This is a genomic window from Actinomadura sp. NEAU-AAG7, from assembly GCF_018603865.1.
Taxonomy (GTDB): Bacteria; Actinomycetota; Actinomycetes; order Streptosporangiales; family Streptosporangiaceae; genus Spirillospora; species Spirillospora litoris.
Genome location: NZ_JAHFZY010000001.1, coordinates 565406 through 790572, shown reverse-complemented (window position 1 = coordinate 790572; position 225167 = coordinate 565406). Strand labels below are relative to the sequence as shown.

Sequence of the window (225167 nt, the reverse complement as noted above, 5' to 3'; positions counted from 1 at the left end):
AGCCGCGCGCCGACGCCGGTCAGGTAGTAGAACCGCGCGCCCGACACCTTCGCGCCGCGTTCCATGTCGATGGCGCCGAGCGCCTCGCCCAGCTCCAGGTGGTCCTTCGGCTCGAAGTCGAACGCGGGCGGCTCGCCGACGGTGTCGAGCACGACGAAGTCCTGCTCGCCGCCGGGAGGGGCGCCCTCCTCGATGAGGTTGGGGACGCCGCGCAGCAGCTCGTCGAGCTCCGCGCCGAGCCGGTCGGCCTCCGCCTCGGCCTCCTTCACCTGCTGCGCCAGCTCCTTGGCGCGGACGAGCAGCGCCTGCCGCTCGTCGCCCTGCGCCTTGGACACCGACTTGCCGAAACTCTTCTGCTCGGAACGCATCCGCTCGAACGAGGACAGCGCCGAGCGGCGCCTCCCGTCCAGGTCGAGCAGCCGGTCGACGACGCCGTCATCCTCACCGCGGGCGCGCTGCGAGGCGCGCAGCACCGCGGGATCCTCTCGAAGAGCTCGCAGGTCAATCACAGACCCGAGGCTACCGGCCCGGGCCCCCCGTGCGCGCGCCGGTTGCCGCGCTCCGCGGCGGGCTTGACGCGCTCCGCGCGGGATGCGGAGGTCAGCGGGTGGCCGCGGCCAGCAGGGCGTGCGCGGGCAGGGCGACCTTCCCGTCCGGCGTCGCGTAGCCGGCGATGATCCGGTCGTACTCGGCCTTGATACGGCGGACGGTCGCGGCGTCCTGGCGTCCGACGATGAAGCCGGTCGTGCCGACCCGCGCCAGCGCGCCGGTCTCCCACCACTCCTCCGGGTCGGTGACGTGCTCCCAGGTGACCTCCTCGACGGCCACGTCGGCGAAACCGGCCTCCACCATCAGGCGGCGGAACGCGACGGGCTCGCCGTGGTCGAGGAACGGCGAGCGCGGAACGTCGTCGGGCCACGGCACCCCGGCGGCCTCGGTCGCCTCCGCGACGACCGCGAGTCCGCCGCTCACGGGCATCATCCAGCAGCTCAGCGCGATCCGTCCGGCGGGGCGCAGCGCCGCGCGCAGCGCCGCCAGCACCGCCCCGGGCCGGCCGACATTGTTGATCACGAAGTTGCCCGCGACGGCGTCGAACGTGCCGTCCTCGAACGGCAGGTCGGGCAGGACGGCCAGCCGCGCGTCCAGGCCGGGAACGTTCCCCTGGGCGGTCGAGATCATGTCGGGGTCGGCGTCGATCGCCGAGACCTTCGCGCCGCGCGCGAGAGCGGCCGCGGACACGAGACCGGGACCGGTGCCGACGTCCAGCAGCCGCGTCCCGTCGGCGACGCCCGCCGCGTCCAGCAGCGGGCCGACCAGGTAACGGGTCACCTGGGCGAAGCCCCGCTCGTACGCGGACGCCCGTCCGGCCCACAGTTCCCGCTCGAAAAGATCGAAGTCCTTGGCCACCCTGGCAGGGTAGCCGCCGGGTCAACCGCGGATGGACGCCAGCCAGGCGGCCGCCTCGGTGAAGTCGTCGTCGTGGGTGCCGCGGCGGATCTCGGGACGGACCTCGTCGGCGCGCGGGTAGGAGCCGACGTACCGGACGTCCGCGCAGACGCGCCGCAGGCCCATCAGCGCCTCGCCGACGCGGGCGTCGGTGACATGGCCCTCGAAGTCCATCCAGAAGAGGTAGGAGCCGAGGCCCGCGCCGGTCGGGCGGGACTGGATCAGCGTCAGGTTGATGCCCCGGACGGAGAACTCGGTGAGGATCTCCAGCAGGGCGCCGACGTGGTCCTCGCCGAGGAAGGCGACGACGGTCGTGCGGTCCATGCCGGTCGCGGGCGGCGGGGCGCAGGGGCGGCGCAGCGCGACGAAGCGGGTGACGGCGTCGGCGACGTCGTGGATGTCCTCCGCGAGGACGGACAGGCCGTAGCGGGCGGCGGCGAACGACCCGGCGAGCGCCGCGTCGTAATGGCCGTCGGCGACGTGCTGGGCGGCCTCGGCGTTGGAGGTGGCGGCGTGCCACTCCGCGTCCGGGACGTTCGTGGCGAGCCAGCGGCGGCACTGCGGCTGCGCGATCGGATGCGAGGCGACGGACTTGATGTCGCGCAGGTCCGTGCCCGGCCGCACGAGCAGCGCGAACGCGACCGGCAGGTGCACCTCGCCGACGATCTGGAGGGGCTCGCCGGTGGCCAGCTCGTCCAGCGTGGTGGGGACCGAGCCCTCGACGGAGTTCTCCAGCGCGACGACGGCGGAGTCGACGTCGCCGCGGCGGAGCGCGTCCAGGACGGCGGGCACGGTCGCGTAGGGGATGTGCTCGGCTCCGGCGGCGTCCGGGATCGACAGGAGCGCCGCCTCGGTGAACGTGCCGTGCGGGCCGAGATAGGCGAAGCGTTCGGGCCTGCTGGCGTCGGTCACGAGGTCCCCCGGGCGGTGGAAGCCGGTGTGCGGCGGAGAAGGTACTGGGACTGCCGAGTTTACTGCGCCGCCGCACCCAGGGAGGTGGCTCAGACGCTCCGGGAGGGGGTGCGGTCGCCGTTGCCGTAGTCGGCGAGCGGGTCGTCCATCGAGACGACGGGGCCCTTGCCGAGCCGGGCCGCGCGCAGTGCCTGGTTCTCCTCGGGGGAGAGCATCTCGACGGGGTAGCCCTCCTGGACGACCTTGGCGTAGGTCCGCGTCTCGGTCCGCCCGTTGATCGAGCTGAGGACCACGCCGTCCCCGACGGCGTTGAGCAGGGCCAGCGAGAACGACCGGTGCCCGGACATCTCCTTGAGCGCGTCGTAGTGCACGATCGCGAGGTCGCGCATGGCGCGCTCGTCGACCGAGCCGTCGGCCACCTGGAGCTGGCGCCTCAGCATTTCCCCGCACTCGGCGACGACCTGGTTCACCCGGTTGTGGGCCACGACCGCGATCGTCAGTCCGGCCACCCCGGCGACCAGGCCGGCGACGGCCACCGCGACAAGCATCACGGGGCGAGCGTACCCACCTCGACCTCCGGTTGCGAAGGATCCTCGCGCACCGATGCGTGGAGCAGGCGATTCACGAGCCAGATCCCGAGCAGGAGGACCATCGCGATCGCGGCGGCGCCGAACGCGTCCTGGACGACGCGGCCCCAGAAGACCGAGAAAAGCGAGTGGTCCGGGCCGATGAGCTTCGTCCCCCACCAGGGCAGCGGGAAGAGGAAGTAGGTCCAGGCGGCGGCCGCGAATAGACATCTTCGCGTGTCTCGCCCATCACCCACCAAAGCACCCACAACCGCAATCATCCAGACGAGATGGTGGATCCACCCCACAGGAGACAGCAGTACCGACAGCAGCCCGGTGATCGCGACGCCCGCCAGCAGCAGGCTGTAGGCGTCCGCCCCGGCCAGCGGGTCGGCGGCGGCGAGGTGGTCGGTGCCGGAAACGCGCCCGGTCCCGGGGATGGAGCCGACCTTGGCGTCCGCGCCGTAGGTCGCGCGCCGGGCCAGCTTGAACCCGTAGTAGGCCATCGCGAGGACGAGGACGAGCCACACCAGCGACCGTGCCGGGCCCTCGGGCAGGATCCGCGCGACGATCCCGTTGATCGCCTGGTTGGTGGTGCCGTCGACGGCGCCGGTGCGGTCCCCGCCCTGGAGCAGGGCCCCGAACCAGTAGTCGGCCGAGTCGGAGGGCAGCAGCGCGAACGTGCCGAGCGTGGCCGCCGCCGCCGTGAACAGCGCGTTGGCCGCCGCGTCCCGGCGTCCGGTGATCAGGAAGTAGATCAGGAAGACGCCCGGCACCAGCTTGATCGCGACCGCGATGCCGACCAGCATGCCGCGCGGCCAGCGGGTCGAGCGGGTGCAGCAGTCGGCCAGGCACAGCGCCAGCAGGAACAGCCCGACCTGCCCGAACCGGATCTGGTCGCGGACGGGGTCGAGCCAGGCCATCGCGGCGACCAGGACGCCGAGGGTGAGCGGCGCCCAGCGTCCGGTCCGGCGGATCAGGTCGCGGAAGGCGTAGTGGACGGAGACCGCCAGCGCCACGTAGAGCAGGATCGTCCACGTCCACTGCGCCGCGCGCCAGGGCATCAGCGTGAACGGGACCGCCAGCACGGCCGCGAACGGCGGATAGGTGAACGGCAGGAACTGCGGCGGCTGCGTCAGCACGTCGTACAGCGGCGCGCCGCGCAGCAGCGCGCGCCCGCCGTCCCGGTAGACCTCCAGGTCGACGAGCCGCTGGTCGGGCTGGTTGCCGAGCCAGTGCGAGACGACCGGGGTCACCGCCACCGCGACGACGGCGATCCCGGCCAGCAGGATCAGCAGATCCGCCGGCGTGCCCCACCGTCTCCCGGACCGCGAAGCGTCCGTTCCGCGTCCCCCACTGACTTCACGCATGCCCTCATCCTGGACTAAGCGGGACATCGAACCTCCGCCGGAGGCCCGCGCGAGGGCTCCCCCGCCGGGTGGGCCGACCCGTCCCGAGCCTGAAGGATATGCATCCGCGAACCCTTGCGGAGCCGCGCCTCCCGAACGTCGCCGCGGGCGCCGCGGCCGCCTCGGGGCCGCCCGGCCCGCGGCCTCGCGGAGGCCCGGCGCCGTCAGGTGACCCTCTTGTAGCCTGAGGGCCATGATTGCGCGGGGGACGACGATCGGGGTGTTCCTCGCTGCGGTCTCGGTGCTCGTCTGCGGGCTCATCAGCGGGCTTACCGCTCCGGCGCTGGCCTCAGGCACCCCCACGGGTCGCGCGACGCCGCCGACGATCAACGGGCGCGTCGTGGTCATCGGGGTCCCCGGACTGCTGTGGAAGGACGTGCGCCCGACGCGGACGCCGGTGCTGTGGGGCCTCACCGCGCAGGGGGCGGGCGGGAGCCTCAGCGTCCGCACCACCAAGGTCAACACGTGCCCCACCGACGGCTGGCTGACGCTGTCGGCCGGCCAGCGCGCGCGGTTGCAGCACGGCGACTGCGCGCTGCCCTCGGCGCCGGTCGTGTCGGGCGAGCCGTCGCCGACCGGTCCGCCGCCCTCGGGCGGCGCGGTGGCGCCCGGCTGGCCCGCGATCAAGAGCGACAACGCCGGGACGTCCTACCACGCGCAGGTCGGGCTGCTCGGCGACGCCGTCCACTCGGCGGGCGGCTGCACGACGGCGATAGGGCCCGGCGCGGTGTTCGGGCTGGGGGACGGCTCGGGCCGCGTCGACCGGTACGTCCCGTCCCCGGACAAGGCCGCCCCCGCCGACTGGTCGCGCTGCGCGATCACCGCCGTCGACGTGGACGAGATGTTCCGCGCCTACCTCGACGCCGGGGTCGACCCGCACGGCGACCAGGTGCCGGTCGGCCGCGGCGAGCGCGCGGCGGCCGCGGCCGCCGTCGACCGCCGCGTCGGGCAGGTGCTGTCGAGCGTCCCGGCCGGGACGGCGGTGCTGGTCGCGGGGCTGTCCGACACCGGCGTCCGGCCCCACCTACGGGTCGCCGTCGCCCGGGGCGGCGGCTTCGCGCCGGGGTTCCTCACCTCGGGCGCCACCCGCCAGCAGGGGCTGGTCACGCTGACCGACCTCACCGCGACGACGCTGGACCTGCTCGGGCTGCCGCGGCCCAAGGAGGCCGTCGGGTCCAGGTGGACGGACGACCGGTCCGGCGCGTCCACCGCCGACCGGGTCGCCGCGCTCGCGGACGACGACCTCGCGGCGCAGGCGATCCGGAACGTCCAGACGTCGTTCTACTGGGTGCTGTTCGCGACGCAGCTCGCGCTCTACGGGATCGCCGCGATCGCCCTGCGGCGCCTCGGCCGCGACCCCCGCGCGCGGGCCCGGATCCTCGGCGGGACGCGGGTGACCGCGCTGCTGGCGGCGGCCGCGCCCGGCGCGTCCTTCCTGGCCGGGCTGCTGCCGTGGTGGCGGGCGCCGCACCCGACGCCGGTGCTGGTCTGCACGGTCCTGGGCTTCGCCGCGCTGATGGCGGGCCTGTCGCTGGCCGGGCCGTGGCGGCGGTCGTCGGTGGCCCCCGGGCTGGTCGTCGCCGGGCTGACCGCGCTCATCCTCGCGCTGGACGTGATGACGGGCTCGGCGCTCCAGCTCAACACGCTGATGGGCTACACCGCGCTCGTCGCGGGCCGCTTCTACGGCTTCGGCAACCAGGCGTTCTCCCTGTTCGCGGCGGCCGCGGTGGTGACCGCCGCGTGGCTGGCCGAGTACCCGCTCCGCGCGGCCGGACGGACATCGCCGGAGCCCGAGGCGGCGGACCCCTCCGAACAGGGTGACGCGGAGACGGCGGACCAGCCTCGGCCCGACCGGGGCGCGACGCGGTGGAGCGCGCGCCGGCGGGACGGGAAGGCCGCGGCGGCGGGCGTCGTCGCGCTGGTCGGCGTGGTCGCGGTCGCGGTGGACGGGCTGCCGTCCTGGGGCAGCGACTTCGGCGGCGTCCTGGCGATCGTCCCGGCGTTCGCGATGCTCGGCATGATGGTCACCGGGCGGCGCGTGTCGCCGCCGAGGCTCGCCCTGTTCGGCCTGGCCGGGGCCGCGCTCGTGCTGCTCATCTCCTATGTGAACTCGCGCAGCTCCAACCCGACGCACCTCGGCCGCTTCTGGCAGGACCTCATGGACGGCGACGCGTGGGACGTCGTGTCCCGCAAGTTCGACGCGATGGTCGGCAGCGTCGGCTACTGGCCGTTCACGCTGCCGCTCGCCGCCGCGCTCGGCTGCCTGTTCTTCGTACTGGCGCGGCCGAACCGGTGGCGGGTCTCGCTGCTGCACCGCGCCTACGAGCACAGCCTCACGATGCGCCCGGCGCTGATCTGCGCGCTGACGGTCGGCGTCGTCGGGACGCTGGTGAACGACTCCGGCGTGGTGATCCTGTCGGTCACGTTCAGCCTGCTGATGCCCCTGATGCTCGCGGCGGGGATCCGCTCGCTGGAGCTCGACCTGAACGCAGGCACAGGACGGCCAAGGCCGCGAGAACCGCGAGCAGCGTCCACGGGACCACCCCCGGCCGGACGACCGTGACCAGCCAGGACAGGCCGTCCGGCAGCCTGATCACCTCGGGTGCGCGGGCGGGCAGGTAGGCGAGGCTGAGCGCGCCGGTGTGGGCGAGCAGCACCCAGTCGAAACGCGTCCAGGGCAGCAGCGCGAGCAGCGCCCAGCCGAACCCGTCGTACCAGGGCAGCTCGTAGGGGGCGGCGAGCAGCCATGCCAGGACGAGCGCCGCCGCGATGCGCCGGTCGTCCTGCTCGCCCTGCTCACCCGATTCGCCCCGCTCGCCCGGTTCGCCCCGGGGCAGCGCCCGCAGCAGGAGAACGAACAGGAGCACGCCGAGCACCACCGACCCGGCCTTGATGGCGCCCCGGCCGAACGCGACGTCCACGAGGTGCCAGGGGGTGGCGAGCGAGACCCGGTCGCTCGCCTTGCCGACCTGGTCGAACGCGTGTGGCCCGGCGAGCGCGTAGGCGACCGCCGCGACGGCCGCCGCGCCGCCGAGCAGGACGGCGAGGCTCGCGGCCGCCCGGCGGCTCCGCGTCGTCCAGGCGTCGCGGAGCAGCGTCCAGACCGGGCCGCCGCCGACCAGCGCGGCCGGCAGCTTGATCGCCGCACCGGCGCCGACCAGCGCGCCCGCCGCGAGCGCCCGGCCGAGCCCCGGCCTCCGGCCGGTGCACACGGCGAGCGCCGCGACCATCGGCGCGATCGCGAGGACGTCGTTGTGCGCGCCCGCCACCAGGTGGAACAGCAGGAGCGGGTTGCACGTCCACAGCAGCGCCGTGCGCAGCCGCCGCTCCTCCCCGCGCGATGTCCGGTAGAGGATCAGGGCGGTCAACGCGAAAGCGAGCGTGTTGATGACCGACAGCACGAACACCGTCAGCCGCACCGACCCGCCGCCGACCCACGACGCGAACGCCTGGGATCCCGTGGTGATCGGCCCGTACACCGACGGCGTGGACCGCCACTCCTCGGGCGCGCCCGCCACCGGGTCGCGGGGCAGGTCGACGGCGCTGGTGGTGTAGGGGTCGTGGCCGGTGGCCGCCATCCGTCCGTAGGAGGCGTAGTTCAGGTGGTCGGCGGACCCGGTGGGCGGCAGCATCGTGACCGCGACCGCCGCCAGCAACCCGGCGACCACCAGCGGAAACGCCCTGATCCGCCAGCCGCGCCGCACCGCGGCGAAACAGGCCGCGAGCCCCGCCGTGCCGACGGCGAGGCCGGCCGCGACGAGCCCGACGACGAGGTAGGGCGACGGATGAACGCTCAGAGAATAGGGAGGCTCCCCGCCCGCCCCGGCCAGCCTCGGCTCGAACGCGGACGGCCCCAACAGGCCCACGACGAAGAAGCAGACCAGCGCCACGCCGATGCCGCAGAGCCCCACCCGGCCCAACCGCGAACCCCGCCCACCACCCGCACGCTGACCGGTGACACCCTCGACGACCCTCTCAACCACCCGCACGCGCCGCCCCGCCTCCCCCGCTGCGCTCGCGGAGCCCCGGCCCACGTCCCTCGCCTGGCGGCTCGGGACGTGAGCGCGCCTTCGGCGGGCGCGGAATCGCTTCGCGATCTTCCCGGCGAGGCCCGCCCCCGGCGTCGACCCACCACTCGGTCGCGCCCCACCGCTCAGCCACGCGGCCGCGCGCGTGCCGGGGCCTACGGGCGGCGTCCATCCCACGACGGGCACCTGCCGCCTGGGGGGCGAGCGGCTTGGAGGCGGCGGTCGCCGTGTCAGGGCCTCGGGGGGCGGGGTGGGTCATCGGCGGTGATTTCGGAGGCGGGCCAACTGGGTCGCTATGGCGGGCTCGCGGACGGTGAGGGCGCGGGCCACGTCGCGGAACTGGCGGGCGCGGTGCACCTGGGCGCGCCAGTCGGTGCCGGTGGCGCGGTGCGCGAGCGGCACCTCCACCTCGGTCACCCGGAAGCCCTTGCGGAGCAGGTCGATGGTGAGGGCGGTCTCCACGCCGAAGCCGGGGGCGAGCGGCAGCGCGGCGTCGAAGGCGGCGCGGGTCAGGCAGCGCTGGCCGTTGAGGGGCTGGGTGGCCTCCCAGCCGGTCGCGCGCCTGATGCCCTCGCGGGACAGCCGGACGACGAACCCGTGCCCGCCGAGCTTCACCGTCGAGGAGAACGCGGCGATCGTCATGTCGGCGTCGCCGGAGCGCACCGGCTCGACCAGCGGGGCCGCCTCGGCCGCGGTGTCGGCGAGGTCGGCGTCCAGGAACAGCAGGTGGCGGGGCAGGTCGCGGCCCTCGTCCAGCAGCCGGACGGCCTCGGCGCCGCTCTCCATCGCCGCGCCCTTGCCGCGGTTGCGGCCGTGCCGGACCACCCGCGCGCCGGCCTGCCGCGCCGCGCCCGCGGTGCCGTCGGAGGAGCCGTCGTCGACCACCACGACCAGGTCGGCGCCCGGCAGTTCCCGCGCGGCCCTGACGGTGGCCGCCACGCGGTCGGCTTCGTCCTTGGCCGGGATGATCACCGCTACGTCCTGCATGCCGTGATCGTAGTGCGCCCGGACGTCCACCGCCCTACGGACGGCGACCTGTGGATAACTTTGCCGCCGCGGCGGTGGCGCACGAAGCGCGACGGCCCGCGGGGACACCCCGCGGGCCGCCGGTCGGTTGTCGGCGGGTCAGCCGGCGTCCAGCGCCGGCGCGGCGTCGACCACGGTGAAGACGGTGTCGAGCCCGGTGACCTGGAGGATCCGCTTGACGGCCGGACGCGGCGCCGCGAGTTCGAGCGAGCCGCTCTGCTCCTTGAGGCGCTTCATGGCCGCAAGCAGCACGTTCATGCCGGTCGAGTCACAGAACTCGACACCGCTCAGGTCGACCACGATGCGGTTGACCTGGTCGCGCAGCAGGCCCGCGAGGGCCGCCTGCAACCTGGGCGCGGTGTACAGGTCGAGCTCGCCCGTCGCCGTGACGACGGCGTGACCACCCTGAGACACGGTCGAGACGTTCAACTCCACGTTCGGCACACTATCTCGCCGAAGCCGCGCGGGCCAGACAGTTCACCAACTCCCGTGTGGCGCGGGCGTGTCCGGGGCGTGCCGCCCCAGGACGGCGCCGTACGCTTTGTGTATTACGTTCGGTGATGTCGCGGTTGCGGCCGCGCGAGACGTCCCGTCCGGCGTTCCTCGGGCGCCCGTCGGGGCGCCTCCGGCTCGCGGTCGGCCATGCCTCGTTCACGACCTGCCCTCCGATCTGCGTGGTTCCCCCTCGCGGAACGCTCCGGTAGGGAAGGCTGGGCGCGTGCGACAGCGGCATTGAGGGGGTGCGCCGCACATGAAGGCCGACCGGACGACCGACCCCAGACAGGCCCGCCTCCGCGAGCGCCTGGAGGCGATCCGCGCGCGCTCGGAGAAGTCCACCTCCTGGCGGGCCTCCACGCGCTACCTGACCCGGCTGGTGAACCGGGACGGGTTCGTCCCCGTCCGGGCGCGGCTCGCCCGCGAGGACCTCGCGTTCCTCGCCGGTGCGCGGGACGAGCTCATCGCGTTCGCCGATCTGGGCGTCCGCCTCCTCGAACTCCACCGCCCCCAGGAGTCGGGCGGCATCACCAGCGACCCCGACAACCCCATCCAGCGGTGCCGCGCATGCATGTGGCGCTGGCCCTGCCCCACGTTCCGCGCGATAGACAACGCGCTCGACACCTAGCCCACCCGGCACCCGGCACCCGGCACCCGGCACCCGGCACCACGGTCATACGTGCAGGGGCAGGCGCACCTCGAACCGGCATCCCGGCCCCACGTTCGCCACGCCGATCCTGCCCGCGTGGGCCTCGACGATGCCCCGGGCGATGGCGAGGCCGAGCCCGGCGCCGCCGCCGGGCGTGCGGGCCGCCTCGCCCCGGAACGCGACGTCGAACACGCGCGGGAGGTCGGCCTCGGGGATGCCGCCGCAGGCGTCGGCGACCGTGAGCCGCGCCTCGCCGTCCTGGACGTCCCCGACGATCTCGACGGCGCCGTCGCTCGGGGTGTGCCTGATCGCGTTCACGACGAGGTTGCGCAGCGCGCGGCCGAGCTCGCCCGTGTCCACCTGGACGGGCAGCCCCTCGCGAACGTCCCCCCGCACCCGGACGCCCTTGGCCCGCGCCAGCGGCTCAGCCCCCGCGACCGCCTCCGCGACGAGGTCGCCGAGGCCCACCCGCCGCCGCGACAACCGCAGCGCGCCCGCGTGGATGCGGGACAGCTCGAACAGGTCGTCCACCATCTCGGTGAGGCGCTCGACCTCCACGCGGATCCGCTCGTGGTAGCGCTGGACGGTGCCCTGGTCGGCGACCACGCCGTCCTCCAGCGCCTCGGCCATCGCGCGCAGCCCGGCCAGCGGGGTGCGCAGGTCGTGGCTCACCCAGGCGACCAGCTCGCGGCGGCTCGCCTCCAGGGCCTGCTCGCGCTCGTGCGCGGCGGCCAGGCGGTCGTAGGCGGCGCCGAGTTCGCGGGAGAGTTCGGCCAGCTCGGCGGGCAGGTGCGCGTCCGGCGGCGGGGTGAACCGGTCTGCGCGGACGGCCTCCACCAGCACCCGGTTCGCGGCCACCAGCCGCCGTCCGAGCAGCACCGACACCGCCATCGCGACCAGCCCCGCCGACGTCACCACCGCGAGGACGACCGACCGGTCGTGCTCGTTGAGCAGCATCATGAACGAGATCACGAGGATCCCCGAGATCGTCGCGAGCACGGTCGCCGCGCCCACGACGACGAGCTGGGTGGCCACCGAGCGGCCGCGCAGCCCGTACAGCAGCCCGAGCGCGACGGCCGCGACGACGAGCGCGGCCAGCGCCGCGTAGAAGACGACCCACAGCAGGTCCTCGAACGGGATCATGTGGGCTCGTAGCGGTAGCCGACGCCCCAGACCGTGACGATCCGGTGCGGCGCGGTCGGGTCGTCCTCGATCTTCTCGCGCAGCCGCCGGACGTGGACGGTGACCGTGGAGGAGTCGCCGAACGTCCAGTCCCAGACGCGTTCGAGCAGCTCCTCGCGGGTGAACGCCTGGCGCGGGTTGCGCAGCAGGAACGCCAGTAGATCGAACTCGCGGGCGGTGAGCGCGAGCCGCTCGCCGCGCAGCATCGCCTCGTGCGCGGCCACGTCGACGACCAGGTCGCCGTCCCGCAGCGGCCCGCCGGACCCGGTCGCGGTGACCGCCCCCCGCGCCCGCCGCAGCACCGACCGGACGCGCAGCGCCAGCTCGCGCGGGCTGAACGGCTTGGTCACATAGTCGTCCGCGCCGGTCTCCAGCCCGACGAGGCGGTCGGTCTCGGTGCCGAGCGCGGTGAGCATCACGATCGGGACGGCCGAGGTCTCGCGCAGCCTCCGGCACACCTCCAGGCCGTCCATGCCGGGGAGCATGAGGTCGAGGACGACGAGGTCGGGCGGGCGGTCGCGGGCCGTGCGCAGCGCCGTGTTCCCGTCCGCGACGCACTCGACGTCGTGGCCGTCGCGGGCCAGGTAGCGCGCGACGACCTCGGCGACCGTCGGGTCGTCGTCGACCACGAGGACACGCCCGGCGTGGGTCATCGGGCCCACCACGGCAGAGAGATCACCCTTTCACGCTACGGCGCCGCCCACCGTTTCCACCGATCGCGTCACCACTCCGTAAGGAAATCGGTGGCGGGACCCTGCCATCCCGTCGCCACCGCCGACGTTCGTCGCTTTAATGAGCGAATGCCGCCATCTCGCAAAGCGACCCCCATAGTCGGAGCAGTCGCCCTCGTCCTGGTCGGCGGAGCGGTCGCCACCGGGATCGCCCTCGTCATGACCTACGTCCGCCTCTACGAGTCGCCGACGCTGCGGGACGTGCGGATCTCGACCGGCTACTACGCGTTCGAGTGCCTGCTCGTGGGCGTCCTCACGGCGCTCGGGACGCTGCTCGCCCGCCCCCGCGACCCGGTCACCCCGGTCGCCGCGGCGGTCTCCGGCTACGTCGCCCTGTACGTGGGGCAGCGGATCGGCGTGATCGTCTACTCGGTCACCCAGGGCTACGGGATGCCGAGCGGGCATGAGCTGAACTTCATCCTCAGGCCGCACTTCGAGGGCTGGGACCTGCTGGCCGTGCTCGCGGCCGGGGCGATCGCCGGGCTGCGCGTCGTGATGGTCGCGGGCGGCACGGCGCCGCGCGGGCCCGCGCCCGCGTTCGGCGCCCAGCCCGGATACCCGCACCCGCAGTTCCAGCCGCCCCCGCCGGGCCGGCCTCCCGTGCCAGGCCACCCTCCGGCCTACGGACCGCCTGGACAGCCCTACCAGCCGCCCATGGGACAGTTCCCGCCTCAGGGTGGCGCCCCCGGGACGCCTCAGGGTGGTGGTCCGCCGTACGGCGGGGTCTAGTACCTTTCGGCTGGTCCCATGGTGTGATGCCGATTCACGTTCGAACGAATAGCGTGTGACCCATGGGTAAGACAATCCTGACGATCATCGGCGTCGTACTCGCGATCTGGGTCGCGATGAGCGTGGTCGGCGCCATCATCTCCATGCTGAAGCTGTTCTTCTTCATCGGCTTCGTGGCCGTGCTCGTCGTCCTCGCGGTGACGCTCATCTCCAAGTCGAAGAGCCGGTTGTAGAGCGGCCCGCCCCCTTGTCGGGGCCCGCCGTTGCCCTCATGATGCCGGGACAAGCAGGCGGTCATCGGCGAAGGGACCAGCGTGGCGGGCCTGACCGACGTGCTCCGCGAGCGGGCGGAGCTGCACCCCGATCGCATCGCGTACATCGCGGGCGACCTACAGAGCACCTACGGTGACTTCGACCGGCGGGCCGACCGGGCCGCGGCGGCGCTGGCCGCGTCCGGTGTCGGCCACGGCGACCGTGTCGCGATCCTCGACAAGAACTCCCTGGAGTACGCCGAGCAGTGTTTCGGCGCGGCGCGGATCGGGGCCGTCCAGGTACCGGTGAACTACCGGCTGGAGCCGGACGAGGTCGCCTACATCGTCAACAACGCGCGGGCGAAGGTGTTCATCGTCGGCCCCGAGTTCGTCCCCGTCCTGGACGCGGTGGCGAGCCGGCTTGAGCACACGACCCACCTCATCGTCATCGGCGGCCCGCCCGGCGCCTACCGCGACTACTCCACCTGGCTGGACGAGGCGCCCGCGGCGGTCTTACCCGAGACCGCCACCTCGGACGTGTTCGTCCAGCTCTACTCCTCCGGCACCACGGGCCTGCCCAAGGGCGTGATGCTGACCCACGACAACTTCCTCTCCGTGCTCCCGCTGACCCACGGCGCGTGGGACATCGACGACGCGTCGGTGATGGCGATCGCGATGCCGATGTACCACGTCGCCGGCCACGCCCTCAGCATCTGCGTGATCTACGAGGGCATCACCGGGGTCCTCAACCGCGACCCCGACCCGACCGCCATCGCCCGGGCGGTCGAGCGCCACCGCGTGACGCACCTCTTCCTCGTCCCGGCCCTGCTCCAGTTCATGCCGATGATCCCGGCGGTCGCGGAGGCGGACATGTCCAGCCTGCGGATCATGCTGTACGGGGCGTCGCCGATCAGCGAGGACGTCCTGCGCGGCGCCATGGCGATGCTGCCCCACACCGGGTTCATCCAGGTCTACGGGCTGACCGAGACCACCGGCGCGATCACGATGCTGCCCGCCGCCGACCACGACCTGAGCGGTCCCGGGCTGCGCCGGCTGCGCAGCGCCGGGCTGCCCAACCAGGGCTGCGACCTGCGGATCGTCGATCCCTCGACGCTGGCCGACCTGCCCGCGGGCGCGGTCGGCGAGATCCTGTGCCGGACGCCGCAGAACATGAAGGGCTACTGGCGGCTGCCCGAGGCGACCGCGGCCACGCTGCTGCCCGGCGGCTGGCTCCGCACGGGCGACGCCGGATACCTCGACGAGGACGGCTACCTCTACATCCACGACCGCGTCAAGGACATGATCATCTCGGGCGGCGAGAACGTCTACCCCGCCCAGATCGAGAACGTGCTGATGGACCATCCGGCGGTCGGCGACTGCGCGGTGATCGGCGTCCCGGACGAGCGCTGGGGCGAGACCCCGAAGGCGGTCGTCGTGCTGGCGGCGGACGCCACCGACGAGGAGCTCATCGAGCACTGCCGCGCGCGCCTGGCCCACTTCAAGTGCCCGACGTCGGTCGAGCGCCGCGACTCGATCCCCCGCAACCCCACCGGCAAGATCCTCAAGCGCGAGCTGCGCGACCCCTACTGGCGGGACGAGGACCGGCCCGTCCGCTAGGGCGCGACGCCCGGCTCGGGAGCCGCGTCCAGGTCGGCCAGGACGTGCGCCACCTGCCGGCGCATCTGGCGCGCCTGCCGTTCGGGCGGCCAGCGGCGGGGATCGAACACGGCCTGGATGCCGATGCCGTCCACCGCCGTCATCAGGGTCTCGGCGGCCTCCTCCAGCGGCGGCCCGGACGGACGGCCGGGCGCCGCCAGGACGAGTTGGAGCGCCTCCCGCCACGTCCGGTAGCGGTCCCGCTGTTCCCGCGCCAGCGCCGGATCGTGCGCGGCGGACCCCCAGAACGCGATCGACACCCGCCATTCGAGGCGGCGGCGGTCGTCCATGGGCAGGCACTCGCACAGCAGCGTCTCGATACCGGTCGACGGGTCGGCGGCCAGCGCGGCGACGCGGTCGGCCACGGCCCGGCTCACCGAGTTCAGGGCCGCCAGCAGCACCTCGTCCTTGCCCCGGAAGTAGTGCGTGACCATGCCGGTGGTGCACCCGGCGGCGGCCGCGATGTCGCGCATCGTGGCCCCGGCCGGTCCGGACGCGGCGATGACCTGGCAGGCCGCGGCGGTGATGGCGCGGCGGCGCCCCTCGTGATCGACGACCTTCGGCATTGACACCGGAGGTTACATCATGCAGGTTACGTAACCATGGTTATGGGAAAACCGGCCGCCCCGAAGAGCCCGGCGGCGGGCCGGACGCGGGTCCAGGCCGCCACGGGGCCCGGACGCGTCCTGAAGACGCTGATGCTCGGCACGGACGTCGGCTTCGTCCTCTACTGGGTGATCACGGCCCTGCACGTACTCCCGGCGGAGTCGCTGTTCAAGGACTACGAGAACGACCTCGTCGTGGCCTGGAACTGGTCGTTCCTGCCCCTCGACCTCCTGGTGAGCGCCACCGGCCTGACCGCGCTGGCGCTGGCCCGCCGGGGCGTCCCGGCCTGGCGCCCGCTGACGGTCGTCTCGCTCACGCTGACGTCGGTGTCGGGCCTCCAGGCGATCTCCTACTGGACGATCCGCGCCGACGTCAGCCTCTCCTGGTGGCTGCCCAACCTGTTCCTGCTGCTCTACCCACTGGCGCCGATCGCCGCCCTGCTGTGCGGCGGGACCCCTAGGGCTGCCGGAAGCGGATCACCGCGGACAGCGGGCGGTGGTCCGAGGAGGTGACGGCCGCGTCGGGCACGCTGGAGGAGGTGCCCGTGTCCTTGGTGATGAACAGGTAGTCGGCCTTGCGCAGGGCCTGCCCCCGCCAGTCCTGGACGGTCTTCGCCCCGGTACGGGCCGCCGCGCTCTGGTCGCACTCGGCGTAGGCGCGGTACAGCGGGTCGAGCACCGGATCCTCGGGGCCGTCGGTGAGGTCGCCCCCGACGACGACACGGGCACCCGAACCGGCGACCGACACCAGCGCGTGCGCCTGCTTCCGCCGCCACGCGCCGTCCGGGTCCTCTGCCTTCGTGCTGAACTGCGTGCCGCAGACCCGGGTGTTCCAGGACGGGACGTCGCCGCAGACCGCCGACCGTCCGGCATAGGAGGGCGAGGGCAGCCGGGACGTGCGGACGCCGCCCATCTGCGCCTCGACACCCACCGCGACGCCGGGCCGCCCCTGGCCGCCCGCGCAGGCGGGCCCCCCGGCGAACGGCGCGAACGCCCAGGTCCACTTGGCGAACCGCCCGGTCCGCTTGAGGGTCTTGACCTGCCCGGAGCAGACGTCCTGGAGGAACACGGCGTTCGTCTTGACCGTCCGGCCGCCGACCTCGGTGGCGTTCATCCGGGTGGTGATCCGCCGCGTCAGCTCCTCCGGCCGCCCGCCGAGCGGGCAGCCGGGACGCGGCACCCCGCACACGTTCCAGGTCATCGCGCTGATCGTCACCGCGGGGGTCTCGCGCGCCCCGTCGGCGTGCGCGGGCCCGCCGCCCGGCAGGCCGTCGATGGCGGCGCCGGCGCCCGCGGCGGCGACCACGGCGGCGGCTCCGCAGACCGAGAGGAGGGGAATCAGGGCGCGGGGGGATCGCACACGTTCTCCAGAAATGGGGGTTTCATCGGGGATGATGTCGAAATCCCACCACATCAAGATCGCATCCGCCAGCGATTCGCCGCCCCCGGAGCGTGAGATTTCCCGGTCCGAGCCGCGCGCCCGGAGGCGCGCGTCCCGGACCGGGAGAACCGGCCCCTAATCCAGGAGGGCGGTGACCGTCCCGGCGCCGACCGTGCGCCCGCCCTCACGGACGGCGAAGCCGAGGCCCTCGGTCATCGCGACCGGCTTGCCCAGCTCCACGTCCATCTCGACCGAGTCGCCGGGCATCGCCATGCCGCCCTCGCCGCCGAGGTCCACGCCGCCGACGACGTCGGTCGTGCGGAAGTGGAACTGCGGGCGGTAGCCGTGGAAGAACGGCCTGCTCCGCCCGCCCTCCGCCGCCGTCAGCACCCGGACCCGCGCGCGGAACCGGGTGTGCGGGCTGATCGCGCCCGGCACGCTGACGACCTGGCCCCGCCGGACCTGGTCGCGCCGGACGCCGCGCAGCAGCATCGCGGTGTTGTCGCCCGCCTCCGCGTGGTCCATCGACCGGCCGAACGTCTCCAGACCCGTCGCCACCGACGTGAAGGAGTCGCCGAGGCCGACGACCTCGACGGCGTCGCCGAGCCGGACCGCGCCCCGCGCGACGACGCCGGTGACGACCGTCCCGCGCCCGGTGATCGTGAGCACGTTCTCCACCGGCATGAGGAACGGCAGGTCCAGCACCCGCTCGGGCACCGGCACGTAGGCGTCGACCGCGTCGAGCAGGTCGATGATCCGGGACGTCCAGTACGGGTCGCCCTCCAGCGCCCGCAGCCCCGACACCCGCACGACCGGTACCTCCTCACCCGGGAAGCCGTACTCCGACAGCAGCTCGCGCACCTCCAGCTCGACGAGGTCGAGCAGCTCGGCGTCCTCGACCATGTCGGACTTGTTCAGCGCCACGACCACGTGCCGGACACCGACCTGCTGCGCGAGCACGACGTGCTCCCGCGTCTGCGGCATGGCCCCGTCCTGCGCGGACACGACCAGGATCGCCCCGTCCACCTGGGCCGCCCCGGTGATCATGTTCTTCACGAAGTCGGCGTGCCCGGGCATGTCGATGTGGGCGTAGTGCCTGGTCGCGGTCGCGTACTCGACGTGCGCGACGTTGATCGTGATGCCGCGGTCGCGCTCCTCCGGCGCCCGGTCGATGCCCTCGAACGGGACGGCGGCGGCGAGCCCGCGCCCGGCGAGCACCTTCGTGATCGCCGCGGTCAGCGTGGTCTTGCCGTGGTCGACGTGCCCCATCGTGCCGATGTTCAGATGCGGCTTGGCGCGCTCGTAAGCCTGCTTGGCCATGATCCTCGTCCTCACCCTGTGTTGCGTGGAAGTGAGAACCGCGCGGGCCCCTGAAGGGCTCGCACATGTCCAGGCCACCCCCCTCCGCTGGTTCTCCGGAGGTGGGACGGAGAGGGGTCAGCTTCGCGCGCCGCCTGCGACGGCCGCGTTCGCCGCGGCTGCCGGGAAGGCAGCCGGCACCGCGCTCAGCGGGCAGAGGCCCGCGAGCGTCAGGGTGCCGGCCGCGAAGTACATGCCGCGCACATTACGAGCCGCCCGTTCGGCTGTCGACAGGTTTTCCGGGCGGCGATCCCCGAGGTCGCCGCCGGGCGGCCCTGATCGCCATCACCTTCGAAGTGACTGAAGTGGGACCTGGGAGGCCAGGAGGGACAGGCTCATCCGGGCGACTACTTACTGTTAGATTGAAGACACGTTACGCAACGAACCGGAGGGTCAATGTCCGCGTGGAACGCCGTCGCAAAGCTCGACCCGTTCAAGACCCGGATCGACGAGGAGGTGTCGTCCCCGCCGCCGCCGGACCAGGAATGGCGGTTCGCGGACGAGGGCGGAACGGCCTGGGTCTTCCACGCCGAGGGCAGGCAGCACCTGGCCAGGCCCGTCATCCTGTCGGACGGCTTCCACGGCGGCCCGACCGTTCTGAACGACGCGATCCACAATCTGGAGTTCGCAGGTTATCCGTTCCTCTCCGAACTGCGGCGGGAGGGCTATGACCTGATCATCCTCGGTTACCAGGACTGCACCGCGTCGATTCTCGACAACGCCAGGGCGGCCACGGCCTGCGTCAAGAAGGCGATCGCCGAGCGGCGAGGAGAGGCGAAACTCGCCGTCGGCGGATTCAGCATGGGCGGGATCATCACCCGGTACGCGCTCGCCGCGATGGAGCACGCCGAGGACGACCACCAGACCGGCACCTACGTCAGCTACGACAGCCCGCACCACGGCGCGTGGCTCCCGGTCGCGGTGCAGGCGTTCGCGCACTGGGTGGCCGAGAAGTTCGAGGGCGCCGACGGCTTCTCCAAGCTGGTCGACAGCCCGGCCGCACGGCAGTTGCTGGAGTACCACATCGCCGCGTTCGGCGAGGTCCCGCGCGTCGATCCGCTGCGCCGGGAGTTCCTCGCCAAGCTCACCGAGGTCGGCTCGTGGCCCAAGGGCCCGCGGAAGATCGGCGTGGCGAACGGGACCGGCGACGGCATGCCCAACGGCGTGCCGCCGGGCGAGAAGGCGCTGATCACCTCCCCGCCGGACCTCATCACGCTCTACACGCAGGAATCCGGCGCGGGAAGGCTCGTCGCCAACGTGTTCGGCGAGGAGCAGAGGACCGACGACCTGCCGATGGCCGACGGCGCGCCCGGCGGCCTCCTGGACTTCTTCCGGCAGCTCGCCCAGGCCGTCAATGACATCAACCTGGGCATCTCGGCGGAGGCCGTTTATCCGTGGACCTCCTTCGTCCCCTCCATCAGCGCGATGGCGGCGAAGACCGACAAGCCATGGGACAACGAGAACCTCTACGGCGAACTCGCCAACCTCGCCAGCGAGTTCGACGACTTCAAGTTCGCCGATATCGACGAGCGCCACACCGATGTGACCGAGGACCTCTGCACCTGGATCATCAAGGAACTCGGCGAGGCATGACGACCGGCGGGGCGGCCGCCGGGGGCCGATCCCCCCGGCGGCCGCGCCCCCCACAAAACCGGCCCGGTCATATTCGGCGGTGCGCCGTGATCTCTTTCGCGTTGGCGCGGATCCATCGCAGCAGCGGGTCCAGCGCCGCCGCCGCGCCGCGGCCGAGCGGGGTCACCGAGTACGTCACCGGTGGCGGCTGCCCCGCGCCGACCTCGCGGTGCACCAGGCCGTCCTGCTGGAGTGCGCGCAGGGTGGCCGCGAGGCTCTTGTCGCTGATGCCCTCGACCACCGCGCGCAGCTCGTGGTAGCGACGCGGTTGGGCGAGCAGCGCCGTGAGGACCAGGATCGTCCAGCGGCCGGCGAGGTGGCCCAGCACCTCGCGCGCCGGGCAGTCCTTGTGGAACTCGTCACCCATCGCACCTCTCCCGGGCCTCCGGTCTGCGCGCTCACCCCCGGGTGAGGACCACACCGCGTGGTGAGCGCCTTCTCCCGCTTCTGCGCTCTCCTTAGGTTAGTGACCTGCTCACGACCGAGGAGGAAGCGTGCCATCGACCACACTCGTCACCGGTGCCGCCCGCGGCCTGGGCGCGTCCATCGCACGGCGGCTCGGGACGCGCGGGCACCACGTGATCGTCAACTACCGCTCCAGCGCCGCCGACGCGGCCGAGGTCGTGCGCGGCATCGAGGCCGCCGGCGGCAGCGCGTCGAGCGCCGGGGCCGACGTCACCGACCCGTCCGCCGTCGACGGGCTGGTGACCGGGATCCTCGCCGCGCGCGGGCGGATCGACACGGTCGTCGTCAACGCCAACACCGCTCCGCCCCCGTTCGCCGCCCTGGCCGACCTGTCGTGGACGGCGTTCGCGGCCAAGGTCACCGGCGAGCTGGCCGGCGCCTTCCACATCACCAAGCGCGTCCTCGCGCCGATGCGGGCGCAGGGCGCGGGCCGGATCGTCTACATCGGCAGCACCGCCGCCGACTACGTCGGCGGGGGACGGCTCGCGCACGGCACGGCGAAGTCCGCGCTGGCCACCTTCGCCCGCCACGTCGCCGCCGAGACCGCGCGCGACGGCGTCAGCGTGCTCGTCGTGGCCCCCGGCGCGGTCCGCACACCGGCGACGGCCGAGATCCTGGACGGCGAGCGCGGCGCCGTCCTCGCCCGGGAGTCCGTGCTCGGCCGGGTGCTCGAACCCGAGGACGTCGCCGAGGCGGTGGCGATGGCCGCCGACCCGGCCCTGCACGCGGCCACCGGCACGACCCTGCGGGTGGACGGCGGCTGGTCGGTCCTCGTCGGCGGCCCGTCCAGCTGAGCGCCCCCGCCGGAACGCCCCCGCTCCCCTCACGCCTTCCATGTCATCTCCGGCGGGGGCGCGTAGGTGGTGCGGCTGGGCCGCACGCCCAGCCGCACGCAGTTCTCCAGCCACAGCAGCGCCGCGCCGGTCGGGTCGATCACCGGCAGGTAGGCGCCGCGTGCCGCGAGCCGGTCCTGGAGCATGCGCGCGATCCGGATGAACCCCACGCAGCCGAGGACGATCACGTCGGCCTCGTCGCCGCCGGCCATCGCGCGGGCCTGCTCGTCCAGCAGATCGACCATGGCGGTCTGGTCGTCGGGGTGCAGCACCGCCGCGTCGATGACGCGGATCGAGGTGCAGCGGTCCTGGAGGCCGTGGCCGCGCACCAGCTCCCGGAAGATGGGGATCACGCCGGGCAGCACGCTCAGCACGCCGACCCGCTGCCCCAGCGACAGCGCCGTGAGCAGCGCCGGCTCGAACCCGCCGGCCACCGGAACGTCGACGACCTCGCGCGCGGCCTCGACGGCCGGGTCGCCGGCGCAGGCGATGAAGACGGCGTCGGTGCCGCGCTCGCCGGCGGCCTCGACCTGGTCCAGCAGCGCGGGCGCCGCCCGCGCCATCTCGGCCCGGGACGCCACCGACTCGGGGCCGCCGCTGACGACGACCTCCAGTTCGGTGTCGGGCCGGGTCCAGCGGGCGCACTCCGCGTGGACCATGCCCTGGAACGGCGCGGCGTTGCCGGGCAGCACCACGGTCAGGCGCATCAGAACTCCCCGCTCCGCTCGCTCGCCTTCCGGGGGCGCGCGGGCGCCCCCGGTTCCGGCGCGCGGACGGGCGGCGGCGCCGGGTGGAGCAGCCGGGTCGCCCGCCCCCGGACCCCCGCCGCCTTCAGGACCACGGCGGCGTGGAACGCGGCGGCGGCGCGGCGGTGCCGGGAGGGGCGCAGGACGTCGTAGCCGTCGCGGACGATCTGCTCGGTCGACGCGCGCGCCAGCGCCACGTACTGCCGGGGCAGCTCGCGCATCGAGGGGTGCACCAGGCGCCACCAGCCGGCGGCCCTGTCCAGGTACTCGCGCGCGCGCCGCACCTGGAACTCGACCAGGTCCCGCAGCGCCGGGGTCGTCCGGCCCGTCCGCACCGTCCGCTCCAGCCCTTCGCGGGTCAGCCCGAACCGGTCCAGGTCCTCCACCGGGATGTAGAGGCGGCCGTCGTGCAGGTCCTCGCGCAGATCACGCAGGTAGTCGGTCAGTTGCAGGCCGAAGCTCATCGCCTCCGCCGCCGCCGCGGCGGCCTCCTCGTCGCGCGGGTGGAACAGCAGACCGCCCCACTGCGACCCCTGCGCGCACACCCCGTGGACGTAGCCGGCCAGCTCGGCGAACGTCTCGTACTGGGTGACGTGCAGATCCGTGCTGATGGTGTCCAGGAACAGCCGCACGCTGTCGTCCGGGATCCGCCAGGCCGCGCTGAAGTGCGCGAACGCACGGGCCAGGTGGGCGGGCCGCCCGTCCTCGCCCGGCCAGGGGTCCTCGCCCGTGCGCAGCAGGTGGAACTGGGCGACGTAGCGCTCGTACCGGACGGTGCGCTCCGCGACCGCGACGTCGGGGTCGTCGAGCACGTCGTCGACGTAGGTGGTGAAGGCCAGGATGGCGTCCCAGTAGGGGCGGTGGCCGGGCGGCAGCAGCGCCCGCGCCGCCGGATAGGCCGCCGAGTTGCGGCTCCGCAGGAACCGCGCGCAGCCCGCGTAGGCCGCCCGGAGCCGGGGGTCGTGCAGGCCGGCGGCGTCCAGCTCGCTCTTCATCGCGCTTCTCCGTTCGTGATCGCGGCCCTGCCGGAACCGGCGGCGCCCGGTGGCGAGGTGGGGTAGATCAGCGCGTAGCCCTGCCGGGGGCTGGGGCGCAGCGGCGTGCGACCGGAGAAGATCAGATCCGCCAGCAGCACCGGACGGTGGTAGAAGCACAGCGAGGACGGCACGTCGAAGATCGCCGCCGCGTCCAGGAAGAACGGCAGTTCGGCCGCCAGGTAGTCGGTCGCCAGCTCCTGCTGCTCGGGGGTCGGTTCGGCGTGCCCGAGCCTGCCGGCCAGCACCTGGCGGCTCATCTTCAGGCACGCCGTGTGCAGCCGGTCGTCAGTGGCGAGGACCCGCCGCACCCGCTCCAGTAACCGCTGGTAGACGGGGCTCGCGGCCAGCGTCGACATCAGGTGCACCGCGTGGCCCGGCCCCGGGCCGCCGGCCGCCTTCCACGCGCGCAGCACCCGGTTGCGCAGCACGGCCGTCTCCCCGCGCGCCTTCTTGGCCGCGCGCTCGGGCACGTACCCGAGCGCCAGGTGCGTGTGCACCAGCGCACTGTCGGGCACCACCACGTCCACGCGGGCGAAGGTGGCGCTCAGCCAGCCCAGCAGCCCGGTCAGCCGCGCCACGTTGAAGTAGCTGTTGTTCGGGCTGACGCCCATGACGACATGCGCCCTGCTCTCGTAGACCGCACCGCAGTTCGGGGTGAAGGGCTCGATGACGAACCCTGGTCCGGCTCCGGCGTCCGACTCGCGTGCCACAGTTTCGTCTTTGATGGCCATGGCCTCTCGTGTGGTCCCCGGCGCGCCCGTCATGGTCCCCCGACGTCGCACCCCGATTCCGTACCAATAATCACTACATGTAGCAATATGATCACTTCCAGCGACATAAGCAGATGCTGGCCACGCAGGCATCCCTGTATCCCGGCGGAGCCGGGGAAGGAAAACCAGCGCCGACCGCTACAACCACCAGGTCAAACCCCAGCCCCCTGCACGGGGGCTGGGGGGCGGGGTTCAGGAGAAGTCGGGCGCGTGGTCGAGGGTCCACTGCCGGTAGGTGCGGCCCGGGTGCCCGGCGATGCGCCGCACGACGTCGTTGACCTCCGCGGGCCGGTCGACGGCCTTGGCCATCATGGCGAAGAGGGCGTCGAGGAACGCGCCGTCCATGAACCGGGCCATCTGCTTCCTGGTCGCCTCGGGGTCGAGGTCCTCCACGACGAGCGGGCGCCCGAGCGTCTCGGCGAGGATCGCGACCTGGTCGGCCTGCGTGAGCGCCTCGGGCCCGGTCAGGTCGTAGACCTCCCCCGCGTGGCCCTCGTCGACCAGGGCGCGGACGGCGACGTCCGCGACGTCGCGCTCGTGGATCGCGCTGAAGGAGGCCCGGGTGTAGGGGGCCCGGACGACGTCGCCGCCCTGCAACTGCATGCCGAAGGTGAGCGAGTTGATGGCGGGGAACAGCAGCCGCAGGAACGTGTGCTCCATGCCGGACTCGGCGATGAGCCGCTCGACGCCCGCGTGGTAGGCGGCGATGACGTCGGGCTGCTCGTCCGCGCCGTCGACGACGGCGCCCGAGGACAGGAACACGATCCGCCGCACACCGGCCTTGGCGGCCGCCTCGATCAGGGCGGTCGCGTCCATGCCGTATTGCAGGACGAGGAAGGCGGCCGTCACGCCGTCGAGCGCGGCGGGGAGCGTCCGGGGGACGGTCAGGTCGGCCTGGACGACCTCGACACCCTCGGGCAGCGCGGCCTTCTCGGGGGTGCGGGTGAGCGCTCGGACCCCGTGGCCCTCCGCGTGCAGGGCCTCGACGGTCTGGCGGCCGAAGTGGGCGGTGGCGCCGATGACGAGATACATGGGGTGGCTCCTTCGGTAACCGCTGGTGAGAACGCGTTCAAACTATCAGAACGGAACACTTCGTTCCAAATCGACGTGAGCGGTGTCACAGGCTCCGGGGCGGCCGGGACGAAATATTTGCCTGCGCAGACAGTTTTACTCATCGCCGGCTTCGGCCGGCACGGGGTCGGATCCGCCCGCACCCGTCAGTTCCGACGTCAGAAGAGGTAAGGCAATGACTCGCACACCGCTCTCCCCGGACAACAGCGCGATCGTCCTCGTCGACCACGCGATCGGGTTCTCCAACCTGATCGGGTCCCACACGGTCGAGGAGGTCGTCAGCGGCACGGTCGCGCTGGCGAAGATCGCCAAGGTCTTCGACATGCCGCTGGTCGTCACCAACGGCCTCGACGAGGCGCCGTCCGGCCCGCTGTTCCCGGAGCTCGCCGAGGTCCTGGGCGACCACCCGGTCGTCCGCCGCCGCGAGGGGTTCGACGCGTTCCTGGACGAGGACTTCGCCGCCGCGATCGAGGCGACCGGGCGCAGGCGGCTGATCATGGCGGGCGTCCAGACCGACGTCTGCCTGGCCCTGACCGCCCTGACCGCGCTCGACCGCGGCCACGAGGTGTACGCGGTGGTGGACGCCTCGGCCGCCACCACCAGGGAGACCCACGACACCGCCGTGCTGCGGCTGGTCCAGGCCGGGGTGGTCCCGGTGAACTGGCTGGCCGTCGGATCCGAACTCCAGCGCACCTGGACGGACGAGAGGACCGCGTCCGGCTTCGCCCAGGTGATCTTCGAGCACCTCGGATCGTGGCGGCACCACCACGCGCTCACGGCGAACGCCCACGAGCCCGCGGCCGGGTAGCACGACGCGCGGCGGCCGGCGGTCACCTCGCCGGCCGCCACCGCCCGTTCAGCCGTCCGCGGGTCTTCTGGGGAAGCGCAGGAGGAGCAGGCCGAGACCGGCGCCCACGAACTGGAAGGACGCGATGGCCAGGACGAGGCCGACCGCGCCCACCGCGTCCGCCGAGACGGCGGTCAGGCCCGCGCCCACCGCCGATGCGGCGATCTTGAGGCTGCCCGCGGTGGTGTTGACCTGGCCGAGGCTGTCCGGGGGCGACTCGCGCTGGCGCAGCATCAGCGTCGCCGCGAACACCGGGCCCTCGACCATCCCCGCCACCGCGAACGCCGCCATCGCCCACGGGACGGACGGCACCACGGCCAGCGACGCCAGCGCCGTCCCGAACGCGACCAGCCCGGCCAGCATGACGGGCACGGCGTGCCGGGGCCGCAGCCACCGGCTGGAGGCCAGCGACCCCGCGAGCGACCCGACCGCCATCGCCACCAGCAGCCGTCCGCCCGCGCTGGGCTCCGCGCCGAGGTGCTCGGCGAGCAGCACCGCCGTCACCGCGACCCCGCCGAACCCGAGCCAGGCCAGCGTGGTCGCGGTCGTCAGCGCCCGCAGCACCCGTCCCTCGGCCAGGACGGTGAACCCGCCCATCACGACCCCGGACACCTTCTGCGCGCCCCCCGACGCCCCGGGGAAGGGCAGCAGCGGCAGGGCCAGCACGCCGAGGATCCCGCTCGCCACGATCGCGAGCCCGGCGTACTGGCCCCCCATCGCCCCGGCGAGCGCCGCCGCGAGCCCGGGGCCCGCGATCGCGGCGAGGTTGAAACTGGACGCCTCCAGCCCGTACGCGCGGGAGAGCCGCTCGGCGGGCACGAAACGCGGCAGCAGGCTGGTCAGCGCCACCACCACCGGCTCGGTGCAGCCGATCACCGCCGCGACGCACAACGCCAGCACCAGCGGCGAGCGTCCCGCCAGGAGCAGCAGCAACGCCGTCGCGGCCGCGTATCCCACCGCCATCGCGACCGCGACACGCCGGGGACGCGCCACCCGGTCGACCACGTTTCCGATCACCGGGCCGCTCAGCACGTACGGCAGCGTCATCGCCGCCTGGAGGTAACCGGCGGTCGCGGCGTCCCCCGTACGGGCCTGGACGGTGAGCACCAGCGCCGTCGCCACACCCTCCGCGGAAACACGCAGCAACGTCGCGGCCGTCAGGTGCAGAGGGAGCCCGGCGGGCTTGCCGATCACCCCGAGATCGTGCCACAGGACCGGCGACCTAGACTTTCACATGTGACGGAGACGACTGCGCACGAACACAGGGTCACCAGCGAGGTCGGGCGGCTGCGGACCGTCATCCTCCATCGCCCGGGTGCGGAGCTGAAACGGCTCACGCCCCGCAACAGCGACAAGCTGCTGTTCGACGCCATCCCCTGGGTCGGCCGCGCCCAGGAGGAGCACGACGCGTTCGCCGAGGCCCTCCGGAGCCGCGACGTCGAGGTCCTCTACATCACCGAGCTCCTCCAGGACGCCCTCGAATACGAGGGCGCCCGCGAACAGGCCATCACCGACGTCACCGCCGACCCGCGCCTCGGCGACCAGCTCCGCCGCGTCCTGGACGGCTACCTGCGCGACCAGGACCCCGAGCGCCTCGCCCACACCCTGATCGCCGGGCTCGCCCACGAGGAGCTGAAGTCGGGCCACGGCCTGGCCTACCGCCTCATGGACCGCCTGGACTTCATCGTCGACCCCCTCCCCGGCCTGCTGTTCACCCGCGACAACAGCACCTGGATCGGCGACCGCGTCGCCGTGACCAGCCTCGCCATGGAGGCCCGCCGCCGCGAGTCCGCCCTGACCGGCCTGATCTACGCCCACCACCCCCGCTTCGCGGGCGTCGACCCCGTCTACACCGCCGACCTCGAACACCTCGAAGGCGGCGACGTCCTGCTCCTGTGCCCCGGCGTGATCGCCGTCGGCACCGGCGAGCGCACCACCCCGGCGGGCGTCGAGCGGCTCGCCCGCCAGGTGATCGGCGCGGGCCTCGCCCACACCGTCCTGGCCGTCCCCATCGCGCAGGAACGTGCCACGATGCATCTCGACACCGTCTGCACGATGGTGGACGTCGATACCGTCGTCATGTACCCGCCGCTCGCCCACTCCCTGACCGCCTACAAGGTCACCCTGGAGGGCGGCGACCTCCGCGTCTCCGGCCCCCACCCCTTCCTGGAGGCCGCCGCCGAAGCGATGTCGCTGGACCGCCTCAAGGTCATCGACACCGGCCTCGACCCCGTCACCGCCGAACGCGAGCAGTGGGACGATGGCAACAACACCCTCGCCGTCGCCCCCCGCCTCTGCGTCGCCTACGAACGCAACATCGAGACCAACGCCCAACTCGAAGCGTCCGGCATCGAGGTCATCCGCATCAGCGGCAGCGAACTGGGCACGGGCCGCGGCGGCCCCCGCTGCATGTCATGTCCGGTTCATCGGGCGTAGCCCCCGACGCCGGCCGCCGGCGCCCCCTCCTTCAACGGGCCACGCGTGCGACCGCTGCATCGCTCCGAACCCGCCTGGCGACTCGCTTCGCTCGAATCCGCCTTCGGACGCGATCGCGGCGCCCGAGACCGTCGCCCGTCGCCGACCTTCCGGCCGGGCAGGCCCTGGCCCGGAGGCGTTGTGACGTGTAGCGGGCTACGGCTTCCCGGCGTCGCCGCCGTCCTCCGGGCGGAGGACGATCGTCCGGAGGGCGTCCCGTAGCAGCCCGGCGGCCCGCGGGGTGAGCGGCGCGAGGAGTTCGTCCTCGGCGGCCCGGCTGGCCTCGACGGCCAGCCGCAGGGTCTCCCGCCCGGCCTCGGTCAGCTCGACCACGTTGCGCCGCCGGTCCTCGGCGTGCGGACGGCGCGCCACGAGCCCCTTGCGCTCCAGCGCGTCCAGCATCGCGACCATCGTCGTCCGGTCGATCCCGAGCCGCTTCGCCGCCTGCTGCTGGGACCCCGGCTCGTGCCCGGCGAGCGTGAGCAGGATTCCGAGATCCCGCCCGTCGATGCCGTAGGGCGCCAGCGCGCCCGTGTTCAGCTCGACCATCCGGTGCTGCGCGTGCTTGAGCAGATACCCGAGGGTCATGCTCACCTCGGGCACCGAACCCTCACCGCTGGACACCCGTCGACTCTATCGCTAGCCTGATCGTCAGTAGTACTGATAATCAGCAGAACGACAGAAGATGGAGACGCAATGATCCTCGTCACCGGAGGCATGGGATTCATCGGTTCGCACACCGTGCAAGCGCTGCTCGACCTGGGTGAGAGCTGTGTGCTGCTCCAGCGCCGTCCGGCGGAGCACGCCGACGAGCGGGTGACCGTCGAGCAGGGCGACATCACCGATCTGGACGCGTTGCTCGGCATCGGCGCCCGCCACAAGATCACCGGCATCGTGCACCTCGCGCACTCCGGCCCCTGGCCGCCGGACCCCGACCGCCCCGTCGAGCAGGCGCGCGGCGCCCTGAACGGCCTGCTCAACGTCATGCGGGCCGCCCAGGACCGGGGCGTCCGCCGGGTCGGCGTCGCGAGCACGATCGGCGTCTACTCCGGCATCACCGCCCGGGGCGCGCTCAGGGAGGACATGCCGCTCCCGATGTCCGCCCCCCACTCGATCCCGACCTTCAAGAAGATCGGCGAACTGCTCAACGGGCACCTGGCGGACGCCACCGGCATCGAGATCGTCAACTACCGCATCTCCGGCACCTGGGGCCCGCGCGACCCCCACGGCGCCCTGTTCTTCGCGGCGCCCGAGCTGGTGCACGCGGCCGTCCAGGGAAGGGAACCGGACCTCTCCACCCTGCTCGCGCCCGCTCACGCGGAGGACGCCCTCGACCTCTGCTACGTGAAGGACACGGGCCGCGCCATCGCCCTCCTCCAACTGGCCGACCACCTGAACCACCGCACCTACAACGTGGCCTCCGGCCGCGCGACGGCCAACGCCGAGATCATCGCGTCCATCGAGCAGGTGATCCCAGGCGCCCGGGTCGGCCTCCCCACCGGAGGTCCCGCCGGCCGGAGCCACCTGGACATCGGCCGGCTCCACGAGGACACCGGCTTCAAGCCCGAATACGACACCGCCCGCGCCGTCACCGACTACATCGCCTGGCTCCGAGCAGGGAACGAGCATTGAGCGCTACCGGCAGAGCGCCGTCCGCACGGCGGCCGTCATGTCGTCGCCCTGCGCGCGCGTGGCGCCCGGGTCGAGGTTCACCATGACGGTCGCCTGGCCGCCGCCGACCGTGGCGCCGCCCGCGGTCTTGAATCCGAGGACGTCACCGCTGTGCCCCCAGTACAGGCCGCCGCAGGGCAGCGTCTTGCTCTCCAGGCCGAGGCCGTAGGCCCGGTGGTGGGGGTCGACGGGGTCGCCTGGGTTGCGGGTCGAGCGGGTCCTCATCATCTCCCGTAGCTGGGCCGGGCGGAGCAGCCTGCCGCCGACGAGGGCGCCGAGGAACCGGTTGAGATCGGCTCCGGAAGAGATCATCGAGCCCGAGGCGCCCGCCAGCGAGGGGTTGAACGCGGTGATGTCCAGGAGCGGCGCGTCGGGGCCCGGTCGCGCGTATCCGCGCGGGTGCGGTCCGGGGATCGCCGTGCTGTCACCGGGCACGGAGGTGTGGCGCAGCCCGAGCGGTCCGATGACGCGGCGGCGGATCTCCCGGCCGTAGGTGTGGCCGGTGACCCTTTGGATGATCATGCCGGCCAGCAGGTAGTTGGTGTTGGAGTAGCCCCAGCGTTCGCCGGGCTCGAACGTGCGCGGATGGGTGAGCGCGAAGTCGACCAGGCCGCGGGTGTCGTGGTGGACCAGCGGATTCCTCAGGATCTCCTGCCGGTCGAGGTGGGCGAGGTAGTCGGGGATGCCGCTGGTGTGCTGGAGCAGTTGGCGGACGGTGACGGCGCGCCCGTCGTTGCCGTTTCCGCGTACGACGCCGGGCAGGTAGCGCTCGACCGGCGCGTCCAGGACGACGCGGCGCTCTCCCACCAGTTGGAGCAGGACCGTGGCCACGAACGGCTTGGTCATGCTGCCGATCCGGTACTCGCTGCCGGCGCGCATCGGCGCGCGGCTCGTGACGTCCGCGACGCCGCTGGTCAGCACGGTGCCGCCGCGCCGGTCCCGGACGTGCAGGACCGCTCCGGGCCCGCCGTCGACCGTGGTCAGCCGGTGCATGAGTTCCCGCAACGGAGCCCGGTCGGCGGCGGCGGTGCCGGTCAGCCCGCCCGCCGCGACACCGGCCACGAGGGCCAGGGCGAGCGCACGCCTCTGCTTGATCATGAGTGTCTCCCGTGGGATTCGAAGGTTCGCGGCTAGACCGCGGCGTGGGCCCCGGCAGGCACGGGGGCGGACGAGCTCCGGTCGCGGGTGCAGATCGCGAGGGCGATCCAGATCAGCGCCGCGCCCGCCGGGAGCAGGTCCAGGTCGAGCGTGATGGTGACGAAGCTGAGAACGACCAGGACGGGGCTCAGGGCGGTCACCGCCCTGCCGCCCGGGGCGCGGACCGCGTACTGGACGAGCAGCGCCACCAGCCCGAGCATGAAGAGCACCGGGCCGATCTCGTAGACCGCCTGGGGGAGCACGGCGGGGACGTCGGCGTACCGGTCGGCGAGCGCGCTCTTCTCGGCGGCGTCCGCGGCCCGGACGCCGACGACGAGGTCGACGATCGTGACGCGGACGAACGTCACCAGCCCGAAGCCGGCGACCGCGGTCATGACGCCCGTCGCGACCCGGCGCGCGGTACCGCCGCCGGTGGCCCTGATGCGGCCGTACAGGCCCGCGATCACCCCGCCGTACAGCACGAGGGAACCGAAGAAGAGCAGATGACCCACCGTCCATGCGGGTCCTGGGCCGTGCTGCCCGTCACGGCCGTCGATCAGCCGGACGACGCCGTAGGCGAGCATGAGAGCGGGGGCGAGGTGAAAGGCGATCCTGGACATGAGCGGTTCTCCCGAGGTTCGAGCCGTGCGTTCCTGCGTCTCGATCCTCGGGCGAACCGGTGTGCGGGCGGATCGCCGCCGCGGCGGGTCTTGGGGCATCGGTGGCGCGGGGGAGGACGGGGGCGAGGCTCCCCCGCGCGACGGAGGTCAGGAGGGTTCGATCAGGCGCGTCTCGTACGCGGCGATCACGGCCTGGACGCGGTCGCGGATGCCGAGCTTGGCGAGGACGTTGCTCACGTGGGTCTTCACGGTGTGCTCACTGACGACCATGGCCGCGGCGATCTCCGCGTTCGACAGCCCGCGGCCGAGCAGGGACAGGGTCTCGCGCTCGCGTTCGGTGAGGACCGCCAGGCGGTCGGAGGCGGTCGCGCCGGAGCGCGGCCGGTTGCGGGTGATGTCGGAGATCAGGCGGCGGGTGACGGCGGGAGCCAGCAGCGACTCCCCCGCCGCGACCACGCGGACCGCGTGCACGAGGTCGTCGCGGCGCACGTCCTTGAGCAGGAAGCCGCTGGCCCCCGCGTAGAGCGCGTCGTAGACGTAGTCGTCCTGGTCGAACGTGGTCAGCATGATCACGCGGGTCGGGGTCTGCGCGCACACGACCTTCGCGGCCTCGATGCCGTCCAGCCTCGGCATGCGGATGTCGAGCAGCGCGACGTCGGGGGCGTGTTCGCGGACCGCGGCGATCGCGGCGGCGCCGTCGCCCGCCTCGCCCGCCACCTCGATGTCGGGCTGCGCGTCCAGGATCATGGCGAAGCCGCTGCGGACCAGCTCCTGGTCGTCGGCGAGCACGACCCTGATCACGCGGTCACCGCCGCGGCGTGGGGAAGCCGCGCCGAGACGCGGAACCCGCCGCCCGGCAGGGGACCGGCCTCGACGGTGCCGCCGCAGGCGGCGACGCGCTCACGGATGCCGATGAGACCGCTGCCCCCGCGCCGCCATCCCGGGTCGGCCCCCGCGTCGCCCTGCCCGTCGTCGGTCACCGTGATCTCCAGTTCGTGCTCGGTCCAGCGGAGCCGGACCTCGGCCTCCCGCGCGTCGGCGTGCTTCACCGTATTGGTGAGCGCCTCCTGCACGATGCGGTAGGCCGCCAGGTCGACCTCGGCGGGGACCGCCCGGCTCCCGCCCTCGACCGCGAGCCGCACGTGGACCTGGGTGCGGTCGACATGCTCGACCAGGCCGGGAAGCTCGCCGATCGTGGGCTGGGGCGCGCGGACGCCGTGGTCCTGCTCCTCCTTGAGGACGCCCAGCATCCGGCGCAGTTGGGCCATCGCGTCCCGGCCCGCGTCGGCGATGGCGTCGAAGACCCGTTCGGCCTGGTCGGGATCGGAGCGGACCACCACCGGACCGGCCTCGGCCTGCACCACCATGATGCTGACGGCGTGCGCGAGCACGTCGTGCATGTCGCGGGCGATGCGCGAGCGCTCCTCCGCCGCCGCCCGCGCCGCCTCGGCCTCCCGCTCGCGTTCGAGCTGCGCGGACCGCTCCACCAGCGCGTCCGACCGTTCCCGTGCGGTCCGTGCGAGCGTCCCCAGCAGGAACGCCGTCACGGGCAGGAGCAGCGTGAACATGAACTCGGCCGCGTCGTTGTCCTTGACCAGCAGCGCGCCGGGCGGGATCGTCGCCACGAGCGCGCCGATGAAGCCCCAGCGCTGCCAGCGGTGCCGCCCCAGGTCGGCGAGCGTGTAGATGGCCACCAGCCCGCCGTATTGCAGGTTCTGGCCCGGTTGGGCGTGCAGCGAGACCCCCATGGCGAAGCAGGCCACGACCACCGCGACCGCGAAGGGAGCCCGCCGCCGCCACACCAGGGGCACGACCGTCCCGAGGTTGAACACCACCCCGAGCGGCGTCACCTCCGGCGCCGAGGCGAACGGCACGAACACCGGCACCGCGACCGCCGCGGCGATCAGCACATCCACCCGCCCAGCGCCCGCACCGGAACGCAGCGGAAGACCAAAACCACGGAACCGACCCGTCATCCACCCAGTATCGCCACCCCAGACGGCATGCCCGCCTCGCCCGCACGAGGGATTTCACGCCACTGACCACCTGAAACCGCCGGTTCCAGCGCGACAACGTGCGAAGGCGGGGGGTTGAAGTAGTAAGCCCAGCCCGCAGCGACCGGGACGTTGCGATCGCGTCCGAAGGCAGGTTCGAGCTTGCGAGAACCTGATCGCGAAGCGAGCCGCCAGGCGAGTTCGGAGCGATGCCAGCGATCGCCGTGTTGCCCGCCGAAGGAGGGAGCGCCAGCGACCGACGCCAAGGGCAACACAATAAAAACAGCTCGGGCGGTGTCGACGGGGGCACGACAGCGCCCGAGCTTGAAGAGGACCATACAAGGTGAGGCGTTGGTCTCTCTAGCCGGGGTATGCCCTACTTGAGGCCGCTCCATACCTGGTTCGGGTGAAAAGGTGGCTGTCCGGTTCCTCGCCGGTGTCCGGGAGGTCGGTCTGGTCGGGCACGCCGGCGTGCGCGCCCCTCGGAGCGGTGGAGCCGTTGCCGCCGGTGGTGCGGGGGGCGCGCAGGACGGCCCAGACGGTGGTCGCGCCCTCTTCGTGGCGGACGCCCCAGCCTTCGGAGAGCGCCTCGACGATGCCGAGGCCACGGCCTCCGAGTGAGGAGAGCGTGCCGGGGCCGCGGCGCGGTTCGGTCATGGCGCCGCCGTCGCTCACCTCAAGTTCGAGCAGGTCACCGCGGCGTAGCCAGCAGACCTTGACCTGCCCGGACGGGAGCGGACGCGCGTGCCGCAGTGCGTTGCTGATGAGCTCGCTCACGATCACACTGGCGTCGTCCACGATGGACTCGTAGACCCCCGAGGCGACCAGCTCCGAGCTGAGGCGCTTGCGCGCGACCGCGACGCTGGACGGTGCGTGTGGTAGCAGTACGACGCTCGACGCCCTCACCTCCCCGTGGATTCGCTTGCTCGGACGAGACCCGCCGCCGCCTGTTTGGTATGACCGAAATGCCCTGATGTTCCGGACCGGAAACCCGGGCGAGAGACTTCACCACCTGCACAACGAGTCACCGGTCGTCCGGTCACGGTGATCACCCCCGTCTGCGGCGTCGGAACGGAATCTCGTCACCAACGGCGACCAACAATGGATCTATCCAGCCAACGGCGGATTACTCCTCACGCGCGCGTTTCGTCCATCACACCCTGTCGTCACCGAACTTTCCCGCAAGAGGCCAGCCTGCCACCTGTCAGGAACGCGGAATGCGCCGGTCACAGCGTTCTCACCGACTCGCACCGGACCTCCTGTCGTCACGGTAAGTAACCATCATCCCGCCCTCCGCAGGACGAGACGCATGCATGTCCCCTTGGTCCCGGATGCCGGATCAGAGGTGGTCACGGCACCCGGTCGGACCTCTGGTTCACCCCTGGTTGAGATGGTCGTCACACTTGTGCCCACTTTGCGGGACATCGTGTGAAATGCATCACGGTTTGCGTGGGCGGAGATCGTTCCGCCCTGCGCCTCGGTCAGCCGTTTCACGATGTAGAGGCCGAGCCCGATGCCGCCGAACCGGCGCCGGTCCCCCGCCTCCCCCTGGACGAAGCGCTCGAAGATCCGCTCGTGGTCGCCCGGCGCGATGCCGACGCCCTCGTCCACCACGGTGACCACCAGGTCGGAGCCCTCGGGGCGCGCCCGCACGCGGACCGTTCCGCCATCGGGGGAGTATTTGAAGGCGTTCTCCAGCAGTTGCCCGAGGACGATGTCGGTCGCCATCGCGTCGCCCCGCGCGAACGGCAGGTCCGCCGCGATCTCCAGCTCGACCTGGTGCAGCGGCGACAGCGACCGGAAGCCCGCCACCACCCCTTCCAGGACGCGGCGCAGGTCGAACGTCTCGATCGTCACGGGCAGCTCGTCCGCGCCGGCGCGGGAGCCGAGCAGCAGGTGCTCGACGAGCCGGCCGAGCGACTGGGCGCGCTCGGCGATCGTGGCGACGGCGGCGCGGCGGTCGGCGTCGGTGAGCTTGTCCCACCGGTTGACCAGCGTGGACGCGAAGCCCTGCACGACCGTGATCGGGGTGCGCAGCTCGTGGCTGGTCGTGGCGAGGAACAGGTCCTTGGCCTCTTCGAGCGCCTTGGCCTCCGAGACGTCCCGGAAGTCCAGGACCAGCTCGCCGGTCTCCTCGATCTCGGCGGCCAGGACGTTCAGCCAGATGCCCGACTCCAGCCGGAACGTCAGCATCTCGCCCAGCGCGGGCATGTCGAACGGCAGCGGGCGGCCGAGCGCGTCCTCCGGCGGGATGCCCGTCAGCGTGTGCGCGGCGGGGTTCCACTGCCGGACGACGAGGTCGTGGTCGAGTACGGCGATGCCGTCCGCGCTGGAGTCGATGACGGCGCGCTCGTGCGCGCGCTGCCGCACCACTTCCGCATACGCGACGGCGTTGCCGACCGCCACGCCGGCATGCCCTGCGAGCAGTTCCAGCAGTTCGAGCTCCATATGGCCGACCTTGCGGCCGGAGAACAGCGCGTACAGCGCTCCATACGGCTTGTTCTGGAGGTAGGACAGGCCGAGCGCGATCGTGTGCAGACCGGGCAGCTCGGACCAGATCAGGTCGCCGAGCCGCCGCTCGCCGGTCGCGAGCTTCACCGTCTTGCCCGAGCGCAGCAGCTCGCCGACCAGGCTGGAGCGCAGGTCGGCGGTCGTTCCGCGCATGTGCTCGGGCAGCCCGGTCATGCTGACCAGCCGCAGCCGGTCGCCCTCGATGCGCACGAAGCCGCCCGCGTCGGCGCCGGTCAGCTCGATGAGCGCGGTGGTGATCCGGTCGAGCACGACCGCGAGGTCGAGTTCGGCGTTGAGGTCGGCGACGATGTCGTTCAGCCGCCGGACGAGCCGCGCCCGCTCCGCCATGTGGTGCTGGACGATCTCGTCGTCCTCGACGGGGTGGTACACCCCCACCCAGCCGAGCGGCGCGCCGGTGGGGTCCTTCAGCAGGCTCGTGTCGATGCGGACGTCGATGAGCCGCCCGTCCTGGTGGAAGCGCCGGGTCGCGATCGAGATCTGCCCGTTCTCGCCCTCCCCCGGCCGCCGCGTGAGCAGCCGCTCCTGGACGGCGTTGTGCTCGGCCTTCAACTCGTCCGGGACGATCGGCGGGACCCGTCCGACCATCTCCTTCGCGCTCCAGCCGAACATCCGCTCCGCCGCCGGATTCCACACCGTGACGCGGTGCCGCTGGTCGACGGCCACGATCGCGTCGGCGGCGCTCTCGATGACGGCTCGCGCGATCGGATCGTGGACCTGGTGATGCACGCCTGTCATCGTGCCACCGGACCCGGGTCCCGCGCCTGTCAACCAGTGCCGAAAAGTTCCCACAGCCAGCCAGGATCGGACGGAAGAACGCCACTTCAGGGGGCTACCTGCATCGAAATCCGCCGACGGTGGACCTGGCGTGGCGTGCCCGTCAACGTCCGGTCCGCGCCACCTTACCGACCAGTAGTGCGGCGGCCGCGGCGACCAGGAACGACAGCAGGGAGGCGCTCATCCACGTCTGCGGCGTGAAGTTCAGGGCGTCGCGGACGTCCGTCCAGAACCCGGCCCAGTGACGCACGGTGCCCGGGTTGACCAACTGGTAGGCGACGACCCCGGCGACCCAGGCCGCGATCATGCCCCAGCGCGACGGCGCGGTCCGCGAGAGGTCCCAGGACCTGCCACGGCCGAGGAAGAAGTCGGCGGCGAGCACGCCGAGCAGCGGGACGAACACCGAGCCGATCAGCGAGAGGAAGCTCGAATAGTCCCCGATGTCCAGCACCAGCGCGAGCACGGTGATCCCGGCGCCGAGCGCGACCGACAGCACCCGCCGGTCGGCGCGCGGCACGAGGTTCTGGATCGACACGGCCGTCGAGTACACGTTCGCGAACGACTGGTCGGCCTCGCGCAGCACGAACACCGCGAAGAACAGCACGCCGAGCGACACGTTCAGGAACGGGTCGAAGACCTTGGTCGAATCGCCCGCGACCAGCGCCAACGCCAGCAGTCCGAGGACGTAGGCGATGATCTGCGTGACCGAGTAGCCCACGGACGCGGCGCCGAACGCCCCGCGCGCGCTCCGGGCGTGCCGCGTGTAGTCGGCCGCGACCGGCACCCAGGAGATGGACACGGCCAGCGCCGCGTCCGCGCCGATCCAGAACCCGCCCCAGGAGCCTTCCGTGAGGTCGGGCAGCGGCTCGCGGACGAGCTGGATGTAGAAGTAGACGAGGGCGATCATCACGGCCGCGGTCACATACCGGCGCAGCATCCGCACCGACCCGAGCGGCCAGATGGTCAGGACGGTGGTGATGGCTCCTGCGGCGATGACGTAGGACCAGCGCGGGACGCCGTCCCAGAGCGCGCGCGCCGCGTCCGCGATGACGATCAGCTCGAACGTCCCCCAGCCGACGAGCTGGGCGATGTTGAGGACGGTCGGAACGTAGGAGAGCCGCGCGCCGAAAAGCCCGCGCAGCAGCACCATCGCCGGTTGGCCGGTCCGCGCGCCCGGCGCGGCGGCGAGGCCGAGCATCAGCCCGCCGAGGACCGTGCCGACCGCCATCGCGACGATGCCCGCGACGATCGACAGCGTCGGCCTCCCGTCCGCGTCCGGCGCGAGCACGGTGTAGGCGCCGGAGAACGCGAAGAGGCTGACCCCGAGGTTGGCCCAGAAGGCGCTCTGGTCCCAGAAGCCGAGGACCTTCGGCGCGGGTTCGTCGAGCGTGTAGGGGACCTCGTCGCGAGGGGCCGCGCCGCGGGGACGGTCGTCCCCGGAACGCGCGTCAAGGGCGGACGTCATGGGGGCACGCTCCCTACGCCGGCATTACCCGGACAGGTTCATGCGGTCGGCGACACCTCGTCGTCGCCCTCTCAGCCCGGCCTGGCCCGAGCTCCCGCGGATATTCGGTCAAACCGATCGTACAGCGCCCAAAGTCATCCTTCGAGGGCGGACAGCGGTCAGGCGCGGTCAGGCCACGTAGGGCGGCCCGTCGCCGCCGTTCTCCATCGGACGCCCCGCCTCGGCCCAGCGCTTCATGCCGCCGTCCACGTTCCTCGCCAGCCACCCCGCCTGGTTGAGCGCGACCGTGACCTGCGCCGACCGCCCCCCGGACCGGCACACCACGAAGACCTCCTGGTCGCGGGGGATCTCCGCGGCCCGATCGCTGAGCTGGCCCATGGGGATGTGGACGGCGGCGGGCGCGTGGCCCGCGTCCCACTCGTCCTGTTCCCGCACGTCCAGCAGGTAGCCGTCCTGCGGAACGTCAGCGGCGTCGACCGCCGGCACGTCGTCCCCGAAAATCATCACACCCCCATGGAACCGCGCGAGGCCCCGTCGCGTCGAATCACCTATGCGGTATCGGACGCTCCTAGTGACGACGCCCGGCCTCGCCATGATCCTCTCACTGGCGGCCTGCGGCGACGAACAGTCCTCCGGCAAACCCGCCGACCGGCCCTCGGGCGCGACCTCCGTCCAGCCCTCGACCGCTCCGGCGGACCACCTCACGATCCAGGTCAGGGCCTCGGCCGAGGCCCCCGCCAAGACCTGGACCCTCAACTGCGCGCCGCCCGGCGGCGACCACCCGAAGGCCGGCGCCGCGTGCGCCGAGCTCGCCAAGGCGAAACAGCCGTTCAAGCCCGTGCCCAAGGACCAGATGTGCACCCAGATCTACGGCGGTCCGGAGATCGCCACGGTCAAGGGCACCTGGCGGGGCCAGAAGATCGACACCAGGTTCACCCGCAAGGACGGCTGCCAGCTCCACCGCTGGACGAGCGTCGGCGCCCTGTTCGGCGACGTCCCGAAGGTGCGCTGACCCCGGCCGGCCAGGCCCGGCGGGTCACTTGAGCAGGCGAGACATCCTCCTGTCCGCCAGGGGCTTGCCGCCGGTCTGGCAGGTCGGGCAGTACTGGAGCGAGGAGTCGGCGAACGAGACCTCGCGGATCGTGTCGCCGCACACCGGGCATTTCTGACCGGTGCGGCCGTGGACGCGCAGCCCGGTCTTCTTCTCGCCCTTGAGGTCCTGGGCTTCGAGGCCGCGCGAGCGCTCGACGGCGTCCCGCAGGGTCGTGACGATCGCCTCGTGCAGGGTCGCGACGTCGTCCTCGGTCAGCGAGGACGCCATCTTGAACGGCGACATCCGCGCGACGTGCAGGACCTCGTCGGAGTAGGCGTTGCCGATCCCGGCGATCACCTTCTGGTCGCGCAGCAGGCCCTTGATCTGGGTGCGCTTGCCCGCGAGGATCGCGGCCAGCGCCTCGGCGGTGAACGCGCCGTCCAGCGGGTCGGGCCCGAGCGAGGCGACCCCCGGCACGTCGGACGGGTCGCGCACGGCGTACACGGCGAGGCCCTTCTTGGTGCCCGCCTCGGTGAGGTCGAAGCCGGAGCCGTCGTCGAGGTGCACGCGCAGGGCCAGCGGGTTCTTCCCGCCCGGCCGGACGGGACGCGCCGGGATCTCGTCCCGCCAGCGCAGCCAGCCCGCGCGGGCCAGGTGGATCACCAGGTGCACGCCGTCCACGTCGAGGTCGAGGAACTTACCGTGCCGGGAGACTCCCGTTATGGTCAGGCCGCCCAGCGCGGTCACCGGCGGGTCGTAGGTCTTCAGCGCGGAGATGGCGAGAACATCGACACGGGCGACGGCGTGTCCGACCGCCCGCTCCCGGAGGAAGCCGGCCAGCGCCTCCACCTCAGGCAACTCAGGCATGACCCCAGTATCGGCGAAGAATTCGTCCACAGGGCTGTGGAAGCCTGTGGAAAACCCTGTGCACAACTCCGGATCGCCCCGCGCGTGGGGCGATTCCGGGCGTCATACCTCTACGAATATCGACAAACCGGCTCAGGGGGCGGTGGCAGATCCGGCAGACAGGGTGTGGATAACTTCCGGGTCACGACCCGCCGGAGGGGCTCGCGGAGGGTGTGACCCGGATCTCGAAATAACCCCTAGGGGGTACGGGTTGTGCCGGGTGTCCGGTTATGGCAGCATGAGGCCCACGAGATACCCCCCAGGGGTAAAAGAGAGGACGCGAGATGAGCACCGCCACCTACACCGTCGCCGGAATGACCTGCGGCCACTGCGTCAGCTCGGTCACCGAGGAGGTCGAGCGGCTCACCGGCGTCACCGGCGTCGACGTGGACCTGAAGACCGGCAAGGTGACCGTCACCAGCGAAGGCCCCCTGGACGACGCCCTGATCGAGGGCGCCGTCGAGGAGGCCGGTTACGAACTCAGGCGCTGAGCGCGGGCAACGGGGACAACGGAGCGAAACGATGAACACAGCGACCAAGCTGGGCGTGTACGCACTGGGCCTGGCGGTCGTCTTCGGCGGCACCACCGGGATCGGCAAGATCGCCGGCCCGGTGGGAGCCACCGCGGACACGGGGCAGGGCGGGCACGGCGGCCACGGCGGCGATACCGGTACCCCGGTACCGGGCGGCCTCCAGATCTCACAGGGCGGCTACACGCTCGTCCCGAGGCGGACGACGTTCAACCCGGGGGAGCTGACCGACTTCCGATTCACGATCAACGGGCCCGACGGCAGGCCGGTCACCGGGTTCAAGCCGCTGCACGGCAAGCGGCTGCACCTGATCATCGCGCGCCGCGACCTGTCGGGCTTCCAGCACCTGCACCCGACCGAGGTCGGCGGCGGGGTCTGGGCGATCGCCATCGTGCTGCCGAAGGCGGGGACGTACCGGTTCTTCACCGACGTCCAGCCGGAGGGCGCGAAGGAGCAGCTCACGCTCGGCACCGACATCTTCGCCGACGGCCGGTCCGAGTACACGCCGCTGCCGAAGCAGGAGCCGGTCTCCCAGGTCGTGGACGGTTACGAGGTCACGCTCGCCGGGCAACTGGTCCCGGGCAAGAGCAGCAAGCTGACGCTCTCCGTCCGCAGGAACGGTGAACCCGTCACGAACCTGGAGGAGTACCTGGAGGCGTACGGGCACCTGGTCGCGCTGCGCCAGGGCGACCTCGCCTACCTCCACGTCCACCCGGACGGGGACCCGGGTGACGGCAAGACCAAGCCGGGCCCCGACATCACGTTCTACGCCGAGGCGCCGAGCGCGGGGGCCTACCGCCTCTACCTGGACTTCCAGCATGAGGGCAAGGTCCGCACGGCGGAGTTCACCGTGCAGGCCGCCACGTCCGGGGGGCCTGTGCAGCAGGCGCCCGAAGAGGGCCACAGCCACTCGCACTGACGTCCGACGGGGAAGGAGAAGGAGGAGCGATGACGACCGACGCGGAGTCCGGGCGGATCGAGCTGGCGATCGGCGGCATGACGTGCGCGTCGTGCGCCGCCCGCATCGAGAAGCGCCTCAACAGGATCGAGGGCGTGACCGCCTCGGTCAACTACGCCACCGAGAAGGCCCGGGTGGAGTTCCCCGAGGGGGTGTCTCCGCAGGAGCTGATCGCCTCGGTCGAGAAGGCCGGCTACACCGCCGAGCTGCCCCCGCCGCCGAAGCCCGCCGAGGGCCCCGGCGAGGAGGAGCCGCGCGACGACGGGCTGCGCGTGCTCCGGGAGCGGCTGCTCACGGCGATCGCGCTGTCGGTGCCGGTCATCGCGATGGCGATGGTCCCGGCGCTCCAGTTCGACAACTGGCAGTGGCTCTCGCTGACGCTGGCCTCGCCCGTCGTCGCCTACGCCGGCTGGCCGTTCCACAAGGCGGCGTTCACCAACCTGCGGCACGGCGCCGCGACCATGGACACGCTCGTGTCCGTCGGCACGCTCGCCGCGTATGGCTGGTCGGTGTGGGCGCTGTTCTTCGGGATGGCGGGCGAGCCCGGCATGCGGCACGGCTTCGAGTTCTCCATGACCCGGTCGGACGGGTCGATGAACATCTACCTAGAGGCCGCGTCCGGCGTCATCGCGTTCATCCTGGCCGGCCGCTACTTCGAGGCCCGCTCCAAGCGCCGCGCGGGCGCCGCGCTGAGGGCGCTGCTGGAACTCGGCGCCAAGGAGGTGTCGGTCGTCCGCGACGGTTCGCGGGAGGAGCGGATCCCGGTCGAGCAGCTCGCGGTGGGCGATGTGTTCGTCGTCCGTCCCGGCGAGAAGATCGCCACCGACGGGACGGTCGAGGAGGGCTCGTCCGCGGTGGACGCCTCGCTGCTGACCGGCGAGTCCGTCCCGGTGGAGGTCGGGCCGGGCGACACGGTCGCGGGCGCGACCGTGAACGCCGGCGGGCGCCTGCTGGTGCGGGCGACCCGCGTCGGATCCGACACCCAGCTCGCCCAGATGGCGCGGCTGGTGGAGGACGCGCAGACCGGGAAGGCGCAGGTCCAGCGGCTCGCCGACCGGATCTCGGGGATCTTCGTCCCGGTCGTCATCGCGCTCGCCATCGCCACCCTCGGCTTCTGGCTCGGTACCGGCAACGGCCTCGCCGGCGCCTTCACCGCCGCCGTCGCCGTGCTGATCATCGCGTGCCCGTGCGCGCTCGGCCTCGCCACCCCGACCGCCCTCATGGTCGGGACCGGACGCGGCGCGCAGCTCGGCATCCTGATCAAGGGGCCCGAGGTGCTGGAGTCGACCCGCGCGATCGACACGGTCGTGCTCGACAAGACCGGAACCGTCACCACCGGCAAGATGGCGCTGGTCGAGGTCGTCACCGCCGACGGCGTGGAGGAGACCGACGTCCTGCGGCTGGCGGGCGCGCTGGAGGAGGCGTCCGAGCACCCGATCGCGCAGGCCATCGCGAAGGGCGCCCGGGACCGCGCCGGCACGCTCGGCACCGTCGAGGACTTCGCGAACGTCGAGGGGCTCGGCGTCCAGGGGATCGTGGACGGGCACGGCGTGCTCGTCGGCCGCCCGCAATTGCTCGCCGAGTGGTCGCAGGAGCTGCCGCCGTCCCTGGTGGCGGCGATGGAGTCGGCGCAGGCCCTCGGCCACACCGCCGTGGCGGTCGGCTGGGACGGCGAGGCCCGCGCGGTCGTCACGGTCGCCGACCAGGTCAAGCCGACCTCGGCCGAGGCGATCGAGCGACTGCGCTCGCTCGGGCTGCGTCCCGTCCTGCTGACCGGCGACAACGCCACCGTCGCCCGGACGGTCGCGGACACCGTCGGCATCGAGGAGGTCATCGCCGACGTCCTCCCGCAGGACAAGGTCGACGTCGTCAAGCGCCTCCAGTCCGAAGGGCGGACGGTTGCGATGGTCGGCGACGGCGTCAACGACGCCGCCGCGCTCGCCCAGGCCGACCTCGGCCTCGCGATGGGCACCGGCACGGACGTCGCGATCGAGGCGTCCGACCTGACCCTCGTCCGCGGCGACCTGCGCGCCGCCGCCGACGCGATCCGGCTGTCCCGCCGCACGCTCCGCACGATCAAGGGGAACCTGTTCTGGGCCTTCGCCTACAACGTGGCGGCCCTGCCGCTGGCGGCGTCCGGGCTGCTCAACCCCATGATCGCGGGCGGCGCGATGGCGTTCTCCTCGGTGTTCGTGGTCAGCAACAGCCTCCGCCTCCGCGGCTTCAAGGCCCTGGCGGACACGACCCCCGACACGGCGGCGACGTCCCTCACCACGCCTCGCAAGGAAGTCCCGGCGACCCACTGATCCCGGAGGGCGGCGAGCCGCACCACCCGCGCCCCGCCGCCCTCCCCCGGCGCCCCGAACCCCACCCGGGTATCGGGGCGCCCCTGTGTTCGGACCCCTCCGCCGCCCTCGGTGTGTCTTGCCTCGTGGGCCGCGGGCCGGTCGCGGCCGCGGTGCGGGGCCGGTCGAGTGTCAGTTCCGGGGGCCAGGCAGTGCGTGCCTGATCGGGCTGGCGTTGCGTGCCCGGCGGGTGTTTGACCTCGGACGGTGAAACTTGGGGGGCGAACCTCGCAAAGCGCGCGGTCGCTGGTGGGGGCCCCGCGCTAACGTTTTCCGGGTGTTCCTGGCAACCTGGTAGGGACTCGCGCCGTCTCATAACGGGTGAGGCCGAAGGGAGCAAGCGCACGATGAGGATCGCCGACGAGCTTCTCCTGCTGGCCATTCATCCGGCCGGCGGACGGCCCGTCATCGGCGCCGCGAAGCTCGACCTCGCGTTGTCCGGCGCGATCCTCGCCGAACTCGTCCTCTCCGGGCGCGCCTACCTGGAGGGCGGACACGTCCGGCCGCGCCCCCCGGGCGCCGCGGACGTCACGCCCGGCGCCGTCACCGGCAGGTCGCTCGCGCGGGACCCCGAGCTGGACGAGGCGCTCGCGCGCATCGCCCGGTCGCCCGGTGTCGCGACCGACCGGTGGGTGGCCGTGCTGAGCGGCGCGGCGCTGCTGCTCAGGCTGCGCAACGGCCTGATCGGACAGGGCATCCTCGCCGAGGAGGAGCAGTGGATCCTCGGCGTCCTGCGCTCCAGCAGCCACCCCGAGCTGAACCCCCTGCCCCGGCGGGAGATCGTCGCGCGTCTGGACGCGGCCCTCGCGAGCGCGCCGCTGGACGGCATCGCCCCCGACCCCCGGACGGCGATGCTGCTGGAGATCGCGCACGCGTGCGACCTCGCCCGCATCCTGTTCTCCGCCGTCCCCGACCTGGACGGACGCGTCGCCGCCGTCACGGCGGGGGGCTGGGCGGGCCCCGCCGTCGCCAGGGCGATCGCCCGCAAGCAGGCGGCCGTGTCCGTCCCGATCCCGGCGCAGGACGGTTCGTCCGGCGGCTCGCCCACCTGAGCGCGGCCTCCCTTCGCGGTCAGCCCCGGTGTGCGGGTCGCTCCAGTTCGTATTCGACCTCACCCTGCTCGGTGCCGGGAAGGGGGTCGTCGAACTGTGGATAGAACGTCCGGACGTACCGGAGGCCCGCCTTCTCCATCACGCGGCGGGACGCGAGGTTGACCGCCATCGTCTGGGCCCACACCCGGCGCACGCCGAGGTCGGCGAACCCCTTGCCGATCAGCGCCCGCGCCCCCTCGGTGGCGTATCCCCGTCCCCAGACCGAGGACTTGAGCCGGTAGCCGAGCTCAACGTCGGCGGCGTCGCCGCCGTCCGGAGGCTGGAGGGCGAGCCAGCCCACGAACTCGCCCGTCGATCGCTCGTGCGCGGCCCAGCGTCCGGTCGGTCCCCGGGCGTAGTCGCGCAGGATCCCGGGCAGGACGTCGTTCTCGATCTCCTCGCGCGGGGTCGGCCCGCCGGTGAGGAAGCGCATCACCTCGGGATCGCCGTCCAGCCGGACCAGGTGGTCCGCGTCCGCCTCGGTGAACCGCCGCAGCAGCAGGCGGTTCGTCTCCAGGAACACCTCCACCGGCAAGCCTTCCGACGAGGAACGTCATCCGCCGTCATTGTGCGCGCGGCCTCCACGACCGGCCAAAAGGATTTGGCGTCATCACGCCTTGAACGAGATCCATACGTCGGGCGGCAGGTCGGGACGGGACGGCACCGCCCTGCGCTCCTCCGTCCAGGCGCCGGGGGCGATCGCGGCCGCGACGCGGCGCCAGAACCGGACGGCGGTCAGGTTGTCGTCCTGGAAGGCGATCTCCCAAGGGCCCGGATGCCGGGCCACCACCTCCTGGACCCCGCGCAGCCCGAACCCGCTCCGGCGCGCTCCCCGCACCACGAAGAACGAGTTCAGCACCCGCCCCTGGCCGGTGAGCCCCCGGACGAGGGCGAACCCGACCGGCCGATCTCCGCTCGCCAGCAGGTAGGCGGCCCGGTCGGCGTCGTCCAGCGCGGACTGGAGCCGCTCGCTCCGGAACGTCCCGTCCGGGAAGGGCAGCACCTCGCGGAACTGCGACATGTCGTGCTGGAACATCAGCCACAGGCGCTCCAGGACGGGACGGTCGTCGGCCCCGGCCGGCCGAACAGACAGATCGGACATGAGAATCCTTCGCATGGAGGGCACCGCGAACCCGCTCGGAGCGACGCGTACGAGGGGGCCCGGAACGCCCCGGAACGCGAAAAAGCCTCCCCGCCGGCTACGGCTAGGAGGCTCGCTGAACGACAAGATCATAACATCCGGCGGCATCGGCGGGGCCTGTGCTCGCGGGTGGTCGAGGTCGCCGCGCCGCACGGACCCGCGCCTCGTCGTCGCGGCAGCCGTCGGCAAGGCGCACACGACGTATGAGGGACGCCGTCGTGCCTGGTCACCGACGAGGCGCCGCGCATCACACGCGGACGGTCGTCGCAGGCCCTCGCCGGCGCGCTCGGCATCGCAACGGCCTTCGGCGCGCCGCCGGGGGACTACGGCCCGAGGTCGGCGTGGGCTCGCGCGCACGCCGCCTCACCCAGGTTCGCGCGGACCTAGTGGACGGCGAACATCCCGCGCAGGCCCGTGACCAGCGACCCCAGACAGGGGTCGGCCGCGGCGTCGTCAAGGGCGTCCGCCAACTCCTGGCGGTAGGTCGGGGCGGCCCGCTCCTGGAGGGCGCGGCCCTCCTCGGTGATGATGGTGTAGACGCCGCGCCGGTCCTTCGGACACATGTCGCGCCTGGTCAGACCGGCCGACTCCAGCCGGGCGACGAGGCGGCTGACCGAGCTCTGGTTGAGGCCGATCAGGTCGGCGAGCTCCTGCATCCGCAGTTCGCCCTCGCCCGAGTGCGCCAGCCGGCACAGCGCGCGGAACTCCGACAGTCCGATGCCGTGCCCGCGTTGCAGCGCCTTGGCCAGCCGGTGCTCGACCCTGCCGAACAGGGTGACCACCTCGTTCCAGACCCGGTCCTCTATCTCGACATCCGCTGCGCTCATCACGCCACCTCGGCTTTCCGTTGACAGCACTGTACATGCGGTGCGAATATCTGCATGCACATACATTACATGTAGGCACATGCAAACGGAGGCGCACGATGACCAGTCCGCTGTTGCTCCCCTACGAAGGCCCGCACCTGACGCTCCGCAACCGCATCGCGATGGCGCCGATGACCCGAGGACGGGCGGACGACGTCACCGGCGTACCGAATCCGCTGACCACCCGGTACTACGTGCAGCGCGCGGGCGCCGGGCTGATCGTCAGCGAGGGGATCTGGGCGGACCCGCTCGGCAAGTCCGGCCCCGGCGTCCCGGGCCTGGTCACGGACGCGCAGGTCGCGGGCTGGCGGGAGGTCACCGACGCGGTGCACGCGGCAGGCGGGACGATCTTCGCTCAGCTCTGGCACGTCGGACGGCTGACGCATCCGATCACGCTCCGGGACGGCGCCGCGCCGGTCGCCCCGTCCGCCGTGCGGATCGAGTCGCAGCAGGTCTTCACCGCCCGGGGCGACGTCGACCATGTCACGCCGCGCGCGCTGACGACGGCGGAGGCCGAGGGGGTGATCGCCGCGTTCGCCGCCGAGGCGCGCAACGCGATCAGGGCCGGGTTCGACGGGGTGGAGATCCACGGCGCGAACGGCTACCTCATCCAGCAGTTCCTCGCGGAGAACACCAACCTGCGCACCGACCGGTTCGGCGGCTCGCGCGAGGGCCGGATCCGCTTCGCGCTGGACGTGGTGGAGGCCGTCGCCGCCGAGGTCGGGCCGGAACGGGTCGGGCTGCGGATCTCGCCCGACAACCCGGAGAACGAGATCGCCGAGCGGGACCCGCGCGGCACCTACCGGGCGCTCGTCGACGCGCTCGACCCGCTCGGCCTCGCCTACCTGCACGTCATCGAGCGCGGCGCCTACCAGGCGCTCGCCGATCTGCGTCCGCGCTGGTCGGGCACGCTGATCGGCAACTACAACGGCCCGGAGCCGACCGGGCAGGGCGCGGGCGAGGAGGCGCTCGCGGCGGGCCTCGCGGACGTCTTCTCGTTCGGACGGCTGTTCCTGTCCAACCCCGACCTGCCGTCCCGGTTCGCGACCGGCGCGCCGCTGGCCCCCTTCGACCCGGCGACCGTCTACGGCGGGGGCGCCGAGGGGTACGTCGACTACCCCGAGGCGCCCGTGCCCGCCATCAGATAGGGACGTCCCAGAAGGCGATCTCGTGGCGCATGCCCTCCAGGAACAGGGACTCGGCGCGGGCGGGGTCGGCGCCGGACTCGTCGATCATCTGCGCGACGCGCCGGGTCAGCTCGGCGAAGCCGGGGTCGGCGTAGGTGTCGACCCAGCGCCGGTAGCGCGGCTCGGCCGGCGGATCCTCGGCGAGCCGCGCCCCGAGCGTCGAGTAGCCCCACATGCAGGGGTAGAGCGCGGCGAGGCCCTCGGCGTAGGAGGCGGCGCCGTCCAGGAGGAACGCGGTGTAGGCGGCGCACGCGGGGCCCTTCTTCGCGCCGTCCAGGTCGGCGCCGAACCCGGCGGAAAGCGAGCGGTGCAGGTCCAGTTCGTCATGGAATGTCGCGTGCGCGAGATCGACGAGGTCGCCGAGGTGCTCGTCGGGCGCCTGCCAGGCGAGCCGGGAGAACACCCGGACATAGTCGTGCAGGAAGAGGTAGTCCTGTTCCAGCCACGACCGGAACACCGCCTCGGGGAGATCCCCCCGGGCGATCCCGGCGACGGTCGGGTGCCCGAGTTGCTCCTCGACCAGCGGACGGCCGAGTTCTTCCAGGTGGGACGCGAGACTCATGCCGAAAAGTCTGGCAGACGACGTGAGCCCCGCCAGGGTGACCCGGCGGGGCTCCGTCGTACGTAGGCCGGTGTGTGGGTCGCCTCTCGGCGAAAGGCACAACACGGCTCCAGCCGAACGGTATTCCGTGAAGGCGATAGGTGAGGCCCGGGGACACCAGGCACACCGGCTTGTTCTGTGTAACCGACGGCTCACCGGGATTGTTCCCCGGGCCTCAGCGCGCCGCCGGGACGTCCGGAACGTCGGCGAACGTGCCCGTGCGCCGGATGGTGTGCCAGCGGAGCCCCGCCCCCAGCACGGCGGTCACCACCGACTGCACGACGACGAGGTACATGAGCTGCCGGTAGACGACCTGCTGGAGCGGCAGGACCCACAGCGGGCGCAGCCGCTCGCCGTCCAGCCAGAGCGCGTAGGCGCCGGCGGCGGTCTGGGCGGCGGCGAAGGCCGTCCACATCAGCAGGGGCGCGGACGGGTCGAGGAAGGCCAGCCCGTACAGCACGAACAGGTCGACGGCGGGCGCGAACAGCGGTGTGAGCACCTGGAACACGAGCAGGTAGGGGAGGCAGCGGCGGCCGAACCGTCCCGATCCGCCGCGTTCGACGACCGAGCGGCGGTGCTTCCACATCGCCTGCATGGTGCCGTAGCACCACCGGTAGCGCTGCCGCCAGAGCTGCCGCAGCGAGGACGGCGCCTCCGTCCAGGCGAGCGCCTTCTCCTCGTAGACGACGCGGAGGCCGGTGCGGCAGATGGCCATGGTGAGGTCGGTGTCCTCGGCGAGCGTGTCGCCCGGGACGCCGCCCACCCGCGCGAGCACCGACGCGCGGAACGCGCCGATCGCGCCCGGCACGGTCGGCATGCAGCGCAGGATGTCGAACATCCGGCGGTCGAGGTTGAAGCCGATCACGTACTCGATGTGCTGCCAGCGGCCGATGATCCCGCCCCGGTTGGCGACCTTGGTGTTGCCGCTGACCGCGCCGACGCCCGGGTCGGCCAGCGGCGCGACGAGGTGCCGGAGGGTGTCGCGCTGGAACACCGTGTCGCCGTCCACCAGGACGAGCGTCTGCGTCGCCGCCGCCGCGACGCCCGCGTTGAGCGCGCTCGGCTTGCCGCCGTTGGCCTTCCGGATCAGCCTGACCTGCGGCAGCGCCAGGGACTTGACGATCTCGGACGTGCGGTCGGACGACCCGTCGTCCACCACGATCACCTCGACCGTCCCGGGGTAGTCGGTGTCGACCAGCGACCTGACCGTCGCCGCGATCCCGGCCTCCTCGTTGTACGCGGGGACGATCACTGAAACAGGCGGAAACGGATCGGGCGGCAGGCCGGCCGGAGCGGGCGCGCCGGAGGACCGCGGACGGCGGCGCGACCGGCCGCGCGTCCGGCGGGTGTGGACGTGCGCGAAGAGCAGCAGCATCGCGAGCCGCGCCGCGTACAGGACGCCGGTCGCCCCGAACAGCAGGGCCAGCGTCCCCGTCAGGTTGGACGCGGCGCGCTGCGCGGTGACGAGCGTCCAGCCGACGGCCTTCTCCCGAGCGGGCACCGGGACCTCGGCGGACGGCATCGCCAGCGCGCCGGTCAGCGTCGTGAACCGGTAGCCGCGGGGGGCGAGCCGGTCGATGATCTGTTCCAGCGCCGCGACCGTCTCGGTCCGGTCGCCGCCCGAGTCGTGCAGCATCACGACCGCGCCCTCGCCGCGCCGCTCCGCCGCCAGCGCCGACTCGACGATCTTCGCGGTGCCGGGACGCGCCCAGTCCTCGGTGTCGCGGTCGGTCAGCACGACGACGTACCCGTCCTCGCCCGCCCGCCGCGCCGCGCGCCATTCGGCGTCGCTCAGCCCGTCCGGGACGGACGAGTACGGCATGCGCATCAGTCTCGTGTGGACGCCCGCCGCGCCCGCCAGTGCCCGCTGGGTGAGGTCCAGTTCCAGCCTGTTCCGCCAGGCGGGCGCGGAAGCCATGTCCAGGTGCGTGTAGGTGTGCGAGCCGATCTCGTGGCCCTCGCGCAGGATGCGGCGGGTCAGCCCGGGGTGCTCCGCGACGTGGGCGCCGATGGTGAAGAACGTGGCCCGCGCGCCGCGCCGCCGCAGCACCTCCAGGACGCGGGGCGTCCAGCGGGGGTCGGGGCCGTCGTCGAAGGTCAGCGCGATCGTCTTGGACGGCATGCGGAGGCTGCGCGGCGTTCCGTCCGCGAGGCTGAGCACCGGGCCGCCGCCGGTGACCGCGGCGGGGGCCCGGCCCGGCCGCTCCTCGTGCGGCGCCTCGCCGACCGCGCCGTGCGCGAACCCGTCCAGCAGCAGGAGGACGGTCAGCGCCAGCCCGCCGAGCAGGAGCAGCACCCAGTGTCCCCGCGGCTCCCTCGGCGGCCACGGGCGCCCGGCCCTCAGCGCGGCTTCCTCGTGTGGCCCCGACCGGGCGGGAGCGTGGGCGTGGGCGTGCTTCCGGGGTGGTCCACGGTCGCGGTCACGGACGGGACCGGCGCCGGGGTCGAGGCCGCCGGTTTCGGCCGTGTCGGGACGGGCGTGGACGGCGCCGGACCCGCGACGCGGGGAGGCACGGCCACGGGCACGCGGCCCGGCTTCCGCGCCCGGTCCCCGGTCCTGTGCCGCGCTTTGGCGGGTCGTTTCGGTGCCGTGTTCGCATCCGCCGAGGGGCGGTGGGACGGGGCGTCCCACCTGGTCAGCGGCACGTCAGCGCCCGTCGCGACACCGGCCCCGAGCGCGCCGAGGAACAGCACGAGCAGCGCCCCGGTCACCATCCCGGCCCGTCGGGCGAGGCGCCGCCGCCGTCCGCTCGGATCCGCGAACACCGGGGCGACGAGCGCGGCGCCGGTTTCCGGACGGCCGTCACCGGAGGATGGTTCGTCCAATACGGGACGTCGCGTCGAGGCGTCGCTGATCATTTTGTTCCATTACTTCGCGGGGCGAGGGGAACGTCCCTTGCGCTCCGCGCCGGCACGTTCACAACTTCAGCGCCACACGCGCCTTTTGTGTCACACCGCCCTGGAAATCCCTGCACAATGACCTGGGTGACGAAGGCGGAGGTACGGGCGGAACATGCGGTGAAGGAGGACGAACTCGGGCGTGCGCTGCGGGCCGCGCAGAAGGGCGACGAAGCGTCCTTCCGCCTCCTCTATCGCGACGTCCAACCCCGGCTGCTGCGCTTCGCGGGCGCGCTGGTCGGCGGCGACGCCGAGGACGTGACGTCCGAGGCGTGGCTCCAGATCTCCCGCGACCTGCCGAGCTTCCGCGGCGACCTCGACGGCTTCCGCGGCTGGACCGCGACGATCACCCGGCACCGCGCCCTGGACCATCTGCGCCGCCGGTCCCGCCGTCCGGCGACCGAGCTGCCCGTCGAGGAGCTGGTCGCGCTCGCGGCGGAGGGCGACACCGAGTCGATCGCCCTGGACGGCATCGCGACCGGCGACGCACTGCGCCTCATCACCGAGCTGCCCCGCGACCAGGCCGAGGCGGTGCTGCTGCGCGTGGTGATGGGCCTGGACGCCAAGTCCGCGGGCCGGGTCCTCGGCAAACGGGCCGGCGCGGTCCGCACCGCCTCGTATCGTGGGTTGCGACGGCTCGCCGAGCGGCTGGCCTCCGCGGCACCCGATGTCTCCCCGGCCGACAGCTCCCCGCCGGAAACAGGACCGCCTGAGACGGCCCCACAGGAAACAGCCCCACCGGAGTCCGCCGACCCGACGACGGCGCGGCAGGAGGCAGCGGAACCGCCGCAGGACGCCCTCCCCGCACACCGTGGTGACATAACCGGCGGTCCCGGCGCTGAAGGGGTGAGATGAACGACCACCACAGGTCCGGTGGGCTCGATCCGAGCACCGCCGAGCACCTGCTCGACACCGCCGCGCGCACCGCCGCCGGTCGCCCGCCCGCCGCCGAGTCCCCGCCGAAGGACGACGTCGCCCGCCTGCGGGAGGTCCTGGCCGCCGCGGGGGCCCCCGCGCGTCCGGACGAACTCGCGGGCGAGGACGCGGCCGTCGCGGCGTTCGCCGCGGCCTGCGCGCCCAACCCGTCCTGGTGGGCCAAGACGGTGCGCGTCGCCGGCGCCCACCTGCGCCGGCTGGCCATGCTGCCCCGGATCGTACTGCTCAAGATCTTCGTGGGCGCCGCGATCCTGGTCGCGACCGGCGGAGTCGCCGTCGCCGCCGGGACCGGGCACCTCCCCGGGCAGGACCCGACCCCCGCCCCCACGCACCGCTCCCCGAAGGTGCCCATCGAGGAGACGGACCGCCCGGCGACGCCGAGCGGGTCCCTCGGGCCGAAGGCCCCGGCGCCCACGCCGTCCAAGAAGGCCGAGCAGAACAACGGCAAGGCCAAGGGCAGGTCCGAGCAGGACGGCAAGGGCCATCCCCAGAAGCAGGGCGGGCCCGAGAAGACGACACAGGAGAACCCGGGCGGGGGCCACGGCCAAGGGCCGGAGAACAACACCGACAAAGGGGCCGGCAACGGCGAAGGCCACGGGAACGGAAACGGGAACGGCACCGGAAACGGGAACGGGAACGGAAACGGGAAGGGCAAGGGGCACGGTCACGGCCGGGGGAACGGCGGTGGGAACAACGGCGGGAACGGGGGCGGCCAGGAGTACGGCGGCCCCGGCTCCGGTTCCGGTTCCGCCCCGAACCCCGGTTCCGCCCCGAACCCCGGTTCCGCCCCGAACCCCGGTTCCGCCCCGAACTCCGGTTCCGGGCACCCCGGGGGACACAAGCCCGCGCTAGCCGGTTAGACCGCGACCTCGTCGGCGTGCCGGACGACGTGGTCCACGAAGCCGTACTCGCGCGCCTCCTCGGCCGTGAACCAGCGGTCGCGGTCGGAGTCGGCCGCGATGCGCTCGACCGGCTGCCCGGTGTGGAAGGCGACCCGCTTCTGGAACACGTTCTTCGTGAACAGCATGTTCTCGGCCTGGATCTTGATGTCGGACGCGGTGCCGCCGATCCCGCCGGACGGCTGGTGCATCAGGATCCGCGCGTGCGGCAGCGCGTACCGCTTGCCCGGCGCGCCCGCGCACAGCAGGAACTGACCCATCGACGCGGTGAACCCCAGCGACAGCGTCGCCACGTCGTTCGGAACGAACTGCATCACGTCGTAGATCGCCATTCCGGCGGTCACGGAACCGCCGGGCGAGTTGATGTAGAGGTGGATGTCGCGCGCGCGGTCCTCGGCGGCCAGCAGCAGCATCTCGCCGCAGATCCGGTTCGCGATCGCGTCGTCCACCTCCTGGCCGAGGACGATGATGCGCTGCCGCAGCAGCCGCTGGAAGACGTGCTCGCCGCCGAGCGCGGACATCTCGTCGGCCTTGGCGGTCGGGCCGAGGGCGCTCCGGTCGAAGGCGGTGGGGAGGAGATCGGTCGGAACGAAATCGGTCGTGTGAACGGACATGCCCCCAGGGAATCCGCATGTCAGGAGGTATGTCCAACAACACTTTCCGGCGCTTCCACAACCCCGGGTTGTTAATCTGGGAGGTGTGGAGGCCGACCTGCCGGGCATGCGCGCGTTCGTGGCCGCCGCCGAGGAACTGCACTTCGGACGGGCGGCCGCGCGGCTCTTCCTGACCCAGCAGGCGCTCTCCAAGCGCGTCCGCCGCCTTGAGGCCGCGCTCGGCGCGCCGCTGTTCGACCGCACGACCCGCTCCGTCGAGCTGACCTCCGCCGGATACCGGCTGCTGCCCCTGGCCCGTGAGACGCTGGCCTCCTTCGACGCGGCGGTGGATTCCGTCCGGGGCGTTTCCGTCCCCTTGCGCATCGACGTCTATCACGAGCGTTTCACGCCGATGGAGGTCATTCGCGAGGCCATCGCGCCCTTTCCGGACCTCACCGTGGAGCCGAGCATGCGGCAGGGTCTGGCCGCCGCCGTCCCCGCCCTTCTCCGCCGCGAGATCGACGCCGCCTTCGGCTACGCGAACGACCTCGGCCGCCCCTGGCCGGACGAGTTGAACCGCCGCCTGTTCTCACTCGTCCCGCTCCACGCGTTCGTCTCCGAGGACCACCCGCTGGCCTCCCGGCGCACGCTCGCGATGGCCGAACTCGCGTCCGCCGGACTGGTGATGCCCGACCCGGCGGGCGCGACCGAATGGCGGGCGTATCTGACGCGCTTCACGTCCGAGTTCGGCATCCCGCTCCGCTTCTCCGAGCCCGCGATCGGCATTCTCAGCTACCGGCAGCTGATGGACCGCGAACGGCGGGCCGTCACCGTGGGCGAAGAGGGGATGACGCTGCCGTCGGAGGACGGGGTCCGGCGGCTCCCCATCGTCGACCCGGTCCCGCTGTTCCCCTGGTCGGTCGTCTGGCACCGCCGGAACCACGACCCGAAACTCCGCCGGCTTCTCGCCCTGCTCCAGCCGCCGCCCCCTCCGGACGACCCGCACCGCTGGCTGCCCGAATAGCGCGGTGTTCAGCCGGGCCGCGTGTCCATCATCTCCCGGGTGATCGCCCACCGCTCGTGGTCCATCCATTTACCCCGGATGCAGATGAAAGCCGGAGAATACCCTTCCTTCCGGAACCGCAATCTCCTGACCAGTTTCAGTGACGGGATGTTCCCGGGTTGGATGTCGGCCTCCAGGCGGTGCAGGCCGAGATCGGTGAAGGCGTAGTCGAGCAGCAGGTCGACGCCCTCGGTCATGTACCCCGAACCGGCGCTCGGGGCGAAGGCGCCGTACCCGATCAGGCCGCGCTGGTAGGCGCCCCTGACGATCTCGTTGAGGTTGGCGAACCCGACCATGCTGCGGCGTTTCGCGAGGCAGATGACGAATCCGTCGGCCGAGTGCCGGTCGAAACGTGAGACGTAGTCGTCGAACTCGTCCGGCGTGGTGGGCAGGACGATCCAGCGGCGGTGCAGGGCACGGCTCGACTCGACCAGCCCGAGGAACTCCTCCCGGTCGTGCTTCGTGATACGGCGAAGCGCGACCCTGCGCCCCTGGCGCAGGAACTCGGCATTCGTCTCCACCCGCACACCACGAACATACACCTGCGACCGTTTCCGCCCGGCGCGGTAATGCGCCCGATAACGGCCATCCTGGCGTTTTGTCCAATGCCTCCGGTGCAGCGCGCAACGGATGATGCCGGAGGGTCGCGACCGCCCAGGGGCCGAACTCCCGCGCCCGCCCCCGCCCCGAGGCCCGCGGCCGGCGCTTGACCTCAAGCATTGATGAGGTTTCAGAGTGGGGCCGGTAGGGCGGCCCAGTCGGATGACGGATTCCGGCAGCGGTCGATCTTCGTAGCTTCGATCCCGTTGGCCCCGTTTCGAGGAGTGGGAACATGACCGAGAATCCGCTGCGAGTCGCGATCATCATCGCCAGCACCCGGGAGGGGCGTTTCGCGCCGACGGTCGGCACCTGGTTCGCCGGGGTGGCCGCCGAGCGCGACGACATGACCCTTGAGGTGCTGGACGTGGCGGACACGCCACCCCCCTCGGCGTTCGGCGCCGCCGCGCCCGGGAGGTTCGGCGAGGTGTCGGCGAAGCTGGCCGAGGCCGACGCCTACGTGGTCGTGACCTGCGAGTACAACCACAGTTTCCCCGGCACGCTGAAGAACCTGATCGACACGCACTTCTACGAGTGGCGCGCCAAGCCGGTCGCGTTCGTCTCCTACGGCGGCCTCGCGGGCGGCCTGCGCTCGGTCGAGCACCTGCGCGGGGTCTTCGCGGAACTGCACGCGGTCACGATCCGCGACACCGTGAGCTTCCACCACCCGTGGAACTGGTTCGGCGACGACGGCCGTCCGAGCGACGCCGAGGGCGCCGCCCACGCCGCGAAGGGCCTGCTGGACCAGCTCGACTGGTGGGGGCAGGCGCTGCGCGCGGCCAGGTCGGTCCGCCCGTACGAGTCATGATCACCCAGCCGAGGCCCCGGACGCGGCCGGAGTCCGGGGCCATGGCGATCGTGCTCGTGCTGGTGCTCGGCGCGGTCATGATCACGCTGGACACCACCGTGGTCAACGTCGCGATCAACCGGCTGTCGCAGGACTTCGACGCGCCGCTGGCGACCGTCCAGTGGGTCGCGACCGCGTACTCGCTCGCGCTCGGCGCGGTCATCCCCGGTACGGCCTGGGCGGTCGGGCGGTTCGGCGCGCGCCGCCTCTACCTCGGCGCGATCGCGGCGTTCGCGGCCGGGTCGGTGCTCGCCGGGCTCGCGTGGAACATCGAGTCGCTGATCGCGTTCCGGATCGTGCAGGGCGTCAGCGGCGGCATGGTGATGCCGGTCGGCATGACGATCCTGCTGCGCGCGGCGGGCCCCGACCGGCTCGGGAAGCTGATGGGCACGCTCGGCCTGGCGATCCTCGTCGGCCCGCTGGCCGGCCCGGTGATCGGCGGATGGCTGATCGACGAGGTCTCGTGGCGGTGGATGTTCTTCGTCAACCTGCCGGTCGCGGTGGCGGTCGTGCTGCTCGGCCTGCGGACGTTCCCCCGCGACGTCCCGGAGACGCCGCGTCCGCTGGACGTGCCCGGCATGCTGATGCTCTCGCCAGGCCTCGCGGCACTGCTGTACGGGGTGACGGCGGGCGGCGACCGCGGCGAGTTCGGATCGCCCGGAATCCTGCTGCCGCTCCTCGCGGGGGTGGCGCTGACCTGCATGTTCGTGGTGCGGGCCCGCACGGCGCGGCACCCGCTGATCGACCTCGCCCCGTTCCGCGACCGCACCTACGCGGCGGCCGCCGGCACGCTGGCGCTGTTCGCGTCCGGCTACTTCGGGACGATGCTGCTCCTCCCGCTCTACCTCCAGGTCGTGCGGGGTGAGAGCACGACGGTCGCGGGCCTGCTCGGCATCCCGTTCGCGCTCGGCTCGGGCGTCGCGGTGCAGGTCGCGGGACGGCTCGTCGACCGGATCCCGGCGGGACGGCTCGTCCCGGTGGCGATCGCGACGGCGGTCACCGGTTTCGCGCTGTTCACCGTCCAACTCGACGCGGACGCCCCGTACTGGGGGCTGTGCGCGGCGATGGCGCTGATGGGCGCGGGCGGCGGCGCGACGATGATGCCGACGATGACGACGGCGACGCGGGGCATGTCGCACGAGCGGGCCCCGGCGGCGAGCACGACGGTCAACCTGGTCAACACGACGTCGGCGGCGGTCGGCATGGCGATCGCGTCCGTCATCCTGTCGGCGTTCATGAGCGGCCTGGTCCCGGACGACGGCGATGGCACGCTCCAGGCCCTGCACCGCCTGACCCCGGAGGCCCACGCCGCCGTCGCGGGCCCGCTCGCGGGCGCGTTCCGCGACACGTACTGGTTCGCCGTGGCGATCATGCTCCTGGCGCTCGTCCCGGCCTCGTTCCTCCCGAGACACGAACAGGGAGCCTGACCGCGAGACCCCGGTTCCGGACGTCCGGCCCGTCCGAACCGGGGCCCTGACCACGCGACGCGCTCAGGGCGCGGAAGGTCGCGGAAGCCGGGCGGAACATCGGCCCGCCTGATGAGGTTGAAGCGACACGGTTCCTTCGCTGAACCACGCACGATATTCCGCCCGCATCCTTGGAGTGAACGCGATGCCTCTTGAAGGCGAGTACGAGCCGAGCCCGACGCAGTGGGTGCGCGAACAGGTCGAACTCTACGAGCGCTCGGGCGGTACGGAGGGGACCACGCTCGCCGACACGGGCCTCCCCGTCATCATCCTCACGACCCGCGGCGCCAAGAGCGGCAAGCTCCGCAAGACCCCCCTGATGCGCGTGGAGCACGAGGGCCGGTACGCGGCCGTGGCCTCGCAGGGCGGCTCCCCGACCCATCCGCTCTGGTACCACAACATCACATCCGACCCGCATGTGGAACTCCAGGACGGGTCGGAGCGCCAGGACATGACGGCCCGCGAGATCACCGGGGACGAGAAGGCCGAGTGGTGGAAGCGCGCGGTCGCCGCGTACCCGCCCTACGCCGAGTACCAGGACAAGACCGACCGCGAGATCCCCGTCTTCCTCCTGGAGCCCTGACGCCCCGAGCCCGCCGCGACCGGCCAGGGTGTGGAACCCTGGCCGGACGGCGGTCGAACAGAGGCTTGCGGGGACTGCCAACCGGGCGTCCGGCCGCATACGCTCACGAGTGTGGACAGGCGCATCTTCGGGCTTGAGAACGAGTACGGCGTCACCTGCACCTTCCGTGGCCAGCGGCGGTTGTCACCCGACGAGGTGGCCCGCTACCTGTTCCGGCGGGTGGTGTCGTGGGGCCGCAGCAGCAACGTGTTCATGCGCAACGGCGCGCGGCTCTATCTGGACGTGGGCAGCCACCCCGAGTACTCCACGCCCGAGTGCGACAGCGTCGTCGACCTGGTGACGCACGACAAGGCGGGCGAGCGGATCCTGGAGGAACTACAGGTCGACGCCGAGCGGCGGCTCCGCGAGGAGGGCATCGTCGGCGACATCTACCTGTTCAAGAACAACACCGACTCGGCCGGCAACTCCTACGGCTGCCACGAGAACTACTGCGTCGGCCGGCAGGGCGAGTTCGGCCGGCTCGCGGACGCCCTGATCCCCTATCTGGTCACGCGGCAGATCATCTGCGGCGCCGGCAAGGTGCTCCAGACCCCGCGCGGGGCGGTGTACTGCGTGTCGCAGCGGGCCGAGCACATCTGGGAGGGCGTGTCGTCGGCGACGACCCGGTCGCGTCCGATCATCAACACCCGCGACGAGCCGCACGGCGACGCCGAGCGGTTCCGTCGGCTGCACGTGATCGTCGGCGACTCGAACATGAGCGAGACGACGATGCTGCTCAAGGTCGGGGCGACCGACCTGGTGCTGCGGATGATCGAGGCGGGCGTGGTGCTGCGCGACCTGACGCTGGAGAACCCGATCCGGGCGATCCGCGAGGTCAGCCACGACACGACCGGGCGCCGCAAGGTCCGGTTGGCCAACGGCCGCGAGGCGAGTTCGCTGGAGATCCAGAAGGAGTACTTCGGCAAGGCCAAGGACTTCATCGACCGGCGCGGCGGCGACGCCGTGGCGCTGCGCGTCCTGGAGCTGTGGGAGCGGACCCTGCGCGCGGTGGAGACCGGCGATCTCGACCTGGTCGCCCGGGAGATCGACTGGGTGACCAAGTACCAGCTCATCGAGCGGTACCGCAGCAAGTACGACCTGCCGATGTCCTCGCCGCGCGTGGCGCAGCTCGACCTGACCTACCACGACGTGCGCCGCGACCGGGGCCTGTACTACCTGCTGGAGAAGCGGGGCTCGGTCGAGCGCGTGACGCGGGACCTGGACATCTTCGAGGCCAAGTCGGTGCCGCCGCAGACCACCCGGGCGCGGCTGCGCGGCGAGTTCATCCGCAGGGCGCAGGAGAAGCGGCGCGACTTCACCGTCGACTGGGTCCACCTGAAGCTGAACGACCAGACCCAGCGCACCGTGCTGTGCAAGGACCCGTTCCGCTCCGTGGACGAACGCGTCGACAAGCTCATCGCCGACATGTGACATCCGGAGACGGGACGCGGGGCACGGGACACAAAGCACGGGGCGCCGGGCCGGCGCGCGGTCAGCTCGCGGGCGGGATGTTGTGGTTCAGGCGGAACAGGTTGGACGGGTCGTAGGCGGCCTTCAGCTCGCGCAGCCGCCGGTAGGCGGACGGGTCGAACGCCTCCCGCACCCGTTCGGGGGTGGCGGCGGCGCCGAAGAGGAAGTTGAGCAGGCGCCCGGACGACGCCCTGCCCAGCTCCTTCTCCGCTCTCTCGTGGAGCGGGTCGCCGTCGAGCTTGGTCAGCACGCCGATCAGGTAGGCGGCGTCGCGGTTGCCCACGGCGGTCGGGTGGGGCGGGGCGGCCGCCAGGGCTCCGCCGAGCTGCCGGACCTCCACGATGGCGCGGTCACCGGCCAGGTCGAGCAGGGTGCGGGTGGTGTCGGCGCCGATCTCGTCCACCGTGAGGTTCGTCGCCCGGTACGCCATCGGGATCGGCGGCTCGTTGTGGATGGTCCCTGATTCGGTGTAGGGCATGTCCGCGACGGCGTCGATGAGCCGGGGGCCGACGGCGCGCAGCGGGGCGATGAGGCGTTCGCCCTCGGCGGCGTCGCCCACGTAGGCGATCCGCACGTGCGCGACGCGCCGTCCGCGCAGCGGCTCGGGGAACACCGGGGCGTCGGGGACGGGCATCAGCGCGATCGACGAGGTCATCGCGTCGGGGACGGCGGTCGTCCACGTCCGCCACGTTTCCAGGACGGCCGGGATCAGTTCGGTGTCGAAATAGAGCCCGCCTCCATACAGCCGCTCCACCGGCACCAGTCCGATCTCCAGGCTCGTCACGACGCCGAAGTTCGCGCGGCCGCCGAGCAGCGCCCAGAACAGGTCGGGGTCGCCGTCCGGGGTCACATGCCTGAGTCGCGCGTCGGCCGTGACGACCTCCAGCGAACGGACGTGGTCGGCGGCGTTGCCGAACGCGCGCGACATCAGCCCGATCCCGCCGCCGAGCACGTAGGAGACCGCGCCGACCCCCGGCGCGGATCCGCTCAGCGGTGCCAGCCCGTGGGCCGCCGCTTCGGGGACGACGTCGCTCCACCGCACACCCGCCTCGATCCGCGCCGTGCGGGCCTCCGGGTCGACGCGGAGGCCGGTCATCCGGCGGGTGCTGACGAGCAGCCCGCCGTCCATGCCCCGGGGCAGGCCGTGCCCGGTGTTCTGCACGGCGACCGGCAGCCCCTGGCCTGCCGCGTACTCGACGGCGGCGCGCACGTCCGCCGCGTCCAGGGCGCCGACCACCACGTCCGGACGGTGCGGGCCCGCGAGCTGGAAACCGGTCCGCTCGTCGTCGTATCCCTCGTCGCCGGGTTCGAGGACCGGTCCCCGGATCTTGGCGGCGAGCGTGTCGTGCGTGGTCATGGGGTCCCCCCGGACGGTTCGCTTTCCCTGACACCTCCATCCTCGTGACAAGCGGGGCCAGAAGTCCAAGAGATAGATCTGATGAAGTGCAGAAGTACTGCTTATAGCGATGCCCGTGCCGGGAGGTCACCGGCACGGGCATGCGGGGGGTGTTACAGCTCCTTGAGGAACCCGGAGTCGACCGCGAAGTCGGCACCGGTCGTGCTCGCCGAGCGTGGGGAGGCCAGCAGCGCGACCACGTCCGCGACCTCCTGCGGGAGCGCGAGGCGGCCCGTGCTCAGACTCATCATCTCGGGCGCGACGCTGTCCATCACCGCGTCGCGGTCGGCGCCGGTGGCGCCCGCGAGGACGTCGGCGGCGCCGCCCTCCTCCGTCCACCACGCCGTCCGCACCGGACCGGGCGACACCGTGTTCACCCGGACGCCCTGCGGGGCGAACTCCTCCGACAGCCCCTTGGCCAGGTTGTTCAGCGCGGCCTTGGCGGAGTTGTAGTCGAAGTTCATCGGCGCCGGATGGCGCGCGTTGCCCGACGAGACGTTCACGATCGACGCCGCGTCGCTCTTCAGCAGGTGCGGCAGCGCGGCGCGCACCGTCCGGACGACGGCGAAGAGGTTGAACTCATACATCGCGCGCCAGTCGTCGTCGGTCAGCGGGAGGAAGCCGAACCGCGGCAGCACGGCCCCGGGCGGCGGTCCTCCCGCGTTGTTGACCAGCACGTCCAGCCCGCCGAACACCTCGACGGCCCGCTCCACGACCGCCGCGGGCGCGGCCGGGTCCATGAGGTCGGCGGGCACGTGCAGCAGGTTCGGCCCGGCGAGCGCGTCCAGGTCGGCACCCGACTTGCGGGATACGGCGACGACGCGCGCGCCCTCGTCCAGCAACGTCCGGACGACGGCGAGGCCGATCCCCTTCGAGGCGCCGGTGACGATCGCCACACGGCCGTTGAGTCGCAGATCCACAGGAGGTTCCTCTCATCGGTGCGCGCCCTGACCGGCGCGACGCCCCATGAACCCCGCCCGCCGCGTTCGCGTTGCGCCCCGGCGGCGCCGAAGATGTCCGGAAGAAGTCGGGCCGAGGTGTCGATCGGCGACGTTCCCCGTTCGACCTAGGGGGGACAGGGTCCGCAGGGGCCCGACGACCTGGGAGACGGAACCATGAAGTACATGCTGATCATGCGCGCCACCGACGACGCCTACGCCGCCTACGCCGACGTCGACATCGAGCAGATGATCGAGACCGTCGGCAGGTTCAACCAGGAGATGATCCGCGCGGGCGTGCTGGTCGCGGCGGAGGGGCTGGGCGACGCGTCCGAGGGCGTCGTGGTGGACTACTCCTCCGAGCCGCCCGTGGTCACCGACGGCCCGTACGGCGAGACGAAGGAGCTGTTCGGCGGGTTCTACATCCTCAACGTGGCGTCCAAGGAGGAGGCCGTCGAGTGGGCCAGGCGCTCGCCGCTCACCGGCGCCGGGCTCAAGACCGAGATCCGCCGGGTCACCACGATCGACGAGTTCCCGCAGGACAACGAGTGGATCAAGAAGGAGCGGGCGTGGCGCGAGTCCACCGGCCAGCTGTGAGCGAGGGGCCTGTGAGCGGCGGGTCTGTGAGCGGCGATGGCCGATCCGACCGGGCGTGAGGCCGTCGCCGCCGTCTGGCGGATCGAGTCGGCCCGCATCGTCGGGGCGCTCGCGCGCTACACCGGCGACTTCGGGCTGGCCGAGGACCTGGCCCAGGAGGCGCTGGCCGAGGCGCTGGTGACCTGGCCGCGCGACGGCGTCCCCCGCAACCGCGCGGGATGGCTGCTCACGGTCGGCCGCCGCCGCGCGATCGACCTGTACCGGCGGCGCTCCGCCCTGGACGACCGGTACGCCGCCCTCGCCCATGACCTGGACGAGGGCGGCGACGCCCCGGACGGCGACATCCTCTGGGATCCGGACCGGATCGACGACGACGTGCTCGCGCTGATGTTCACCTCCTGCCATCCCGTCCTGTCGCGGGAGGCGCGGGTGGCGCTCACGCTGCGCGTCGTCGGCGGGCTGACCAGCGACGAGATCGCGCAGGCGTTCCTCGTCCCGACCGCGACCGTGCAGGCCAGGATCACCCGGGCGAAGAAGACGCTCGGCGCGGCGCGCGTCCCGTTCGAGGTGCCGCCCGCCGCCGAACGCGCCGAACGGCTGGGCTCCGTCCTCAGCGTGATCTACCTGATCTTCACCGAGGGCTCCTCGGCCAGCTCGGGCGGGGCGCTGATCCGGCTCGACCTCGCGAGCGAGGCGCAGCGCCTCGCCCGCGTGCTGGCCCGGCTGGTGCCGGACGAACCCGAGGTCAACGGCCTGCTGGCGCTGCTGGAACTGACCGCCGCGCGCTTCCCCGCACGCATCGGCCCGGGCGGCGAGCCGGTGCTGCTGGAGCACCAGGACCGGCGCCGCTGGGACCGCCCCGCGATCGTCCGGGGACGGGCCGCCCTCGACCGCGCGCGGCGGGCCGGACGCGGCCTCGGCGCCTTCGGCCTCCAGGCGGCCATCGCCGAATGCCACGCCCTCGCCCCCTCGGTCGGCGCGACGGACTGGGAGCGCATCGTCCTGATCTACGAGGCGCTCGGCCGCCTCGCGCCGTCCCCGGTGGTCGAGCTCAACCGCGCGGTGGCGGTGTCGATGGCGCGGGGCCCGGCGGAGGCGCTCCCGATCGTGGACGGCCTGTCCGCCGCGCTCCCGTCCTCGCACCTGCTGCCGAGCGTCCGCGGTGAGCTGCTCACCCGGCTCGGACGCACCGGAGAGGCGCGCGCCGAACTGGTACGGGCCGTCGGGCTCTGCGGCAACGACCGCGAGCGGACGCTCCTGGAGAAGAAGATCGCCGCCCTCGATCAGGACGTCCGCGCGACCGCCCCGTAGCCGTGGACATGCTCGGGCCCCTCGCCCTGGTCCGGATCGGGCCGCCACCGCGTGATGGAGACGAGCCCCGGCTCGACCTTCTCCAGGTCCCCGAAGAAGGCGCCGATCTGCTCGACGCTGCGCAGAATGTAGGGCAGCGCTCCGGATTTCGCGTAGTTCTCGGTGCTGCGCACGGCGTCCTCGGAGGTGTCGGTGCAGTCCCACAACACCAGGAAGCTGCCCGGCGGAACACCCTCCACGGTTTCGGCGACGATCCGCTTGGCGGTCTCGTAGTCCTGGCAGAATCCGAGCACCCCCATGAACATCACCGCGACCGGCTGCGTGAAGTTCAGGACGTTGGCCGCCTCTTCGAGGATCTGCCGGGGCTCGTGGTAATCGGCGTCGAGGTAGTCGGTGACACCCTCGGGCGTCGTCCCCCGCATGAGCGCACGCGCATGCGAAAGCACCATCGGGTCGTTGTCGACGTATACGACGCGCGACTCGGGAGCCGTCCTCTGGGCGATCTGGTGGGTGTTGGACTCGGTGGGCAGCCCGGCGCCGATGTCCAGGAAGTTGCGCACGCCCTCCTGCGCCGCGAGGTACCGCACCACCCGGATCAGGAACTTCCGCGACTCCCGCGCCAGCGTGGTGAGCTCGGGGTTCACCTTGGCCGTGGAGTCGCCGACGACCCGGTCGACCTCGTAGTTGTCCTTGCCTCCGAGCCAGTAGTTCCACGTCCGCGCCGGCGAGGGGATGTCGATCCGGAACCGCGCCTGCGCGCTCTCCGGAAGGCGGGGCGGCTGGTTCGCACCTGGGCTGCCAGAAGAGGGCATCATCGACTCCTCGAAGAGGTCTGGACCAGTCGCGAATTATCCTACGTATTTCCCGTCCATCGCGTTAGCGACCTGCCTGAATCGGCGGTTAGCACCGGTACCGAAAAGTCCCGTTCCTGCTCCGGACAGGCGTTTGTGAAGCCGAATGCCCGCCGGAAATGCACGTAATCGCATGAACGCCGGGCATGGTCCCCCAAGGAGCACCTGTATCCATCCGGTCAGCAGGACCAGCCCTCCGTCACAGGGTGCAATGGAACGACTAGGCTGTATGCCGGAATGACCAGACGGGGTGATCACGTGACCGAGCCGACCGCGGCCCTGCGGACCGTCGCGGCCAACGTCCGGGCGGCCCGGCGGCGCGCGGGCCTGTCCCTGGAGGAGCTCGGACGGCGCGCCCAGGTCAGCAAGGGCGCCCTCGTCGCCCTGGAGAGGGCCCAGGGCAACCCCAACCTCGCGACCCTCGTCCGGCTCGCCGACACCCTCGGCGTCTCGGTGTCCGACCTCATGCAGGGGCCGCCCGAGGGCCGCGTCCGCATCGCCGCCTCCGACACCATCGCCCCCCTGTGGACGGGCGCGAAGGGCGGCGAGGCGCGCCTGATGCTGACGACGTCCACCGCGAGCCCCGTCGAGATCTGGCGCTGGCGCCTGGCCCCCGGCGAGGACTACCCCAGCCACCCTCACCGCCCCGGAGTCGTCGAGACCATCAGCGTCACCTCCGGCAGCATGACCCTCGTCCTGGACGGCACCGAGTACCCCGTCAACACGGGTGAGACGGCCACCTTCAACGGCGACGCCCCCCACGCCTACCGGGGCACCGGCACGGCCCCCTGCCACCTGATCATGACCGTCCACCTCCTCCCCGGCCCACCCCGCCCGTCCTGATCGGGTATCAGGTGGTGGCCGGGACGTGGTCTTCGGTCTTTCGCGTTGTCGCGGGGGTGTGGGGGAGAACGAGGTAGGTCAGGGCCAGGCCCGCCAGGCTCAGCAGGGCGCCGGCCAGGCCCGTCCAGCGCAGCGCGCCCGCCGCGACGATGACGCCGCCGATCGCCGAGCCCGCCGCCGCGCCGAGGTTGAAGGCGCCGACGTTGGCGGCGGCGGCCAGCGTCGGGGCATCGCCCGCGTGGCGCAGGATCAGTGCCTGGAGCGGGGCGATGGTGGCGGTGCCGAGCAGGCCGAGCACCAGGACCGCCGCCACCGCGGAGGGACGCCAGAGGGCGGCGAACGGGATGAGGACGAGCACCCCGGCCAGCCCGCCGAACACCCCTCGCAGGGTCGCGCTCACGGACCTGTCGGCGAAGCGGCCGGCGAGGATGTTGCCCAGGAAACTGCCCGCCCCGTAGGCGAGCAGCAGCCCGGACACCGCCGCCGAGGAGAAGCCCGACACGCGCGTCAGCAGCGGGGCGATGTAGGTGAACACCGTGGCGACACCGGAGAAGCCGACCGCCGTGGTGGCGATGGCCAGCAGCACCGGGAGGCGGGTCACCACCCGGACCTCGTCCCGCAGCCGCGCGGTCGGCGCCGGTCGCCGGGGCAGGACGGCCGCCAGCAGCACGACGGCGACCAGCGACAACGCGGTCAGGACCGCGAACGGGGCGCGCCATCCGGCGCCCTCCCCCAGCAGCGCGCCGAGCGGCACGCCGAGCAGGGTCGCCACGGTGAAGCCGGAGGCGACCGTGGAGATCGCCCTCCCGGTCTTCTCCGGCGGGACCACGCTGGTGGCCGTCACCACGGCCAGCGCCAGGAAGGCGGCGTGGCTGAGCGAGGAGACCAGGCGTCCGACCAGCAGCAGTTCGAAGGACGGGGCGACGGCGCTGATCGCGCTGCCCGCCGCGAACAGCAGCATCAGACCGAGCGCGAGCCCCTTGCGGGGCGTCCTGGCGGTCAGCGCGGCCACGAGGGGCCCGCCGAACACGACGCCGAGGGCGTAGACGGTGACGGCCTGACCGGCCGTGCCCACCGACACGTCCAGGTCCGCTCCGACCTGGGGGAGGAGGCCGGAGATCAGGTACTCCGACGTTCCGACCACGAACACGCTCGCGCAGAGGGCGGCGGGGATGGTGACACTTTCTCTCATGGCGGGGAACGCTAGACTCTCACATGGATGTGAGAGTCAAACCGTATCCGGGGAGAGGCCATGCGCATCGGCGAACTGTCGCGGCGGACCGGCGTTCACGAGCGCCTGCTGCGCTACTACGAGGAGCAGGACCTGCTCCATCCTCAGCGGCGTCCCAGCGGTTACCGCGAGTACCGCGACTCCGACGTCGACACCGTCCGCCGTATCCGCAGCCTGCTGGCCGCCGGCCTGAACACCGCCACGATCGGCACGATCCTCCCCTGCCTGCGCGAGGACGACGCCCGGTTGGTCCCCACCTGCCCGGACCTGCTCGCCGACCTCCGTCGGGAGCACGACAGGATCACGCGGTCGATCACGGACCTGGAGACGTCCCTCGGCGCCCTTGAGGAGGTCATCGCGGCGGCACCGCCCGAGGTCGCGCGGCGCGCGCTGGACGGCTGAAGCCGCGCGGAATCACAGGTCCATCGCGAAAAGCTGCACGATGTCGTCGAGGGCCACCAAGATGACGGCGATCGTTATGCCCATGACCGTGGAGACGATCCAGCCCGCGAGCGCGATGTCGCCGCCGGGGCTTCCCGCCGCGAGCGAGCCGCTCGCCGCGATGACCGTCAACGTGGTGTTCCTGGCGACATGGGGCCAGCCGATGCGCTTCTCGGACGCGCCGAAGCAGCGGCAGGTCGCCTTCGTCCCCGTCAGCACGACCCTGGTCACGAAGGCGGTGAACAGCAGCATCAGCGCGGTCGCCAGCAGCAGCCCCGCCAGGGCGGTCACCGGGATGACGGTCAGCACCGCCGCCAGGGCTTCCGAGACGGCGACGCACACCGCCGCCGCCATGCGAGTGCGCGACGAGGCGGTTCCCAGATGCGGACGCAGCGAATCGGAGAAGGCGGCGATCTCCTTTCCACCGCGCAGCTTCGACCACGCCGAGAATGCGAAGACGACGGCTATGACCGCCTGGCAGAAGATCTGGATGTAGTCCATGCCTCTCACTTCCGTCGTCCCATGGGTACCCCCAGGACCTTCTCCAGCGAGACGAAGCCGAGGTGCCGCGAGTCGAAGCTCTCCTCCCTGTTGTCGCCGAGGACGACGAGCATGCCTTCGGGCACGCGGTCGCCAGGGAGCGCCTCCAGTTCCGGGATCTCTGCGCGCGGTATCCGTTCGCCCGGAACGGCGACCGCCCGTTTGATCATCCAGCCGTGGCCGTTCTTCCATTCGGGGACGTGGTCCCCCGGCCCTTTCCGGCTCACCTCGAACCTCGGCTGGTCGATCACCACGACATCGCCGGACCTGACGGCGTGCGTCCGCCTCACCAGCAGCCGGTCGCCGTCCTCGTAGGTCGGCAGCATGCTCGGGCCCCGCACCGTCACCTGCACGAACCGCCGCGCCAGGAGCGCGGAGGCCGCCGCGGCGCCGCCGCAGGCGACCGCGAAGACCCCGAGGGCCGTGATCGGGTCCGCCCCGGCGAGCAGGGCTCCGATTCCGAGCACCAGCCCCGGCGCCGTTCCCACGGAGACGCGTGCCGCACGGGTTCTCCGGCGCTTGATCACGCGCGGTTCCGTCATGCGTCGCCCCGGTAGGAGGTGGCTTGCAGGTTGAACAGCCGCGCGTATGCGCCGTCGGCCGCGATCAGTTCCTCGTGCGAGCCCTCTTCGATGGCCCTGCCTCCGGCCAGGACGACGATCGTGTCCGCGTCCCGGACGGCACCGAGCCGGTGGGAGATCAGCAGGCTGGTCCGGCCCCGGCGGTACCGGCGCAGGGAACGGTGGATCTCGTGCTCCGCCTCGGCGTCCAGCCCCGATGAGGGTTCGTCGAGGATCACCAGGTCGGGGCCGTCCCGAAAGACGGCGCGGGCCAGGGCCAACCGCTGCCACTGCCCGCCCGACAGGATCACGCCGTGCTCCGCGCTCTCCTTCTCGGACTCCATGAAGAAGAGGCGGGAGAGCAGGGTCTCGTAACCGTGCGGCAGCTCCTCGACCGCCCGGTCGACGCCCGCCCGTTCCGCCGCCTTCCGCACGCGCCGCGGGTCGTCCATGGCGCTGATGTCGCCGAGGCCGATGTTCTCGGCGACGGTCATGTCGTACTGCATGTAATCCTGGAAGACGGTGCTGATCCTCTTCCGCAGGCTTTCCAGGTCGATGTCTCTGATGTCCACGCCGTCCCAGAGGATCCGGCCCTTTCCGGGATCGTAGAAGCGGCACAGCAGCTTCACGAGCGTCGACTTCCCGGCGCCGTTGAGACCCACCAGCGCCATCGAGCTTCCGGCCGGGATGCGGAGGTCCACGCCCTTCAGGACCCAGGGGTGGTCGTCGGAGTAGCGGAACCACACGTCCTGGAACTCGATGCCACCGGAAAGGCCGGCGGCGGGCCTCGGGTCGTCGGCGACCGGGAGATCGGAGCCGGTCGCGGTGATCGTCCGGTAGTGCTCGAAGAGGAGCACGGCCTCCTGGGAATGCGCCACCTGCTCGGCGAGGCTTCCCAGCGTCGACTGGGTGTTGCCGATCGCCGTGACGAAGACGACGACCCCGCCGACGGTCATGAGGCCCTCGTGCACCTGGTAGGCGGCCCAGAGGGTCCCGGCGGCCGCCAGCGCCGCCGCGACCAGCCCCAGGGCGCCGTGCCCGGTCAGCTCCCGGAGGTCCACCGCCCGTCTGGCGGAATTGGCATGCCGGCGCTCGCGCAGCATCCGCTCCCTCAGGAGCCCCCCGATGTTGAAGAGCCTGATCTCCTTCGCCGCCTCCACCGTCGAGAGCAGGTCGCTGTAGAAGATCTCCCGGCGTTCCATGGGCCCGATGCGCAGCATCATCGCCGTCCGCCTGCGTGCGAGCGACAGCTCCATGACGAGGGTCAGGATCCCGCTGAGCAGCAGCAGCGGCGCGAGCAGCGGGGTGAGGGACACGAGCGCGCCCGCGAACCCGACGACGGTGACCAGGCTCCGCATGCCGCCGAGCAGGCCGTTCAACACCTGTCCCGGGCCGGTTCCGCAGGCGTTCTGCGCCAGCCGGAGCCTGTCGAGGAAGTCGGGGTCCTCGAACCTGCTGAGGCCCGGCAGGTCGCCGACCGCCGTGTAGAGGCGCTCCCGGGCCAGCAGGCCGGCCTCGCGCTCCACCTCGGCGGTGAGGAACCGGATGAGCCGGGGCAGCACCAGGGTCGCGGCCCCGACGGCGCCGAGCGACGCCGCCAGGGCCACGATCGACGACATCGGCGCGTGCCCGACCAGGCGATCGAGCAGGAGCTTGGTCAGCCAGGCCGTCGCGACCGGGATGATCCCGCTCACCAGCGACGCGAGGACGCAACCGGCCGTCTGCCAGGGCGCGGCCCGTGCCGCCAGGGCGATGACGGCACGGACCGCGGTAAGGGACGTGGCGAGCGTCCGGCCTGGCCGCCTACCCCGCTCCAAGGCGTTCTTCTCCCCGTCCGTGCCCGGCAAGGTCGTTCACCTTGGGCTGGAGATGCGCTCGCGGGCCCCGCTGAGCTCGCGGATCTCGGTGAGGTCGATTCCGCTCGCCCGCACCTGGAGCGCGCCTTCCGCGTCGCGGTCGACCATCAGGAACGTCGGGAAGGCTTTCACCTGGCACGCGTTCGTGAAGGGGCCGCCGCCTTCTTCGAGGACGACCGTGCTGCCATCGCCGATGGTGGAGAGGAGGTCGGCGGCCTCGTCCTCGGCCCCGACGACCACGGCGATGCTGTGCTGCTGCACGCCTCTCATCTCATGCGAGAACTCCAGGAAGTCCGGCAGCCTCTCCTTGCAGGGCCCGCAGCCCGGCGAGAAGAACCCGATGACGGACTCCGACTTGATCATCTCGTCGGAGATGACATCGCCCCTGGTCGAGACGGTCTCGAACGGGCCGATCGACTGGCCTGGGCGGAGGGTCGGCGACTCGCCCCGGAGATGGGCGAGGAGCTCGGTGTGAACTCGGAGGCGCTGGATGACACCTACGCTGATCACCAGATTGAGTATCACGAGGGTGCCCAGCACGAGGGTCGTCCCCATCAGCACGGACGTCATGGCTACCGTCCTCCTATCTCAATGGGCTGTGCGAAACCGCCGGCCGACCTTCCGCGCCGGCCGGGGAATGCCCGATCGACGCGGAAGGCCCGGAGCTTCGTCATCCAGCCGCGGCCCTGGGGCCGCGGTGGCGAGTCAGCAATTAGCAGGTTTTGTTGCAGAACGCGCTACAGCCGTTGCTGTTGCAGACGTAGGCGCACGGCTTGTGACCGCACTGCCAGCAGTCCGAGTACCAGACGCAGCTCCGCCTGGCACTGGCGTTCGCGTTGATCTGGGGCACCAATAGGCCGACCAGCGCATTGCCTGCCCCTTGAAGAATCTTCATCCCGACCACCCTCCTTTCAAGAAGTCCTCGTGGCTGACGAGGCCAAATCCTGACGACCGTTTCCCTGGCTGGCAAGTCGCGAAAAGTGACGGGTCGGGCACCCGGCGCAGTAGCCGCTCGAAACCGTGCGTCTTAACCGGTTCATCTCCGCAGATCAAATGGACGCTTCGGCTCAGCCCTGACACTGACATCGAGGGCCGGGAACTTTTCCGCCCACCGGTCGAAAGCCCCACGTTTCGCTTCTCACCGTTATGTCGCGGTGAAGCGGGGCCGGTTCCCGAGGTTCTCCGCGGACGGCGCGGACGTCGCCCGTTCGGCCGCGTATGGGCGGCATGGCGGGGGGGAATAGCAACGCATTCGCATCGGGCCGCTCACCCGGAGCGGCACAGGGCCCATCGGCCCTGACCAGCGCCGGAAGCGAGCCGGTCAGGCGGATATACGGCCCAACCGAAACCAGGTGAGTACTGGGGTTGGATCGCACCCGATCCACTTATCGCCGCCGGAGAGGGCGACCCGCATAGCCGGGATGCGGATCACGACAAAACTCCGCCTTCCCAGCTCAGGGGCCCTGTCCACCCCTATTTCCGGTCTTACCGGGCGAGCCGGGATCTAACAGGTGGCAAACTGTTCGTCGATGAATACCGACCGAGTCACCACTCCCCGGAAACGGCGAGGTGCGCTCAGGCCAGCTCCCGGTTCCGGGGAATCAATGGCTCGCCCGTTACGAGGGAGCCGGCGGATCGGTGCACTCGGCCCCCGGGGCCGCATGGTCTTGATGCTCGTTCTCGGCTGGTCGGCGCAGGCCGGTCTGCGGCTCTGGCTCGCGGCCGAGCAGACATCTCCGACCGCCAATCCCGACGAGACCGGCTATCTGATCGCCGCGCGGATACTCTCGGGCGGCCCGAACGCCGATCTGTCATACAGCACGGTATATCACGGCGGTTACCCGCTGCTGCTGGCTCCGGCGTACTGGCTCAGCCACGATCCGGAGACGGTCTACCGGCTCTGCATGGTCGTCAACGCGCTGGTCGGTGCGGCCCTCCTGCCGCTCGCCTTTCGCGCCGCGCTGGACCTGCGACTGACAAAACGCTGGTCATACGCGGCCGCGCACGTAACCGCCCTGCTCCCCGGCGCCTCGTTCTACGGCCTCTATGTACTGACGGATGCCGTTCTACCGGTCGTCTTTCTCGGCTGGATCCTGCTGCTTTACCGCTGGATACGCGACGAGAGAATGGTGTACGCGGCGGGAGCGAGCCTGGTCGCCGCCTATGCCTGCGCGGTTCACTCGCGCGGCACCGTGCTCCTGGTGGTGCAGGCGTGCACGGTCCTGGTCATGCTGTTCCGCGGGCGAGCGGGCCGGCGGTCGTCCGCCGCTGCCGCCGCCGTCCTGGCGGCGGGTGTCTACGGGGCCGCCCGCCTCAACGACTGGCTCATGCCGCAGATGTATCCGCTCGGGGACAACAACCTCGAAGACAACCTGGTCTGGCGGCTCACCCACGCCGAGGGGCACCGCTGGACGCTCGCCCTCACCGCCGGGCAGCTCTGGTACCAGATCGTCGCGACGGCCGGGATCGCCGGTCTCGGCCTCACGGCTCTGATCGCGGTCGCCGTACGGCGCGGCACGCCGTTTCCCCTGCGGTGGTCCGCGCTGGCTGTTCTGGCGGCGGTCGCCGGCGTCGCCGTCGCCACCTCGGCGGCCCTCCCCGATGAGCAGCGGGCGGGCAACTTCGTCACCGGCCGCTACCTGGCCTGCCTGCTCCCCGTTCTCTTCCTCGCCGGACTAGCGGCTCTGGTACGGGCACGTCGCAGGGAACTCGTCCAGGGGGCGGTCATCGCTCTCGGGCTCGCCCTCGCCCTGGGCTGGACGGTCCTGGACTATGCGGGCGACCGGTTGCACACCGGCAAGTACATCGCCTTCGACTTCCTGGAGATGAACCTGCTGACCGGTGACTGGGAACGGTTCCATCTGTGGCGCGCCACCGTGGTCGCGCTCGGACTGTTCGGTGCCGTGCTCTTCCTCGTCCGAGGAGCGGGGATGCTCTCGCGGAAGTGGCTGGGCCGATCGCAGGGCTGGTCGAGCCGCGTCCATCGAGCCGGTGCTCCGCTGGCGGTCGTGCTGCTCGCCGCGCTGAACCTGGCCGTCCTGACCACGTCCAGCTACAGGATCGCCCGGCCGCCCGCCCGGGACGCCGCGGACGTCGCCGGCATCGGGCGGCTCGGCGACGCGGGGACGTACCGCGCCGTGGCCATCGACCAGGGCGTGACCTGGGGGCTGCGCGTGCCGCTCCTCTACCAGGTGTGGTGGACGAAGGTGATCGACTTCAACGCGGCCTCCACACCTCCGCCCGGCCAGGCCGACCTCGTGGTCCTCCGCTGGCGCGCGTCGACCGCCCCCGCCGCCACCTGGCCCGATGCCCCGCCGGGCTTCCGGATCGTGGACACGAGGTCGTCCTACGCGGACGGGGTCGCCCAGGGCTGGGTCGCCTGGGCCCGTTCATGACACCGGTGGCGCCGGGCGGAGTACCGCCGTTCGTCCCGCCGGCGAGACACGACGGTGAAGGACGGCCTCCGGGCGGCCACCCGATCGGGCTTTTCGGACAACGCTTTTCGGGGGCGGTCCGGTTAAAACAACGATCCGCCCTATCGTTGCCGCACCACTAAAGATCACGAAGTGCCGGGCGAAAGTCGATTGCGATCCACGAGCAGCGATGCCGAGAATCCCCTGCGAGCCCTTGACAATGCTGATCATGGTGGGTTATCCCTATACACAGGCCCGCCATGGAATCACTTATGGCGACCGGAACGGGGAGTGTGCGACGAAAAGGCATTTCGCTTTGCATGTATTGCACGTCGAGGCGGTCACCACGCCTTCTTGAACCGCATGCGGCGTCACTGGTGAACGCTTGGATTCAGATCGCCTGCCACATCACGGGGGACGGAGGGCCGAGGTGACGGTATCGGAACCGGCGAACGGTGTGATGCGGAAGGCCGCGCCCGCGGCGGCGCGAGCCCAGGCGGCGCGAGCCCAGGCGGCGCGGGCCAAGGCGCCGCGTCCCCACGCCGGCATGACGCCCGCCAACGGCGCTCTGATGCTCGACCGGGCGGCCAAACCGCGGCGCACCGGCCTTGAGCTGCCACCGGAACTCCCCTTCGAGACCTGGCAGCGCATCGGCGGCCAGATCGCCCTCATCTCCGATTCCTCGAACTGGTGGCTCGGAGACTGGCTCGCCTACGGAACGTCCTACTACGCCGACCGGTACCGGCGGGCCGTCGAGGAGACCCGGCTCGATTACCAGACGCTGCGGAACTGCGCCTGGATAGCGCGGCGATTCCCGATGGCGCGGCGCCGGGACAAGCTCAGCATGCAGCACCATGCCGAGGTGGCCCGGCTGCCCGTCGAGCAGCAGGAGCTCTGGCTCGACCGTGCCGAACGGCACCGCTGGTCGCGCAACCGCCTGCGGGCCGAACTGCGCAGGCTCGGGGAACTCGGCCGCGTGAACGCGGACCAGTCGTCCGTCAGGGTGGACATCGACATCCCGCCGGACAAAGAAGCGGCATGGTCGCGCGCGGCGGGCCGGGCGAATTCCTCCCTGGCGGAGTGGATAATCCTCGTGCTCGATGACGCGGCGGCCTCCGCGCTCGACATCGCGGGATCGGCGCACGGCGGGGACGCGAGCCGGCAAGAGGCCGCGCATCCCGCCTGAATCCGCCGGCGAGAAGAGATTATTCTTCGCCGTCCGGCGAACTCTCCGCCCGCTCTATCATGATCGGATGTCAATTGCGGGTTTTGTCTCCCAGGCCAGCGACCTGCGGGAGTGCCGGGCCGGGACGGAGCTGTTCGCCCGTCCGGAGATCCAGGAGTTCTTCCAGCGGGTGACCGGCCCCGATGCCGCGATCGCGGACCTCGCGGGGCCGGCGGAGAGCGGGGACGTCTTCCGCGCCGGGATGGCCGCCTTCCTGTGCGGGGTGATGGTCGAGCGCGGCGGTTCGGCGCCCGTGGCGGCCGAGGTCGTCCTCCCCGTCATGAGGCGCGAACTGCTGCGGGCCCGCGAGCTCACGGCGGAGAAGGCGGCCGAGGACGAGGTCTTCGAGCGTTCGCCCGACCTCGTCCGGGCCCACCACACGCTGCCGTTCGTCCTGCTCGCGGCGATGACGACGCTCAGCCGCGACGAAGAGGCCAGAAAGCGCCTGCGCGCCGATTCCGATGTCGTCGCCCTGGTGGCCGAATTGGAGGGGCGGTACGAGACGCTCTACTACGTCCGGGAGGTGCTCGCCCTTCTGGACGGCCAGGAGATCCTGCTGGCCGACCCGCGCAACCGCCGTGCGTTCCTCCTCGGCCTGACCGGCGTGCGGAACGTGATGTACCACTTCTTCGCGCTGGCGCAGGACGCCCTGCTCAGGCACGCCGGTCCCGGCTATCTCGCGGCGGAACCCACCGATCCCGCCGCCGTGCGCTACGCCGCGAACGACGGCCTGACCGAGGACGAGCGCCGGGCCGCCCAGAACCTGGTCGACCACCAGCGCTTCGGCTTCCAGTATCCGGGGGCGAAGGACGGCGTCCCGGTCCCGGCGATGTTCTTCCCCGGTTCGGCCGCGTTCTCCGACGTCCCGGTCATCAACGGCGTCCCGACCCTTTTCCTGGAAGAACGCTCCGTCAACGCCCAGTGGTCGCCCACCAATATGTACCCGGTCCTGCACGAGGCCCTGAAGGCACAGGTCACGCTGCGGGAGCTACCGTCCGCGGAAGCGGAGGCCCGGTTCGCCGTCCTCGGCTGACCGGCTCCACGCGCGGCGGCCGCCGCCCTCGCCGGGCGCGGGTGATCGTCAGGACGAGGTCCGGCGCGCGGCGAGCAGCGGGCCGATCACCTGGGTGCCGGGGCCGATGCGCCCGCCGGGGCCCGGCAGCTGGGTGGTGTTGTCGACGGTGAGTTCGCTGCCGCAGTGGGCGCAGGCGGTGATGGCCTGGGTGTCGTGTCCGCATTCCAGATGGTGGACGCGCACGGGCGGCCCCGACTCCCCGTACCAGCGGTCGCCCCAGCGCATCAGCGCGAGCAGGACGGGATACAGCTCCTCGCCCTTCTCGGTCGCCAGGTAGTGCTCGCGCGGCGGATGGTCCTGGTAGCGCTCGCGGACCAGCACGCCCTCCTCCACCAGGCGGGACAGCCGGGCGGCCAGGATCTTGCGCGAGATGCCGAGGTCGCGGGCGAGGTCGTCGAAGCGGGTCACGCCGAGCACGACGTCCCGCATGATGAGCGCCGTCCACGCGTCCGCGAACAGGTCGGTGGCGCGCGCGATCGAGCAGGCGACGTCGGCGAGCGGGGTCCTTGTCACCCCCCCAGCCTACGTCGGGTTCCCTGGGGAGACTAAGATGAGTGTCCTAAGGAAACTGACTCGGAGGAGTGTCCATGGGACCCGCCATCGAACTCGACTCGCGCGCGGCCGGAGCCATCGACGGCCGCCACATCCGGGCCCTCACCTTCCAGGACGTGCGGATGGAGTACGTGACCTCCGTCCTGAACCGCCTCGACATCCCCTGCTCCGGACGCACGGCGCTGGTCATCGGCAGCGGACGCGGTCTCCTCGCCCAGGGGCTCGCCCGCCTCGGCCTGGGCGTCGTCGCGCTGGACCCGTCCCGTGAGGCGACCGCGATGGCCCAGGAGGCCGACACCGAGTCCGTGCAATACATGACCGCCCGCGCCGAGGATCCGGGGCTGGCCGACGCGTCCTTCGACGTCCTCTTCTACGCCGACACCTTCGAGATCACCGACGACCTCGACCGGGTCGTCGCGCACGCGGCCAGGCTGCTGCGGCCGGGCGGCGTGCTGTTCTACGACACCGTCAACCGGACGCCGCTCTCCCGGCTGATCTACCTCGGGGCCTTCCAGGCGCTGCCGCAGACCCGGATCATGCCGCGCGGCCGCTACACCGCCGCGCGCCTGCGCACCCCCGCCGAGGTCGCCTCCGCGCTGGCCGCCCATGGGCTGAAGAACGAGGACGTCTGCTCCTTCAAGCCCACGAACGTCCTCGACCTGGTCAAAGCCACCGTCGCGCGCCGCAGCGGAAAGATCGACGACCGGGCGGTGAAGGAAATGACGAGCTTCATCCTCGAACCCGAGGGCAAGCCTCTGGTCACCTATCTCGGGCATGCCCGTACAAAACACTAGAAGAAGGGCGAACCGATCCTCCTGCGGGAGGACAATGGCCGGATGAGGCAACTCAATGGGCTGGGCGCGTCGCGAACCACACAATTACGATGTGGTGCTCACATACGCCGAATAGGACGGATGGAACGCGCGCCGCCATGCTGGGTTATCCCTCCGACTGGGCCTTGGTCGACGTGGAGACCTCCGGGTTCCGGCCCGCCGAGCACCGCGTGCTGGCCGTCGCCCTGCTGACGGTCGGCTCCGACGGGGAGGTGACCGGGGAGTTCTCGTCCCTGCTGAATCCCGGCTGCGATCCCGGGCCGGTCCACATCCACGGGCTGACCCCGGAGCGGCTGGCGGGCTCGCCCCGCTTCGAGCAGATCGCGGCCCGGATCGCCGCCCTTCTCTCGGGCCGCGTGATGGTCGCCCACAACGCGCGCTTCGACTACGACTTCCTGGCGCAGGAGTTCGTCCGCGCCGGGCTGCGGCTGCCGGTCGAGAAACGATTGTGCACGCTTGCCCTGAACCGCCGGCTGTCCCCTCCCACGCCGAATATGCGACTGGGGACACTGGCCGCTCACTACGGCATCGTCCAGCGCAGAGCGCACGACGCGGCCGACGACACCCGCGTGCTCGCCGGGGTGCTGCGCGGCTCGCTGACCGCCGCCGCCCGGCTCGGGCTCAGCCTGCCGCTGGTGTCCTGCCCGCCGCGCCGGGGCCTGTCCGGCGGCGGGTATCCGGCCCGGCTGCCCAAGGTCCCCTGTGACTACCGCAACCCCGGGCGCCTCACCGCCGGCGGGCCGCTCGTCCAGGGCATGAAGGTGGCGATCACCGGCGACACCCGGACGCCCCGCGCCGAGTTGGCGGCCAAGGCCGCGGCGGCGGGGCTGAACATGATGTCGATGGTCAGCCGCCATACGAGCGCGCTGGTCACCAATGACCCGAGGACCTCCAGCGCCAAAGGTCGGCGCGCCGCCGCCGAGGGCGTCCCGGTCATCGACGAGTCCACGTTCATGCGGCTGCTGCGGGACGTCCGGCCCGGCGTCCCGCACGAACTCGGGTCACCGCCTCCAGCCGCCGCCCCGAAACGAGCCGCGCCTTCCGCACGTCCCGCCAAGGCCCTGACCGGGCGGCGCGTCCTGGTCCTGGGCGGCTCGCATCCGCGGGCCGCGTCGATACGGAACCGGGTCACCGAACTCGGAGGCTCGGCCGCCGTCAACCTCTCCAGCAGCGTCACCGACGTCGTCATGCTCCCGGGCGCGGACCGCGACCGGCGCACGCCCCGGATCCACGACCTCGGGCTGCCCGTCCATGACGAAGGCTGGCTGCGGGACCCTGAGACGACGGCGGCGACACCCGAGGAGGCCGCGATCCTCGTCCTGCCGCGCGGCGGCGCCACCGACCTGCCGGCCACCGCGCGGACCTGGACCGTCGGCGCGGCGTGGGCGCACCAGGTGACCTGCGACATCGACCTCGTCGCCTTCGCCCTGGACGGCGACGGGCAGGTCGCCCGGGACGAGGACCTCGTCTTCTACGGCGCGCCCGAGGCCCCCGGCGGGACCATCACGCTCTCCGCGGACGGCCCCGCCGAGCAGTCGATCACCATCGACACCGCGCACCTCCCCCCGGCCGTCCAGCGGGTCGTCATCGCGGCCGCCATCGACGGCACCGCGACGTTCGGCACGGTCGGCGCCGTGGAGATCACGGTCGCGCCCGGCAGCAGCGAGGCCCCGCTGGCACGCGCCACCCTCGACGCCGGAACCACCGAGCGCACGATGCTGCTGGCCGAGGTCTACCGGCGCGGCCCGTCCTGGCGCCTGCGCGCGATGGGCCAGGGCTACGACCACGGCCTGGACGAGTTGGCGCGCGGCTACGGCGTCGACATCGACGACTGAGGCCGCACCCGGCTCAGCAGCCGGATCAGGATGGCCGCGACCAGGGTCACCGCCGCGTTCACGGCGATGGCCGGGTGGACGCCCTCCGGTGTGGTGGCGATGCTGCTGAGCAGCGGAATGCCGATCGTCATGCCGACCTGCTGCGCCATCGCGCTCAACCCGGTGGCCAGTCCTTGCTCGTGGTCGGGTAGGCCGGATGTGACGGTGACGACATACGCCACGACGGCCACCATGTTGCCGAAGTAGCAGGCCGCCAGCGCCGCCACGACCCACCAGGCGTTTCCGGCGGCGAGCAGCCCGGCGGCGGACACCCCCTGGAGGGCCAGCCCCAGCGCCAGGACGCCGGAGGCGTCCATCGGGCCGATGAGGCGGGGCGCGACCGCGCCTCCGGCCAGCGCGAGGAGCCCGGCGGCGCCGAAGGCGAGGCCGGTGGACGCGGCGTCCAGGCCGAGCGTGTCCTGGAGGTGGACGGTCATCAGGAAGGTCGCGCCGGTGGCCATGCTGACCGTGGTCAGGCCGCCGAGGACGCCCAGGCCGACCGTCCGCCGCCGCAGGATGTGCACGGGCGCGAGCGGATCGGGGCTGCGCAGTTCCACGATCCAGAACGCGGCCAGCAGGACGGCGGCGGGTACCAGCGCCCAGCGCGCGAGGCCCCCGGTCGTGACGCCCCACACCAGCGCCAGCAGCCCGAGCGTGACGGTGATCGCGCCGGGCAGGTCGAGCCGTGACGTGCGGCCGCGTCCCTCCGGCACCAGCCGGAGGACCGCGACGAGGATGACCAGCGCCACCGGGACGTTGACCAGGAACGCCCAGCGCCAGCTCCAGAACCCGGTCAGCAGCCCGCCGAGCAGGGCGCCGCAGGTGAACCCGGCCGCCGTGACCGCGCCGTTGAGCCCGAGCGCCCGCGCACGCAGCGGCCCCTCGGGGAACGCGGTCGTGATCAGCGACAGCGCGGCGGGCGCGGCGATCGCGGTGGACAGCCCCTGGACGGCGCGGGCCGACAGCAGCGCGGCGGGCGTGTGGGCCGTCCCGCCGAAGACGGAGGCGGCGGTCAGCAGGCCGAGCCCGATCACCAGCATCCGGCGGCGGCCCGCGAGGTCGGCGACCCGTCCGAACAGCAGCGTGAACCCGGCGGCGGGCAGGGCGTAGGCGGTGGCCACCCACTGCAACGTGTCGAGGCCGAGGCCCACGCCCCGGCCCACGGCGGGCAGGGCGACGTTGAAGATCGAGAAGTCGGCGGCCAGCATGAACTGGGTGCCGAGCAGGAGCGCCAGCACCGCCTTCTGGCGCGGGCCCATGCGGGCGGCCGGGGCGTCGATGCGCGTGGTCATGGCTTCCGAGCGTGCCGGCGGGCCCGGCGCTTACCCAGTCACCCCGTTTTCCTACGCCTGGCAGGGTCAGGCTCGCCGCGCACGCGACGGGCATGATGCCTGTATGGCTGCGAGTACGGAATTGGGGCGGTTCCTTCGCGTGCGCCGCGACCGGCTCACCCCCGAGGACGTCGGCCTGGACCCCTACGGGTCGCGGCGCCGCGTCCCGGGGCTGCGGCGGGAGGAGCTCGCCCAGCTCGCCGGGGTGAGCGTCGCCTACTACACCCGGCTGGAGCAGGGGCAGAGCGCCAACGCCTCGGACGAGGTGCTCGACGCGATCGGGCGCGCCCTCCGGCTGGACGAGGAGGAGCGGGCCCACCTGCGCGGCCTGGCCAGGCCGCCGCGCAAGGGCGCGCGGCGCTCGCGGCCCGAGCGCGTGCGCCCCGCCACGCTCGCCGTGCTGCGCTCGATGGACCTCAACCCCGCGCTCATCCTGGGCAGGGCCGCCGACATCCTGGCCTGGAACCGTCCCGCCCACGCGTTGCTGGCCCCCCACCTCCCCCTGGACGCTCCGGACCGCCCCTCCGACCGCCCCAACATGGCGCGGCTGGTGTTCCTGGAACCGCACACACGCGACCTGTACGCCGACTGGCCGGCCAAGGCCCGCGACACCGTGGCCTACCTGCGCAAGGCCGCCGGGCAGTGGCCCGACGACCCGGCGCTGACGGAGCTGGTCGGCGAACTGGCCGTGAAGAACGAGGAGTTCGCCGCCCTGTGGGCGCGCCATCCGGTCCGCGACTGCCACTCGGTCACGGTGACGTTCTGGCATCCGCTGGTGGGTGAGATGAAACTCGCGGAAGAGGTGTTCCGCCTCCAGGAACAGCCCGACCAGCGCCTGGCCGTCTTCGCCGCCGAGCCCGACTCGGCATCCGAGTCGGCCCTCCGCCTGCTCTGCGCCCTGTGAGAGCAGCGGCACCGCCGCCGCGCCGCTTCCGTCGGGCACCGCGCCCGACCCGCCTTGAGGTCGAGCGCGGACGGGAAAGCGTTTGGCCTGGTCCGAGTTGCGGATCTAGATTTGGTCCACGTGCGGATCATCTCCCTCAACGCCTGGGGCGGCGCGATGTTCGACGCGCTCGCGCCCTGGCTCGACACGTGCGGCGCCGACGTCCTGTGCCTCCAGGAGGTCACCCGCACACCCGCGCTGGGCGGGTGGACGCGTTTCGACGACGCCGACCGGTCGCTGCCCCAGCGGGCGGACCTCCTGGCCGATGTCCGCGCCCGGCTGCCGCGCCACCAGGGGCTGTTCGCGGTGAGCGACGCGGGGCCGGTTCAGGATCACGAGGGGCGGCGGCACCGGCAGGACTTCGGGGTGGCCACCTTCGTCGGCGCGTCCCTGCCGGTGGTCGGCATGCGGTCGGCGTTCGTGCACGGCGACTACACCGAGCACCGCGACGAGTGGCCGAACGACGGGCGGCCGCGCGCCGCGCTGGCCGTGCGCGTGCACGACCGGCGGGCCGAGCGGTTCGTCACCGTCGTCAACCTCCACGGGCTGCGCGACCCGCGCGGCAAGGCCGACACCCCGGCCCGGCGCGCGCAGGCCGAACGGCTCGCGGACCTCGTCAGGGGAGCGCGCGGGGACGGTGACATGACCGTCGTGTGCGGCGACTTCAACCTGCTCCCGGACAGCGAGACCTTCCAGATCCTCGCCGACCTCGGGTTGACGGACCTCGTCGGCGACGCCGACACCAGGACCTCGCGCTACCCCAAGCCGCTCCGGCACGCCGGTTACGTGCTGGTCTCCGACCCCGCCGGGGTGGAGCGGTTCGAGATCGCGGCCGCGCCGGAGGTGTCCGACCACCGCGCCCTGCTGCTCGACCTCTAGGTCAGGTGGCGGCCTCGTCGGTGCGGGCACCGGCGAGGATGGCGTCCAGCAGTCCCGGGTAGCGGGCGTCCAGGTCGTCGCGGCGCAGCGTCAGCAGGTTCTCCCGGCCGGACGGCTCCTGGATGATCACCCCGCTGTCGCGGAGCACGCGCCAGTGGTGGGTCATGGTGGATTTGGCCGCGATGCCGAGCTCGGTGAGCACGCTGCCGCAGTTGCGCTCGTCGCCGCCGTCCAGCAGGCGGACGGCGGCCAGCCGCACCGGATGGCCGAGCGCGGTCAGCACCCCGTCGATGCGGATCTGGTCACGGTCCGGGTGGCGGTACCTCATGGTCCCACCGTAGCGCGACAGTCGAACAATTGCCCCTTGCACCTCCGTACGATTGTACGTAAGTATTCGTACGATCGTTTTATCGTCGATGACCTCGAAGGATGTCCCTGGCATGTCCGCTGCAACGAGACGGCCGAGGCTGGGCTGGACCCTGGCACTGCTGGCGCTCGCCCAACTGATCTACGCGCTCGACCTCAACATCGTGTTCGTCGCCCTCCCCGAGATCGGCGCCGACCTCGGCTTCCCCGGCCAGACCCAGCAGCTGGTGGTGAGCGCCTACGTCGTGTTCGCCGGCGGGTTCCTGCTGCTCGGCGGCCGCGCCGCCGACCTGCTCGGCCGCCGCCGCATGTTCGTGCTCGCCCTGGCCCTGTACGCCGTCTCCTCGCTGGCCGGCGGCCTGGCGCCGTCCCCCGCCACGATCATCGCGGCACGCGCGGTGCAGGGGATCGGCGGCGCGCTGCTGCTGCCCTCCACGCTGTCGCTGATCAACACGTTGTTCGAGGAGGGGCCGCAGCGCAACCGGGCCCTCGCGGTCTGGGGCGGCGCGGGCGCCAGCGGCCTGACCATCGGGGCGCTGCTCGGCGGCGTGCTCACCGAGAACTTCGGCTGGCCCGCCGTCTTCTACGTCAACGTGCCGCTGGCCGTCCTCGTGGCGCTGGCCGCGCTGGCGGTGATCCCGCGCGACCCGTCGGGCGGACCGCGGCGGCGCTTCGACCTGCCCGGCTCGCTGACCGCCACCACGGGCGCGACGCTGCTGGTGTTCGCACTGGTGGAGGGGCCGGAGGAGGGCTGGGCGAACCCGCTGGTGGTCGGCGCGTTCGTGCTGGCCGCCGCGCTGCTGGCGGCGTTCGCGGCCATCGAGCGGCGCAGCGCCGATCCGCTCATGCCGTTCCGGCTGTTCCGCAACCGGAACCTGACCATCGGCCTGAGCGTCACGTTCATCTACATGGCGACCTTCGGTGTGCTGCCCTACTTCCTGACCGTGCTCATGCAGAGCGTGCACGGCTACAGCGCCCTGGAGACCGGGCTCGCCTTCCTGGTCCCCTCGCTGGCGATCGCGACCGGCACGCAGCTCGGCGAGCGGCTGACCACCCGGATCGGCCTGCGCGCGACCCTGCTGACCGGCTTCACGGTCGGGGCCGCCGGGACGGCGGGCATGGCGGCCGGCTTCGGCGCGGACGCCGGATACGGCCTGCTGGTGCCCGGCCTCATCGTCTCCGGCGTCGGCCAGGGCGTCGTCTGGACGGCGATGTGGATCGCCGCCGCCACCGGCACCGCCGCCCACGAGCAGGGCGTCGCCAACGGCGTCAACTCCACCGCCCTGAACATCGGCAACGCCATCGGCCTGGCCGTGTTCACCGCGCTCGCCGACATCGGGACCGGGGGCAGGACCGGCGAGGCCCTGCGCACGGCCACCGCCCACGGCGAACTCATCGTGGTGCTGCTGACGGCGGCGGGGATGGTCGTCGGGCTGCTGGTCAGCCTCGTCCTGCCGCGCTCGGCCGCGTCCGCCCCGCCCGCGGCCGAGAGCACCGACTCCGGCCGGTTGCTCACGGGCTGATCCCGGTCCGGGGTGGGAGCCCGTGCCGTCGGACTACAGGTTCGCGAGTTCGCGCAGGGCCTTCTCGGACGGCGAGCCCGGCTCGGCGGCGAACAGGTCCAGGCCGACGGCCGTGCGGGGTGAGGCGGCCCACGACCGGGTGGTGCAGCCGGTACGAGCGGGACCGGACCTGGGCCACCGGGTGCTCCGCCCAGAGCCGGGCGAAGCCGGGGCTCAGCTCGCGCATGTCGTCGACGTGCGCGGTGAGGGCGGGGTCTCCGCGGAACCGTCCGAGCAGGACGCGCAGGTGCGCCGCGTGCTCGCGCGCCGTCCGCTCCCAGCCGTCGCGGTGCGGTTCGCGCTGATGGGGCTCGGCGAACAGGAGGTGCGTGAGCGTGCGGCGGCCCTCCGGCAGCGCGGCGAAGCCGCCGGACACCGCCGCGGCGAGCCGGTTCCAGCCGACGATCCGGGTGTGCCGCCCGATCGCCAGTTCGGGCGCCGTCTCGAACGACCGCGGCAGGTAGCGCAGGCCCCGGGGGGAGTTCCGGACCGTCCTCGGCCACGGCGCAGGGCCGGGGGCGGCGCGCGATCCCGCGCACGCCACGGACCTGGTTGGACGGCCGCCACTGCCCCACGCTGGCGGACAAGCGATCCACGATGAACAGGGACGGACCATGCCTCAGACACTCGGACTCATCGGCGGCGGGATGACCGGTTCCGCCGTGGGCCGCCTGGCCCTCGCGGCCGGGCTGGAGGTCGTCCCTCAGCGACCCGCGCGGCCCCGAGACCCTCGCCGGCCTCGTCGCCGACCTGGGCGCGGGCGCCCGCGCCGCCACCCCGGCGGAGGCGGCGCGGGCCGCCGACCTGGTCGTGGCCGCCGTCCCCCTCCTGGCCTTCGACCGGCTCCCCGCCGAGGCCCTGGCGGGCAGGACGGTGCTGGACACCGCGAACGACCACCCCGAGCGGGACGGCCGCCCGCCCGAGCTGGACGGGGGCGGGCTGACCGGGGGGCGCGGCCCGGCTCCCCAGCGACGGCCTCGCGGACTAAGGCGCCCTTCACCAGGCGGTCCCCGTTCAGGACGAGGCGCGCACGAAGTCGGCCACCGACACGGGCGTGATCTGCGGGTACCTGGCGTTGTCGAGGGTGTCGAACTTGCCCTTCCCGCTCACCATGCACCACTGGTACTGGAGCGCCACATAGTCGAACGGGTTCTCGGTGAGCCCGGCCCGGCGCTCGATCTCGGCGCGCAGCTCGTCGGCGGTGCCCAGGTTGCGCAGCTCCAGCCGCCGGCCGGAACCGCACTGGACCGCCTCGTGGAACCGCCGGAACGAGACGACCTCACCGGCGAACCGGAGCGTGCCGGTGGCGCCCGGGTCGAGCGCGACGGCGGCGGTGTAGGCGGCCGTGTCGGAGACCGAGGTCAGGTCGAGCGGCTGGTCGGGGTCGCCCCAGTGCGACAGGGTGCCCCCCTCCCAGTCCACGATCCCCATGAAACCGACCATGACCTCGTAGAACGCTCCATTCAGCACCGACACCACGTCCAGGTCGGCCCCGCGGAAACGGGCGGCGGCCGCGCGGCGCCAGTCGATCATGAAGTTGTCGCCGTCCTCCAGCTTGGTCACATCGACGGCGAAGTCGGACGGGATGAAGCGGGCGGCACCGGCCTTCTCGGCGGCATGCACGAGGTTGGCCTGCCCGTCCACGATCACGTCGGGGCCGCCCTGGACGGCCGAGATCACCGTCGCGGCGTCGCCGACCGCCTCGGCGAGCCGCGCCGGCGGATCGGTGATGTCGCCCGCGACCACCTCAAGCCCGCGGGCCTGGAGCGCCTCGATCGCCGCCTTCTTCGCGGCGTCCTCGCCCGGCCGCACCAGGGCCCTGACGGACGCGCCCCGGTCGAGGAGGGCGTCGACGATCCGTCCGCCGAGCAACCCGGTCGCTCCGGCCACAAAGACCTTCGATGACATGTTGTTCTCCTTAGCGATGTCGCCTGGAACCCGTGTCCAGGCGTTCAGGGGATGAGGGGCGCCCAGCCGTCCGGCCCGAATTCGGGCAGCACGAACAGAACGCACGTGACCTCTTCGGAAGGGGCGCGCTCGGACGGCCCGTCGGAGGCAGGGCACCGCGCGGGGACGCGGATCGTGGCGACGGCGGTCAGCGCACGATCAGCGCACGATCAGGGATCCGCTAGGAGTTCTTCTTGATGGCCTCGGCGAAGGCGCCGAGGCCCTCCGCCAGGTGCTCGACGTCGGAGGACTCCCAGCCGGACAGCAGCGCGGCGACCGCGTCCGCGCGCGCCTTCCAGAGTTCGCGGATGGCGAGCCTGCCCTCCCGCGTGACGCTCACCAGCTGCGCCCTGGCGTCCGCCGGGTCGGGGTGCCGCTCGATGAACCCGCGCGACTCCAGCCGCTTGGCCGGGGGAGAGAGCGTGGACTTGTCCACCTCCATCAGCCCGGCCAGCACCGACAGCCGCACCGGCCCGTGCAGGGAGACCTGGGCGAGCAGGGTGTAGTCCCCCAGCGACATCTCCAGCCCGAAGGACGCCATGATCCGCCGCCGGGTGGCCGGGGCGAACATCCAGTTGCCGACCGTGGCCAGCGCCGCCGCCACACGGTCGGCGGCCTCCCGCTGACCCGGCCGGTCCTCCCGGCCGGGGGCATCGTCCATCTCGCGTCCCGCCCCTCATTAGTTGGTTTGACTCAACCAACTATATGCCGCGGCCCCGTCCCCGGCAAGCGCGCCGCGCATCGTTCAGCTCGGGTGGCAGCCGCGCCACCGCTCGGTGGCGACGCCGGAGAGGATCACGCCCACGACGTCCCCGGCGAGTTCGGGCGTGACCGGCAGGTGCCCGAAGAGCACCCGGTAGTAGGTCGTCGAGGCGAGCATGTCCAGGAGGAGGTCGACATCGATGTCGGGCCGCAGGTCGCCCCGGTCGACGCCGCGGCGGAGCGCGGCGGCGGTGGTCGCCCGGCGCGGATGGAAGAACAGCTCGAAGAAGTGCCGTTCGAGCGCGGGGTCGCCCGCGAGGTCGGCGACGAGCGCGGGGAGCGCGCGGCGGCCGAGGGTGGTGGTGAAGGCCGCGCTGAGCGTGCCGATCCCCGCGATGAGGTCGCAGTGGGTGCAGCCGGTGTCGGGCGTGGGCGCGGTGCCGATGGTGGTGGCCAGGGCGTCGATCACGAGGTGCTGCCGGGACCGCCAGCGGCGGCGGATGGCGGGCTTCGTGGTTCCGGCGCGCGCCGCCGCCCCCTCCATCGTCAGGCCGCTGTAGCCGACCTCGTTGAGGATCTCGACGACCGCCTCCCGGACCGCGTCGTCGATGCGGGTGTCGCGGGGCCGCCCGCCGGCCGGAGAGGCGGACGGCCCGGAGGAGCGGCTTGTCGGCTTGCCCATGTGGGCATTGTATATGTTACGTTCCGATCCGGAACGAAATATAACTGGAGGCCGCCATGAAGCACGGTGCCGACGAGACCGGAACCCCCGATCGCGACGTCCGCGAGGGCGCGCCCGCCCCACCACCCGAGGCCGACCGCGCCGCGGGCGGCGTGTTCGGCGGGCCCTACCGGGCGCTGACGGCGGGGGTGCTGCTGTCGGTCGGACTCGTGGCCCTGGAGTCGCTCGGCGTGGCGACCGTGCTGCCCGGCATCGCCGCGGACCTCGGCGGCCTGGGCGCCTACGGGTGGGGTCTGTCGGCCCTCATGCTGGCCAACGTCATCGGCACCGTCGTCGCCGGACGGGCCGCCGACCGGCGCGGCCCGGCGGGTCCGATGGCCTGGGGCATGCTGCTCCTGGCGGCCGGCTGCGCGGTGGCGGGAGCCGCGCCCACCTGGCTGTTGTTCCTGGCCAGCCGGTTCCTCCAGGGGCTCGGCGTGGGCGCGGTGATGGCCATGGCCTACACCGTGATCGGGCTGGCCTACCCCGAGCGCCTGCGCGCCCGGATGTACGCGCTGCTGTCCTCGGCCTGGACCATCCCGTCGCTGGTGGGTCCGGCCACCACCGGCGCCCTCGCCGAACGGACCACGTGGCGGTGGGTGTTCCTGCTCATCCTGCCGATCATCGCCGTCGCCGCCGCCCTCGGCCTTCCCCCGCTGCGCGGGCTGCGCCGGTCCGGCGGCACCGGGGCTCCCCCCGCCGCGCTGCCGTGGTGGAGGCGTCCGCTGGGCGGCGCCGTGCTGCTCACCGTCGGAACCGGCGTCCTGCTCCAGGCGCTGCTGCTGACCGACACGGTCGCCCTGATCGTTCTGGCCGCCGTCGGCGTCCTCGTCACGGTCCCCTCGTTGCGGTGGGTGGCGCCGCCGGGGACGCTGGGCGCCCGGCGCGGCCTCGGCGCCGGGGTCGCCGTCCGCGCCCTGCTGTGCGGGGCCTACTTCGGCACCGAGGCGTTCCTGCCGCTCGGCCTCCAGGAGTCGCGCGGGATGACCGCGACCGCGTCCGGCCTCGGGCTGTCGGCCGGGGCGATCACCTGGGTCGCCGGTTCGGCGTTGCAGGCCAGGAGGGACGCCCGGGGCGCCGGACGCACCGCCGCCACCGTGACCGGCTTCGCCGTCCTCGCCGTCGGGGTCGCGCTGATCGCGGTGACGGTCATGTCCGGCGCGGTCCCGGTGTGGACGGCCCTGCTGGGATGGGCGGTCGGCGGGCTCGGGATGGGCATCGGCTTCAACGCCTCCACCACCGAGACGCTGCGCCAGGTCCCGGCGGAGCGGCAGGGCGAGGCGAGCGGCGCGCTACAGCTCGCCCAGACCTTCGCCACGGCCCTGATCGCCGGGTTGGGCGGAGCGGCCATCGCCTTCGGGGACGACCGCGACTCCTCGATGCTGGGCGTCTTCGTCCTGACCGGGCTGCTCGCCGTGGGCGGCATGCTGCTGGCACACCGCCTCCGTGCCGAACCGGCGTGACCTCCGCCTCAGAACCGCTTGCCCTCATCACGGGCCTGGGAGTGGGCCTCACGGCGCGCGGTATCGGCGTCGGCGGTGGCGAGGTTCGGAGCGAAGCGCACGGTGGTGATGTCCGTGATCCCGGCCCAGCGCAGCCAGTCCTCGAAGAACCCGCGCTGGTGGTCGGCGCCGAAGGCCGGTCCGCGAGCGTCGCCGTAGACGGCGCTCGTGTACAGGACGGCCGCCTTCTTGCCGCGCAGGAGGCCGGTGTAGCCGTCCTGGGCGTCGAAGCCGAACACCCAGCCGGGCTGGGAGACCACGTCGATGTACTGCTTGAGGATGTACGGCACTCCCGAGTTCCACATGGGGACGCTGAACAGGTAGCGGTCGTAGGAGTCGAAGCGCTCGAAGACGGCGCGGGCGGCGGCCCACGCGCGTTCCTGCGCGCCGGAGGGGTCGGCGCCGCCGAAGACCGCCATCTTGGCTCCGGCTCCGGCGGGGCCGAACTCGGGGAGCGTGCCGTCCCAGAGGTCGTGGTGGTCGACGGTGTCGCCGGGGTGGGTCTCCCGGTAGGCGTCCAGGAACGCGGCGGCGAGCGCCAACGACTCCGAGGACGCCCCGCGCGGCGAGGCGGAGATGTGCAGCAACCGGCTCATGAGCTGATCCCTTCCATAAACGGACTATGGTCCATATGCTCTGGAAGATTAACGGACCGCGGTCCGTATAGCAAGCGGTCGGCGCCGGGCTAGGGTGAGGCTGGTGAGCGGGGTCGACCCTGACGTCGTGAGGCGTGCGCAGCGCGGCGACCTGATGGCATTGCACGAGGTCCTCGACGTTCTCACGCCCTATGTGCGGCGGCTCTGCGGGCCGATCGCGCTGCAGGACGCCCCCGACGCCGCCCAGGAGGCGCTGATCGTGGTCATGCGCAACCTGAAGGACCTGCGCGAACCCGCCGCGCTGTTCGGCTGGGTGCGGGTCGTCGCGGTGCGCGAGGCGGTGCGGGTGGCCAAGCAGTCGGCGCGCGCCGTCCCCGCGCCACTGGCCGAGGTGCCCGCGCCCGGCGACCCGGCGCTCGCGGCGGACGTCCGCGACGTCCTGGACCGGCTGTCACCCGAGCACCGCGCCGTCCTCGTGCTGCGCGACCTGGAGGGGCTGGACGAGGAGACGGCGGCGCGGATGCTGCGGGTCCCGGCCGGGACCGTCCGGTCGCGGCTGTTCCGGGCCCGCGCGAGCTTCCGGCGGAACTGGCGGGACGAGGGGGCGGCGCGATGACCTGGCCGGTCGGCGAGCTGGACGAGGTGCGACGGCTCCGCGCCCTGGCGGCGTCGTTCCCGGGCGTCCTGCTGGAGGAGGCCGTACTGCCCTCCACTTTCGAGGACGTGTGGGCGGTGCTCGGCGACCCGGAGCGCGGCTTTCCCGGGCTGGTGCCGGACGTCCGTACACTGCGCGTCACCGAGCGCCATGGCGAACGGATGCGCGCGGCCGTGCGCGGCCGTTCGGGCCTGCGGGGACGGTTCGACATGGTCCTCCGTCCCGGCTGGTGCCTGATGCAGAGCCGCTTCCTGGTGTTCGGCATGGGCGCCGTCGCTGAGGGCGACGGCACCCGCTTCGCGTATATGGCGGCACTCCGTGTGCCAGGGGCGCGCGTCCTGGGGCCGCCGGTTCGGCGCCTGCTGGGGCCGCTGATCCTGCGCCGCTTCGTCCGGCGCTTCACCCCGGAAGCGTGACGCGGATCACGGGAGTGGTTCGGGCCCCCGGCGTCCTCTCCCTAGCATGCGAACCTACGAAATCGCGGCCCTCGTGGTGGCCACCGTCCTGTTCCTCGACGCGCTCCTGCACGTCTACTGGATGACCGGACGCACCTGGCCCGCCCACGACGTGTCCACCCTGTCCCAGGGGCTGCTGAACGCGGACGTCCCCTTCACGCCGCGCGTCCTGGCCCCGCTCGTCCTCGCCCTGTCGGGTGCCGGGGCCACCGTCCTGGCCCAGGCCGACGTGATCCTCGCCGGCCTTCCGGGATGGCTGCCCCTGGCCGGAACGCTCGCCGTCGCCGCCGGAGCCGGAGTGCGCGCCCTGGCCGGTGTCGCCTGGGCCTTCGGAATCGGCGCCGAGAGGGACTCGGCCTTCTACAGGCTCAACCTCGTCCTCTACACGCCGCTCTGCCTGCTGCTGGTCGCGGCGACGGCGCTCGTGGCCGCGCACTGAGACTCCGGACGTCCTTCGCGGTTCGGACGGGTTGCCGCACTTTCGGGAGCAGGAGACCGAATAGCCGGCGCGAAGCGGCCGCCGCCGGAGGCCCGCATAGCGCGTGTTGCATCGACGGCACGAGATCATCGCCACACCGAATCCCGCCAGATGATGACATCGGCCTCATGTCCGTCACAGCCGATGTTTCGGAAGCCGACCGCACGTTCGACGTCCACTTTTTAAGCACCCGGCCTATTTTTACAAAAATGGCCAATCACGGCCGTTCACAACCCGGAAAATTTCATTGACAGCAATACCCGCGTAACACAAGATCGCAATACCCCGTTGCGAAACTCCGTTCGACCAATGCATGAGGAGGCAGCACATGGGACAGCAGAGCTGGAGCGCCGCGAAGCGGACGCTGGCCGTGGTGGGGGCCGCGGCCGTCGTGGGGGTCGCCGGCGGCGCGGCGACGGCGGAGGCGGAGGCGGCGGCACCGCCCCCCGCCCCCGCGGCCCCGGCCAAGTATCAGGTCGACTTCTCGTCCAACTCCAAGACGCTCGGCGCCAGGGTCATCCACTGCGAGATCCGCTTCATCGGCGCCCACGGCGGCATCCCGCACAAGTCCGGCCACGTGCACGGCACCATCAACGTCCGCACGGGCGTGACCTGCAGCCAGCCGCTCCGGATGATCCGCGGGAAGGTCGGCCTGTTCAGCAACCGCGGATCCAAGATCAAGGCGTTCGGCAGCACCGGGAAGCGCACGGCCAAGGGCAACGCCGCGCTCGTCTGCAGGACCGGCAGGTACCACGGCGAGGCCGTCGCCACCCTCTACGCGCCCCCCGGGTACACCCCGCGGGTCGCCACCGTCGGGAAGCGGACCCCGACGGTCTCCATCCACTGCTGACCCGGGTCAGCGGTTGATCTCGTCGCTGTCCGCCCACACGGGGTCGGTCACCTCGACCGGAACGGCCTCCAGCCGCTCGTCCGCCACGATCTCGGCGACGAGGGCGGCGGTCCCTCCGAGGTAGGTGGAGTCCAGGTCCGTCTCGGTCGTGACGCACCACGCCCGGTCATCGGGCCAGAAGAGGTTGGGCGACTGCGAGAACAGCGGCACCGCGAGTTCCGCGGCGGCGTCAAGGGGGCCCTTGAGCAGGAGGTATGTCCGTTCGGGCAACTCCACTCGGGGGCCCTCGCCGATCTCCGGCGGGAGCACCTCGGGCTCCCGGTCAGCACCCGCACCGGCGGTGAACGTGGCGGTCGCGCCCTCCGGAGCCGGTTCATAGCCGTCTGAGACGCAGAACCAGCAGCGATCGGCCGACCCCGTGTGCCCGGCCAGGACGTCGCACAAGGCCGCCAAGAGCTCCGGGGTGAGGGTCCCCGGGTCGGGCTCCTCCACCCAGGGCCGCGCGACGTCCACCCGGGGCACCGGCCCGGCCAGCGCCTGGAACTGCACCCGCGGATGCACCGCCCCGCCCGACCACGCGGCCACCCGCGCCCAGGTCACCGGGCTCCCGTCCGCCGCGTAGGCCGGATGCAGGATCCGCGCGTACGCCTCGAAGCCGTGCGGCACCAGACCGCCCACGCCCGATCCGAACGGCCCGACGCCCGCGACCACCCAGTCGGCCGGCCCGACATCGCCGCAGGCGGAAAGCCGTGAACGCCGAGTCATCACCCGAACCTCCGATCGAGGGATCCCCCGCCTCGCACAGTACGCCCACCACCACGACCGAAGCCCCCGTAATACCGCCGCCCCACAGCGGCGTAGAGCGAGACCCCCGACGCGGTCACCGCCGAGGCCCCGGAACCCTCCGCCTCAGCGGCGGGCCGCTCCGCGCCGCGGGTCGATGCCCAGGACCGCGCAGGCGCCGTCGACGGCCACCCGGCGCAGCTCGTCCTCCGGCACGTCGGCGAACTGGATCGTGCAGTCCTGGATGCCGCCGAAGGCGATCACGCCCCGGGCGGCCTGCTCCAGCGTGGGTTCGGGGCCCTGCACCAGCCTGACCAGCCGCTCGCGCCAGCTCAGCGCGAGGTCGATCACTCCGAGGTCGGCGAGCGTGGTCAGCTCGCCGAGCATGAGCACGATCCCCTCGCGGTTGCGGTAGTGGAAGTCGAAGTAGCCCTCCAGCAGGGCGACGGGATCGACCTCGTCCAGCGCCTCCTGGCTCGCCAGGAACGCCTCCTCCTCGTCGATGATCGGCTGCACGATGCTGCGGACCAGCTCCTCCCGCGAGGCGAAGTGGTAGTACAGCGCCGGCTTGGTGATGCCCAGCCGGTCGGCGATCTCCTGCAGGCTGGTCCGCTGCACGCCCTGCCGGCCGAAGAGCTCGCGGGCCGCCTCCTGGATCCGCTGCTTGGTGTCGGAGGGGCGAGGCATGCCGCCAGCCTATCTGACTTAACGGTCGGTAAGTGGCGCTGCTATGCTTACTTATCGTTAAGTAAGTAGAGAGGGTGCTCCATGCGGATTCTCATCTCCGGCGCCAGCGTCGCCGGTCCGGTGCTGGCGTACTGGCTCGCCAGGCACGGCTTCTCCGTCACCGTCGTCGAGCGCGCGCCGACCCTGCGCAAGACCGGTGGGCACGCCGTCGACCTGTTCCGCCCCGCGGTCGACATCTCGGAGAAGATGGGCGTGCTCCGGCGCCTGGAGGAGCGCGCCACCGGCACCAGCAGGCTGACCGTCCACCAGGAGGGCACCCGGCGGCCGATCCGGGCGGACCTCTCCAAGATCTTCGGCGCCGCCTCCGACCGGCACCTGGAGGTCATGCGGGACGAACTGAGCGAGATCTACCACGACGCCGCGCGCGACGACGTCGAGTACGTCTTCGGCGACTCGGTCACCGCGATCTCACCCGACGGCGAGGTGCGCTTCGAAAGAGCCGCGCCGCGCCGGTTCGACCTGGTCGTCGGGGCGGACGGGCTGCGCTCCAACGTGCGCCGCCTCGTCTTCGGCGACGACGCGGGCCTCAGCACCTTCGTCGGGGCCCATTTCGGGGTGCTGGCCCTGCCCAACACCCCGCGCCTCGACGGCGAACTCCTCATGCACGTCGGCGTCGGCCGCACCGCGGGCATGTACGGGGCGCGGCACCTCGACGGCGCGCGGGCCCTGTTCATGTTCCGCGGCGACCGCGAGCTCGACCACCACCGCGACGTGCCCCGGCAGAAGGAGCTGCTGCGCGGCGCCTTCGGCGGCATGCACCCCGACGTGGACGGCTGGCTGGACGAGCTCGACCGCACCTCCGCGTTCTACTTCGACTCGATCACCCAGCTCCGCATGGAGAGCTGGTCGCGGGGGAGGGTGACCCTCGTCGGCGACGCGGGCTGCTCCCCCGGCCCGGTCGTGGGCGGCGGCACCACCCTGGCCGTCGTGGGCGCGTACGTCCTGGCCGGCGAGCTCGCCCGAGCAGGCGGCGACCACGATCGCGCCTTCCCCGCCTACGAACGCGCGATGATCGACCACGTGCGCGACAGCCGGGCGGTCGCGCTGAGCACGGCGAAGACCCTGATCCCCACCTCCCGACTCGGCGTGCGGGCGCTGGCCCACGGCTCCCGCCTGACCTCCGCCCTGCCCGCGGCGCCCGCCCGCGCCCTCATCCGCCTCACCACCAAGAGCGCGCGCCTCTACGACGCCATGACCGTCGAGGACTACACCCCGTCGCCCGCCGCGCTGGGCCTGGGCTGACCCGCGCCCGACCACGTCGCTCCCGGCGGCGGTCCGGTCGCTAGGTCGCGAGGGCCTGCCGGCGGACGCGCAGGCCCACGACCCCGGTCACGGCCAGACCGGCCACGCCCAGCCCAGCGCCCGCCCAGGCGGGCGCTGCGTACCCGAGCCCCGCGTCGACGGTGAGGCCCGCGATCACGGAGCCGAGGGCGTTGGCCAGGTTGAAGGCGCCGATGTTGGCCGCCGAGGCCAGGGCGGGGGCCTGCGACGCGCTGTCCAGCACCCAGGTCTGCAACGGCGGGATCGTCGCGAAGGCGGCGATCCCGAACAGCACGATCGCGGCGACGAACGCCGCCTGGTCGCCCGCGGTGGCGGCGACCAGGGCCGACAGCACGGCGAGCGCGCCGATGGAGGCGTAGAGCGCGGGCAGCACGGCCCGGTCGGCCAGCCGGCCGCCGAGGAGGTTCCCCACGACCAGGCCGATCCCGAGCAGGCCCATGACCACGGGCACCGCGCCCGGGGAGAAGCCGCCCACGTCGGTCATCATCGGCGCGATGAAGGTGATCACGGTGAACACCGGCGCGAACCCGAACACGGTCATGGCCAGCGCCAGCCATACGCCGCCCTGCCGGAAGACGCCCAACTCCCGCCCGAGGTTGTGCCCCTGAGGGCGCGGGCCGGAGGGGACGAGCGCGGCGATCCCCGCCAGGGCGACGACGCCGACCGCGACGACGGCCCAGAAGGTGGCGCGCCAGCCGAACGCCTGCCCGATCGCGGTACCGGCGGGCACACCGAGGACGTTCGACAGGCTCAGCCCGGAGAACATCAGGGACAGCGCTCGGGCGCGCCTGTCCGGTTCCACCAGGTCGGCCGCGACGACGGCGCCGACGCCGAAGAAGGCGCCGTGGGCGAAGGCCGCGATGATCCGCCCGGCCATCAGCACGCCGTAGGCCGGGGCCAGCGCCGACAGCAGGTTGCCCGCCAGGAAGAGGACCATCAGGGCGAGCAGCATGGTCTTGCGGGGCAGGCGCGCCCCCGCCATCGTGAGCAGGGGCGCGCCGATGACCACGCCGACCGCGTATCCGGAGACCAGCAGCCCGGCGGCCGGGACGCTGACGTCGAAGTCGGCGGCCAACTCGGGGAGCAGGCCGTTGATGATGAACTCGGTGGTTCCGATGCCGAAGGCACTGACCGCGAGCGCGAGCAGGGCGAGAGGCATGGCTCGCTCCTTCGAAGGGGAGGACGGGTCGGCGTGGGTGACCGCCGTGGAGGCGGAGCGGGGTCCGCTCGAACGGGCCGACGGCCGCCGAGCGGAACCCGCCGCCCTCACGCCCGCGCCAGCGTGAAGCCGATGTCGCCGCCCAGCCCGACGCCGTAGGCGAGCTGGATCAGCACCTCCACGGCCGGCTCCAGGTAGCGGGCGTTCGCCAGCGGACCGGCGTCCACGGCGTCGAAACCGAGCTGCGCGCCGAGGTCCAGCACGGTCTTCTTGGCGGCCTCGTCGTCCGCGGCGACCGGCAGGAAGAGCGTGCCGCCGCCGAGTTCGGGGGTCTCCAGCGTGCCGGCGAACACGGTGTTGAACGCCTTGACCACCCGGGCGCCGGGCAGCGCGGCGGCGACCTGCTCCCCCGCGGAGGTGGTGTGCCCGACGGTCAGCGACATGAAGTCGGCCGCCAGCGGGTTGGTGGCGTCGATCACGATCTTGCCGTCCAGGGCCGCCTTCACCTTGCCGTCGAGCCGGGCGACCGCGGGGAAGGGCACCGCCAGGACGGCGACCTCCGCCTCGGCGACCTGCGCCGCGACCTGACCCGTGTCGGTGGACGAGCCGGCCGTGGTGACCGTGTGCCCCACCGCGGTCAGGCGGCGGGCCAGCGCGGAACCGACGTTGCCCTTGCCGATGATGCTGATCTTCATGAGCGGAACCTTCCGGTCGACTTGCGTCGAATTCGACGCACCTGACCGATCGTACGGATGCATCGAATTCGACGCAACCTCGGTAGACTCGACCCATGAGCGAACCGCGCTGGCTGAACGAGCGGGAGATGCGCGCCTGGAGCGGCTTCCTGGAGACCTCCGCCCTGGTCCACCGCCTGGTCGAACGGCAGGTCAGGGAGGACGGCGGGCTCACCCTGGTCCAGTACGAGATCCTGCACTGGACCAACGAGAGCGCCCCCGAGCAGCGGTGCATCACCGAGCTCGCCGAACTGATGATCACCTCGCGGAGCGGCCTGAGCTACCAGGTCGCCCAGCTGGAGAAGGCCGGCCTGCTCCGCCGCGAGACCAGCGCCGACGACGAGCGCAGGGCCATGGTCGTCATCACCGAGGAGGGCCGGCGGCTCCTGGAGCGCACCGCACCCGGGCATCTGGAGATGGTCCGCGGCGGCCTGATCGACCTGCTGACCGACGAGCAGATCACCCAGCTCGCCGACATGATGGACACCGCCCGCACCCATCTGCGCGCGGTGGTCCCGCTTCAGCCTCCGCGCAGGCGCGGCTCGTCGGCCCGGTGACCCTGGTGACCGCCGTCCACCGCCCGGCTCAGCCGGTGCCGTCCGCCCGCAGCCTGGCGCGGTAGGCCCGCTTCTTCGCGAGCGCCCCGCAGGTCTTCATCGAGCACCAGCGACGGGCACCCGCACGGGAGGTGTCGACGAACGGCACACCGCAATCCGGATTCCCGCATATCCGGACACGTGTGCGGTACTCCGAATCGCACAGCGCGATCAGATCCCGCGCCACGGTCGAGAGCACCGCTCCCACCCCGTCGCCGCTCCAGCGGACCGAGGCCGCGTCGGCTGAGAGCTCCGGCACCGACGACGGCTCGGCGGCCGCGCGGTTGATGGCGGCGACGTCCCCGGAACCGGGCGCGACCCCGGCCGCCATGGCCTCGCCCACCCGCTGGATCGCCTCCCGCAGTTCCTTCGCCCGGACCAGGTCGGCCTCGGTACAGGCGGGCGGCGCGCCGGTGCAGCCGCTCTCCACGCACCACCGGCTCAGATCGTCCGGCCGCGCCAACCGCTCGAAAGGCGCCGCCTTGCCGCGATCGGCGAGGGTGCCCGCGAAGCCGAAGCACAACCGCGCGTCGTCGAACCGGAAGTCGGCCTTGGTCCGCCGCCGCCCGCCTTCATCGCCCATGTCCACCACCTTATGCGGTTGACATCGCCGAAACGAGGGACATAGCGTCCGGTCCACCGCTCCAACAGGTGGACACTATCGGCAGGAGGTCGCGTTCATGCGCGCCGCAGTCATCGAAGAGCTCAACAAGCCGCTCGTCGTCCGCGAGGTACCGGATCCCGACTGCCCCCCGGACGGCGCGATCGTGCGCGTCGCCGCGAACGGGATCTGCCGGACTGACTGGGCCCTGTGGGCTGGCGACTTCTGGACGGGAGGACCGCAGGTCCAAGCCCCGTTCGTCCTCGGCCACGAGTTCGCGGGCACGATCGAGGAGGTCGGGAGCGAGGTGAGGGGCTGGACGAGCGGCGACCGCGTCCTCTTCCCGATGAACCCGGGCGAGGGCTCGTGCGAGATGTGCCGGAGCGGCAACCAGCACGTGTGCGACCACGTCGCGTCGCTCGTGCCCGGGGTGTCCTACTGGGGCGCCTTCGCGGAACTGGTCATGGTGCGCTTCGCCGACGTCAACCTCGTCGCGGTGCCGGAGTCCGTCGGCTTCGTCGATGTCGCCAGCCTGGCCTGCCGCTACATGACCGCCTTCCACGGCATCGTCGACCAGGCGCGGGTCCGCGGCGGCGAGTGGGTCGCGGTGTACGGCGCCGGAGGCGGCATGGGGCTGTCGGCGGTGGAGATCGCCGCCGCGACGGGCGCCAACGTGATCGCGGTGGACATCTCGGACGAGAAGCTGGACGCGGCGCGCGCCCTGGGCGCGACGCACACCGTCAACGCGGCGCACGACGAGCCCGCCGACGCGGTGAGGACGCTGACCGGCGGCGGCGCGCACGTGTCGATCGACGCCGTCGGCATCGCCGCCGCCTGCCGCAACTCCGTCATGTCCCTGCGCACGCGCGGCCGCCATCTCCAGCTCGGGCACACCACGCGCGCGGAGAAGGGCGAGGTCGCGCTGCCGATCGACATCATGATGGTCAAGGAGCTGGAGGTGCTGGGCGCCTTCGGCATGCAGGGCCAGCGCTTCGGCACGATGCTGAACATGATCGAGGCCGGTCGCCTGAACCCCGGGCGGATCGTGTCCCGCACGGTGGGCCTCGATCAGGTGAGCGAGGTGCTGGAGTCCATGGAGTCCTACGGCCCGACCGGGGTCGTCGTCATCGACCGGTTCTGACGCGGGAGCATTTCAGCAACCGTCGACGGGTGAACCGTGACGGCCCAGGCGGGCGTCCGTGAAGTCGGCCGGGCCGTGGAACGTCGCGCGGCCGTCGGCCGAGCCGGGCAGGCAGAAGTCGGCGCGCTCGAAGACGGCATCCGAGAAGTCGGTCCTGCCGTGGAACTGGGCGCCGCAGAAGTCGCCGTAGGCGACCGACACACCGCTGAGGTCCAGGTCGACGAGCGTCGCGCCGGACAGGTGCAGGGACAGGTCCGGCCAGCCGCCGGGGCGGGCGCGGGCGGCGAGCGCCTCCTGCGCGGCCCGGCGCGCCCGCAACTCGGCGGCCCGCGGCGGCGTCAGGGGCCCGGTGACGGCGAAGGGCAGCGGAACGCGCAGGTACTCGCACAGCGCGCGGGCCACCGCCGCACGGGCCCCGGGCTCGGCATCGCCGAGCGAGGCGAGCCGTTCGACACCCGCCAGGCGCGCGGCGGGGTCGGCCAGGTCGCGCCGGCCGGCGGCCAACCCGCCGTCATGGAGGCGCCAACCGAAGGGCCACTCGTGCTCGGCGGCCTCGTCGGCGCGGGCACCGGTCAGGTCAACGGTGGGGGCCGGCAGGTGGACGGGACCGCCGAAGACCGCGCCGGTGAAGTCCGCGGAGTCGCCGAAGCGGGCCTTGCCGAACCAGGCGTCCGCGCCGAACCCGGCGCCCCGGAAGGTGACCGGACCGGCGAAGCGGGCGCCGTCGCCGCCCTCGATCCACTCCTGGTAGTCGAAATCCAGCACGGCCAGCGGCCAGTGCGGATCGTCCTCGTTGGGCTCCTGCCAGGCGGGCGTGGCCGCGTCCTCGATCTCGTCCCAGGCGGGATCCTCCTCCGACAGCCCGTCCTCGCCGCGCCCGAACCACGCCAGATCACCGAACCGCGCTCCCGCGAACCCGGCCGCGCCCCGGAACCGGGCCCGCCCGAACACCGCCGCCTCCGCGAAGGCGGCGCCGCCGAACTCCGCGTCGCCCTCGCACAGGACGCGCTGGAACACCGCCTGCCCGCCGAACCGCGCCGCCGCGAAGTCCACATCCCCCACGAACCGCACGTCGGAGAAGTCCACCGCACCGAACGCGCAGCCCGCGAACCGCCCGTCCACCACGACCGCACCGCGCAGAACGACGTCCAGGCCGTCCCCCGCACGCAGCATCGCCGCCAGCACCCGCCCGCACGAGCGCAGCACACCGGGGTCCTCGCCCCCGGCCCGCCGCCACCACCCGCACAGGGAGTCGACCGCGTCCTGCCCGCCGCCCAGCGTCTCCGGCGGGACGTCCCAACCGTCGCGCGCCGCCCAGCCGTCCCAGTCGAACCCGTTCATCCCGCCCGCACAGTCCGTAACGACAATGACCCCGAAGCTTGCCAGCCCCGGAGGTCACCGACCAGCCGCATCAAGCTTCACGCGACCGCGTCGGGCGCGCAGGAGCCTTTCGGCGACGAGGAAACCCGAGCCGCCGCCGAGACCGGGGCCGGGGTGCGTGGAGGCGCCGATGTGCCACAGGCCCGGTACGCCGGTCGCGTGGCCGGTGCCCGACGACAGGGGCCGCCAGAGGACGTACTGGTCGATCCGGCAATCGCCGCCGTAGGGGTCGCCGCCGACCAGGTTGACGTTCATCTCCTCCAGTTCGGCGGGCCCCAGCACCAGACGGTCGGCGAGGGCGGAGTCCAGGTTGGTGATGTGGGGACGCAGGAGGCCGAGAATCCTGTCGGCGTAGGCGTCGCGGAGCCGCGGGGTCCAGGTGCCGTCGCCGGGGTCGATGACGCCGGCCGCGTCACCGCGGACCTGCCGGGGCAGTTCCTGAAGTTGGAGCCACAGCAGGCCCTTGCCCTCGGGGACGCGTCCGGGGTCGACGGTGGCGGGCTGGCCGACGGCGATCGTCGGCCGTTCGGGCAGCAGGCCGCGCCAGGCGGCGTTCACCGATGCCGACAGCGAGTCCAGGTCGTCCAGGACGTGCACGAGGGCGACGTCCTCCAGAGCCGGGTCCTTCCATCGGGGCGGCTCGTCGAGGGCCAGATGGATCTGCATGGCGGCACGGCCGTGCCGGAAGGCCCGGGCCGCCTGGAGGCGATCCGCAGGAGCGCGACCATCCAGGAGGTCTTCGTAGAGGGCGCGCGGGGTGACGGAGGCGAGGACGGCGCGGCGGGCGCGCAGTGCGCGTCCGTCCGCGAGCCGCACACCGGCGGCGCGGCCTTGCTCCACGAGAATCCGGGTGACATCGGCACCGGTGAGGAGCTCACCGCCGGCGTCGGTGACGATTCCGGCCAGCGCCTCGACGAGGCGGACGCCGCCGCCCTCGGGGACGGGCATGCCGCCGGTGGTGACGGCCGCGGCGATGACCTTGATGATGAAGGCCGAGGCGGCGTCGTCGGGGCCGAGGCCGCCGTGCAGGGCCCAGGGGGCCAGCATCGCGCGGGTGACGGGCGAGGAGAACGTCCGCTCCAGCCACGGCCGCGCCGGTTCCAGGACCTCCGCGCCGGACGCGACCAGGCCCCGGCGGCCCAGCCGCCGCAGCGCCCGCCAGCCGAGCCGGAGCGCCCCCGGACGCCAGAAATCGGTGCCGAGCAGGCCGAACGCCAGGTCGATCTTGCCGCCGAACTCGGTCATCATCGCCGACCAGTTCTCCGCGTCACCGACGGAGGCCAGGGCGGCGGCGAGCGCGTCGGGGTCGGTCGCGAGGACGGCCGCCCCATCGCGGCATGCGACGCCGGTGGGCCGGGAGGTGTTGCGGTAGACGACGCCCCGGCGGGCCAGTTCGCCGGCGAGGGCGGCGTAGGCGGGACCCCCGACGAACAGGGGATGCCAGCTGGACAGCAGTTCCACGGTGTAGCCCGGGAAGACCTCCCGGCTGGTGTGGACGGCGCCGCCGGGCCGGTCCTCGCGCTCGCACACCGCGACCCGCCACCCGCCGCGCGCGAGCCGCGCGGCGGCGACGAGGGCGTTGATACCGCTACCGATGACGACGGCGTCGAAGACTTCCGCGGACGGGACGCCGCCGCTCGGCGCCATGGGTGTCTCTTCCATAGACGACAGGTACCCAGAACACCGAGCGCCCCCACGGCCCCCCGGCGACGCCCGGGGCGGGAGGGCGCCGAGCCGCCCTCCCACCCAGGACTCGACCTGCGGCACGGAGGCTCGCTCTGCACGCCGGTGGCCTGGACGGCGAAGCCCGCGAGATCCGCGCGTCAGCCGGCCCGATCCGCCCCGACTTCTTCTTCACCACGCTGCGCGCGATGGCGAGCATCGCCTTGGTCGACCGCGATGCCGCCAAGGAGATCTACGCGACACTGCTTCCGCATCGCGACGGCCCCCGGCCGGCGCCGCGAGCCTGGCGTTGGCACTGCGCCCGGTCGCCCACACCCTCGGTGAACTGGCCGTCTTCCTCGGCCGCGCCGACGAGGCCGCCGCCCACCTCACCCAAGCCGCCACCATCGCCGACCGCTGGAACGCACCCCACTGGGCCGCCGAGGCACGGTCCCGAGCGACCACCTGAACCGTGGATGGGGGTTCGGCGAACCGGACCACCGCAGCCGCCGACCGCTCTGGGCGGCAAGGAATGCCAACCCTGTTAACGGTGAGGCAACGAGGCCGCGGCTGGAATGGGGCCGCCCCAGGCGCTGCGAGCTTTGAGGAGCCTGCCATGTCCCTGCCCCACACGCCGTCCCACGACCTTGACCGCCGCGCGGTCCTGCGCCGCGCCGGTCTCACCGCGGCCGCCGCGTTTGTTCCCTTCCTGGACATTCCGTCGACCCGAGCGGCGGCGACCTCCGCCAAGGACCCGGACCGGCTCTTCAAGCACGGCCGGTTCGCCGAGGCCGAGCGCGCCTACCGGCTGCTGCTGCGCGGCGATCCGCGCAACGCCCACGCGAACGCGCAGCTCGGCTACATCGCGCTGCTGTCCAACCGCTTCCGGATGGCCGAACGCCACCTGTCCAGCGCCATCGACCTGAACCCGGGCGACACCGGCTCCCTGCGCAGGCTCGCCGACTGCTTCGTCCGCCAGGACCGGCATGCCCGTGCGGTCCCGCTGCTCAACGAGATCGGCACGCCGTCGACCAAGGCGTCCGCGACGCAGTACGGCCACCTCGGCGCCTCGCCCTACCGGATCTCCGGACCGGCCGGCACGCGCGTGCCGTTCCGGTTCCTCGACCCCGTGCCCGTGGTGGAGGCGTCGGTGAACGGTTCCCGGCCCCTGACGTTCATGGTCGACACCTACGCGACGCTCGACCTCGCACCGGAGACCGCGAAGGACCTGGGGCTGCGGGCGGTGGCCACCACCTCAGGCGTGGCGGGTAACAAGCCGGTGACCATCTACCTCGGCGTGCTGGACTCCTTCCGGATCGGCGACATCGAGGTCCGGAACCTGCCGGTCCAGTGGTCGCAGGGCGGCCAGAGGCCGACGCTGCCGGACGGTTCCACCGCGGCCGGCGCATTCGGCACGACCGTCCTCTACCACTTCCTGGCCACGATGGATTACGCGCGCCGTGCCCTCGTCCTGCGACGGCCCCGCCCCGCCCGCAGGTCGGACGGCCTGCCGCTGTGGCTCGCCGGGGACCACTTTCCCTGCTCGCTGGGCAGCCTGCGCGACGACGGCCCCCGGGTGGTGACCGTGGACACCGGCGGCATCGGCCACGGCCTGGACACGACGGTGGAGATCGCCGAATCCCTCGGCATCCCCGTCGACCGCGCGCACCCGGTCGGGTCGGTCAACGGGATCGACATCTACCCGATCCGGCCTGACCGCATCAGCCTCGGCCGCGCGGTCGGGCGCGACATCCTCGGCTTCGCCGCCGAGAAGGTGTTCCCCGGCCTGCCCGGCCCCGGCCTTTCCGCCGCGTTCGGCTTCGACGCGATCGCCAATTTCACGCACGACTTCTACAAGCCGTACGCGGTCACCTTCGACTACACGGCCATGCGCCTACGCATAGCTTCCCACCGCAGACGCGCCTAGGCCGAAAGGGCGTTGCCAGATGTTCCGGGGCGTGGCGGCGTCCGCTTCAGTGCTCATCCGCTCCTGGAGGACGAGGAGGACAGCGCGGTCTAGGTGAGTCGGTCCGTACCTCGCCCCCGCCGGACCTGGGGCCCGTGCCACGTCCACGGAGCTTTGTGCTCGTGAGCCCGGTGGTCATCCGGTCCAAGGAAACGGTCGTCAAGTGGTCTACTTCGCCGCGTCGCCGGGACCCTAGTTTCGGCGTCATGTCCAAACTCACGACTTTGATGTGCGAGCTTCCGCCCTTCATCCCGGCGGGCGCCGAGGCGATGACCGTGACGATCGAACTGCCGCCGGGCGATTCGGGGACGCCGCCGCACCGGCACTCGGGGCCGGTCTTCGGGTACATGCTCGAAGGGGAGATGGTCTTCGAGTTGGAGGGCGAACCCGAGCGCGTGATCCGCGCCGGTGAGGCGTTCTGGGAGCCGGGCGGCGACGTCATCCACTACCAGGCGGCCAACAATCTCAACGACGCGTGGACGCGTTTCGTCGTCGTCATGCTCGGCGTTCCCGGCGAGCCGATGCTCACCATCGTCGACCAGGACGAACTCGAAGCGCGCCGCGACCGCCGTGCGCCGCGTCCCGCCGCCGACCCGAGGGCCTGAGGACCGTGCACATCTTCCTGGCCGGCGCCACCGGGGTCCTCGGACGGCACATCCTCCCGCTCCTTCTCGACCAAGGCCATCAGGTCACCGCCCTGACCCGCGGCGACGACGGCGCGGCGGCGATTAGGTCCAGGGGCGCCTCCGCCGTGATCGGAGACGTCCATGACCGCCGGGAACTCGCCCGCATCGTCGGCGCGGCCGCACCCGACGTCGTGATGCACCAGCTCACCGACCTGAGCGGCGGCAGCAGCGACGCCAACGCCCGGATACGGACGATCGGCACCCGCAACCTGGTCGACGCGGCCCGCGCCGCGAAGGTCCGGCGGATCGTCGCGCAGAGCATCGCGTGGGCGTACGAGGGCGGCCCGGATCCTGCCGGTGAGGACGCCCCGCTCGACCTGACCGCGCCGGTTCCACGCAGGACGACCATCGAGGGCGTCGCGGCACTGGAGAGGGCGGTGAGCGAGCTGCCCGAGTGGGTGGTGCTGCGATACGGGCTCCTCTACGGGCCCGGCACCTGGTACACGCCGGGCGGGCTCATCGCCGACAAGGCGCATGCGGGCACGCTCGCGACTTCGGACGATGTCAGTAGTTTCGTCCACATCGGGGACGCCGCCACCGCCGCCGTCCAGGCGCTCGCCTGGCCGTCCGGCGCGACGGTCAACGTCGTCGACGACGAGCCCGCCGCCGCCCGGGACTGGGTGCCGGTCTTCTGCGAGGCCGTCGCGGCACCGCCGCCGCCGGACGGACCGTCGGCGCCCCGGGCCCCCTGGGCGCGCGGAGCCGACAACCATTACGCGCGCAAGCACCTCGGCTGGGTTCCGGCGCACCCGTCGTGGCGCACCGGGTTCTTCGCCGAGTAATCCAGCAGCATCTCGTGGTGTACGCCCGACTGGAGGTGGCCGATGGACATCACCCCGCTCTTCCTCGCCGGCGCCGGGATGGGGCTGACGGCCGGGGGCACCACCTGCGCCGCCGTGCAGTTCGGCCTGCTCACCGGCGCCATCCGGGACGGCGGCGGGCCGCGGCCGGTCGCGTCGTTCCTGACGGCCAAGCTGGCCTCGCACACGGTGCTCGGGGCGCTGCTCGGGCTGGCCGGCGGCGCGGTGCAGCCGGGGCCGCGGGTGCGGGGCGCGCTGCTGACGGCGGCGGCGCTGGTCCTCGCCCTGTTCGCGCTCGACCTGCTGGGCTTCGGCCCGGCCCGGCGCCTACCGCGCCGCCGGAGCGCCGCGGAGCCCGTCCCCGCGGAAGGTCGCGCGGGGCTCCCGGGCCACTGCGCGCCGTCCATGCGGCCGCAGACGAGGCGTCGGCGGCCCTGGGCGCTGGGGGCGGCGACCGTGCTGGTGCCGTGCGGGCTGACCCTGTCGGCGGAGCTGCTCGCGGTCACGTCGCGCTCCGCGCTCGGCGGCGCGGTGGTGATGGGCGCCTTCGTGCTCGGCACTGCGCCGCTGTTCGGCCTCGCCGGCCTGGCCGCCGGGCGCGTCCTCGCGGTGCTGCGCGGGCGGCTCGCGGCGCTGCCCGCACTCGTGCTCGTCGTGGCCGCCGGATGGACGCTGCTGTCGGGGCTGCGGCTCGGCGGCCGGCTCCCCTCCGGCGGCGGGACGGCCTCGGCGGCCGACTCGGCGCGGTTCGTGCGGACCGACGCGTCCGGCACGCAGGTCGTCACCGTCTGGGCTCTCGACCAGGGCTACCGGCCCGCGCTCGCCACGGCGCGCGCGGGCGTCCCGACCGTCCTGGTGCTGCGCACGCACGGTACGCGGGGGCACACACGGGCGTTCACCATCCCCGGACGCGGGAAGGACGTGATCCTCCCGGAGAACGGAGACACCCGGATCGACCTCGGCACCCCGGGGCCAGGCCGGATGCGGTTCGTGTGCGCGTCCGGCCACTTCCCCGGGGCGATCACCTTCCGGTAGCCGGCCGGGGATGCGGCGAGGGTCATGAGGGCTCCGTGGATGTCGTCGCGGATCCCCAGCGGATGCGCAGCCGGTCGAACCGGTGCGGCAGGGCGATCGCCGCTCGACGACGTAGCGCTGCGCGGCCGGATGCCCTCGGCGCGGACGAGGCGGCGGTGTTCGCCGTGGTCCTAGCCGCGTTCGTCCGGCAGGCAGCCCGGTCTCCGGCAGAGCCGTCCGCCCCGGCCAGCCGCGGTCGACCGGGCTCGGCCCGGTTCCGGGCCGCCCTTGAGCGCCCGGACGTGCGAGCTGTCGATCATCGCCTGGTCCAGGCCGGCCCCTCGGCGGCGTGCAATTCCTCCAGCAGCAGCCGGTGCAAGGCGTCCCACGTCCCAGCCTGGTGCCACTCGGCCTGCACATCGTTCCCGCCCGCGAACCCCGGTCCCTGCGGCAGGAACTCCCAGCGGCTCCCGGTGTGCGGCACGAACAAGATCCCGCAGAGCACCTGGCGGTCGTCCAGCCGCTTGCGCTACGGCGCTCCTCCTCGGCAGCAACGGCTCGACCCGTTCCCACGGGCTGTCGGCCCTCACCATAAATCGCGTCGTATGCGCATTCTGATATGGCCTTTTTAGCCCGTCACAGCGTCGACCAGCTCGGCCAGCGCCTCCAGAGCACGCTTCCAGGTGTGCGGAGGAGGCGTGGCGAAGCCGAGGATGAGCCCGGCCGGCCGTTCGCCGGCCGGCTTATGCCAGTAGCCCTCGGTGTGCAAGCCGTGCAGGTGGAGTCCGGCATAGCGGCCGGTGTCCACCAGCCGTCCCTCCTCTTCGGCCGACCCGACCGGCATGAGGGCGTGCAGGCCCGCGGCCACTCCGTCCAGCGGTGCCGCGAGCCGCTCCGCCAGTTCGGTGCGCCGCCGCCGGTAGACCAGCCGGGCCCGCCGTATGTGCCGGTCGTAGTCGCCGCGTTCCACCAGGTCGGCGAACGCGAGCTGGTGGAACGCGGGCACCGCGGTACCGGTCTCCGCCACGGCCGCCAGCACGGCCTCGCGCAGCGTCGGCGGCACGACCAGCCAGCCGAGGCGCATCCCCGGGGACAGCGACTTGCTGGCGCTTCCCGCGTAGACGACCCGGTCGGGGGCCAGCGCCTGCACCGCCCCGACCGGCTGCCGGTCGTAGCGGAACTCACCGTCGTAGTCGTCCTCGACCAGGAAGCCGTCCCGCCGCCGCGCCCACGCGACGAACCCCGCCCGGACGACCGGCGCCAGCACCACCCCGCGGGGGTACTGGTGCGCGGGCGTGAGCAGCGCCGCCCCCACATGCTCCGTCAACCCGGCGGGGTCCGCACCGTCCGCGCCGACGCTCAGCGGCACGACGTCCATCCCGGCCGCGCGCAGCAGCCACCGATGCTGCGGAAGCCCGGGATCCTCCGTGGCCACGCAGCGTACGCCCAGGCTCCGCAGCGCCCGCCCCACCAGCGCCAGCCCGTTCGCGAACCCCGCCGTCACCACCACTGATTCGGCGTCGGCCGCCACGCCACGGGTGCGTGCGACGTAGCGGGCGATCGTCGATCTCAGCACCGGCAGCCCGGCAGGCTCCCCGTAGTCCCATGCCGCCGGCTCGGCCGACGCCGCCGCCCGCCGCACCGCCGAGGCCCACATCGCCCGCGGGAACGAACTGAGATCCGGTCGTCCCGGCTGGAGGTCGAACTCGGGATCCGGCCGCGACACCCGCGGCTCGGTTCGCGGTCCGGCGTCCGCCACCTGGATATCGGCCACCCACGTGCCCGAGCCCGGCTCCCCCGTCAGCCATCCTTCCGCGATCAGCTGGCCGTAGACCTGGACGACCGTCCCCCGGGACACGCCGAGATCGACCGCCAGGCTCCGGCTCCCCGGCAGCCGGGCACCGGCCGGAAGCCTCCCGGAGCGGACCGCCTCGCGCAGCGCGATCTCGATGGCCCGTCCCGCCCCGGCGCCGCGCGGCACGTCAAGGTGCAGATCAAGCCCGACCCCACGCTCGTCCATCACACCCTGTGATACCTGTCCGGCGCCGGGAGCGCTACGACCGGTCTGCAAGTTGCCGGTACCAGCGGGTCGCGGGTGCCCGCAGAGCCGAGAGGGTCTCCAGGAAGCACTGGTGGGTGTGTTGGGCGGGCCGATCGGCCGGGAGCAGGTCGGGGTCGCGGAGGACGAACTTGCGGTAGTCGTCGGCGATCTCGTCGAGCTTCCAGCACCGCGCCGCCCGTTCGGCGCCCGCTGCGCGGAACAGGTCGTATCGTGCGCTCGGCTCGGACGCCAGGACCCGTTCCGCCTCGGGCTCCCGCGCGTAGTCGCCGAAGACGTCGAGCACGACCGACTTCGCTTGCACCGCCGCCCTTCCCCCTCCCTGCCCTGTGCCACTCAGCGCCGGAGCGCCACCGTGCCCATCTTGGTCAGCGGTAGGTTATCGACCACGAGAAACACCTCCGGCAGCGTGAAACGCCGATCAGTGCGGAGCGGATCTTCGATCGTCGTCGCCCCGGATCCCTCTCCACTACCCAAGAAGAAGCGCCTGACCGTCGAGCAGGCCAAGGCGGTGCGCATGCGCCCTCAAATCCACGAGCCTCGGCGCCGACCCCCATCTGCCCCTGGTCGACCCCATCCCAACCCCGTGGGGTCTGCCAGCAGACCAGCACCAGGGTCGCCATCGAGGACGGCGCCAAGCACTGGCAACCGCGGGCCTACGGCAGCCCGGAATGGCAAAAGATCTACGGACGTCTCCGCAACACCGTCGAAGGCATGAACGGCTACGCCAAGGCCGACGCCCACGAAGGCATCGAACACGGCCTCGCCGCGCAGAGCCTCCTACCGGCCTTCCAACCGGCCCACGCCAACGAGCGCAAGATCAACGCCTGGCTCGCCACGCTCCCCGGCCCTGACGACGGCCCCACCGCCGGGCACATCACCCCGCCCGCAGCCTGAAGACTCAAGGACTGGGGCGCCCTCGTACCTGGCTGACCCATCGGTCCCCGCGATCGCAGGGGACCGGCCTCCGTAACGACAAAGACCCCGAGGCTTGCCAGCTTCGGGGTCGTTTCGTCACTGTGGGGCTACGACTTTCGTCTGTGCCCCCGAGTGGGCGAGGAGGGATTTGAACCCTCACATCCTTTCGGACACACGGACCTGAACCGTGCGCGTCTGCCGTTCCGCCACCCGCCCGTGGGTGTCGGCCCGTCTCCGGGCGCTCGAAAAGGCTAGCACGCGCTGAGCAGTGGTTAGGTATCCAGATACGTCGAGCGAACCTTCGCACCGATACGATCGTCTACCAGTGGGGAAGGGAGGTGCCCGTGGGCGTCATTCAGCGCTTCGAGCGACGGCTTGAGGGCATGGTCGAAGGGGCCTTCGCCCGTGCCTTCAAGTCGGAGCTCCAGCCGGTCGAGGTGGCCAGCGCTGTGCAGCGCGAGATGGACGATCGGGCGGCGATCGTGGCGCAGGGCCGCACGCTGGTTCCGAACGACTTCGTCGTCGAGATCTCTCAGCAGGACGGGCAGCGGCTGCAGGTGTACGCCGACAGCCTGAGCCAGGAGCTGGCCAACCTCGCGCGCGAGTACGCGAAGGAGCAGGGGTACTCCTTCGTGGGCCCGGTGCGGGTGCGGTTCGAGAACGCCGGCGACCTCGCCACGGGCATGTTCCGCATCAGGTCCGGTGTCATCAGGGGCTCGACCGTCGAGGGCGGGGAGATCCGCCAGCCGGTGAGCGACGTGCCTCAGGGGGGCAGGGGGGGTGCCTTCGGGGGGCATCCGCGGCTGCTGGTGACGACGGCGGTGGAGGGCTCCGACACCACTCAGCGCACTTATGAGATCAACACTCCGGTCACCCTGCTGGGCCGCGGCACCGACTGCGACCTGCGCCTCGTTGATCCCGGCGTGTCCCGGCACCATGCCGAGATCCGCGTAGAAGGTCCCGAAATCGTGCTCGTGGATCTAGGGTCGACCAACGGCTCGTTCGTGAACGGGCAGCCGATCCGGCGGGTGACGCTGGTCGACGGCTCCCGCGTCACGATGGGTCGCACCACGCTTGTTTTCCGCCGCGACAGGGAGTAACCCCGACTCCGATGACCCCATTCACCCTCACGCTGATCAAGCTGGCGTTCCTCGCGGTGCTCTGGCTCTTCGTCATCGCGGCCGTCGGCGTGATCAGGGCCGACCTGTTCGGTTCGAAGGCGGCCGCGAAGGCGGCCTCGCGGGCGGCGCAGCCGCCCCGTCCGGCCAAGGCCGCGGCCAAACAGTCCAAGGCGCAGCGCGCGCCGCAGCGCAGTGGCGCCCAGCAGGGCTCCCCGACGAAACTGGTGGTCGTCCAGGGCGAGCGGGCGGGCACCGTCATCGATCTCACGGGAGTGCCCATCACCATCGGTCGGGCGAATGACGCCACGCTCGTTGTGACCGACGACTACGCTTCGAGCCGGCATGCCCGACTTTATGCGCAGGACGGTCAGTGGATCGTGGAAGATCTCGGCTCGACCAATGGCACATATCTCGGACGCACGAAGGTGAGCCGGCCGATGCCGGTGCCGCCCGGCGTCCCGGTCCGGATCGGCAAGACCGTGATCGAGCTGCGCAAATGACCCTGGGAATCCGCTACGCCGCGCGCTCTGACGTCGGCATGCTGCGCGAGGGCAACGAGGACTCCGCGTACGCGGGCGCCCATCTGCTCGCGGTGGCCGACGGCATGGGCGGGCACGTCGGCGGCGAGATCGCGAGCGCGGCGGCGATCGAGGCGCTGCGCGGGCTGGACAAGGACCTTCCCGCGACCGAGCTGCTGGCCGCGCTGGAGCACACGGTCAAGACGGCCAACGACAACCTGCACCGCATCGTCGAGTCCGACCCCGCGCTCCAGGGCATGGGGACGACGCTGACCGCGATGCTGTGGGCGGGCAACCAGGTCGCGCTGGTGCACATCGGGGACTCCCGCGCGTACCTGCTGCGGGACGGCAGCCTGTTCCAGATCACGCACGACCACACGCTGGTGCAGTCCCTGGTGGACGAGGGACGCATCAGCCCCGACGAGGCGGCCTCGCACCCCCAGCGCTCCCTGCTCCTGCGGGCGCTGGACGGGCGCGGCGAGGTCGATCCCGACCTGTCGCTGCGCGAGGCGAAGGTCGGCGACCGGTACCTGCTGTGCTCGGACGGCCTGTCGGGCGTCGTCACGGCGGAGACGATCTTCCAGGTGCTGACCGACGTCGCGGACCCGGAGCAGGCCGTCCGGCAGCTCATCGACCTGGCGAACCGGGGCGGCGGCCCCGACAACATCACCTGCGTGGTCGCGGACGTCGTCGACCTCGGCCGGCAGCCGCCGACGGGCGGCCCCGGGCACGCCGTGGGGGCGGCGGCGAACGCGGGGCCACCGCCCGGCGGCGGTCCCGGCGCGGGCCCGGCCGACACCCCCGCCGGACGCGCGGCGCAGCTGCGCGACACGATGCCGCAGCCGCCCGTGGCCGTGGACGAGATGCCCCCGCCCGCGCCGATGCCGATGGGCGAGCCGATGGCGGGCCCCCCGCAGCAGCCGGCGACGCAGCACGCGCCGGGGCGTGCCAGGCGCGGCGGCGCGCGCAAGTGGACGTGGCTGGTGGTCGTCGCGGGCGTGGTGGTCGTGGCGGTGGCGGCGGGCGGCGTCTATCTGGTGCAGACCGTCCGGAACGGCTACTACATAGGGGAAGAGGGCGGCAAGGTCGTCCTGTTCCGGGGGTCGACGGACGAGTTCCCGCTGATCGACCTGTCCCGCAAGGCCGCCGCCAAGGACCAGCCGAACCCGCCGATCCCCGTCGCCGACCTGCCGCAGAACCTCCAGCAGCAGGTGAAGGGCACCTACTCGGTGAAAGGGCCGGCGGCTCTGAACGAGTTGAAGAACAGCGTGTGCAAGTACGTTCTCACCGCGGACGGCGGCAAGGTCGCCGTCGCGAAGGGCAAGGGGCAGCGCGACTGCCCGCAGGACAAGCCGAAGGCCACCGACATCGCGATCGACGACCTGCCGGACCCGGACCGCGACGCCGTCAACAAGGGCACCCTCGCCTTCGTCGGCCAGGCGGCCGCCGACGCGAAGGTGAACGAGCTGCGCTCCCACGTGGACGAGTGCAAGGCGCCCAGCCCGCGAGTGCAGGGCTGTCCGAGCGGCAAGGGCCCTAGATGAGTTCGATCGGGGCGCAGATCCGCGCGCATCTGCCGTACCAGCGACGCAACGCGGCCTCGTTCGCGCTGCTGATCTTCGCGATGGTGCTGACGCTGTCGGCGTTCGCGGAGGTCGGGCTCGCCCGGGACGGCTACATCCCGAAGGGCCTGTTCCTCTACGGCGGCGGCCTGGTGGTGCTGGCGTTCGGCGCCTACTTCGTCCAGGCCAAGTTCGCGCCGTACGCCGACCCGCTGCTGCTGCCGCTGTCGGTCGCGCTGAACGGCATCGGGCTGGCGATGATCTACCGTCTCGACCTCGACACCAGCGAGGACCACAGGGTCGCGGCCGCCGCGGGCAAGAAGCTGCTCAAGGACGCGGCCGACGCGCCCGGCCAGCTCATGTGGACCTTCGTCGGGATCGGGCTGTTCGTCACCGCCATCGTGATCATGCGCGACACCGACAAGCCCGACGCGCCGCTGTCGTTCACGCCGAAGACCGCGCAGCGCTACACCTACCTGATCGGCCTCGGCGCGATCATCCTGCTGCTGCTGCCGATCGTCCCCGGCATCGGCGCGGAGATCAACGGCGCGCGGGTGTGGATCGCCCTCGGCCCGTTCTCGGTGCAGCCGGGCGAGTTCGCCAAGCTGCTGCTGGTCGTGTTCTTCGCGGGCTACCTGGTCAACAAGCGGCAGGCGATGTCGCTGATCGGGAAGAAGATCGGCCCGTTCAGCCTGCCGCGCGCCCGCGACCTGGGCCCGATCCTGGTGATCTGGTTCTTCTGCCTGGGCGTGCTGTTCATGCAGAAGGACCTCGGCACCGCGCTGCTGTTCTTCGGCCTGTTCGTGTCGATGCTCTACATCGCCACGCAGCGGCTGTCGTGGGTCATGATCGGCATGGGCCTGCTGGCGGTGGGCGTGTTCGTCGCGACGCTGCTGCCGTTCATGGGCCACGTCAACCAGCGCATCGACATCTGGCAGAACCCGAAGCCCTACTTCGACGGCGGCTGCCTGCTGGAGAGCGGCAAGGTCGTCCCGGTCAACCCCGACACCGACATCTTCAAGAAGTACAAGGCCAAGGGCAGCGTGTCGCCGGGCTTCAGCGCGTGCGCGGAGCTCGGCGGCGAGTACTCCGACAGCGCGCAGCTCATGAAGGGCCTGTTCGCGCTCGGCCAGGGCGGGGTGCTCGGCACCGGCCTCGGCCAGGGCGAGCCGTGGCGGACGCCGCTGTCCTTCAGCGACTTCATCTTCGACTCGCTGGGCGAGGAGCTCGGCCTGACGGGGTTGATGGTGCTGCTGCTGGTGTACGCGCTGATCGTGCAGAGAGGGATGAAGACCGCCGTCGCCGCGCGAGATCCGTTCCTGAAACTGTTCGCCGGGGGCGTCTCGTTCGTCCTCGGCCTCCAGGTGTTCGTGATCGTCGGCGGTGTCACCCGGCTGATCCCGCTCACGGGTCTGACGACGCCGTTCCTGTCCCAGGGCGGTTCGTCGCTGATGGCCAACTGGATCCTGATCGCGATCCTGGTCCGGATGAGCCACGACGCGCGCAAGCCCGCCCCCCAGGCGATCCAGGACGAGGGCATGACCCAGATCGTGAGCACGAGGTGATCTCGCCCAGATGAACATGGACAAGCCGATCCGGCGGGTGGCGATCTTCGGGTTGCTGCTGTTCTTCGGGTTGATGGCGCAGGTGAACTACGTCCAGGGGAGTCAGGCGGACAACCTGCGCACCGACGCGCGCAACAGCCGCCAGTACTCCGACCTGTTCAACTCGCCGCGCGGAACGATCTCGGCGGGCGGCGAGGTGCTGGTGTCCTCGACGGAGACGCACAAGGACAACCCGAAGTACGGGCGGAGCTACAAGGACGGCCCGGTCTTCGCGCCGGTCACGGGGTACTTCAACGGCAACGCCACGCAGGTGGAGCGGGCCTACAACTCGCTGCTCGGCGGCAAGGACAAGCGGATCACGCAGCAGCGCTGGTTCGACACCTTCATCGGGAAGAAGGCCGAGGGCGCGAACCTCGAACTGACGATCAACCCGCGGGCGCAGCGGGTGGCCTACGAGAAGCTCAAGGGGCAGACGCAGGAGGGCCGCCGGGGCGGCGCCGTGGTGATCGACGTCAGGACGGGCGCGGTGCAGGTCGCGGCGTCGTGGCCGTCGTTCGACCCGAACGAGATCGCGCCCCAGACGGGCGACAAGGGCGTCAAGCGGCTGAACGAGCTCGACGGCGCGACCGGGGTCATCAAGCCGCTGGTCGACAACGCCCTCAGCCAGACGTTCCCGCCGGGCTCCTCGTTCAAGGCCGTGACGTCTGCGGTCGGCATGCAGGACCTGAACGTCAACAGCTCGACGACGGTGAACACCGGGCAGCTCATCCTGCCGGAGTCGGGCCGTCCGCTGCCGAACTCCCACGACAGCGGGAGCTGCGCGGGGTCGGCGCCGCTGAAGGGCGCGTTCGCCGAGTCGTGCAACACCTCGTTCGCGAAGATGGCGCTCGACCTCGGCATCCAGCAGCTGCACGACGGGGCCGAGAAGTTCGGCTTCGGGAAGCGCGTGAACCTGGAGCCCGACTTCCCCGCCGCCAAGAGCGAGGTGCCGGTGTCGGTGCAGGACGCGAGCGGCAAGACGATCCCGACCGGCAAGGACGGGACGGCGCGCTCGGGCATCGGCCAGGAGAACGTGCGCGCGACGCCGCTGCAGATGGCGATGGTCGCGGCGGCGATCGCGAACAAGGGCAAGATCATGAACCCGTACGTGGTGCAGAAGGCGCGGGCGAAGGACCAGAGCGAGCTGTACAACGCCTCCCCGAAGCTCTTCGGGCAGGCCATGACCGGCGACCAGGCCTCCCAGCTTGAGGACATGATGCGCGCGGTGGTCTCCGAGGGCACCGCGAAGAACCTGCAGAGCGCCAACATCGCCGGTAAGACCGGTACCGCCGAGCAGGGCCAGGGGATCCCGAACTCGCGGTGGTTCGTCGGGTTCGGCCCGTTCGACAACCCGCGCTACGCCTTCGCGGTGATCACCGAGGGCCCCGGCGACGGCGCCACCAACGCCGGGCCGGTCGCCGCGGCGATCATGGCCCAGGTGCTGAAGAAGTGAGCGCGGACCTCGTCCTGAACCACCGGTACCGGCTGCTGGAGCGGCTGGCCGTCGGCGGGATGGGCGAGGTCTGGCGGGCCTCGGACGCCTCGCTCGGGCGGCAGGTGGCGGTGAAGCTGCTGCGGCTGGAGCTGGTGTCGGACGCGACGGCGCTGCGCCGGTTCGAGTCGGAGGCGGAGTTCGCCGCCGGGCTGCGGCATCGCGGCATCGCACGGGTGTTCGACTTCGGCGAGCAGGACGGCCGGATGTACCTGGTGATGGAGCTGGTGCCGGGCGAGCCGCTGGACGAGATCCTCGTGCGCGACGGCGGGCTCCCGCTGGAGGCCGTCCTCGACCTGCTGGTGCAGGCGGGACGGGCGCTGACGGTGGCGCACGAGGCGGGCATCGTGCACCGCGACGTCAAGCCGGCGAACCTGATGATCTCGCCGGACGGCACCCTGAAGATCACCGACTTCGGGATCGCGCGGCGGCTTGAGGCGGCGTCGCAGACGGCGACCGGCATGGTGATGGGGACGGCGCACTACATCTCGCCGGAGCAGGCGTCGGGGCAGCCGATCAGCCCGGCCGCCGACCTGTACTCGCTGGGCGTGGTGGCCTACGAGTGCCTGACCGGCATGCCGCCCTTCGACGGCCGGACGCCGGTCGAGATCGCGCTGAAACACGTCAAGGACGAGCCGCCCGAGCTGCCCGCGCACGTCCCGGCGAAGGCGCGGGCGCTGGTCGCGGCGCTGCTGGCGAAGGCGCCGCGGGACCGTCCGGCGGACGCGAACGCCGTGGCCGACTGGGCCCTGGAGGTCCGGGCGTCGCTCAGCACCGGGCGGTCGGCGCGTCCAGGGGAGAAGCCCGGGGTCACCTCGGTGGCGCCGACGGTGGGGGTGACCACCGCGGCACGACCGGACGACACCGGCCAGACGTCCGTTTTGTCGGGATTTGACGCAGGGGCAGGGGCGGATAACCTCACCAAGGGGATAGATAACCCAGGCCAGAAGGCAAGGGCCGCGGGCGGGCGACGGCGCCTGACCTACGCCTCGGTCGCGGCCGGGCTGCTGCTCGTCGGCTGCCTGGTCATCGGCTCGCTCTGGAAGGGTCTCGCCTTCGCCGGGTCGGGCGAGGAGCGGGACGCGCCCCAGAACCCGGCCACGGGCCCGGCGGGCGGAGAGGCCCAGGAGGACCCGGTCGCGACACCCAGCACACCGTCCGCGCATCAGGATGGTGGCCCGGCACCGACTGTCACGAGGCGGCACGGTACGCGTAGGATCCGTCCGTCAACGCCGGGGGCGGGCAGTGCGTCCCCCGAACACAAGCGAACGAGGAAACCGCCCCGGGCGACTCCCAGCGCCCCAGACCCGACACCGACACCGACGGGCAGCACCACGACTCCGTCAACTCCGAGCCCGGATCCCTCGCCCACGCCGGGCGGGGAGCTAGGTTCGGAGGACAAGGTGTAGACGTACGAGGGAAAGTGCACATATGAGTCAACCTCGGCTGCTCGGCGGCCGCTACGAGCTCGACACGGTGATCGGGCGTGGCGGCATGGCCGAGGTCTACCGTGCCCGAGATCTGCGTCTCGATCGCGTGGTCGCGGTCAAGACCCTGCGCTCAGACCTGGCCCGTGACCCCACGTTCCAGGCCCGGTTCCGCCGCGAGGCCCAGTCGGCCGCGTCGCTGAACCACCCCTCGGTCATCGCCGTGTACGACACCGGCGAGGACATGATCGGCGACACCTCCATCCCCTACATCGTCATGGAGTACGTGGACGGCAGCACGCTGCGCGACCTGCTGCGGGAGAACCGCGCGCTGCTGCCCGACAAGGCTCTGGAGATCACCGACGGGATCCTGCGGGCGCTGGACTACAGCCACCGCGGCGGGATCGTGCACCGCGACATCAAGCCGGCCAACGTGATGATGACCCGGGCCCACGAGGTCAAGGTCATGGACTTCGGCATCGCGCGCGCGATGGCCGACTCGGCGGCGACGATGACGCAGACCGCCCAGGTGATCGGCACCGCGCAGTACCTGTCGCCCGAGCAGGCGCGCGGCGAGCGGGTCGACGCCCGCAGCGACATCTACTCCACCGGCTGCGTCCTGTACGAACTGCTCACCGGCAAGCCCCCGTTCACCGGCGACTCCCCGGTCGCGATCGCCTACCAGCACGTCCGGGAGGAGCCGGTTCCGCCGTCCCAGGTGGACCCGGAGATCCCGCAGTGGGCCGACGCGATCGTGCTGAAGGCGATGGCGAAGGACGCGGCGCACCGCTACCAGAACGCGACGGAGTTCCGGCAGGAGATCCAGCGCGTGCTCCAGGGGCAGCCGGTGTCCTCGACCGCCGCGTCCACGATGCTGATGGGCGCGCAGCCGGGCGGCACGCAGGTGATGGGCGGCTACCACGGCGGCCCGCCGCAGCACACGCAGGTGCAGCGGCCGGTCGGCGACGGCTACGACCTGCCGCCCGTCCGCTACGACGAGAACGGCCCCGAGCGGGGCGGCGGCGGGAAGAAGGCCGCGATCTGGATCGCGCTCGCCGTGGTGTTCATCGGCGGCGCCGCCGCGATCGGGTTCCTGATGTCGGGCGGCAAGGGCGACGACGAGAAGAAGGTCGCGGTGCCGCAGAGCATCGTGGACGTCCCGCGCAAGCAGGCGGAGGCGGAGCTGACCAAGCTCGGCCTGAAGCTGGGCGATCCGACGACCGACTACAACAACGACATCCGCAGGGGCAACGTCGTCACCGCCGACCCCAAGCCCGGCAGCAACGTGGCCGAGGGCTCGACGGTGACGCTGACGATCTCCAAGGGCAAGCGCCCGCCCGCCGAGGTCGACGTGCCCGACGTGACCGGCAAGCCGTACTCGGTGGCGAAGAACATGCTGGAGGAGCGCGGCTTCGACGTCGAGAAGCGGGTGGAGAACAGCGACACGGTCCCGCGGCTCAGCGTGATCCGCACCGACCCGTCCGGCGGCGGCAAGGCGCCGAAGAACTCGACCGTCCGGGTGTTCGTGTCGAACGGGCCGAACAACCTGAAGGTGCCGACGCTGACCAACAGCAGCCAGCGGGCGGCCTGCGCCAAGCTGGAGAGCCTCGGCCTCCAGTGCAAGGTGGAGAAGGGCTTCGCGCCGCCCGACAAGCCGGTGGCGCCGGGCTTCGTCTACGACCAGTCGCCGGGGCCGGACGCGACGGTCGCGCCGGGCGACACCGTCACGATCTACGTGGCGCAGAAGCCGTCGCCGACGCCGACGATCGGGCCGTCCGGGCCGACCTTCCCCACCTTCCCTGACGGCGACGGAGGCTGACCCGGGAACGACGAAAGGGCCCCGACCCCCTGGCAGGGGGTCGGGGCCCTTGTCGTGGACGTCCCGTCGTCGGCGCCACGCCGACGCGGTAGCCGCTAAGCGGCCGGGGCCGGGCATGAGAGAGGGCTTCCGCCACTCGGGGGCAATGGCGGAAGCCCTCAATATGGTCTTCGGACGTACTTGCCTGGACGTTACGACTTTTAACGGAAATTTTCCGCGCGCGGCGGCGCAGCGCCGGGCAGAATCGCCCCGGTACGGCGAACACGCAGGTCACACGGGGGACGCGCACATGCCGAGCCAGTTGGCCAGCAGATGGTGCCCGTGCTCCGACAGCACCGACTCGGGATGGAACTGGACGCCCTCGACCGGCAGGTCGCGGTGCCGCAGGCCCATGACGACGCCGTCCGGGGTGGCGGCGGTGACCTCCAGGACGTCGCGGGGCACCGTCCCGGGCTCGACGGCGAGCGAGTGGTAGCGGGTCGCGGGGAAGGGGACCGGCAGGTCGCGGAACACCCCGGCGCCGTCGTGCTCGATCGGGCTCGTGTACCCGTGGACGACCTGCGGCGCCCGCGCCACGGTGGCGCCGTGCACGTGGGCGATCACCTGGTGGCCGAGGCAGACGCCGAGCAGCGGCACCGCGCGGCGCTCGGCGTCGGCGACGAGGTCGAGGCACACCTCCGCGTCGGCCGGATGCCCGGGGCCGGGGCTCAGCAGCACGCCGCCGGCGGACGCGGCGTCCCGCACGGTGACGTCCGCGCGGTCCTTGACGACGCAGTCGGCGCCGAGTTCCCGCAGGTACTGGACGATGTTGTAGACGAAGCTGTCGTGGTTGTCGACGACGAGGACCCGCACGGCGTCACCCCCCTGGCACCGCCGGGCCGGACGACCCGGTCGGCTCACCGTGCACGACGCCGTGGTCGAAGTGGACCTTCGGCTCCATCCACGGGAACACGACGTACCAGAGCACGAGGGCGACAACGATCGCGACCGCGGCCGCGATTCCGCTCTTGGCCTGCCAGGTCCCCGGCAGGTGGCGCCAGATCCAGGCGTACATGACACCCTCTACTTTCCGGTCGAGGCGGCGCGGGGCAGCTCGGAGACCATCGTGCCGAAGATGATCATCCGCTCGGCGGCGGAGTACTTCGGGTGGCAGGTGGTCAGCGTGATCCGCTTTTCGGTCGGCCGCTTCTTCGGGTGGCCCGGGACGGGCGCGGTCACCTCGACGGCCGACGGCTTGACGATCTCGCGGCCGGTGACCCGGTAGGTGAACTGCCGGTCGCGGGTGTCGATGAGGATCTTGTCGCCGGCGCGGAGTTCGCCGAGCCGGTTGAAGGGGGCGGAGTAGGTCGTCCGGTGGCCGGAGACGACGAAGTTGCCGATCTCGCCCGGCATCGCGCTGCCGGGGTAGTGGCCGGGACCCTTGCGCAGGTCGGCGGGGTCGACGCCCTCGATGATCACGTAGTGGTAGCCGTCGCCGAACCGCGGGATGCGGATCATGGCGAGGCCCCTGCCGAGCCGCACCTTCTCGGTGGTGACCTTCGGCGCCTTCCAGGTGTCCAGCAGCTCGCGGCCGAGGCGGTCCTGCTGGGCCCGGGTGTACTGGCCCGTCCCCCACAGCTCGTAGGTCACGAACAGCATCAGGATCAGCCCGGCGGTGATGCACAGCTCGCCCAGGCCGCGGATGACCATCCGCACCGCGCGTCCCCCCTCCGTCGACGATTCCGCCCGCTCCCCCGCGCTAGGGACCGCCGTCGTCCTCGGGCACCGCGGCGTGGTTCATGGTGACGTTCGCGGTGTAGGCGGGCAGGGCGGCGCGGTCCAGGGTGTGGACCGCGTACCCGAGCCCGTACGCCTGGACGTACTTGCGGTACGTCCCGATCACGGGGGAGGCGTCGAGCGCGGCCCGCAGCCGGTCCGGGTCCCCGACGGCGGTGATCCGGAACGGCGGCGAGTACACGACTCCCTGGAGGATCAGCGTATTGCCCACGCACCGCACCGCGCTCGTCGAGATCACCCGCTGGTCCATGATCTGCATCGCCCGCGCCCCGCCCGCCCAGAGCGCGTTCACGACGGCCTGGACGTCGCTCTGGTGGACGACGAGGTCGTCGGGACGGGCACCATGGGGCAGATCACCCGATCTGGGCAGCGGGGCGTCGTCCAGCGACACGCGGACGGCGGGCCCGGTGACCGCCGTGAACCCCGAGCGGGCGGCGAGCCGGTCGGCCTCGCCCTGCGCCTGCTTCACGCGCGCGTCGTGCCGGCCGGCCTCGCGGGAGATCGCGTCCACCTCGCGGCGCAGCCGGCGGTACTCCTCGCGCTCCCGGCGGGCACGGCGCTGATCTGCGGAGATGAGGTCGGTGATGCGGGTGCGGCCCTCGTCGCGCAGGCTCGTGCCGCGGGCCGTGCTCGCGCTCGCCGCGAACAGGGTTCCCGCGACAAGCGTGATAGCTGGGATGATGCTTCCCCAAGCCGAACGCCGTACGCTGCTCACCAGCGACTACGCTAACCGACAAAACACCCATGCGCGGTCCGGCGCTCCGGCCGCCGGACGCCCGAGGAGATCGATCCCACCGTGGCCAAGTCCAAAGTGCGCAAGAAGGCTGTTTACACGCCCCCGCAGAAGTCCAAGGCGCCCGAGGTCAGCCCCCGCTGGCTGGTCCCCACGATGGTCGGCCTCTGGCTGGTCGGCCTCGCCTGGATCGCGGTCTTCTACGTGACGGCGAGCACAAACACCGACGTCCCGTTCATGACCGATCTGCACAACTGGAACCTGGGGATCGGCTTCACCGCCATCATCCTCGGCGTGGTGCTCTCGACCCGCTGGCGCTGACCGCCCGCGCCGTCCCGCCAGGGTGACCGCGCCGGTGCCGCCCCGCTCCCATGGCCGCCGGTCCGCGTTACCCACATTGACGTCGAGCGAATCCACGAGAGTTATCCACAGACTGGGGATCTCCCACCCCGGCTATCCCCAGGTTTTCCACAGGCGCGGAGCCGAGCTCGGCCCGAAAGGCCCGGTATCGACCGCCACGGCCGGAAACGGCCGGGGCGGCGATCCCCGGAAGGCTACAGGGCCGAGCTCAGTTCCGCGGTCTTGACCAGCACGAGCGCCGTGAGCAGCGCCAGCACGACCAGCGGCGCCCCGATGTGCACCAGGCTCCGCCGCGCGGCGGGCGCGTAGGCCATCGCCGCGGCCAGCGCGCCGCCGGTGACCAGGCCGCCGATGTGCCCCTCCCAGGAGATGTCGGGCACCGAGAACGTGATCACCAGGTTGATGACCAGCAGGAACACGATGGGCCCGACCTGCCCGCCGAGCCGGCGGCCGATCACGAAGTAGGCCCCGAACAGGCCGAAGATCGCGCCGGACGCGCCGACCGCCGAGTTCCCCGGGTCGACCAGGTACAGCAGCACCGACCCGCCGAGCCCCGACAGCATGTACAGGGCCAGGTAGCGCCAGCGTCCGAGCACCTGCTCCAGCGCCGGGCCGATCGCCCACAGCGCCCACATGTTGAACACGATGTGGGCGATGCCGAACGACCCGCCGCGCTGGTGCAGGAACATCGAGGTGACCAGCCGGTACCACTCGCCCTCGGACACCCCGATGGTGTCGCCGTTGATCAGCGTCGCCTGGCCGATCATCATGTAGTCGGCGATGAACCGCCAGGACGACAGCTCGACCAGGTAGGCGAGCACGCACAGGCCGATCAGCGAGTACGTGACCACCGGCACCGCCGACGCCGCCCCCGGGACGCCCAGCGGCGTCACCGGCCGGGCTCGCCGCACCCCGCGGTTCCCGTCCGCCACGCACTCCACGCACTGGTGCCCGACCGCCGCGTCCCGCATGCACTCGGGGCAGATGTAGCGGTCGCACCGCGTGCAGCGGACGTAGGTCTCCCGCCCCGGATGCCGGTAGCAGGTCGGCACCGAGGTCTCGGGTTTGGGTTCTGTGCTCATGTGGGGGCTCCGTGGGGCCGGGACAGGGTCCTACCCTGTAGGACGATTAACGCCGCTCGATCGTCACCGTCTTGATGGCGACGTCGTCCTTCGGGCGGTTGCCGCCGCCGGTCGGGACCTGCCCGATGCGGTCGACGACGTCGGTGCCCTCGATCACCTTGCCGAAGATCGTGTGCCGTCCGGTGAGGTGCTGGGTCGCGGCGACGTTGGTGGTGATGAAGAACTGCGAGCCGTTGGTGCCAGGCCCGGCGTTCGCCATCGCCAGCAGGTAGGGCTTGTTGAACTTCAGGTCGGGGTGGAACTCGTCCTTGAACTCGTAGCCGGGGCCGCCGGTCCCGGTGCCGAGCGGGTCCCCGCCCTGGATCATGAACCCGTCGATGACCCGGTGGAAGATCGTCCCGTTGTAGAGCGGGTCCTCGGTCTTGCGACCCGTGCGCGGGTCGGTCCAGACGCGGGTGCCCTCCGCCAGTTCGGTGAAGTTCGCCACGGTCTCGGGCGCCTGCTCCGGGTAGAGCTGGATCACGATCTTGCCGAGCGTCGTGTCGAGCGTCGCGAAGATCTCGTTGGCCACGCTGGCCGCCTCCTCGTGAGAGTTGGATGGTCTGTCGATCCCGGACACGCATGAATTACTCACGCGAGGTAATCAATCAATCACTCTCGCGTGGTTTACCTTCCCGACGATGGGAAGGGTGCTGAACAGGACCTCGCAGAAAGGGAGGTTAGCGTGTCCCTAATGATCAGTACCCGCCGGAAGCCGCGGGAGCAAGTCCGCACGCGGCTGGGCCGGACGCAGGAGGCGGCCCGGCACGGCGCGGAGATCGCCCTGCGGCGGGCCTCCGTGACGGCCGACCGGATCAGACCGGTCGCCGCCGAACGCGTCCTCGTCGCCCGCGGCTGGGGCGCGCCCCGGATCAGGCGTGCGGCCCAGTACGTGGAGACGGGCCTCGCCCCGCGGGTGAGCTCGTTCCTGAGCGGCCTGGCCCACCGTGTCGAGCCGCCGGGCCGTGACCGGCCCCGGCGCGGCGCCGTCGTGGCGCTGGTGGGAGCCGTCGCCGCCGTCGGCGTGGCGGGCGCGGTGGTGACCCGCCGCAGCGTCACCGGCGGATCGGACGACGCGTCGGAGGAGGCCACCTCGGCCGACTCCATGACCGTCTCCGGCGCGGACGTCGACGAGCGCGCGTCCTCGCGGCGCTGACGCGACCCGTGGAGGGCCCGGCCGACCCGGCCGGGCCCTCCGCTGCGTCACGACAGGCCGGACTCCACCAGCCGGGCGATCACGTAGCCGATCGCCTGCTGGACGAACTGCTCGGCCAGCCACACCAGCGCGCGCCTCCACTCGCCGTCCTCGACCTCGCGCACGAGGATCTCCCCTTGGCCGTCGGCCATGACCGTGCCCCCTTCTCGTGGTCGTGGGAGCACCGTCGGCCGCCCGCCGTCCCGGGCACATGGGCCGGACGCCTCGTCCGGCCGCGTGGCCCACCGGGGCGTCAGCCCTGGGTCGGCTGCCCCACACGGTCCTCAAGGGGCAGGACGACGCGCAGGCGCGACCCGGTGGCGGGGTGGGTGACGATGTCGAGGGTCCCGCCGAGTTCCCGGGCGCGCTCCCGCATCGACCCCAGGCCGACGCCGCCGGACCCGGTGAAGTCGGGGATCCCGACGCCGTCGTCGGTGATCGTGAGGACGAGCGCGCGGTCGGTGGCGCTGAGCCTGACGGCCGCGTGGACGGCGCGGGCGTGCCGGGCGATGTTGGCCAGGGCCTCGGCGGCGATGCGGTAGACGGCGCTCTCGACCCCCGGCGGCTGCGGCGGCAGCGGATCGGGGACGCGCTCGAACTCGATGCGCAGGCCCGGCGCCGACAGCCGGTCCACGAGTTGGGCGAGCGCCTCGGTCAGCCCGTGCTCGGCCAGCACGATCGGGCTCAACCCGCGCGCGACCCGCCGGACCTCCTCGACGGCCTGGCTGATGATGGCCGCCGCCTCCTCGATCTCCTCGGCGAGCGTCGCGGACGGGGCGGCGCCCGCGTTGTCCAGCCGGAGGCAGGCGGCGGCCAGCAGCGGTCCGAGGCCGTCGTGCAGGTCCCGCCGCAGCCGGTCGCGCTCCTCCGCCTGGGCCCGCACCAGGCGCTGCCGGGCGGCCTCCAGGTCCTCCTGGAGGCCGAGCCCGGCGACGGCCGGGGCGCCCTGGTCGGCGAGCAGCCGCAGCAGGGTCGCGTCCCGCTCGTCCAGGCCCCGGTCGCCGGCGCGCGGGGCGACGGTGAGGTGGCCGACGATCTCGCCCTGGTGGCGCATGCCGAAGGAGTGCGCGGCGATCCCGGGCTCGCCGACCCGGGCGAGCTCGCGCGGACCCGAGCCGGTGACGACGGTGAGCGCGGCGGCCGGCAGACCGAGGTCCTCGACGGCGCTGCGGCACAGGTGCCAGGGCACCCGCTGCGGATCGGGCGCCTGGCTCAGCCTGGCGGCCAGCGCCTGGACCGCCTCGTGGGGCAGCGCCCGGGGGCCGTAGAAGAAGCGGTCGACGCCGCGCGCCATCCGCCGGATCGCCAGGGGCAGCACCACCCCGGCCAGCAGCGCGAGCACGGCGATGGCCACCGCGCCGGGGCGGTCGGCGCGCGGGACCGTCCGCGCGAGCGCGGCGACGCCGGCGGCCGCCGCCAGCACCAGGCCCGCCGACAGCACGAACATGACGGCGATGTGCCGGGCGGTGCGGTCGATGTGCCACATGCGGTCGCGGATGACCGTGCCCCCCAGCGCGACCAGCCAGATCATGCCGGAGACGGCCGACAGCCCGGCGGTGTAGGGCAGCAGCGTGAGATCGACGGCGAAGCTCAGCTCGCGCAGGAGCTCCGCCGAGATCATCGTCACCGCCGTCGGCGGGTAGATCGCCGCGAGGATCGCCATGCGGCGGCGTGCGGGCTCGGGCGCCGCGCGGGCGCGGGCGGACAGCACCGCGACGCACGCCGCCACCGTGGGCACTTCGAGGCACCAGGTGGCGGGCAGCAGGACCGAGACCCCGGGCGGCCACCACGCGAGCGCGATCGCGCAGGCCCGCGCGAGCAGGTTGGCCGCGAACAGCGTCCGCCACCGCCAGGAGCCGATCCGTCCGAGCGGCAACCACAGCGGCACCATGATCAGCACGATCTGGTAGGTCGCCGACAGCCCGCTGAACACCAGGACGACGGCCCCGGCGCCCACGCCGTCGATGCCGTCCCTGACGCTCACGAACCCGTCGTCCAGCAGGGCCAGGACCGGCGCCGAGCCCCCGCCGAGCAGCAGCGCCCAGCCGAGGCTCCCGGCGACGCGGCGGGCGAGGATCAGGAACCCGCAGAGCGCGGCGAGCAGGCCCACCATGACCTGGGCGATCGAGTCGACGAGCGCCGCCGCGGGATGGCCGTCCGGGCCGACCGAGGCGAGCCGCCCCCGGAGCATGCACCCGTCGATCCAGGTCGTCTCGACCACCCACGCGCACAGGAGCAGGAAGCACAGGGTGAGGACGCCCGCCGCCCAGGCGATCTCGGTCCTCTCCCGCCGGATCCCGAACATTCCCCTCCCCGATCACTACACACGGTGATTAGATAGGCACGATACGCATGACGAGCGGGGTGTGAGCCGATGGACGGACGATCCGGTCGGGTCAGGGTGCTGGTGGTCGACGACCACCCGCTGTTCCGCGAGGGGTTGACCGCCGCCGTGACCCTGGCACCGGAGTTCGCGCTGGTCGGCCAGGCGTCCACGGGCGAGGAGGCGATCACGGCGGTGGCCGCGCTCGCGCCCGACCTGGTGCTGATGGACCTCGGCCTGCCCGGCACGTCGGGGATCGAGGCGACCCGGCGCATCACCGCCGACCACCCCGGGACGCACGTGCTGGTGATCACGATGTCGGAGGACGACGACAGCCTGCTGGCCGCGATCCGCGCCGGCGCCCTCGGCTACGTCCTCAAGGGCGCGCGCCGCGACGAGGTGCTGCACGCGCTGCGCGTCGCGGCGCGCGGCGGCGCGGTGTTCAGCCCGGGTATGGCCGCGCGGCTCGCCGCCCTGGTCCAGGGGCCGGCGACCGCGCCGGCCCGGCGGGCGTTCCCGTCGCTGACGCCCCGCGAACTGGAGGTGCTCGACCTGCTGGCGCGCGGGGCGACCTACCGGCAGATCGCCGCGCGGCTGGTGGTGTCGGACAAGACCGTCCGCAACCATGTCGGAGCGATCTTCACCAAGCTCCAGGTGAACGATCGCGCGGGCGCGATCGTCCGGGCCCGGGACGCGGGTCTCGGCGCGTCCCGGTGCTGATCCGGTGCGGTTCCCGGCGACTCGGTTTCTACTAACCGGTACGGTGAGCGCCATGGCACCGAATCCCCGCGCGCCGCGGCGGACGCTGGCGGACCGCGTGCGGCGGCGGGCGCGCCAGGGCGTGCACACGGCCGTCCACAACGCGTGGGGGTGGGTGCAGCGGCACGGCGAGATCACGCCGCAGACGCCGGGGCGCCGCAGGTTCGCCTACCTGGGCGAGGGCGCGTGCATCGGCTTCCCGGTCGGGGCGGTCTACGGCGAGCCGTGGATCTCGATCGGCGACCACACGCTGGTCGGGACGCATGTGACGATCTCCGCCGGGTTCGTCCCCGGCCTCGACCTCGGCCCCGACGTGATCGTGCGGATCGGCGGGAGCTGCTCGATCGGACGCGGCACCCACATCGTCGGGCACCAGTCGATCGAGATCGGGGACGACGTCTTCACCGGCCCCAACGTGTACATCACCGACCAGAACCACACCTACGGGGACCTGGACACCCCGATCGGACGGCAGTGGCCCGAGAACAACCCGGTCGTGATCGGGGACGGCTGCTGGATCGGCACCGGCGCGATCATCCTGCCCGGCACCCGGCTCGGCCGGAACGTCGCGGTCGCGGGCGGCGCCGTCGTCCGGGGCGAGTTCCCCGACCACGCGGTCATCGGCGGGGTGCCCGCGAAGATCCTGCGCAGCCACGGGGAGGGCGGCTGGCAGCCGCCGCTGCGCACCGCCGGCCCCGTCATGTCGCTGGACGAGCTCGCCGCGCTGTCGGTGGACGGGATCGGCGGCCTCCAGATCCTCCAGGACAGGCTCCGCGAGGAGGCCGGCTAGCCCACCGCGTCACGGGGTGACGATCGGGAAGTCGGGTTCGGCGCCGTCCAGGACGGCGAGCAGCCGCCGCAGCGCCCCCGCGTCCCCGGTGCTGGTGATGCCCTCGGCGCTCCTCCCCGTGATCAGCCCGAACAGCTGCGGGCGGGTGAGCCCGAGCGTCAGGTCGGCGGCGCCGGCCCCGCCGGTCGTGCGCCGGTGGATGAGGACGCCGTTCTCCAGCGTCATCCGGTGGCGCTCGCGGGTGTCGGTGAAGTCCCAGTCGATGGTCAGGCGCTCGTCCCATGCCTTGGGCCCGTTCACCCTGATCGCCATCGAGTCGAAGACCTGCTCGACGCTCAGCCCGGCGGCCATGCCCGCCGCGATGCCGAACGGAACCGATCGCACCCCCTCGCGCAGCTCCAGCGCGCCGGTCAGGAAGAAGTTGCGCCAGGTGCCGCACTCGGCGCCCTCGCCGAGCCGCCGGTAGACCTCCGCGAGACCGGTCCTGGCGTCGGTGTTGCCGGGATCGGCGAAGACCACGTGGTCGAACAGCGTCGCGGCGAACCGCAGATCGCCCTGGCCCGCGTACTCCCGGGCCATCGCCATCACCTTGGACGCGCCGCCCATGCACTCCACGTACCGCTTGGAGTTCTCGACCGGCGGATGCTCCCAGAGGTGCGCGGGGTTGCCGTCGAACCACCCCATGTACCGCTGGTAGATCGCTTTGACGTTGTGGCTGACGGAGCCGTAGTAGCCGCGGGCGTGCCAGGCGTTCGCCAGCGCGGGCGGCAGATCCATCATCTCGGCGATCTCGACGCCGGTGTACCCCTGGTTGAGCAGGCGCAGCGTCTGGTCGTGCAGGTAGGCGTACAGGTCCCGCTGCTGCGACAGGAACGCGACGATGTCGTCGTGCCCCCAGGTCGGCCAGTGGTGCGACGCGAACGCCACGTCTGTGTCGCCCGCGAACAGCGTGATCGCCTCGTCCAGGTACCGCGACCACACCCGGGCGTCGCGGACGAGCGCGCCGCGCAGCGTCAGCAGGTTGTGCAGGTTGTGCGTGGCGTTCTCCGCCATGCACAGCGCCCGCTGCTTCGGGAAGTGGAAGTTCATCTCGGCGGGCGCCTCGGTGCCGGGCGTCAACTGGAACACGATTCGGACGCCGTCCAGCACCTCCTCCTGCCCGGTGCTGGCGATCTCCCTGTTCGGCGGGATCAGCGAGACCCGTCCGGAGGAGGCGGTCTGCCCGAGCCCGGTGCCGATCATCCCGGCCGGGCTCCGCTCCAGCAGGACGCCGGTGTGGTAGACGCCGCGCCTGGCCATCGCCGTCCCCGCGTACACGTTCTCCGAGACGGCCTGCTCCAGGAAGCCCCGCGGCGCGAGGATCGGCACCCCGCCGGGGTTGCCGGGCTCGACGACGCCCTCGGCGCCGCCGAAGTGGTCGACGTGGGAGTGGGTGTAGACCAGGCCGGTGACCGGCCGGTCGCCGCGGTGCTCGCGGTACAGCGCCAGCGCGGCCGCGGCGGTCTCGACCGACACCAGCGGGTCGATGACGATCACCCCGCGGTCGCCCTCGACCAGCGTCATGTTCGACAGGTCCAGGCCGCGCACCTGGTAGACGCCGCCGGTCACCTCGTAGAGGCCCTGCTTGGCGCACAGCTGCGACTGCCGCCACAGCGACGGGTTCGCGGTGCTCGGGCACGGGCCGTCCAGGAAGGCGTACACCTCGTCGTCCCACACGACGCGGCCGTCGGCGTCCCGCACCACCCCGGGCGTCAGGGACGCGACGAAGCCCCGCTCGGCGTTCTCGAAGTCCGTCCGGTCAGCGAAGGCGAGATCCCCCATACCGGGCACATGTCCGGCGGCGGGCCGCCGCAAAGTCGCCGGAGGGCAAAGACTCGCGCCCCGGGGCCGGGAAATGCGCGATCTCGGTCAGGGGCGAGGCCCCCGACCGAGATCGCACTGCACACCCTCTGTGCAAGCCTCAAAGGCCAGTAAAAGAATACAGACTCAGTTGGAGCGCGCGGTGCGCCGATCGCCGCCTTCGCGGCGGTTTCCGCCGTCGCGGCGGTTGCCGCCGTAGGAGCCTCCGCGCCGGTTCCCGTGCGACGAACCGCCCGTGCGGGGCCCGCCGCCGCGGCGCTCGCCGCCGCCGAAGGACCCCCGGTGCTCGCCGTGACCGCCGCCCTCGGAGGACGAGGAGTCCTGGCGGTCGAACGAGCGCGGGGCGCGCCCGTTGTAGCCCCGGCGGCGTCCGCCGCCGCCCTGCCGGCCGCGGCCGCCCTCGCGGCGCGGGCGGTCGGGGATGAGCGGGCCCTCGATCGGGATGCCGGACGGCTCGCGCGCACCGGTCAGCTTCACGAGCTCGGCGTCGCCGGTGCTCACCTTGACGCGGGGCGCGTTGATCCCGGCCCGGCGCGTCATGGCGGACGTGGAGCGCACCTGGTGCGGCAGGACGAGCGTGACGACGGTGCCGCGCTCCCCGGCCCGCGCGGTGCGTCCGGCGCGGTGCATGTAGTCCTTGTGGTCGGCGGGCGGGTCGACGTGCATGACGAGCGTCACGTCGTCCACGTGGATGCCGCGGGCGGCCACGTCGGTGGCGACGAGCACGCTGATCGTGCCCTCGCGGAACTCGGCGAGCGTGCGGGTGCGCAGCCCCTGGCTCTTGCCGCCGTGCAGGCCCGCCGCGCGCACGCCCACCTGGACGAGCTGCTTGGCGAGCCGGTCGACGCCGTGCTTGGTGCGGGCGAACAGGATCGTCCGGCCCTCGCGGTTGGCGATCTCGGCGGTGATGGCGCTCTTCTCCTTGGGCGCCACCAGCAGGAGGTGGTGCTCCATGGTGTCGACCGACTCGTCCACCGGGCCGATGGCGTGGGTGACCGGGTCCTGGAGGTAGCGCCGGACGAGGACGTCGACGTCCTTGTCGAGGGTCGCGGAGAACAGCAGCCGCTGCCCGCCGGGCCGCGCCTGGTCGAGGATGTCGGTGACGTCGGGCAGGAAGCCCATGTCGGCCATGTGGTCGGCCTCGTCCAGCACGGCGATCTCGATGTCGGACAGGTCGCACGCGCCCTGCCGCATCAGGTCCTTCAGCCGGCCGGGCGTGGCGACCAGGACCTCGACGCCCCGGCGCAGCGCGTCGATCTGCTTGAACATCGAGGTCTGGCCGATGACGGTCTTGAAGCGCAGCCCGACGCCGCGGCCGAGCGGCTCCAGGTTGGTCTGCACCTGCTGGGCCAGCTCGCGGGTCGGGACGAGGATCAGCGCCAGCGGGCGCTTGGGCGCGGCCTTGCGGCCGGCGAGGCGGGCGAGCAGCGGCAGTCCGAAGGCGAGGGTCTTGCCGGATCCGGTCTTGCCGCGGCCGAGGACGTCGCGTCCGGCCATGACGTCGGGAATCGCGGCGGCCTGGATGGGGAACGGGGCCTCGATGCCCTGACGGGTCAGGGCGGACACCAACGCCGGCGGGAGGCCGAGTTCGGCGAAGGAGGGAACCCGCTCGGCCTCGCCGTCGCCCGTGGTCGCGGGCGTCGGCAGGTCGGCAGACGGGTTCTGAGCAGCGGCAGCTGTGGTCACGCAATACCTTCCGAGAGGGGGGCACGTCTCGGGAGGCACCACGATGAGTGATCGGTGGGCTGCAAGGACGAGCCTGACGCCAGGGAGCGTCGAAGAGTGATTCATTAAGTCTAACGTCGTCCGGGTACCTCCTTATGCCCCGTCCCGGACGACTCTCTTCAGTTCAGGCCCCTCTTCGACCGCTGCCGTCCCGTTCTCCCGCCGCGGGCGGGCGCGGCGGGGACCGGCCGCGGCGGCTCAGCAGTCGCAGGCGACACCGTCCAGCGGCGCGGTCAGCGGGTCCGGGCAACGGCGCGTGACCGTTCCGCCGCCGTCCTCGACCGGGAGGCCCTCGCGCGCCCAGTACTCGAATCCGCCGGCCATCTCCTTGACCCGGCGGCCGAGCCGGGCGAGGGCCAGCGCGGCCTTCACGGCGCCGTTGCACGCGGGCCCCCAGCAGTAGACGACGACGGTCGCCCCCGGCGGCAGCTCCCCGGCGCGCTCGGCGATCTCGGCCGCCGGCAGGTGGACGGCACCGGCGACGTGCCCCTGCTCCCAGCTCTCGACGCTCCGCGTGTCGACGACCACGACGCCGCTCGCGCCGGACGCGAGGTGCGCGGCGACGTCGGAGACGTCCGTCTCGACGGCCAGCCGGGCGGCGAAGTGCCGGACCGCCTCGGGGGCGTCGGCGGCCGGAACGGCGGTGACCGGTGAAGTCGTGCTCATCTCTTCCTCTCCGTCGGTGTCGGCTCCGATCCTGCGGGACGCCGCGTCCGGCCAGAAGTGGCACGATCGCCGATTAGCATCAATATCCCGCCACCCCATCGAAAGGACGCGGGCTCTTGGCAGAGCGCCACACCGTCTCCGTGCTGATGTTCGACGGCATGGCGCCGTTCGAGCTCGGCTCGGTCGTCGAGGTCTTCGAGCGCCCGCGTCCCGACCTGGACATGCCCTGGTACGACCTGCGGGTCTGCTCGCTGGAGCGCGGTCCGATGCGGGCGCTCGGCGGGTTCACGATGACCACCGAGCACGACCTCGGCGCGTTCGCCTCCGCCGACACCGTGATGGTCGTCGCGGTGCCCGATGTCCGCGCCGACCCCGCGCCCGAGGTCGTCGAGGCGCTCCGGGAGGCGCACCGGCGCGGCGCCCGCGTCGTGTCGATCTGCTCGGGCGCGTTCGCGCTCGCCGCCGCGGGCCTGCTGGACGGACGCGAGGCCACCACCCACTGGCGGTACGCGGACCTCCTCCAGCGCCGCTACCCGAAGGTCCGCGTGACACCGGACGTCCTCTATGTGGACGGCGACGACGTCCTCACCGGGGCGGGCAGTGCCGCGGGGCTCGACATGTGCCTGCACCTCGTCCGCAAGGACCACGGCGCGCGCGTCGCCAACACGGTGGCGCGGCGGCTGGTCGTCCCGCCGCACCGCGAGGGCGGGCAGGCCCAGTTCGTCGAGGCCGCCGTGACCGCCCCGGCGGCGGACGACGCCGTCGGCCGCGCCATGGCCTGGGCGCTCGCGCACCTCGCCGAGCCGATCACCGTGGCCGCGCTCGCGCGCGAGGCGTGCCTGGCCCCCCGCACCTTCATCCGCCACTTCAACCGGCAGACCGGCACGAGCCCGCTCCGCTGGGTCGTCACCCAGCGGATCATGGCCGCGCTGCCGCTGCTGGAGGACGGTGTCCTGCCCATCGAGGAGATCGGCGCGGCGGTGGGCTTCGACAGCCCGATGACCTTCCGGCACCATTTCGGCCGCGCGATGAAGACCTCGCCGTCGGCCTACCGGCGCGCCTTCAGGGCCGCGGTGCCCTGACGTCCTCCGCTGACGGGGTCCGAACGGCACGGGCCCCCGTTGAGACCATGCCGTACGGCAGCAGGAGGCGCCAGGAACCGGCCCTTTGATCGTCCCGGCCCCCGGCCCGGACCCGGATCACCTTCAGGAGCCGTGTCCGTCCTCCCCCGCACGTAGCACGTCACCCTCCGTCCACCGCCGGAGCTTCTCGGGGTTGCGCACGGCCCAGATCCGCCTGATCCGGTCGTCCGCGATCTCGAACGCGAACACGGTCACGACGACGCCGTCCTTCTCCGCGACCAGGCCGGGCTGGCCGTTGACGGTCCGCTCCAGCAGCCTCAGGTCCGCGAGCCTGTCGGCGAGGTCGACGATGCCGCCCGCGAGCCGCTCGGCGCCTTCGTGCGGACCGGCGACCAGCGTGGCGAGCCCGCCGCTGTCGCCGGTCGCCGTGGCGTCCGGGTCGAGGAGGCCGATCAGGGCGTCGATGTCCTTGGCCTCCCACGCCCGCTTGAAGTCCCTGACGACGGCGGACTGCCTGGCGGCCGTGGGCGGCGGCGTCCGCGCCTCCCGGACGCGCCGCCGGGCCGACGAGGCAAGTTTCCGGCAGGCCGCCGGGGTGCGGCCGACGATGTCGGCGACCTCCGCGAACGGGTACCGGAAGACGTCGTGCAGGATGAAGGCGACACGTTCGGCCGGGGTCATCGACTCCAGCACGACCAGGAACGCCATGTTGACCGACTCGTCCAGCGTGACGCGGTCGGCCGGGTCGCCCTCGGCGACCTCGGGCAGCGGCTCGGGAATCCAGTCGCCGACGTACCTCTCCCGCCGCGCCCGCGCCGACCCGAGCAGGTTCAGGCAGATCCGTCCGGCCACCTTGGTCAGCCACGCGCCGGGCACCTCGATGGCCTCCCGCTGCTCGGGCGACAGCGTGTACCAGCGGGCATAGGTCTCCTGCACGGCGTCCTCGGCCTCGGCGAGCGAGCCGAGCAGCCGGTAGGCGAGGTTGAGCAGCTGCCGCCGCTCACTCATGATCACGTTCAGGCCCGGGTCGGTCATGGTGCCCCCTCGGTCGCGTCCTCACCACTCCGACAAGGCGGCGCCCCGAAACGTGACCGCCTCACATCCGGGACGCCTGTGTTGTCGGACCGTCGAGACACAGAAAGGAAGACCCCGCATGCCGACGATCGAGGACGACACCAGATCACGCCTGCCCGACGGCGCTGCGCGACACCGTCCGCAAGGCCCGGTCCCGCAGCGCGCCCTCACCCTGATGAGGCTGCGCGGCGCGCACATCATCGGAAGCACCCACCACGCGATCCTGCTGACCCAGGCCCTCCGCAAGGAGGGAGGAGACCGAGCAGCGCATCACCGCGGACCTGGCAGGACGCCCCCTACTTCACCGACGCCGAACGGGTCGCACTGGAGCTGGTGGAGGCCGTCGGTGTTCGCGTCTCCGACGAACGGTTCGCCAGGGCCTCCGCGCTCTACAGCGACGAGGAGATCCGGATGCTCACCCTGACCAAAAGAACTACAACAAGTAACGCGGCTCCCCCAGCCACCGGGGAAGCCCACGAAACCCATCACCGGGTGGCCGAACCAAGCAGATCCCACCGGTTACCGGCGATATCGAGGAAAACGGCGACTCGTCCATAGGGCTCCGTACGCGGCGGGGTCACGAACTCGACCCCGGCCGCCACCATGCGTTCGTAGACGGCGTCGAACTCATCCACCCGGAGAAAGAACCCAACACGCCCGGCGACCTGGTTACCAACGGCGCCCCCTTGCCGCTCGCCGTCCGCACGGGCCAGCAGGACGCCGGTCTCACCTCCCGGCGGCCGCACCACGACCCACCGCTTCGGCCGCCCGTCGTCGGTCAGCGCCGCCGAGTCCTCGACCAGGTCGAACCCGAGCGCCCCAACGAAGAACCCGATCGCCTGGTCGTAGTCGTCCACAACAATCGTGATCAGATCAAGTCGCACCCGCGCAACCCTAACCAGGCACCCCGCCGCCCCCTGCGCCCTCAAGAGCCCCGACCATGAGCACGCATGTCTGCCATGCGTAGGCTGCTCGGCATGACGGAGGCCCTGTGACCCTTGCTCGCAAGGGATCCCGACGAATCGCCGTCGAAGGGACCGAGTTTCGCTGGAAGGTCCGTGGCCGCCCCACATACTGCCAGGGGATGGGATGGTCTCCGCTGTCCTTTGTCGTAGAAGCCGCGGAGTCACCCGGCGCGCTGCTAGTCGTCTCGCTGCCCTGCGCGCATCCGAGCAACTGGCTGGGGAAGCCGTCCGGCGTGGTCCTTCCCCGGACGGTCTCGATAGCAATCCGCACCGCACTGGACGAAGGTTGGCAACCCACATCCCCCGGCCCACCGACCACACTCACCCTGAGCGATTCTGATCAACAACCCCCGTCCCAGGACTCCTGCTTGCGGCCTTCCCTCTGACTTGGTTGTGTGGCGGTATGCCCGCTGTGGAAGACGCGCACCTTCGATGGATCTCACGTTTGGTGAAGGGGGAGGTCATCAACGGGGAGACAGGCGTCAGGCTTCACGGTGGCCCTTTCGATAGCAGGACTCCGATAATTCGCCTGGACGAGGAGGGTCGTCCACCGGAGTGCTTCCGAGCTCGTCAAGGCGACAGCCCTTGGCATCTCTACGAACGTGCTCCTGACGCCGATGTCTCTCCTGGATGGGTGTACCGGTACGTGGGGGCCGAGCTGGCCGAACATGACGACCAAGGCAGCGGCGCGACCCCGAGCTGACGGCTAGCCGGCGAGCGAGCTCGGCCACGCAGCGATGCACGGCCGCCTCTCGATCCCAAACGGCTGAATTCGGCAAGAGGCCGCTTCATCACGTGTCTCACCAACAAGCGGAGCTACACGCTGCGAACTCTCGCAAGAGCTATGAGTGCAACCTCGGCATCCGACAGTTCATAGACCTCACCTTGTTGCGAGCCCTCGCAGGGGCGATGAGGACCAGGCGGCCCTTGATTGGTTGGAGCTGTCATGACGTACAGTTGCGAACCCTTGTAGGGGCGATGAGGACCCCCTACTTCGCCTACCTGAAGACGCCGCACCGTCGTTGCGAACCCTTGTTGGGGCGATGAGGACGTGCTCACTGCTGGTCATCAGGCCACGGCCACTCGGTTGCGAACCCTTGTTGGGGCGATGAGGCCCCATAGTAAAGCCGCTGGCTGGATGCCGCCTGTGCGGCCGTACATGGAGCGCGTTTGCAGCAAGCCTCCGGTCGTGCACGAGCTCTCGGCGTGTCGCTGAAACGAGCAAGTGCAGGGAAGATTTCTCACCGAGGATGATGGGCTTGTCCGGTGAGTCGGTTGAGCTCTTCGAGGGCGAGCGGCCAGGGGTAGGTGTCGAAGCGGGTGCCGCCGGTGCCGGGGTCGTGGGGGTCGACTTCGTCGGGGCCGAAGAGGATGCGGATGCCTTCCGCTTGGAGGGTTTCGATGCTGCGTTGCAGCGGGGTTCGGGCTGCTAGGGCGGTGTTGATGAAGGGGAGGGCCACCACGGGGATGCCCAGTCCTGGGGCTTCGGCGAGGAGTCCTAGGGCGTAGGTGTCGGCTATGCCGTTGGCCCATTTGTTGAGGGTGTTGTAGGTGGCGGGGGCCACGATCATGGCGTCTGCTCTGGGGGAGCGGGGCTCGTGTGGTTTGCGGTACCGGCTTTGGACGGGGCGGCCGGTCTGGCCTTCGAGGGCGTGGGCGTCGATGAAGTCCAGCGCGCTGGGGGTGGCGATGATCTGGACGTCCCAGTCTCCTTGTTGGGCGAGCGTGACGAGTTTTCCGACGTCGGCGGCGGGGCCTGCCGCGCACACGATGATGTAGAGGACGCGGCGGCGACCCTCGGTGGACTCGGTCATTGGTGCACCCCGTTCTCTGTCGTGGATCGCGGCTCCGGCGTCGCCGAGATGTTGATGATGCGGGCAATGGATCCGACGGTCGTGACGTCTTGGCTTTCGCGGCCTGCATGCGGCGCCCAGGCGAGTCCCTCGTGGTCGTGGGCGCAGGATGCTCGCGGCGACGTGGTGGGCCTCGGACGAGAGTGCTTCGGGCTGGAGGCGGCCGTCTCGCTTGGAGGGCGGGCGGAGAATTGGTGACGACCCAGAATGAAGAAAGCCCGGAAGCGATCGGGGAGCGGAGGGGTGGGAGTCCGGGTCGGAGTTGTTGTTCTGACCTGGGCTTCTTGGTGGGTGGAGCCTAGGGGATTCGAACCCCTGACACCCGGCTTGCAAAGCCGGTGCTCTACCAACTGAGCTAAGGCCCCTTGTCATCTTGCTGTTTACCTGCGCCGCGACCGGTGTCGATCGTACACCGTGGGCGGAGCGCCGGCTTTCCGGGCGGGGGAGGCGTGGTAGGGCCTCGGCCCGTTCGGTCGGCCCGCCCGGGTCAATTGATCACGCTGGGTTCTGTCCGCTGGTCGGGGTGTGGGCGGGTCTTCTTGAGGATCAGGTCTGGGAGGGCGGCCACGCTGGGGAGGATGTGGGTGGCGCCCGCGGTGAGGAGGCGTGCGCGGTCGTGGGCGCCGGTCAGGACGCCCGCGACCACGGACGCGCCGGAGCGGCGGCCCGTCAGCATGTCGTTCGCGGTGTCGCCGCAGACGGCGATGTGGCGGACGTCGTCCACGCCCAGGCGGAGGGCGGCGGTCAGGACGAGGTCGGGCCAGGGGCGGCCGCGCTCGACGTCCTCGGGGCAGAGGGTGAGGTCGGCGTGGTCCCACCAGCCGAGGGTGTCGAGGATGCGGGCCTGGGTGGTGCGGCCGAAGCCGGTGAGCAGGCATACGCGGACGCCGGCGCCGCGGAGGCGCTCGATGGCGTCGGCGGCACCGGGGACGGCGCGGAGGCCGTGCCGGTCGACGAGTTGGTCGTAGGAGCGCTGGAAGGCCATGTTCGCGGCCTGGGCGCGGGCCTCGTCGAAGAGCGAGCGGAAGATCTCGATCTTGGATCCGCCGCGTGACGCGCGGATGTGGGTCATGGCGCGCTGGTGCGCCGCCGTGCCGGGCGCCGTGCCGAGGGCGGCGATCGCCTCGGCGAAGGCGGTCTCGACGGTGTCGTCGTCGGCGACAGTGGTCCCGGCGAGATCGAGGCAGGCGACGGTGATCGACTCTGCTTCGCTCACGCCGGGGCCTCCCTCGAAGTCGGGCGTTCGCTCTCCGCGGGATTATCGCCGGCGTCTCAACTGTCGGACGAGGTGGCCTCGGTCCACAGGTCGAGCTCGGCCCGGTCCTGCTGGAGACGGCGCCACACGGCGAAACCGCCAAGAGCCACGACAGCGAGAATGAGAAGCTTCTTCACGGTGGGGACCCCTTCACCTCGGTTATGAAGCAAACCCGGGCATGTAACGGATCAGTCTCTACTCCCCCAGGTTCTCCGAAGCCTAGCAACCGTAGCCCAGCGATCCGCACGTGGTCGTCGGTATCGGACCTGGCGTCCAAATCGCGGAGGTGTGGAGGGTGTCACGTCCGCGCCACCTCGCCGTGACGCGGGGACAGCCGCATAATCCGGTGTGACGACCTTCGGGAGTGCCGATGGCTGAGGACGACTTCGGGCTCTGGGAGCGCGAACTCGACTCCCGGGCGCCCGACGACGAGGCGTCCGGCGCGCGTGGGATGCTGCTCGTCGCGGGGCTGACCGCGACCGGCTGCACCGCGATGATCGCGTTGGGCGAGGTGCCGCTGGGCGCGGCGGGTCTGGTGTTGTCCTCGATCATCCTGCTGCTGTGGCGAATCGGGATGTGACCGGTCGCCCGGCCTGACCGGCGCCGGTGGCACCGCGAGCCTGGGGCTTCGCCGGGTGGGTGGCCGATCGTGGCCGCGTCCGACGCTTCCCGTATGGCGTCGGCCTTTCGGTCCGCCCGGCTCGATATGCGGCGTTGACATGGGGGTTCGTCCCGCGATAGATCCGGGACGTCCTGCTTGATCAGTGGGACGCGCCGGGCTCGCCGTCCCCCCGGGCCATCTCGCCCGCCGTGCGCGCCCGCGAGGAGGTCCGTGCATGTTGAGAGGTAAGGCCGGAGTGATCGGGACGGCGGCCGTGGCCGTCCTGCCCTTGACGATGACGATGCCCGCGCAGGCGGCGCAGGCGAAGGCCCCGGACGCCAAGGTGGTCCCGATCCAGGTCACGGGCGATCCGTCCAAGCGGTTCAACCTGGTGATCATGGGTGACGGGTACACGGCGGCGGACATGCCGAAGTTCCGGACGCACCTGGCCGAGCACCTGAACGACCTGTGGACGATCGAGCCGTTCAAGTCCTACCGCAGCTACGTCAATGTGTACGCGGTCGAGATCCCGTCGCAGGAGTCCGGGGTCGGCTGCGATCCGAACCTGTCCTCGCCACGTCACAAGACGCCGTTGAGCATGGCGTTCTGGAGCGGGTGCAGGGAGGACGGCATTCAGCGCCTCCTCGTCATGGACTCCGCGGCGGCCAAGACGTACGCGGACCTCGTCCCTGGCGCGACCCTGGGGAATCGTCAGATCCTCGCCCTCGCCAACAGCGACACCTACGGCGGCGCGGGAGGCACGTACGCGACGGCGTCCGGGGGGAACGCGATGTCGGCGCTCATCGCCCCGCATGAGCTGGGGCACTCTCTGGGTGGGCTCGCCGACGAGTACGACTATTACCAACGTGGGGTCCCTGGGGGCACCTACACCGGAGCGGAGCCCGAATCCATCCACCACACGTTGCTCACAGAGCAGCAGATGAAGGCGCAGAAGGCGAAGTGGTGGCGCTGGCTAGGGGAACGCAGCGAATCGGGCGGAACCATAGGGCGCTACGAGGGCGGCCTCTACTACAGCAAGGGCGTGTGGAGGCCGAGCCAGCACTCCATGATGAAAACGCTCGGCTACTACTACGACCAGGTCGCGCGGGAGCGCATGACCCAGCGGATCTCCGCCAAGGTCAGTCTCGTCCAGGCGCAGACGCCCACGGACGCGCCCGTGGGCGACGACCGGGTGCTGTGGGTGGAGACGATGCATCCGACCGGGCATCCGCTGCTCACGACGTGGACGGTCGACGGGAGGGCCGTCCAGAGGGGGCCCAATCTTGACCTGTCGCGGCTCCATCTGCGCAAGGGCACGCATGAGGTCACGGCGATGGTCACCGATCCCACCGACTTCGTGCGCGACCCGGCTGTGCGGTCGTCCGCCGCGCTCACCCAGACGCGCACATGGACGGTGGACACCCGCCTGAGCACGCCGCCCTCGGACGTGCCCGCCGACTTCACCTCCTCTACTCCGACCGACCAGACCGTGGGCGCGGAGAGCGTCGTGTATGCCGAGACCACACATCCGGTCGGGCGCGCCCTCAAGGTCCGCTGGGAAATCGACGGCCACCGTGTGCGCGGTGGAGACCGTGACATCGACCTGGGACGTCTCCACCTGTCCAAGGGGAGGACGCATCGCCTCGTCGCACGTGTCGGTTCCAGGAGCCGCGCCTGGACGATCGACTCCCAAGGCCCGACGGTGAAGTACGAGTTGTCCAAGGCGTCGCAAGCGCGCGCGGGACGCACCCCCGAATACGTCTTCGACGGTCCTTTCACCATGCGGCTCACAGGGGCGGACGACCGTCCGGGCGTGGTGGTGTCGGAGTTCCGCGTGGACGGCGACGGCTGGTTCAACTACTTCGGGTGGCCCACCGACTCGTCCGCCCCCTGGCGGTTCAGCGAGACCGGCACCATGATCGACGGCCTGACCTACGGCAGGCTCGGCAAGGGGCGGCACACGATCGAGTACCGCGCCATCGATCCTGCCGGGAACATCGGCAAGGCCGGCAAGTTCGTCGTGACCCTCCGCTGAGACCGGGTAGGCCGCCGGCCTCGGCGAGGTCGGCGGCCTACGAGGCGGGTTCGGACGCGGGCTCGACGAGCACCTCGGGCGTGGGGGTGGCGGCGGGGGCGCGGCGCGCGGTGGCCAGGACCGACCCGCAGAGGATCAGCGCGAACGAGATCATGATCGTCGCGGTGAGCGGCTCGTCCAGGAAGAGGACTCCGGCGACCACCGCGACGGCCGGGTTGACGTAGGTGAACACCATCGCCCGGGACGTGCCGACCTCACGGATCAGCTCGAAGAACAGCAGGAACGCCAGCGCGGTGCACACCACCCCGAGCCCGGCCAGCGCCGCGAGGACGCGTCCACCGGGCACTTCTTCCGGCCAGGTGGCAACTGCCGGCGCCGTGTAGACGACCGCGGCGAAGGCCAGCGAGGACGCCGCCAGGTGCAGGCTCGGCAGCTCCTTGAGTTGGCGGGTCGCGATGATCGGCGCCGTCGCGTATCCGAGCGCGACCAGCATCACCTCGCCGAGCGCCCACGCGTTCCCGCCGCCGAGGTGCGGCCCCGCGAGGACGCCGACGCCCGCCAGCCCGACCAGCAGCCCCGTCCAGCGCACCGGCCCGAGCCGCTCGGCGTCGCCGGTGACCCGGGCCACCAGCACCGCGATGATCGGGACGGCCGCGATCAGCAGCCCGGTCATCGAACTGGTCAGCCGGTGCTCGGCGTCCGACAGCAGCGCCCACGGGCCGAGGATCTCCAGCGCGGCGAACACCAGCAGCGGGCGCCAGTGGCGGCGCACGACGCCGAGATCCCCGGCGCGGATCATCAACGGCAGCAGCAGGACGGCGCCGAGGAAGGTCCGCGCGAACACCAGCACGGGCACCGACACGTCCTCGACCGCCACTTTGATCATGAGGTAGGGAATCCCCCACAGCACGCTCATCAGCGCGAACAGCACCCAGCCGCGGCGACTCACCACAACCCCCCGTTCCGGTTCCCCCCGTCCACCGGACGGGCCCGGAGCCGCGACGGGCCCCGGTGACCCGATCAGGGTGCGGCCCATCGCCCCCGGCGGTCTTGAACGCAGTTGCGCGCCGGGAGCGTTCTCAACGCGGAGTTGTCGGACGCGTGCGGTCCGCTCCGATGGCGATACCGACGATCGTGCACGGCTCGGTGCCGTCGTTTCGCCATCCGTGCCGGGTGCCGTTCTGGACGAGGACGTCGCCCGCCCGCAGCACCGTCCGCTCGCCGCCGTCGAGGTCGAGCGTGACCTCGCCCGAGACGACCATGACGTAGTCGATGCTGTCGGTGGTGTGCATCCCCGCGGTGCCGGGCTCCATCGCCGCCATGGCCCCCGGCATCCGCCGCTCCAGCTCGTCGAGCGCGGCGGTCATGTCCAGATCCGGACGCGGGACCACCTCGCCCGGCGGAATCGTATTGATCATGAACCGCGAGCCGTCGCGGGGCGGATACCACGCCTCGGCGGGACGCGGCGCGCCGTCGTCGGGGAACGTGGGCCGCTCGTCCCGCCCCCACAGCCGGTAGGCGGCGACGCCGGGCATCAGATCGGACGTGATGGGCTCGACGTCGCGATCGTCGACCACACGAGCCCGACCTGCGGAGTCATGCCCGGTGACCACACGGCGGACCTTCATCGGCACTCCTTTAGTACGGTGGCGTATGGATACGCCACCGTATCTTTTGCCTCCCGAACCCGTCAATACGGTGGCGTATCCTGTAGCCCGTGGTGAACGAGTCGACCCGGTTGTCCGCCCAGGACTGGGCGCGGGCCGCGCTGAAGGCGATCGCGGACGGCGGGCTCGCCGCCGTCGCCGTCGAACCCCTCGCGCGGACGCTCGGCGTGACCAAGGGCAGCTTCTACGCGCACTACCGGAACCGGGACGAGCTGATCACCGCGGCGCTCACGGAATGGGCGCGCAGCCACGGCGAGGCGGCGCTCACCGAACTCGCCGCGCTCCCCGACCCGGCGCGGCGGCTGCGCGAACTGCTCACCGTGGTCGTGCAGGCCGTCCAGCCGCTGGCCCCGTCGGTGCACCTCAGCCTGCTCGGCGACCGCAACGACCCCCGGGTCAGGGACGCGGTCCACGAGGTGAACCGGGCCCGGCTGGATCTCCTGACCCGCACCTACCAGGAACTCGGCCTGCCACCGGACCGGGCGGCGTCGCGGGCGCGGGTCGCGTACGCGGCCATCCTCGGGCTGCTGCACCTGGCCCAGACCGACCCGGACGGACCGGACTCCGCCGCCCTCGCCGAAGAGGCGACCGCGGTCTTCCTACCGTCCTGATCGCTGCCCGTCAGACCGTCCTGGCCGCCGGGGCCGTATATATGCCGCCGTTTTGAGACCGGCCAGGCCCGCACTGCTGTTTCCCTTGGGACGAGGCGGGACGAGGGTGGGCGTCACCCAGGACGCTCTTCCGATAAACGCCCGGCGTGACCCCCAATACGCGCCGGAACCAGCGGGTGAGGTGCGCCTGGTCCGCGAATCCGACGAGGGTCGCCGCCTCGGCGGGCCGATGTCCGGCGTCGATGAGCCCTCGGGCACGCGACACCCGGTGCTGAGCGAGCCACGCGTACGGCGGCATGCCCATGGCATTGCGGAATGCGCGGAGGAGTTGGTAGCGGGACATTTCCAGGTCGGCCGCCACTTCGGCGAGCGTCGGCGGGTCCACCAACTCGTCCGCGAGGCGCGTCGTGACCGTCTGGGCGATCCGGCGGGCATCGGGCTGGATCCCCATGGCGGCCCGGGGCACCTTCGCCGCATGGCGCCGGGTGAGCGCGCCGAGCATTTCGAGAAGCCTGGTCTCGCCTTCCAAGGGGTACTCGCCCAGCCACAGGGCGCGGTGGGCAAGGCGAAGCGCCTCTGCCAGCCGAGGGTCACGGATGACGGGCTCCTGGAAGTGCGTCTCGACCGTTCCGGTGATACCGCTCAGCAGCTCGACACTCGGATACAACGCCAGGTAGGCGTACCCGTCGGGCCCGGCCGGCCCGCCCGTGTGCGTCTCCCCGGGCTCGATCACGAGGACGCTTCCGGCTGCGGAGTACAGCCTCTCTCCCCGGTACCGCATCGTCTCCATGCCATCGACGCACACACCGATGGCGAATTCGTCGTGCGTGTGCGGGGCGTAGTGCCGACTTCCGAACCGGGCACTCAGCAGATCGAGCGAAGCGCCCTGAATTCCGTCCACACGCGTCCAGTCGGCCCGATCCCCCCGTGTGACCACCTGCTTCCCCACCTCCCGCGCCATTCCGACATAGTGACACCCCCTCGGACACCGCGCTCGTCCTCCACGCGCCACGTCTTGACGATCGTGGCGTGGCCCGGGGAGGTGATCATCGAAGGGTTCTCCTCTGATCTGAGGTTTCGTCACTGAACGGGCGCGGCGCGATCAGCCCTCTCGCGGTCGGGATCGGGCCCATGGGCAAGGGCGGCGGCGTCGAAGGGGCCGGTCAGGCCGGACGAGCCGCGCGGCGTCGCCGGTGGTAGTGGACGGTGACCGCGATCAGCAGCGGGCCCCAGGCCACGACCGGTGCGAACGAGGCGTTCATCAGCCACGCCCATGCGCCGGTCGGGGATCCGGCGCTGCGATGCGTCCAGGTATAGAAGTAGCCGACGGTGTACAACAGCACCGTCGTCGCTCCCAGCATCGCGGTGGTGACCGCGAACCGCACCGACACGCGTCTGCCGCCGACGAACGGCATCCAGCGGGGGAATCGCTCCCCCCACGGCTGGATCAGCCCGAGGGTGGCGAAGGACGCGAGCTCGCTCAGCAGGATCAGGACGAGCACGTACACCGAGCCCCATCCGGGGACGTGCAGGTCCGTCATGGCCTCGTCGGTGAAGCCCATCCCGTAGCCCCATGTCATCGGCAGCCGCCACAACGCGGACGGCAGCGTCGTCAGCGCCGCCGCGTGCGCCGCCCAGTACGCCCACCTGGGGACACCTGGCACCGTGCGAGCCCCTGTCTTCCGGCTGCGCCGCTCGGTTTGGACGGCGGCGGGCGCCGTTCCGGTGAAGGTCGTGGTCATCGTGGCTCCTCAGGGGTTCGGCTCCGGATCCCTGCCCGGCACGGACGACTCTGCCGGGATCGGAGGCCGGATCCCTCCCCTAACCGGGTGGAGTGTGCCGTCCCGTCTCCCCCGCGAGAGGTAGGGCCGCATCCCGGGCATGACCTGTGGGAACTCACGTGGCCGACCCTGGCGATCTTGTGGTGTTGCTGCCGGGGGATGACCCTTAGGCGGGGGCACCCGCGGTCCAGAGGCTTGGATGGCCGTCGCGTGCGGCACGCTGCTCGGCCGCTGTCGTGGACCGGACGTGATCGCCGGTCGGTCGCGCTCGCGCCTACCGCCGACCGACCGTCGTCAGGGCTTCAGGCCGGCGAACGCGGCTTGCAGGACGGCGTCGATGAAGGCCGCGTCGTAGTTACCGGGGATCAGCAGGAAGCGGTAGTACAGGGGGCCGTAGAGCAGGGCGACGATGACGTCCAGGTCGTACTGGGTGGATAGCTGCCCCTGCTCCTGTGCCGCACGGAGGCGGGTGCGCGTCCTCTCGGTGATCGGTTCGACCCAGCGTTCGTAGAGGGCCTCGGCGATGGCGGGGTCGTGCTGGGCCTCGCCGACCAGTGCGGCGTACAGGGGGCGGAAGTCCGGTCCGCCCACCAGTTCGCGGGCGGCGTTCATCTGCTTGCGGAGGTCGCCGACGATGTCGCCGGTGTCGGTGTAGGCCAGTTCCGTCTGGAGGGCGGAGAGCATGGCGTCGAGGAAGAGCGCGCCCTTGGAGGGCCAGCGCCGGTAGACGGTGTGCTTGCCGACGCCGGCGCGGGCGGCGATGCCCTCGATGCTGAGTTTGGCGTAGCCGACCTCGCGTGCGAGGTCGAGGGCCGTCCGCATGATGACGGCGGTGCGATCAGGGCTCTGGGGCGGTGGGCTGACTGTCACGAGAGCACACCTTACCAAAACGGCACGGCACGTGCCGTTGACAATCGACGGGCGATGTGACCATGATCGGCGCAGTCAGAACGGCACGTGCCGTTTCATCCTCTTGGGATTCGGAGACATCCATGGGGGTCCTGTTTCTGGTGTCGGCGCTGGTGATCGGCGGGTTGCTGGCCGTCCAGGCGTCCGCCAACCTGCAACTCAACCGGGTGGTCGGCACGCCCTACGGCGCCTCGACCCTGCAACTCGGCATCGCCGCCGTCCTGCTGGCCGCGGTCGCCGGCGTCGCGGGCGGATGGGGAGCCCTCGCCGGGGTGGCGGACGTCGCGCCCTGGAAGTTGCTGGGCGGGGTCGCGAGCCCGATCTACATCGCCAGCGCGATCCTGCTGTTCCCGCGACTGGGCGCCCTGGCCTCGGCGGGGTTGTTCGTGGCCGGTCAGGTCCTGGCGTCCCTGGTCCTGGACATCGGCGGCCTCCTCGGCGTCGAGCAGCGTTCGTTCAACGCCGGGATGGCGCTCGGAGCGCTGGCCGTGCTCGGAGGCATCGCGGTGGTGATCCGCAGCCAGCTCGCCGGAACCTCGTCGCAGGCATCTTCCGCCCGCGCCGGCTGGATCGCGCTGGGGCTGCTGGCCGGGGCCGTCCTCCCGGTCCAGGGTGCGATCAACGCCGCGCTGCGCGTCGAACTCGACGACGCGTTCGCGGTCGGCATGGTCAGCTTCACCGTCGCGACCGCCACGATCGCCGTCGTGCTGGTGCTTCTGCTGGCCCTGCGCCGCACGCCCCGTCCGCAGTTGAACTCGTTGAACACCGTTCCCTGGTGGGGCTGGCTGGGAGGGGCCGCGGCCGCGACCTACGTCACCCTCACCTTCCTGCTCATCCCCCGGATCGGTGCCGCGACCACCATCGCCCTGACCGTCACCGGGCAGCAACTGACCGCGGCGGCGATCGACCACTACGGCCTGTTCAGGCTCCCGCCCAGGCCGGTCACCGTCGCCCGGCTCGCCGGGCTGGCCTCCCTCGGCGCCGGTTGCGCCCTCGTACAACTCGCCTGATCGACGTTCTCGCCGACCACGGACAGACCCCGATCCGTGACCTGGCAGGCCGCCCGCACCTGGGACGTGTCGTCCGCCTGACCAAGGGACTTCACGCCAGAGGCCGGATCCGGACCGGATCCGGCCTCCCCCATCGCACGTTCCCCGGGATGGTGCCAGGCGCGGGACGGACCAAGACGCGAAAGTGGACGCAAGTGAGGCGCGAGAGTGAACGCGGATGAGGCGCGGGGGTCGACACGGATGAGGCGCGGGAGTGGACGCCGGTGAAGCGCGGGAGTGGACGCCGGTGAGGCGCGGGTGAGGTGCGGGGGTGGACGTGGGTGAGGCGCGGGAGCCTGATGGCGGCTAGGGCGCTTCTGATGAATCTTGGGCGGACCCAACGAGCAACGTGGTTGTTGCTGCTGTGGCAGCAGGTCGCCGAGAGGTGGTTTGTGGAGCCGTTCCAGGACCCGCAAGGTCGCCCTGATGATCCATCAGAAGCGCCCTAGTCGACGGTCGCCTTGGCCCGCCGCGTCCGGGCGCGTCCGGGCGGGACGGGCCTCACGCGGTGAGGGGGGACGCTCAGGCGGAGAAGATGTGGCGGAGACGCCAGCGGTCGTGTTCGCGGCCCAGCTCCGCGACGGCCACCCCTTCCGCTCCGGTCACGCGGACGCGGTAGACCCGGGCCTCCTGGGACGACCCGTAGGTCTTCAGAACCTCGTCGACGGCGTACCGCGCGCCCCTCCACTCGTACGCGGTCAGTCGCCCGGCCGGGTCGTGCTCGGCCAGGATCGGTTCGTTGAGAAGGTGCGCCATAGGTCCGCGATGCTAGCACGGGTTCGAACTGGTGTTCGCAGGTCGGAGGCCCTTCGGGGCCCGTCGGACGTGCGCGGACCGCGCCCATCGTAGGCGTGCGTACCCGTGTCCGCCGGGCGCGGCGCGGCGACGTTCGCGCACGGATTTCGACGTTCCGCAGAACGCCGAACCCCCGTACCGGCGGGACCGGCGCTGCCGCTGCCCGTCAGCGAACCAGCCCTTCATGCGGGCGACGCACCGCCCTGTCGCCTCACCCCTCTCCATGGCTTCAGGACCGAAGTTGTCCACAGCCTGGGGGCAACCTTGCCCACACTCTCACCGCCTGGAAATCAGGCGCTCGGGGTAGTGGATCCACAAGGAAATCCCCAGGAGGTGGGGCTTCGCGCTCGCTCGGAACCCCATGTCCTCAGGCTTCCACAAGGCCGGACGGCCGGACAGGGCATCCACAACCTGTGGATAACTTCGGTGCACAGCCTGGGTACGGTGCCGTGCGTCACGGTCCACCATTCTTCCCCAGGCGATCCCCAGCCACCGAGCCAACTTATCCACGCCGTGGAAAAGCCTGTGACCAGGCAGAACAATGCCTCCCCCGGGGAGGGCGCACAGCCCGTCCACACCCTGTGGGCGGCGGGCCTCCACAGCGTGCTCGCGGCGGTGGATTGCGTCACCCACCGCTCATCCCCACCTGGATCCCCAGGCACAGCCCGGTTGAGGGCCGGGCTTCACAGCGCGGGGGTCACAGGTGGCGGTCGACGATGGCCCGTGCGGCTTGGCGGGTGGCGGGCACCGTCTCGCCGATCGTCTCCAGGGCCGCTCCGGCCATGGCGCCGTCCAGGAGGATGGTCAGCTCGCGCGCCAGCAGCTCCGGATCGGCGGCTCCCGCGGCGGCGGCGAGTTCGCCCACCCACGCGCGGACGGCCCGCTTGTGCGCGACGGTGGCCTCGTGGACGGCCGAGCCCGGCAGCGACTCGCTCGCGGTGTTGATGAACACGCATCCCCGGAACGGCCCGTCGCCGTCGGCGGCCTCCATCGCCCCGAACATGCCGACGAGCTGCTCGCGCGGGTCGTCGCCCGCGCCCTCCGCCGCGTCGCGCAGCATCTTCCGCCACTTCTCGTCCGAGTGGCGCAGGAAGGTGAGGACCAGTTCGTCCTTGGACTTGAAGTGCGCGTAGAGGGTCGCCTTGGCCACGCCGGAGTCGGCGATGATGCGGTCGACGCCGACGCCGCGGATGCCGTAGAGGTAGAAGAGGTCGGTCGCGGTGCGCAGGATCCGGTCCCGAGCGGGCTCGCGCGTCGATGTGGTCATTGGACGACTCCTCCCAGCTGGGCGCCATGATACAGACAGACCGGTCCGTATGGTCAGCCGGCGGCCCGGCTCAGGGCACGCCGAGCAGCCGTAGCAGGGCCGTGCTCCCCGCCGCTCCCAGGACCACCACGAGGAACGGGGCCTTGCGCCACGCCATCACGCCGCCGACCAGCACGCCCGCGGGACGGGCGGTGCCCGCCCACTCGTGGGCCTCCAACAGCGCGGTGGTGCAGACGAGCGCGGTGAGCAGGACCACGGCGGCTCGCTCCATCAGGCTTTCCATGGCCGGTGGGAGGTCGACCCTTGAGCGGAGCGCCGGCCCCGCGAGCCGGAAGGCGTACGTTCCGGCGGCGAGCGTGAGCATCGCGCCGATCAGCATGGGGGTGCCGGTCACCGGATCACCTCTGTCTCCCGCTTCCGTCCCACGGCCAGGACCAGCCCGGACAGGCCCAGCAGCACCGGCAACCCGACGGGCAGGAACGGGGCGGTGGCCAGGGCCAGGGCGGAGCCGGCCAGGGCGGCGCTCCGGGTCTCGCCGTCCCGGAGCGCCGGTAGGACCAGCGCCAGGATCACCGCCGGGAACATGGCGTCCAGGCCGAGCGCGTCGGTGTCCTCGATGACGGTCCCGGCCAGCCCGCCGAGCAGCGCCCCGACCGGCCAGCAAGCCAGGATGCCGAGCCCGCACAGCCAGAACGCCGCGCGCTTGCGGGGCAGGTCCGGCTGCGCGAGCGCGAAGACGACCGTCTCGTCGTTCATCAGATGCGTGCCGAGGATCCGCCGCCGGCCGTGGCCGAGCACGTCGGGCAGCGCCAGCCCGAAGGGCAGATGCCGGGCGTTGACCAGCAGCCCGGCCAGCACGGCCGCGATCGGACTGCCACCCGCGGCGATCACCCCGACGAACAGGAACTCCGAGGACGCGGCGGCGACGAGCAGGCCCAGCAGCACCGGAACCCACAGCGGGAGGCCGCCCGCGACCGCGACCGCCCCGTAGGACAGGCCGATGACGCCGACCGCCAGACACACGAGCGCGATGTCACGCAACGTCCCGCGCTGTAGTGTTCTCCATATCGAACACATGCAAGGCATAATGAACGCCAGAAGCCGCGTTCGTCAAGGCGAACGACCGACCGCTGGAGCGAACATCCCGATGGAAGACACCGCCGCCACGGGCAAGCCGCCGCTGGCGGTCATCGCCGCCTCGCTGCGCAGGGAGCGCACGCGCGCGGGCCTGACGCTGACCGAGGTCGCGCAGCGCGCCGGAATCGCGAAGTCCACGCTGAGCCAGCTGGAGTCGGGGACCGGGAACCCCAGCCTGGAGACGCTCTGGGCGCTCTGCGTCGCGCTGGACACCCCGTTCTCGCGGCTGCTGGACCCGCCCCGGCCCGCGGTCCAGGTGATCAGGGCCGGCGAGGGCCCCGCCGTCTCCTCCGACCAGGCCGACTACCAGGCGACGCTGCTGGGGGCCTGCCCGCCCGGAGCGCGCCGCGACATCTACCGGGTCGCCGCCGAGCCGGGGCACCAGCGCACGTCGGACCCGCATATGCCCGGCGTCGTGGAGCATGTCGTGCTCAGCGCCGGGCGCGCGCTGGTCGGGCTCGCCGACGACCCCGTGGAGCTGCGGCCGGGCGACTTCATCACCTATCCGGCCGATCTGCCCCATCTGTTCCGTGCGCTGGAGCCCGGTACCTGGGCGGTGCTGGTCTCCGAGCACGTGTGACCGGCGGACGGGGTGGCATCGCTCGTTCGCGGTCGTTACGGGCGGAAGGCCTGGCCCTGTGCGCCGCCTTCGACGGCTTCGACATAGGCGCGTGCGACGTCGGCGGCCGGGGTGCCCCGCGTGCCCTCCAGGTCGAGGCTCTTCCTGACCTCGGGGCCCATGCTCGCGAGGGTCTCGGCGACCCAGCCGGGGCTGACGATGTTCACCCGCAGGTCGCGGGGCATCTCGATCGCCGCGGCCTCGACGAACGCCTCCAGCCCGGTGTTGACCACCGCGGTGAAGGAGGCGCCCGGGATCAGACGGTCGAAGACGCCGCCGGTGAGCGTCACCGAGCCGCCGTCCCGCAGGTGGCGCATGGCGCGTCGGAGCAGGTGGATCTGGCCGAGGAGCTTGCCCTGGAGCCCGGCGGTGATGTCGTCGTCGGAGTCGAGCCGGGTGAGGGAGCCGCTGGCCGCGCAGCACACCACGGCGTCCAGGTCGTGGACGGTCTCGAAGAGCGCGTCGATGGAAGCGTGATCGTCCATGTCGACGCGTACCGGGCCACGCCGTGAGGCGCGGACGATCTCGTGGCCGTTCTTCTCCAGCGCGGCCGCGACCTCGGAGCCGAGGGTGCCGGTGGCGCCGATCAGAAGGATCTTCATCTCTGTCTCTCCCGTTCAGGCCGCGGGCTGCAGGACTCGGTCGAGCAGCAGTTCGCGGTAGCTTCGCACGTGGTCGGCGAGTTCACCGTCGCCGAAGGACGAGGCGCCGTGGACGATGAACGGCTCCTCGTAGTCCATGCCGGTGAGGTTCGCCGTGGCGTCGAACGGCCGCAGCAGGTCGGTCACCGGGAACCGGTTGAGGCCGCCGGGACGGTAGAGCGCCTCGCCGCCACCGACCGTCGTGGCGATCCGCAGGCTCTTGCCGTGGAGGGCCTTGCCCTTGGAGCCGTAGGCCCAGCCGTGCTCGAACACCTCGTCCAGCCACTTCTTCAGCAGCGGCGGCGCCGAGTACCAGTAGAACGGGAACTGCAGGACGACGCGGTCGTGCTCCATGAGGAGGCGCTGCTCTCGGGCGACGTCGATGTTCAGGTCCGGGTAGGCGGCGTAGAGGTCGTGGACGGTGACGTCCGGCAGGTCGCGGATACCGGCCGCCAGAGCCGTGTTGACCCGCGAGGTGTCGAGGTCGGGGTGGGCGAGGAGGACGAGCGTGCGCGTCATGGTCGATACTCCCTAGTGGAGACAGACAGGTCTGTCTGCTTCCGACGACCATGAGACTAGACAGACAGATCTGTCTAGTCAAGCGCCGACCCGGAACAGGGGCCTGGGCTCTAGGGATGATGTGGCGGGAGGGCGGCTTCCAGGTCGTCCAGGCGTCGGAACTCGTCATGGAGGACGGCGCGGTCGGGCGCGGGGAGCGGGTGCGAGCGGGCTTCGCTCGCGAGTTCGCGGGCCCGTGCCCATTCTTCGAGGTGAAGCGCCATGTCCGCACGCAGGACCAGGGCCTTCACACGTTCGGACGGGGTGAGCGGTTCGTCCGAGGCGAGCAGGTGGTCGAGGATTCTCGCGGCCGCCCGGTGATCCTCCTTCGAGTCGCCCAGGAGCGCCGCCATGTGGAGCGTTCTGGCGACAGTCTCCTTGGGGATGGCTTCCGATTCGCCCGAGATCGGCTGGCCGATGCGGAGTTGGATGCCGTCGGGGTCGGTGAGGAGGAACTGGCGGACCCCGTAGGACATGTTCTTCAGAACGCCCAGCCTGGGGAGGCCGCGCGTCGGCACGCGTCCCAGGGCTTCTTTCAGACCGTCGCGGAACGCCTCGTACAGCGGATCGACATCGGCGGTGAGGACGTAGCACATGTGCATGGAGGTGGCCGGGTCGTGGCGCTTCCAGCCGTAGAACTGCAACTCCATGCCGCCCCTGCGAATCGCGAGATAGGGGTTGGGCCGGGTCTGCCAGGACACCCGCTCGAACCCGAGCGCTCGATAGAACTCCCAGGTCATGTCGATCGACCGGCACGGAAAGATCGGGATCGTCGTCTCGCCCATGGCCCGAAGGTAGGTTCACCGCCCGCCTCTGGTCAAGTTTGATTAGATAATCGCCCACCCGGCGCCCGCTGGACGACGAGCGCCCTCCGCGATCCGGCCTCGGGCCGGGCGAGCGTCCGGGGTCGCGGCCGGTGTCGCGTCCAAGAGGCCGCGCCCAAGGGGCCGCGTCGTTCAGCCGCGCAGACGCCCCCGGACGGGACGATGGGACAGGCGCCTTGCCCGCGATCAAGATCGTGGCGGCGAGCGCCGCTAAGACGATCTCCGCCGTTCCCAAGCCGCACGCGAGGAATTCCATGCGTCCGATCCCACCACTTCAGCACCCCGCGGGACATCGCGGTGGACCGCACATTCATGGTGGGGTTTACCGCAGGGTCTCACCCCATCCACAGACTGTGGAAAACCGTGAGATCTCACGCCGGACGACCGCCGTCCACCCACTCGGTGCCGTCCGGACAAGATCATCTGGTCTTATCGCCACCCGGCGCGGAAACGATCCAGGATCCCTTCCGGGCGGTTCGTTCACTCCTGCCCGCCTTGGCGGGCTCCCACCCATGCGGGTGGGCTCTTCCCTGAGGAGCATGACGTGAAGACGGACGGCGCCGACGGGCAGCCCCCGGGCATACCCCTGGGCGTGCCCACACCGGCGCGTATGTACGACGAGGCGCTGCATGGAAAGGACCACTACGAGGTCGACCGCCGCGCCAACGCCGTCCTGTACGAGGGCATCGGCGAGGCGTCCGTGCGCAACACCGCATTGGAGAACCGCCGCTTTCTCGGACGGGTCGTCCGATATCTGGCAGCGGAATGCGGTATCCGCCAGTTCCTCGATATCGGGTCCGGCCTGCCCACCATGCGTAACACGCACCAGATAGCGCAGGAGGCCGATCCGGACGCGCGGGTCGTCTATGTCGACTACGACCCGATCGTCGCCGTCCACGGCCGGGCTCTGCTGGCCAACAAGCAGACGCGGATCGTGACCGCCGACATGCGCGATCCCGAGTCGATCCTCGACCACGAGGACACGCGCGACCTGATCGATTTCGGCCGTCCCGTCGCCGTGCTGTTCGTGGCGGTCTTCCACTTCATCACGCGCGAGGAGGACCCGGCCGGCATCGTCTCGGCCTTCCGTGCGCGCTCCGCGCCCGGCTCCTACGTGGCGATCTCCCATCTGACGAGTGACGGGACGCCGGCCGAGGAGCAGCGCGCCTGGGAGGCGGCCTTCGAGGGCGCGACCTCACCGCTCGTCTTCCGCGGCGAAGGCGAGATCCGCGCCCTCTTCGGCGGCTACGACCTCGTGAGCCCCGGGTTGGTCCGTCCCTGGCAGTGGCATCCGTCCGATGACGGATCTCCGGAGACGACGTCCCTCTTCGGGGCCGTGGGACGGCTCGGCGCGTCCTAGCGCTCCAAGTGCGTCTTGCGGCAGGAGCGCGGCGCGTTCACCGGGTTGCAGCGCGCCGGGTCCGTCCCCGGCAGCTGGGCCACGTAGTCACTGCCGTGCCGGGCCGCCAGGCCGACCACCGGGAAGTCGGTGCTGACGATCTGCGCGCCGCTCGCGAGCGCCGCGTCGAGCCGGGCGGTGCTGCCCGAGCGGGCCTGGTCGAACGGGACGTCCGCGCGGGTCCGCACGAGGTATCCGCGCCGGACGAGGTCGCGGATCTGCGCCTGCCCCGCGCCCTCCGGCTCGTTCTGCTCGACGAACGCGGCGTCGGGACGCCCCGGCGCCGCGTCGGTGAAGATGACCCGCCCCTCCAGGTTGGGGTGGCCCGCGAGGTAGGGCGCCTGGACGTCCGCGCCCTTGTTGTCCATCAGGAACAGGAACTTGCCGCGCGACTTCGACACCGACGGCCACCCGTACTTCAGGACGGACTGCTCCAGCGTCAGCCCGGGCCGCCGCAGGTCGTCCGGCTTGATGATCTTGTCGTCGCCGATCGCGGCGCGGATCTCCGCGTCGAGCCTGTCCATGAGCGGGCCGTCCCAGCGCGGGCTGCGCGGTCCGCCGAGCTTCTCCATCGCGGGGTCGGTGGACTTGAACTCCAGCAGGATCGGGATCGGCACGTGCCCCCGGTTCGCCTCCGACCACGTGCGGGCCTGCTTCAGGCAGTTGGTCAGCGAGACGCAGGACGAGCCGTAGTCGTGGTCGGCCCAGTGCAGCACCTTGAAGCCGGGCTTCTTCATGTCGGGGTTGTCGATCTCGCCCAGGCCGGCCTCCCTCCGCACGATCGGCTTGGTGTAGAGGCCGCCCTCGGGATCGGGAAATATGTCCAGCTCGATACTGCGAACACGCTGCGCGGAGAACTGCGCGGGCAACGCCGCGTGGGAGTACTCAAGGTTCCACCACCCCGAGTCCCGTTTGGCTTGGACGGCCTTCTCCGCACTGGTCAGCTCGCGGTGGTAGCTGTTGTGCGTGGCGATCATCTGTATCTGGTTGAGCCGCACCGGTCCTTTATCACCATGGCCCGTGGCCTGGGCGGGGTAGGCGGCGGCGAGCGTGCCCGCGAGGGCGGTCACGGCGGTGGAGAGCGTGGCGAGGGCGAGAAGGTGGCGTCGCACCTGTTCCTCCTGGATAAACGCATGTCAGGGACGCCTGGAGCGTGATCGCCTTCCATGATCGCCAGCTGTCCGCGCGCGACCCCGCTCATGAACCGCTGCCGAACAGCCGCCGTCCAAAGCCTGTGGATAACTTTCGTCCCCAGGTGTGGATCCGCGCCGTCCACCGGTTGTCCACTGTTCGACCAGATCGCGTTCGCCAGCGGGAACGCTTGTCAATGCTGGTCAGAAGGCGGGGCCTGAACCTTGTCCGCAATAATCCACAGCCTGTGGATAAACAATCGGAAGGCCCTGGGGAAAGCGGTATCCCCACACCGTCCGCAGGGCCGTCCCCAGGTGCGCCGGTCATCCACAGGGTGCGGGGATCATGTGAAGGGTCGCAGAAACCCGGGATCTTCGCTGGCAACGACGCCGCCACCTGGACGGACGTCTTCAGCGGAGCCCCCGTCGGCCCAGAGCGCCCTAGAACGCCGCCAGGGCGGGCAGGGTGGCCCTGGCACGGCGTACGCCACCGAGCAGGCCGAGCCGTCGCGGCGAGGCCGCTGGACGGCTCACGTATCCGGACACGCGAAAGGCCCCCGCCGACGTACCGGCGGGGGCCTTTCGTGATGGTGGGCCTAGGTGGACTTGAACCACCGGCCTCATCCTTATCAGGGAAGTAAGGGCGGCTTCCCCACCACGCTGATCAGGCATTTGTGCTGGTAGAGCCATTACCTTTGCCCAGCCTGACCCGGTCTGACCGGGCTTGGAACGCATGATCGTCCCACAGATTTCCCACAGACCGGCCCCGCCCTGACGTCGAACGCAAGGCGGCCCCGGACTCGGTGACTGCAACACCGGCCGGGGCCTTGATCCGGACAACGGAGGTCCGAACCCATGAACGACCCTACGACCGAAAGCCCTGCCCCTTGGTGCGACGACAGCACCCCTGAGCCCGCAGGGGTCGGGTTCGGACTGGAGGCCGGCGAGCAGCTCGCGGCGCACCCGTTCGTCAGGCGGGCCCGGACGGTCCTCGCCGAGTCCAAGGCCACCGAGCCGAGCGGGAAGGACGGCGACTCCGCCGGATGGTGGGGACGGCTGGAGGCGACGCTGGAGAACGTCCTCGCCGCGATCGACGAGGAGGCCGACCGATGAAGGTCTCAGCGATCAACGCGAGCACGGCGGCCACCGTAGTGGCCATCGGCGCTATCGCCGCGTATATCTCCTACCGCCACGCGCTCGACGTCGCGACCGCGTACGGGGAGCCGGGCGCGACCGGCCGCCTGGTCCCGCTCACCATCGACGGACTCGTCTACGTCGCGTCCATGGTGATGCTCGACGCGGCCCGCCGCCGCGTCCAGGCGCCCGCCCTGGCGCGGTTCGCGCTCGTCCTGGGGATCGGTGCGACGGTCGCCGTGAACGTGCTGCACGGTGTCGCCCACGGGCCGGTCGGGGCGGTCATCGCGGCATGGCCCGCGATCACGCTCGTGGTCGCCGTCGAGCTGCTGATGGGCATGATCCGGCGCGGCCGGGACGAGGGAGAAACCCCGTCCAACTTGGACGGGGTTTCCGAGCCGCTCGACGCCCCGGACGGGTACGCCCGGTGGGACGAGATCGACCCCTCTCGCGAGACGCTCCCGCCCCGCGAGGCCACCGGGGTCCTTGGAGGACCTCAGTGGGACGGCGACGAGCCGGAGCCGGTCGCGAGCGGCCTGTTCGAGCTGCCGGACGACGATGCACCTTCGTCCAACTTGGACGAAGGTGGGGTCGCTGATCTCGACCTCGTCCCGGTGGTCGCGAGCGCTCGCGAGTGGTTCGCCGAGGTGCTCGCGAGCGGTGCCCTCCCGTCCGTCCGCGCGCTGCGCCGGGACCTGCGCATCGGCCACCCCAAGGCCGTCCGTGTCCGCGCGGCGCTGGAGGCCGAGAGCGCCCGGGAGAGCGTGCTCGCGACGAGCTGATGCGCGACGAGAGCCCGCCACCGACCTCGGCCGGTAGCGGGCTCTCTGGCGTCTTGGCTACTTCTTGCGACGCTTGGCGTCCCGCTGGAGGTGCTCCTCCAGTGCTTCGTTCACGACGTCTGACGTCGTCTTGTTCTCGCGCTCGGCCATGTCCTTCACGGCCTGCCAACGGCCGTCCGGCACCCTGACCGAGCGGACGGGCTTCTCCGTCATCGGCGCTCCCCTCATGGTCGAGAGCGAGCGTAATACGAAACCTCGCGTCCATCCGGGGAAATACTGATTGCGGACGGAGCGGAACGGAGTTACCGTAATACGAAAGTTCATGATGACCTGGACCAAAAGGGCGGGCCCGGACGGTGTAGCAGCACCGACCAGGCCCTAGGGGATCAACCTGTCTGGAGGCGTCACCCCATGGTCGAGAAGCCTACCGAGCGCGTCACGTCCACCCCCGGCGCACTGCCCCATGACCAGCGCGACGGCACCGCGTGCGCGGACTGCGGGACCGTCCAGTACGAGTACCGGCCGAACGACAACGACCGGCGCCGGATGGAGTGCCCGCGCGACCACCAGTTCCCCACCGCCGAGCCGATGACCGAGGCCGGACGCCGAGCCGACGCCGAGCGCCAGGACGAGCGCCAGGCCGCCACCGTCCCCGGCTCCTGGCCGGACGGCGAAGCGCCGGGCGTCCGCGACATGTCGTCCCTGGCGGACGACTTCGAGCGGCAGGCGAAGAGGTCCGACGACCTCGCGGACGGCCTCACAGATCTCGCCGAGCGGATCGAGCAGGAGTGCCCCGAGATCGCGTCGGCCGGACGGCAGGCGGCCGAGGCGCACCGTGTCCTCGCCGGGGCCCTGCGAGCCGGTGACGAGACGCTGATCGAGCGCGCCCTCGCCAACACCGACGCCATCGGGCGCCTCGCGACGGAGCTGATCAACGTCACTCTAGGGCGCTACCGGCGACGCGCCACCGAGTAGCCCGACGTCCGCCACGCCGGACACGCCCCCGTCCTCGCGGCGGGGGCGTTCGCGTTTCCGCATGTGACCATCCCAGAACTACGTGGACGCGTACGTGGTGGAGCAGCCGCCCACGCCGAGGCGCTGAAGGCTTGGCCGGACTTGGACGGCTCGTCCCCCCGCGCGGCTGCCCGTGCGTCCTATCCGCCATGAGTCGGCCGTATCTCGCTCCGCCGCCGCCCGCGCCTCGTCCCGCCCGGCGGGGGCGGGTCGTGCTGATCGTCGCCGTCACCGCTCTCGTCACCGCGCTGGTTGGGGTGGGCGTCGTCGCCCTGGCCGTCCTTTGCGAGGACGGTGTCAGCTCGACGCGTTACGACGCGCGGACCGTCCGGGCGTGCAGGTCTGCGAAGCAGGCGACGGAGGAACAGGGGGCGGCGGGGAACGAGGCCGCTCGGGAGGCCCGCAAGTACGCGCGGCGATCCGATGTGCACCAGTTGGTGGAAATCGGGGTGCGCACCGATGACGCGGCGACGGGGACGACGCTGGACGACGTCCAGGCGATGACGGCGGCCTACGAGATCAACACGTGGTGCATTCGGAACGGCCTCGCGAACTGATCGGCCACGAACGAGACTGGGCCCCGCCCTCCAGATGGAGGAGCGGGGCCCGGTGCATCGCGGGTTCAGCCTATGTCGGGCCCTGTCCGCCGTTCCGGCGAAGCTCCAAAACGAGTGCGTCCGAGAAGGGTGGCTCGACCCGGAACTCCCCAACCTGCTCCCACCCCCACCGCAGGTACATCCCGTACGCCTCCGACTCCAGCACGGCGGCAAGCGTTGCGAACCGCTCCGGCCGCTCGGCAAGCAACCTGTTCAGCAGCAGGCGTCCGAGACCGCGACCACGCTCCGGCTTGCTCACAGCCAACTCGACCACCGCGTACTTGTCCGCTTCGAGGACCTCGCGGGGAGGCGGCGACGCGTTCGCCCACCACGCCCCCGGCATCATTGAGAAGCCGAACGCGAACCCCACTGCGACAGCCTCGCGTCGCGCCACCAGCAGCCGGAAGCCCGAGGCGAGAGTCTGGCCACGCGTGCGATCCAGGAACCGAGCCCGGGAGAACTTCGGTCCGGCGTTGTAGGGCGGTTCGGCATACACCTGCTGATAGAGGTCCGCCAGTTCGTCTAAGAGGTCGAGAGCCTCGCTCCTGTCATGGGCGCTCACGGCGAACTCGTCCGACACGACTCACTCCTCACCAGCGGAAGGCAGGGCGAACGCGTCACGGTAGTCCTGCACAGCCGAGCGGGTCAGGTCAGCGTCGGGTACCGCGTCCAGCACCAAGCAGGCGCCCCGCTGAACCGTGGCGGTTCGTTGCACGGTCGCGAGACCCTCCAACGTCCGGCCCGCGTGCTCGACGCCGCCGGCGACGTCACCGGCCCGGACCATGCCGGTTGCCCGCAGCAGCTCGATTTGCGCGCGCTGGCGGCGCATCGACGTCGGGTAACGGGCCAGCGCTGCCGTCTGAGCCTGCTCGGCGAGCGCGGCTTCCCCGGTGTAGGTGTAGACGTAGGCCGCTGTGTGGTGGAGCGCCGTCTCTGGCCACGCCCCGGTGGCAAGGCGGTCATCGGGCTCGGAGGCCGGAAGGTGCTCCCACCGGTCAACGAGGTCCCGCATCGCGGTTGCGGCCTCGTCGGCGCGGCCCTCCATCATCGAGAGTGCTTGTGCGCGGGTTGCCATGGCTTCCAGCGCGGCGGCACCCACGTGGTTCCCTCCGATCTGTATGGCGTCCTGGGAGAGGCGGAGCACCATCGACAGCGGTCGGCCCGAGTAGAGCGCGTTCATGGCCTCGTAGCCGCGGACCCACATCCGCAGGTCCCGCCCCTTGGACGCGTCGGAGGCGTGCCGCGCGGTCTTCCACCAGTCCCGAGCATGCCGCCGCTGCCCGAGAGTTGACACGGTCATGGCCGTGAGCGCGGCCAACTTCCCCGCCGGGCCGCACAGGGCCCGCATGTTGCTGCCCCTGGCGGACTGGAGAGCGGCCAGGAGTGTCACGACATCGGCCGCGAGGTCGGGCAGGAGTTGGTCCGGCGGGGTGGTCAGAAACGCGTGCCCGTGCTCGTATGCGATCTCTTCCCAGTCCTGGACGAGACGCTCCCGCGCGCCGCCAGGCAGAGCCTTCATGAGAGCCTGCCGAATCGGTTCGAGCGGCTCGGTACGGGATGCGGTCTCGACGCCGAGGAGGCCGAGGCAGGCAAGGAGGTGACGACGGTCCTCGTCGGTGCCGACAAACGGCTTGGCAGGCGGCAGGCCGCCGAAGAGTTCTTCCTCCGTCATCCCCGTGACCTTGGCGTACAGCGGTCGGTACATGGGGCCGGGGACGTGGTCGCCGCGCTCCCACTGCTGGATCATCTTGGCCAGGCTGGCGACGCCCGGCAGGTCGCCGGCGGTCGGCCCCGCCGCCGCGCGCAACGTCATGGCCCACTTCTCGCGGGAGCGGTGTGGGCGTCCATGCTGGTCGCGTGGTTCCTCGCGCAGCTCGCGCAGGCGTGCGCCGATGGCCTTCTTGTCAGGCGGCACTGCGATGCACCTCTCGCCTGAGAGGGGAAGAACTCCGCTCCCCCGTCTACCTGTCCCTTGTGAGTCTCCCCCTCCCGCCGCGCTCACGTCATGGGTTCACTGAACGTCACCGGAACACCACCGTGCATCGCAGCAGGGGGACGGCCATGAGGGGACCATTCGACGGGACGGCACAGCTCGACGCGACACCGCTCCACCGCGCCGAGATCCAGAGGGTGGAGAGCTGTTTCCCTGGCACGCACGCCTGGTTCGGGCACCACACCCGCAGGTGGTGGGCGTATGTTCCCTGGCCCGAGCCCGGCCTGGTCGAGGCGGCCAACCCTGACGCGCTGATGGACGAGGTCGCGAAGGGGTGGCGATGAGCGCCCCGATGAACGTGGGTGCGGGGATCGTTGGCGCGGCCCGCACCCACCCCGCGTGCGGTTCGATCTCCGGCGAGTGGGGGGCGCCGTCGAGATCGCCGCACCGGCACGGACCCGCCGCCCCGCGGTCCGTGCCCGCCGCCCGCCCGGTGCCGGTGATGCCGGGCGGGCGGCCCTCGACGGCGCGGCGGCACACGTCTTCCCCCGGATGGTCGTGCCGCCGCGTCACGGGAGGTGAGCTGTGAAGGCGAAGGAGCCCGACGACCCGCCCACCATCCAGCAGGCCGCTGCGGCCTACATGGTGCTGATGGACAACGTCGTCCCCGAGTCGCAGTACTGGCAGGGCAAGCGGGAGAACGTCGACACGACCGCCTATCTCGGCTCGATCATCGAGCGCCACGCCGCCCGCAAGCGCGCGGAGCGCCGCGCCGCCGAGCATGCCCGGCGGGACGCCGAGCGTGAGGCCGAGCAGGAGGGCGGCACCTAGAGCCGGGGCGGCGCCGTCCGACCGACCGCTGAGGCAGGCGGCGCCGCTCCAGCCAGACCCACGGCCCCGGGCCGATACCCGTTGCGCGGGCGCCCGGGGCCGTGGCCTTTCAGAAGCTCTGGCGCTGGCGTTCAGCGTCAAACCAGGCGGACGCCGCCTTGACCGTGTCGGCGGCTGGCTTCCCCACGAGATGCCGGACGTACTCCGCCTCAAGCGTCGGGTTGTCGAACTTCGGATGCGGCCGTGGCAGCTCAGCAACCGGCCGCCATCGGAAAGTCCACGGAAGATACGAAAACGGGTACGCACGCGGATAGCTCCTTCCACCGCCGTAGTCCGCGGCGAGCGCCCGCTGATGGCCACACCGATCACGAACCCAGCGCAGTCCCCGCAGCACCTTGCCGTCCGGATCGGTATCGCGTGCCTGGCGGAACGCGCCGAGGTTCGCCGCCTTGGCCTCGAACCCGTCATCGACGCTGACCGTCCACCACAGCGCCTCAGTCAGCGGAACGAACACTTCGGCCGCGGACGCATCCCGGACTCCGGCGGCGGCGAGGAACCGATCTCGGGCGGCGGCGAAGCCGACGAGCGCCGTAACGAGCATGAACTCCGCGTCATGCGGCGAAGGGACGGACATGACCTCGCATCGTGCCAGAACCGACAGGTGAGCGCGCAGCGTCGCCCCTCCCTCTCGCACCCTGAGGAGCGGGGCAGCGGGTGGTCACGTTGCGTGACCCCCTTGGTGATCTTGGGGGGCTCTGACCCGGCGGACTGATCAGCCCCCTCCCGCACGGCTGCGCCCCCTACGAGTTGATCAAGGTCGCCCCCCACCCTCCGTGACCAGCGCCACCGCGCGTGACCGTGGGCGTCTGCCCTGGCCGGTGAGCACGGAGCGCGACGGTGTCACTCGGCATGCTCCGTGCGCCTGGTCATCGGCCGAGCAGCTCGTCCAGGTGGCCATGCTCGAACGCTGCGGCGATCTCGTCGGGGGTCATGCCCGCCACGTCGTCCTCGGTGGCCTGCCGGTCGAGCTGGACGGGCGGGCGCCGGCCGAGGAGTTCGGCGAGTTCCCCAGCGTCCAGGGCGGCGGTGATCTGCTGTGGGGTGGCGGTACTCAGCCATGCCCGCGTGCGCTGCTGGACGGGCATCACACGCTCCGCTGGATCTGGGCGGCGGGATCGTCGAGCCAACCCTGACCGATGGGGTGCAATCGGATCTCAGAGCCGCCCACACCGGAGCGCAGCGGTCGGCCGCCGGTGTCGCGCACGGCACGGTGCAGCGCGGCCAGGACCAGGGTGCCGGGCTCGATGTGCTCGACGAACTCGCCATCGACGTACAGGGGCCGGTTGCCGTTGTCGCCCCATCCGACGCGTCCGTGCGCCTCGGTCTGGACGATGCCCTGTCCGCCGTTGCCCTGGGGCACGTCGTGGTCGTGCATGGTGCGGCGCCAGGTGTTCAGGCGTTCGTCGCGTTCGGCGGTGTAGGTGATGAGCGTGGTGACGGCCGTCTCGATGGTGTGCAGCAGCTCGGCGTAGGTGGCGGCGTCCTGGTCGCTGCGGTTGCGCATCTGGTCGGCCAGGTCGCCGAGCGTGCGGAGGCGGGCGGCCTGGCGGGCGCGCTCGACCTTGCGGGCGGTCGCCTCGGCGCGCAGGGCGGCGAAGCGGGCGAGGTCGCGCTGCGCCTCGATCTGGGCGGCGGTGACGTCGGTGTCGCCGTCGCGGACGCGTTCCTCCAGCGCCTCGACGAGCCGGGCGGCCTCCTGCGCCTCCTGGGCGTCGCGGTCGGCTTCGTCGGGCGGGACGGGCTCGATGTGCCGGGCCTCGTCCACGGTCATGGTGCCGGTGTCCGGCATGGTTCCTCCCTGGTCAGGCTGGTCGGGTCGATCAGCCAGGTACGGCCGACCCTGCGGGCCCGGAGCCGCCCGTCACGGCACAGCCGGCGAACGTACTCCGGGCTCGCTCCCATGTCCTCGGCTGCGGTCCGAACCGAGATCTCCACCATGGCGGGCGGCTCGGGTGGGGTTCCGGCAGCGGAACCGGCGCCGGGCTGGTACGGCTCGTCCGGCTGGTCGGCCACGGCGGCGAGGTCGGCCAGGAACGGCGCGATGCCGGGCGGGACGATCCCGCCGTCCACGCGCACCTCCCGCGCCAGGGCCCGCACCAGGACGCGCAGGAGGGGACGCTCCAGCCCGGGAGGCACCGTGACAGGCGGGTGGATCACGGTGCCTCCCGGGGGTCTGTGGAGCCCTGGTCAGGTCTCGGCGGTGGCCTGGTCGCGGTCGGGCAGACCGCGCTCCTCGGTGATCAGAACCCCATCTCGCCGAGCGGTCCGGGGCCCGGCGCGGGGGCGCGGGTCGAGGCGGGGTTCAGGCGGCGCTGCTGCTCCTCGTGGCGGCGGCGGGCCTCCTCCTCGCGCTGACGCAGGGTGGTGAGCGAGGCGACCTCGTGGGGTCGTTGGAGGGCCTTGAACGCCTGCTGGGCGAGCATGGCGTCGCTCGTGGCACCGAACAGGACACCGGTCAGGTAGGCGATCTGGTCGACCCATGCGGCGCCGATGTGCTCGGCCGCCCACGCGTGCACCGGGTCTAGGTGGCCCTCGTCGCGGAGGTGGTCGAGGACGGCGCGGCGGGTGGCCTCGTCGCCGAACCGGTCGGCCTCGGCCAGCATCGCGACCAGCTTCTCGCCGTCCGGCTCGTTGTCGACGGCGGCGCGGGCGGTCCGGTAGGCGGTGACAAGGACGGCCTTGTCCGCCGGGCTCGCACCCTGCGGGGCCTCCGGGCCGGTCGGGACCATCTGCCAGAGCTGCTGCCAGCGTCCGCCGTAGCGGCGGTTGAACGCCTCGCGGAGCCGGTCGAGATCGGCCGTGGCGCCCGTCCACAGGGTGTTGATCCGCTCGGCCATCTGGAGCTGCGTCAGCCCGTACGCGCCGCGCGCGGCGGCCAGTTCGACGGGGTAGCGCTGCTGGATCTCTAGGGCGGCCTGGAAGTCGTCGTCCTCGTGGACGGGCGGGAGCGGCGCCGGAACTCTCGCCATGGGGTCATCCCTTCCGTCGGGCCGCGACCAGAGCCGCGACGTCGTCGGCTCTCCACAGCCCCCGGGCGGCCGGTGCGATGCGCTCGGTGGCGGCCAGGCGGCGGGCGTGCCGGTCGCAGACGCCCAGCGCGGTAGCCATCTCGCCGGTGGTGAGGAGTGCCTTGTCTCGCGGTGAGGATGCGCCAATGTCCGCGAGCGTCCGCGCGGCGTGTCCGCTCGCGGACAGGTGGGCCATGGCGGCAGCCCGCAGGGTGTCGAGCGCGGCGGCGACGTCGGGGCGCACCCGTCCGCCGTCCGCGCGGTGCCGGGCCAGCTCGGCGCGCAGGACACGCCACAGCGGTTCGCACACGCTCCCGGGCAGGAACGCGCCCCCGGCGGTGATGACCGCCGGGGGTGGCTCCGAGCCGTTCGGGACGCCCATCGTCTACCTCGCGCGCGCGTCGCGAGCGACCGAGCGCGGACTCACACGTCGATGCGGCCCGATGGACTGCCACTCGCCGATAGGGGCGGCGAAGACTTCGGGCGCCTTGCCGAAGCGCGTCAGCTTGGAGGCGTAGGCGAGGGCGTCTCGGCGGCGGCTGAAGAAGCGGTGCTTGATGTCGCGGCCGTCTGCTCGCTCCCACCGGACGACGAAGAGCTTGGTCATTCGGGGACGGAGGCGCAGGTCTCCGGAGAGTCCCAGTCCCACCAGTCCCACACCTATAGGTGTGTGGGACTTGGGACTGGGGTTCTGGCCGTCCCATGGGACTGGTTGGGACTGGTTGGGACTCACGGCATGTCCTCGTTTCCGCCGAGGACGTAGAAGGGGCGCTTGTCGGTGCCCGTGTTCTCCAGCATCCCCTTTGTGACCAGCAGGTTTAGCGCCCGGTAGAAGCTCGTCTTCGGGATCTCGGTGACGTCCCGGAGGGTGGCCCCGCTGGCGCCGGTAGTCCCAAACGAGTCCCGCATGGCCTCCAGGATCGCGGTCTCGGAGTTGGACAGCTCCTCGGCGAGTCCCACGCCTGTTTGGGACTCCAGGACGGCGCTCGGTCCCCGCGGGACGAGGCGGAGGAGGAGGGGCGCGTGCTCGGGGGCGTTCTTCTGCTTGGTGTTGTCGAGCCGGATGTGCGGCCCGTCCTTGCTGACCCGGATCATGGTCTCGGCCGCGCCCTCCAGCGCTGTGGAGCCGCGCATGTTGTCCCCGGCGCGGGACTCGTGGTGCACGAGCAGGACGCACGCCCCGGTGGTCGCCCGGATGCGCTCCAGGGCGGCGACGAGCTGCCCCATGTCCTTCGCCGAGTTCTCGTCGGCGCCGACGGTGACGCGCGCCTGGGTGTCGACGACGACGAACACGGGCTGGATCCCGGCGAGCAGGTCGACGAACGCGGCGAGCTGCGCCGGGTTGAGCAGTTGGACCGCGACGGGCAGGAACGAGACGCCTCGCATCTCGACGCTGGTCCACTCCTCCCAGGCCCGGACGCGTTGCCGGACGCCGATGACGCCCTCGGCGACGAGGTAGACCACGGGTCCGGCGACGACGTCGTGGGCCTGCCAGGGCAGGCCGCCGGCGATGCAGCCTGCCCAGTCGAGCGCGACGAAGCTCTTGCCGTGCCCCGGCTTGCCGTGGAGCCACGCGAGGGAGTCGCGGTAGAGCAGCCCGTCGACCAGGGGGACGGGGTCGGGGATCCCGTCCAGGCCCCGGGTGTCGACGAGTGCGGCGCGGAGCCGATCGAGAAGGCTCGGCTCGGGGGCGGTGGGCTCGGGTGACGCTTCGCCTTGCGGCTGCACGGGGGACGTGATGGGTGACGTCCAGCTCGGGATGTTGCATCGGGTGGCGATGTGGCTCAGCACGTGCGCCGGGAGGGCCGCCGCTGCCCGGTCCGCAGTCGGGTCACCGGCCGCCGCCGCGCGCAGCGCCTTCCCGGCGCTCGACTCGTCTCCGCCGAAGTTCAGGTGGGCGAACACGCGGCCCATGGTGAGGTGCTGGCCTCCGCCGGACGGTAGCCCGGCCTCCGTGGAGTGCACGACCATGCTCGGCACGCCGTTGCGCCCGCAGAGGGCCGAGAGTCCTGAGGTGCCGCCGGGGCGGTTCCAGATCTCGCCGCCGCCCTCGCCGCCATAATCCTTGCCGGACGTCCAGCCGTGCGGCTCCAGGATGTCCGCCCACCTGGCGACCTCGGCGAGGGCATCGAACGGGCCTGGCCCGTCATGGTGGCTGTCGTTGTCGCGCCAGAACGCTTCCTGCGCGGCGGAGATCGGCGCGGGCGCGGGAGTCGGTGGGGTCGGTGGGGGCGGTGGCGTAGCGGCCTCGGCCGCCGCGTACAGCTCCGCGAGGGTGTAGGACGGGCCGAGGTCGGGCAGCAGCAGGCACGGCCGGGACAGTCCCGCCTTGCGGTTCACGGTGCCAGGGATACGCAGGACACGAGCAAGGTCGCCAACGTTGCCGTAGTGGTAGCCGAGGCGCTTCGCGCCATGCTCCAGGGCGACCTGCCACCGGCGGGACATCTCCTCTACCTGCGCGAGATCGTCGCCGAGAAGGTGCGGCTCGGCGAGCAGCCACCACGGGTACATGCCGCCGCCGGAGTGGATCCAGCGCGTCGGTTCCGGCAGGCTCGCCGCCTCCACGACCTTGCGGGCGGCCTCCTCGTCCGGGGGAAGCGGCTCGGTGGTCTTGTGCCCCGGTCCCTCTATGTCGATGTCGGCCCACAGCCCCGGGAAGGTCAGGGACATCTCGGCGCTCCCGCGCTGGCCCTGCGGAGGTCGTTCCCGGAGCGTCGTGACCCGGTGATAGATGCCCTGCTTGCCCGCCCGATCAAGATGCGCGACGTGGCGCACGGCATCGTCGATGGTCTCGAACGTGGCGTGGGCGAATCGCTTATCCCGTCGGATATCAGCGGCAGCGATGCCGATGAAGCCAGGAGACCCACCGTGCAGGATCTCCAGCCACTCGCGAGCCATGCCGGCGTCCAGTTCGCTCACGCTCCACTCCGCGCGGAGAGATGAGAACGCGAAACCGAACAAATCGAACAGCCGGCGGGCGCGTAGAGGGACACGTGCGCGACGGGATGGCGGGGTATCGTTGACGTGACGTTGCGCCCGCCCGGCTGCTCGTCTCTGGAAGCCGCCTCGCGCCCGGGGCGGCTTTCCTCGTTTTCAAGCCGCACCCGTGCTCCCTTCCTGACGCTGGCGACGGGGACGCCGGGCGCGCAACTGGAGGGCGCCCGTGCTCGGGGGCGCAGTCCTGAGCCGCCGAGGCATCGGCGCGGCATGGTCCTCTGGGCGGCGCTCGAAGATGCGGACGATCTCCTCTAGGTGCGCGTCGGTGAAGCGATATGCGCCGCTGGGCATGGTGCACGGGATCTCGCCGAGCCGGGCCTTCTCCCGGAGCCATGAGGGCTTGCAGCGGAGGATGACCGCAGCCTCTTCGGGGGTGTGGAGTTGCGGTGTCACGCTGCGGACTCCTCGGTCAGACCCATGCGCTGGAGGAACGCACGGGTGTGGACGCGGACGCAGCGGCCGACTCGGGACGCTGGCCACTCGCCGCGGTGGACGGCGTCATATCCCGTGCGCTTGGCGACTCCCGCGATGGCCGAGGCCCTGGCAACCGAGATGGTCGGCTCACGGTCCGGGTCAGGCACGAGCGCGGAACATGATGATCCGGTCGCGCGATCCTTTTGATCCTGCATGAAGGACAATCATGGCCACGCGCGTCAAGCGCGTCAAGATGTGTTGCGCGCGGGATCATCTTGTTACAGGATGGCTGCATGGCAGAGAAGAAGATCCCTCCCGGCACCGCCGGGCAGCAGGTGATCAGCGCTCTCACGCGCATCCGCGAGGCACAGAAGCTCTCTTACGCCGAATTGGCCAAGAAGCTGGAGGCGATCGGTCGACCGATCCCACCCCTTGGTCTGCGCCGGATCGAGCGCGGTGACCGGCGCGTGGACGCTGAGGATCTACTCGCCCTCGCGCGAGCCCTGGACGTCCCGCCGATCCTCCTCCTCTTTCCCGTGGGGATAGCGGACTCCGTCCAGACGCCGCTCGGCGAGGGCGAGGTGTCCACCTGGGACGCGGCCCGGTGGTTCATGGGAGAAGGGCCGTTCCCGTCAAGCTTGTCAGGAGACGAATGGGCTCAGCGTTATGGTCGCGGCGAGCTGGATCCGTCCACAGGGCTTCACGAGTGGTACGAGGACCCCGAGACGGGATGGCGAGCGGGCGCCACACCGATCCGCCTGATGCGCAGGCACGAGCAGCAGGTGAAGGAGTACTTCGCGATCCCGCGCCTGCTGCGCGGCTCGGCCGAGGACAGCGAGGTCCGTTCCTTCCTGGAGGCGCACTTCAAGGACATGGTGGACGCCATGCAGAGTGCGGTGGAACGACAGATCCTGGCCACCAGGAACGAGATCAGGCGGCTTGGTTTTGCACCGCCGCGCCTACCGGGCGACATGGCGCATCTCGACCCAAAGGGGTAACCGGTGGCCTACACCGAGAAGCGCGGGAACGGCTCCAACGCCTACTACATCGCCCGGTTCAACGACGGGCGCGGGAAATATCCCACGGTCAAGGACGCCAACGGCGCGACGCTCCGCTTCAAGAAGAAGCGGGACGCCGACAAGGCCGGCGAGGACGCCGAGGCCGAGGTCCGAGGCGGGAAGTGGCACGACCCGGCGGCTGGTCGGGAGACGGTGGGCCAGTTCGTCAACCGCGTCTACGCCGGATACGACCTCGCCCGAACGACGATGCGGAACTACCGCACGCGGATCGAGTTGCACATCCTCCCGGCTTTCGAGGACTGGGCCCTGGCCGACATCCGCAGGGAGGACGTCGACGCCTGGGAGAAGGCCAAGCGCGCCGAGGGCTGCGCCGCCTCCAGCATCAAGTCCTACCGCGCCCTGCTGCACACCCTGATGGCCGATGCCGTGGACGCAGGCGTCATCGACTCGAACCCGGTGACGAGGCGGCGCGGCCGGGGGAAGCGGTCCGGCCGGTCGGCAACCCGCGCGGCCGAGAAGGCCATCACCAACCCGTTGGGTGCCCTGCTCATCGCCGAACGGGCGGCGGTTCTGTCGGGCCGCGACGACGAGTTCGTCATGGTCCTCACGAAGTCCTACACCGGCCTGCGCTGGGCGGAGCTGGTGGGCTTGGAGCGGGAGTACTTCCGCCTGTCGACGGTCCGCGTCGAGTGGGAGTACGTCGAGCATGACGACGGGACGTTCGAGCGGAAGGAGCCGAAGGACGACGGTTTCCGGGACGTCGACATTCCGCCGTTCCTGTCGGACCTGCTGTCCGGACACATCACCCGAACGGCGCCGGAGCGCTGCGTGTGCCATGGGCAGGTGACGGTGTTTCGCGGCCGAGGCCGGGACCGTGCAGCGGCCGGGATCGGCGACGTGGCCAAGCACGCGGGGGTGAGCGTCGGGACGGTGAGCAACGTGATGCGGCACCCGGAGCGCGTCGCTGAGAGGACCCGCGCGCGTGTAGAGGAGGCGATGGCCGAGCTTGGGTACGACGGTCCACGCGCTCCTACGTCCGCCCCTGCGCACCACTGGCGCCGGTCAGGGTTCGAGACGTGGATCTTCAAGCCTGCGGTGTCCGGGTGGTTCCCGAAGCACTCGGGATCGCTGCGGCCGGTACCGATAGCAGCGGAGCCGTTCCCCGGCATGCCGGTGCGGGGTCGGAACGCCGCCGGGCGGGCGGACTGGTGCTGGACTCCGATCGAGCCGATGCTGACGCCGCACGGACTGCGGCACAGCCATAAGTCGCTGATGGTCCAACTTCGTACGCCGGAAGTCCTCTCCCATGAGCGGCTCGGTCACCAGCTCGGCGGGATCGGCGGGGTGTACTCGCACGTCACGCCGGAGATGCGGAAGGAGTTGATGGACGATCTGACGGCGTGCTGGGAGGAGTCCCTGGACGCGAGGCTGGAGATGCATCCGCACTCCCCGGTGGCCGTGCTGAACGAGCTGCTGCGGGCGCGGCAACGGCAAAAAGAAGTGGGACGATCTGATGATCGTCCCACAGAATTCCCACAGAGGGAGGTGTCTATCCTTCGGTCTCGCCCTCGAAAGAGGGCCTGACCTGCGTGGGCCTAGGTGGACTTGAACCACCGGCCTCATCCTTATCAGGGATGCGCTCTAACCGACTGAGCTATAGGCCCGTACTGCCGCCGCCCTTGCGGCGCAACGAGAGGTTACCCCATCCGGCGCGGCAACCGGAAATCGATTAGCCGGTGGCGGCGGCGCGCGGATCCACTGGTCAGCATGGCGTCCTCGGGCGTTGTCGGGGCGGCGGTCAGGAGGCCCGCGAGGCGGGCTACTCGGCTTCCTTGAGGGTGACCTCCACGCCGCCCACGAGATCGGCGGCGAGGTTGTAGATGACGGAGCCGACCGTCGAGAGGGCGGTGATGAGCAGGACGTTCAGCGCCCCGACGAGGACCGTGTAGCCGAAGACGCGGAAGAAGGAGAACCAGCTCCCGGCGTCGACGCCGCCGGTGGTCTCGCCCTGCTGCTTGGTGAGGCTGTTGATCGTGTCGCTGATGGCGTCGAACACGCCGAGCCCGGCGAGGATCGTGTACAGGACGGTGACGGCGACCAGCAGGACGACGAAGCAGACCACCGACATCACGAAGCTGAACTTCATCACCGACCACGGTTCGAGCCGGGCCAGCTGGAGCTGAGCCTTGCGCGCCGGTTTGGCGTTCACCGCGGGCTTGGTGGAGGACGGGGCCACCGCCGGGGCGGCGGGCGCGGGCCGGTCCTTCAGGACGGTCCCGGCGAAGCCGCCCGAGGACTTCGGAGAGCTGGACGTGCCCCCGGAGCCCGACGAGTTGGACGACGGCGTGTCGCGGCGTCCGAAGGGCTTCCTCGGCCGAGTCCCCGACCCCGGGGACTCGGCCGGCTTCGACCACCCCGAGGAGCTCTTGGAACCCGAGGACGGGGAGGACGACCGCGCCGGGTCGCTCGGCTTGTCCGAGGAGGACGACGTGGCCGGGCGGTCGTCGGACGAGGGAGGCTCGGTGGTGTCCTTGATCGGAGCGATCTCCGGCGTGTCGCCCTCGGACGCCTCCGACTTCTCGGACTCGTCCTCGATGTGGGCGAGGTCGGCCCTGGTCTCGTCCGCGGACGTGATCTCGACGGTCGCCTCGTCCCGGCCGGGCTTGGCGGAGGCGGCGGCGACGGTCTTGCCTGACTTGCCGCCGGGGCGCTTGGCGGGGGCCTCGCCACCCGCGTCCGCGCCGGATCCGCCCTTGCTCTTGCCGGGCTCCGTGCTCACGTGTCCTCCTGGCCTAGCGGCTCGGTGACGAGGCCGGGCGCATCACTCACCGTCGCCCCCCTCGCCGTCGGCGTCCTCTGCGTCCACCATGGACTCTACGTTCCTCGCGATGGCGACCACGCTGTCCCCGTCGGCGAGGTTCATCAGGCGAACGCCCATGGTCTGCCTGCCGGACTGCTTGATCTCCGCCGCGGTGGTGCGGATCACGCCCCCGTTGGACGTCATCGCGAACACCTCGTCGTCGTGACCGACCATCAGTGCCCCGACCAGCCTGCCGCGCGTTTGAACGATCTTAGCGGTGAGAACGCCCTTGCCCCCACGACCCTGGCGAGGGTACTGGTCCGCCGGCGTGCGCTTGGCGTACCCGCCCTCGGTCGCGATCAGGACATCCTGGGACGAGTCCTGCACAACAAGCATGTTGAGGACTTCCTGGTCCTCCTCGAACCGCATGCCGATGACGCCGGACGTCGCGCGGCCCATCGGGCGGAGCGAGTCGTCGTCGGCGCGGAACCGGATCGCCTGCGCGCCGGTGGAGACCATCAGCAGGTCGTCCTCGGAGGAGACCAGCCGCGCCGCGATGACCTCGTCGTCGTCGACCAGGTTGATCGCGATGATCCCACCGGTGCGCGGCGAGTCGAAGTCGCCCAGCGCGGTCTTCTTGACGCGGCCGCGCTTGGTGGCGAGCACGAGGTAGGGCGCGACCTGGTAGTCGCGCAGGTCCATGACCTGGGCGATGTGCTCGTCCGGCTGGAAGGCCAGCAGGTTCGCGACGTGCTGGCCGCGCGAGTCGCGTCCGGCGTCGGGCAGCTCGTAGGCCTTGGCGCGGTAGACGCGGCCCTTGTTGGTGAAGAACAGGATCCAGTGGTGCGTCGTCGTGACGAAGAACTGGTCGACGATGTCGTCCTGCTTGAGCTGCGCGCCGCGGATGCCCTTGCCGCCGCGCCGCTGCGCCCGGTACAGGTCGGTCTTGGTGCGCTTGGCGTAGCCGCCGCGGGTGATCGTGACGACGACGTCCTCTTCGGCGATGAGGTCCTCGTAGGACACGTCCCCGTCGAAGGGAATGATCTCGGTGCGCCGCTCGTCGCCGTACTTCTCGACGATGGGCGCGAGCTCCTCGCCGACGATCCGGCGCTGCCGCTCGGGCGAGGCGAGGATGTCGTTGTAGTCGGCGATCTCCGCCATCAGCTTGTCGTACTCGTCCATGATCTGCTGGCGCTCAAGGGCGGCGAGCTTGCGCAGCTGCATGTCGAGGATGGCCTGCGCCTGGATCTCGTCGATCTCCAGCAGGCCGATCAGGCCCCGCTGCGCCTCCTGAGCGGACGGCGAGCGGCGGATCAGCGCGATGACCTCGTCGATGCGGTCCAGCGCCTTGAGGAGGGCGCGCAGGATGTGGGCGCGCTCCTCGGCCTTGCGGAGCAGGAACCGGGTGCGGCGGACGATCACCTCGATCTGGTGCGCGACCCAGTACCGGACGAACTGGTCGATGCGCAGCGTGCGCGGCACCCCGTCCACCAGCGCGAGCATGTTCGCGCCGAACGTCTCCTGGAGCTGGGTGTGCTTGTACAGGTTGTTCAGGACGACCTTGGCGACCGCGTCCCGCTTGAGGACGATGACCAGGCGCTGCCCGGTGCGCCCGGACGTCTCGTCGCGGACGTCGGCGACGCCGTCGAGCTTGCCGTCCTTGACCAGCTCGGCGATCTTGAGCGCGAGGTTGTCGGGGTTGACCTGGTAGGGAAGCTCGGTGACGACGAGGCAGGTGCGGCCCTGGATCTCCTCGACCTCGACCACGGCCCGCATCGTGATCGAGCCGCGGCCCGTCCGGTACGCCTCCTCGATGCCCTTGCGGCCGACGATGAGGCCGGCGGTCGGGAAGTCGGGGCCCTTGACCCGCTCGATCAGCGCTTCGAGCAGTTCCTCGTCGGAGGCGCCGTAGTTCGCCAGGAACCACTGGACGCCCTCGGCGACCTCGCGCAGGTTGTGCGGCGGGATGTTGGTGGCCATGCCGACGGCGATGCCGGCCGAGCCGTTCACCAGCAGGTTGGGGTACCGCGACGGCATGACGTCGGGCTCTTGCGAGCGGCCGTCGTAGTTGGGGGAGAAGTCGACGGTCTCCTTGTCGATGTCGCGCAGCAGCTCCATCGCGAGGGGCGCCATGCGGCACTCGGTGTACCGCATGGCCGCCGCCGGGTCGTTGCCGCGCGAACCGAAGTTCCCGTTGCCGTCCACCAGCGGGTAGCGCATCGACCACGGCTGCGCCAGGCGGACCAGGGCGTCGTAGATGGCGGAGTCGCCGTGCGGGTGGTAGTTGCCCATGACGTCGCCGACGACGCGCGCGCACTTGAAGTAGCCGCGGTCGGGCCGGTAGCCGCCGTCGTACATCGCGTACAGGACGCGGCGGTGGACCGGCTTCAGCCCGTCCCGCACCTCGGGCAGGGCCCGCGCGACGATGACCGACATCGCGTAGTCGAGATAGCTCTTCTGCATCTCGACCTGGATGTCGACCGGTTCGATCCGCTCGCCTGGGTGTCCACCCTCTGTGGTCACGTCCGTCACTCTCAAGACCTCTTCTGCTTGGTGGGATGGAAGTACGTCGCCGCGCGGCGGCCCGGACGCCGCTCACGGTCTCGGGCCCCTCGGCCGATGGCCGGCGGTAGGCGGGTAACGGGAGCCGTGCCGGCCGGACGGATCGCGCCGGCCCGCTCGGGCCGGGGCCGCGCCGGGACCGGTCGCGCCGGGTGGCCGCCGGAGCCGCCGGGTCGTCGCCTCACCTGATCGGGGCGCCGCCTGGGCCGGCTCCTGGGCCGCGTACCTCAGATGTCGAGGAAGCGCACGTCCTTGGCGTTGCGCTGGATGAACTCCCTCCGGGGCTCGACCTCCTCGCCCATGAGCACACTGAACAGTTCGTCCGCCTGGGCGGCGTCGTCGAGCTGCACCTGGAGCAGGACCCGGTTGTCGGGGTCCATCGTGGTGTCCCACAGCTCGTTGGCGTTCATCTCGCCGAGGCCCTTGAAGCGCTGGACGAGGTCGCGGGGACGGGGGTCGCGCTTGCCCGCGGCGACACCGGCCTCGATGATCGCGTCCCGCTCCGAGTCGGAGTAGGCGTAGTCGGCGTCCGAGCCCCGGGCATCCCACTTGATCTTGTAGAGCGGCGGCTGGGACAGGTACACGTGGCCGGCCTCGATCAGCGGCTTCATGAACCTGAACAGCAGGGTCAGCAGCAGCGTGTTGATGTGGTGGCCGTCGACGTCCGCGTCCGACATCAGGATGATCTTGTGGTAGCGCAGGCGGGAGATGTCGAACTCGTCGTGCACGCCGGTGCCGAGGGCGGTGATGATCGCCTGCACCTCGTTGTTCTTCAGGATCTTGTCGATCCTGGCCTTCTCCACGTTCAGGATCTTGCCGCGGATCGGCAGGATCGCCTGGAAGTGCGGGTTGCGGCCGCCCTTGGCCGAGCCGCCCGCCGAGTCGCCCTCGACGATGTACAGCTCCGACCGCGACGGGTCGGTGGACTGGCAGTCCGACAGCTTGCCGGGCAGCGACGTCGACTCCAGCAGGCTCTTGCGCCGGGTCAGGTCGCGCGCCTGCCGCGCCGCCACCCGCGCCCGCGCCGCCTGGGACGCCTTGTTGATGATCTCCTTGGCCTCGCCCGGGTTCTCCTCGAACCAGTCGCGCAGGTGCTCGTTGCACGCCTTCTGCACGAACGACTTGGCCTCGGTGTTGCCCAGCTTGGTCTTGGTCTGGCCCTCGAACTGCGGGTCGGCCAGCTTGATGGAGATGATCGCGGTGAGGCCCTCGCGGACGTCCTCGCCGGTGAGGTTGTCGTCCTTGTCGCGCAGCAGCCCCTTGTCGCGGGCGTACCGGTTGACGATCGTGGTCAGCGCCGCGCGGAACCCCTCCTCGTGGGTACCGCCCTCGGCCGTGTTGATCGTGTTCGCGAACGTGTGGACGGACTCGGCGTAGGACGAGTTCCACTGCATCGCGATCTCCACCGACATGCCCTCGGTGTCGTCGCTGAAGTAGACCACCGACTCGTGGGCGGCGTCCTTGCGCGCGTTGATGTAGCGGACGAAGTCCTCGATGCCGCCCTCGTAGTGGTACTTGACCACATGAGGGGCACCCTCGCCCTCACCGTCGCTGTGCTCGGGGCGCTCGTCCTCCAGCGTGATGCTCAGCCCGCGGTTCAGGAACGCCATCTCCTGCATGCGGCGGGAGAGCGTCTCGAAGTTCCACTCGGTGGTCTCGAAGATCTCCGGGTCGGGCCAGAAGGTGATGCGGGTACCGGTCTCGCTGGTCTCCTCACCCTTGCGCAGCTCCGTCTCGGGCCCCTGCCAGGTATAGGACTGGCGCCACACGTGGCCGTCGACCTTGACCTCGGCCTCAAGCCGGCTGGACAGCGCGTTCACGACCGCCGACCCGACACCGTGCAGGCCGCCGGAGACGGCGTAGGACTTGCCGTCGAACTTGCCGCCCGCGTGCAGCGTCGTCAGCACCAACTCGATGGCCGGGCGTTTCTCCACCGGATGCTCGCCGACCGGGATGCCGCGCCCGTTGTCGAGCACGCTGACACCGCCGTCCGCCATCAGTGTCACCACGATGTCGTCGGCGTAGCCGGCCAGGGCCTCGTCCACCGCGTTGTCCACGATCTCGTAGACAAGGTGGTGCAGACCACGCTCACCGGTCGACCCGATGTACATGCCCGGGCGTTTGCGAACCGCCTCAAGGCCCTCAAGGACAGTGATCGAACTAGCGTCGTACGCCAAAGGAGATCCTCCTGCCGGGGATGTCGGCCGCCCCCACGCCCGGGAGGGAGCGCGGTGTGCCCCGTAACACACATGGGGCGCCCTTGTGCTCTGTACGTGTCGGTAGAGCCCTGGGCGACCCATGGCGGCGCAGCATCCTGAACCCGAACCCAGTCTACCGGGTCACGCGGCGAAAAGTGGCACTCACGAGCGCTGTGTGCGCGTGTGGCGGCTTGGTGGGCCTGGAGCTGCATCCCCCCATAGCCCTAGGGGGGTTCTCTGGCCTACGGCGCGCTCGCTGCTGAACTCGTCGCCTGATGTCCCGAACAGATGTTCTCACCCGCCACCGACATTCGGTCACAGCGAGCTACCTACCTTTCTACCCGGCCCGGACGAGCCCGCCCGGCAGGCCGCTCGTCTGCGGTGCCCGTGCGCCGGGCCGCCGCCGCTTCGCGCTCGGCCCCCGCGAGGCGCGCCTTCAGCCCCGCCGGGGCCGTGCTCGCGACACCTGATCCCCCGTCTGCTGGGGCGACTGGCGCCGGGCGCGTCGAGCGGCCTGGTGCACGCGGGCACACATGCCCGGCCACAGGGTGTGGATAGCTGAGCGCGCGCATCGTGGCTAAGGCCACATCCGCTCAGTGACTACGGCCGGCGTGTACCCGCCCTTAGGGGTTGTGGGGATGGTTGTGGACAGCGGTCAGCGGACACGCCAGGCGCCGGTTCTGCGCGGGCCGGAAGAGGGGCCCACCACTTTGACGCGGCGGACGGTGCCGTGGCCGAGCTCCTCGTTCAGGCGCCGGACGAGTGTGGAGGACAGCAGGCGCAGCTGTGTCGCCCACGTCGTGGAATCGGCCGCGATGGTGAGGACGCCCTCCTCGAAGTGATCCGGACGGGTGTGCTCCGCCAGATCGGGGCCGACGATCCCGGCCCAGTTTCCGAAGACCCCGCCGACGGCGGCCCGCTGCTCCCACCCGCGCGAGGCCAGCAGCTCGCGGATCGCGGTGCCGAACTGCTTGGGGTCGCCCCCCCGGCCCGGTTCGCGGACACGGACCAGCTTGGTGTTCTTGCGCTTGTTCCCCTGGCCGGGGAGGGTACCGCGCTTGAGCGCGTCCGCCTTCGCCTGGGCGAGCGCCTCCCTGGCCAACTCGATCCCCGACTTGCCCGAGGCCCCCGGCGAGTCCGCAGACTTCGGCGAGTCCGCAGACTCCGCACGGGCGCCGGACTCCGCACGGGCGCCGGACTCTGAACCGCTTCCCGGGCCTGAGGACGGCGGGGTCGGCGCCGACCGGGGGAGGTCGCCGGAGTTCGCTGGGGGAGTTCGCGGGTTCACGGGTTCGGGGGAGTTGTGCACATCCTGTGGATCGTCCGGCATGACACTCTCCTCACCGGTGTGGATCACTCACGAACGACCTGGCCGTCCGAGACGGTATACGAGCCTCCCGTCAGTTCGGACGGGACGTCCGCCGGGACGGCGGCCGTGATCAGGACCTGCTCGGCCGGGGCGACCATCTCGGCCAGGCGGCTGCGGCGGCCGACGTCCAGCTCGGCGAACACGTCGTCCAGGATCAGGACGGGGTCGTCGCCGTCCGCGCGGAGCAGGTCGAACGCGGCCAGCCGGAGGCCGAGGGCGAACGACCACGACTCGCCGTGGCTGGCGTAGCCGCGCGCGGGCAGCTCCCCCAGCCGCAGGACGAGTTCGTCCCGGTGCGGGCCGACCAGGCTGACGCCGCGCTCCAGCTCCTGCTTGCGGGAGTCCGCGACCACGGCGAGCATCCGCTCGGCGAGTTGTCCACGGTCTGTGGACAACTCCTCCTCACCCAACGAGCTCTTGTAGCGCAGGTCCGCCGCGCCGCTCGCCGGTGCCAGGGCCTCGTACGCGCGCGCGACGAGGGGACGGAGCGCAGCCACGAGATCCAGCCGCGCGGCCAGCAGTTCGGACCCCGTCCGCGCGAGGTGCGAGTCCCAGACGTCCAGCGTGGCGAGGACCTCGGGGCCGGGGGAGCGGCGGTGGGCGGCCGCCGACTTCAACAGGGCGTTGCGCTGCTTGAGGACGCGGTCGTAGTCGGCGCGGACGCCGGCGAAGCGCGGGGCGCGCAGCGTCAGCAGTTCGTCCATGAACCGCCGGCGCTCCCCCGGATCGCCTTTGACCAGGGCCAGGTCCTCGGGCGCGAACAGGACGGTGCGCAGCATCCCCAGGATCTCGCGGGGTCTCGGGATGGGGGACCGGTTGAGCCGGGCCCGGTTCGCCTTCCCCGGGTTGATCTCCAGCTCGATCAGCGCCTTGCGGTCGTCCTTCACCACACCGGCGCGGACGATCGCCCGGGGCGCGCCCTGCCGGACCAGCGGCGCGTCGGTCGACGCCCGGTGGCTGCCGTGCGTGGCGACGTACCCGATGGCCTCGACCAGGTTCGTCTTCCCCTGCCCGTTGGGCCCCACGAAGGCCGTGACCCCCGGCTCGATCGAGACCTCGGCGGTCGCGTACGAGCGGAAGTCCTGGAGCGAGAGGTGGGCCACGTGCACGGGACACGAGCGTAGAGCCTCCCGTCCACCACATGGCCCCTTCACCTCCGCCCGCTCCCGGCCGCCGCGTCGGCCACGGCACCCATTGTCCGGCGGATGGGCGGCGTCCGGCCGAGAAATCCACGCCTGTGGATAACTTGCCCGCGGTGTCGCTCCGTCCGGCCGGGCGAGGCGCCGAAGGGGCGGGTCGGGTCGACCGGTGACCGGCCGACCCGGGCCGGACCGGGTCAGACCGGAGGCGGGGTCACGTCGGCACCGGGGGAGTCGGCGCCCTTGGCGGACTCGACCGCGTGGCCGCCGAACTGGTTGCGGAGGGCGGCGACCACCCGCATCGCGGGCGAGTCGTCCTGCCGGGAGGCGAAGCGGGCGAAGAGCGACGCGGTGATCGCCGGCAGCGGGACGGCGTGGTCGACGGCGGCCTGGACCGTCCACCGGCCCTCGCCGGAGTCGTTGGCGTACCCGCGGATGTCGTCGAGCTCGGGGTCACCGGCGAGCGCGCGGTTCAGCAGGTCCAGCAGCCAGGACCGGATGACCGTGCCCTCCTGCCAGCTGTGGAAGGTCGCGGGCACGTCGGTGACGATGTCGCTGGCCTCGATCAGCTCGTAGCCCTCGCCGAAGGCCTGCATCATCGCGTACTCGATGCCGTTGTGGACCATCTTGACGAAGTGCCCGGCGCCGACCTTGCCGGAGTGGACGAACCCGAACTCCCCCTCGGGCTTGAGGGTCTCGAAGACCGGCATGAGCCGCTTCACGTTGTCCTCGTCGCCGCCGACCATGAGGGCGTAGCCGTTCTCCAGCCCCCACACGCCGCCGCTGACACCGCAGTCCACGAAGCCGATGCCCTTGGTGGCGAGCTCCTCGCCGTGCTTCTGGTCGTCCACGTAGTGGGAGTTGCCGCCGTCCACGACGACGTCGCCCTGCTGGAGGATCTCCCCCAGCTTCTCGATGGTGTCGTGGGTGGGTTTGCCCGCGGGCACCATCACCCAGACGGCGCGCGGGGGCGACAGCCGCTCGACGAGCTCCTCCACCGAGCCGACATCGCTGACGCCGGGATCGCGGTCGTAGCCGACGACGGTGTGGCCGCCCCGGCGCAGTCGCTCGGCCATGTTGCCGCCCATCTTGCCCAGGCCGATGATCCCAAGCTCCATGCTCACTCCCCTGTACGTACGTGCTGCGCGGGTTCCGCGGGGGCGGTTCCCCTGCGGATCGGTCGTTCCCGGGTATTGCCCCAGGATCGGGCCTTACCCAGACAACCGCACAGGCATGATCAGATAACGGTAGTTCGGGTTCTCGCCGTCCTGCGGCGGCTTGCCGGTGAGGACGGCGGGCTTGGTCGGGGTGGTGAAGGAGAGCCTGGCGACGTCCGAGCCGATCGCCGAGAGCCCGTCGAGCAGGAACTGCGGGTTGAAGGCGATGTCGATGTCCTCGCCCTCCAGCGTCGCCTCAAGCGCCTCGACGGCCTGGGCCTCGTCCCCGGTCCCGGCCTCCAGGACGACCTCTCCCTGGCTGAATGAGAGCCGCACGGGGGTGTTCCGCTCGGCGACGAGGGACACGCGCTTGACGGCCTCGATGAACGGGCCCGTCTGGATCTCGGCGAGCCCCGCGTACTCGCTCGGCAGCAGCGACCGGTACTTGACGAAGTCGCCGTCCAGTAGCCGCGAGGTCGTGCGGCGGCCGCCGCCCTCGAAGCCGATCATGCCCTCGCCGGCGCCGCCCGTCCCGGCGAGCGCGATCGAGACCTCCGCACCGGCCGTCAGCGACTTGGCGGTGTCGGCGAGGGTCTTGGCCGGGACGAGCGCGACGGCGGAGAAGTCCGGGCGCTCCGGCTTCCAGTGCAGTTCGCGGACGGCAAGCCGGTAGCGGTCGGTGGAGGCGAGCGTGACGGTCTCCCCCTCGATCTCCACACGGACACCGGTGAGCATGGGGATGGTGTCGTCCTTGCCCGCCGCGATGGCGACCTGGGCGACGGCGGCCGCGAACTCGTCGCTGCCCACGGCGCCCGCCGCCGGAGGCATCTCCGGCAGGGTCGGGTAGTCCTCCACAGGCATGGTGAGAAGTGTGAACTTCGCGCTGCCGCAGCGGAGCATCACCTTCGCCCCGTCCGTCGTCACCTCCACAGGGTGGGGAGGAAGGCTGCGGGAGATCTCGGCGAGCAGGCGCCCCGACACCAGGGCGGTCCCCGCCTCCTCCACGTCGATCTCCGTGGAGACCTGCGCGGAGACCTCGTAGTCGAACGCGGAGAGCTTCAACCGGTCGCTGTTGCCCTCACCCCCGGCCACGATGTGCATGCCCGCCAGGACCGGGACGGGGGGACGGACCGGGAGCGTGCGCGCGGTCCAGGCGACGGCGTCGGCGAGGGCGTCTCTGTCGATGCGGAACTTCAAGGGGACCCGCCTCCTGCAGGTTTCGGACAAGGGTGAGGTGGAGAGATCTCGGTCGGCGCACTCGGGGCACGTTGTCCCCAGGCCCTGACTTGAGATGGATCTTTTCTTGAGTAGAGAAGTAGTGCAGTACTAGTCATAGGGGCCGTGGATAGTGTGGATATCACGCATCGTCCCAGGTGAGAGTGCGAATCCTCATCCACCGGGGCTGTGCATGACCCGTGGACGACGCGACGGCGCCTGAGGACGACGGATCCGTCCCCACACGTCATCCCCATGTCTTCCCCCGGTTGTCCACGAGTTCTCCGCAGGTTCTCCCGGTGCGACGCGGCCTCCGGTGACAATGGCGGGTGATCGCCGTGGTCGTCCCCAGGCCGTCCCCAGGAAGTCCCCAGGCTGTCCACGAGTTCGTCCCCATGATGCCGGGCGGCCGTCCCCAGCCGGTCCACAATCCATCCACGAGTCGTCCTCAGGTTGTCCGCAGGTTTTCCCCTGGCTTATCCACGGAGATCCCCAGGGTTTTCCCCAGGCTGTGAATTGCGATCCCCGTGGTCTGTCGCGTTTTCCGGTATTTCCTCCTGCTTCGGGACGGGCGGACCCGGCCCCCACCGGCCCTGTCACGGCCGCCGCGTGCACCTGCGAGCTTTCCACAACCGGGGAGCGGGCGTTCACGCGCCGTCCACAAGCCTCCGATGATCTCCGATGGCGCGCCGGAGCGTTGTCCACAGGGTGTTGATCAGCGCTTGCGGGCCTGGTGCTTGATGCGCCCCGTCAGCTCGGTGACCTGGTTGTAGATGGCGCGGCGCTCGGCCATCAGCGACCGGATCTTGCGCTCGGCGTGCATGACCGTCGTGTGGTCGCGTCCGCCGAACTGCTGGCCGATCTTGGGGAGCGACAGCTCCGTCAGCTCCCTGCACAGGTACATCGCGATCTGCCGCGCGGTCACGAGCATCCGCGAGCGCGACGGCCCGCAGAGGTCCTCGATCGTCGTCCCGAAGTACTCGACCGTCTGCGCCATGATCATCGCCGCGGTGATCTCCGGACCCGAGTCGTTGGGGATGAGGTCCTTCAGGACGATCTCCGCCAGCTTCATGTCCACCGACTGACGGTTCAGGCTCGCGAACGCCGTCACCCGGATCAGCGCGCCCTCCAGCTCGCGGATGTTCGTCGCGATCTGGGAGGCGATGAACTCCAGCACGTCGGGCGGCGCGGCCAGGCCCTCCTGGCGCGCCTTCTTCTGCAGGATCGCGATCCGCGTCTCCAGCTCGGGCGGCTGCACGTCGGTCGTCAGCCCCCACTCGAAGCGGTTGCGAAGTCGGTCCTCCAACGTCACCAGCTCCTTGGGCGGACGGTCACTGGAGATCACGATCTGCTTGCTCGCGTTGTGGAGCGTGTTGAAGGTGTGGAAGAACTCCTCCTGCGTCTGCTCCTTGCCCTCAAGGAACTGGATGTCGTCGACGAGAAGGATGTCCACGTCTCGGTAGCGGCGCCGGAAACCGTCCGCCTTGCCGTCGCGGATCGAGTTGATGAAGTCGTTCGTGAACTCCTCGGAGCTCACATAGCGGACACGCGCGCCATTGAAGAGGCTCTGCGCGTAATGCCCGATCGCGTGGAGAAGGTGCGTCTTGCCGAGACCGGAGTCGCCGTAGATGAACAGCGGGTTGTAGGCCTTGGCGGGCTGCTCGGCGACCGCGACGGCCGCCGCGTGCGCGAACCGGTTCGAGGAGCCGATGACGAACGTCTCGAACGTGTACTTCGGGTTGAGGCGCGCATGCTCGGACGCCCCGGAGGAACTCGTGTCGCTCGACGCCCCGGGGCCGCCGGGGGCGCCCGCAGGGATACCGGGGCCGCTCTGCACGGGGCTGGCGCTGGGAACACCGCCACCGCCACCGGTACCGGTGCCAGGGCCACGCGTCTCGGGGGGCTCCTCGTCCCGGAAGCCGGCCTCACCTCGGTAGGGCTCGTCCGCCCTGTACTGGTCCTCTGAGCGGTACTGCTTCTCCGACCTGTACTGGTCCGAGGGCCCTTTGCTCTGGTACGGGTCCTCGGGATGCCCCAGTGGGGGCTCGCCAACGCCGTGCTGGTTCTCCGGCCCCTGCGGTTCAGCCCTGCCTGGACGGAGCGGGCCGAGCGTCCGGTCGTTCAGGTGGGACGGCGCATGCGGTGGCCGTCCGGGAGGCTCGCCGCTGTACGTTTCCGGCCCGGTGCCGTAGTTCTCCGGGCCGTACCCCTCCGAACCACCAGGGGGGCGTCCGCGACCGCTCGGGTAGCCCTGGCCGCCGCGTCCGTCGAAGGGGGCGCCTCGTCCTCCATACGCGGGCGGACGAGGCGCGGGCGGATAGGCACCGCCATGCTCGGCGTCCCGTTGCGGCCATCCACGGTCCTCGTCCCCCTGTGGATATCCACCGGGACCCCCGGGGCTGTGGGTAACTCCTGACTGGGGCCTGTAAGGCTGCTCCGGATAGGGACGCTGCTCTCCGTAGGAAGGCTCTGTATAGGAGCGGTCCCGGTCGTGCTCGTCGTGGGGACGTTCGCCATATGCGGAGTCGTGGACCGGCGCCGCCAGAGGCTCGGCCCCGCCTCCCCCGGGCGGTTCCGGCTGGACGGTCACCGCGACACGGATCTCCCTGCCGAGCTCATGCGAAAGCGCCTGGGTGATCAGGTTGCGCAGCCGTGTTTCCAGGGCGTCCTTGGCGAATTCGTTGGGCGCGGCGAGGAGCGCCGTCCCTTCCACAAGGGCCAGGGGCCGGACCATCGGCAGCCATGCTCGGTAGCTGGGAGACAGGTCGCTCTCAGCCAGTGCGGTGAGGGTGCGGGCCCAGACCGATCCGAGATCCTGACCGTCCATGCGCAAGGTCCCCTCCCCACAACTCCGCCGAACGGAGTACCTGACTGCCCAGCTCTCCCACGGGATGCGGCCCGCCTCGTTGGGCCCGGCCGCGACGCGGAAGACTTACTCTCTCACGAGTTGTCCACAGAGTTGTCCACATGCTGTGCATGAACATGGGGCGCCCTGTGTAAAAGCCCGCGACGCGGGCCCGGACAGATGAGAACGGGGGCGCTCCCCAGCCGACTGAACGGCCAATGAAGAGGAGCGAATCTGGGGGTGTCTGGAGCGGAGTGGTGGACGAACGCCGACCTTCGGATCCTTCATCAGGAGCGTCGGCTCGCCCGGGAGACCCTAACGCTGCCCGCCGCCGTCCGCAACACGACCACCCCGAGCCACCCACACCCCACCACCGCATCGAGGTCCGACGAACAACCCCAGACACCCCCACCAACCAGCGCTCCCCCAACACAGAATCACGACAGACCCGACCGCACCAGCGTTGGGGACGAACGGCGTGCTGAGGGGCCGACGAGCCGTCCCCCGATGACGAGGCCAGAACGCCAGCAGGCGGCCCCGAGGGCGACGCAGGCAGGCGGCGCGGCGTCCCAAGGCGATCGTGACAGCGGCAGGGGCGCCCAGCGCCATACGACGCGACACGGCGCCCGTACCATCACGACGCGCTCGCCAACGATGCAGAAGACGACACGAGTCGCTAGCGACGAGCAGCAGATGTCGGCGGCCCCGATGAGGCGGTCGCCATGGCCTAGAGGACGCCAGGAGAGGTAGCGCAGCGACCGAGCGCAATCCACAGAGCCAGCGGTGACCAACGGCAGCGACAGCGGAATACCGGGCCAGCGGCCGACAAGCGGCGACCGATGGCAGCCGGAGGCGACGGCATCACGCGGTGAGGCGGGCGAAAGGCGGGGCGAAACGCCGCTAGCCGCATAAGTCGTCGGTGCTGAACACGGACGGCGGCGCGGAGAACCGTGGCAGGGGGCGGCGGCACGCGTGACGGCGGCGACATCTAGCAACGACTACGGAGGTCGCGCGGCCCACGAAGTCGGGGCAACCGCAGGGCGATTCCCGGTGGTGTGGCGGCGAATGGCGGGTGCGGTGCTGAGCTATCGGCAGCCGTCCAGCACTGTGAACGACGGCCACGGGCTGCAAGGACGCGCCGTTTCTGAGCAGGATTCCGCCACGCGCCGCCGCGTCCCCGCCGGCTGGCAGCAAGACGACTCGCCGTCGCGGGCGACGAGGCGACGAGCGGGCCCGGGTGGCCGACCACCGGCGGCGCGCTGGCTGGTGCGACGGGCGCGAGACAGGATGCGACGGCGAGGCGACACGACCAGCCGTGGTCGACGGGCGACGCCGAGGCAGGGACGGGTCGCCGGGAGCCCTGACGCGCCAGACAGGACGCGTCTCCGGAAGAGGCGACGGAAGCTCCGCCACGGCCAGGCAGGACGCGCCCCAAACGGGGCAGTGAAGCTATGCGCGGTCAGGCAGGACGCGCCCCGGACCGGGGGGAAACTCTGGCGCGGTCAGGCGGGTCGCACCGGACGGGGAGGCGGGAGAGCTGGCGCGGTAAGGCAGGTCCGCCAGACGGGGCAGCGGGAGCTCTGGTGCGGTCAGGCGGGTCGCGCCGGATGGGGCGGCGGGAGTTCTAGCGCGGTCAGGCAGGTCCGCCAGACGGGCTAATAGCGACGAGCATCGGGTGATCAGGTGATGTCCTCGGCCAGCAGCTACTGACAGCGGCGGGAGAATGCCGCATGGACCTCGCATGGACCTCGCATGGACCTGGCGGGGGCCTGGCGGGGGCCAGCGGGCGTTGTAGTGGTGATGGCGCGGTGCGGGCGACGGGGGGTGGGCCCCGATACGGCCAGGTGGGTCGCGCAGCGCGACGAGGTCGTCGGCCGCCGCGACTGATGACGGGGCGGAGAGCCAGGGCCGCGCGACGTCCGCGCGTCGCTAGCGGCTGAGGCCCGCGACGGCGGCGGTTGAGCGGTGCGCGAAGGCGCACTTGCGACGCGACTCCTGAGGGCAGCGGCGCGGCCGAATGTCGGGGGCGCTGCACGACAGCGACGCGGGCAGGCGACAGGGCGACCATCGGTTGGCCGGTGTCTTCGGCACGTGCGGCGCGCGGGTCGTCCAGCTCTTGGTTTGGCCGCGCGGGGGTGGCGAGGAACAGACGCGGGAATCGCTCAGCGAGCCCTGCGCCCAGGGACGCGCCGGTAGCTGGTGGCGAAGGCCGTGCCGGTGGGCGCCAGCGGTTCCTGGTGGTCTGCGACGACGCCCCGAGGAGATGACGAGGGTGGGAGCTGGAGTGGGTAGCCGGCCGGGTGCTGGGGGCGAGTGAGTCGGGTATGGCGCGTTGGTTTGGTGGAGTGCGACGCGGTGAGCGGTGTGATGGCGTGTTGGGAGGGGCGGTGGAGGTGGCGTTGGCGGATCGGGGTGGCGGGCGGGGTTCGCTCCGTTTGACCGCATGGGCGGGTAACCCGTAACGTTCTGAGGTCGAGTCGCATCGATGGAGCTGACGCGTGCCCGCCGGCTGCCCCTCCTGGGAAGCACGGGTGGGCCCCCGCTGCGGGGGACCAGACGCGACCCTCGGTGCGAGTTATCGAGCCCTTGAAGACGAACCGACCGCAGCACTGGAGCCTCAGGTGAGCAAGCGTACTTTCCAGCCGAACAACCGTCGTCGCCACAAGAAGCACGGCTTCCGGCTGCGCATGCGTACCCGCGCCGGGCGCGCCATCCTCTCCGGGAGGCGTGGCAAGGGCCGCGCCCGCATCGCGGTCTGATCGACCTCTCTCAATGCTGCCGTCCGGGAACCGGATGCGGCGGCGGGACGACTTCACGTTGGCCGTCCGGCGCGGTCGCCGCGCCGGACGGCCCAATGTCGTCGCTCACCTGCTTCCACCGGACGAGGGCGCCGAAGCGGTGCCCCCGTTGGTCGGATTCATCGTGTCGCGGACGGTCGGGAACGCCGTGGTCCGCAACTCGGTGCGGCGCAGGCTCCGGCACCTGGTGCGGCGGCAACTGGACCGACTCCCAGCGGGTAGCCTGCTCGTAGTGCGCGCCAACCCCGCAGCGGGGAAGGCGCGTCCTGACGAACTGGCCGCGGATCTGGAGTCGGCGCTCGATCGGCTGCTGCGGCCCGCGTCCAAGGGGCGAAGATGAGGAGTCGGCAGGGGGGCTCGTTCCCCTCGCAGCACCCGGTGGGGGCACCAGGCCCCGTGGCCAGGGTGCTGATCCTTCTCGTCCGCGCCTACCGCCGCTTCTTGAGTCCCCTGCTCGGGCAGCAGTGCCGATTCCAGCCCACATGCAGCGCGTACGGCCTGGAGGCGCTCCAGACGCACGGCGCGCCGCGCGGAACGTGGCTGATCGTCCGCCGGATCGGCCGGTGCCATCCCTTCCACCCCGGGGGCTATGACCCGGTGCCGCCGAAGAAGGCGGCCGGTGCGCATTTCTCCGGGGGGCCTGGAGGGTCGGCCTCCCAGTCGCTGTCCGCGGCGGCTTCTTCGAACTCCGGCCGCGAGGAGAGCGGTCCCGCCCTAGCAGAGCCCAAGGAGCTGCCCGGTGCTTGATTGGCTGTACGAGATCGTCGCTCAGCTCATCGTGTGGATTCACACGGCGCTGAGCACCGTCGTCCCCAAGGACAGTGGATGGGCCTGGGGCGGCTCGATCATTCTGCTGACCGTCCTGCTGCGGCTGGCGATGGTCCCCCTCTTCGTGAAGCAGATCCACGCCTCGCGGAAGATGCAGGAGCTCAACCCCAAGGTCCAGGCGCTGCGCAAGAAGTACAAGAACGACAAGCAGCGCCTCAACCAGGAGGTCATGAAGCTCTACCAGGAGAACGGCGCCAACCCGCTCTCCGGCTGCCTTCCGCTGCTGGTGCAGATGCCGGTGTTCATCGGTCTATTCCAGACGCTCAAGCGGATCTCGGACGCGAAGGAAGGCCACGACGTCTTCGCGCTCAAGTGGGATCTGGTCGAGAGCGCCCAGAACGCGAACATCTTCGGTGCCCACATCCCGGACACCTTCCTCAACGCCTGGGGCGCCGACCCCAAGAGCTGGACAGCGATCATCGTCACGGCCATCGCCGTGGTGATCAGCTCCTGCACCACGTTCTTCACCGTCCGGGCCAGCATGAAGCGCCAGCCCGTCACCGACGACGCCAACCCGATGATGCAGGCGCAGAAGATGATGGTCTTCCTGGCGCCCCTGTTCGGTCTCTTCGGTCTCGGCTTCCCCCTTGGTGTTCTCATGTACTGGGTGACGTCCAACAGCTGGACGCTCGCCCAGCAGCACTACATCTACAAGCGGTACCCACCGCTCAGCACGACGGGCGACGCGAACGGCACCCCCGCGAAGGGCGCCCCGCCCAAGGGCGGCCCGGCGAAGGGCAAGGCCGCCGGTACCAAGACGGCCGGGTCGAAGGCCGCTCCCGCCGCCTCCGGAGTCAAGGCGAGGCTCAAGAAGGAGACGGCTCCGGAGCCCGAGCCCGAGGACACCAAGGCCAAGGTCGTCCGCAACCAGCCGACCCGCAAGTCGCGCAGCAAGCGCAGCGGTAGCCAGAAGCGCTAGTTTGAACCCCGAGCCCGTGCCCGAGAAGGAGATCCCGTTGAGCCAGACCGACACCACCGAGGTCGACGTCCAGGCGCTCGAACAGGAAGGCGAGATCGCCGCCGACTACATCGAGGGCCTGCTGGACATCGGTGACTACGACGGCGACATCGACATGGACGTCGAGGGCGAGCGCGCGATCGTCGCGGTCGTCGGCGCTTCCCTGGACGAGCTGGTCGGCAAGCGCGGCGAGGTCCTGGAGGCGCTGCAGGAGCTGACCCGGCTCGCCGTGCACCGCCAGACGGGCAACCGGACCCGCCTCATGCTCGACATCGGCGGCTACCGCGAACGCCGCCGCGCCGAGCTGACCAAGCTGGGCACGGACGTCGCCGACGAGGTCAAGCAGGCCGGCGAGCCCAAGCCGCTCGCCCCGATGACCCCGTTCGAACGCAAGATCGTTCACGACGCGATCGCCGCCGCCGGGCTCCGCAGCGAGTCCGACGGGGAGGAGCCCGACCGCTACGTGGTCGTCTACCCCGCCTGAGGACGTGGCGCCGCCCGTTTGATCCATGACGGCGGGCGGGCTCGCCGTCGTTCGAGTGGGGTCGGTTCTCCGCCGACCGACCCGGCGAAGAAGGTCCAAGGGTTCGGCCGATCATCCGCAGCTCCCTTCACGGCCCCGGCATCACCTGCCGGGGCCGTTCGCATTTCATGCTTCCGTGCTGGGGAGGCGGAGAGAAGTAGAACGAGGTTCTGTGGATAAGAGCTGCCCAGGGTCATCTTCGTGGGCGGTTGTCCGACGGATCTCCTGGCGGTCGTCGGGTCGCCGCTGTTTCGGTGATTCGGGCGGTCTGCGGGCGCTGAGGCCCTTGTTCTAGGCGGGGAGAAGCGGCTGTTTTGTCCCGGAGCCCGAGGCCCTGTCGTCCGTTGTCTTGTGGCAGTGGGACGAGCACGCTCCCGACAACGAACGCGTCCGTGAGAGCCCTCATTGGCAGTTGTCTCAGGAGCTTCGCGGATGTTGAGCAGCTTCACCGCGTCTGACGGGGGTGGCGGTGCGATGGCGCCGAAGGAGATGTCGTACTGGGCTCGGGTGTCTGCTCGGCGGGGCGTCGAACGACGCGTTCCGGCTGGTCGCTGATGGCCCGGCGGGATCATGCGGTCCCGGGGCGGGGCGTGAACGGAATGGCGGGTCGGCCGGCTCTGTCGATGGCAGAGCAGTGCCGGTTGTCCGTGGCTCACGTTGGTGCGACCTGATCGCCGCCGCCCTGCTGTCCCGTGTGCCCGCGCTGGAAACGCGTGTCGGGTCCTCAGGAACCCGGAAGCGAGGGCTTTGTGACGCTGCCGTGGGCGTGGGCAGGCAGTTCCTGAGCTGAGACGCTCGCTAGCGCTCGGTGTGTCGCGGACGGAGGCGACACACCGAGCGAGCGCTAGGTACTACCGCCGCCGTTGGTGCGGTGTGCGGTCGTCGGACAGGAGGGGCCGCCTGTTCCCCCCCGCCGGATCCTGCGCGAGCGAGGGATCCTGCGCCCTCGCAGGGTCCTGGGCGAAGGAAGGGTCCTGCTCCACCTGGCCGTGCGGGGTTACCTCGTCCACTGGATGCTCGATCACGCGTTCGATCCGCGTGACGGGCCCACCCGCGGCGGGCGGGGGATCCTGGACGATGTGCTCCTCGCGGACGATCGTGCCCGGCTCGTCGCCATATGCCGGGTCCGTCCCGACGACCCGGCCGGCGCGACGCCGAGGACGGGTGTACGCCAGGGTGAAACCCATGCTGATCAAGCCGACCAGGATCAGGATCCATCCGACCAGGTGAATATCGAGTCCGCTGAGATCGACGCGAAGGGCGAACGCGAGGATCGCACCGAGGGCGATGAACGCGAGACTGACTCCGATTCCCATGTGCCAAGCTCCTTCCGGGGGCAGGCGCCGGTGACACCGACCCTTCCTGTACCCGGTGGACGGCGAATATGCCGACGGGTGTGTGGTTCTGACCATGTGGGAAGGGCCGCCCCGTCCCTGGGCTGGGACGTTTCGTATGTACGTCCGCGCTGGTTTTTGTGGAACGATTCGTACGGTGGGGACTGCACGGGAGGTATTCGGTGACGCGCTTCCGATCGCGGAGCGCTACGCGGCGTTCCTTGCCGACGCCGGCGTCGAGCGGGGGCTGATCGGGCCGCGCGAGGTCGACCGGCTCTGGGAACGGCACCTGATCAACTGCGCGGTGGTGGCCGAGGCGATCCCGGACGGAGCGCAGGTCGTGGACGTCGGCTCGGGTGCCGGGCTGCCGGGGATCGTCCTCGCGATCGTCCGCCCTGACCTGCGGGTCACGCTGCTGGAACCCCTGCTGCGCCGCACGACCTTCCTGAACGAGTGCGTCGAGCTGCTCGGGCTGCCGAATGTCGAGGTCCGGCGGGCGCGGGCCGAGGAGGTGGTCGAGGAGTTCTCGATGGACGTCGCCACCGCGCGGGCCGTGGCCCCCCTCGACCGGCTCGCGAAATGGGCGCTTCCGCTGCTGCGTCCGGGTGGGGAGCTGCTGGCCCTCAAGGGCGAACGCGCCGCGGCGGAGCTGGAGGAGGCGCGTCCCGTACTGAAGCGGTTCGGTGTGCGGACCACCGAACTGCTTCAAGTGGGGCGCGGTATGGTCGATCCGCCGACAACGCTCGTCCGCGTGGTCACCGACCGGGAGGTCGTCCGGGACGGGGCGGTCGGGCGACAACAACGCGCGCCCCGGCGCGCTAAAGCGTCGAGGAAGAGGTCTTCATGAGCACGGGACCAGGACGGGGCTGGCCTGACCGCGCCGACGAATCCCCCGACGATCAGGCGCCCGCCCAGGCCGACGGGCCGGGGCGGTCTGAGCCCGCCGGTCCTGGCGGAGTGGCTGGGGCGGCCGGACAAGCCGGGCCTTCTGGTCAGACCGGCCCGGCTGAGACCGTCGGCCCTCAGGCCGCGAGTGGCCAGGAGCAGGGTGTCCCCGGGCAGATCGTCCAGGAGAACGGCAGTCCCGGGACGCCGGGGGAGCCGGGGGCGGGCACTGCTCCGTCCGGGCACGCAATGTGGGGCAATACGACGTCCGGGACCGCGGAGAACGTCGGTTATGTACCGACACATGCCGGCGCTCAGCCGCCGTCGGGTCCGCGCAAGGGGCCATCTCAGGGGGAGTCAGAACTCGTGCGCGAGGCGCTCAAGGACGCCAAGGTTTCACGTGAAACACCGGCTGGCACGCTCAAGATGATTTCGGGCCGCAGGGAGAAGGAGTGGCCCCGGCCGGATCACTGCCGGATCATCACGATCGCCAACCAGAAGGGCGGGGTGGGCAAGACCACCAGCTCGGTGAATCTCGCCGCGTCCCTCGCGATGCACGGCGCCCAGGTGCTCGTGGTCGACCTCGACCCGCAGGGGAACGCCTCCACCGCCCTCGGGGTCGAGCACCATGCCGAGATCCCGTCCATCTATGACGTGCTGATCGAGGACGCGGCGCTGGCCGACATCGTCGTCCCGGCACCCGAGATCCCCAACCTCTTCTGCGCTCCGGCGACGCTCAACCTCGCCGGCGCGGAGATCGAACTCGTCTCCAAGGTCGCCCGCGAGTCCCGGCTGCGCCGCGCGCTGGAGGCGTACGAGACCGAGAAGTTCCACTATGTGCTGATCGACTGTCCCCCGTCGCTCGGCCTGCTCACGGTCAACGCGCTCGTCGGTGGCGACGAACTGCTCATCCCGATCCAGTGCGAGTACTACGCGCTGGAGGGCCTCGGCCAGTTGGTCCGCACCGTCGATCTCGTCAAGGCGCACCTGAACCCGAGGCTGAGCGTCTCGACGATCCTGCTCACGATGTACGACGCCCGGACGCGCCTCGCCGCCCAGGTCGCGGAGGACGTCCGGAACCACTTCGGTGACGTCGTCCTCAACACCGTGATCCCCCGCAGCGTTCGGGTCTCCGAGGCGCCGAGCTACGGGCAGTCGGTCATGACCTACGATCCCGGGTCGAGCGGCGCGCTCGCCTACAGTGAGGCCGCGTCGGAGATGGCGCACCAAGGGGCGACCAAGTGAGCCAGCAGCGACGCGGTCTGGGCAAGGGCCTCGGGGCACTCATCCCCCCCGCCCCGCCTCCCCCGGTGGCGGAAGAACTGGGCGGTGCGGGCGAACCGGGCCTGCCCGGCGGTCCGCACAGCACGGGTTCGGACGCCGGTCCGGAGATGAAGACGGTCGCCGGAGCCCATTTCGCCGAGCTGCCCCTCCGGTCGATCACGGTCAACCCGCGGCAGCCTCGCGAGCACTTCGACGAGCAGGCGCTGGAGGAGCTCGCCGAGTCGATCGGCATCGTCGGACTGCTCCAGCCGATCGTGGTCCGCAGGGCGGACCTGGAAAAGTACGACTACGAGCTGATCATGGGCGAGCGCCGGTTGCGCGCGTCCGAGATGGCCGGGTTGGACGTCATCCCGGCGATCGTCCGCGACACGGGCGACAACGACCTGCTCCGTGACGCGCTCATGGAGAACCTTCACCGGCAGCAGCTCAACCCGCTGGAAGAGGCGGCCGCCTACCAGCAACTGCTCCAGGACTTCGGCGCCACGCACGAGCAGCTCGCCAGCCGGATCGGGCGCTCCCGCCCGCACATCACGAACACGCTGCGGCTGCTGAACCTGCCGCCGGCCGTGCAGCGCCGCGTCGCGGCCGGCGTCCTGTCCGCGGGGCACGCCCGTGCGCTGCTGTCCCTCGACAGCGTCGAGGCGCAGGAGCACCTGGCGCAGCGGATCGTCCAGGAGGGGCTGTCCGTCCGGGCGCTGGAAGAGCTCATCGCGCTGCGCGAGGTGGACGAGGAGCCGAAGGCTCCGCGGCAGGGGCGCCGCAGGCAGCCCGTCGCACCGGCCCTGAAGGAACTCGCCGACCGGCTCTCCGACCGCTACGACACGCGCGTCCGGGTGGATATGGGCCGCAATAAGGGAAAGATCGTGGTCGAGTTCGCCACGCTGGAGGACCTGGACCGCATCATCAAGTCGATGGCGCCGGACGACGAGCCCGATGGCGAGGGACTGAACGGATCGGCGTGACACGGCGCGGCAGCGCTACATGAGCGTCCCGGGGCGGCTGCGCCTTGGGACGCTCTTCCTTTGGTGCTCCGATCGCGATGGCCGTCCGACGGGGCGGGGTGATCGGCGGCCCTGCTGCCGGGCGCTTGGACGATGGGCCTCGGGGCGAACCGGTAAACGAGGCCGGTTCGGCTGTGACGTAGGACGGCGCTTCTCGATGCGTGGTTGGTGGCGGCGGCCATCGACGGGCGACGCGTGTCAACGAGCTGAGGCGGCGCAGGTGAAGTCGCGAACGAACCACCGCTAAGGACGGCAGGCTGCTCCGGCGGAGCATACGTGGGCATATCGGTGATCGAGCGGAGCTGGCGCGCCCAGCGTCAGCCATGGGCTTCGGCGGTGTCCTGGTAGGCAAACCGGACTTCGGCGGTGGCCTGTAGGCGAACACGCGTGCCCGCGTTGCCACCGGGCCCGCGTGGACCGGGAGCGTCTACGGCTGCGTGCTCCTAGCTGATGCACGCCGTCCGACTGATGACCGACTTTGGTGAGCAGGGTGGCTAAGCCTTCCGTGGGACGGCTCACACCGTCCATGGGTGATGGCATCGGTGGGGTCGAACGAGCGCAAGGCGAGCCAGGCTGCCTACAGAGGGATGCCGGACGCAGGTCTGGATAGAAGCACTCTGGTGGATGGCGCCTGTGGGCGGTGGCGGGGGCGCCAAGGGGGCGCGATCGCATCCGACATCAAGTGGCCGACATGCGCGACGCGGCTGAGGGGCTGCCTGCGTATGCGTGGCGCGTAGTGGCTTTCGATGGGCGAGCAGCCGGACGCAGACGAGGGGAGCTTCGATGCGTGTTCAGGTCCGCTGACCCGTAGCGGTGGGGCAGGAGTCCGCGCGGGCATCTTCAGCCGGGCGATCGTCTACGACTCGGAGGTCGCATGCCGACGTGCATCGGCGCCCTAACCGCCTCCCCCGCGTGCATCCGGCGCGTCCCAACACCGAGGTTGGCGTTCGGGCACCGCTACGCGTCACACGATGCGGCGGCGTTCAGCAGACGCGAAGCCCCGATGTTTCACGAGAAACATCGGGGGCTAGACGGCGGGCTGCTTAGAAGCGGGCGAGGATCAGGTCTCGGCAGACCTCGCCGAGGTCGAGGCCGGCGACACTGACGGCGCGGGGGAGGAGGCTCGTCTCCGTCATGCCGGGGGCGACGTTGACTTCGAGGAAGTGGACCTCGCCGTCCTCGTCGACGATGAGGTCCGTCCGGGAGAGGTCGCGTAGGCCGAGCGCGCGATGGGCGGTCACGGCGGCGGCGGTCGCGCGTTCGGCGGCCTCGGGGGCGAGGCGCGCGGGGGTGACGAACTCGGTGTCGCCGGCGTCGTAGCGGGCGGTGTAGTCGTACTTGCCGCCGGGTGCGACGATCTCGACGGCGGGGAGCGCGGTCGGCCGGCCGTGGCGTTCGATGACGCTGACCGAGACCTCGGTGCCGGAGACGCAGCGCTCCACAAGTGCGGCGTCGCCGTAGGCAAAGCAGCCGACCATGGCGGCCGAGAGGTCCGAGGCCTCGCTGACGATGGACGCGCCGAGCGCCGAACCGCCACGGGTGGGCTTGACGAAGAGCGGAAGCCCGAGGCTGCGGACGATCTGGTCCAGGACGGACGCGGCGCCGAGATCGTGAAAGACCTCCTTGGGCAGCGCGACCGACTCGGGGGTCCGTAGTCCCGCGCGGCGGACGACGGACTTGGCGGTCGGCTTGTCCCAGGCGACCCGGCACGCATCGGGGCGGGCGCCGACGTAGCGGATGTCGAGGAGTTCGAGGACGTCGCGGATCGAGCCGTCCTCCCCCGCGGCGCCGTGCAGTACTGGGAAGACCGCGTCCGGCGGATCGTCGGTCAGCGAGTCGAGGAGGGTGGCGTCGGCGTCGCGAAGCTCGACGGGGATGTCGAGGGTGCGCAGGGCCTCCGCGACGCGTCGTCCGGAGCGAAGCGAGACCTCGCGCTCATAGGACAGTCCCCCGGCGAGTACGACGACATGCCCGAGTTCCAATGCAGTTGCCCTTCAGACGAATGAAAACGCGCCGGGGCATCCCCGACGCGTTTCACGTGAAACATAGGGTTCAGACGACGTCCGGCCCCGGGGTGTGAACACCGGTGGAGCCGCAACGAGCCGCCCCACCGAAAGTGTCCCGCAGCTTGATCTCCTGTTCCACCACCGCCGCCAGACGCCGGACTCCCTCGCGGATGCGGTGAGGCTCGGGGAAGCAGTAGGACAGCCGCATGTGGCGGTGCCCGCCACCGTCGGCATAGAAGCCGGTGCCGGGGACGTAGGCGACGCGGTCGGCGATCGCGCGTGGCGCCATCGCCTTGGAGTCAAGCCCGTCGGGGAGCGTCAGCCAGACGAAGAAGCCACCGGCGGGACGCGTCCAGGAGCAGCCGTCCGGCATGAGCTGGTCGAGGGACTCCAGCATCGCGTCGCGTCGCGCCCGGTAGAGCTCCCGGAAGTCCTTGATCTGCTCACGCCATGGCTGGGTTGCGAGGTACTCGCGGACGGCGAGCTGCGAGAAGTTCGACGGGCACAGGATCGCGGACTCGGCGGCCAGGACCAGCTTCGCGCGGACGGCGTGCGGCGCCAGCACCCAGCCGACGCGGAGGCCGGAGGCGATTGTCTTGGAGAAGGATCCGAGGTAGATGACGCGCTCGGCCTCGTCCGCGCGGAGGGCGCGCATGGGTTCGCCGTCGAACCCGAGGAGGCCGTACGGGTTGTCCTCGACGATCAGTACGTCGTACTCGGCGCAGATCTCAAGGATCTGGGCGCGACGGGCCGGGGTGAGGGTGACGCCGGCCGGATTCTGGAACGTCGGGACGGTGTAGAGGAACTTGACCCGACGGCCTTCCCTGCGAAGGCGGTCGAGGGTCTCGCGGAGCGCGGACGGGATGAGGCCGCCCTCGTCCAGGGGGACATGGACGACGTCCGCCTGATACGCGGCGAATGTGCCGAGCGCACCGACATAGGACGGCGCCTCGGCGAGGATCACATCGCCCGGATCAATGAAGATCTTCGTGATGAGGTCGAGGGCCTGCTGCGCGCCGACCGTCACGACCACGTCGTCCGCGGACGCCTGGACACCTTCGAGGGCCATCACCTCGCAGATGTGCTCGCGCAGCGTCTCGTCACCCTGCGCCGAGCCGTACTGCAGCACCTCCGCGCCCTTGCCCGCGACGAGGTCGCCGATCATCGCGCCGACCGCGTCGAGGGGGAGCGCCGAGACGAAGGGCGCGCCACCCGCGAGGGAGACGACCTCCGGGCGGGCGACCATCGCGAACAGAGCCCGGATCTCCGACGGGACCATGCCGGCGGCACGGGCGGCGTAGCGATCGGTGTAGGCATCTGTCCGCGAGTGCTGTTCCACGAGGCACCTCCGAGGTGGGCTGACTTCCCTGCAAACTACGGCATCGGCCTTGGGAGCTTCCGGCGAACCCCGTACCTGGAGATCCGTTCGGATGCTCGTGTTCTCGCTGGACGAGGGGTCCCGGTGGTCTTTCGGTGCCCGCCTGCGTCCTGCGGCGGGCCGCTATCCGGGAGGGCTCGGTCGTGCTGCTCGTCGACTGTTTGGGGTAGTTGCTAGCTTTTTCCGGCCTTTCTGAACGGTGCCTCGGTGGGGGCGTGCCGCGCGAAGTCGGAGAGTTCCTCGTCCGATACGATGCCGGAGGGTCCCGGAGGGTTGCCGGGGATTTCCGCGGAGTGGCGTTCCGCCTGAGAGGCCCACCGATGGACCGCGTTCGCGCGGCACCTCGGGGCCTCGGCCGGCGGGCGAGGCTCGCAACAGGGGGGTGCCGACCCGGTGTCGCGTCGACTCGTCAACATCACGCTGGACAACCTGGACGATCTACCGCATCGCTGTCGCGGTTGTGTCTTCTGGGAGCTCGATCCCGTCAGCCGCGACCGTGCGCTGGAGAGCGGCGACTCCGGCCTTGAGAAGGAGGCGTGGATCTCCTCCACGCTGCTGGAGTGGGGCAGTTGCGGCAAGCTCGTCTACGTCGACAACGTTCCGGCGGGGTTCGTGCTCTACGCACCGCCGCTGTATGTCCCAAGATCGGTGGCGTTCCCGACAAGTCCCGTGAGCGCGGACGCGGTGCTGCTGATGACCGCGCACATCCTGCCCGAGTTCTCGGGCGGCGGGCTCGGCCGGATGCTCGTCCAGGGCGTCGCGAAGGACCTCACCCGGCGCGCCGTCAAGGCCATCGAGGCGTTCGGCGACCTCAAGGGCGCCGAGGAGGGCGGCGGCTGCATGGTGCCCGCCGACTATCTCCTCTCGGTCGGGTTCAAGACCATCCGTCCGCATCACCGCTACCCGCGGCTGCGGTTGGAGCTCAAGTCCGCCCTGTCCTGGCGTGAGGACGTCGAGGTGGCCCTGGAACGTCTCCTCGGCTCCATGAGTCCGGAAGGCGCACTCCGACCCGTCTGAGGCGGTCTGAGCCGTTTTGTTCAGCGGAGCGGCTCGGAGCCTGGACAACGGCGCTGATGAGCTTCCTTGCGGCTGCCGCAGCGCCCGGCCAACTTCGGCAGCCGAGGGCACGCTGGCGCAACAAGGGCAATTGTGCGGCAGCAGCCGGGCCTCGGAGGCTGGTCCTGTTCGGCGAACGCCGGGCGGCAACCCGGCTCCGATACGCCCGGCGGCTGCCAAGAGGGCGGACGCACCCGACGGCATGCCGCGACCGGTTTGCCCCGACGGGGTGCATCGCTGGGTGCCTGGGTGAGGTGTCTCGGCCAGGGGTGAGCAGAGGCGCGGGTCAGATGTCCGTCAGATATCGGGGGCAGCTCAAACCGGACGGGACGGCCGGGGCAGCTCGGACGGGATGGCTTGGGTGGGATGGCTTGGGTGGGATGGCTCGGGTGGGATGGCTCGGGTGGGACGGCTCGGACCGGACGGCTCGGACCGGACGGCTCGGGTGGGACAGCTCGGACCGGGCCGCTGGACCGGGGAGCTTGGACGGGGCTGCTCGGACGGGGCTGCTTGGACGGGGCTGCTTGGACGGTGGCTTGGGTGGGGTGGCTCGGACGGGGTGGCTCAGGCAAGTGGCCTTGGGGGGCCGCCTTGAGGTGTTGGGTGTCGCAGGCACGTGTGTAGGTGCTGAGGGGCGGAGGAGCCGGCGCGCTGTGCGCGTCGTTGGCTGGCGATGGTGCGTCGTGCGACGCCGAGCGGCACCTTGTCGGGACGACGCTTGGATAGGCCGCTCCCCCGGTGCGGCGACGCTGTCTGGGCGACCGCGACGTCGGAGCGCCCTCTTCTGCCCAAGGCGCGACGGCTGATCGTTCGCACGACGGCCTGGTCTGCGACGGCGCATTCTGGGCGACCGTCGCTGAGGTGTCGTGGCGGCTGGGCGGATGCCGCGACAGGCGTGTAGGTGGTCGCGGAAGTCCGCGAGGCGGCAATGGGGCGACGTAGTCGCTGTCCTACCAGCCCTCGTAGCGGTCACAGTGTTGACGACCTGCGCGTCGCCCGCCCGATCCGCACGAATCCGGCTCGTGTCGCCCCCGGACTCAGGTCTTGCTACTCCGGTCCGGCTGACGAACCGCGTTTCTCGCCGCGACGCTTGGTCTGGAGGCGCTGTCGCCTGTGTGCAGTTACACAGCGGACGACGTCCTGCGACACAGCGTCTGCGTCGTCGCCTGGCTGTCCGGTCGTGACGCGCGGGCTCGGCTGTCGTCGTGCTTGCCCTGCCGTGTCGTCCAGTCGGTCGAGGCGTGTCGTCGTAGCGCCGGGCAGACCACACGTCGGCGGTGCTATCGCCTGGGTCGTGTGAATGTCGGGTTGGTGGAGGACCGTGGCTGCCGCGATGTCGCCGCCGGAGCGTCGAGGTCGAGCCTCCCCGATTCGCCGCTCGGTCGGGGGCTCTTGACCGGCGGCCGTTCGGCGGGGAACTCGACGATCGTGCGTTCGGTGGCCCCCCATGCGCCCTCAGCAGCCGCCCGCCCGGCTTGGCCACCCGCCGCAGCTCGCGCAGCGTCGCGCCGGTGTCGGCGACGTCGCTGAGGACGCGTTGGGGCGGAGCTTTAGGGCGATGTCGGGAACGACCGGCCGACCGTGTCGTCGTCTGGTGGGAGGACGACACGGTCGAGCCATCGTTGGCGTCCGGCGTCCGGCGTGTTGTGCCGAGATCTGGACGCGACGTCGGCCGTCGCGACGGGGACGTCCGGACGTCCACGGCGGCCTCGCGTCGCTGTCCGTCGGGCGTGCGGCCGTCGTGGCGCGCCTCCATGTCGGGGCGACGCGCGTCCGAGATGTCGGGACGGGTCAGGGCTGGGGGACGGCCTCGGCGGCGTCCTGGTCCTGGAGCCAGTGCTCGGCGTCGATCGCGGCCGCGCAGCCGCTGCCGGCGGCGGTGATCGCCTGGCGGTAGACGTGGTCGACCACGTCGCCGCAGGCGAACACGCCGGGGATCTTCGTCTTCGTCGTAGGCGCGTCCACGAGCAGGTAGCCGTCGGTGTCGGTCTCAAGCTGGCCGGCGAACAGCTCGCTGCGCGGGTCGTGGCCGATCGCGATGAACAGCCCGGTGACCTCCAGGCGGCTCTGCTCACCCGTCCGGACGTCGCGCGTCTGGACGCCGGTGATGCGATCGTCGCCGTGGATCTCCACGACCTCGCTGTCCCACAGGAACTTGATCTTCTCGTTGGCGAACGCGCGCTCCTGCATGATCTTGGACGCGCGCAGCTCGTTCCGGCGGTGGATCACCGTGACCGAGCGGGCGAACTTGGTGAGGAAGATCGCCTCTTCCATCGCGGTGTCGCCGCCGCCGACGACGGCGATGTCCTGCTCGCGGAAGAAGAATCCGTCACAGGTCGCGCACCACGAGACGCCCCGTCCGGACAGGCGCTTCTCGTTCTCCAGCCCCAGCTCGCGGTAGCCGGAGCCGGTGGCGACGATCACGGCCCGCGCGAGGTAGGTCTCGTCGCCGACCTTGACGACCTTCGGATCGGCGGTCAGGTCGACCTCGGTGACGTCGTCGGTGATCAGCTCGGCACCGAACCGCTCGGCCTGCTTGCGCAGGTTGTCCATCAGGTCGGGGCCCATGACGCCATCGGGGAACCCGGGAAAGTTCTCCACGTCGGTGGTGTTCATCAGCGCCCCACCGGCGGTCACAGACCCCTCGAACACCAGCGGCTTCAGATCACCGCGGGCCGCGTAGATCGCGGCGGTGTAGCCCGCGGGGCCCGAGCCGATGACGATGACGTTACGGACGTCGCTCACAGTTCTGTGCCTCTCCTCGTTGGCCCTGGTGCCGGACGATCTCTCGTTGGCCGCCACGGCGTCCGCCTCCCGCGCTCCCATCGTCCGCCGATGGTGCCCGTCCGGCACGACCAGGCCTGCCAGTCGCCACAACCGATCCTAGGCCCCAAGGATTCCCTTCACCCGAACTGCCGAGCCCTGTGGATAACCCGTCCCCCTTCGACCCGCCCCGTCCGCGCGGCACCGTCCCTGACCGTCACCTACGGCATGTCACGCCTCCGACGAAAAGAGATGTCGGCGCGGGTCGTCCGACACCCGTTTCGGCGGCCAACGGAGCCGATGATCTGCCCATAGGCTGGTGCGCATGGCTCGTATCTTGCTTATCCACTCGATGTACGGACTCCGCCCCGCCGTCCACCAGGCGGCGGACCGGCTGCGCGACGCCGGGCACGAGGTCCACGTCCCGGATATCTATGACGGACGGACCGTGGACACCGCCGAGGAGGGCATCGCGATCAAGGAGGAGATCGGCCGGGACGAGCTGCTGCGCCGCGCGGTCGCCGCGGCGGCGCCGCTGACCGTTGAGGGCGGTGTGGTGTACGCGGGGTTCTCGCTCGGCGCCGCGCTCGCGCAGAACCTGGCGCTCGCGGACGACAAGGCACGCGGACTGCTGCTGATGCACGGCACGTCCGACCTGGCGGACGACGCGTCCACCGACATTCCGGTGCAGTTCCACGTCGCCGACCCGGACACCTACGAGCCCGTCGACTGGGTCAACGCCTGGTACCTGCGGATGACCAAGGCGGGTGCGGACGTGGAGGTCTTCCGTTATCGCGGCGCCGGGCACATGTTCACTGACCCCGACCTGCCGGATTACGACGCCGAGTCGGCCGAGGCCGCTTGGGCGGCCGCCCTCGACTTCCTGGCGCCCCTCTGAACAGCAGGTTCGCCAAGGTCGGCCGTCGATGGCGGCGCGCTCGGCACCCCGCCGGCCGCGATGGCGATACCCACTGAAAACGAGCCAGGACGGTCAGCTTCAAGATCTGTGACGGACGTCCCGGAGGACCGCCTCCGGATCCGCTGATCCCACCGCCAAGGCCGTGGACGACACGCGTGCGCATGCCGTCCACGGCCAAGCCGACCTCGCGGTCGTACAAAGGAAACAAGAGCCCCCGGGCAAGGGGGCGAAGCCGCCGGCCTCAGAACGGAGATCAGGCCGGCTCGTGCTTGAGAATGTGCGGATTCTGGGCGGTGCAGTCGGGTCCCACGACCCAGATGTTCCAGTTGCCCGGCTTGTCGCCGCGGATCGCGATCACCGTGGCCTGCTTGCCCTCGAAGGTGGCCCGGTCCACGAGCGCCGGTGCCTTTCCGCTGGTGACGCCGTTGACGCAGCCCACGAGCCGCTGGTCGGGCGGGTCGCCGTACTGCTTCGTCCGCTCCTGCTTGCCCACCAGGCGGTCGACCTGGCGGCCCAGGTCACCGGTGGTGTAGTCGGTGCCGCTACGCGCGACGACATAGGACGGGGCGTTCAGCATGGTCTGGCCAGAGGGCGACTGCCGAGCCGCGCCGGGCGCGGACCCCTGCGGCCTGGTGGCGTCCTGGACAGGGCTCCGCGCGACACTCCGATGATCGTCGCCGCTCGACCCGTCCAAGGCGATCTTGCTGACCACCGCTCCGCCGCCGAGCACGACCACCGTAGCGGCCGCCGCCGACAGTATCCGCCAATGCCGCCTTCCGCGCCGCTGCTCCATGCTCACGACGGTGGCGTTGTTCAGCGACTCCGCCGCGATGGCGGAGTCGATGCGTTCGGCCAGCTCCGCGGGCATGGACGGGACGGGTGCCTCCGCCAGGATCCGGGAGACGTCCGCAAGGTCGGCGGAAAGCTCCCGGCATTCGGCGCAGGTGTCGAGGTGCGCGTTGACGGAGGCGGCCTGGTCGTCTTCGAGTAGTCCTTCAGCCAGGTCGGCCAGGACGTCGTAGTCAAGGTGCGCGGGGTTCATTTGGGCATGCCACCTCCTTCCACACCTCCGACGTTCCTGGGCTCCCGTCGGTTCCGATGGTGGACGAGAAGTGGGGCGAGCCTCGCCCGTCCGCGCGCGCACCGGCTCTTGATCGTCCCGGGCGGCACCTCCAGGACCTTCGCCGCGTCGTCGACCGAATACCCCATCATGTCCACGAGGACGAGCGCCGCGCGCTGCTCGTACGGCAGGTGCAGCAGGGCCTTGTGGACGTCGAGGGACACGCCGTGCGCGTCCGTCGGGTCGGGCATCTTCGGCGCGATGGCGTCGAAGGTCGCGTCGTCGCCCATGGGCGTCGCGGGCCGGACGGACTTCCGCCGGATCCGGTCGAGGCACGCGTTGACGACGATCCGGTGCAGCCATGTGGTGACGGCCGCGTCGCCGCGGAAGCGCGCGGCGGCGCGGAACGCCGAAAGGCATGCGTCCTGCAGCGCGTCCGCGGCCTCCTCCGGGTCGCCGAGCGTCCGCAGCGCGACCGCCCACATGCGGTCGCGGTGCCGGTGCACCAGCTCGGCGAACGCGTGCGGGTCCCCCTCGGCGTGCCTGGCCAGGAGCTCCTTGTCAGGCATCTCGTCCACGCGACGCATGCTCACCGACGCCATGAGCGACCGCTTTCTCGTCCTGGACGCCCGGGCTGCCCGGTCGTTGCCGGGCTTCCGCGACCGGCCGCGCCTGCTGGGGAAGACACCACAGATTCCTGGGGGGAGAGGACGTTCCGTTTACAGGCACGATACCGACAAGCGCCACCCCACGTCACAGCCCGCGACCCCCGTCCGTTCCCTCGCCCGACCCGCGAATGCCCTGCTCCACGAATGCCCTGATCCACCGGATGACGTCCCCCGCCCCGGCTTATCCACAGAACGACGTTCCACTTTCCGTGCCGACGCAGATATTCGACCATGAACGTAGCGGGTTCGGGGCGGGCATGGGCACCCCGCGGACCCGAGATCCATCCTTCCGACTTCGAGGAGGCCATGGGAAACGTGAGCGAGAGCAACTCGTGGCGAGGGTGAATGATCAGAAGTGAGGAGGTAGGGGCGGAGGTAGTGGAGGAATGCCGAGTCGGTGAGAGAGCCGGGCCAACAGGGGCCGGAGGCGGTCAGCGTGCCGTGCCGTAGACGGCGACTTCGCCGATCTTGCCCTTGAGTGAGGAGGGAAGCTTGGTGAACCACACGAGGATGTACTGCCCGGAGACCTGCGGATTCACCGAGTAGGTGAGTTCGCCGCCGGTGCCCGGCTGGCGGTCGACGGGCCGCATGTCCGCACCGGACGGGGAATTGCCGATCTTGACCTGCAGGGCGCCGCCGGCCTCGGGCGTGTACACCTTGACGGCGGACACCTTGACCGGTCGGCCCATGTTGAGCATGACGCCGATGCCCTTGGAGTAGTTGCCGAAATCGGTGTCGGCGTAACTCTGGGTCTGCCAGAGCGTGCTCGGCTTTCCGTCGATGACCAGTCCGGTGTCCCGCTGGAAGGCCTGGTCGTGGTGGCCGCCGATCGGCTTCTCGAAACCGTCCGCGTTCTGGACGGTCAGCTTGCTCACGGTTGGCTTGGGGGGCGCGGAGGTCTTGGTCTGGTCCGTGACGCCGCCGGTCTTGGGCTTGTTGCCCGAGCTCTTGTCGGTGAGCGCCCAGGCACCGAGACCGACGATGACCGTCAGCGCGGCGGCGGCGACGCCGAGCAGGGCCCGGTTGGCGGGACGGCGCGGCATCCCCGTCGTGGCGTCGGCCGGGGCGGTGGGCGCGGGCGGGATGGTGTTGCCGTGGTCGGCCCGGGCACGCGGTTCCGGGATCTGCGCGGCCGGCCGGGTGGCGGCGTGCTGGCGCTGGCGCGCGGGTACCGGGGCGGCCGGTGGAGGCGGCGGCGCATGCTTGTGCGCCGGCGGGGCCACCGGGGCGGGGCGCGGCGCCGGCGGCGGGGAGTTGCCGAGGCCCGCGAACAGCGGCAGCGGCGTGCGCGGGACCCCGCGCAACGCCTTGGCCAGGTCGGCGGGTGTGGCGAGCGCCTCGGCCTCACCCAGGCCGAGGCAACGGCAGACGATCGCGTCGACCGCGTGCGAGATCCCGGCCTGAACCTGCCGGGGAGCCTGCGGCACGCCGCCGATCGCCGGGGCGGGCGGCAGGTCGGACCCCTCGTCGCCCGGCCAGTGGGCGGTGAGCGCCGCGTACAGCATGCGGCCGAGCCCGCGGACGTCCTCCGCCGCGGGGTCGTCGGCGTAGCGGTCACCGAGAACGGCGTCGGTGGCGATGCCGAGGATCTTGACCGTGCCGCCGGTCGTCCAGACCAGGTCACGGGGGGTGAGGCACAGATGGGCCAGCCCGGCGGCGTGCGCGGCGGCGAGGGCCTCGGCCGCCTCGTACAGCAGCGTCGCGGCGCGTCCCGGCTCCAGCGGCGCCTTGCCGAGCATCTGCTCAAGCGTCTCGCCGACGACCCACTCGCTCACGACATAGGCGCTCTCACCACTGTCGTCGGCGTCGAACACCTGGGTCAGACGCGGATCGGTGAGGCGGCTGGCGGCGCGCGCCGAGGTGACGACCTCGCCGACGCGGGGGAACTCGGGATCGAACGTGCGGACGGCGACGGCCCGGGCAAGGATCTCGTCGATGGCCTTCCAAAGCGCCGATCCGCCCGAATCGTTGATGCGCTTCTCAAGCCGGTAGCGGCCGGCGAGACGTGTGCCGGGCTCGATGACTGACGTGCTCAAGGCAACGTCCTGCACAGGTGGTCAGATCCCATGTTCGTGGCGTGGCAGCTTACGCCTCCGACCCTCCTCTTTGCGTTCCCCAGGGTGTCGCCCCGCAAGCCGTAGTCCCCCACATGGTAGTGGCTACTCGCACGAGTGGCCTCCTTATCGCCGCGCGTCCTGTGTACTTTGCCTCGCTTTACCAACCAGCCCGGACCCGGCAACCGACCAGCAACCCTCCAGCACATTCGATCACTTGACTCACCCGACCCCCAACGAACACGCCCCGACCACCCCCACCAACCACCCCACCCCTCCGCCACACCACTTCCCCCAGTCACCCTGCCCCTGCCTACCACCCCGCTACCTGTCGCCTCTCCCGACCCACGCCTAGCTCTCTCGTCCCGTACCTTGTCCCCTCGTCCTCTAGTTTCGTCCCCCGCCCCCCCTCCGCGCCGCCCCCTCCGCGCCGTGCCCCTCCGCGCCGTGCCCGTCCCGTCGCCCCGCTTCGTCATTCCTCCTCGTCACGTGTCGCGGCGTCCGGCGGCTGCCGCGCGGCTGCGCGTCCCGGCCTCCCAGTCCGTCGCGCTGCTCGCGTCGCCCCCTAAACCGCACGTTGAACCGGGCGCTGGATGCCATCTGATGCCTTCGCCCCTGCTCGTCCACGCTGCTCGTCCACGCTGCTCGTCCACGCTGCTCGTCCACGCTGCTCGGCCGCCGTCGCTAGGCCGGGGTTGTGGGTGGTGGGGACGTCGTACCCCCTGGTCCCAACTGAGGGGCCAGGGGGTTGTCGTGGCTTGTGGGCTGCTCAGACTGCGCTGACCCAGTGGGCTGCGATGGTGGTGCGGCCGTCGGCGTTGCTCAGGATGGAGGCGTTGTTGCCCTGGGAGCCGATGCCCTTGGCATAGAGGCTCACGACGTCGTTGGCCTCAAGGTCGACCAGGACGGTCTGCCCGGCGGTGGACTGGAGGATCAGGTTCGCCGGGCCGCCGCCCCCGGCCAGGGCCTGGCTGCCGTCGATGGGGGTCTGCCCCTTGTACAGCACCGTGCTGGCCCAGTAGTTGGTGTTCGCGGCGCCGGAATTGATCACGGAACGGGCCTGGTACGAGAGCTCCCACACGCCAGGGAAGGGGATCGTGATCGTCAGGCCGGACGGGTGGACCTGCGCGTAGGCGGTGGTGAGGGACTGGTTGATGTCGAGCGGACCGGTCTGGACCCACATCTTGGAGGGGCCCCGCTGGGACGGCGCACTGGCCGGTGTCGTCATGCGTGAAAGCTAGCCCGGCGTGATCGAACATGACAGGAACCTTGACAGCCCTACTCATGTCGCTTCACTGGTGATTGACACCGTTCTCGGTGCGGGCGGGTGAAGTTGGAGCCATCGCCCGCCCGTCCTCGCGTGGCTCGCATCCGAGTGGTCGGCGCCGTTGTCGTGGGGGTCAGCGGCCCGGGATGCGGGAGCTGATGGTGGTGATCATGGTCTGGACCTCGCTGACCCGGAGGAGTTTGGCGAAGAGCAGGTAGAGGATGCCGCCTCCGGCGCTGGCCACCGCCAGGGTCGCCAGGCCGGAGAGGAGCCCTTCGCCGAGGGCCGAGTCCACCACCAGGTGGATGGCGTAGGCGAAGCCGATCAGGGGCCAGAGGGCGACGGCCAGTTTGAGGTAGGTGAGGGCGATGCGGCGGCCGTCCATGCCGCCAAGGCGGCGGCGGAGGATGGCCCAGCCGACGAAGGCGCCCACGGTCTGGGCCAGGGCGAACCCGGCCGCGATGCCTACGATGATCTTGTCGGTGGGCAAGATCTTGTAGGCGGTGAAGGCCGTCGCGATGTTGGTGAGGACGACGGCGACGCTGACGAAGGCGGGGGTGCGGGTGTCCTGCATGGCGTAGAAGACGCGCAGCATGAGCTGGTACGCGGCGAACGGGACGAGGGCGATCGAGAACATCTCCAGGACGTTCGCGATGACCTGCGCGTTGGACGCGGTGGTCTGGCCGTGCGCGAACAGGACGGTGGTGATCTCGTCGGCGAGCGTCGCCATCAGGGCGGCGGCGGGCAGGATGATCACTGAGCAGAGCCGGAGGCCGCTGGAGAAGTCGTCGCGGACCTCGGTCATCCGGTTCGCGGCGGCGTGCTCGCTCATCCGGGGCAGCAGCGCGGTGATCACCGAGACGCCGATGATCGCGTAGGGGAGCTGGAAGAGCTGGTAGGCGTTGAAGTAGGGGGTGTAGCCGACGTCGCCCAGGTGCTCCTTGCGGCCGAGGACGCCGGCGGCGTTGCCGAGGGACGTCGTGACCGCGAACCCGATCTGGGTGATGACGACGTAGCTGAGCGTCCAGACGGCCATGCGGCCCATCTGGCCGAGTTCGCCCTTGCGGAAGTCGAGGCGGGGGCGCCAGCGGAAGCCGGAGCCGCGCAGGGACGGCCAGAGCGCGAGGGTCTGCAACGCCATGCCGCCGATGGTGCCGCCCGCGAGGAGCGTCACCTCGGTGCCCGTGATCGAGCCGGGCGTCACCGTCCCGGTGCTGACCAGGAGGAAGGCGCCGGCCGTCCCGCAGATCACGATGTTGTTGAGCACCGGGGCCCACATCGGCGCGCCGAACCGCTTGCGGGTGTTGAGGATCGCGCCGGAGAACGCGCTGACGCCGAGGAAGAAGATCTGCACCGCGAAGAGGCGCGCGAACAGGACGGCGAGGTCGCGCTGGTCGCCCTCCATCGCGCCGCCGTAGATCGAGATGAAGACAGGGCCGAGCAGCACCGCGACGACGGTGATCACCGCGAGGCCGAGGACGGCCAGCGTGAACAGGCGCTGCTCGTAGCGGTCGCCGTAGGCGGGGTCGCGTTCGCGCGCGCGGACGATCAGCGGCACGACCACGGCGGTGAGGACGCCGCCGAGCAGCAGGTCGTAGACGATGAACGGGACGGTGTTCGCGGTGTTGTAGGCGTCGGCCAGCGCGCCGGTGCCGAGGGCGGCGACGAGCATGGCGGTCCGCAGGAAGCCGGTGACGCGGGACGCGAGGGTTCCCACGGCCATGACCGCGCCGGACTTCAGGATGCCCGACGCGCCGCCCTTGCCGCCGTCGTCCCCCGACGGGCCGCCCCCGGGGGCGACGTCCACGACGGTCTCCGACGACGGACGGCCCGGTACCGGGAAGTCAGTCGCGGTTCTCGCCGCGATGTTTGCCGGTGGGCCGCCCGTTGGCGGGGGGTAGGCCGGGTTCCTCCGCCCGGGGGGACCCGTCGGTCGCGGGCCCGGCGTCTGCGGCGCCGGGAAGCCCTGGTTCGGGCCCTGCCCACTCATCCGTTGCGGGTAGCCCTGGTTCGGAGCCTGTCCACCCATCCGTCCCGGACCGCCCTGGGGCGGCCCCATTCGTCCCGGCTGGCCCTGGTTCGGGGGAGGGGTCTGCCTCGGGCGTCCCTGACCCTGCCCAGGGGCCGGCGAAATCGGTCGTCCACCAGGCTGCGCTGGTGCCGAAGGAGGCATCCGGTTCTGCTGGTTCCCGCCCGGACCCGGCCTCGATGGGCTCTGGGGTCGTGGCCCTGGGGTCCGCGGAGGGCCCTGCTGGGGCGGCGGGCCTGGAGGGGGGCCCTGTCCCGGACGTCCCTGGGGCTGGTTCAGCCAGTTCTGACCAGGCGGACGACCAGGATTCCGCTGAGGCGGGCGCCCCTGGGGCGGCGGAGGCGTCCAGCCGGGGTTCTGCTCCGTTCTGCGCGGGGGCTGCGGACGGCCCTGCGCCGGGGGCGGCGTCGCCGGGCGGGCCGGCGGACGGCCCATGGGCGTGCCCTGCTGATTCTGGGAGGGCGGGTTCGGATACCCCTGGTAGGGAGCCTGGCCCGGGTTCTGCGCCGGGGGCTGCCGACCCTGGGGGTTCCGAGCGCCCTGGGGGTTCCGGGGGCCCTGGGCGGCCCGAGGGTCGCGGGGGCCCTGAGCGGCCCGCGGGTCCCGAGGGGGTTGGGCGGCGCGCGGGTCCCGCGGGGGCGGCGAAGGCCGAGGGGGCTGAGGGGTCGGTGGGGCCTGCGGGGCCCATGGGTCCGCCGGGGCCGGCTGACCCGGGGAAGCCGGGGCCGGGGAATCCGCTCCCTGGTCCTCCGGGTGCTGCTGGTCCCATTCCGGTCGACCCGTCACCGGCTGCCTCCGATTTCCGGCGGCGCCTTGCTCTGATGGCCCGCACTCCGACGCCCACGAAGAGTACGGCAAGTCCGCCGCTCGTGATGAGGAGGGCGAGACGCCCATACCCGGTGGTGCGGACGGTGATGTCCACGCCCTTGCCGAACCTTCTGCCGTTGGATTCGGGGATCTCCAGTTGCAGGTGAACGGGGAAGTTTCCGTTGCCCGCCGCCTGGGCCGGGAACCAGCGCTGGACGACCTCGCCGGGGCGCAGCTCGATGACCTCCTCGCCGGCGGCGAGCCGCCCGAGCCGGAGCTTGGCGCTGTTGGCCGAGGTGGCGCTGAGCCGCACCTTGACCCGCTGGCCGCGCAGCTTGTTCTCGACGGTCACGGGCAGCCGTCCCGAGCTGCCCGCCATGTTCGCGCGTCTTTTCTCGTTGGTGACGATCCGGACCTTGTCCATCTCCCGGGCGAGTTCGTCCGAAAGCTCGTCTCTGGCGCGTTTGGCGCGCTCGCCGTGGGAGCGCCAGGACGTCGACTCCGCCCGGAGCAGGGCGCGCTCGTAGGAGATGGAGACCGGGGGGACCAGAACGGCCTGGAAGGACGCGGCGCGCCGGGCGATGTTGCGGACCTGGCTGAGGTAGGGGAGCCCGAGCTCGAAGCGCTCGTACTTCTGGCCGACGCCGTTGAAGGTCCGGGTCTGCGGCTGCGCCGTTTCGAACTTGCTCAGCGGCATCGCGTTCAGCCAGGGCGAGTGGCTGCTGTACTGGAGCAGGTTCCGGGCGAGACCCGGCGCGGGGTTCCAGTTCCGGTCGGGGGCGACGATCACGGCGCGCTGGACGTTCGGCGTCTCCCCGGCGATCATCGCGGTCTCGGCGAGGAAGCGCTGCTCGGTCAGCAGCGCGCTGTAGGACGACCGCGAGGGGCTGCTGACGATCTCGTTGAGCTTGTCGTCGTAGAGCAGGGCCTTCTTGGTGCCCTGGGAGGTCGTCGGGATCGTCGTGACCGCGTTGGACGGCCCGCCCGACGGCGGCGGCTGGAAGTGCTCGCTGCTCATCAGGAAGGATCCGGCGCCCTGCTTCAGGGTGAGCTTGGCGAGCAGGTCGAGCGTGTCCGGCCCGGCGAGGCCCATCGCCGGCCACGCGATGTGCGCGTCGGCGGGGCGTCCGAGCTCCTTCGCCACGAGGGAGGTGTTCCTCGGGTCGTAGGCGATCTGGACGTCGCGCGTCATCTTGTGCCGGACGAGCGCCAGCACGTCCGGGTCGGCGTAGGGGACGGTGAAGTAGGGGTCGCTCTTGGCCGCCAGCTTCAGCGTGTTCAGCCAGGCGGCCGCCTCGGGGCTCTTGCGCTTGTCGGCGCCCGACCTCGCCCCCGGCGCCTTCACCGCGTAGTCGTGCTCGGCCATCTGCCGGACGTCGTCCAGCAGCGCGGGGTCGATTCCCCAGGTGACCGGGGTGTCGGTCGCCGCGGCGGCGTTGACGAGCCCGTTCAGCCGGCCGCCTGCCGCGACGTCCTTGCGGAGCTGGTCGTCCAGGAACGTCCGGTCGTTCGCGCGGTGCTGCCGGTCGATCAGCGGCCAGACCCAGCCGACCGCGACCTTCTTGTAGTTCGCGGTCCTCGGCGTGAAGGTCAGGAACGTCGTCACGCCGCCCACGACCTGCTGGGCGGAGTTCAGCACCTCGACGCCCACCGGGTAGACGCCGGGGGCGCCGCCCGGAGCCTGCAGCCCGAGCGACTTCGTGGTGACCTTGAACGCCCAGTTGTGCCTGCCCCCGGGCGCGGCGGCCTGGGGAAGCTGGACCGGACGGCCGTACCCGGGCAGGACGGACGGCTGCCCGGCCGCGATCTGGTCCAGCTCGCTGCGGCTCCGGATCGGCTGCTGCCGGTACCGCATCCGGATCGTCAGCCCCGCGAGCTCGTGCCCCGAGCGGTTCAGGGCCACGCCGGCGAGTTCGATCCGCGAGTTCTCCCGGACGGTCTTGGGGCTCACCTTCGTCAGCCCGACCCCGACCTGCGCGCGCGCCCGTCCCTGTTCCGGGGCCGACTGGTGATCCGGCTGTGCCAGCACCGGGGTTTGGGACGCCCCGGCGGGAAGTGCCATCGCCGGTGCCGCCGCCGTCATGAAGCAGGGCAGGAGAGCGGCCAGCGCGACCGCGCGTTTGACCGCTCTCACGCCACGTCCGCCCAAGGGCCGCCCGCAGGGGCCGCCTCGGGACGGCGGGCGTCGATTTCCCGCACCACGGCCCCGATGGTAGTCCCGACATAGGCCCCATCAGACCTTCCCGCCCACCTGTGGCAAGGATTCTGGTCGTCCGGATGCCAAACCGCCACGCCAGATTTCCAGAAGTGGCTCCTGGGACGGGGGAAACTCGGCGAAACCCGGGCGAAATCGCGACCAGGGGCGTCCACCCGCGACCGGCCAGGCCCATGATTCAGCCGACCGGATGGTGGCGGGGGTCCGGAGGGCCCGGACGGTCCGCGCCGGAGCCCGGCTCCGTTCCGCCGTCCTGCGGGGAGGAGAGGTCGACCGGCTTGGCCTCGCAGAGCCTGAACAGCGAGCGTCCGCGGATCCCGAGGGCCGTGGACGGTTCGCCGGTCGCCGTGTAGACGACGGCGTCGCCCGGAAGACCGTCCACCAGGCGCCGGTCGATCAGCAGCGGCATCGAGCCCGGCAGGAGCAGCGGGCAGACGAGCCCCGCCGCGTACTCGGTGACGGAGTTGACCAGGTCGGCGCGGGCCGGGCGGATCAGCCGGGCGCCGGCGGCCAGCCGCACCGCCTCGGCCGCGGGGCGGCGGCCCGCCGCGACGATCACCCCCGTCAGGAAGCGGCCGCCCTGGAAGGCGCCGACGCAGGCGTAGACGCGGGTCGCCAGGCACCGGTCCGCCGGGAGGCCGAGCGCCGTGGGCAACTCGTCGGCGTGGGCCACCGCGACGGGCAGGCGCACGATCTCGTGCGCGATCTCCCGTTCGAGCAGTGCGCGGTGGATGGCGAGGGCGTCCTTCATGACCGGCTCCGTCCCGCGGGGACTCCCCCGCTGACCCCCCGACCTGGCTTCCCTGTCCCCCCGTGGTGTCTCGGCGGGGAATCGCCCCACCTGTGGTGATACGACCCGTTGGCCCCAGAAATACTCCGGTGCCGCACCCGCGGCGGACCGTGCCCCACCGGATCCCGCTACCGTTGTCGTGGGGGAGGCTCACGGCGATCGCGCCGGCGTCATCGGGGTGTCCAGAACGTAACTCGGGGTCCGCGCCGTGTGAAGAGCCCGCGTCCTCCTTCGTACGGTCTCCGGACCGGGCGCCGACCGGAACGAGGCCACCGCAAGGGCTCCGGCGCGTACCCCCGGGAATCGTCGAAAGTCCTTTGTCAGCTCGCTTCCCAAGGAAATACGCTCGATGGCCGTGCCCAACCAGAACGTGTCCCCCGAGCCCTCGCCGCCGCGCCGCGCCGCGATCGCCGAGCTGCTCCGCAACATCGCGCCCGTCGCCGACGGGCTCGGCGACCGGTTCGCGGCGGCCGGGCACGAGCTGGCGCTGGTCGGCGGGCCCGTCCGGGACGCGCTGCTGCGCCGCCCCACCAAGGACGTCGACCTCACCACCGACGCGCCGCCCGAGCGCATCCTGGAGATCATCGACGGCTGGGCGGACGCGGTCTGGACGATCGGCATCGAGTTCGGCACCGTCGGCCTCCGCAAGGACGGCGTCGAGCTGGAGATCACCACCTACCGCAGCGAGTCCTACGACCCGAAGTCGCGCAAGCCGAGCGTCTCCTACGGCACCTCGCTCGTCGAGGACCTGCGCCGCCGCGACTTCGCCGTGAACGCCATGGCCGCGCGGCTCCCCGGCTACGAGTTCGTCGACCCCTTCGGCGGCCTGACCGACCTCCAGCGCAAGGTGCTGCGGACGCCCGGCCGCCCCGAGGACTCCTTCAGCGACGACCCGCTGCGCATGATGCGCGCCGCCCGGTTCGCCTCCCAGCTCGGCTTCACGGTCGCGCCCGACGTCGTCACCGCGATGACGGACATGTCGGAACGGATCGGGATCGTCTCCGCCGAGCGGATCAGGGACGAGCTGTCCAAGCTGATCTGCGGCCTGTACCCGAGGCAGGGCCTGGCGCTGCTCGTCGACAGCGGGCTCGCCGAGCACGTCCTGCCCGAGCTGCCCAAGCTGCGGCTGGAGATCGACGAGCACCACCGGCACAAGGACGTCTACGAGCACTCGCTGATCGTCCTGGAGCAGGCGATCGCGCAGGAGCAGGAGGGCCCCGACCTCGTCCTGCGGCTCGCGGCGCTGCTGCACGACATCGGCAAGCCGCGCACCCGCCGCTTCGAGGCGGGCGGGCGCGTCTCCTTCCACCACCACGAGGTCGTCGGCGCGAAGATGACCCGAAAGCGGCTGTCCGCGCTGCGCTACCCCAAGGACACCATCGCGGACGTGTCGCGCCTGGTGGAGCTGCACCTGCGGTTCCACGGCTACGGCACCGGCGAGTGGACGGACTCCGCCGTCCGCCGGTACGTGCGCGACGCCGGCCCCCTGCTCGCCCGCCTGCACAAGCTCACCCGCGCCGACTGCACGACCCGCAACAAGCGCAAGGCCGACCGGCTCCGGCGCACCTACGACGATCTTGAGGTCCGGATCGACCGGCTCGCGCAGGAGGAGGAGCTGGCGGCGATCCGTCCCGAGATCGACGGCAACGAGATCCAGGAGATCCTCGGCATCACGCCGGGGCCCCTGGTCGGCCGCGCCTACAAGTTCCTGCTGGAGCTGCGGCTCGACCAGGGCATGATCGGCAAGGACGCCGCCGCCGCCGAACTCCGCCGATGGGCCGCCGCCGAAGGCGTGCTCGGGGAGGGCCAGGAATGATCCCGTTGCAGCTGGGCCGGATGAGCCCGACCGAGACCGAGCGGATGCTGGCCTTCGACCGCGACCACATCTGGCACCCCTACACGCCGCTGCCGGCGGCCGTCCCCGTCCAGCCGGTCGTGTCGGCGGACGGCGTGCGGCTGACCCTCGCCGACGGCACCGAGCTGATCGACGGCATGTCGTCCTGGTGGGCCGCCATCCACGGCTACAACCACCCGCGCCTGAACGCCGCCGTCACCGGGCAGCTCGGCAAGATGGCCCACGTCATGTTCGGCGGGCTCACGCACCCGGCGGCCGTCCGGCTCGCCGAGACGCTGGTCTCGATCACCCCCGAACCGCTCACCAAGGTCTTCTTCGCCGACTCCGGCTCGGTCGCGGTCGAGGTCGCGATCAAGATGACGTTGCAGTACTGGCGTTCCCAGGGGCGTCCGGAGCGGCACCGGCTGCTCACCGTCCGGGGCGGGTACCACGGCGACACGTTCGGCGACATGGCCGTCTGCGACCCGGTCAACGGCATGCACCACATCTTCAGCGACGTCCTCGCCCGGCACGTCTTCGCGCCCGTGCCGCCGCTCGGCTACTCCGCCGCCCCCGACCAGGCGTACCTGGACGAGCTGTCCGCCCTCGCCGCCGCGCACGCGCACGAGCTCGCCGGGATCATCGTCGAGCCGGTCGTCCAGGGCGCGGGCGGCATGCGCTTCTACGCCCCCGAGTACCTGCGGGCCCTGCGCGACATCGCCGACGAGCACGGCGTCCTCCTCGTCCTGGACGAGATCGCCACCGGCTTCGGCCGGACGGGTGAGCTGTGGGCCTGCGACCACGCCGAGGTCGTGCCCGACATCATGTGCCTCGGCAAGGCCCTCACCGGCGGCTACATGACGATGGCCGCGACCCTGTGCAGCGACCGCGTCGCCCACGGCATCACCTCCGGCGAGGCGGGCGCGCTCATGCACGGGCCGACGTACATGGCGAACCCGCTGGCCGCCGCCGTCGCGTCCGCGTCCATCGAGCTGCTGCTCTCGCGCGACTGGCGGGACGAGGTCGACACCATCGAGGCGATCCTCACCAGCGAACTCTCCGCCGCGGCCGACCTGCCGGGCGTCGCGGACGTCCGCGTGCTCGGCGCGATCGGCGTCATCGAGGCGCGCGAACCGGTCGACGTCCAGGCCGTCCAGGACATCGCGATGGCCCACGGCGTCTGGCTGCGCCCCTTCGGCAAGCTGATCTACGCCATGCCGCCCTACGTCTGCACCGAGGACGAGACGACCCACATCGCCGCCGCGATGACCGCGATCGCCGAGTCCCTCTGATCACTGGGCGACGGCGGCCCCGCGGACGCGGGCGGTGCCCGTCCAGTAGGCGACCGCCCCGGCCGCGTAGGCGATGATCACGGCGATGAGCGTGAGCCGGGCGCGGCCGTCGAAGGGCAGCCAGGACGCGGCGGCCGCCGCCGACGCGGCGAACGTCGCGTTGAACAGCATGTCGTAGACGGCGAAGACCCGGCCGCGGTAGGCGTCGTCGATGGACTCCTGGAGCGTCGTGTCGACGCACAGCTTGACCCCCTGCGACACGACGCCGAGCGCGAACGAGCCGGCCGCCCACGCCGGTTCCGCGAACGGCGGCCCGAAGAGGAGCAGGCTCGCCCCCGCCGCCGCCAGCAGCCACGTGACCCACGCCGGTTTGCTGATCCGCCGCACCACCGCCGGTGTGACCACGGCGGCGGCGAAGTATCCGGCGCCCGAGACCCCGAGCATGACCGCGAACGCCGTGAGCCCGGCGTCCGCGTTCTCGGTGAAGTGGTTCCGGCACAGCAGCAACGTCATGATCAGGATGACGCCGTAGAGCAGCCGGTGGAACGAGATCGCCGCGAGCGCGAGCGCCGCCTGCCGCCGCCGCGCGATGTGCCGCGCCCCGTCCGCCAGGCCGCCGAGCACCCCGCCGAGCGCCTCCCGAACCCCCATCGCCGCCTTCTCGGGAGCGGCGTCCTCGGACGGGTGCGGGCCGAGCAGCAGCCGGGGCAGCGTCGTCGCCGTCACTCCGGCGGCGAAGAACAGCACGGCGGCGAAGGCGAGGATCAGCGCCGTCCCCTCCGTCCCGCCGCCGAACACGCGCCTGAGCAGGTAGCCGAGGCCGGCACCGGTGAACGCGATCACCGTCCCGGAGGTCACCGCGAACGCGTTCGCCGTCACCAGTTGATCGCGCCGCACCACATGCGGGAGCGCCGCCGACAGCGCCGCGAGGAAGAACCGGTTGACGCCGAGCACGACGAGCACCACGAGGAAGAAGACCAGGCCGTCCTGGCCCGCCGCGACCAGGGCCCCGACCAGCAGCACCAGGACGGCGCGCAGGATCGGCGTCCACAGCAGGATCTGCCGCCGCTGCCACCGGTCGATGAACACCCCGGCGAACGGGCCGAGGGCCGAATACGGCAGCAGCGTCACCGCGAACGCCGCCGCGGCCTTGCCCGCCGTGGTCTGCCGCTCGGGGGAGAAGAACACGTAACCGGCCAGCGCGACCTGGAACAGCCCGTCGGTGAGTTGCGAGGTCAGCCGCGTCGCGTACAGGCGCCGGAAGTTCCGACCCCGCAGGATCCGCCGCAACTCCCCAGCCCTCACCCGATCACCCTATTCGTCCTCGGCCCACCGCTCCCGCCCGCGCGACCCACGACGCTGGACGTTTCGGTCCCTCCGGGGAGGACTTCGCGTCCCCCAGGCGCGGGGGGCGCATGGCAGACTCGTCCCTACGCCCTGCGGTCGCGTGAGGGAGGGCAGATGGGCGGGGACGATCCGCACATCCACGTGGAGTCCACGGTGGTCCGCCGTAGCGCCGCCGTCCGCGACCTGATGGCCTCCGCGTTCGGCCTGGCCGCCGACCTGCCGAGCCTGGTCTGGACCGGCTGCGGCCTGCGGGTGCCCTACGCGATGACCTCCCCGCGTCCCGACAGCGTCACCTGCCTCGCCTGCCGCGAGCACGCCCAGACCGAGCACCTGCGGTTCGCGGACGAGGTCGAGCGCCTGGGCGGCATGCCGGGATCGACCATCACCCCGGCGCAGGCGAAGCTCGCCGCCGACAAGCACCGCGACCTCGCGAGGAGGTTCTCCGGCGCGGACGAGTGACCGCCGCTCAGTCCTCGGCGAGCCAGAGCCGGGTGTAGTCGTATCCGGCGGCCGTCGGCAGGAACCGCGCCCCGCGGACCCGTGACGAACGGAAGATCGTGTGCGACCGGTCGAGCAGCGGGACGATGGCGGCGTCCTCCATGATCTTCTGGTCGGCGAGCCGCCAGTACTGGTCGGCGCGCGCGGTGTCGGGCGCGGTGAGCGCCGCGTCGATCAGCGCACTGACCTGCGGATTGTCATAGCCGCCGTAGTTGGTGGAGTTCGGCCCGTAGGTGCGTCCGTCAAACAGTGGCTGGATGATCGAGCGGCCGTTGTTGCCGTACCAGTCGGGCGTCCAGCCGGGAGCCGCGATGTCCCACTGGCCCTCGCGGGCCTTCGCGGGCGTGGCGATCGTGCTGGAGTAGAACGACCCGCCGGTGTCGGCGACGAGATCGGCCCTGACGCCGCAGGCCGCGAGGTTCTGCTGGAGGGACTGCGCGATCAGCTTGTGGACGCTGTTGGTGCGGTAGGGAAACTTCAGCGTGAGCCCCGGATGCCCCGCCTTCCCCAGGAGATCACGACATCTCGCCGGATCGCCTGACCCGCCCGGTGTCGGATACTGATCGGACGCGGCATACCCCGCGTTGCCCGGCGGGATCACCGTGTGCAGCGGCCGCGCGATCGACGGCCCACCAACGATCTTGATGAGCGCGCTCCGGTCGACGGCGTACTCCAGCGCCCGCCTGACCTCCCGGTCGCCGAGCGCGCCGCCGTTGTTCGGGCTGCGCGTGTTGAACACCAGGTAGGGACTGTTGCTCGGCGTCTCCCGGACCGCGAACCTCGGGTCGTCGCGCAACCTCGGGATCGCCTGCCTCGGCACCGGCTGGTCCCACGCGAGGTCGGCCGCCCCCTGCTCGATCTGCTGCTGGACGGTCTCGGGGGAGTCCTGCCCGAGCGTGATCTGGATCCTGTCCACATGCCGTTCGCGCAGCGGATCGGTGTTTTGCCGCCACGCCGGGTTCTGGCTGAGCAGGTACGACGCACCCGGCCGGTACTCGCTGATCTGGTAGGGCCCGTCGGAGATCGTGTGCTGCCGGAACTCCTGCCCGTCCGGCAGGAACGCGTCGTACTCCCGTGGCGCCGCCGCGGTGAACGGCAGGGCGAGCAGGTTCAGGAAGTCGCTGGCCGGACTCTTCAGCCCGAATACCAGTGTCTGGTCGTCCTCGGCGCGTATGCCCTCGACGTCGTGCCCGTTCTGGTACGCGGAGATCGCCCCGGGATCCTTCGCGTCGACACCGCCGAACCCCCGGCAGAAGCCCTCCATGCCCCTGATCGTCGAGATGTAGTAGCTCTTGCCGACGGACGGCGAGGCGGGGTTGCACAACCGTTTGAACCCGCGCACGAAGTCCCCCGCCGTTACCGCCCGCGCCGGACGCGTGTTCCACAGGACGTTCCCGCGCAGCCGCACCGTGTAGGTCCGCCCGTCTTCGCTGACGTCTCCGTTCTCCCGCGTCGGTACCCGCGCCGCGACATCGGGCCGCACGGGCACGGTCTCGCGGAAGTCGTTGGACGCACGGCTCCCGAGCAACGTCCGCGCGTAGATCCGCGCGAGCCCGTACGCGCCCACGCTGGCCACCGACGCCGTGTCCAGATGCTCGACGTCGGACGACCCGACGACCCGCAACGTCCCCCCCTGCCGGGGCGGCCCGTCCGCCCCAGAGGCCGGGTCCCCCCCACCGCAGGCCGTTAACCCGACCGCGAGCCCGGCGAGCCCGGCCGTCACCTTGATCACCTCGCGTGCCATCACGTCCTCCACTCGGTTCCCGGAAGCAGGCGCGCAATCACCGGCGGTGTCACAGTAGGGCCAGAGCGTGACAAAGAGCCGCTACATCGCCGTTTTCCTCTACGAGCTCTACAGAAGTAAGGACGTCCTGACACGGTGGTGTCCACTGTCGGCACGCCCTTTTGACACATTGTGATCAGACCCCCGGCACACCCGAACTAACACCCCACACAGGCACCCTGACCTGCGGCGGCACCGGCCCGATCCCCGGTGATTCGCCCCGCCCGCAAGGAAACGCCCACGACCGATCGAGACACGCGCCCCCGAAATGCCCTTGAGCGCCCAAACGCACCACCCGGGGCCCCACAACAACTCAAGCTCGCGAAGACCAAGGCCCTAGGAAGCCTCCATCCCGATGGGGTCTTGCACTACAGGGGAGCATGGGCAGACTTGACCCGTGATCAAAACGCTCAGTCCCAAGGACTACAACGAGGTGGTCCACGTCGGACACTTCTTCCGCAAGGGTGACCCCGTGATCATGGATCTCACCCTGCTGCCCGACGACGTCGCCAGGCAGCTGGTGGACTTCTGTGCCGGGCTGATCTGCGGACGAGGCGGCGAGATGGAGCGACTGGACAAGAAGCTCTTCCTCCTCCAGCCCCCCGCCAGACCCCAGATCGCCCCCGCGCACATCCCCGACCTGGCCCACCTGGCCGGTTGACACAAACCGCGCACGACATCACCAACCAGCTCGAACACCCCACAAACACGAACCGCACCCCCCGCGACGCCCACCCTCGCAACTCCGCCCCCCGAACGGCGACCACGGAAGAACAACGCGGAACACCCGCACACTTAGCCGACCACGCAACCGGCGCCAGCAGCGAGCCGCACCGAGACCGCGACAACCCCCCTTGCCAGCACCAGATGCCAGCGAAACCGACGAAAGCCACCACCCCGCCTCGCCTACCCAGCCCTTCGGACACGCGGCACGACACAGATGCGAGGCATGTCGGATAAGCGGGCGCCCGCATGCGCGGCGATGATCCCCCTGTCACGCCGCCGGATACGGGATGCCGCTGAACGTGGCGAAGCAAATGGGGGCGGTGAAGCGAGTGAAGGCGGTCAGAAGACACCACCCGCACCGTAGGCAGGCGATGGCGCTTCGCGGGTGCAGGGCCTCAAGTGGTGGGGTCGGTGCAGGGCACGCGGGCCCACCTCTCGGGTGCGTGGCGTGTTGCGTATGCGGCACGTTGGGCGTGCGACATCCGGGGAGGGCGGTGAGCACCCGCGGCGCCTGGGGGGCCAGGGCGGTGAAGGCACTGGAGAACATCACCCCGCACCGTGGGCGTGGCGATGGCGCTTCGCGGGTGCAGGGCCTCAGGTGGTGGGGTCGGTGCAGGGCACGGGGGCCTACCACTCGGGTGCGCGGCGTGTTGCGCATGCGGCACGTTGGGCGTGCGACATCTGGGGAGGGCGGTGAACGTCTGCCGTCTGTCGGTGCCGAGGTGGTGGAGGCGCTAGAGAAAATCACCCGCACCGTGGGCGCGGTGATGGCGCTTCGCGCGTGGAGGGCTTCAGGCGGGGGCGATGCAGGGTGCGGCCCACCCCTTGGGTGCGCGGCACCTGGGGTGGGTGGCACCTTGGGCGGGGCGGTGAGCGCCCGTGGCACCTGTGGGTGCCGGGGTGGTGGAGGCGCTAGAAAAGATCACCCGCACCGTGGGCGCGGTGATGGCGCTTTGCGCGTGCTGGGCTTCAGGCGGGGGCGGTGCAGGGTGCGGCCCACCCCTTGGGTGCGTGGCATGTGGGTGGGCGGCAGCTTGGGCGGGGCGTGGTGAGCGACTGCTGTGCCTTCGCGGGGGTGGGACGCGGATGGCGGCCTGACGTGGGTGTGTCAGGCCGCCATCGCTAGGGCGCTGGTCAGGGTCAGCGGTCCACTTCGCCGCGGATGAACTTCTCGACGGCCTCGCGGGCCTGGTCGTCGTTGTACTGCTCCGGCGGCGACTTCATGAAGTAGGAGCTGGCCGACAGGATCGGGCCGCCGATGCCGCGGTCCTTGGCGATCTTGGCGGCGCGGACGGCGTCGATGATGACGCCGGCGGAGTTCGGGGAGTCCCAGACCTCAAGCTTGTACTCCAGGTTGAGGGGGGTGTCGCCGAACGACTTGCCCTCCAGGCGGACGTAGGCCCACTTGCGGTCGTCCAGCCACGGCACGTGGTCGGACGGGCCGATGTGGACGTCGGCCTTGGCCATCTCGTGCGGGATCTGCGAGGTGACCGACTGGGTCTTGGAGATCTTCTTGGACTGGAGGCGCTTGCGCTCCAGCATGTTCATGAAGTCCATGTTGCCGCCGAAGTTGAGCTGGTAGGTGCGCAGCAGCTCAACGCCGCGGTCCTCGAACAGCTTGGCCATCACGCGGTGGGTGATGGTCGCGCCGACCTGGGACTTGATGTCGTCGCCGACGATCGGGACGCCGGCGTCGGTGAACTTCTGGGCCCACTCGGGGTCGCTGGCGATGAAGACCGGCAGCGCGTTCACGAACGCGACCTTGGCGTCGATCGCGCACTGGGCGTAGAAGCGGTCGGCGTCCTCCGAGCCCACGGGCAGGTAGGAGACCAGCACGTCGACCTTGGCGTCCTTCAGCGTCTGGACGACGTCGACCGGGGTGGCGTCGGACTCCTCGACCATGTCGAGGTAGTACTCGCCGAGGCCGTCGAAGGTGTGGCCGCGCTGGACGATCACGCCGGTCGGCGGGACGTCGGCGAACTTGATGGTGTTGTTCTCGCTGGCGTGGATGGCCTCGGACAGGTCCATCCCGACCTTCTTGGCATCCACGTCGAACGCCGCGACGAACTCGACGTCGCCCACGTGGTAGTCGCCGAACTGCACGTGCATGAGGCCGGGGACTCGCGTCTCGGGCGCCGCGTCCTTGTAGAACTCGACACCCTGGACGAGCGAAGAGGCGCAGTTGCCCACACCCACGATGGCTACGCGCACCGAACCCATCCGGTTGCTCCTTCTCTCTAGCGGAACATGTGGTGTTCTTCACCCGACCCCGAGGGCACCGGGCCGCGGGTCAGCGGCCGTTCTCCCGAGGCATGTCCTGATTGGTTTGCGAAGATGATCTTGCCTGTTGTTCCTGCTCCGCCCGCTCGCGCCCGATGAGCTCGTTGAGCCACCTGACCTCGCGTTCGACGGATTCGAGCCCGTGGTTCTGCAGCTCAAGCGTGTAGGAGTCGACCCGTTCGCGCGTGCGTGCCAGGGCGGCGCGCACGCTCTCCAGGCGCTCCTCCAGCCGGCTGCGCCGGCCTTCGAGGATCCTCAGCCGGACATCGGCGCGGGTGTGCGAGAAGAAGGCGAAGTGCACGCCGAACCCCTCGTCCTCCCAGGACGCCGGACCCGCCTCGGTGAGGAGCTGCTGGAGCCGCTCCTTGCCGTCGGCGGTGAGCTTGTAGACGATCTTCGAGCGGCGGCTCTGCAGCGCCAGCGCCGTGTTCGGCTCCTCCGGCCGGTCCTCCATGATCAGCCCGCTGGTGAGGAGCTGCTTGAGGCACGGGTAGAGCGAGCCGTAGGAGAAGGCGCGGAACATGCCCAGCAAGGTGTTGAGCCGCTTGCGCAGCTCGTAGCCGTGCATGGGGGACTCGTGCAGCAGGCCGAGCACGGCGAGCTCCAGCACGCCCGCGCCCTTCTTGCCCGCCATGTCGATTCCCCCGCAGAGCCGATGTCTCAGTTCGATGTATCGAGTGAATGTATCGGTTCGATACATCGCAAAGATACGTACGGGCGGTCGTCCTGGCAAGTCCAGCACTGGGAACCCTCCCTTGGACGGGGTTGGATCGCGTCCGAAACCGCCGTCCTGGGGGTGTGCGGCGGTCCTGGCCAGGGCGGGCGCTGTCTCGTCGCTCCATGTTCCGGGGCGCGGGTGGGCCGGGTAAGTGGAATGGGGTTCTGTGGACAACCTCGCCGCGATGATCTGTCGGCCCGGCCGGGGCCGGGCTTACCCTGCTGGCATGCGGGGTCGACGGCGCCGATGAGACCGAGGCTCGTGGTCGACTACGGGCTGGCGAAGCGGGCCGCCCTC

At 71.5% G+C, this 225167-nt stretch carries 217 protein-coding genes, 3 tRNA genes, 2 pseudogenes and 1 riboswitch (2 of these 223 running past the window's edge); of the genes and pseudogenes, 93 read left to right on the top strand and 129 right to left on the bottom strand.

Going from position 1 to position 225167, the window contains the following annotated elements; genetic code table 11:
• The 5 genes from serS to KLI87_RS03685 all read right to left on the bottom strand — a co-directional run.
• Positions 1 to 509 carry the start of a serine--tRNA ligase gene (serS, locus tag KLI87_RS03705; protein ID WP_214615824.1) on the bottom strand. 751 nt of this gene lie to the left of the window's left edge, so only the first 509 of its 1260 coding nucleotides appear in the window; its start codon is at positions 507 to 509; its stop codon lies beyond the left edge, outside the window.
• A gap of 91 nt (positions 510 to 600) precedes the next feature.
• Complete coding sequence (locus KLI87_RS03700; protein WP_214615823.1) at positions 601 to 1407, bottom strand: class I SAM-dependent methyltransferase; 807 nt, start codon at positions 1405 to 1407, stop codon at positions 601 to 603.
• 21 nt (positions 1408 to 1428) lie between these two features.
• The gene (pheA, locus tag KLI87_RS03695; protein WP_214615822.1) at positions 1429 to 2358 is read right to left on the bottom strand and encodes a prephenate dehydratase; all 930 of its coding nucleotides are present in this window, start codon (positions 2356 to 2358) and stop codon (positions 1429 to 1431) included.
• An 89-nt stretch (positions 2359 to 2447) separates the two neighbouring features.
• Positions 2448 to 2906 (bottom strand): DUF4446 family protein, encoded by a 459-nt coding sequence (locus tag KLI87_RS03690; protein WP_156220426.1) that lies wholly within the window; start codon positions 2904 to 2906, stop codon positions 2448 to 2450.
• Entirely contained in the window at positions 2906 to 4294 is a 1389-nt protein-coding gene (locus KLI87_RS03685; RefSeq protein WP_214615821.1) for a glycosyltransferase 87 family protein, read from the bottom strand. The genes KLI87_RS03690 and KLI87_RS03685 overlap by 1 nt, the downstream gene beginning before the upstream one ends.
• Positions 4295 to 4526: 232 nt before the next feature.
• Here KLI87_RS03685 and KLI87_RS39710 point away from each other — a divergent pair, with 232 nt between their 5' ends.
• On the top strand, positions 4527 to 6896 hold the full coding sequence (locus KLI87_RS39710) for a hypothetical protein (RefSeq protein ID WP_250903471.1): 2370 nt from the start codon (positions 4527 to 4529) through the stop codon (positions 6894 to 6896).
• Positions 6897 to 7554: 658 nt separating this feature from the next.
• On the opposite strand, the pseudogene mptB reads toward KLI87_RS39710, so the two are convergent.
• The 3 genes and pseudogenes from mptB to KLI87_RS03670 all read right to left on the bottom strand — a co-directional run.
• A pseudogene (gene mptB / locus KLI87_RS41810) lies at positions 7555 to 7965 on the bottom strand (polyprenol phosphomannose-dependent alpha 1,6 mannosyltransferase MptB); the annotation flags it as partial.
• A 651-nt stretch (positions 7966 to 8616) separates the two neighbouring features.
• A complete protein-coding gene (locus tag KLI87_RS03675; protein ID WP_214615819.1) occupies positions 8617 to 9348 on the bottom strand; it encodes a glycosyltransferase family 2 protein in 732 nt (243 codons plus the stop codon).
• Positions 9349 to 9486: 138 nt separating this feature from the next.
• Entirely contained in the window at positions 9487 to 9822 is a 336-nt protein-coding gene (locus tag KLI87_RS03670) for an STAS domain-containing protein (RefSeq protein WP_214615818.1), read from the bottom strand.
• Between the two features lie 316 nt (positions 9823 to 10138).
• Between KLI87_RS03670 and KLI87_RS03665 the strand changes: the two genes are divergently transcribed.
• A complete protein-coding gene (locus tag KLI87_RS03665) occupies positions 10139 to 10510 on the top strand; it encodes a hypothetical protein (protein WP_156220310.1) in 372 nt (123 codons plus the stop codon).
• Positions 10511 to 10555: 45 nt separating this feature from the next.
• Here the strand turns inward: KLI87_RS03665 and KLI87_RS03660 are convergent, their stop codons facing one another.
• Together KLI87_RS03660 and KLI87_RS03655 are read right to left on the bottom strand one after the other, a co-directional pair.
• On the bottom strand, positions 10556 to 11674 hold the full coding sequence (locus KLI87_RS03660; protein ID WP_214615817.1) for a sensor histidine kinase KdpD: 1119 nt from the start codon (positions 11672 to 11674) through the stop codon (positions 10556 to 10558).
• Complete coding sequence (locus KLI87_RS03655; protein WP_214615816.1) at positions 11671 to 12366, bottom strand: response regulator transcription factor; 696 nt, start codon at positions 12364 to 12366, stop codon at positions 11671 to 11673. The genes KLI87_RS03660 and KLI87_RS03655 overlap by 4 nt, the downstream gene beginning before the upstream one ends.
• Before the next feature lie 147 nt (positions 12367 to 12513).
• On the opposite strand from KLI87_RS03655, the gene KLI87_RS03650 reads away from it, so the two are divergent.
• From KLI87_RS03650 to KLI87_RS03640, 3 genes are all read left to right on the top strand, one after another.
• Positions 12514 to 13173, top strand: coding sequence for a hypothetical protein (locus KLI87_RS03650; protein WP_214615815.1), 660 nt, complete (start codon positions 12514 to 12516; stop codon positions 13171 to 13173).
• Between the two features lie 62 nt (positions 13174 to 13235).
• Positions 13236 to 13406: a hypothetical protein gene (locus KLI87_RS03645; RefSeq protein WP_214615814.1), complete on the top strand. Its 171-nt coding sequence runs from the start codon at positions 13236 to 13238 to the stop codon at positions 13404 to 13406.
• 81 nt (positions 13407 to 13487) lie between these two features.
• Positions 13488 to 15041 carry a long-chain-fatty-acid--CoA ligase gene (locus tag KLI87_RS03640; protein WP_214615813.1) on the top strand — a complete coding sequence of 518 codons (1554 nt, stop codon included), beginning with the start codon at positions 13488 to 13490 and terminating at the stop codon, positions 15039 to 15041.
• On the opposite strand, the gene KLI87_RS03635 is transcribed toward KLI87_RS03640, so the two are convergent.
• Positions 15038 to 15646, bottom strand: a complete 609-nt coding sequence (locus KLI87_RS03635; RefSeq protein WP_214615812.1) for a TetR/AcrR family transcriptional regulator — start codon at positions 15644 to 15646, stop codon at positions 15038 to 15040. The two genes, KLI87_RS03640 and KLI87_RS03635, sit on opposite strands and share 4 nt — an antisense overlap.
• A gap of 42 nt (positions 15647 to 15688) precedes the next feature.
• Here KLI87_RS03635 and KLI87_RS03630 point away from each other — a divergent pair, with 42 nt between their 5' ends.
• On the top strand, positions 15689 to 16198 hold the full coding sequence (locus KLI87_RS03630; RefSeq protein ID WP_214615811.1) for a DUF5360 family protein: 510 nt from the start codon (positions 15689 to 15691) through the stop codon (positions 16196 to 16198).
• Here KLI87_RS03630 and KLI87_RS03625 read toward each other — a convergent pair.
• Complete coding sequence (locus tag KLI87_RS03625) at positions 16143 to 17045, bottom strand: endonuclease/exonuclease/phosphatase family protein (protein ID WP_308165837.1); 903 nt, start codon at positions 17043 to 17045, stop codon at positions 16143 to 16145. The genes KLI87_RS03630 and KLI87_RS03625 overlap by 56 nt on opposite strands.
• A 156-nt stretch (positions 17046 to 17201) precedes the next feature.
• Positions 17202 to 18386 carry an elongation factor Tu gene (gene tuf / locus KLI87_RS03620; protein WP_156220315.1) on the bottom strand — a complete coding sequence of 395 codons (1185 nt, stop codon included), beginning with the start codon at positions 18384 to 18386 and terminating at the stop codon, positions 17202 to 17204.
• A 435-nt stretch (positions 18387 to 18821) separates the two neighbouring features.
• Between tuf and KLI87_RS03615 the strand changes: the two genes are divergently transcribed.
• Complete coding sequence (locus tag KLI87_RS03615) at positions 18822 to 20018, top strand: triacylglycerol lipase (protein ID WP_214615810.1); 1197 nt, start codon at positions 18822 to 18824, stop codon at positions 20016 to 20018.
• A gap of 67 nt (positions 20019 to 20085) precedes the next feature.
• Here the strand turns inward: KLI87_RS03615 and KLI87_RS03610 are convergent, their stop codons facing one another.
• Positions 20086 to 20424: a helix-turn-helix domain-containing protein gene (locus KLI87_RS03610; RefSeq protein WP_156220317.1), complete on the bottom strand. Its 339-nt coding sequence runs from the start codon at positions 20422 to 20424 to the stop codon at positions 20086 to 20088.
• A 127-nt stretch (positions 20425 to 20551) separates the two neighbouring features.
• Between KLI87_RS03610 and KLI87_RS03605 the strand changes: the two genes are divergently transcribed.
• A complete protein-coding gene (locus KLI87_RS03605; RefSeq protein ID WP_214615809.1) occupies positions 20552 to 21316 on the top strand; it encodes an SDR family oxidoreductase in 765 nt (254 codons plus the stop codon).
• 29 nt (positions 21317 to 21345) lie between these two features.
• Here the strand turns inward: KLI87_RS03605 and KLI87_RS03600 are convergent, their stop codons facing one another.
• The 4 genes from KLI87_RS03600 to KLI87_RS03585 form a co-directional block, all read right to left on the bottom strand.
• A complete protein-coding gene (locus tag KLI87_RS03600) occupies positions 21346 to 22062 on the bottom strand; it encodes an aspartate/glutamate racemase family protein (RefSeq protein WP_214615808.1) in 717 nt (238 codons plus the stop codon).
• A complete protein-coding gene (locus KLI87_RS03595; RefSeq protein WP_214615807.1) occupies positions 22062 to 23096 on the bottom strand; it encodes a squalene/phytoene synthase family protein in 1035 nt (344 codons plus the stop codon). Before KLI87_RS03595 ends, KLI87_RS03600 begins: the two co-directional genes overlap by 1 nt.
• Positions 23093 to 23848 (bottom strand): tRNA-dependent cyclodipeptide synthase, encoded by a 756-nt coding sequence (locus KLI87_RS03590; protein WP_214615806.1) that lies wholly within the window; start codon positions 23846 to 23848, stop codon positions 23093 to 23095. Before KLI87_RS03590 ends, KLI87_RS03595 begins: the two co-directional genes overlap by 4 nt.
• A 252-nt stretch (positions 23849 to 24100) precedes the next feature.
• Positions 24101 to 24940 (bottom strand): NAD(P)H-binding protein, encoded by an 840-nt coding sequence (locus KLI87_RS03585; RefSeq protein WP_214615805.1) that lies wholly within the window; start codon positions 24938 to 24940, stop codon positions 24101 to 24103.
• A gap of 214 nt (positions 24941 to 25154) precedes the next feature.
• On the opposite strand from KLI87_RS03585, the gene KLI87_RS03580 reads away from it, so the two are divergent.
• Entirely contained in the window at positions 25155 to 25787 is a 633-nt protein-coding gene (locus KLI87_RS03580) for an isochorismatase family protein (protein WP_214615804.1), read from the top strand.
• Positions 25788 to 25835: 48 nt separating this feature from the next.
• Here KLI87_RS03580 and KLI87_RS03575 read toward each other — a convergent pair whose 3' ends face one another.
• Positions 25836 to 27020 carry an MFS transporter gene (locus tag KLI87_RS03575; RefSeq protein ID WP_214615803.1) on the bottom strand — a complete coding sequence of 395 codons (1185 nt, stop codon included), beginning with the start codon at positions 27018 to 27020 and terminating at the stop codon, positions 25836 to 25838.
• Positions 27021 to 27062: 42 nt separating this feature from the next.
• Here KLI87_RS03575 and KLI87_RS03570 point away from each other — a divergent pair, with 42 nt between their 5' ends.
• A complete protein-coding gene (locus KLI87_RS03570) occupies positions 27063 to 28262 on the top strand; it encodes an arginine deiminase (protein ID WP_214615802.1) in 1200 nt (399 codons plus the stop codon).
• 195 nt (positions 28263 to 28457) lie between these two features.
• Here the strand turns inward: KLI87_RS03570 and KLI87_RS03565 are convergent, their stop codons facing one another.
• Entirely contained in the window at positions 28458 to 28925 is a 468-nt protein-coding gene (locus KLI87_RS03565) for a MarR family winged helix-turn-helix transcriptional regulator (RefSeq protein WP_214615801.1), read from the bottom strand.
• A gap of 72 nt (positions 28926 to 28997) precedes the next feature.
• Here KLI87_RS03565 and KLI87_RS03560 point away from each other — a divergent pair, with 72 nt between their 5' ends.
• A complete protein-coding gene (locus KLI87_RS03560; protein WP_214615800.1) occupies positions 28998 to 29933 on the top strand; it encodes an NAD(P)-dependent oxidoreductase in 936 nt (311 codons plus the stop codon).
• A gap of 3 nt (positions 29934 to 29936) precedes the next feature.
• Here KLI87_RS03560 and KLI87_RS03555 read toward each other — a convergent pair whose 3' ends face one another.
• The 8 genes from KLI87_RS03555 to KLI87_RS03520 form a co-directional block, all read right to left on the bottom strand.
• The gene (locus KLI87_RS03555) at positions 29937 to 31070 is read right to left on the bottom strand and encodes a serine hydrolase (RefSeq protein WP_214615799.1); all 1134 of its coding nucleotides are present in this window, start codon (positions 31068 to 31070) and stop codon (positions 29937 to 29939) included.
• A gap of 32 nt (positions 31071 to 31102) precedes the next feature.
• A complete protein-coding gene (locus tag KLI87_RS03550; protein ID WP_214615798.1) occupies positions 31103 to 31729 on the bottom strand; it encodes a hypothetical protein in 627 nt (208 codons plus the stop codon).
• A 147-nt stretch (positions 31730 to 31876) separates the two neighbouring features.
• Positions 31877 to 32530: a response regulator transcription factor gene (locus KLI87_RS03545; protein WP_214615797.1), complete on the bottom strand. Its 654-nt coding sequence runs from the start codon at positions 32528 to 32530 to the stop codon at positions 31877 to 31879.
• Positions 32527 to 33645 (bottom strand): sensor histidine kinase, encoded by a 1119-nt coding sequence (locus tag KLI87_RS03540; protein WP_214615796.1) that lies wholly within the window; start codon positions 33643 to 33645, stop codon positions 32527 to 32529. The genes KLI87_RS03545 and KLI87_RS03540 overlap by 4 nt, the downstream gene beginning before the upstream one ends.
• A 438-nt stretch (positions 33646 to 34083) precedes the next feature.
• Positions 34084 to 34629, bottom strand: a complete 546-nt coding sequence (locus KLI87_RS03535; RefSeq protein WP_308165836.1) for an ATP-binding protein — start codon at positions 34627 to 34629, stop codon at positions 34084 to 34086.
• A 375-nt stretch (positions 34630 to 35004) separates the two neighbouring features.
• Positions 35005 to 36981, bottom strand: coding sequence for a PAS domain-containing protein (locus tag KLI87_RS03530; protein ID WP_308165835.1), 1977 nt, complete (start codon positions 36979 to 36981; stop codon positions 35005 to 35007).
• A 151-nt stretch (positions 36982 to 37132) separates the two neighbouring features.
• Positions 37133 to 38494, bottom strand: coding sequence for a cytosine permease (locus tag KLI87_RS03525; RefSeq protein WP_214615794.1), 1362 nt, complete (start codon positions 38492 to 38494; stop codon positions 37133 to 37135).
• Positions 38488 to 38602, bottom strand: a riboswitch (TPP riboswitch). (Overlaps the previous gene by 7 nt.)
• 60 nt (positions 38603 to 38662) lie before the next feature.
• A complete protein-coding gene (locus KLI87_RS03520) occupies positions 38663 to 38995 on the bottom strand; it encodes a rhodanese-like domain-containing protein (RefSeq protein WP_214616606.1) in 333 nt (110 codons plus the stop codon).
• Between the two features lie 49 nt (positions 38996 to 39044).
• Between KLI87_RS03520 and KLI87_RS03515 the strand changes: the two genes are divergently transcribed.
• Entirely contained in the window at positions 39045 to 39506 is a 462-nt protein-coding gene (locus tag KLI87_RS03515; protein ID WP_214615793.1) for an SSI family serine proteinase inhibitor, read from the top strand.
• Positions 39507 to 39530: 24 nt separating this feature from the next.
• Here KLI87_RS03515 and KLI87_RS03510 read toward each other — a convergent pair whose 3' ends face one another.
• Complete coding sequence (locus tag KLI87_RS03510) at positions 39531 to 40394, bottom strand: Fpg/Nei family DNA glycosylase (RefSeq protein WP_156220331.1); 864 nt, start codon at positions 40392 to 40394, stop codon at positions 39531 to 39533.
• A gap of 323 nt (positions 40395 to 40717) precedes the next feature.
• On the opposite strand from KLI87_RS03510, the gene KLI87_RS03505 reads away from it, so the two are divergent.
• From KLI87_RS03505 to KLI87_RS03490, 4 genes are all read left to right on the top strand, one after another.
• Positions 40718 to 40924, top strand: coding sequence for a heavy-metal-associated domain-containing protein (locus tag KLI87_RS03505; RefSeq protein ID WP_156220332.1), 207 nt, complete (start codon positions 40718 to 40720; stop codon positions 40922 to 40924).
• A gap of 31 nt (positions 40925 to 40955) precedes the next feature.
• Positions 40956 to 41882 carry a hypothetical protein gene (locus KLI87_RS03500; protein WP_214615792.1) on the top strand — a complete coding sequence of 309 codons (927 nt, stop codon included), beginning with the start codon at positions 40956 to 40958 and terminating at the stop codon, positions 41880 to 41882.
• A 29-nt stretch (positions 41883 to 41911) separates the two neighbouring features.
• A complete protein-coding gene (locus tag KLI87_RS03495) occupies positions 41912 to 44227 on the top strand; it encodes a cation-translocating P-type ATPase (RefSeq protein WP_214615791.1) in 2316 nt (771 codons plus the stop codon).
• A gap of 386 nt (positions 44228 to 44613) precedes the next feature.
• Complete coding sequence (locus KLI87_RS03490) at positions 44614 to 45318, top strand: GPP34 family phosphoprotein (protein WP_156220334.1); 705 nt, start codon at positions 44614 to 44616, stop codon at positions 45316 to 45318.
• Between the two features lie 19 nt (positions 45319 to 45337).
• Here KLI87_RS03490 and KLI87_RS03485 read toward each other — a convergent pair whose 3' ends face one another.
• The 3 genes from KLI87_RS03485 to KLI87_RS03475 all read right to left on the bottom strand — a co-directional run bounded on the left by KLI87_RS03485 (position 45338) and on the right by KLI87_RS03475 (position 47325).
• The gene (locus KLI87_RS03485) at positions 45338 to 45886 is read right to left on the bottom strand and encodes a GNAT family N-acetyltransferase (RefSeq protein WP_214615790.1); all 549 of its coding nucleotides are present in this window, start codon (positions 45884 to 45886) and stop codon (positions 45338 to 45340) included.
• Between the two features lie 81 nt (positions 45887 to 45967).
• Positions 45968 to 46459 (bottom strand): GNAT family N-acetyltransferase, encoded by a 492-nt coding sequence (locus KLI87_RS03480; protein ID WP_214615789.1) that lies wholly within the window; start codon positions 46457 to 46459, stop codon positions 45968 to 45970.
• 422 nt (positions 46460 to 46881) lie between these two features.
• Positions 46882 to 47325 (bottom strand): MarR family winged helix-turn-helix transcriptional regulator, encoded by a 444-nt coding sequence (locus tag KLI87_RS03475; RefSeq protein WP_156220337.1) that lies wholly within the window; start codon positions 47323 to 47325, stop codon positions 46882 to 46884.
• Between the two features lie 98 nt (positions 47326 to 47423).
• On the opposite strand from KLI87_RS03475, the gene KLI87_RS03470 reads away from it, so the two are divergent.
• The gene (locus KLI87_RS03470; protein ID WP_250903469.1) at positions 47424 to 48512 is read left to right on the top strand and encodes an alkene reductase; all 1089 of its coding nucleotides are present in this window, start codon (positions 47424 to 47426) and stop codon (positions 48510 to 48512) included.
• Here the strand turns inward: KLI87_RS03470 and KLI87_RS03465 are convergent.
• Positions 48505 to 49113 carry a TenA family protein gene (locus KLI87_RS03465; RefSeq protein ID WP_156220339.1) on the bottom strand — a complete coding sequence of 203 codons (609 nt, stop codon included), beginning with the start codon at positions 49111 to 49113 and terminating at the stop codon, positions 48505 to 48507. The two genes, KLI87_RS03470 and KLI87_RS03465, sit on opposite strands and share 8 nt — an antisense overlap.
• A gap of 214 nt (positions 49114 to 49327) precedes the next feature.
• Positions 49328 to 51448: a bifunctional polysaccharide deacetylase/glycosyltransferase family 2 protein gene (locus KLI87_RS03460; protein WP_308165834.1), complete on the bottom strand. Its 2121-nt coding sequence runs from the start codon at positions 51446 to 51448 to the stop codon at positions 49328 to 49330.
• Between the two features lie 689 nt (positions 51449 to 52137).
• Between KLI87_RS03460 and KLI87_RS03455 the strand changes: the two genes are divergently transcribed.
• Both KLI87_RS03455 and KLI87_RS03450 read left to right on the top strand, forming a co-directional pair.
• Positions 52138 to 52905, top strand: coding sequence for a sigma-70 family RNA polymerase sigma factor (locus KLI87_RS03455; RefSeq protein WP_308165833.1), 768 nt, complete (start codon positions 52138 to 52140; stop codon positions 52903 to 52905).
• Complete coding sequence (locus tag KLI87_RS03450) at positions 52902 to 53846, top strand: hypothetical protein (protein ID WP_214615787.1); 945 nt, start codon at positions 52902 to 52904, stop codon at positions 53844 to 53846. The genes KLI87_RS03455 and KLI87_RS03450 overlap by 4 nt, the downstream gene beginning before the upstream one ends.
• On the opposite strand, the gene KLI87_RS03445 is transcribed toward KLI87_RS03450, so the two are convergent.
• A complete protein-coding gene (locus KLI87_RS03445; RefSeq protein WP_156220437.1) occupies positions 53843 to 54406 on the bottom strand; it encodes an ATP-dependent Clp protease proteolytic subunit in 564 nt (187 codons plus the stop codon). The two genes, KLI87_RS03450 and KLI87_RS03445, sit on opposite strands and share 4 nt — an antisense overlap.
• A gap of 178 nt (positions 54407 to 54584) precedes the next feature.
• Here KLI87_RS03445 and KLI87_RS03440 point away from each other — a divergent pair, with 178 nt between their 5' ends.
• Positions 54585 to 55502: a LysR family transcriptional regulator gene (locus KLI87_RS03440; protein ID WP_214615786.1), complete on the top strand. Its 918-nt coding sequence runs from the start codon at positions 54585 to 54587 to the stop codon at positions 55500 to 55502.
• Between the two features lie 8 nt (positions 55503 to 55510).
• On the opposite strand, the gene KLI87_RS03435 is transcribed toward KLI87_RS03440, so the two are convergent.
• A complete protein-coding gene (locus KLI87_RS03435; RefSeq protein WP_308165832.1) occupies positions 55511 to 56068 on the bottom strand; it encodes a GNAT family protein in 558 nt (185 codons plus the stop codon).
• 305 nt (positions 56069 to 56373) lie between these two features.
• Between KLI87_RS03435 and KLI87_RS03430 the strand changes: the two genes are divergently transcribed.
• From KLI87_RS03430 to pafA, 4 genes are all read left to right on the top strand, one after another.
• Positions 56374 to 56946, top strand: coding sequence for an NADPH-dependent FMN reductase (locus KLI87_RS03430; RefSeq protein WP_156220344.1), 573 nt, complete (start codon positions 56374 to 56376; stop codon positions 56944 to 56946).
• Positions 56947 to 56987: 41 nt separating this feature from the next.
• Positions 56988 to 58412 (top strand): DHA2 family efflux MFS transporter permease subunit, encoded by a 1425-nt coding sequence (locus KLI87_RS03425; RefSeq protein WP_250903468.1) that lies wholly within the window; start codon positions 56988 to 56990, stop codon positions 58410 to 58412.
• Positions 58413 to 58596: 184 nt separating this feature from the next.
• Entirely contained in the window at positions 58597 to 59034 is a 438-nt protein-coding gene (locus tag KLI87_RS03420) for a nitroreductase family deazaflavin-dependent oxidoreductase (RefSeq protein WP_156220346.1), read from the top strand.
• A gap of 111 nt (positions 59035 to 59145) precedes the next feature.
• Positions 59146 to 60504 carry a Pup--protein ligase gene (gene pafA, locus KLI87_RS03415; protein ID WP_214615784.1) on the top strand — a complete coding sequence of 453 codons (1359 nt, stop codon included), beginning with the start codon at positions 59146 to 59148 and terminating at the stop codon, positions 60502 to 60504.
• A 61-nt stretch (positions 60505 to 60565) separates the two neighbouring features.
• Here pafA and KLI87_RS03410 read toward each other — a convergent pair whose 3' ends face one another.
• Both KLI87_RS03410 and KLI87_RS03405 read right to left on the bottom strand, forming a co-directional pair.
• Positions 60566 to 61900: an FAD-binding oxidoreductase gene (locus tag KLI87_RS03410; protein WP_156220347.1), complete on the bottom strand. Its 1335-nt coding sequence runs from the start codon at positions 61898 to 61900 to the stop codon at positions 60566 to 60568.
• A 152-nt stretch (positions 61901 to 62052) separates the two neighbouring features.
• On the bottom strand, positions 62053 to 62859 hold the full coding sequence (locus KLI87_RS03405) for an SDR family NAD(P)-dependent oxidoreductase (RefSeq protein ID WP_214615783.1): 807 nt from the start codon (positions 62857 to 62859) through the stop codon (positions 62053 to 62055).
• A gap of 195 nt (positions 62860 to 63054) precedes the next feature.
• Here KLI87_RS03405 and KLI87_RS03400 point away from each other — a divergent pair, with 195 nt between their 5' ends.
• Together KLI87_RS03400 and KLI87_RS03395 are read left to right on the top strand one after the other, a co-directional pair.
• Entirely contained in the window at positions 63055 to 63474 is a 420-nt protein-coding gene (locus tag KLI87_RS03400; protein WP_156220348.1) for a YciI family protein, read from the top strand.
• 36 nt (positions 63475 to 63510) lie between these two features.
• Positions 63511 to 64785, top strand: coding sequence for an RNA polymerase sigma factor (locus KLI87_RS03395; protein ID WP_214615782.1), 1275 nt, complete (start codon positions 63511 to 63513; stop codon positions 64783 to 64785).
• On the opposite strand, the gene KLI87_RS03390 is transcribed toward KLI87_RS03395, so the two are convergent.
• Positions 64758 to 65600 carry an SAM-dependent methyltransferase gene (locus KLI87_RS03390; protein ID WP_250903467.1) on the bottom strand — a complete coding sequence of 281 codons (843 nt, stop codon included), beginning with the start codon at positions 65598 to 65600 and terminating at the stop codon, positions 64758 to 64760. The two genes, KLI87_RS03395 and KLI87_RS03390, sit on opposite strands and share 28 nt — an antisense overlap.
• A gap of 294 nt (positions 65601 to 65894) precedes the next feature.
• On the opposite strand from KLI87_RS03390, the gene KLI87_RS03385 reads away from it, so the two are divergent.
• A complete protein-coding gene (locus tag KLI87_RS03385) occupies positions 65895 to 66479 on the top strand; it encodes an XRE family transcriptional regulator (RefSeq protein WP_308165831.1) in 585 nt (194 codons plus the stop codon).
• A 7-nt stretch (positions 66480 to 66486) separates the two neighbouring features.
• On the opposite strand, the gene KLI87_RS03380 is transcribed toward KLI87_RS03385, so the two are convergent.
• A complete protein-coding gene (locus KLI87_RS03380; RefSeq protein WP_250903466.1) occupies positions 66487 to 67671 on the bottom strand; it encodes an MFS transporter in 1185 nt (394 codons plus the stop codon).
• A 60-nt stretch (positions 67672 to 67731) separates the two neighbouring features.
• On the opposite strand from KLI87_RS03380, the gene KLI87_RS03375 reads away from it, so the two are divergent.
• Positions 67732 to 68112, top strand: coding sequence for a MerR family transcriptional regulator (locus tag KLI87_RS03375; RefSeq protein ID WP_156220352.1), 381 nt, complete (start codon positions 67732 to 67734; stop codon positions 68110 to 68112).
• A gap of 12 nt (positions 68113 to 68124) precedes the next feature.
• Here the strand turns inward: KLI87_RS03375 and KLI87_RS03370 are convergent, their stop codons facing one another.
• The 4 genes from KLI87_RS03370 to KLI87_RS03355 form a co-directional block, all read right to left on the bottom strand.
• The gene (locus KLI87_RS03370) at positions 68125 to 68652 is read right to left on the bottom strand and encodes a MauE/DoxX family redox-associated membrane protein (protein WP_214615780.1); all 528 of its coding nucleotides are present in this window, start codon (positions 68650 to 68652) and stop codon (positions 68125 to 68127) included.
• 5 nt (positions 68653 to 68657) lie between these two features.
• Complete coding sequence (locus KLI87_RS40865) at positions 68658 to 69158, bottom strand: S26 family signal peptidase (protein WP_173390947.1); 501 nt, start codon at positions 69156 to 69158, stop codon at positions 68658 to 68660.
• A 71-nt stretch (positions 69159 to 69229) separates the two neighbouring features.
• A complete protein-coding gene (locus tag KLI87_RS03360) occupies positions 69230 to 71098 on the bottom strand; it encodes an ABC transporter ATP-binding protein (RefSeq protein ID WP_250903465.1) in 1869 nt (622 codons plus the stop codon).
• A 6-nt stretch (positions 71099 to 71104) separates the two neighbouring features.
• On the bottom strand, positions 71105 to 71647 hold the full coding sequence (locus KLI87_RS03355; RefSeq protein WP_214615779.1) for a hypothetical protein: 543 nt from the start codon (positions 71645 to 71647) through the stop codon (positions 71105 to 71107).
• 1130 nt (positions 71648 to 72777) lie between these two features.
• Between KLI87_RS03355 and KLI87_RS03350 the strand changes: the two genes are divergently transcribed.
• The 3 genes from KLI87_RS03350 (at position 72778) to KLI87_RS03340 (ending at position 76778) form a co-directional block, all read left to right on the top strand.
• A complete protein-coding gene (locus KLI87_RS03350; RefSeq protein ID WP_214615778.1) occupies positions 72778 to 74502 on the top strand; it encodes a hypothetical protein in 1725 nt (574 codons plus the stop codon).
• Between the two features lie 448 nt (positions 74503 to 74950).
• A complete protein-coding gene (locus tag KLI87_RS03345) occupies positions 74951 to 75706 on the top strand; it encodes an LmbU family transcriptional regulator (protein WP_308165830.1) in 756 nt (251 codons plus the stop codon).
• A gap of 67 nt (positions 75707 to 75773) precedes the next feature.
• Entirely contained in the window at positions 75774 to 76778 is a 1005-nt protein-coding gene (locus KLI87_RS03340; RefSeq protein WP_214615777.1) for a hypothetical protein, read from the top strand.
• A gap of 48 nt (positions 76779 to 76826) precedes the next feature.
• Here KLI87_RS03340 and KLI87_RS03335 read toward each other — a convergent pair whose 3' ends face one another.
• Positions 76827 to 77333, bottom strand: a complete 507-nt coding sequence (locus KLI87_RS03335) for a helix-turn-helix domain-containing protein (protein WP_214615776.1) — start codon at positions 77331 to 77333, stop codon at positions 76827 to 76829.
• 74 nt (positions 77334 to 77407) lie between these two features.
• Between KLI87_RS03335 and KLI87_RS03330 the strand changes: the two genes are divergently transcribed.
• Both KLI87_RS03330 and KLI87_RS03325 read left to right on the top strand, forming a co-directional pair.
• On the top strand, positions 77408 to 78166 hold the full coding sequence (locus KLI87_RS03330; protein WP_214615775.1) for a methyltransferase domain-containing protein: 759 nt from the start codon (positions 77408 to 77410) through the stop codon (positions 78164 to 78166).
• Between the two features lie 137 nt (positions 78167 to 78303).
• Entirely contained in the window at positions 78304 to 80040 is a 1737-nt protein-coding gene (locus KLI87_RS03325; RefSeq protein WP_214615774.1) for a DEDDh family exonuclease, read from the top strand.
• Here KLI87_RS03325 and KLI87_RS03320 read toward each other — a convergent pair.
• A complete protein-coding gene (locus tag KLI87_RS03320) occupies positions 80016 to 81371 on the bottom strand; it encodes an MFS transporter (RefSeq protein WP_214615773.1) in 1356 nt (451 codons plus the stop codon). The two genes, KLI87_RS03325 and KLI87_RS03320, sit on opposite strands and share 25 nt — an antisense overlap.
• Positions 81372 to 81474: 103 nt before the next feature.
• Here KLI87_RS03320 and KLI87_RS03315 point away from each other — a divergent pair, with 103 nt between their 5' ends.
• Together KLI87_RS03315 and KLI87_RS03310 are read left to right on the top strand one after the other, a co-directional pair.
• Positions 81475 to 82314, top strand: a complete 840-nt coding sequence (locus KLI87_RS03315; protein WP_214615772.1) for a helix-turn-helix transcriptional regulator — start codon at positions 81475 to 81477, stop codon at positions 82312 to 82314.
• A gap of 120 nt (positions 82315 to 82434) precedes the next feature.
• Positions 82435 to 83232, top strand: coding sequence for an endonuclease/exonuclease/phosphatase family protein (locus KLI87_RS03310; RefSeq protein ID WP_308165829.1), 798 nt, complete (start codon positions 82435 to 82437; stop codon positions 83230 to 83232).
• Between the two features lies 1 nt (position 83233).
• Here KLI87_RS03310 and KLI87_RS03305 read toward each other — a convergent pair whose 3' ends face one another.
• A complete protein-coding gene (locus KLI87_RS03305; RefSeq protein WP_156220362.1) occupies positions 83234 to 83560 on the bottom strand; it encodes a helix-turn-helix transcriptional regulator in 327 nt (108 codons plus the stop codon).
• A gap of 112 nt (positions 83561 to 83672) precedes the next feature.
• On the opposite strand from KLI87_RS03305, the gene KLI87_RS03300 reads away from it, so the two are divergent.
• Positions 83673 to 85121, top strand: a complete 1449-nt coding sequence (locus KLI87_RS03300) for an MFS transporter (protein WP_214615771.1) — start codon at positions 83673 to 83675, stop codon at positions 85119 to 85121.
• Here KLI87_RS03300 and KLI87_RS03295 read toward each other — a convergent pair.
• Entirely contained in the window at positions 85111 to 85704 is a 594-nt protein-coding gene (locus KLI87_RS03295) for a hypothetical protein (RefSeq protein ID WP_214615770.1), read from the bottom strand. The genes KLI87_RS03300 and KLI87_RS03295 overlap by 11 nt on opposite strands.
• 206 nt (positions 85705 to 85910) lie before the next feature.
• Here KLI87_RS03295 and KLI87_RS39700 point away from each other — a divergent pair.
• A pseudogene (locus KLI87_RS39700) lies at positions 85911 to 85991 on the top strand (NADP oxidoreductase); the annotation flags it as partial.
• Between the two features lie 183 nt (positions 85992 to 86174).
• Here KLI87_RS39700 and KLI87_RS03285 read toward each other — a convergent pair.
• The 3 genes from KLI87_RS03285 to KLI87_RS03275 all read right to left on the bottom strand — a co-directional run bounded on the left by KLI87_RS03285 (position 86175) and on the right by KLI87_RS03275 (position 88491).
• Positions 86175 to 87068, bottom strand: a complete 894-nt coding sequence (locus KLI87_RS03285) for an NmrA family NAD(P)-binding protein (RefSeq protein ID WP_214615769.1) — start codon at positions 87066 to 87068, stop codon at positions 86175 to 86177.
• A 220-nt stretch (positions 87069 to 87288) separates the two neighbouring features.
• The gene (locus tag KLI87_RS03280; RefSeq protein ID WP_214615768.1) at positions 87289 to 87768 is read right to left on the bottom strand and encodes a MarR family winged helix-turn-helix transcriptional regulator; all 480 of its coding nucleotides are present in this window, start codon (positions 87766 to 87768) and stop codon (positions 87289 to 87291) included.
• A gap of 84 nt (positions 87769 to 87852) precedes the next feature.
• The gene (locus tag KLI87_RS03275) at positions 87853 to 88491 is read right to left on the bottom strand and encodes a TetR/AcrR family transcriptional regulator (protein WP_214615767.1); all 639 of its coding nucleotides are present in this window, start codon (positions 88489 to 88491) and stop codon (positions 87853 to 87855) included.
• A 56-nt stretch (positions 88492 to 88547) separates the two neighbouring features.
• Between KLI87_RS03275 and KLI87_RS03270 the strand changes: the two genes are divergently transcribed.
• The gene (locus KLI87_RS03270) at positions 88548 to 89993 is read left to right on the top strand and encodes an MFS transporter (RefSeq protein ID WP_214615766.1); all 1446 of its coding nucleotides are present in this window, start codon (positions 88548 to 88550) and stop codon (positions 89991 to 89993) included.
• 8 nt (positions 89994 to 90001) lie between these two features.
• Here KLI87_RS03270 and KLI87_RS03265 read toward each other — a convergent pair whose 3' ends face one another.
• On the bottom strand, positions 90002 to 90628 hold the full coding sequence (locus KLI87_RS03265; RefSeq protein ID WP_214615765.1) for an FMN-dependent NADH-azoreductase: 627 nt from the start codon (positions 90626 to 90628) through the stop codon (positions 90002 to 90004).
• Between the two features lie 103 nt (positions 90629 to 90731).
• Between KLI87_RS03265 and KLI87_RS03260 the strand changes: the two genes are divergently transcribed.
• From KLI87_RS03260 to KLI87_RS03245, 4 genes are all read left to right on the top strand, one after another.
• A complete protein-coding gene (locus tag KLI87_RS03260) occupies positions 90732 to 91244 on the top strand; it encodes an RNA polymerase sigma factor (RefSeq protein ID WP_214615764.1) in 513 nt (170 codons plus the stop codon).
• Positions 91241 to 91699 carry a hypothetical protein gene (locus KLI87_RS03255; protein WP_214615763.1) on the top strand — a complete coding sequence of 153 codons (459 nt, stop codon included), beginning with the start codon at positions 91241 to 91243 and terminating at the stop codon, positions 91697 to 91699. The genes KLI87_RS03260 and KLI87_RS03255 overlap by 4 nt, the downstream gene beginning before the upstream one ends.
• A gap of 46 nt (positions 91700 to 91745) precedes the next feature.
• On the top strand, positions 91746 to 92177 hold the full coding sequence (locus KLI87_RS03250) for a DUF3995 domain-containing protein (protein ID WP_156220370.1): 432 nt from the start codon (positions 91746 to 91748) through the stop codon (positions 92175 to 92177).
• Between the two features lie 367 nt (positions 92178 to 92544).
• Positions 92545 to 93066: a hypothetical protein gene (locus KLI87_RS03245; protein WP_214615762.1), complete on the top strand. Its 522-nt coding sequence runs from the start codon at positions 92545 to 92547 to the stop codon at positions 93064 to 93066.
• A 6-nt stretch (positions 93067 to 93072) separates the two neighbouring features.
• Here KLI87_RS03245 and KLI87_RS03240 read toward each other — a convergent pair whose 3' ends face one another.
• Both KLI87_RS03240 and KLI87_RS03235 read right to left on the bottom strand, forming a co-directional pair.
• Positions 93073 to 93831: a hypothetical protein gene (locus KLI87_RS03240; RefSeq protein WP_214615761.1), complete on the bottom strand. Its 759-nt coding sequence runs from the start codon at positions 93829 to 93831 to the stop codon at positions 93073 to 93075.
• Positions 93832 to 93975: 144 nt separating this feature from the next.
• On the bottom strand, positions 93976 to 94536 hold the full coding sequence (locus KLI87_RS03235) for a TetR/AcrR family transcriptional regulator (protein ID WP_214615760.1): 561 nt from the start codon (positions 94534 to 94536) through the stop codon (positions 93976 to 93978).
• A gap of 81 nt (positions 94537 to 94617) precedes the next feature.
• Between KLI87_RS03235 and KLI87_RS03230 the strand changes: the two genes are divergently transcribed.
• Complete coding sequence (locus tag KLI87_RS03230; RefSeq protein ID WP_214615759.1) at positions 94618 to 95838, top strand: FAD-dependent monooxygenase; 1221 nt, start codon at positions 94618 to 94620, stop codon at positions 95836 to 95838.
• A gap of 40 nt (positions 95839 to 95878) precedes the next feature.
• Here KLI87_RS03230 and KLI87_RS03225 read toward each other — a convergent pair whose 3' ends face one another.
• Together KLI87_RS03225 and KLI87_RS03220 are read right to left on the bottom strand one after the other, a co-directional pair.
• A complete protein-coding gene (locus KLI87_RS03225; protein ID WP_214615758.1) occupies positions 95879 to 97036 on the bottom strand; it encodes an MFS transporter in 1158 nt (385 codons plus the stop codon).
• A 107-nt stretch (positions 97037 to 97143) separates the two neighbouring features.
• Complete coding sequence (locus tag KLI87_RS03220; RefSeq protein WP_214615757.1) at positions 97144 to 97731, bottom strand: NADPH-dependent F420 reductase; 588 nt, start codon at positions 97729 to 97731, stop codon at positions 97144 to 97146.
• Between the two features lie 95 nt (positions 97732 to 97826).
• Between KLI87_RS03220 and KLI87_RS03215 the strand changes: the two genes are divergently transcribed.
• A complete protein-coding gene (locus KLI87_RS03215; RefSeq protein WP_214615756.1) occupies positions 97827 to 98327 on the top strand; it encodes a MarR family winged helix-turn-helix transcriptional regulator in 501 nt (166 codons plus the stop codon).
• Positions 98328 to 98355: 28 nt separating this feature from the next.
• On the opposite strand, the gene KLI87_RS03210 is transcribed toward KLI87_RS03215, so the two are convergent.
• Positions 98356 to 98949, bottom strand: coding sequence for an ABATE domain-containing protein (locus tag KLI87_RS03210; RefSeq protein ID WP_214615755.1), 594 nt, complete (start codon positions 98947 to 98949; stop codon positions 98356 to 98358).
• Positions 98950 to 99046: 97 nt separating this feature from the next.
• Between KLI87_RS03210 and KLI87_RS03205 the strand changes: the two genes are divergently transcribed.
• Positions 99047 to 100108 (top strand): zinc-binding dehydrogenase, encoded by a 1062-nt coding sequence (locus KLI87_RS03205; RefSeq protein ID WP_214615754.1) that lies wholly within the window; start codon positions 99047 to 99049, stop codon positions 100106 to 100108.
• Between the two features lie 12 nt (positions 100109 to 100120).
• On the opposite strand, the gene KLI87_RS03200 is transcribed toward KLI87_RS03205, so the two are convergent.
• Both KLI87_RS03200 and KLI87_RS03195 read right to left on the bottom strand, forming a co-directional pair.
• Positions 100121 to 101449: a pentapeptide repeat-containing protein gene (locus KLI87_RS03200; RefSeq protein ID WP_214615753.1), complete on the bottom strand. Its 1329-nt coding sequence runs from the start codon at positions 101447 to 101449 to the stop codon at positions 100121 to 100123.
• Between the two features lie 54 nt (positions 101450 to 101503).
• Entirely contained in the window at positions 101504 to 103150 is a 1647-nt protein-coding gene (locus tag KLI87_RS03195) for an NAD(P)/FAD-dependent oxidoreductase (RefSeq protein ID WP_214615752.1), read from the bottom strand.
• Between the two features lie 310 nt (positions 103151 to 103460).
• On the opposite strand from KLI87_RS03195, the gene KLI87_RS03190 reads away from it, so the two are divergent.
• The 5 genes from KLI87_RS03190 (at position 103461) to KLI87_RS03170 (ending at position 107637) form a co-directional block, all read left to right on the top strand.
• Positions 103461 to 103619 carry a hypothetical protein gene (locus tag KLI87_RS03190; protein WP_214615751.1) on the top strand — a complete coding sequence of 53 codons (159 nt, stop codon included), beginning with the start codon at positions 103461 to 103463 and terminating at the stop codon, positions 103617 to 103619.
• A 147-nt stretch (positions 103620 to 103766) separates the two neighbouring features.
• Positions 103767 to 105077 carry a retropepsin-like aspartic protease gene (locus tag KLI87_RS03185; RefSeq protein ID WP_214615750.1) on the top strand — a complete coding sequence of 437 codons (1311 nt, stop codon included), beginning with the start codon at positions 103767 to 103769 and terminating at the stop codon, positions 105075 to 105077.
• Positions 105078 to 105322: 245 nt separating this feature from the next.
• Positions 105323 to 105721 (top strand): cupin domain-containing protein, encoded by a 399-nt coding sequence (locus tag KLI87_RS03180; protein WP_214615749.1) that lies wholly within the window; start codon positions 105323 to 105325, stop codon positions 105719 to 105721.
• 5 nt (positions 105722 to 105726) lie between these two features.
• The gene (locus KLI87_RS03175; RefSeq protein WP_214615748.1) at positions 105727 to 106584 is read left to right on the top strand and encodes an NAD(P)-dependent oxidoreductase; all 858 of its coding nucleotides are present in this window, start codon (positions 105727 to 105729) and stop codon (positions 106582 to 106584) included.
• 42 nt (positions 106585 to 106626) lie between these two features.
• Complete coding sequence (locus KLI87_RS03170; RefSeq protein ID WP_214615747.1) at positions 106627 to 107637, top strand: sulfite exporter TauE/SafE family protein; 1011 nt, start codon at positions 106627 to 106629, stop codon at positions 107635 to 107637.
• 295 nt (positions 107638 to 107932) lie between these two features.
• Here the strand turns inward: KLI87_RS03170 and KLI87_RS03165 are convergent, their stop codons facing one another.
• The 4 genes from KLI87_RS03165 to KLI87_RS03150 form a co-directional block, all read right to left on the bottom strand.
• A complete protein-coding gene (locus tag KLI87_RS03165) occupies positions 107933 to 108136 on the bottom strand; it encodes a transposase (protein WP_284734080.1) in 204 nt (67 codons plus the stop codon).
• A gap of 108 nt (positions 108137 to 108244) precedes the next feature.
• Positions 108245 to 109636 carry a PLP-dependent aminotransferase family protein gene (locus KLI87_RS03160; RefSeq protein ID WP_214615745.1) on the bottom strand — a complete coding sequence of 464 codons (1392 nt, stop codon included), beginning with the start codon at positions 109634 to 109636 and terminating at the stop codon, positions 108245 to 108247.
• Between the two features lie 34 nt (positions 109637 to 109670).
• Entirely contained in the window at positions 109671 to 109979 is a 309-nt protein-coding gene (locus KLI87_RS03155; protein WP_214615744.1) for a hypothetical protein, read from the bottom strand.
• Between the two features lie 32 nt (positions 109980 to 110011).
• Entirely contained in the window at positions 110012 to 110194 is a 183-nt protein-coding gene (locus KLI87_RS03150) for a hypothetical protein (RefSeq protein WP_214615743.1), read from the bottom strand.
• A 195-nt stretch (positions 110195 to 110389) separates the two neighbouring features.
• On the opposite strand from KLI87_RS03150, the gene KLI87_RS03145 reads away from it, so the two are divergent.
• A complete protein-coding gene (locus tag KLI87_RS03145) occupies positions 110390 to 110572 on the top strand; it encodes a hypothetical protein (protein ID WP_214615742.1) in 183 nt (60 codons plus the stop codon).
• A gap of 154 nt (positions 110573 to 110726) precedes the next feature.
• Here KLI87_RS03145 and KLI87_RS03140 read toward each other — a convergent pair.
• Positions 110727 to 110809: transfer RNA gene (locus tag KLI87_RS03140), tRNA-Leu, on the bottom strand.
• A gap of 128 nt (positions 110810 to 110937) precedes the next feature.
• Here KLI87_RS03140 and KLI87_RS03135 point away from each other — a divergent pair.
• From KLI87_RS03135 to pknB, 7 genes are read left to right on the top strand one after another with little or no spacing between them, the layout of a single operon-like run.
• On the top strand, positions 110938 to 111693 hold the full coding sequence (locus KLI87_RS03135) for a DUF3662 and FHA domain-containing protein (RefSeq protein ID WP_067451055.1): 756 nt from the start codon (positions 110938 to 110940) through the stop codon (positions 111691 to 111693).
• Between the two features lie 11 nt (positions 111694 to 111704).
• Positions 111705 to 112214, top strand: coding sequence for an FHA domain-containing protein (locus KLI87_RS03130; protein WP_214615741.1), 510 nt, complete (start codon positions 111705 to 111707; stop codon positions 112212 to 112214).
• Positions 112211 to 113776, top strand: a complete 1566-nt coding sequence (locus tag KLI87_RS03125) for a Stp1/IreP family PP2C-type Ser/Thr phosphatase (protein WP_156220388.1) — start codon at positions 112211 to 112213, stop codon at positions 113774 to 113776. Before KLI87_RS03130 ends, KLI87_RS03125 begins: the two co-directional genes overlap by 4 nt.
• A complete protein-coding gene (locus KLI87_RS03120) occupies positions 113773 to 115359 on the top strand; it encodes an FtsW/RodA/SpoVE family cell cycle protein (RefSeq protein ID WP_156220389.1) in 1587 nt (528 codons plus the stop codon). The genes KLI87_RS03125 and KLI87_RS03120 overlap by 4 nt, the downstream gene beginning before the upstream one ends.
• 10 nt (positions 115360 to 115369) lie before the next feature.
• Complete coding sequence (locus KLI87_RS03115) at positions 115370 to 116851, top strand: penicillin-binding protein 2 (RefSeq protein WP_156220390.1); 1482 nt, start codon at positions 115370 to 115372, stop codon at positions 116849 to 116851.
• Positions 116848 to 118299 (top strand): serine/threonine-protein kinase, encoded by a 1452-nt coding sequence (locus KLI87_RS03110; protein ID WP_214615740.1) that lies wholly within the window; start codon positions 116848 to 116850, stop codon positions 118297 to 118299. Before KLI87_RS03115 ends, KLI87_RS03110 begins: the two co-directional genes overlap by 4 nt.
• 22 nt (positions 118300 to 118321) lie before the next feature.
• Positions 118322 to 120136, top strand: a complete 1815-nt coding sequence (gene pknB / locus KLI87_RS03105; RefSeq protein ID WP_156220391.1) for a Stk1 family PASTA domain-containing Ser/Thr kinase — start codon at positions 118322 to 118324, stop codon at positions 120134 to 120136.
• 270 nt (positions 120137 to 120406) lie between these two features.
• On the opposite strand, the gene KLI87_RS03100 is transcribed toward pknB, so the two are convergent.
• Genes KLI87_RS03100 through KLI87_RS03085 form a run of 4 tightly spaced genes read right to left on the bottom strand, consistent with a single transcriptional unit; the run spans position 120407 to position 122627 of the window.
• A complete protein-coding gene (locus KLI87_RS03100) occupies positions 120407 to 120988 on the bottom strand; it encodes an aminodeoxychorismate/anthranilate synthase component II (protein ID WP_173390939.1) in 582 nt (193 codons plus the stop codon).
• A gap of 4 nt (positions 120989 to 120992) precedes the next feature.
• Positions 120993 to 121190, bottom strand: coding sequence for a hypothetical protein (locus KLI87_RS03095; protein WP_156220393.1), 198 nt, complete (start codon positions 121188 to 121190; stop codon positions 120993 to 120995).
• 8 nt (positions 121191 to 121198) lie between these two features.
• Entirely contained in the window at positions 121199 to 121825 is a 627-nt protein-coding gene (locus KLI87_RS03090) for a class E sortase (RefSeq protein WP_156220448.1), read from the bottom strand.
• A 49-nt stretch (positions 121826 to 121874) separates the two neighbouring features.
• Positions 121875 to 122627, bottom strand: coding sequence for a DUF881 domain-containing protein (locus tag KLI87_RS03085; protein WP_214615739.1), 753 nt, complete (start codon positions 122625 to 122627; stop codon positions 121875 to 121877).
• Positions 122628 to 122708: 81 nt separating this feature from the next.
• Between KLI87_RS03085 and KLI87_RS03080 the strand changes: the two genes are divergently transcribed.
• Entirely contained in the window at positions 122709 to 122966 is a 258-nt protein-coding gene (locus KLI87_RS03080; protein ID WP_214615738.1) for a cell division protein CrgA, read from the top strand.
• Positions 122967 to 123199: 233 nt separating this feature from the next.
• Here the strand turns inward: KLI87_RS03080 and KLI87_RS03075 are convergent, their stop codons facing one another.
• The gene (locus tag KLI87_RS03075) at positions 123200 to 124087 is read right to left on the bottom strand and encodes a rhomboid family intramembrane serine protease (RefSeq protein WP_156220395.1); all 888 of its coding nucleotides are present in this window, start codon (positions 124085 to 124087) and stop codon (positions 123200 to 123202) included.
• 46 nt (positions 124088 to 124133) lie between these two features.
• A complete protein-coding gene (locus tag KLI87_RS03070; protein ID WP_214615737.1) occupies positions 124134 to 124658 on the bottom strand; it encodes a peptidylprolyl isomerase in 525 nt (174 codons plus the stop codon).
• A gap of 162 nt (positions 124659 to 124820) precedes the next feature.
• On the opposite strand from KLI87_RS03070, the gene KLI87_RS03065 reads away from it, so the two are divergent.
• The gene (locus KLI87_RS03065; RefSeq protein ID WP_214615736.1) at positions 124821 to 125282 is read left to right on the top strand and encodes a hypothetical protein; all 462 of its coding nucleotides are present in this window, start codon (positions 124821 to 124823) and stop codon (positions 125280 to 125282) included.
• 47 nt (positions 125283 to 125329) lie between these two features.
• Here the strand turns inward: KLI87_RS03065 and KLI87_RS03060 are convergent, their stop codons facing one another.
• A complete protein-coding gene (locus KLI87_RS03060; protein WP_156220397.1) occupies positions 125330 to 125473 on the bottom strand; it encodes a hypothetical protein in 144 nt (47 codons plus the stop codon).
• 101 nt (positions 125474 to 125574) lie between these two features.
• Positions 125575 to 127626: a sensor histidine kinase gene (locus KLI87_RS03055; protein WP_156220398.1), complete on the bottom strand. Its 2052-nt coding sequence runs from the start codon at positions 127624 to 127626 to the stop codon at positions 125575 to 125577.
• Between the two features lie 69 nt (positions 127627 to 127695).
• On the opposite strand from KLI87_RS03055, the gene KLI87_RS03050 reads away from it, so the two are divergent.
• Positions 127696 to 128364 carry a response regulator transcription factor gene (locus KLI87_RS03050; RefSeq protein ID WP_156220399.1) on the top strand — a complete coding sequence of 223 codons (669 nt, stop codon included), beginning with the start codon at positions 127696 to 127698 and terminating at the stop codon, positions 128362 to 128364.
• A 52-nt stretch (positions 128365 to 128416) separates the two neighbouring features.
• Positions 128417 to 129193, top strand: a complete 777-nt coding sequence (locus tag KLI87_RS03045; protein WP_214615735.1) for an acyltransferase — start codon at positions 128417 to 128419, stop codon at positions 129191 to 129193.
• A gap of 9 nt (positions 129194 to 129202) precedes the next feature.
• Here the strand turns inward: KLI87_RS03045 and KLI87_RS03040 are convergent, their stop codons facing one another.
• From KLI87_RS03040 to KLI87_RS03030, 3 genes are all read right to left on the bottom strand, one after another.
• Positions 129203 to 131014 (bottom strand): alkyl/aryl-sulfatase, encoded by a 1812-nt coding sequence (locus KLI87_RS03040; RefSeq protein ID WP_214615734.1) that lies wholly within the window; start codon positions 131012 to 131014, stop codon positions 129203 to 129205.
• A gap of 165 nt (positions 131015 to 131179) precedes the next feature.
• The gene (locus tag KLI87_RS03035; RefSeq protein WP_374225409.1) at positions 131180 to 132739 is read right to left on the bottom strand and encodes a DEAD/DEAH box helicase; all 1560 of its coding nucleotides are present in this window, start codon (positions 132737 to 132739) and stop codon (positions 131180 to 131182) included.
• Positions 132740 to 132976: 237 nt separating this feature from the next.
• Entirely contained in the window at positions 132977 to 133444 is a 468-nt protein-coding gene (locus KLI87_RS03030; protein ID WP_156220402.1) for a rhodanese-like domain-containing protein, read from the bottom strand.
• 116 nt (positions 133445 to 133560) lie between these two features.
• Here KLI87_RS03030 and KLI87_RS03025 point away from each other — a divergent pair, with 116 nt between their 5' ends.
• Complete coding sequence (locus KLI87_RS03025; RefSeq protein ID WP_284734049.1) at positions 133561 to 134526, top strand: helix-turn-helix domain-containing protein; 966 nt, start codon at positions 133561 to 133563, stop codon at positions 134524 to 134526.
• Between the two features lie 123 nt (positions 134527 to 134649).
• Here KLI87_RS03025 and sigJ read toward each other — a convergent pair whose 3' ends face one another.
• The 6 genes from sigJ to KLI87_RS02995 form a co-directional block, all read right to left on the bottom strand.
• Positions 134650 to 135561, bottom strand: a complete 912-nt coding sequence (gene sigJ / locus KLI87_RS03020) for an RNA polymerase sigma factor SigJ (protein WP_214615733.1) — start codon at positions 135559 to 135561, stop codon at positions 134650 to 134652.
• 524 nt (positions 135562 to 136085) lie between these two features.
• A complete protein-coding gene (locus KLI87_RS03015; protein WP_214615732.1) occupies positions 136086 to 136484 on the bottom strand; it encodes a VOC family protein in 399 nt (132 codons plus the stop codon).
• A gap of 1322 nt (positions 136485 to 137806) precedes the next feature.
• Positions 137807 to 138379: a flavoprotein gene (locus tag KLI87_RS03010; RefSeq protein ID WP_214615731.1), complete on the bottom strand. Its 573-nt coding sequence runs from the start codon at positions 138377 to 138379 to the stop codon at positions 137807 to 137809.
• Positions 138380 to 138710: 331 nt separating this feature from the next.
• A tRNA-Ala gene (locus KLI87_RS03005) sits at positions 138711 to 138783 on the bottom strand.
• A 122-nt stretch (positions 138784 to 138905) separates the two neighbouring features.
• Positions 138906 to 139634: a phosphonatase-like hydrolase gene (locus KLI87_RS03000; RefSeq protein WP_214615730.1), complete on the bottom strand. Its 729-nt coding sequence runs from the start codon at positions 139632 to 139634 to the stop codon at positions 138906 to 138908.
• 56 nt (positions 139635 to 139690) lie between these two features.
• The gene (locus KLI87_RS02995; protein WP_211238580.1) at positions 139691 to 139810 is read right to left on the bottom strand and encodes a DLW-39 family protein; all 120 of its coding nucleotides are present in this window, start codon (positions 139808 to 139810) and stop codon (positions 139691 to 139693) included.
• A gap of 233 nt (positions 139811 to 140043) precedes the next feature.
• Between KLI87_RS02995 and KLI87_RS02990 the strand changes: the two genes are divergently transcribed.
• Entirely contained in the window at positions 140044 to 140253 is a 210-nt protein-coding gene (locus KLI87_RS02990) for a hypothetical protein (protein ID WP_156217082.1), read from the top strand.
• A gap of 256 nt (positions 140254 to 140509) precedes the next feature.
• Positions 140510 to 142309 (top strand): M64 family metallopeptidase, encoded by a 1800-nt coding sequence (locus tag KLI87_RS02985; RefSeq protein ID WP_214615729.1) that lies wholly within the window; start codon positions 140510 to 140512, stop codon positions 142307 to 142309.
• 37 nt (positions 142310 to 142346) lie between these two features.
• Here the strand turns inward: KLI87_RS02985 and KLI87_RS02980 are convergent, their stop codons facing one another.
• The gene (locus KLI87_RS02980) at positions 142347 to 143258 is read right to left on the bottom strand and encodes a DMT family transporter (protein WP_214615728.1); all 912 of its coding nucleotides are present in this window, start codon (positions 143256 to 143258) and stop codon (positions 142347 to 142349) included.
• Positions 143259 to 143388: 130 nt separating this feature from the next.
• Positions 143389 to 143937, bottom strand: coding sequence for a cupin domain-containing protein (locus KLI87_RS02975; RefSeq protein WP_156217085.1), 549 nt, complete (start codon positions 143935 to 143937; stop codon positions 143389 to 143391).
• A gap of 89 nt (positions 143938 to 144026) precedes the next feature.
• Here KLI87_RS02975 and KLI87_RS02970 point away from each other — a divergent pair, with 89 nt between their 5' ends.
• Positions 144027 to 144587, top strand: a complete 561-nt coding sequence (locus KLI87_RS02970; protein ID WP_214615727.1) for a TetR/AcrR family transcriptional regulator — start codon at positions 144027 to 144029, stop codon at positions 144585 to 144587.
• Positions 144588 to 144597: 10 nt separating this feature from the next.
• Here KLI87_RS02970 and KLI87_RS02965 read toward each other — a convergent pair whose 3' ends face one another.
• The 3 genes from KLI87_RS02965 to KLI87_RS02955 form a co-directional block, all read right to left on the bottom strand.
• Positions 144598 to 145548, bottom strand: a complete 951-nt coding sequence (locus KLI87_RS02965; protein ID WP_156217086.1) for an AraC family transcriptional regulator — start codon at positions 145546 to 145548, stop codon at positions 144598 to 144600.
• A gap of 202 nt (positions 145549 to 145750) precedes the next feature.
• Positions 145751 to 146329, bottom strand: coding sequence for a hypothetical protein (locus tag KLI87_RS02960; RefSeq protein WP_250903463.1), 579 nt, complete (start codon positions 146327 to 146329; stop codon positions 145751 to 145753).
• A 333-nt stretch (positions 146330 to 146662) separates the two neighbouring features.
• Entirely contained in the window at positions 146663 to 147238 is a 576-nt protein-coding gene (locus KLI87_RS02955) for a TetR/AcrR family transcriptional regulator (RefSeq protein ID WP_308165828.1), read from the bottom strand.
• A gap of 122 nt (positions 147239 to 147360) precedes the next feature.
• Between KLI87_RS02955 and KLI87_RS02950 the strand changes: the two genes are divergently transcribed.
• Entirely contained in the window at positions 147361 to 148287 is a 927-nt protein-coding gene (locus KLI87_RS02950) for a DMT family transporter (RefSeq protein WP_214615726.1), read from the top strand.
• 561 nt (positions 148288 to 148848) lie between these two features.
• Here the strand turns inward: KLI87_RS02950 and KLI87_RS02945 are convergent.
• The 4 genes from KLI87_RS02945 to KLI87_RS02930 all read right to left on the bottom strand — a co-directional run bounded on the left by KLI87_RS02945 (position 148849) and on the right by KLI87_RS02930 (position 151429).
• Complete coding sequence (locus KLI87_RS02945) at positions 148849 to 149082, bottom strand: hypothetical protein (protein WP_156217088.1); 234 nt, start codon at positions 149080 to 149082, stop codon at positions 148849 to 148851.
• A 736-nt stretch (positions 149083 to 149818) separates the two neighbouring features.
• Positions 149819 to 150388 carry a TetR/AcrR family transcriptional regulator gene (locus KLI87_RS02940; RefSeq protein WP_214615725.1) on the bottom strand — a complete coding sequence of 190 codons (570 nt, stop codon included), beginning with the start codon at positions 150386 to 150388 and terminating at the stop codon, positions 149819 to 149821.
• Between the two features lie 70 nt (positions 150389 to 150458).
• A complete protein-coding gene (locus KLI87_RS02935) occupies positions 150459 to 150782 on the bottom strand; it encodes an AzlD domain-containing protein (RefSeq protein WP_308165827.1) in 324 nt (107 codons plus the stop codon).
• Positions 150779 to 151429: an AzlC family ABC transporter permease gene (locus tag KLI87_RS02930; RefSeq protein ID WP_214615724.1), complete on the bottom strand. Its 651-nt coding sequence runs from the start codon at positions 151427 to 151429 to the stop codon at positions 150779 to 150781. Before KLI87_RS02930 ends, KLI87_RS02935 begins: the two co-directional genes overlap by 4 nt.
• A gap of 106 nt (positions 151430 to 151535) precedes the next feature.
• Between KLI87_RS02930 and KLI87_RS02925 the strand changes: the two genes are divergently transcribed.
• A complete protein-coding gene (locus tag KLI87_RS02925) occupies positions 151536 to 152105 on the top strand; it encodes a helix-turn-helix domain-containing protein (protein WP_214615723.1) in 570 nt (189 codons plus the stop codon).
• A 35-nt stretch (positions 152106 to 152140) separates the two neighbouring features.
• On the opposite strand, the gene KLI87_RS02920 is transcribed toward KLI87_RS02925, so the two are convergent.
• The 3 genes from KLI87_RS02920 to KLI87_RS02910 form a co-directional block, all read right to left on the bottom strand.
• Positions 152141 to 152746 (bottom strand): short chain dehydrogenase, encoded by a 606-nt coding sequence (locus KLI87_RS02920; RefSeq protein ID WP_214615722.1) that lies wholly within the window; start codon positions 152744 to 152746, stop codon positions 152141 to 152143.
• 15 nt (positions 152747 to 152761) lie between these two features.
• Positions 152762 to 153304, bottom strand: a complete 543-nt coding sequence (locus tag KLI87_RS02915; protein WP_156217092.1) for an NAD(P)H-dependent oxidoreductase — start codon at positions 153302 to 153304, stop codon at positions 152762 to 152764.
• Between the two features lie 110 nt (positions 153305 to 153414).
• The gene (locus KLI87_RS02910) at positions 153415 to 154128 is read right to left on the bottom strand and encodes a VOC family protein (RefSeq protein WP_214615721.1); all 714 of its coding nucleotides are present in this window, start codon (positions 154126 to 154128) and stop codon (positions 153415 to 153417) included.
• A 583-nt stretch (positions 154129 to 154711) separates the two neighbouring features.
• Here KLI87_RS02910 and KLI87_RS02905 point away from each other — a divergent pair.
• Positions 154712 to 155527 (top strand): SAM-dependent methyltransferase, encoded by an 816-nt coding sequence (locus tag KLI87_RS02905; protein ID WP_308165826.1) that lies wholly within the window; start codon positions 154712 to 154714, stop codon positions 155525 to 155527.
• Here the strand turns inward: KLI87_RS02905 and KLI87_RS02900 are convergent.
• Positions 155524 to 156678 carry a phosphatidylinositol-specific phospholipase C1-like protein gene (locus tag KLI87_RS02900; RefSeq protein ID WP_308165825.1) on the bottom strand — a complete coding sequence of 385 codons (1155 nt, stop codon included), beginning with the start codon at positions 156676 to 156678 and terminating at the stop codon, positions 155524 to 155526. The two genes, KLI87_RS02905 and KLI87_RS02900, sit on opposite strands and share 4 nt — an antisense overlap.
• An 873-nt stretch (positions 156679 to 157551) precedes the next feature.
• Between KLI87_RS02900 and KLI87_RS02895 the strand changes: the two genes are divergently transcribed.
• Together KLI87_RS02895 and KLI87_RS02890 are read left to right on the top strand one after the other, a co-directional pair.
• On the top strand, positions 157552 to 157809 hold the full coding sequence (locus KLI87_RS02895; protein ID WP_214615720.1) for a hypothetical protein: 258 nt from the start codon (positions 157552 to 157554) through the stop codon (positions 157807 to 157809).
• On the top strand, positions 157806 to 158612 hold the full coding sequence (locus tag KLI87_RS02890; RefSeq protein ID WP_214615719.1) for a DUF2637 domain-containing protein: 807 nt from the start codon (positions 157806 to 157808) through the stop codon (positions 158610 to 158612). The genes KLI87_RS02895 and KLI87_RS02890 overlap by 4 nt, the downstream gene beginning before the upstream one ends.
• A 57-nt stretch (positions 158613 to 158669) precedes the next feature.
• Here KLI87_RS02890 and KLI87_RS02885 read toward each other — a convergent pair whose 3' ends face one another.
• Complete coding sequence (locus KLI87_RS02885; RefSeq protein ID WP_214615718.1) at positions 158670 to 158825, bottom strand: hypothetical protein; 156 nt, start codon at positions 158823 to 158825, stop codon at positions 158670 to 158672.
• 198 nt (positions 158826 to 159023) lie between these two features.
• On the opposite strand from KLI87_RS02885, the gene KLI87_RS02880 reads away from it, so the two are divergent.
• Both KLI87_RS02880 and KLI87_RS02875 read left to right on the top strand, forming a co-directional pair.
• Entirely contained in the window at positions 159024 to 159587 is a 564-nt protein-coding gene (locus tag KLI87_RS02880) for a hypothetical protein (protein ID WP_214615717.1), read from the top strand.
• Between the two features lie 251 nt (positions 159588 to 159838).
• Complete coding sequence (locus KLI87_RS02875; RefSeq protein WP_214615716.1) at positions 159839 to 160183, top strand: hypothetical protein; 345 nt, start codon at positions 159839 to 159841, stop codon at positions 160181 to 160183.
• 70 nt (positions 160184 to 160253) lie between these two features.
• On the opposite strand, the gene KLI87_RS02870 is transcribed toward KLI87_RS02875, so the two are convergent.
• Positions 160254 to 160802: a GNAT family N-acetyltransferase gene (locus KLI87_RS02870; RefSeq protein ID WP_214615715.1), complete on the bottom strand. Its 549-nt coding sequence runs from the start codon at positions 160800 to 160802 to the stop codon at positions 160254 to 160256.
• Between the two features lie 3 nt (positions 160803 to 160805).
• Positions 160806 to 162137, bottom strand: a complete 1332-nt coding sequence (locus tag KLI87_RS02865; protein ID WP_214615714.1) for a hypothetical protein — start codon at positions 162135 to 162137, stop codon at positions 160806 to 160808.
• 146 nt (positions 162138 to 162283) lie between these two features.
• On the opposite strand from KLI87_RS02865, the gene KLI87_RS02860 reads away from it, so the two are divergent.
• On the top strand, positions 162284 to 162499 hold the full coding sequence (locus KLI87_RS02860) for a hypothetical protein (protein WP_214615713.1): 216 nt from the start codon (positions 162284 to 162286) through the stop codon (positions 162497 to 162499).
• 241 nt (positions 162500 to 162740) lie between these two features.
• On the top strand, positions 162741 to 162986 hold the full coding sequence (locus KLI87_RS02855; protein ID WP_214615712.1) for a hypothetical protein: 246 nt from the start codon (positions 162741 to 162743) through the stop codon (positions 162984 to 162986).
• Between the two features lie 109 nt (positions 162987 to 163095).
• On the opposite strand, the gene KLI87_RS02850 is transcribed toward KLI87_RS02855, so the two are convergent.
• The 8 genes from KLI87_RS02850 to KLI87_RS02815 all read right to left on the bottom strand — a co-directional run bounded on the left by KLI87_RS02850 (position 163096) and on the right by KLI87_RS02815 (position 168724).
• Complete coding sequence (locus KLI87_RS02850; RefSeq protein ID WP_214615711.1) at positions 163096 to 163620, bottom strand: hypothetical protein; 525 nt, start codon at positions 163618 to 163620, stop codon at positions 163096 to 163098.
• Positions 163621 to 163912: 292 nt separating this feature from the next.
• Positions 163913 to 164131, bottom strand: coding sequence for a hypothetical protein (locus KLI87_RS02845; RefSeq protein ID WP_214615710.1), 219 nt, complete (start codon positions 164129 to 164131; stop codon positions 163913 to 163915).
• On the bottom strand, positions 164131 to 164835 hold the full coding sequence (locus KLI87_RS02840) for a hypothetical protein (RefSeq protein ID WP_214615709.1): 705 nt from the start codon (positions 164833 to 164835) through the stop codon (positions 164131 to 164133). Before KLI87_RS02840 ends, KLI87_RS02845 begins: the two co-directional genes overlap by 1 nt.
• Positions 164814 to 165203: an excisionase family DNA-binding protein gene (locus KLI87_RS41405; protein WP_214615708.1), complete on the bottom strand. Its 390-nt coding sequence runs from the start codon at positions 165201 to 165203 to the stop codon at positions 164814 to 164816. The genes KLI87_RS02840 and KLI87_RS41405 overlap by 22 nt, the downstream gene beginning before the upstream one ends.
• Before the next feature lie 83 nt (positions 165204 to 165286).
• The gene (locus KLI87_RS02830; RefSeq protein ID WP_214615707.1) at positions 165287 to 166015 is read right to left on the bottom strand and encodes a hypothetical protein; all 729 of its coding nucleotides are present in this window, start codon (positions 166013 to 166015) and stop codon (positions 165287 to 165289) included.
• Positions 166016 to 166019: 4 nt separating this feature from the next.
• Positions 166020 to 166436, bottom strand: a complete 417-nt coding sequence (locus tag KLI87_RS02825; RefSeq protein WP_214615706.1) for a hypothetical protein — start codon at positions 166434 to 166436, stop codon at positions 166020 to 166022.
• A gap of 3 nt (positions 166437 to 166439) precedes the next feature.
• Positions 166440 to 166661, bottom strand: coding sequence for a hypothetical protein (locus KLI87_RS02820; RefSeq protein WP_214615705.1), 222 nt, complete (start codon positions 166659 to 166661; stop codon positions 166440 to 166442).
• 122 nt (positions 166662 to 166783) lie between these two features.
• Positions 166784 to 168724 carry an AAA family ATPase gene (locus KLI87_RS02815; RefSeq protein WP_214615704.1) on the bottom strand — a complete coding sequence of 647 codons (1941 nt, stop codon included), beginning with the start codon at positions 168722 to 168724 and terminating at the stop codon, positions 166784 to 166786.
• A gap of 54 nt (positions 168725 to 168778) precedes the next feature.
• On the opposite strand from KLI87_RS02815, the gene KLI87_RS02810 reads away from it, so the two are divergent.
• The 3 genes from KLI87_RS02810 to KLI87_RS41805 all read left to right on the top strand — a co-directional run bounded on the left by KLI87_RS02810 (position 168779) and on the right by KLI87_RS41805 (position 172068).
• Positions 168779 to 168997 (top strand): hypothetical protein, encoded by a 219-nt coding sequence (locus KLI87_RS02810; protein WP_214615703.1) that lies wholly within the window; start codon positions 168779 to 168781, stop codon positions 168995 to 168997.
• A gap of 761 nt (positions 168998 to 169758) precedes the next feature.
• Positions 169759 to 170463, top strand: a complete 705-nt coding sequence (locus tag KLI87_RS02805) for a helix-turn-helix transcriptional regulator (RefSeq protein ID WP_214615702.1) — start codon at positions 169759 to 169761, stop codon at positions 170461 to 170463.
• 3 nt (positions 170464 to 170466) lie between these two features.
• The gene (locus KLI87_RS41805; protein WP_214615701.1) at positions 170467 to 172068 is read left to right on the top strand and encodes a LacI family DNA-binding transcriptional regulator; all 1602 of its coding nucleotides are present in this window, start codon (positions 170467 to 170469) and stop codon (positions 172066 to 172068) included.
• A 6-nt stretch (positions 172069 to 172074) separates the two neighbouring features.
• Here KLI87_RS41805 and KLI87_RS02795 read toward each other — a convergent pair.
• The 9 genes from KLI87_RS02795 to dnaA all read right to left on the bottom strand — a co-directional run bounded on the left by KLI87_RS02795 (position 172075) and on the right by dnaA (position 185751).
• Positions 172075 to 172148 (bottom strand) — tRNA-Ile (locus tag KLI87_RS02795).
• A gap of 155 nt (positions 172149 to 172303) precedes the next feature.
• Complete coding sequence (locus KLI87_RS41400) at positions 172304 to 173263, bottom strand: DUF3566 domain-containing protein (protein ID WP_308165824.1); 960 nt, start codon at positions 173261 to 173263, stop codon at positions 172304 to 172306.
• A gap of 42 nt (positions 173264 to 173305) precedes the next feature.
• The gene (gene gyrA / locus KLI87_RS02785; protein WP_214615700.1) at positions 173306 to 175816 is read right to left on the bottom strand and encodes a DNA gyrase subunit A; all 2511 of its coding nucleotides are present in this window, start codon (positions 175814 to 175816) and stop codon (positions 173306 to 173308) included.
• A gap of 257 nt (positions 175817 to 176073) precedes the next feature.
• Positions 176074 to 178023: a DNA topoisomerase (ATP-hydrolyzing) subunit B gene (gyrB, locus tag KLI87_RS02780; RefSeq protein WP_156217094.1), complete on the bottom strand. Its 1950-nt coding sequence runs from the start codon at positions 178021 to 178023 to the stop codon at positions 176074 to 176076.
• A gap of 676 nt (positions 178024 to 178699) precedes the next feature.
• Positions 178700 to 179146, bottom strand: coding sequence for a DUF721 domain-containing protein (locus KLI87_RS02775; RefSeq protein WP_246249879.1), 447 nt, complete (start codon positions 179144 to 179146; stop codon positions 178700 to 178702).
• Positions 179147 to 179397: 251 nt separating this feature from the next.
• Positions 179398 to 180522: a DNA replication/repair protein RecF gene (gene recF / locus KLI87_RS02770; RefSeq protein ID WP_214615699.1), complete on the bottom strand. Its 1125-nt coding sequence runs from the start codon at positions 180520 to 180522 to the stop codon at positions 179398 to 179400.
• Positions 180523 to 180749: 227 nt separating this feature from the next.
• Positions 180750 to 181670: a phosphogluconate dehydrogenase (NAD(+)-dependent, decarboxylating) gene (gene gnd / locus KLI87_RS02765; protein ID WP_214615698.1), complete on the bottom strand. Its 921-nt coding sequence runs from the start codon at positions 181668 to 181670 to the stop codon at positions 180750 to 180752.
• A 93-nt stretch (positions 181671 to 181763) separates the two neighbouring features.
• On the bottom strand, positions 181764 to 182906 hold the full coding sequence (gene dnaN / locus KLI87_RS02760) for a DNA polymerase III subunit beta (RefSeq protein WP_156217097.1): 1143 nt from the start codon (positions 182904 to 182906) through the stop codon (positions 181764 to 181766).
• 733 nt (positions 182907 to 183639) lie between these two features.
• Positions 183640 to 185751 (bottom strand): chromosomal replication initiator protein DnaA, encoded by a 2112-nt coding sequence (gene dnaA / locus KLI87_RS02755; RefSeq protein WP_214615697.1) that lies wholly within the window; start codon positions 185749 to 185751, stop codon positions 183640 to 183642.
• A 2639-nt stretch (positions 185752 to 188390) separates the two neighbouring features.
• On the opposite strand from dnaA, the gene rpmH reads away from it, so the two are divergent.
• From rpmH to KLI87_RS02730, 5 genes are read left to right on the top strand one after another with little or no spacing between them, the layout of a single operon-like run.
• Positions 188391 to 188528, top strand: coding sequence for a 50S ribosomal protein L34 (rpmH, locus tag KLI87_RS02750; protein ID WP_131736510.1), 138 nt, complete (start codon positions 188391 to 188393; stop codon positions 188526 to 188528).
• A gap of 13 nt (positions 188529 to 188541) precedes the next feature.
• A complete protein-coding gene (rnpA, locus tag KLI87_RS02745) occupies positions 188542 to 188907 on the top strand; it encodes a ribonuclease P protein component (RefSeq protein ID WP_156217099.1) in 366 nt (121 codons plus the stop codon).
• Complete coding sequence (gene yidD / locus KLI87_RS02740) at positions 188904 to 189314, top strand: membrane protein insertion efficiency factor YidD (protein WP_156217100.1); 411 nt, start codon at positions 188904 to 188906, stop codon at positions 189312 to 189314. Before rnpA ends, yidD begins: the two co-directional genes overlap by 4 nt.
• Positions 189307 to 190314 carry a membrane protein insertase YidC gene (yidC, locus tag KLI87_RS02735; RefSeq protein WP_214615696.1) on the top strand — a complete coding sequence of 336 codons (1008 nt, stop codon included), beginning with the start codon at positions 189307 to 189309 and terminating at the stop codon, positions 190312 to 190314. The genes yidD and yidC overlap by 8 nt, the downstream gene beginning before the upstream one ends.
• 37 nt (positions 190315 to 190351) lie before the next feature.
• Positions 190352 to 190837 carry a R3H domain-containing nucleic acid-binding protein gene (locus KLI87_RS02730; protein ID WP_156217101.1) on the top strand — a complete coding sequence of 162 codons (486 nt, stop codon included), beginning with the start codon at positions 190352 to 190354 and terminating at the stop codon, positions 190835 to 190837.
• Between the two features lie 890 nt (positions 190838 to 191727).
• Here the strand turns inward: KLI87_RS02730 and KLI87_RS02725 are convergent.
• Positions 191728 to 192192, bottom strand: a complete 465-nt coding sequence (locus tag KLI87_RS02725; RefSeq protein ID WP_156217102.1) for a DUF6458 family protein — start codon at positions 192190 to 192192, stop codon at positions 191728 to 191730.
• Positions 192193 to 192367: 175 nt separating this feature from the next.
• Between KLI87_RS02725 and rsmG the strand changes: the two genes are divergently transcribed.
• From rsmG to KLI87_RS02710, 3 genes are all read left to right on the top strand, one after another.
• Positions 192368 to 193057: a 16S rRNA (guanine(527)-N(7))-methyltransferase RsmG gene (gene rsmG / locus KLI87_RS02720; RefSeq protein WP_308165823.1), complete on the top strand. Its 690-nt coding sequence runs from the start codon at positions 192368 to 192370 to the stop codon at positions 193055 to 193057.
• A 404-nt stretch (positions 193058 to 193461) separates the two neighbouring features.
• A complete protein-coding gene (locus KLI87_RS02715) occupies positions 193462 to 194340 on the top strand; it encodes a ParA family protein (protein WP_374225408.1) in 879 nt (292 codons plus the stop codon).
• On the top strand, positions 194337 to 195341 hold the full coding sequence (locus tag KLI87_RS02710; protein ID WP_214615694.1) for a ParB/RepB/Spo0J family partition protein: 1005 nt from the start codon (positions 194337 to 194339) through the stop codon (positions 195339 to 195341). Before KLI87_RS02715 ends, KLI87_RS02710 begins: the two co-directional genes overlap by 4 nt.
• 1082 nt (positions 195342 to 196423) lie before the next feature.
• Here the strand turns inward: KLI87_RS02710 and KLI87_RS02705 are convergent.
• Both KLI87_RS02705 and KLI87_RS02700 read right to left on the bottom strand, forming a co-directional pair.
• Entirely contained in the window at positions 196424 to 197362 is a 939-nt protein-coding gene (locus KLI87_RS02705; RefSeq protein WP_214615693.1) for a D-alanine--D-alanine ligase, read from the bottom strand.
• A 70-nt stretch (positions 197363 to 197432) separates the two neighbouring features.
• A complete protein-coding gene (locus KLI87_RS02700; protein WP_214616590.1) occupies positions 197433 to 198665 on the bottom strand; it encodes a PLP-dependent aminotransferase family protein in 1233 nt (410 codons plus the stop codon).
• 492 nt (positions 198666 to 199157) lie between these two features.
• On the opposite strand from KLI87_RS02700, the gene KLI87_RS02695 reads away from it, so the two are divergent.
• Positions 199158 to 199781, top strand: a complete 624-nt coding sequence (locus tag KLI87_RS02695) for a GNAT family N-acetyltransferase (RefSeq protein WP_214615692.1) — start codon at positions 199158 to 199160, stop codon at positions 199779 to 199781.
• A 1830-nt stretch (positions 199782 to 201611) separates the two neighbouring features.
• On the opposite strand, the gene trxB is transcribed toward KLI87_RS02695, so the two are convergent.
• Positions 201612 to 202565 carry a thioredoxin-disulfide reductase gene (gene trxB, locus KLI87_RS02690; protein ID WP_214615691.1) on the bottom strand — a complete coding sequence of 318 codons (954 nt, stop codon included), beginning with the start codon at positions 202563 to 202565 and terminating at the stop codon, positions 201612 to 201614.
• Positions 202566 to 202908: 343 nt separating this feature from the next.
• Here trxB and KLI87_RS02685 point away from each other — a divergent pair, with 343 nt between their 5' ends.
• Positions 202909 to 203481: a dienelactone hydrolase family protein gene (locus KLI87_RS02685; RefSeq protein WP_214615690.1), complete on the top strand. Its 573-nt coding sequence runs from the start codon at positions 202909 to 202911 to the stop codon at positions 203479 to 203481.
• Between the two features lie 274 nt (positions 203482 to 203755).
• Here the strand turns inward: KLI87_RS02685 and KLI87_RS02680 are convergent, their stop codons facing one another.
• The 7 genes from KLI87_RS02680 to KLI87_RS02650 form a co-directional block, all read right to left on the bottom strand.
• A complete protein-coding gene (locus tag KLI87_RS02680) occupies positions 203756 to 204544 on the bottom strand; it encodes an anti-sigma factor (protein WP_156217106.1) in 789 nt (262 codons plus the stop codon).
• Positions 204541 to 205149 (bottom strand): RNA polymerase sigma factor SigM, encoded by a 609-nt coding sequence (gene sigM, locus KLI87_RS02675; protein WP_242883905.1) that lies wholly within the window; start codon positions 205147 to 205149, stop codon positions 204541 to 204543. The genes KLI87_RS02680 and sigM overlap by 4 nt, the downstream gene beginning before the upstream one ends.
• Positions 205150 to 205661: 512 nt before the next feature.
• Positions 205662 to 207266 carry a protein kinase family protein gene (locus KLI87_RS02670; RefSeq protein ID WP_214615688.1) on the bottom strand — a complete coding sequence of 535 codons (1605 nt, stop codon included), beginning with the start codon at positions 207264 to 207266 and terminating at the stop codon, positions 205662 to 205664.
• A 787-nt stretch (positions 207267 to 208053) separates the two neighbouring features.
• Positions 208054 to 208512 carry a hypothetical protein gene (locus KLI87_RS02665; protein ID WP_156217108.1) on the bottom strand — a complete coding sequence of 153 codons (459 nt, stop codon included), beginning with the start codon at positions 208510 to 208512 and terminating at the stop codon, positions 208054 to 208056.
• A gap of 172 nt (positions 208513 to 208684) precedes the next feature.
• Positions 208685 to 210358, bottom strand: coding sequence for a murein biosynthesis integral membrane protein MurJ (gene murJ, locus KLI87_RS02660; RefSeq protein WP_308165821.1), 1674 nt, complete (start codon positions 210356 to 210358; stop codon positions 208685 to 208687).
• A 37-nt stretch (positions 210359 to 210395) separates the two neighbouring features.
• Complete coding sequence (locus tag KLI87_RS40855; RefSeq protein ID WP_214615687.1) at positions 210396 to 213521, bottom strand: DUF6049 family protein; 3126 nt, start codon at positions 213519 to 213521, stop codon at positions 210396 to 210398.
• Between the two features lie 259 nt (positions 213522 to 213780).
• Positions 213781 to 214353, bottom strand: coding sequence for an aminoacyl-tRNA deacylase (locus KLI87_RS02650; protein ID WP_214615686.1), 573 nt, complete (start codon positions 214351 to 214353; stop codon positions 213781 to 213783).
• A gap of 388 nt (positions 214354 to 214741) precedes the next feature.
• On the opposite strand from KLI87_RS02650, the gene KLI87_RS02645 reads away from it, so the two are divergent.
• Together KLI87_RS02645 and KLI87_RS02640 are read left to right on the top strand one after the other, a co-directional pair.
• On the top strand, positions 214742 to 216208 hold the full coding sequence (locus KLI87_RS02645; protein WP_156217111.1) for a CCA tRNA nucleotidyltransferase: 1467 nt from the start codon (positions 214742 to 214744) through the stop codon (positions 216206 to 216208).
• Positions 216205 to 217518, top strand: a complete 1314-nt coding sequence (locus tag KLI87_RS02640; protein ID WP_214615685.1) for an adenosylmethionine--8-amino-7-oxononanoate transaminase — start codon at positions 216205 to 216207, stop codon at positions 217516 to 217518. Before KLI87_RS02645 ends, KLI87_RS02640 begins: the two co-directional genes overlap by 4 nt.
• On the opposite strand, the gene KLI87_RS02635 is transcribed toward KLI87_RS02640, so the two are convergent.
• Positions 217519 to 218823 (bottom strand): MFS transporter, encoded by a 1305-nt coding sequence (locus KLI87_RS02635; RefSeq protein WP_214615684.1) that lies wholly within the window; start codon positions 218821 to 218823, stop codon positions 217519 to 217521.
• A gap of 156 nt (positions 218824 to 218979) precedes the next feature.
• Here KLI87_RS02635 and KLI87_RS02630 point away from each other — a divergent pair, with 156 nt between their 5' ends.
• Complete coding sequence (locus KLI87_RS02630) at positions 218980 to 219324, top strand: hypothetical protein (RefSeq protein WP_214615683.1); 345 nt, start codon at positions 218980 to 218982, stop codon at positions 219322 to 219324.
• A gap of 7 nt (positions 219325 to 219331) precedes the next feature.
• On the opposite strand, the gene KLI87_RS02625 is transcribed toward KLI87_RS02630, so the two are convergent.
• On the bottom strand, positions 219332 to 221107 hold the full coding sequence (locus tag KLI87_RS02625) for an ABC transporter substrate-binding protein (protein ID WP_214615682.1): 1776 nt from the start codon (positions 221105 to 221107) through the stop codon (positions 219332 to 219334).
• A gap of 436 nt (positions 221108 to 221543) precedes the next feature.
• Here KLI87_RS02625 and sepF point away from each other — a divergent pair, with 436 nt between their 5' ends.
• Positions 221544 to 221807: a cell division protein SepF gene (gene sepF / locus KLI87_RS02620; protein WP_214615681.1), complete on the top strand. Its 264-nt coding sequence runs from the start codon at positions 221544 to 221546 to the stop codon at positions 221805 to 221807.
• A gap of 1205 nt (positions 221808 to 223012) precedes the next feature.
• Here the strand turns inward: sepF and KLI87_RS02615 are convergent.
• Both KLI87_RS02615 and KLI87_RS02610 read right to left on the bottom strand, forming a co-directional pair.
• Positions 223013 to 224092, bottom strand: a complete 1080-nt coding sequence (locus tag KLI87_RS02615) for an inositol-3-phosphate synthase (RefSeq protein ID WP_156217115.1) — start codon at positions 224090 to 224092, stop codon at positions 223013 to 223015.
• 70 nt (positions 224093 to 224162) lie between these two features.
• Complete coding sequence (locus KLI87_RS02610) at positions 224163 to 224786, bottom strand: PadR family transcriptional regulator (RefSeq protein ID WP_156217116.1); 624 nt, start codon at positions 224784 to 224786, stop codon at positions 224163 to 224165.
• Positions 224787 to 225131: 345 nt separating this feature from the next.
• On the opposite strand from KLI87_RS02610, the gene KLI87_RS02605 reads away from it, so the two are divergent.
• On the top strand, positions 225132 to 225167 hold the start of the coding sequence (locus tag KLI87_RS02605; protein ID WP_308165820.1) for a DUF5318 family protein. It continues 327 nt past the right edge of the window; 36 of the gene's 363 nt are visible here — the first part of the coding sequence; its start codon is at positions 225132 to 225134; the stop codon falls past the right edge of the window.

Coding starts and splice junctions, on each gene's coding strand:
- rnpA (WP_156217099.1), top strand. CDS start 188,542: ATGCTGCCGTCCGGGAACCGGATGCGGCGGCGGGACGACTTCACGTTG.
- KLI87_RS02815 (WP_214615704.1), bottom strand. CDS start 168,724: ATGTCCCTGACCTTCCCGGGGCTGTGGGCCGACATCGACATAGAGGGA.
- KLI87_RS03390 (WP_250903467.1), bottom strand. CDS start 65,600: ATGATGCCCTCTTCTGGCAGCCCAGGTGCGAACCAGCCGCCCCGCCTT.
- KLI87_RS03655 (WP_214615816.1), bottom strand. CDS start 12,366: ATGACCCACGCCGGGCGTGTCCTCGTGGTCGACGACGACCCGACGGTC.
- KLI87_RS03685 (WP_214615821.1), bottom strand. CDS start 4,294: ATGCGTGAAGTCAGTGGGGGACGCGGAACGGACGCTTCGCGGTCCGGG.
- KLI87_RS03650 (WP_214615815.1), top strand. CDS start 12,514: ATGCCGCCATCTCGCAAAGCGACCCCCATAGTCGGAGCAGTCGCCCTC.
- KLI87_RS02610 (WP_156217116.1), bottom strand. CDS start 224,786: ATGGCGGGCAAGAAGGGCGCGGGCGTGCTGGAGCTCGCCGTGCTCGGC.
- KLI87_RS03350 (WP_214615778.1), top strand. CDS start 72,778: ATGCTCGTTCTCGGCTGGTCGGCGCAGGCCGGTCTGCGGCTCTGGCTC.
- KLI87_RS03095 (WP_156220393.1), bottom strand. CDS start 121,190: ATGTACGCCTGGATCTGGCGCCACCTGCCGGGGACCTGGCAGGCCAAG.
- KLI87_RS03065 (WP_214615736.1), top strand. CDS start 124,821: ATGATCAGTACCCGCCGGAAGCCGCGGGAGCAAGTCCGCACGCGGCTG.
- KLI87_RS03490 (WP_156220334.1), top strand. CDS start 44,614: ATGAGGATCGCCGACGAGCTTCTCCTGCTGGCCATTCATCCGGCCGGC.
- KLI87_RS03330 (WP_214615775.1), top strand. CDS start 77,408: ATGGGACCCGCCATCGAACTCGACTCGCGCGCGGCCGGAGCCATCGAC.
- KLI87_RS03500 (WP_214615792.1), top strand. CDS start 40,956: ATGAACACAGCGACCAAGCTGGGCGTGTACGCACTGGGCCTGGCGGTC.
- KLI87_RS02910 (WP_214615721.1), bottom strand. CDS start 154,128: ATGGGCGAGACGACGATCCCGATCTTTCCGTGCCGGTCGATCGACATG.
- KLI87_RS03585 (WP_214615805.1), bottom strand. CDS start 24,940: ATGTATCTCGTCATCGGCGCCACCGCCCACTTCGGCCGCCAGACCGTC.
- KLI87_RS02925 (WP_214615723.1), top strand. CDS start 151,536: ATGGAAGACACCGCCGCCACGGGCAAGCCGCCGCTGGCGGTCATCGCC.
- KLI87_RS03305 (WP_156220362.1), bottom strand. CDS start 83,560: ATGAGGTACCGCCACCCGGACCGTGACCAGATCCGCATCGACGGGGTG.
- KLI87_RS03255 (WP_214615763.1), top strand. CDS start 91,241: ATGACCTGGCCGGTCGGCGAGCTGGACGAGGTGCGACGGCTCCGCGCC.
- KLI87_RS03280 (WP_214615768.1), bottom strand. CDS start 87,768: ATGGACGATGCCCCCGGCCGGGAGGACCGGCCGGGTCAGCGGGAGGCC.
- KLI87_RS02615 (WP_156217115.1), bottom strand. CDS start 224,092: ATGGGTTCGGTGCGCGTAGCCATCGTGGGTGTGGGCAACTGCGCCTCT.
- KLI87_RS03270 (WP_214615766.1), top strand. CDS start 88,548: ATGAAGCACGGTGCCGACGAGACCGGAACCCCCGATCGCGACGTCCGC.
- KLI87_RS03375 (WP_156220352.1), top strand. CDS start 67,732: ATGCGCATCGGCGAACTGTCGCGGCGGACCGGCGTTCACGAGCGCCTG.
- KLI87_RS02915 (WP_156217092.1), bottom strand. CDS start 153,304: ATGACGCGCACGCTCGTCCTCCTCGCCCACCCCGACCTCGACACCTCG.
- KLI87_RS03170 (WP_214615747.1), top strand. CDS start 106,627: ATGGACATCACCCCGCTCTTCCTCGCCGGCGCCGGGATGGGGCTGACG.
- KLI87_RS02960 (WP_250903463.1), bottom strand. CDS start 146,329: ATGACCACGACCTTCACCGGAACGGCGCCCGCCGCCGTCCAAACCGAG.
- KLI87_RS03600 (WP_214615808.1), bottom strand. CDS start 22,062: ATGCGCCTGACCGTGGTGCTGCCCGGCAACGCCGCGCCGTTCCAGGGC.
- KLI87_RS03185 (WP_214615750.1), top strand. CDS start 103,767: ATGTCCCTGCCCCACACGCCGTCCCACGACCTTGACCGCCGCGCGGTC.
- KLI87_RS03195 (WP_214615752.1), bottom strand. CDS start 103,150: ATGGAAGAGACACCCATGGCGCCGAGCGGCGGCGTCCCGTCCGCGGAA.
- KLI87_RS02850 (WP_214615711.1), bottom strand. CDS start 163,620: ATGTCCGTCCCTTCGCCGCATGACGCGGAGTTCATGCTCGTTACGGCG.
- KLI87_RS03465 (WP_156220339.1), bottom strand. CDS start 49,113: ATGAGTCTCGCGTCCCACCTGGAAGAACTCGGCCGTCCGCTGGTCGAG.
- KLI87_RS03250 (WP_156220370.1), top strand. CDS start 91,746: ATGCGAACCTACGAAATCGCGGCCCTCGTGGTGGCCACCGTCCTGTTC.
- KLI87_RS03420 (WP_156220346.1), top strand. CDS start 58,597: ATGCCTCTTGAAGGCGAGTACGAGCCGAGCCCGACGCAGTGGGTGCGC.
- KLI87_RS03050 (WP_156220399.1), top strand. CDS start 127,696: ATGGACGGACGATCCGGTCGGGTCAGGGTGCTGGTGGTCGACGACCAC.
- KLI87_RS03090 (WP_156220448.1), bottom strand. CDS start 121,825: ATGGTCATCCGCGGCCTGGGCGAGCTGTGCATCACCGCCGGGCTGATC.
- KLI87_RS03665 (WP_156220310.1), top strand. CDS start 10,139: ATGAAGGCCGACCGGACGACCGACCCCAGACAGGCCCGCCTCCGCGAG.
- KLI87_RS03400 (WP_156220348.1), top strand. CDS start 63,055: ATGAAGTACATGCTGATCATGCGCGCCACCGACGACGCCTACGCCGCC.
- KLI87_RS03265 (WP_214615765.1), bottom strand. CDS start 90,628: ATGAGCCGGTTGCTGCACATCTCCGCCTCGCCGCGCGGGGCGTCCTCG.
- KLI87_RS03675 (WP_214615819.1), bottom strand. CDS start 9,348: ATGCAGGACGTAGCGGTGATCATCCCGGCCAAGGACGAAGCCGACCGC.
- KLI87_RS03610 (WP_156220317.1), bottom strand. CDS start 20,424: ATGGGTGACGAGTTCCACAAGGACTGCCCGGCGCGCGAGGTGCTGGGC.
- KLI87_RS02680 (WP_156217106.1), bottom strand. CDS start 204,544: ATGAACCCCGCGCACCTTGACTACGACGTCCTGGCCGACCTGGCTGAA.
- KLI87_RS03690 (WP_156220426.1), bottom strand. CDS start 2,906: ATGCTTGTCGCGGTGGCCGTCGCCGGCCTGGTCGCCGGGGTGGCCGGA.
- KLI87_RS03450 (WP_214615787.1), top strand. CDS start 52,902: ATGAACGACCACCACAGGTCCGGTGGGCTCGATCCGAGCACCGCCGAG.
- KLI87_RS03030 (WP_156220402.1), bottom strand. CDS start 133,444: ATGAGCACGACTTCACCGGTCACCGCCGTTCCGGCCGCCGACGCCCCC.
- KLI87_RS02625 (WP_214615682.1), bottom strand. CDS start 221,107: ATGGCACGCGAGGTGATCAAGGTGACGGCCGGGCTCGCCGGGCTCGCG.
- KLI87_RS03120 (WP_156220389.1), top strand. CDS start 113,773: ATGAGTTCGATCGGGGCGCAGATCCGCGCGCATCTGCCGTACCAGCGA.
- KLI87_RS03660 (WP_214615817.1), bottom strand. CDS start 11,674: ATGATCCCGTTCGAGGACCTGCTGTGGGTCGTCTTCTACGCGGCGCTG.
- KLI87_RS03370 (WP_214615780.1), bottom strand. CDS start 68,652: ATGGACTACATCCAGATCTTCTGCCAGGCGGTCATAGCCGTCGTCTTC.
- KLI87_RS02845 (WP_214615710.1), bottom strand. CDS start 164,131: ATGCCCGTCCAGCAGCGCACGCGGGCATGGCTGAGTACCGCCACCCCA.
- KLI87_RS39710 (WP_250903471.1), top strand. CDS start 4,527: ATGATTGCGCGGGGGACGACGATCGGGGTGTTCCTCGCTGCGGTCTCG.
- KLI87_RS03510 (WP_156220331.1), bottom strand. CDS start 40,394: ATGCCTGAGTTGCCTGAGGTGGAGGCGCTGGCCGGCTTCCTCCGGGAG.
- KLI87_RS02975 (WP_156217085.1), bottom strand. CDS start 143,937: ATGAAGGTCCGCCGTGTGGTCACCGGGCATGACTCCGCAGGTCGGGCT.
- KLI87_RS02895 (WP_214615720.1), top strand. CDS start 157,552: ATGAACGACCCTACGACCGAAAGCCCTGCCCCTTGGTGCGACGACAGC.
- KLI87_RS03040 (WP_214615734.1), bottom strand. CDS start 131,014: ATGGGGGATCTCGCCTTCGCTGACCGGACGGACTTCGAGAACGCCGAG.
- KLI87_RS03150 (WP_214615743.1), bottom strand. CDS start 110,194: ATGCGCACCGCCTTGGCCTGCTCGACGGTCAGGCGCTTCTTCTTGGGT.
- KLI87_RS03560 (WP_214615800.1), top strand. CDS start 28,998: ATGATCCTCGTCACCGGAGGCATGGGATTCATCGGTTCGCACACCGTG.
- tuf (WP_156220315.1), bottom strand. CDS start 18,386: ATGGCCAAGCAGGCTTACGAGCGCGCCAAGCCGCATCTGAACATCGGC.
- KLI87_RS03060 (WP_156220397.1), bottom strand. CDS start 125,473: ATGGCCGACGGCCAAGGGGAGATCCTCGTGCGCGAGGTCGAGGACGGC.
- pknB (WP_156220391.1), top strand. CDS start 118,322: ATGAGTCAACCTCGGCTGCTCGGCGGCCGCTACGAGCTCGACACGGTG.
- KLI87_RS03200 (WP_214615753.1), bottom strand. CDS start 101,449: ATGAACGGGTTCGACTGGGACGGCTGGGCGGCGCGCGACGGTTGGGAC.
- KLI87_RS03470 (WP_250903469.1), top strand. CDS start 47,424: ATGACCAGTCCGCTGTTGCTCCCCTACGAAGGCCCGCACCTGACGCTC.
- KLI87_RS03430 (WP_156220344.1), top strand. CDS start 56,374: ATGACCGAGAATCCGCTGCGAGTCGCGATCATCATCGCCAGCACCCGG.
- sigJ (WP_214615733.1), bottom strand. CDS start 135,561: ATGACCGACCCGGGCCTGAACGTGATCATGAGTGAGCGGCGGCAGCTG.
- KLI87_RS02725 (WP_156217102.1), bottom strand. CDS start 192,192: ATGGGAATCGGAGTCAGTCTCGCGTTCATCGCCCTCGGTGCGATCCTC.
- KLI87_RS03145 (WP_214615742.1), top strand. CDS start 110,390: ATGAACGGCTACGCCAAGGCCGACGCCCACGAAGGCATCGAACACGGC.
- KLI87_RS03285 (WP_214615769.1), bottom strand. CDS start 87,068: ATGTCATCGAAGGTCTTTGTGGCCGGAGCGACCGGGTTGCTCGGCGGA.
- KLI87_RS02805 (WP_214615702.1), top strand. CDS start 169,759: ATGGCAGAGAAGAAGATCCCTCCCGGCACCGCCGGGCAGCAGGTGATC.
- KLI87_RS03045 (WP_214615735.1), top strand. CDS start 128,417: ATGGCACCGAATCCCCGCGCGCCGCGGCGGACGCTGGCGGACCGCGTG.
- KLI87_RS02700 (WP_214616590.1), bottom strand. CDS start 198,665: ATGGTCCCGTCGGAGATCCGGGCTCTGTTCGCGATGGTCGCCCGCCCG.
- KLI87_RS03395 (WP_214615782.1), top strand. CDS start 63,511: ATGGCCGATCCGACCGGGCGTGAGGCCGTCGCCGCCGTCTGGCGGATC.
- sigM (WP_242883905.1), bottom strand. CDS start 205,149: ATGCGTCGCGTGGACGAGATGCCTGACAAGGAGCTCCTGGCCAGGCAC.
- KLI87_RS02990 (WP_156217082.1), top strand. CDS start 140,044: ATGGCTGAGGACGACTTCGGGCTCTGGGAGCGCGAACTCGACTCCCGG.
- KLI87_RS03580 (WP_214615804.1), top strand. CDS start 25,155: ATGACTCGCACACCGCTCTCCCCGGACAACAGCGCGATCGTCCTCGTC.
- KLI87_RS02880 (WP_214615717.1), top strand. CDS start 159,024: ATGGTCGAGAAGCCTACCGAGCGCGTCACGTCCACCCCCGGCGCACTG.
- KLI87_RS03505 (WP_156220332.1), top strand. CDS start 40,718: ATGAGCACCGCCACCTACACCGTCGCCGGAATGACCTGCGGCCACTGC.
- KLI87_RS03230 (WP_214615759.1), top strand. CDS start 94,618: ATGCGGATTCTCATCTCCGGCGCCAGCGTCGCCGGTCCGGTGCTGGCG.
- KLI87_RS03320 (WP_214615773.1), bottom strand. CDS start 81,371: ATGACCACGCGCATCGACGCCCCGGCCGCCCGCATGGGCCCGCGCCAG.
- KLI87_RS03480 (WP_214615789.1), bottom strand. CDS start 46,459: ATGTCCGATCTGTCTGTTCGGCCGGCCGGGGCCGACGACCGTCCCGTC.
- KLI87_RS02965 (WP_156217086.1), bottom strand. CDS start 145,548: ATGGCGCGGGAGGTGGGGAAGCAGGTGGTCACACGGGGGGATCGGGCC.
- KLI87_RS02920 (WP_214615722.1), bottom strand. CDS start 152,746: ATGAAGATCCTTCTGATCGGCGCCACCGGCACCCTCGGCTCCGAGGTC.
- KLI87_RS02950 (WP_214615726.1), top strand. CDS start 147,361: ATGGGGGTCCTGTTTCTGGTGTCGGCGCTGGTGATCGGCGGGTTGCTG.
- KLI87_RS03630 (WP_214615811.1), top strand. CDS start 15,689: ATGGGAAAACCGGCCGCCCCGAAGAGCCCGGCGGCGGGCCGGACGCGG.
- KLI87_RS02650 (WP_214615686.1), bottom strand. CDS start 214,353: ATGAAGGACGCCCTCGCCATCCACCGCGCACTGCTCGAACGGGAGATC.
- KLI87_RS02890 (WP_214615719.1), top strand. CDS start 157,806: ATGAAGGTCTCAGCGATCAACGCGAGCACGGCGGCCACCGTAGTGGCC.
- KLI87_RS03635 (WP_214615812.1), bottom strand. CDS start 15,646: ATGCCGAAGGTCGTCGATCACGAGGGGCGCCGCCGCGCCATCACCGCC.
- KLI87_RS02840 (WP_214615709.1), bottom strand. CDS start 164,835: ATGCCGGACACCGGCACCATGACCGTGGACGAGGCCCGGCACATCGAG.
- KLI87_RS02645 (WP_156217111.1), top strand. CDS start 214,742: ATGGCCGTGCCCAACCAGAACGTGTCCCCCGAGCCCTCGCCGCCGCGC.
- KLI87_RS02945 (WP_156217088.1), bottom strand. CDS start 149,082: ATGGCGCACCTTCTCAACGAACCGATCCTGGCCGAGCACGACCCGGCC.
- KLI87_RS03425 (WP_250903468.1), top strand. CDS start 56,988: ATGGCGATCGTGCTCGTGCTGGTGCTCGGCGCGGTCATGATCACGCTG.
- KLI87_RS03555 (WP_214615799.1), bottom strand. CDS start 31,070: ATGATCAAGCAGAGGCGTGCGCTCGCCCTGGCCCTCGTGGCCGGTGTC.
- KLI87_RS03495 (WP_214615791.1), top strand. CDS start 41,912: ATGACGACCGACGCGGAGTCCGGGCGGATCGAGCTGGCGATCGGCGGC.
- KLI87_RS03235 (WP_214615760.1), bottom strand. CDS start 94,536: ATGCCTCGCCCCTCCGACACCAAGCAGCGGATCCAGGAGGCGGCCCGC.
- KLI87_RS02825 (WP_214615706.1), bottom strand. CDS start 166,436: ATGGGCGTCCCGAACGGCTCGGAGCCACCCCCGGCGGTCATCACCGCC.
- KLI87_RS02820 (WP_214615705.1), bottom strand. CDS start 166,661: ATGACCAAGCTCTTCGTCGTCCGGTGGGAGCGAGCAGACGGCCGCGAC.
- KLI87_RS03210 (WP_214615755.1), bottom strand. CDS start 98,949: ATGGGCGATGAAGGCGGGCGGCGGCGGACCAAGGCCGACTTCCGGTTC.
- KLI87_RS03245 (WP_214615762.1), top strand. CDS start 92,545: ATGGGACAGCAGAGCTGGAGCGCCGCGAAGCGGACGCTGGCCGTGGTG.
- KLI87_RS03130 (WP_214615741.1), top strand. CDS start 111,705: ATGACCCCATTCACCCTCACGCTGATCAAGCTGGCGTTCCTCGCGGTG.
- KLI87_RS03180 (WP_214615749.1), top strand. CDS start 105,323: ATGTCCAAACTCACGACTTTGATGTGCGAGCTTCCGCCCTTCATCCCG.
- KLI87_RS03220 (WP_214615757.1), bottom strand. CDS start 97,731: ATGAAGATCAGCATCATCGGCAAGGGCAACGTCGGTTCCGCGCTGGCC.
- KLI87_RS03160 (WP_214615745.1), bottom strand. CDS start 109,636: ATGGACGAGCGTGGGGTCGGGCTTGATCTGCACCTTGACGTGCCGCGC.
- KLI87_RS03615 (WP_214615810.1), top strand. CDS start 18,822: ATGTCCGCGTGGAACGCCGTCGCAAAGCTCGACCCGTTCAAGACCCGG.
- KLI87_RS02830 (WP_214615707.1), bottom strand. CDS start 166,015: ATGGCGAGAGTTCCGGCGCCGCTCCCGCCCGTCCACGAGGACGACGAC.
- KLI87_RS03055 (WP_156220398.1), bottom strand. CDS start 127,626: ATGTTCGGGATCCGGCGGGAGAGGACCGAGATCGCCTGGGCGGCGGGC.
- KLI87_RS03410 (WP_156220347.1), bottom strand. CDS start 61,900: ATGACCACGCACGACACGCTCGCCGCCAAGATCCGGGGACCGGTCCTC.
- KLI87_RS02630 (WP_214615683.1), top strand. CDS start 218,980: ATGGGCGGGGACGATCCGCACATCCACGTGGAGTCCACGGTGGTCCGC.
- KLI87_RS03445 (WP_156220437.1), bottom strand. CDS start 54,406: ATGTCCGCGCTCGGCGGCGAGCACGTCTTCCAGCGGCTGCTGCGGCAG.
- KLI87_RS02860 (WP_214615713.1), top strand. CDS start 162,284: ATGAGGGGACCATTCGACGGGACGGCACAGCTCGACGCGACACCGCTC.
- KLI87_RS02885 (WP_214615718.1), bottom strand. CDS start 158,825: ATGACGGAGAAGCCCGTCCGCTCGGTCAGGGTGCCGGACGGCCGTTGG.
- KLI87_RS02665 (WP_156217108.1), bottom strand. CDS start 208,512: ATGACGACACCGGCCAGTGCGCCGTCCCAGCGGGGCCCCTCCAAGATG.
- KLI87_RS03240 (WP_214615761.1), bottom strand. CDS start 93,831: ATGACTCGGCGTTCACGGCTTTCCGCCTGCGGCGATGTCGGGCCGGCC.
- KLI87_RS03010 (WP_214615731.1), bottom strand. CDS start 138,379: ATGACCGAGTCCACCGAGGGTCGCCGCCGCGTCCTCTACATCATCGTG.
- KLI87_RS03205 (WP_214615754.1), top strand. CDS start 99,047: ATGCGCGCCGCAGTCATCGAAGAGCTCAACAAGCCGCTCGTCGTCCGC.
- KLI87_RS03515 (WP_214615793.1), top strand. CDS start 39,045: ATGCGGTATCGGACGCTCCTAGTGACGACGCCCGGCCTCGCCATGATC.
- gnd (WP_214615698.1), bottom strand. CDS start 181,670: ATGGAGCTTGGGATCATCGGCCTGGGCAAGATGGGCGGCAACATGGCC.
- KLI87_RS03380 (WP_250903466.1), bottom strand. CDS start 67,671: ATGAGAGAAAGTGTCACCATCCCCGCCGCCCTCTGCGCGAGCGTGTTC.
- KLI87_RS03645 (WP_214615814.1), top strand. CDS start 13,236: ATGGGTAAGACAATCCTGACGATCATCGGCGTCGTACTCGCGATCTGG.
- KLI87_RS02685 (WP_214615690.1), top strand. CDS start 202,909: ATGGCTCGTATCTTGCTTATCCACTCGATGTACGGACTCCGCCCCGCC.
- KLI87_RS03125 (WP_156220388.1), top strand. CDS start 112,211: ATGACCCTGGGAATCCGCTACGCCGCGCGCTCTGACGTCGGCATGCTG.
- KLI87_RS03340 (WP_214615777.1), top strand. CDS start 75,774: ATGTCAATTGCGGGTTTTGTCTCCCAGGCCAGCGACCTGCGGGAGTGC.
- KLI87_RS03275 (WP_214615767.1), bottom strand. CDS start 88,491: ATGGGCAAGCCGACAAGCCGCTCCTCCGGGCCGTCCGCCTCTCCGGCC.
- KLI87_RS02640 (WP_214615685.1), top strand. CDS start 216,205: ATGATCCCGTTGCAGCTGGGCCGGATGAGCCCGACCGAGACCGAGCGG.
- KLI87_RS03300 (WP_214615771.1), top strand. CDS start 83,673: ATGTCCGCTGCAACGAGACGGCCGAGGCTGGGCTGGACCCTGGCACTG.
- KLI87_RS02985 (WP_214615729.1), top strand. CDS start 140,510: ATGTTGAGAGGTAAGGCCGGAGTGATCGGGACGGCGGCCGTGGCCGTC.
- KLI87_RS03475 (WP_156220337.1), bottom strand. CDS start 47,325: ATGAGCGCAGCGGATGTCGAGATAGAGGACCGGGTCTGGAACGAGGTG.
- KLI87_RS03115 (WP_156220390.1), top strand. CDS start 115,370: ATGAACATGGACAAGCCGATCCGGCGGGTGGCGATCTTCGGGTTGCTG.
- KLI87_RS03550 (WP_214615798.1), bottom strand. CDS start 31,729: ATGTCCAGGATCGCCTTTCACCTCGCCCCCGCTCTCATGCTCGCCTAC.
- yidD (WP_156217100.1), top strand. CDS start 188,904: ATGAGGAGTCGGCAGGGGGGCTCGTTCCCCTCGCAGCACCCGGTGGGG.
- KLI87_RS03325 (WP_214615774.1), top strand. CDS start 78,304: ATGCTGGGTTATCCCTCCGACTGGGCCTTGGTCGACGTGGAGACCTCC.
- KLI87_RS02940 (WP_214615725.1), bottom strand. CDS start 150,388: ATGACCACATCGACGCGCGAGCCCGCTCGGGACCGGATCCTGCGCACC.
- dnaA (WP_214615697.1), bottom strand. CDS start 185,751: ATGGACGGTCAGGATCTCGGATCGGTCTGGGCCCGCACCCTCACCGCA.
- KLI87_RS03525 (WP_214615794.1), bottom strand. CDS start 38,494: ATGACGTCCGCCCTTGACGCGCGTTCCGGGGACGACCGTCCCCGCGGC.
- KLI87_RS03315 (WP_214615772.1), top strand. CDS start 81,475: ATGGCTGCGAGTACGGAATTGGGGCGGTTCCTTCGCGTGCGCCGCGAC.
- KLI87_RS03595 (WP_214615807.1), bottom strand. CDS start 23,096: ATGAAGAGCGAGCTGGACGCCGCCGGCCTGCACGACCCCCGGCTCCGG.
- KLI87_RS03215 (WP_214615756.1), top strand. CDS start 97,827: ATGAGCGAACCGCGCTGGCTGAACGAGCGGGAGATGCGCGCCTGGAGC.
- KLI87_RS03075 (WP_156220395.1), bottom strand. CDS start 124,087: ATGAGCACAGAACCCAAACCCGAGACCTCGGTGCCGACCTGCTACCGG.
- KLI87_RS03225 (WP_214615758.1), bottom strand. CDS start 97,036: ATGCCTCTCGCCCTGCTCGCGCTCGCGGTCAGTGCCTTCGGCATCGGA.